This window comes from Kitasatospora sp. MAA4 (genome assembly GCF_029893355.1).
Lineage (GTDB): Bacteria > Actinomycetota > Actinomycetes > Streptomycetales > Streptomycetaceae > Kitasatospora.
The window spans coordinates 1-227441 of sequence record NZ_JARZAI010000001.1; the positions used below are offsets into that span (position 1 = coordinate 1).

The window sequence follows — 227441 nt, forward strand, 5'->3', positions numbered from 1 at the left end:
CGAAGCAGTCACCATCGCGCCGCACCACAAGACCGCCCCGATCAACCCACCCGTCACGCTCAGGCGATCCTGGGACTACTAAGTCACTGGTATTGTGCCTAGCTCTGGTTTGGCCCGACGTTGCGTCAGCCGACCGGGTCACCAGGGGTAGGAGAACGCCCCCAGCCTCGGGCCGCGGTGGATTACTCGCATGTCAGACTTCGTGATCACAGCAGTGTGCAGGAGTAGTGATCGGAGAACACCAGGTGAGTGCCCGTTTCGAGGAGCTCGACTGGCGGCAGACGCCGCTCGGGGAGCTTGTGCTGCGTCGGAGGTGGTATCCCGGGGTGGGGCGGGATGTGTACGAGATCAAGTTGAACGAAGAGTTCCTGATGTCGAGCCTGTTCACCGTCGCCGAGGAGGAGTTGGCGCACCTGGCGCTGGCGGAGCTGACGGGGACGGGTCTCGATGTGGTGGTCGGCGGGCTGGGGCTCGGATGTACTGCGCTCTCCGTCCTGGAGAGCGAGAAGGTCGCCTCGCTGGTGGTGGTGGACGCGCTCGGTGAGGTGATCGAGTGGCACGAACGCGGGCTGCTGCCCGGCGGGGTGGCCGCGGACCCGCGGTGTCGGCTGGTGCAGGGCAACTTCTTCGCGATGGTCGGCTCGCCGCAGGGGCTCGACCCGGAGACTCCCGGCCGGCGGTTCCACGCGATCATCGTGGACATCGACCACTCGCCGCGCCACTTCCTGCACCCGGAGAACGCCGCGTTCTACCAGCCCGAGGGATTGCAGCGGCTGCACGAACACCTGCACCCGGGTGGGGTGTTCGCGCTCTGGTCGAACGACCCGCCGGACGAGGAGTTCATGGCGGTCTTCGCGCAGAGCTTCACCGAGGTGCGGGCGGAGGTCGTCAGCTTCGACAACCCCCTGCAGGAGCGCACGTCGACGAACACCGTCTACCTCGGCCGTACTCCGGCGGCCGGATAGGTCACCGGCGCTGCCGCCGGTCTGCGGGACAGGGCGCTCGGCCACCAGATACGGCCGCGCAGGTCGATGGTGAGGGCGGTGACCAGGACCGAGCGGACCACCAGGGTGTCCAGCAGCACGCCCAGCGCCACCGTGAAGCCGATCTCCGCGAAGCCGACCACCGGCAGCGTGCCGAGCACGGCGAAGGTGCTGGCCAGGATCAGGCCGGCCGAGGTGATCACGCCGCCGGTGGCCGCCAGGCCGGCCACCGCGCCCGCACGGGTGCCGCGGTGGCCGGACTCCTCGCGGACGCGGGTCATCAGGAAGATGTTGTAGTCGATGCCGAGGGCCACCAGGAAGACGAAGACGAAGAGTGGGAACGCCTGGTCCTGGCCCTGGAAGTGGAAGAAGTACTTGAAGGCGAACGCGCTGATGCCCAGCGCCGCCGCGTAGGAGAGCACCACGGTGGCGATCAGCACCAGCGGCGCGACCACGGCCCGCAGCAGGGCCGCCAGGATGACCATCACCACGGCCAGCACCAGCGGGATGACCACCTTGTTGTCGTGTGCGGCGGCCCGCCCGGCGTCCAGGATCACGGCCGTGGTGCCACCGACCTTGGCGTTGGAGTTCGGGACGGCGTGCACGGCGGTGCGCACCCGGTCGACGGTGTTCTTGGCGGCCGAGCTGTCCGGCGGCGCCGACGGGGTGGCCTGGAGGTAGGCGAGGCCGTTCTTGACCACCGGCACGGTGGTGCTCGCGATCCCGGCGGTGTTCTGGGTGGCGGTGCGGACGGCACCGGCCGTGTCGGCCGTGCTGATCAGCACCAGCGGCGCGCCGGTGCCGCCGGGGAAGTGCGCGTCCAGCACCTGCTGGCCGACCACCGAGTCCGGCTTGTTGGTGAAGGTCCCGGCGGTGCTCAGGCCGTTGGCGTTCAGCGTGACCAGGCCGACGGCGCAGGCGGCCAGCGCCAGGCCGGTGCCGACCCAGACCTTGCGCGGACGGCGGCTGATCCAGGCGCCGACGTGCGCCCAGCGCCCGGTGCGGGTCGGCTCGGGGCTCCCGTACACGGGCTTGACCGGCCAGAACACCCAGCGGCCGAGGATCACCAGCAGGGCGGGCAGCAGGGTCAGCATCGCCAGCAGTGCCACCAGTACGCCGATCGCGCAGACCGGGCCGAGCCCGCGGGTGGAGTTCATCTCGGCGACCAGCAGGCAGAGCATCGAGGCGACCACCGTCGCCGAGCTGGCCAGGATCGCCGGTCCGGCCCGGTGCAGGGCGAACGCCATCGCCTCGTGCCGGTCCTCGTGGCGGCGCAGCTCCTCGCGGTAGCGGGCGGTGAGCAGCAGGGCGTAGTCCGTCCCGGCGCCCAGCACCAGGACGATCAGGATGCCCGCGCTCTGCGCGTTGACGGTCAGGCCGGCGTGTTTGGCGAGCAGGTAGATCAGCGCCTCCGCGGTGGTCAGCGCGATGCCGGCCGAGATCAGCGGCAGCATCCAGAGCACCGGGCTGCGGTAGGTGAGCAGCAGGAGCAGGATCACCACGCCGACGGTGCCGAACAGCAGGGTGCCGTCGATGCCGGAGAACGCCTTGGACTGGTCGGCGCCGACCCCGGCCGGGCCGGTGATGTGCACGGCCATCCCCTGGCTGGCGGCCGTCGCGGTGGCGCGCATGCTGTCGACGGCGGGCTTGAGGTTGTTCCAGCCGTTGGTACCGATGTTGACCGGGACCACGGTCTGCATCGCCTTGCCGTCCGCCGAGGTCTGCGGGCCGACGATCGGGCCGAGCACGTGCGGCGCGGTGGCGAAGGCGGCGGCGTCCTGGACGGCCTTGGCGTGGTCGGCGGGGCTGATCCCGCCGGGCGCCTCGTAGACCACCACGGCCTGGGCGGTCTGGACCGGTTGGAAGGCCTGCTGCTCGTTGAGCACCTGGGTGGACTCGGCGTTGCGGGGCAGCCAGCTGGAGGCCTGGTTGTTCTCGGCCCCCATCAGCTTGCTCGCCAGCGGTCCGAGCGCCACCACCAGCACCAGCCAGATGACCAGGACGACCCATTTGCCGCGACGACCGCACGGCAGGGCGGCGAGGTTTCGGGTCGGGCTCATCGAGGTGCCCCCTAGCGGGTGGTCCGGCACGGTTCCCGTTCCACGATTCCACCTGAAGGGGCTCAGCGCAGTGCGGCCCGTGCCCGGAGCTCCTTGAGGCGGCGGACGTCGGCGGCGTGGCCGAAGCCCTCGGCGGCGCTGCGGTCGGGGGTCTCCAGGATCAACGGGACGCCCTCGGTGGCCGGGTGGGCGAAGAGTTCGCCGAAGGGGTCCGCGCCGATGTGGCCGTCGCCGATGTTGGCGTGCCGGTCCTTGCGGGCGCCTACCACGTCCTTGGAGTCGTTGGCGTGGATCAGCCGCAGCCGTCCGGGGCCCATCGAGGACTCCAGGACGTCCAGCGCCGCGCCGACCCCGCCGGGGGCGGCCAGGTCGTGCCCGGCGGCGAAGGCGTGGCAGGTGTCCAGGCAGACGCCGACCCGCGGGTGGTGGTCCAGTGCCTCGGCGTAGGCGGCGAGGTCCTCCAGGCGGGAGCAGAGCGAGCGGCCCTGCCCGGCGGTGGGCTCCAGCAGCAGCCAGGGGGCGTCCTCACCGAGGGCGTCCAGTTCGTCCAGCAGGGGCAGGACGTCCGTGCGGACCTGGGCCATCGCCTCGGCGTAGCGCGAGCCGCCGTCCGGCGCGGTGCCGACGGCGGAGCCGGTGTGCACGACGACGCCCAGCGCGCCGATCGCGTGGCCGCGCAGCAGCGAGTGGCGCAGCGAGGCGGTGGAGCGTTCGCGGGTCGCGGCGCTGTCCGAGCCGAAGTTGATCAGGTACGGGGCGTGCACGTACGCGGGGATCGACCGCTCGGCGCAGGCGGCGCGGAACGCCTCGTCCTGGGCGGGGTTCCCGACCGGGGTGGCCCAGCCGCGCGGGTTGGCCACGAAGACCTGTACGGCCTCGCCGCCGATCTCCTGCGCGTAGGCGAGCCCGGTGCCGACCAGCCCGCGTCCGGCGACCGGGACGTGTGCGCCGATCGGGTTGCGGCGGGCGGCGGGGCTGGGCGGGGGAGCGGCGTTCATGCAGGTGAGGATGTCACGCCCGCCCGAACGCGGCCGAGGCCGCCCCGGTCTCCCGGGACGGCCTCGGCTTCTCAGCGAGTCAAACAGGAACTACTAGTTCACCGTGTAGCTGTACGGGATCGCGGCGAGCACGGAACCGGTGGTCCCGAGCGCGCTGTTCGCGGTGGCCGTACCGGCCGGGCCGGAGACCAGGTACAGCACGCCGTGCACGGTGCTGCCCTTCGCGCCGGTCGGCGTGATGGTGACCTGGAGGGTGCCGGTGGCACCCGGCGCGACGACCACGGGGGTCGGCTGCGCGGCACTGGCGTTCACGGCGAGGGCGAACGGGTCACCGGTGCTCGAGGTGAGCGCCGAGTCGAACGCCTGGGTGTGGGCGGTCGCGGTGACCGTCGAGGTGCCCGCCGGGGCGCCCGCGTTGGTGAACGGGCCGATCTGCTGGACGTAGGTGCTCCAGAAGCCCGACACGATCGGCTGCGAGGCGCTGCCCGCGTCCGTGACGACCGAGATGGTGTTGCCGCCCTGGGCCTTCGTGAGGTCACCGAAGAGGTCCGGCGAGCCGGCCGTTCCGGAGAGCTCCAGCTGGGCCTTGGTGGAGGAGGCGGCCACGCCGGTCAGCTTCGTGGTGCCCGGGGGCACGATGAAGCTGGGGACGGCGGAGGTCGGGGTCAGCGGCAGGGCCACCGTGCCCGAGGTGCCGACCGGGACCAGCGGGAGGTCGACCAGGTTGGTCAGTCGGCCGTCCGCCTGGAGCTGCTGGGTGGCACCGGTGTTGTTGGTGTAGTGCACCGTCAGCGCGGTCGGCTGACCGGCCTTCAGCTTGGTGCCGGTGCTGTTCGGCAGGCCGGGCGCGGTGGCCTGGTCCTGGTCGAAGCCGATCTTGCCGGTGTACGTCTGGCTGAGCTCGGAGCCGGAGACCGGGTTGAGCACGACCACGACGAAGCGCCAGCGGCCGGCCGCGGGGTTGACCGCGGTGGTCGAGACGCCGAGACCGGTGCTGGTGACGGTGCCCTGGGCGTTGATCTGACCGTTGGACTCGATGTCCGCCGGGGTGCCGTTCGGGGTGATCAGGGCGCCCTGGAGGAGCAGGTTCGGGTCCTTGCTCAGGGTCAGGCCGACCTGGATGTCCTTCTTGCCCTTCGGGACGTCGAACGCGTAGGTGAAGCTCTGCGCGGGCGACGAGGCGCGGCCGTTGCCACCGGTGATCGAACCGGTGAAGGTGCCGCCGTTGTTCGAGGTGTCGACCAGGCTGCGCAGGATGACCGGCACGCTGGTGGTGGCACCGTTGGAGCTGGCGACCACGATCGACTGAGCGGCGTCACCGCTGCTCGCCGGGGTGGTGAGCTGGACGTGCAGGGTCTTGCTCTGGCCGGGGGCCAGGTCGGTGACCTGCGGGCTGACCTGGCCGGCCTGAACCGCACGCTGGGTGGCGGTGTCGAGCTGGACCGGGCCGGTGAAGCCGGCGGTGCCGGCCGGGGTGTAGAGGATCCCGGTCCAGGTACCGGCGGCCGGGCTCGGAACGTCGACCAGGCCGAAGTTCGGCGAGACGGCGCCGCCCTGCGGACGGGTGTTGGTCTCGTAGCGCCCGGACGGGTCGATCAGCGTCAGGCGGACCACCGGGGTGACCGAGGAAGCGCCGTTCTGCTGGGCGGCACCCTGCCACGCTATTGACGCAGCGAGCCGGTCGGCGCCGGCCGGGACGTTGAACGTCACCTTGTGCGACACCCAAGTGGCGCCGTTGGTGGCGTACTTGAACGTCGGGTCGGTGGTGGAGTTCAGCGCCACGGTCTGCACCGCGTCGGACTGCGGGGCGAAGGTGCGGGTCGAGCCGCTGACGGTCGCCGGCTTGCTGCCGGTGTTGACCACGGTGACGTTCGCGGTGTGGGTCGAGCCGGCGGTGCCGGTGATGTCGACCTGGCCGGAGGTGACGGCGACAGTCTGGCTCTTGTCAGCGCCGGTGCCCGCCTGGTAACCCTCGGCGGCCTCGGCCGCCGCACGCACGTTCAGCAGACCGGCGCCCTGCTCCTGGGCCGGCAGGCCCAGGTCCTGGGCGGTGCCGGTGAGCAGCGCCTTGACCACCGCGGGGGTGGGCGAGGTGCCGTGGTGACCGTTGCGGTAGGCCTCGATGACGACGGCGGCAGCGCCGGCGGTCATCGGGGCGGCCTGGCTGGTCCCGCCGAAGGGCTGGATCGAGGCCGGGCCACCGTTGTAGTTGGTGCACTCGGTGTACTTGCTGGTGTCGGGCGAGCAGAGCGCCCAGTCCGACTCACCGGGGGCGACGATGTCGACGGTCTTGCCGGCCTGGGTGATGCCGCCGGAGGAGAGCGCCGAGATGCGGTTGTTGGCCCAGGTGCCGTTCGAGAACTGCGCAGCGCCGTAACCGGTCTGCTGGTAGTTCTCGTTGTCGGTCGAGGCGCCGGCGGAGATCACCAGCGGGTCGGCCGACGGGGTGCCGATGGTGCCGTTCACGCCCGCGTCGCCGCTGGAGACCGTCACCGTGACGCCGGCCTTGACCGCCATGTCGTTGAAGAGCGAGATGGTGTCGTGCGCGCCGCTGTCCGGGACGATGTTGCTGCCGAACGACTCGTTCAGCACGTCGACGTGCGCCACCGAGACGGCGTAGTCGATCGACTGAAGGATCGCCGAGTTCGGGAACAGGTCGCCGCCGGCCTTGAGGGCCACCAGCGAGGCGCCGGGCGCGATGCCCTTGACCGTGATGTTGCAGCCCGCGGGGAGCGGGTGGCTGGCGTTGACGAACTTCGAGACGTCGTAGACCTGGCGGCCCTGGGCGATCATCGCGGAGGCGTCACCGAAAGCCTCGGCCGCGCCGCTGGGCGCGTCCCAGCCGTCACCGGAGAAGTCCTGGTGATCGATGATCGCGCTCTTGCCGTTGGCCCGGGTGAAGTCCGGGTTGTTCACGTCCAGGCCGTCGGCGATGTAGGCGACCTTGACGCCGGTGCCGTCGGCCAGCTCGCTCGCGCCGGGGGCGCCGGGGGCGCTGGCGGTGTGCGTGGAGTACAGCGCCTCGGGCTCCAGCAGCGGCTTCGACGGGTCGGTCGGGCAGACCGTGTTCGTCGCGTTCTCGTTGCTGGGCGCGGCGGGCGCGGCCTTGGCGGCCGGTGCAGCGGCCGGGGCCTTGACGCCGGTGGCGGCGGTGGCGGGGGTGGCCGCGGTGGTCGGCGGGGTGACCGTGACGGTCTCGTCCGCGACGACCGAGGCGACGGCCGGGTCGGCCGCCAGCGAGGCGCGCAACGCCGGGCTGACCGTGGCGGAGAACGCGTTCCCGACCACGAAGCTCTTGACGTTGGTGCCGCCGTTGGCCTTGACCCGCGCCAGCAGCGGGGCCTGGGCGGAGGCGGTGCGCTGCTTGCGCGCGCCGAGGTGTCCGGCGTCGGCCGGGACACTGGTGATCTGGTCCTTCAGAATCACAATCACCGGGGCCGGTGCGCCGCTCTCCGAGAGCGACTGCGCGCTCGGTGCGGAGGGCAGCGGGGCGCCGTTCGCGCTGGTCCCGATAGCCAGGACAACAGAGGCGGCGGTGAGAGTGACGGCTGCTAGCTGAGCTTTACGCCAGCCGATCATGAACATCCCTTCGTCTGATAAGACGTCAGGGGGCCTGTTCCGGAGCGCGCATCCGGGGTCGGACGCGTGTCTGCTCCTGGAACGCCCGTCCCGACAAGCTCACGCATTCCAGCGCACTTACCGCACCAAGACAAGGGGGTAAAGAGGACGATGTGTCGAGAGCGGGCCGTGGGGCTCGTCCGATAAACGGTCAAATGCAGTTCAGTTGGGGTGTACTGCCCTCGCGGGCAGTGTTGCAAATTGATCAAGCCGACACGCGAGGTTCACACGACAGAGGGGTGACGTGCCCGGATCCGGATATACCCACGGGCATGGACCTCCACCACACGAGCACCATTCCGGACGCCGTCCGCCGCTCGGCGGCCCGCACGCCGGAGCGCGTCGCGCTGCACTTCGAGGATCGCCACTGGACCTACCGCGAGTTGGACGACGCCGTCACCCGCGCGGCCCGCCACCTGCTCGACCGCGGCCTGCGCAAGGGCGACCGAGTGGCCGCCTTCGGCCGCAACTCGGACATTTACCTCATCCTCTTCCTCGCCTGCGGCCGGGCCGGCCTGATCCACGTACCCGTCAACTACAACGCCACAACAGCCGAATTGCACTATTTCGTCACCCAGTCCGGCAGCGCCGCGCTGCTCTTCGACGCGGACTTCGCCGACCGGGTGGCCGACCTGCCGCCCACCCCCGCGGTGAGCTGCCGGGTCACCCTGGAGGAGCTGCTCGACGCGGCCGCCACCGGCCCGGTCCCGGTGGTCGACGTCCCCGTGGACGACCGCGACCTGGTCCAACTGCTCTACACCTCGGGCACCACCGCGGACCCCAAGGGCGCGATGATGACCCACCGCGCGCTGCTCCACCAGTACCTCTCCTGCGTGGTGGCGCTGGACCTGCGGGAGTCCGACCGGCCGCTGCACGCGCTGCCGCTCTACCACTCCGGGCAGCTGCACGTCTTCCTGATGCCCTGCCTGCTCCTTGGCACCGTCAACCGCCTGGTCCGCGCGCCCGAACCCGCCGACGTGCTGCGCCGGATCGAGCGGGAGGGCCTGACCAGTTTCTTCGCGCCGCCGACGGTCTGGACGGCGCTGGAGGCCCACCCCGACTTCCGCACCGCCGACCTGAGCACGCTGCGCAAGGCCTACTACGGCGCCTCGATCATGCCCGCGCCGGTGCTGGAGCGGCTGCGCGCGGCGCTGCCGGCAACCGGCTTCTACAACGCCTTCGGCCAGTCCGAGGTCGGCCCGCTGACCACCGTGCTGCGCCCCGAGGAGCACGAGTCGCGCCCGCACTCGGCGGGCCGTCCGGTGCTCTTCGTGGAGGTCAGGGTGGTGGCCGAGGACGGCGGCGAGGCGGGGCCCGACGAGGTGGGCGAGATCCTCTACCGCTCGCCGCAGCTGTGCACCGGCTACTGGGACAAGCCGCGGGAGAGCGCGGAGGCCTTCGACGGGGAGTGGTTCCACTCCGGCGACCTGGTGCGCCGGGACGCCGAGGGCTACGTCTACGTCGTCGACCGGCTGAAGGACGTGATCAACACCGGCGGCGTGCTGGTGGCCTCGCGCGAGGTGGAGGACGTCCTCTACGGGCATCCGGCGGTCGCCGAGGCGGCGGTGATCGGCCTGCCGGACCCGCACTGGGTGGAGGCGGTGACCGCCGTGGTGGTCTGCCACCGACCGGTCTGCGCCGAGGAGTTGATCGCCTACGCACGCGAGCGGCTGCCCGCCTTCAAGACCCCCAAGGCGGTGCACTTCACGGACGCGCTGCCCAAGAACGCCTCGGGCAAGCTGCTCAAGCGCGAGCTGCGCGAGCGGTTGACCGGCTCGGCGGCGCGCTGGGCCGACTGAGGGCTCCTCACGCCTGAGCGGTGCCCGGCGGCAGTTCCAGCTCGAACCAGACGACCTTGCCGTGCCGGGTGCCGCGGCTGCCCCAGCGGTGCGCCAGGGTGTTCACCAGGTGCATCCCGCGGCCCCCCTCGTCGTCCTCCAGGGCGCGGCGCATCTTCGGCGCGTGGCTGTCGACGTCGGCCACCTCCACGGTCAGCGCCCGGTTGCGGAACAGCCGCAGCTGGGTGGGCGCGCCGGCGTGCACCATGGCGTTGGTGATCAGCTCGCTGGTCAGCAGCTCGGTCTGGTCGATCAGAGCGGCCAGGCCCCAGCCGCGCAGGGTGGCACGGGTGAACCGCCGGGCGTGGCCCACCAGCGCGCGGTCCTTGGTGAGCGAGAGGGTGGCGAGCCGGTCCGAGCCGATCGCCCGGGCCTGCGCCATGATCACCGCGATGTCGTCCTCCCGGGGCCCGGTGATCAGGGTGGACAGCACGGCGTCGCAGCTCTCCTCCAGCGAGCCCCGCTGCTCGGCCACCGTGCGGCGCAGCACCTCCATCCCGGCGTCCAGGTCGCGGTCCCGGCGCTCGACCAGGCCGTCCGTGCAGAGCACCAGCAGGCCGTCCTCGGGGAGGGTGAACTCCACCGTCTCGAACGGGACCCCGCCGACCCCCAGCGGCGCCCCGGTCGGCAGGTCGAGCACCCGCACGGTGCCGTTCGGCCCGCTCACCACCGGCGGCAGGTGGCCGGCGCAGCAGGCCGTGCAGACCCGGTCGACGGGGTCGAAGACCACGCAGACGCTGGTGGCGAACTGTCCCTCGCCGACCGTCGCGGCGGCCTCGTCCAGCCGCCGCATGACCCGCGCCGGATCCATGTCCAGGGTGATCAGTGTCCTTGCCACGGTGCGGAGTTGGCCCATCGTCGCGGCCGCCCGCAGGCCGTGCCCGGTGACGTCGCCGACCACCAGGGCGACCCGCCCGCAGGACAGCGGCACGACGTCGAACCAGTCGCCGCCCACCTCGCTCAGCTCGCTGCTGGGCAGGTAGCGGTAGGCGATGTCCAGGCCGAGCGTGGGGTGCACCTCCTGCGGCAGCAGGCTGCGTTGCAGGGTCAGCGCGGTGTCCCGCTCGCGGCGGTACAGCCGGGCGTTGTCCATGCAGACGGCGGCCCGCGCGGCCAGCTCCTCGGCCAGCGCCACGTCCGCCGGACCGAACGGCTCCGGGTTGTTGCGCAGCCGCATGAACTCCGCCCCGCCCAGCACCGCGCCGCGGGCCAGCAGCGGCACCATCAGATAGGAGTGCAGCCCCGAGTCCAGGGCCGGCTGGACCCGGTCGGGGGAGGCGACGATCCGCGCCAGGTTCTCCTCGTTGACGTGCGCGACCAGGATCGACCGGCCGCTGCGCAGGCTCTCGGCGTACAGCCGGGCCGACTGCGACACCCCGCCCACCGGGTCCGCGGCGCCGGTCAGCAGGCCGCCGGGGGCGTACTCGCCGACCGCGACCGCGCGCATCGTGATCGATCCGGAGGACGGCACCGGCGCGGTCTCCTCGCCCTCCAGCACCGACTCCATCAGGTCGACCGTGACGAAGTCGGCCAAACGGGGGATCACCACCTCCACCAGCTCCTCGGCGGTGCGCCGCAGGTCCAGCGTGGCGCCGATCCGGGTGCTCGCCTCGGCCAGCAGCGCGAGCCGCTGGTGGGCGGCGTGCGCCTCGTCCAGCGCCTGCTGGCGGGCCTTGGCCGCGTCCCGCTCCAGGGTGTAGAGGCGGGCGTTGTCGATCGAGACGGCGGCCCGGGTGGCCAGCTCCGCGCCGAGCGTGATGTCCTCCTCGGCGAGCGACTCGCGGTCGCCGCGCCGCGAGTAGACCACCATGCCGAGCACCGCGCCGCGGGCCACCAGCGGCGTGACGTGCACCGAGCGCGAGATGTTGCGCAGGTAGGCCCGCATCCGCGGCTCGGCCGCCTTCGCGGTGAGCGGCGGCAGGTCCCAGGAGGGCACCACGACGGTCTGGCCGCTGGCCATCGCCTGCGCGTACGGCGAGTCCGGCGGTATCTCGTACAGCGCGTCGGCGGGCAGGTCCCCCAGCGGGTAGGCGGAGTCGGTGGTGGCCACCGCCAGGCGCCGCACCCGGTCGCCCGGGGCGGCCGGCTCGCCGCTGACCAGCCGCTCCAGCACGAAGACCCCGCTGACGTCGGCCACCCGCGGCACCATCGCGTCGGCCAGCTCGCGGGCGGTGCGCCGCAGGTCCAGCGTGGTGCCGATGGAGGCGGTCACGTCGACCAGCAGCGCCAGGCGCTCGGTCGCCCTCGCGGCCCGCTCCTCGGCCTTGAAGCGCTCGGTCACGTCGACGATCGTCGAGCTGAGGCCGAGCACCTGGCCGGGCGGGTCCTCCAGCCGGAAGTAGGAGGCCGACCAGGCGTGGTCGTGCGTCGGGTCACGCGGTGTGCGCCCGTGCGAGCGGGCGTCGATCACCGGCTCGCCGGTGGTCAGCACGTGCCGCATCACCGCCTCGACCTCCGCCGCGTTGATCCCCGGCAGCACCTCGGTTATCCGGTGGCCCACATGCGCCGCGACCGGCAGCCCGTTCACCTCGGCCAGCGCATCGTTGAGCCGGACGAAGCGCAGCTCGGGGTCGTAGACCGCCATCCCGATCGGGGACTGCGTGAAGAAGCCGTCCAGCAGCGCCAGGTCCCCCTGGAGGCGGCGCACCGTGGTGACGTCCGTGACCACCGCGAGCACCAGGGGGCGCCCGCCGAGGCCGCTCACCAGGTGGGTGCGGAAGGCCAGCAGGACGTGGTGCCCGTCGCGGTGGCGCACCGGGTAGACGCCGGACCAGGGGTGGCCGTGCAGGATCTGCTCGAACAGGGCCAGGACCTGCGGGCGGCGGCTCTTGCTGACCAGCAGCTGCGCGGCCGACTGCCCCAGCGCCTCCTCGGCGGTGTAGCCGAGCAGCTCCTCGGCGTCGGCGCTCCAGTGCACGATCCGCCCGTTCGCCTCGACCAGGGCCGTCGCGACGGGCAGCATCAGCCGGCTGTCCAGCTGCTCCGGCTCCACGTCCTCCGGTATGTCCGGGTTCGGTGTGTCCGGGCGTACGGGATCGGCGTCCGCCGCCGTGCGGCGAGCGCCCGCGCCATCCCTTGGCTGGTCTGCCTGCATCCCAGGACCCCGCTCGGAGGTGACCGCCCCGCCCAGCCATTTTCGCACGGGACGCCGGTCTCGCAGGGCGCGCGGCGGCGGGCTCACGCCCCCCGCCGCACGCCGCTGTGCCGGTCAGCCCCGGGTTGCCTCGGCGTACCGTTCGTGCTGCTCGGACGCCCCCGGACGGTACCCGCCCGGGCGGCGGGAGCGGCGCGGGTGGCGGGTGATGCTGTACCCCGCGACGCCGGCCAGCGAGGCCAGCGCGCCACCGGCCAGGGTCCAGCCCCAGCGGGTGTTCCACTGGGAGAACCAGTCGGAGTACCAGTGCGAGGCGGCGGCCGTCGGCGCGGCGGCCCCCAGCTGCCCGGCCGCGGTCGGACTCGGGACGGCGGTCGGCGCCGCCGTCGCGTCCGGCGCCAGGGTGGCGCCGGCGTTCACCGGCGGCACCAGGGCGGCCTTCAGCGCGCCGCCCTCCGGCTGCGCCGCGTCCGCGCCGCCGGTGCTGGCGATGTGCAGCTGCGCCTGGGCCGGCAGACCGAAGTCCTGGGTCGGGGCGTCGGTCGCCGACAGCTTGACGTAGTACGTGCCCGGCAGCGGGTCGCCGGACCACGGTTCGGCCCAGGAGCGGATCTGACGCAGCGTGCAGGTGGTCGTCAGGGTGGCCGCGGTGGGCGCGGCGGTGGCGCTCTGGGTGCCCGCGGTGCAGGACTGGCGGCGGCGCAGGCCGTCGAAGACCTCCGTCGTCCAGGTCTGCGGCCCGTGCCGGTCGGCGGCGGCCGGCAGGGTGACCGTGACGGTGACGGTCGGGGTCTGTCCCTCGGCGGCGGCGAAGGACCAGTACAGGTAGTCGCCGATGCCGGCGTCCACCGAGGCGTCCTGACCGGGCGCCAGCGAGGTCGCGGTCAGGAACGAGTTGCCGGCGGTGCTCGCCGGAGCGGCTGGACCGCTCGAACTCGGGGACGGGGAAGGGGAGTCGGCGGAGGCCGCGGCTGCCGGCGCGAGGGCCAGCAGGCCACCGGCGAGCAGGGCGGTCCAGACAGCGGTTGTCGTACGCATCATCAGTTCTCCCGCCAGACAGCGATCCGCCAGCGTGCGACCCAGCCGAAGAGCAGCCCGCAGACCAGCCCGGCGCCGGTCAGCACCAGCAGCAGCGTCCAGCCGCGGCCCAGGCCCAGCACGGGTCCCTCGGGCGCGGGCGAGGCGGCGGTGAGGCCGACGGTCAGCTCCAGCGGCAGGCCGGGGTCGGTGGCCACGCCGGGCTGCGGCGCGAGCGAGTTGCTGACGACCAGGCAGACGTCGCCGCCGGCCGTGGTAGTGGACGTGGGGGAGGGGGACGGCGAGCCCGTGGCGGCCCAGCGCAGACCGGTGGAGACCACGTCGGTCCGGCCGCTGCCGGCGTCCGTGCCGCGCACCAGTTCCTGTCCGCCCGCGTCGGTGGCCTGGAGCAGCACCCCGTAGTCACGGGCCACCGCCCGGTCCAGCGAGACGCTCACCGAGGCGCGCAGCTCCTGGCCCGGCTGGACCGGCACCCGGTAGTAGCGGTGCTCGGAGAACTTCTCCCGGTCGCTGTAGACGCCAGGGGCCAGCACCGGCGCGCTCGCGCAGGTGGCGGCGCCGGTCGCGGCGGCCGGGGTCTGCCGGTAGGTGTTGTCGGCCTGGCCGACGATCTCCTTCAGCTTCTTGCTGAGCTGCTCCTGGGTGCGCACGTCGGTGTACGTGCCGCCGGTCGCGTTGGCGATGCAGAGCAGCTGGTTCTTGACGCCGTCGTCGTGGGCCAGGCCCAGCGTGTCGATCACCAGGTGGATGCCCTGGGCGGCCAGCTGACGGGCCACGTCGCACGGGTCGGGCGGCGCGCAGTCGTCCTCGCCGTCGGTGATCAGGACGATCCGGCGGGTGGCCTGGCCGGGACCCAGGTCCTGGGCGGCACCGCGCAGCGCCAGGCCGATCGGGGTCCAGCCGGTGGGCCGCAGGGTGGCGACGGCGGTCTTCGCCTCGACCTTGTTGGTCTTGCCGACCGGGTAGAGCGACTGGGTGTCCAGGCAGCCCTGCGCCTTGTCGTTGCCGGGGTAGGTGGCGCCGAGCACCCGGATGCCGAACTCGGTCTCGTCCGGGAGGGCGTCGACCACCTCGTCCAGCGACTGCTGGGCGACCGAGATCCGGCTGCGGCCCTGGATGTCCTGCGTCCGCATGGACCCGCTGTCGTCCAGGATCAGGTCGACCTTGGGGGCCTCGGTGGTGGCGGTGGTGGCGGGCGGCGGGCCGCCGGTGGGTTCGTCGGCGAGGGCCGGGCACCCGCTGAACAGCGAGAACCCGGTTATCGCCAGGGCGGCCAGCAGGCTGGGGAGCCTGGCCGCTTTGCGTCGGTTGATGATCACGGCCCGCATCTTATGGATCATCAGTTCGGCTTGGCCAACCGGAGCGGGGGCCACCGCTGATGGCGCGCCAGTGGGAGTTCTGTCATGGCCCGGCAAAGCCTTTCCCATAAGTACGACAAGCTGATGACTCATGAGGTGTCGTGCAGTCTCATGTGTCCCAGCCGTCGTCGACGGGATCAACCATCACCCCCAGGGGACACCCATGCGACGTACCACCCGCCGCCGCACCATGTCGGCGCTCGCCGTCACGGCGCTCGCCGCCAGCACCGCCCTCACCGGGGCGGGCACGGCCGGAGCAGCTCTGACGATCACCGCCGCCGGATCGGCGCACCCGGTGCCCGCCGCTGTCGGCCACCGGCTCACCGGGCACCAGTACCCGGCCCCGCTCACCATCGCCCAGTGCCAGGCGCAGCTCCAGTCCTCCTGCTACGGCGCCACCCAGCTGGAGCAGGCCTACAACGAGCACCCGCTGTTCAACAAGGGCATCACCGGGGCCGGCCGCACCATCGTGATCGTCGACTCGTTCGGCTCACCCACGATCCAGCACGACCTCGACGTCTACAGCGCGCAGTACGGCATACCGAGCGCCAACGTGAAGGTCGTCAAGTCCGGTACCGTGCCGCCCTTCGACCCCACCAACAGCGACATGACCGGCTGGGCCGAGGAGACGACGATCGACGTCGACATGGCCCACGCGATGGCGCCCGGCGCCAACATCGTGCTGCTGGAGACCGGCGTCTCGGAGACCGAGGGCACCACCGGCTTCCCGGAGATGATGAACGGTGAGGACGCGCTCATCAAGCAGGGCGTCGGCGACGTCATCTCGCAGAGCTTCGGCGCCACCGAGAACACCTTCCCCGGCTTCGACCAGGGCGACTTCTCCAGCCTGCTGAACCTGCGCTACGCCTTCAAGGACGCGGCCGCCCACGGCGTCACCGTGCTCGCCGCCTCCGGCGACAACGGCTCGACCGACGCCGAGTCGGACGGCTCGACGCTCTACCCCTACCAGGTGACCTCCTGGCCGCCCTCCGACCCGCTGGTCACCGGCGTCGGCGCCACCACCGTCAAGCTGGACGACAACGGCAACCGGCTCACCCCCGACACCGTCTGGGACGACCCCAGCACCAACAGCGGCGCCTCCGGCGGCGGCAAGTCCAAGGTCTTCAACCGCCCGCTCTTCCAGACCGGTGTCGCCAATGTGGTCGGCAACACCCGCGGCGTCCCGGACATCAGCATGCTCGGCGACCCGCTGACCGGTGTCTGGACGTACAACAGCTTCGGCCCCGACGACAACGGCTGGGAGCTGTGGGGCGGCACCAGCGTCGCGACCCCGATCTTCTCCGGCGTCGTCGCCCTCGCCGCCCAGGAGGCCGGCCACCGCCTCGGCAACCTCAACTACGGCCTCTACGCGCTCGGCGCCCTCCAGCAGGCCGGCGCCCCCGGCACCGGCCTGACCGACGTGGTCGGCGGCTCCAACACCTACAACGGCGTCCCCGGAGAGCCCGTCACCCCCGGCTACGACCTCGCCACCGGCTGGGGCACCGTCGACGCCTCCAAGTTCGTCCCGGCGATCGCGGCCCTCGGCTGACCCGACTGCCACACGTAAGAGACGCCGGCCGCCTTCGGGCGGTCGGCGTCTTTTGTTGTCCGGCATTCCGCCCGAGGCATTCCGACATGCGGGACATGAGAGAAATATCGGCCATGTCCCCTGAATTCATCCATTCGCGACAGGGACATTCCGTCAATAATCCGGACCAGTAGCCGCGACGAGTTTGCCTGCGACCGGGCCCGGGTAAGTCGCCTGGCGAACTACTGAGGAGGTGAACTAACTATGTCCGCAGCTACCGCAGAGATCATCGAGCAGGACGTCGAGCTCGTTGACCTGAGCAACCTCGTCGACGAGCTCTATGCCGAGGACCAGGTCGAGCGTCCTGGCATCATTTGCGAGATCGCCGCCTGATATTCAGGACGGCTGATATCCCGCTGACAACCCCCGGGTCCGCACGGTACCTTTCCGTCCGGCGGACCCGGGGGCTGGTCGGAGCTCTGCTTTCACTCTCGAAAGGGCCTGGTCGGCATGACCACCGATAAAGCAGTGGTACTCCCCAACGCGGACGGCTCGCGGGCCACGCTCTACGATCCGGACCGAATGTCGTTCGCCACACTTCCGTCCCATCTCGCGGAGCGGGCCCGGCGGTTCGCGGCGGCCAGTCACGGCGCCGGCGATCTGACCGCCGACGAGCGCCGGGAATGGGACGAGCTGACCCGGATCATTTCCGCTCCCTCCTTTCCGGTCCCGGCGGACAACAACAGCACCACGATCAACCAGCTGGTGATCGGCAACACCTACCACTGCAACATGGGCTGTACGTACTGCTACAACGAGCTCGACACCAAGGACAAGAAGGGCTCCGAGGTCCCGCAGGGGATGGCCTGGGAGACCGCCCGCACCAGCATCCAGCAGGTCCTCGACCAGGCGGACCCGGGCAAGCCGGTGCGGATCTTCTTCATCGGCGGCGAGCCGCTGCTGGAACGCGAGATCCTGGAACGCAGCGTGGCGTACGCGGAGGAGTACGCCGCACCGCTGGGTGTCAAGGTGCGTTTCAATGTCTACACGAATGGCACCCTGCTCACCACCAAGGTGCTCGACTGGTGCGAGGCGCACAAAATATCGCTGATCATCAGCCTGGACGGGCCGCCGGAGCTGAACAGCGACCGGGTTCTGCTCTCCGGGCGGCCGACCAGCAGGATCGTGCTGCGCAACATCCGGCGCATCATGGATTCCCAGACCTCACCGATGCGCCGGGTGCGCGCGGTCGGCCAGCCGGGCACTCCGCTGGTCGCTCTGCACAAATACCTGGTCGCACTGGGGTTCAACGAGGTCCACGTGCAGCCGATGTACAACAACGAGGGCATCACCGCCACCAGCGAGTCCGAGATGATAGAACTCCTGGACTGGTGGACGACCAATCTGGAGAACGGTGTCGTTCTCGACATCATGCCGTTCAGTGCCTTCTTCCAGAAGATCCTCCACCAGGGAAAGGCCGTCAGCTCCTGGTATCCGTGCCAGGCCGCCAGGAATGCCGTCACGGTCGGGCCCGACGGCCGGGTCTACTCCTGCCACCATGCGATAGAGGAGCCGGCGTTCGAGCTGGGCCACATCACCAAGGGCCTGCCGATCGTCGAAATCCGCAGCAAGCATTTCAAGCGCGTCGACGAACGCGAACCGTGCCGCGACTGCTGGGCGAAGCACATCTGCGGCGGCGAGTGCTACCACCGCTCCCTGTCCGCGGGCGCGGGCGAGTTCGGCACACTCCCGGCCGCCTGCCACGAGCGGAAGGCGCTGATCGGCTTCGCCCTGGACGCCTTCGCCCGGATCGCCAGGACGAACCCGCAGGCGCTGCGTCGGCTGGCTCTCGGAGACCTGACCTGCCCCGACCCGCAGGACGCGGCCTACGAGGCGGCCGACCTGCGCGACTTCGTGTGAGGTACCGCATGACCACGACGGCCCGCCAAGCAGCCCTCGACAGCCTGGTACCGGCTGCCGAGGCGATCCTGGCCGACGCCGACCCCCGCTGCGACCACGGCCGCTACGCCGCGACCGGTCGCCACCGGTCGCTGGAGGACAGCATCCAGGACGCCTGGAACCTGCGTGCGGTCTCCGGCGTCTCCCGCGTCGCCGACATCACCGGCCTCGACCGCCTCGGCATCCCCGTCTTCAACACCTATCGGACCACCGCGGCCCCCGGCAATCTGACCGTGACCTGCGGCAAGGGCCGGACCCGCAAGGCGGCCCTGGCCTCCGCCCTGATGGAGGCGCACGAGCGCTACTGCGGCGAGCAGCAGGGCCGGCAGGGCCCGGTGCTGACCGTGGCCCGGGCCCGGGAGCGGTTCGCGGAGGTCCTGGATCCGCGCGAGCTCGTCCTGGACACCAGGACCGGGTGGGAGCCGGACGCACCGCTGGAGTGGATCCCCACCAGGGACCTGGTGAGTGGCGCCGTGGTCCAGGTCCCGGCCGACGCGGTGTTCTCCCCCTACCAGGCACACGGTGCCCGCCTCTTCGCCAACCACTCGGACGGGCTCGCCTCCGGCAACTGTCTCGCCGAGGCCACCCTGCACGCGCTCTACGAACTGGTCGAGCGCGACGGCCGCTCGTTCGGCGAGGTTCTCCGACTGGGCCATCAGGTCGACCTGGACTCGCTGCCGCCGGACCTGCGCCGACTCGCCCGGACCTTCGAGGAGGCCGGCATCTCCCTCTCGCTGTTCGCCTTCCGGTCCTCGCTGGAGATCACCAGCTTCTTCGCCCTGGGCGACGACCGCCTGGCCGAGAACCCGATGCTGGTGAACGCCGGAGCCGGCTGCCACCTGAATCCGCTGGTCGGCGTCTCCCGAGCGCTGACCGAGTTGGCGCAGTCCCGACTGAGCGTCATCTCCGGTGCCCGCGAGGACTTCAGCACCCGGTACCGCGATCGCCGCGAGGAGACCTACCAGGCAGCGCACGAGCGGGCGGCCCGCTGGTCGCACGGATGGCAGCGGATCAGCTTCGACGAGATCCCGGACCACTCGGCCGGTGACCTGGGGACCGATCTGGAAACGGTCTGCCGGAGTCTGCGCGGAGCCGGCCTGCCGCGCATCCTGGTGGCCGACCTGACCCTGGCGGACCCGGCCGGGCCAAGGAGCCGCGGGAGTGTCGACGACGCCCTGCCGCGCGTCGTCAAAGTCATCGTTCCCGGGCTGGAGTTCGCCGCCAACGAGCCGTCCCGGGTCGGCAGCCGTTTCTACAGGTTCTACAAGCAAGCCCGAGGAGCGCGCTAGGCATGCACGGAGTACTGCAGCTGGAGGATCCCGACCTGCGCGGCGTCCTCGCCGGGCTCGACCGAACCGACCTGGTCGTGTTCGCCGGGCCGAGCCTGGTCGGCTCTCCGCTGGCCGAACTCGGCGGACACCTGATCCTCCCGCCGGTGCGGGACGGCGACCTGACCGCGCTGACGGAGCTGCCCGAACCCCCCGCCACCGTGCTCATGATCGACGGGTACTTCGGCGCCGGCCAGGCAGTGAACCTGACGGAGATCCAGGCCACCCTGCGCCAGGGGATCCGCCTCTACGGTTGCAGCAGCATGGGCGCACTGCGGGCGGTGGAGGCCCGTCCCTGGGGGATGATCGGCCTCGGCGCGATCTTCCTCGACTACCTGACCGGCGCGCGAACCTCGGACGAGAACGTCGTCCTCATGCACGACGACGAGTACCGCGCGCTGACCGTCCCCATGGTCAACGTCGACGCGCTGTGCGCGCTGCTGGCGTCGTGCGGTGTCGACCCGGACCGCTGCCGCGCCTACCGCCGCCGCGTGGGCGGGCTCTACTTCGGCGACCGGAGCTTCTCCGCGCTCCGCGCCCTGGCGAAGGAGTTCCTGAACGCCGGCGAGGAGGAGTCGGAACTCGCCCTGGCCCTGCACTACCTGGCTCCCGAGCGGCACGCCGCCTGGGACGCGAAACGCCGCGACGCGGAAACCTCCTTCTGCGACATCGTCCTCGGCCGGGCACCGCTGACCGTGCCGAGCGGGCTCGTCCCCGTGCCCGAGAACGTCGGTGCGCTCCTGGCGGAGGAGTAGCCGGCATGGTTCGCACGTACGGGCCCCGGTTCGAGAAGCTCTACGCGGCAGCGGTGGGCACTCGGCTCGGTGACTCCGCCCGGACCTCGGCGGTCGCCGTGCTGGGGGCGCAGCTGACCGGCAGCCCTGCGGTGCTGTCCCTGGTGTCGGCGATGTCGTTCGCGCCCTGGCTGCTCTTCGGGCTGCCGGCCGGAGCGCTGGTCGACCGGTGGGACAAGCGCCGGGCCTTTCTGCTGTCGGACAGCGTCCGCTGCGTGCTCGCGGCCGTCCTCGTGGTGGCCGCGCTGGCCGGCCGGATCTCGATCCCCGTGCTGATCGTCTTCGTCTTCGCGCTCACCAGCCTCCAGACGATCTCCGACAGCTGCTTCTCCAGCCTGCTGCCGTCCACCGTCCCCGAGCAGGACCTGGGAACCGCCAATGCCCGGCTCAGCGCCTCCCAGTCGACGGTCGGGATCGTCGCGGCACCGCTGGGCAGCTTCCTCGCGTCCGTCGGGAGCGCGCTGCCGTTCCTGCTGAACGTGGTGACGTTCGGCGCGGCCGCAGGCTGGGTCACCTCGCTGCCGGCCGACATCGACATCGACCGCGGCGGCGTCCCGGGGGCGGAGCCGGCGGCGCGGCGCGGGATCCTGCGCGGAGTCGTGCGCGACGTCCGCGACGGGCTGGGAAGTGTGCGCGGCCACGGCCTGCTGACCCTCCTGCTGGTCTGCGTCACCGTCAACAACTTCTGCAACGGACTCAACAGCGGCGTGCTGCCCCTGCTGGCGATCCGCACGGTCGGTGTCCACCCCAGCGGCTTCGGGCTCCTGACGGGAGCCAACGCCGCGAGCATGGTGCTGGGGAATCTGGCCGCCGGGCGGCTGGCCGCTCGTGGGACCGCGCACCGCCAGGTGGCCGGCCTGGCGATGGCCCTCAAGGTCCCCGGCTTCCTGCTGGTCTTCGGGGCGCACTCGCTGACGGCTCTGGTCCTGGGCATGGCCTGCCTGGGGCTCGCCGCGGGCCTGTGGAACGTCCCGGCGTCCACGCTCCTGATGGCCTCCGCGCCACGGGCCACGATCGGCCGGACCATGGCGCTGTTCCGGACCCTCTCGGTGGCGGGCATGCCGCTGGGCGCCGTCGCGAGCGGACTGCTGGCCTCCGCCGCCGGCATCCGAACCAGCGCCCTGGCGGCCGCGCTGCTGACCGCGGCCGTCCTCGTCGGCTTCCTCCGACGGGCCCGGCGCCTCTCCCCTCTCCCCGCCGTCTCACCTGGAAGGACCTGACCCGTGCCCTTCGACTCGGCCGCGACGCTGGAGCGCGTCTCGGAGTGCTGGAACGATCGCCACTGGATCGGCCGCGCGTCACTCTCCCGCGAGGTCAGTGCCGAAGGGGTCCTGACCCTGCTCACCGATCCCCACCTCCACTGGCCGTACCTGACCCTGGTCCGCTCCAGCACGCAGCCGGCGCTCACGGAGTTCACCGCCGGCGTCCCCGGGTTCCGTCAACGCGCGATCGACCCCGGCCGGCTCGCGGACCTGGTCGGGCAGGGATACACCATGAAGTTCCAGCGGCTGGAGGACTTCGACAACGCGGTCCGCGCCGAAGTCGCCGCATTGCAGGCCCATTTCGGCCTGGCCACCACGGCCTACGCGTTCGTCACGCCGACCGAGTCACGGGGGTTGAGCTTCCATCGGGACGCCTCCCACGTGCTGGCCGTCCAGTTGGAGGGGCACAAGGAGTGGGAGATCGTCCGCCCGGTGGCAGGCGCCAACCCGAACGCGGGCCTGGAGCCTGATCCGCAGGGTGAGCGGTTCACCTTCGTGCTGACCCCGGGCGACATGCTGTACCTGCCGCACGGCTGGCCGCACCGGGCCCGAACCACCTCGGACCGATCGACGCACCTCACCTTCACCCTGTCGCGCCCGCAGCCGTACGCCCTCGCTTCGCAGCTGATCGGTAGCGCTGCTGCGGGTGCGGGTGCGGGTGCGGAGTCGATCGCCGCCGCCGCCACGAGCCGACTGGGGCTCTGACCGTGACACAGCCCGACTTCATGACGGCAGTGGCAGAACTCCTCAGCGTCCCAAGGCTGGAGGGAAGCTTCCGGGTTCTGCGAGGCCAACAGGACGCGACCGACGAGTTCTCCGAGATGCGCTTCAAGGACCCGCGGCTCGGCGGCTACCTGGACCGGACGCGGGTCGAGGAACACCTGCTCGGCGACCCACTGACGCTCTGGATCCGCGGTGCATGGGCGCAGCACCGGCAGGGCCTCGACATCCCGCCGGACCGCAACCGCTGGATCGTCGCCCTCCCGCCGGGGGCGCAGCTGACCGTGAGCAGCCCGCGCCGCTCGTTCGCCGTCGCGAAGGCGGTGGTCGGCAGGATGGCGAACGCCCGCCCGCTGGCCTCCAACGGCACTCTCGCGACGGGCCTGACCGTCGAGTTGACCGCCGCGTCGACCGGACTGGTCATCCAGCTCGACTGGCTCTGCGAGACCACCGAGGTCAACCTGGCACGGGCCGCCGGCGCGGATCTCACGCCCAGCCTCGACGACTGGCACAGCGCGCCCCTGCCGGAACTGGTCGAGCGGATCAGGCAGGTGGTGCCGCAGACCGGCGAGCGCTCATGAGCACGCCCTCCCCTGCGGCGAAGGTGATCCCCTGGAAGCTGCGGCCCGTGCGCACCACCGTGAAGCCGAGCGCGAGGTGCAGATCGATCGAGGCGCGGTTCGCGGAGGAGACGAAGCACCGGACGTCCGTGTCCCGCTCCCACACCCAGGCCATCCGCCACCGGGTCAGCAGGCGGCCGAGCCCCCGCCGCCGCCAGGGGTGGTCCACCGTGACGCCCGTCAGGTAGTAGCCCCCCGGCGCCCCGTCCACCGGATGCTGCGGCAGGAACGCGACATTCGCGTACCCCGCGACCACCCCGCCGACGCGGGCGACCACGACGGCACGGCGCTCGTCGTCGAGCGCTCTCGCCAGGCGGTCGACCAGTTCCCGCTCGCTACCCCCGCGCACCCGCACCTGCAGCGCGGCGAGCACACCGAGATCCTCGCGGGCCGCCTCGCTCAGGACCGCGTCCAGCAAGGTGCGACCCGCGGGGAGATCCGGCTGGTATTCCGCGAACGACGCGCTGAGATCCGACACCGCCCCAGCCTACCGACGACCCGTCAGCACTCACATCGCCTCCCCGCCTGCCGTGAGACGGCGATGCCACCAGAGGTCAGCACGCCACGGCTGGCGATCAGGCAGCGTGCGGTCGTCAGTGGTGGGTGGGGCCCAGGGTCCCGTAGATGAGCGACAGGGTTCCCATCGAGGCCAGGGTGGAGAACATCACCGAGTCGCGGGCCAGGGTGGTGCTCAGGTTGTACTGGCGGGCGTAGATGAAGGCGTTCTGGGCGGTGGGGAGGGCGGAGCAGAGGACCACGGCGAGGAGTTGGTGTGGGGGGAGGTGGAGGAGGAGGGTGGCGGCGGCCAGGGCGATCAGGGGTTGGGCGAGGGTTTTGAGGAGGACGGCGACGCCGACTTCGGGGGTCAGGCGTTGGCCGGTTCCGCGGCCGTGCAGGGATATGCCGAGGGTGACCAGGGCGGTGGGGACGGCTGCGGCGCCGAGGAGGTCGCAGGAGTGGGTGAGGGCGGCGGGGAGGTGGAGGTGGGTGGCGGAGAAGAGGGCGCCGAGGGCTGAGGCGATGATGATGGGGTTGCGGATCGGCATGGTGAGCATGCGTCTGAGGCCGGTGGTGCCGCTGTCGAGCAGGGTGAGGATGACCGGGGTCACGAAGAGCACCTGGAACAGCACCACTTGGGCGACGAACGAGGCGTCGCCGAGCACCTGGAGGGCGACCGGGATGCCGAGGTTGGCGGAGTTGACGTAGCCGGCCGTCATGCCGCTGATCGCCTGGTCGGCGAGCGGGCGGTGGAAGAGGAAGCGGCCGGCCAGCAGACCGAGGGCGCAGACCAGGGCGGTGCCGGCGGCGAAGGCGATCATCGCGGTGCTGGCGAAGCTGCTCAGCGGGGTGCGGGCGAGCATGGTGAACAGGGTGGCGGGCATGGCCACGTGGAAGACGAAGCGGCCGAGCACCGCCTCCGCCTGCTCGCCGAGCAGCCCGCTGCGGGCGGTCAGGTAGCCGGCTGCGGTGAGGATCCAGATCGGGACGAAGGCGGCGAGCAGGGAGGACATGGGGATCATGATTCCACTCGCCGATCTTGGCGCGGCCGCCTGGGTGGAGAGGGTGGAGAGAAGCTGTCCACCCCAGGGTCCAGGTATTGAACTGCCGTGCTGCCTACGGTTGATGGTGAGTCGACGAGAGGCGGTGGTCGCGATGGGAACCCTTGCGCTCCTGATCAACCTGAGTGTGCTGCTCTGGATCGCAGCCGAGGCGGTGATGCAGTGGCGGCAGTACCGCAGCGGCGGACGGGCGGTGCGCACCGAGTGGCGTTCGCTGGGCGTGGTCGCGGCGGGCGCGGTGGCGGGGTACGTGCTGGCGGTGGCGGCGCTGCACGCGGTGCCGGGGGCGGACTTCGGCGGGCGGACGGTCACGCTGGCCGGGGCGCTGGTGGTGCTGTGGGCCGGGGTGGGGTTCCGGCTCTGGGCGATCCGCAGTCTGGGGCGGTACTTCCGCGGGGTGGTGCATGTGCAGGCGGATCACCGGGTGGTGCGGTCCGGGCCGTACCGGGTGCTGCGGCATCCCGCGTACACGGGGGCGCTGGTCGCGGTCCTCGGGCTCGCGCTGACCTTCGGGAACCTGGCCTCGCTGGTGCTGCTGACCGGCTGCAACCTCCTCGGTGTGCTCTACCGGATCCGGGTGGAGGAGGCGGTACTGAACGCCGAACTCGGGGACGCGTACACCGAGTACGCGGCGCAGACCGCGCGGCTCGTCCCCGGGGTGTGGTGACGACGGGGGGACGAGCCGCGCGGGGATCAGTCGGCCAGGTGCTCCCGGTCGTCCGCCGCGAGCATCCGGCGGACCTGGTCGAGCAGGGCGCTGGCGTCCGGGTCGGGCTTGTCGGCGGAGTCGACGGACCCGCGCAGGGCGTCGGCGATCTCCTTGAACTGGACGTCCCAGTCGTTCTGGTAGACCTGCTCGTGCTCCTCGGCGCCGCTGGGCTGGCGCAGGCCGACGGTGAGGTCGACCACCTTGCCGATCAGCGCGGTCATCCCGAACGAGAACAGCCCGAGCACCAGCACGGCGACCAGCTGCTTGCCGAGCAGGTCCCAGCCGCCGCCGTAGAACAGGCCCTTCTTGCCGGTCATCGCGCCGGTGGCGGCCAGGCCGACCATCACCATGCCGAACAGGCCGCCCCAGCCGTGGATGCCGACCACGTCGAGCGTGTCGTCCACGCCGAAGCGGTACTTCCAGCTGATCGCGAACGCGCAGGTCAGACCGGCCAGGAAGCCGATGATCGCGGCCCACATCATGTTCACGCCGCCGGCCAGCGGGGTCATCGCCACCATGCCGGTGACCGCGCCCATGCACATGTCGAGCAGCCCGACCTTGCGGGTGCGCAGGTAGACCGTCACCGCCCAGCCGGCCATCGCGGCGCCGGCCGCCAGCTGGGTGTTCATCACGCCCATCGCCGCCGCGCCGGGCGTGCCGAGCGAGGAGCCGGTGTTGAAGCCGAACCAGCCGAACCAGAGCAGCGAGAGGCCGATGACCACCAGCGGCAGGTTGTGCGGACGGATCTTGGTCCGCTCGAAGTCCTGGCGCCGGCCGGCGACCAGGGCCAGCGCCAGGCCGGCCGCACCCGAGCTCAGCTCGACGACCGTACCGCCGGAGAAGTCGACCGCGCCGACCTGCTTGGCGACCCAGCCGTCGGGCGCGAACACCCAGTGGGCCATCGGGATGTAGACCAGCAGGGTCCAGGCGCAGACGAAGACGATCCAGCCGCGCATGGTCGCCCGGCCGGCGACCGAGCCGCTGATCAGCGCGACGGTCACGATGGCGAACGACATGTGGAACACCGAGAAGATCACGGTGGGCACGCCGCCGGTGGTGGCGTCCATCCCGACCCCGGACATGAACAGGTGGTTCAGCCCGCCGATCACCCCGAGACCGCCGGCGTCCGTACCGAACGCCAGCGTGTAGCCGACCGAGAACCAGATGATGGTCACCAGGACCAGGCAGACGAAGCACATCTTGAGCATCGCGATGACCTGGCTGGTCTTCACCATGCCGCCGTAGAAGAAGGCCAGCCCGGGTGCCATCAGCAGCACCATCGCGGCGGCCATCATCAACCAGGCGCTGTTGCCGGTGTCGAGTGCGGTCACTTCTCCTGCTCCCGCCGTGACAGCACCTCGCGCAGGTCGGCGAGCAGCTGGTGGTCCGCGGCGGCCGGGTCGACCTCCTGCGCACCCGCGCCCACCGGGACCGGCACGCGGGCCTGCGTCAGCCGCGAGCGGATCTCCGAGATGGTCTCGTCGTCGTAGGCCAACTCCTCCTCGTGGCCCGGGACGTGCTCGTACTCCTCGTCGGCGCGGAAGCCGACGGTCTTCTCGATCACCTTGGCGATCAGCCAGGTGGCCGCGAACGAGAAGGTCGCGCAGGCGATCACCGCGACGGCCTGGCGCCACAGCAGCGAGACGCCGCCGCCGTAGAACAGGCCCTTCTTGCCGCTCATCTGGACGGTGGCGAACAGGCCGATGGCCAGCGTCCCGACGATGCCGCCGAAGCCGTGCACGCCGACCACGTCGAGGGTGTCGTCGTAGCCCATCTTGTACTTGAAGTTGATCGCGAAGGCGCAGACCACACCGGCGATGAAGCCGACGGCCAGTGCACCGAGCGGCGAGATCTCACCGCAGGCGGGGGTGATCGCCACCATGCCCGCCACCGCCGCGCCGGCGACGCCGAGCATCTCGACGTGGCCGAGCTTCCACTTCTCGATCAGCGGCCAGCCCACCATGGCGCCGGCGGCGGCCAGTTGGGTGTTGAAGAAGGCCATCGGGGCGGTGCCGCCGGTCTGCAGCGCGGAACCGGCGTTGAAGCCGAACCAGCCGAACCAGAGCAGCGCCAGGCCGACCACGACCAGCGGCAGGTTGTGCGGGCGGATGGTCTCCCGCTCGAAGTCCTTGCGCTTGCGCACCACGATCGCCACGGCCAGGCCCGCCGCGCCGGAGTTGATCTCGACGGGCAGGCCGCCGGCGAAGTCGAGCGCGCCCAGGTGCGAGGTGACCCAGCCGTCCGGGGCGAACACCCAGTGCGCCAGCGGCACGTAGACCAGCAGCGTCCAGGCGACCGCGAACCAGATCCAGCCGCGCATGGTCGCCCGGCCGGCGATCGAGCCGCTGATCAGGGCCACCGTGATGATGGCGAAGGCCATCTGGAAGCAGGAGAAGATCACGGTCGGGATGCCCGTGGAGCCCCAGAGGCTGGTCATCCCGACGTCGTGCATGAACCAGTGCTTGGGCGTGCCGATCAGGCCGAGGCCGCCGACGTCCTTGCCGAAGGCCAGGCTGTAGCCGATGGCCAGCCAGAGCAGGGTGACCACGGCCAGGCAGACGAAGCTCATCTTGAGCATCACCAGGACGTGTTTGGTCTTGACCATGCCGCCGTAGAAGAAGGCGAGGCCCGGTGTCATCAGCAGCACCATCGCGGTGCTGGCCATGAGCCAGGCGGTGTTGCCCGTATCGAGCGTGGTAGGCATCCGAGGGTCTCCCGGGTCGGGGTACGTACCGTGCCGGGGCGGCACGGTGACGGGTCGTCAGGTCTTGCGCATCACCGGTGCGGGTACGCCGATCAGGAGTCGGCGCACTGCGTCCCAGGCGCAGCGGACCGCCGCGGCGACGGCGGGGGAGTCGCCGCCCAGGACGCGCAGCCAGGCGCCGCTGTCGGACGGCAGCACGCTCACGCCGTACAGCAGCCCGCTGCCCGCCAGTGCGCTGTGCAGCGCGTCGGCGACCTCGGCGGCGGGAGCCAGCGGCGTGACGGCGTAGAAGGTGGACACCAGGTCGTGGGCGGCCAGCACCGCGGGGCCGGTGACCCCGCTGGTGCCCGGCTCCAGCCGCACGGTGTCCAGGGCGAACAGGCGGCTGCCCGACCCGGACGGGTCCGGGCGGCGCCACTCCAGGTCGGCGGCGAAGACCTGGTAGGCGTTGCGCTCGCCGTGCGCGAGCCGCCCGGCCAGCACCGTCTCGCCGGCCAGCACGGTGGCCGACGGCGCGACGGTGATCACGGTGCGCTGGTAGAAGCGCGAGTCGCGGTACGGGATGGTCGGCTCGGGCAGGTACTCGACGTAGCTGTCCTCGGCGGCGTGCAGGTGGACCAGCTGGGTCGCGTAGTCGGCGTCCATCCGGTGGATCTTGGTGGCCGCCTGGGTGGTCAGGTGGACCGCGCTTCCCGGGCCGCAGTGCAGGTCCATCCGCAGCCGGTCGGCCTGCACGATGCCGCCGCCGGTCGACATCAGGTAGGTGATCGCCAGGTCGGGCCGCTCGGGGTCGAAGTAGAGCGGGCGCATGATCTGCAGCGGCGACTTCTGGTAGCGGGTGACGAGTTCGGTGCGCGGACCGATCCGCTCGAAGCCCAGCTCCAGCAGGCCGACCTTGCCGGGCCGGCCCACGCCGAGGGCCTCCGGCCGGCCGGCGAGCCGGCGGACGGAGGCGGGGACGCGCTCGGGCTCGTAGTGCGCGGGCGTCAGGCGGTGCGGCGCGACGGCGGCCGCCGTGCTCATGCGGGGACCTTCCGGTAGGACTCCAGCAGGTCCGCCACCTGCTCCAGGCCCTCGCCGGTCAGGCTGTTGGTGAGCACCACGGGCTTTCCCTCGCGCACCCGGTCGGCGTCGGAGGTCATCACGTTCAGGTCGCAGCGGACGTAGCGGGCGATGTCGATCTTGTTGATCACCAGTACGTCGGAGTCGGTGATGCCCGGACCGCGCTTGCGCGGCATCTTCTCGCCCTCGGCGGTGTCCAGCACGAAGAAGAACATGTCGACCAGGACCGGGCTGAAGGTCAGCGTGAGGTTGTCGCCGCCCGACTCGTAGAGCAGGGTGTCGATGTCCGGGAAGCGCTCCAGGAGTTCGGCGCCGGCGGCCAGGTTCATCGTCGGGTCGTCGCGCACCGCGGTGTGCGGGCAGGCGCCGGTCTCCACGCCCACCACCCGCTCGGGGTCCAGCAGTCCGGCGAGGTTGCGCCGCACGTGCTGGGCGTCCTCCTGGGTGTAGATGTCGTTGGTGATCACCGCGGGGCGGCGCCCGCGCGCGATCAGCACCGGCACCAGCGCCTCGACCAGCGCGGTCTTTCCCGAGCCCACCGGTCCGGCGATGCCCACTCGCAGCACGTGGTCAGTCATGTCTTCGCTCTCTTTCCTCTGTCGCCCCCTGAGTTACTCGGATGACGGTCCGTCAGGTGGCGAACATCCGGGCCTCCGCCCGTTCGTGGCGCCCCGACATGGCGTCCGCGACCGGGACGCAACCGCCGAGGTCCGCCAACTCCCGTTCCAGCGCGGCGGCGGTGACCTCCTGGATCACCGGCGCGATCGCGCGCAGCGCGGTCTGCGCGCGGCGGTGGTCGGTCAGCCGCAACCGCAGGCCCGCTCCGACGAAGCTGACGGCGAAGGCGAACAGGTCGCTCGCCACCGCCTGTTCGGTCCCCACCCCGCCGGACGCGTACGCGACGCCGGCCGCCACCGGCTGGCAGCCGGGCGAGCGCTTGGCCGCCACCAGCTCGGCATAGCGCTCCAACGCCTCACCGCCCAGGGCAAGTCGGGCGGTGTCCAGCATCTGCCGACCGGTCCTGGTGGAGGCGAGGCGCAGCCCGCGGTTGAGCTTGCTCGCGTGCAGCCGCTCGTCCACCGCGACCACGCCCGCCCAGTCCCCGGCCTCGGCCGCCCGATGGGCCAGCGCCAGCGCGGTGGCGTCGGCCGGCCCGACCGAGTGCCGCAGCAGGTCGGCCAGCAGCTCCGGCATGCCCTCCGGATCGACCGCCTTGGCCTGCGCATAGCCTTCGAGGCCGTGCGAGAGGGTGTAGAGCCCGCTGGGGAAGGCCGAGTCGGTCAGTTGGAGGCTGACCAGCAGGGCATCGAGAGTAGGTGCCCCGGTCATGTGAGATCTCCAAGGAAGTCCTGGTCGGCGGGTCGGTCGGACGCGGCGCCCGCCGCACGCAGGGTGCGGCACGGCTTGTGGCGCGTGATAGCTGAAGGCAGTAGAGGGATTCCAGTGGCGTTAATGCAAACCAGTTTTGACGCTCCGTCAGTCTCTGCTTTAGCTTTTGACTCGTGAAGACCGAGTGCGTAAAGCGGGCGTATCGGTACCGCTTTCATCCCACCGACGAGCAGGCCGCGGAGCTGTCGTTCCTCGCCGAGGTGTCCTCCGTGCCGTTGCAGCAGGTGCTTCGGCACTTGGAAGTCGGCTTCACCAACTTCTTCGAGGGTCGGGCGAAGTACCCCCGATTCAAGTCGAGGAAGAAGTCGCGCAGGTCGGCGGAGTACACCCGGTCCGCGTTCCGCTACCGCGACGGCCACCTCGTGCTCGCGAAGATGGCCGAGCCGCTCGCCATCGTCTGGTCGCGAGCCCTGCCGGAGGGCGTGCAGCCGTCTACGGTGACTGTCTCGCAGGACGCGGCTGGACGATGGTTCGTCTCGATGCGGTGTGAGGATCCGACCGTCACGCCGTTGCCGCGTCTTGACACGGTCGTGGGCATCGATGTTGGGATCACCGCCCTCGTGACGCTGTCGAGCGGGGAGAAATGCACTAATCCGAGGCACGAGCGCAAGGACCGTGCCCGCCTGGCCAAGGCTCAGCGGGCTCTGTCCCGTAAGGCTTCCGGGGATGGGGCCAACCGGGCCAAGGCCAGGCGAAAGGTGGCTCGTGTACACGCTCGTATCGCCGACCGTCGTAGGGACTTCCTGCACAAGCTGACCACTCGACTCGTGCGTGATAACCAAACGCTCGTGATCGAGGATCTGGCTGTGCGCAGCATGGTCAAGAATCGCGTTCTCGCCCGCGCCATTTCGGATGCGGGCTGGCGCGAGATGCGCATCATGCTTGAGTACAAATCCGCGTGGTACGGACGGGACCTCGTTGTGATAGACCGCTGGTTTCCGTCCTCCAAGCTGTGCTCCGCGTGCGGAGTCATCCGGGAGAGACTGCCGCTGAACGTCCGGACGTGGACGTGCGACTGCGGAGCGGTTCACGACCGAGACGTGAACGCGGCACGCAACATCCTTGCCGCCGGGCTGGCGGTAACAGTCTGTGGAGACGGTGTAAGACCCCAACGGAGTACTCCTGAGAGGCAACGGTCGATGAAGCAGAAAGCCCGACCCGTGAGGGAAGGACTTCTCGTCCCGTAGGGCGAGAAGGAAGTCAAGCGATATAGAACAGTTGGTTGAGCGGGAGGGTCACGGCCGGTTCGATGGTGGCCGGTTCGCCGTCCAGGGTGACCCGGTAGGTCTCGGGGTCGACCTGGATCAGCGGGGTGGCGTCGTTGCGGACCATGTGCTGCTTGCCGACGGTCCGGCAGTTGCGCACGGGTAGCACCCGGCTCTGCAGGCCGAGTTGGGCCGGCACGCCGAGGTCCACCGCGGCCTGGGACATGAAGGAGACCCGGGTGGCCTGCTTGGCGCGGCCCATCGCGCCGTACATCGGGCGGTAGTAGATCGGCTGGGTGGTGGGCAGCGAGGCGTTCGGGTCGCCCATCAGGGCCCAGTTGATCAGGCCGCCCTTGATCACCAACTTGGGCTTGGCGCCGAAGGAGTTGATCGGCCACAGCACGATGTCCGCCAGCTTGCCGGGCTCCAGCGAACCGATGTGCTCGGCGGTGCCGGAGGCGATCGCCGGGTTGATGGTCAGCTTGGCCAGGTAGCGCAGCACCCGGAAGTTGTCGTTGCGCTCGCTGTCGCCGGCCAGCTTGCCGCGCTGGTCCTTGCAGTGGTGCGCGGTCTGGAAGGCGCGGGCGAAGGACTCGCCGATCCGGCCCATCGCCTGCGAGTCCGAGGAGAAGATGCTGATCACGCCCTCGTCGTGCAGCACCGTCTCGGCGGCCACCGTCTCCGCGCGCACCCGCGAGTCGGCGAACGCCACGTCCTCGGGGATGTCGTGGCTGAGGTGGTGGCAGACCATCACCATGTCGAGCAGCTCGTCGATCGAGTTGACGGTGTAGGGCAGGGTCGGATTGGTCGACGAGGGAAGCACGTTGGGCTCGCCGGCGATCCGCATGATGTCCGGCGCGTGGCCGCCGCCGGCGCCCTCGGTGTGGAAGGTGTGGATGGTGCGGCCGTCGATCGCGGAGAGGGTGTCCTCGTAGAAGCCGCCCTCGTTGAGGGTGTCGGTGTGGATCGCGACCTGGACGTCGTACTCGTCGGCGACCCGCAGCGCGGTGTCGATCGCGGCCGGGGTGGTGCCCCAGTCCTCGTGCACCTTCAGGCCGCAGACGCCGGCCTCGACCTGCTCGCGCAGCGCCTGCGGCAGCGAGGCGTTGCCCTTGCCCAGCAGGCCGACGTTGACCGGCAGGTCCTCGACCGCCTGGTACATCCGGTGGATGTTCCAGGGGCCCGGGGTGCAGGTGGTGCCGTTGGTGCCGTCGGAGGGGCCGGTGCCGCCGCCGATCAGCGTGGTGATGCCGTTCGTCAGGCCCTCCTGGACCTGCTGCGGGGCGATGAAGTGGATGTGGGTGTCGATGCCGCCGGCCGTCGCGATCAGGTGCTCGCCGGAGATCACCTCGGTGCCCGGGCCGATCACCAGCCGCGGGTCGACCCCGCTCTGCAGGCGGGGGTTGCCGGCCTTGCCGACGGCGGTGATGAAGCCGTCGCGCACCCCGATGTCGCCCTTGACGATGCCGAGGATCGGGTCCATCACCACCACGTTGGTGATCACCAGGTCGAGCGCGCCCTGCAGCGAGGTCGCCGCCGGGTCCTGGGCCATCCCGTCCCGGATGCCCTTGCCGCCGCCGTAGACGGCCTCGTCGCCGTAGTGGCCCTGGTTGAAGTCCTTCTCCACCTCGACCACCAGGTTGGTGTCGGCGAGGTGGAAGCGGTCACCGACGGTGGGGCCGAAGAGGTCGGTGTACTGCCTGCGCGGGATGATCGCCATCAGTGCTCGCCTTCCGTGGTTTCGAGGCGGGCGCCCTTGAAGCCGAGTTCGACGGCGCGTCGCAGGGCCCGGGTGCGGGTGTCGGCCGAGCCGAGGCCGCCGTCCACCAGCGCGGCGAAGCCGACCAGCCGCCGGTGTCCGGCGTACGCGGCCAGCTCCACCTCGCGGGTGTCGCCGGGCTCGAAGCGCACGGCGGTGCCCGCGGGGAGGTCCAGGTGCATGCCGTAGGCGCTGTTGCGGTCGAAGTCCAGGGCGCGGTTGACCTCGAAGAAGTGGTAGTGCGAGCCGACCTGGACGGCCCGGTCGCCGGTGTTGCTCACCGCCAGGCGCACCTTGGCCCGGCCGGCGTTGATCTCGATCGGATCGTCTCCGTACAGGTATGCGGAACTGCCCGACATGGTGCCTCTTTCTGCTGCTACTACGAGTTAGTGCTGGTGGGGGTGCTGGTGGTCGTCCGGGCCGTGGCTGTGCGCATAGCCGTGGCCGTGCTCGGCGTCGAGTCCGGCGGCGATGCCGTCGTCGCCGTGGGCGAGCCGGTGCAGGGCGTCGGCCGTGCGGGCGCGCAGCACGGCGGTGAGCGCCGGTGCGCCGAGCAGCGGGCCGCCGTCCTCGGCGTCCTGGACCGGACGCGGCGATGCCGGGCCGAAGCCCGCCGACAGCAGGACGACGCGCCGCGCCCCCAGCCGCAGGCAGCGCATGACGCCCTCGGGCAGGCCCGGGTCGCCGCCCTCGAAGGCCACTTCCACCCGCCGGTGCGAGCCGTGCCGGCTCACCAGCCGGGCGATCCGGAACAGCTCGGCGTCCTCGAACGGGCCGGCCGCCGGGGCCGCGACCAGCATCGCGCAGTCCTCCCGGCGGGGGCCCGCGGTGCGTCCGGCGGCGGCCCGCAGCCAGCCGATGAGGTGGCCGGGGGTGCCGAACGGGTCGGCGAGCACGATCCGGCCGCGCGCGCGGTCGCCCGGGCCGGTGAGCCAGCGCAGCGCCCGGGCGGTGTCGGCGACCAGGCCGGGGTCGCGGCCGAGCGTCATCGGCAGCACGCAGACCGGGCGGTCGAAGTGTGCGAGGGCGTCCGTGACGGCCGTCGTGAGCTCGCGCCCGACGGGGACGGCGCGGAACGGGCCGCCGTCGTCGCCGGCGTCACGGCAGAGCTGCTGGAGGTGGGCCGCCCGGCCGCTCTCGTGGCCGCCGACCAGGACCAGGGTGGCGGCTGCGCCGGTACGCGCCTGCTGGTCGACCGAGGCCTCGGCGGTCGTCGTCATGGCTCAGGCACCCACGGGGTCGTGGCACGAGACGAGCTTGGTGCCGTCCAGGAAGGCCGCCTCGATCTGGAGCAGCGGCAGCATCTCGCGCACGCCGGGCATGACCTCCTCGGCGGAGACGATCTTCTTGCCGAGCTCCATGCACTCGGCCAGCGTCCGGCCGTCCCGGGCCCCTTCGAGGATGGCTTCGCTGATCAGCGCGACGGCCTCGCTGTAGTTCAGCTTGAGGCCGCGCGCGCGGCGTCGGCGGGCCAGGTCGGCCACCACGTAGACATAGAGCTTGTCGATCTCCCGTGGAGCGAGGTTCATGGGTGCCGTCCTTTCGAGGGTGGGGCCCGGCCGGGACCGCTCGGACCGCAGCCGCCGGTCGGGGCGGCTGGCGTGGGTTCCGGGGCAGGTCGGGGCAGCCGTCGGGGAGACGGGTGAGGTCGGGGACGGTGGTCTGCGGGCCCGGGACGTGCGTGCGGGGGTGGGTCGCGCGTACGTCTAAATTTCACGATGCGGAAATCAACTTCCGCACGGAACGAAACGTAGAGCCGCCCTGGGGGCGCGTCAACGGTTTGTTGAGAGCCTTGGCCGTTTCTTTAACCGGACCGGTTTCCGGTTTTCTCGACAACTCCCGGGCAGGTCACGGGAGTTGGAGCATTGTGTGGGCGCCGTGAAGCGCCCGGTCGACTGGCGGCGCAGCGGGGCTGCTGCGCCGCTTCGACACAGGAAGCAGGGGTGGACTTTGGGACCGACTGGTCGGTATTAACGCCTCATGATGCGCTGAGCGAGTCGAGGAGCGCCGAGACGTGGGTGTCGACCAGCCGGTAGCGGACGATCCGGCCGTCCTTCTCCGCGGCCACCGTGCCCGAGGCCCGCAGCAGGCGCAGCGCCTGCGAGACGGCGGTGTCCCGGATGCCGGTGGCGAGCGCGAGGTCGGAGACCGCGATCGGCCCGGCGCGGTGCAGGGACAGCAGCAGGGCGAGCCGGCCGGGCTCGCCGAGCAGCGCGAAACGCGATGCCCAGGCGTGCACGCGTTCGGGGTCGCCGATCGCGTCGATGGCGTCACAGACGGTGTGCTCGTCGATGGCGCGCCAGTGCTCGCGCTCTTGGGGGACCAGGTGCATGGGCCCATCCTCACCCCTGGAGGCAGGTGATATCCAACACCTGCATATCTGTGCAGGCTTGTGGATCATGTCCGGTTGCCCCTACCGTGGTGACCGCCGTGGTGTTCGGGAAGACCGGTGACGGATCCTCAAGGGGTCCCAGACCGGAGCGGCCCTCGCCACTGTGATCGGGAAGTCACCGCACCACCCCTGCCCTGCTCGCCAGGGCAGGCGGCCACTGGACAGCCGTCCGGGAAGGCCGGGCGCGGAGGCGTTCGTACCCGTAAGCCAGGAGACCGGCCACGGCACCCGTGTGAAACCCGCTCAGCCCTCCCGGGCCGGGCGGCGCCCCCCATCGAGGTGCTGGAGAGGCTTTCCTGAGATGACCCTGCCCAAAAACGCCGCCCCCGCGGCGACCCCCGCCGCCGCGATCCCCGCGACCCCGCTGATGCGCTGGGAGCGCAAGGACTGGATACGCACCGGCGGCCTGCTGGCCGTCATCGCGGCCATGCACGTGGCGGCCTTCGGCATCCTGATCGTGATGGTCGACCCGCACCACTACGCCATCGGCACCCAGGTCTTCGGCCTCGGCCTGGGCGTGACCGCCTACACCCTGGGCATGCGGCACGCCTTCGACGCCGACCACATCGCCGCCATCGACAACACCACCCGCAAACTGATGGCCGACGGCAAGCGGCCCGTCTCGGTCGGCTTCTGGTTCGCGCTGGGCCACTCCACCATCGTGGTCGTGCTGGCCGGCGGCATCGCGGCCGGCGCGCACTTCGTCACCACGCTGACCGACGACAAGTCCAGCACCCACCAGGTGCTCGGCGTGGTCAGCACCAGCATCTCGGGCACCTTCCTCTACCTCATCGCCGCGCTCAACCTGGTCTCGCTCTTCGGCATCTACCGGGTGTTCAAGGCGATGCGCGGCGGCCAGTTCGACGAGCACGAGCTGGAGAAGCACCTCGACAGCCGCGGCTTCATGAACCGCGTCCTGGGCCGGCTCACCAAGTCGATCACCCGCCCGGGCCAGATGTACCCGATCGGCCTGCTCTTCGGCATCGGCTTCGACACCGCCACCGAGGTCACCCTGATGGTGATGGCCGGCTCCGGCGCCGCCGCCGGACTGCCCTGGTACGCGATCCTGTGCCTGCCGCTGCTCTTCGCCTCGGGCATGAGCCTCTTCGACACCCTCGACGGCACGTTCATGAACTTCGCCTACCACTGGGCCTTCTCCAACCCGGTCCGCAAGGTCTACTACAACCTCACCATCACCGGGCTGTCGATCGCCGTCGCCTTCCTGATCGGCACCATCGAGCTGGTCGGTGTGCTGCACGACCAGCTGAACCTGGACGACCCGGTGAGCAACTGGATCTCCGGGATCAACCTCAACAACGTCGGGTTCGTGATCGTCGGGCTGTTCGTGGTGGTCTGGGCGGGCGCGCTGGCGTACTGGCGCTTCGCCAAGGTGGAGAACACCTGGACCCGGCAGGCCGAGGAGCTCTGAGAGCTCGTCGGCCTGCCGGGTCGAGCGGTCAGAGCAGGGCCGCGTAGAGGGTGAAGGCCTGCGTGGTGGTCCCGGCGGCGCTCTTCGCCGTCAGGGTGAGGTGGAAGGTGCCCAGCGCCAGCTCGCTGCCGGAGATGGTGGCGGTGCCGTTGCTGCCCGGGGTGAACTTCAGGCCGGACGGCAGGGTGCCGGTGGCGCTCAGCACCGGCGCCGGATAGCCGGTGGCCTTGACGGTGAAGCTGAACGGGAGCAGCAGCGCCGCGGTGGCGCTGGCCGGGCTGGTGATCGCCGGTGCCTGGTTGACCGTCAGGGCCAGCGGCTGGGTGGCGGTGCCGACCGCGTTCTTCGCGGTCAGCGTGATCGGGTAGCTGCCGCCGCTGCCGGCGGCCGGGGTCCCGGCCAGGCTCGCGGTGCCGTCGCCATTGTCCTTGAAGGTCACGCCCGCCGGCAGGGCGCCGGTCTCGGTGAGGCTGACCGGCGCGGTTCCGGTGGTGGTCACCGCGAAGCTGCCGGCCGTGCCGGTCGCGAAGGTCACCGTGCTGGCGCTGCCGATCGAGGGGCCGGTGCTCTGGGTGACCGTCAGGGTCACCGTGCCACTCGCGCTGCCGGAGGCGTTGGCGGCGGTCAGCGTGATCGGGTAGCTTCCGGCGCTGCCGGAGGCCGCCGTCCCGGAGACGGTGGCCGTGCCGTTGCCGTTGTCCTTGAAGCTGAGGCCGCTGGGCAGTGTCCCGCTCTCACCGATGGCGGGGGAGGGGTAGCCGCTGGTGGTCACCGTGAAGGTGCCCGCCGTGCCGGTGCTGAAGGCCGCCGTGGTCGCGCTGGTGACGGCCGGGTGCTCGGCGGTGGTCAGCGTGTAGCTCTGGTTGGCGGTGCCGGCCGCGTTGGTCGCGGAGATCGTCAGCGGGTAGCTGCCGCCGCTGCCCGCGGCGGGCGTGCCGGCCAGGGTCGCGGTGCCGTCGCCGTTGTCGGTGAAGGTGACGCCGGCGGGCAGGGCGCCGGACGCCTTGAGCGCGGGGGCCGGGCTACCGGTGGTCGTCACGGTGGCGCTGAACGCGGTGCCCGCGGTGGTGGCCGCGGTGGCCGCGCTGGTGATCGACGGCGCCACGTTGACGGTGACGGTCGACGAGGAGCCCGCGCCCACCGTGGTCCACGCCGACAGGGTGCCGCCGTAGGCCTGGCCGAAGGCGGCGCCGTTGACGGTGCTGCCGCTCGGGACGGTGAGCGGGACGGCGACGGGGCTGCCGGCGCTGTTGGTGACCACCACCGCGCCGTTCTGCACCGAGGCGGTGACCGTGCCGGCGCTGCGCGCACCCGCCCAGGCGGCCGACTGGCTCAGCACCTGCGACTGGCTGGCGTCGGTCATCTGGGTCAGCGGCGCGGTGTACCAACTGCTGTACTGGGCCTGCATGTTGTCCAGCAGGCTGAGCAGCGTGTAGCCGTAGTCCGAGGTCACGCCGTTGGTGGTGCTGGTGGCCGGGCCGATCAGGTTGGTCTGGTGGGCGTAGTTCATCCGCGGGTCGTTGTTCAGCACGTGTCCGAGCATGATCCGCGACTCGGAGGCCAGCACGGTGGCCTCGGTGGCCGGCGTGGTGGTGCAGGTGGTGGACGGCGAGCCGGCGCACTTGCCGGTCTCGGCCGGGTACTGGCTGTCACCGAGGTTGGAACCGGCAGCCACGTAGGCGGTGTTGTACTCGTTCAGCTCGTCTGGCCAGTTGGCCGCGTTGTAGTAGATGTTGCTGGGGTAGCGCGGCGCCGAGCTGGCGGTGTTGGTGGCGCCGCCGGGGGCGGTGTACGGGATGGTGTACGACTGCGGCTGGCGTGAGGCGTCGGCGCCGAAGACGTTGATGCCCATGTCCGAGAAGGCCTGCGGCGTGTTGGGGTTCTCCAGACCGGAGTGCTCACCGGTCACCACGTCGTGCGAACTCCAGTTGGTGAGACCGTTGTTGGCCGCGAACGCGTCGTCCAGGCCGATCTCCTGCTCGATGCTGGAGTCCGGCGTCGTGCTGGTGGCGGGCAGCCAGCCGGCCGCCGAGGCGCAGCCGATGCCCGGGTCGGTCGCGGTGGGGTAGGTGGCCGTGCTGCCCGGGCCGCCGCCGGGGGTGGACGCCCCGGTGTCGGTGAAGGTGTACGAGGTGGCGGCGCCGGTGGCGTCCTCGCTCACCTGGCCGACCAGGCCGAACGCGGTCGAACCGGCGGGCGCGCGGTAGACGTTGTAGCCCCAGAAGCCGGTGCCGCCGGAGTACTGCGACTCCAGCTTGGACAGCGTCGGTCCGCCGCCGTTGGGCGCGTCCGGCCAGGAGAGCGCGACCGAACCGCCCGCGCCCACGGTGGCCTGCTGGACGACCGAGGGCTCGGACTCGCCGTACGCGGTGGCCGCGGTGACCTCGTAGCTGTAGCCGCCGGCCGCCAGCGAACCGGCCGAGCCGGGCGTCACGGCGGTCATCGGCAGCGGCTGCGCGACGTTGCAGCCGAGGAACATGTGCGACCAGGTGTGGGTGATCCAGTTGAAGGAACTCTGGTTCTTCAGCAGCTCGTTCACGAACGCCGAGTCGTCCGGGTAGCCGCTGTCCACGGTCTGGCCAGGGTCGGTGTAGGTGGTGCCGTTCACCGTGGTGCTGCCGACGCAGTTGGCGCCGGAGGTGGTGGTGGTGCTCGGCGCGGTGCAGGCGCCGATCGCGTTGAAGGCCAACTCCAGCTTGATGCCGGTCTTCTGCTCCCAGGCGGCCACGTAGTCCACGTCCGCCGCGCTCATCTGCACGTCCGGCGGGCCGTCCGCGGCGTTGCCGCCCACGCCGGCCGGGCAGAGCACGTCATTGGGGTTGGTGGCGCCCGGCGTGCACTGGTACTTGTTGCTCCACTCGTTGTCGGCGATGAAGAGGTCGTCGACGTCCTGGCCGAAGTAGTTGCGGTAGAGCCCGAGATGGGTGCTCTGGGTGACCCAGTTGATCAGGCCCGGCGAGAGCAGCAGCCAGGGCAGCATGGTGGGGCTGTAGTCGAAGGTCAGCGACAGCTCGGCGACGCCGGCCTGCGGGTCGGTGGCCGGGTGCTGGTAGACCGCGGCCAGCACGTTGCCGGAGGCGTCCTTGAGCCAGGGGGTGACCGGGGCGCCGGCCACCACTGTCGACGGGTAGCCGTAGGAGCCCGTCTCGAACGGGATCGGCCCCTTGAGCTCCGGCAGTTGGGCCAGCGCGTCCGGGGTCAGCTGCGCCGTCCCGGTCACCGCGCCGGCTCCGGCGGCGGTCAGGCCGAGCGCCGGCGAGGGGTACATGTAGCCGTCCAGCTGGCGGATGCCGAAGCTCGACTCGTAGGCGTCCAGGCCGGTCAGCTGGCCGGCCGCGAAGTAGGTCGGGGAGTCCGCGACCACCACGCCGTTGAAGTACCCGTGCGTGCCGCTGGAGAGCGCGGGCAGTGACACGGTCTCGCTGCCCAGCGCGCCGGTCGCGTTCACCAGGGTGTAGGCGACGCCTTCGCTGTCGAGCGCGGCCTGCCAGGCCGTCGTGGTCGGGTCCCCCGAACCGCCCCCGATCAGCAGGACCTTGAGATCGAGCTGCGGTGGCGTCGCCGCGGCGACCGGCACCACCGCCTGTGCCGTCGCCAGCAGGGTGGCTGCAGCCACCCCGGCGGCGAACCATTTCATCCTTTGCCTCAACACATGACCCTCCCAGGCAAGTTCTTGACAGCCCTACGGACTGCGGGGTCAGCATGCATCATCGTGGAGGGCGGGGAGGGTGAATATGCAGACACATGGGCAGATCTTCATACAGCCGCCTACTGTGGAACCTGCCGACTGACCGGAGATTCGCCCACTACCCGCCGACTACCCGCGCGGTCGGCTCTGCCGGTGCTCCAGCCACCCCGCGGTCCGCGACAGCAGCCCGTTGACCAGGACGTAGCAGGCCGCGGCGACCAGGTAGGTGGGCAGCACGTTGTGGTAGTACTCGCCGAGCACCTGGGCCTTGTGCAGCAGCTCCAGATAGCTGACCACGTACCCGAGCGTGGAGTCCTTGAGCAGCCGGACCAGTTGGCTCACCAGCGCCGGCACCAGCTTGCGGACGGCCTGCGGGACCACCACCCAGCGCATCGCCTGCCCGTACGTCATGCCCAGGCTGTACGCCGCCTCCGCCTGGCCGCGGTCCTGGGCCAGCACCCCGGCCCGGAAGATCTCCGCGACCACGGCGGCGTTGCTCAGCGACACCGGCAGAACCAGCTGCCAGAAGACCGGGAAGGTCACACCGGCTCTGGGCAGCCCGAAGAGGAAGACGTACAGCAGCAGCAACAGCGGTACGGCCCGGAAGAGTTCGCTGTACAGCCGGGCCGGCCAGCGCGCCCACCGGCCGCGGCTCAGCCGGGCCAGCGCGACAACCGCCCCCAGCGGAAAGGCGATCGCCGCCGCGACGCCCGTGACCAGCAGCGTCTGCTCGATCCCGGTCAGCAGGAAGCGCAGGATCGGCCACTGCGCGAAGACCGACCACTGGGAGGCCGACAGCTCGCTGTGCAGTGCGAACTGACGGACCATCAGTGCGAGTGCCCCGGCGAGCAGCACGAGCGAGCAGACCGTCGCGATCCAGGTGCGGCGGCGGGCGCGCGGGCCCGGGACGTCGAACAGCAGCCGGCTCTCCTCGCTCACCGCCGGATCGCCACCCTCCGCTCGATCCGCCCCGCCAGCAGGCCGATCGAGAGCGTCATCAGCAGGTAGACGACCGTGGTGGCGGCGAAGCCGGTCAGCGGGTCGTCGTACTTGAGGGTGGCGAACTCGGCCTGCCCGGTCAGCTCGGCGACCCCGACGGCGGCCGCCAGCGAGGTGCTCAGCGCCAGCCCGATGAAGACGTTCGCCAGTGGCTGCACCATCGACCGCAGCGCCTGCGGCAGGATGACGTACCGGATGGACTGCCCGGCGGTCAGGCCCAGCGCCCGGGCCGCCTCGGCCTGCCCGAGCGGCACGGTCCGGATGCCGGCCCGCAGCACCTCGCAGACGAACGCCGCCCAGTACAGCGCCATGGTCAGGGTCACCGTGAGGAAGAGCGAGAACAGCAGGCCGACGTCCGGCAGGCCGAAGACGAACAGCACCAGCAGCACCAGCAGCGGGACGTTGCGGAACACCGTCACGTACGCCGTGCCCAGCGCGCGCAGCGGCGGCACCGGGCTGATCCGGCAGACCGCCAGCAGCACCCCCAGCAGCACCGCGCCCATGAAGGCGAGCGCGGTCATCGCCAGGGTCAGCAGCAGGCCGTGGCCGAGCCCGCCCAGCGTGGCGGTCAGTTCCCGGGGCACCGGCCTCAACTGCCCTGCGCGGAGCCGATCACCGGCGGCGCCGGCGGCTGACCCGTCAGCGCGGTGCCGATCGTCGCCTGCCAGAGCTTGGCCCACTCGCCGTCGGACTCGATGAGTTTGAGCCAGCCGTTGACGAAGGTCTTCATCTCGGGCGAACCCAGCGGCACGCCGATCCCGTACGGCTCGGTGGTGAAGGGTGTGCCGACCACCTTCACATTCTTGTCCCGGTACTGGTCGCCGAGCAGCAGCGCCTGGTCGAGCACGTAGGCGTCGGCGCGCTTCTGCTCGACCGCCTGCTCGCACTCGGCGTTGGTCTGGAAGAGGATCACCTTGGCCGTCGGCGCGTACTGCTTGATGTCGTTGGCCGCGGTCGAACTCGACTCGGTGCAGACCGTCTTGCCGCCCAGGTCGGCGACCGCCTTGATGCTCGTGTTCGAGGCGGCGACCAGGATCGCGTCCCCGGAGGCGTAGTAGGGCCCCGCGAAGGCGACCTTCTGAGCCCGGGCCGGGGTGATCGTGTAGGTGGCGAACACCGTGTCCACGGTGCCGTTCTGCAGCAGCGCCTCGCGGGTGTCCGCGGTGACGGTCACCAGGTTCTCGGTCGGCTTGCCGGTGATGTACTGGGCGAGCATCTGCGCGAGTCCGGCGTCGAACCCGGTCAACTTGCCGGAGACCGGATCCTTGAGCGAGAAGAGCGCCGCGGCGTCCGTACCGCCGACGTTCAGCGAACCGCGGCTGCGGATCTTCGCCATCAGGCTCCCGGCCGGGATCGCCGAGGCGTCCGCCACCGGTGCCTCGTCGACCACCGACGCGAAGTCTGGCTGCCACGGACTGGCCATCACCGGAGCCCCGTTCGCCCCCTCGCAGCCGGCGAGCCCCGCGACCAGCGCCAATGCCGCAGCGGCGCCGGCCAGCGCCCGGATCGGTGTAGTCCTTCTCGCTCCCATGATGGTGACCCCTCCGTCGCGACGTGTCACACAGCATGACGACCCGACAACTCCCGTGTCTAGAAGGGCTCTCGATACGAGGTCCCGCTTTCTTCGGACGGCGGTTGGCCGTCAGGCCCGGGTCAGATGGCAGCTTTCTTCGAGAAGCTCGCGGCCTGGGCCCCGTCATGCCCTGGGTACGCTCTCAGCCAGACGTCGACTCACAGGAGCACCATGGCCGGCTACATCACCGTCTTGACCACCACCGACTCCGCCGAACGCGCCGAGGAGCTCGCACGCGCCGGAGTGAACGCCAGGGTCGCGGCCTGCGCCCAGATCGACGGCCCGATCAAGTCCGTGTACTGGTGGGACGATGCCCTCCAGGCGGACCAGGAATGGCGGGTGCTCTACAAGCTGACGACCGAGCGTTTCTCCGAGTTGGAGGAGATCATCAAGGCCGTCCACACCTACGACACCCCCGAGATCATTGCCGCGGACATCACCCACGGCAGTCCCGAATACCTCCAGTGGATCGCCAACGAGACCGCCACCTGATCGACAACTGGCTGATCTCGCCGTGCAGTTGCCTGGCCAGAGGAACGTCGAGCGGCAGCCGGGCGGCCAGCGCGAGCGCGAACGGCGCGCCGCACGTGCGTCAACTGGCGGCTCATCGTGCCAGTCGGTGAGGCCCGAGAAAGTACGACAGGGCAGCGAGCGACGGACCGTCGGGGATCTCGCCGCCAGTCAGGAGGCGGACAACCTCCGCCTCCGGCAGCCACGCGACCCTGGACGACTCGCTCTGGTCAGACGGCTCCCCCACGTACTCGCAGCCTGTGACGTGGAAGGAGCGGAATCGCATGGTGGAGATGCCGGCCAGGGCGTCGTACTCGACCAGCGGGGCGACGCTCCCCGGGCGCCAGCCCGTCTCCTCCTCCACCTCTCGACCGATCGCCGCGGCAGGGTCCTCGCCGGGCTCTGCCCAGCCAGCGGGAACCTCCCATCCCCAGCGGCCGGTGATGAACCGGTGTCGGTAGAGCAGGAGGAACTGCCCGGCGTCATTGGTGACCACGGAGGTCACGGAGGCCTTCGGCATCGTGATGACGTGATGGTCGACTCGGCCGATGCCGGGGATGTCGACGTCGTCGAGCCAGACGTCGACGTAGGGGCTGGTGTAGACGCGGCGCCGCCCGTGGCTCTGCCATTCCACCGGTCAGAACCTCCTCACACGTTGACGAACAGCTCCTCCGACTCTCCCATGCGCACCGCCAGTTCCCGCATAGGGCCTGACCCGCTCGCCTCCCGTGCCGGAATTGGTGCCCTGGTGGACCGTCACATTGCCGTCCAGTGTGCCCGGCTCAGCGAGCAGCAGCGACCGCGTCGGTGTACTGCTCGGTCGTCAGGTCACTCTCGCCGATCCCCAGCGTCGCCAGGATGGCCCGCACGGCGTCGAGCGCCTCCGCCAGCCCCTCAGGCTCAGCCTGGGTCTCCAGCTCGATGAAGGTCCCCTGGATCTGCGGCACCCGGACGAGCGTGGCCAGGAAGTCGCGCCCGTCCAACTGGAACGAGTAGTTGCGGCACCGCTTCTCGAACGCGATGGTCGGCGCGTACCCGAGGCCTCGGAGAATCGCGTGCGCGGCGTCGGCGTCCTCGACCCGGGTTTCGTGCTCCGGTTTGGATCCGGAGACCTCATCGACCCGGGCGCCCTTGTACGTCAGGACGGTACGGGTATCGGTCGCGCCGTGAACCGTGCGGATCCGCAGCTCCCGATCCCCGCTGGTCAACGCTCCAGCCGGGAGGTCGTAGTAGGTGTCCTGGTAGACCTCGGGACGCCCGGGGCCGTAGGCCTCCTCCAGTCGGGCCATCACGTCTTCGGGGTTCTGTACCCGGGCCTTGAGCTCGGCCTCGATCGCCACTGCATCTCCTTAGCGGATCACCGGCATCTGCCCTGAGCGCCAGTCGGTGAGCCGCTTCCGGATGCTCGCCACCATCGGTAGGTCGTCCGTCTCGGTCGGCGAGAACCAGGCCACCTCGTGCGATTCGTCCGAGACCCGCAGCGTCCCACCGGTCGGCCGGCCGAGGAGGCAGATCGAGAACTCCTGGCGCACCTCGCCGTCGTCGTAGGCGAAGACGTGGCCCGGGTCGGTGTAGGTCCCGACGATGCCGACGATCTCGACGTGGATGCCGGTCTCCTCCAGGGTCTCCCGGACACCGCAGTCGGAGAGGGACTCGCCAAGCTCCATCCTGCCGCCGGGCAGCGCCCACCTGCCGTTGTCCGTGCGCCGCTGGAGCAGCACCTGGCCGCGCTCGTTGACGGCCACCACCGATGCCGCCGGGACGAGACTGTTCGCCTTGGGTGCCTGCGGGTCGTTCTCGTAGTCACGCCTCGACACGTTCGATCTCCCCTACGTTGCGGCCCCGGATCCACAGCTCCTCGACATGATCGACGAAGCGGTCGAACATGCCGTCCGACTGACTGCGCCGCAGGTGCATCATCGGGGAGTCGTGGCCGACCCGGCGGGCCAGGATCGGCGTGACGATCATGTCATCGCCGAATCTACCTGCTGAACGACGGCGGGATCCTGCTGGATCAGGCCTGCGAGCGGTAGAAGATCTTCCCCGGGTGGGGCGCGACGCCCAACGCCTCATACAGTTCCAGGGCGGGCGGATTCTCCCGATCGGCCGTCCATTCCACCCGGGAGCATCCTGTCGCCCGGGCCTCCGCGTGAACTGCGTCCATCAGCTGGCGGGCGACTCCGCGGCGCCGGTGGCCGTCGCGGACGTACAGCTCCTTCAGGTACAGGCCGCTGTCGGCCCCCGCCGCAGGCCACAGGAAGCTCACCGACGCCATGCCGACCACATCGTCGCCGTCCCGTGCCAGCAGTACGGTTGCGGCCGGCCGCGCGCCGAACAGCGCTGCCCTGATCTGCTCGACGGGGGGCGGGGTGTTCGTGCCGCCGTAGTACTCCTCGATCTCGCCGAGGATCGCGGCGATCGTCTCGGCATCGGCGTCGATCGCGGGCGCGATGTCCAGTCCCATCGGGGTCCCTCTCATCCGGTCGAGGGCAGCGCCAGCAGGTCGTGCAGCACCCGCACCTCGGGTAGGCGTCGCTCGGTCTCCGGCACCGTATCGACAAGATCGCGGGCGCGGTAGAGGACCAGCGCGCTGCGGTGTTCGAGGGGAAGTGCCGCCACCGTCTCGGCGGTCAGGTGCGCCCCTTCGGCCAGCCTGCCGTCCCAGGCGAGGCACTCGGCCCGGTCGAGGGCGACGAGAGCCCTGTCCAGGCGGTTCTCCACGGGGTACAGCTCCAGAGCGCGTTGCTGCTGCTCCCAGGCACGGCCTGTGTCGTGCAGGTGGGTCCACGCACTCCCGGAGTGGAAGGCAAGCTGCGCAGCGTCGTAACCCATCGCGGACGCCTGCTGATCGGCAGAGGAGAGTCGGCCCAGGGCCGTCTCGGCGCGCTCCAGGGCGTCGGCGGCGGCGTCGCGGCGGCCGGCTCGGGCATGGACGCGGGCCTCCAGAGGCGCGGCGAGCGCGTCGGCGACGCACGGCAGGCCACCGGCGAGCCGCTGAGCACGGTCCGCCAGCTCCAGAGCACCCGCGAAGTCGCCGCCGTAGTAGAGCTGGTAGGACTCCTGGGCGTAGATCCAGGCGAGGGTGGGCCGGTCCTCGGCCTGGGTGGCGGCCGCGCGGCCGGTACGCCACCAGTCGCGGGCGCCCGGATCGTCCAACTTCAGCAAGGTGAGAGCGAGCAGGCCGGCCAGCGAGGCGCACGCGGACAGCAGGCGGCGCCGTATCGGTGCGGACTGTCGGTGGCCGAGGAGGGACCGGAGGTCGGCGAAGTCTGCGAGCAGGTCGGGGAGCAGCTCGTTCTCCGGCCGGTAGCGGGTGGCGCGGCCGTGGCGGGCGATGGTGAACTCCCACTCGTCCAGGCTGGCTTCGGTCATCGGTCCTGCTGCGAGCTGTTGGGCGAATCCGGTTTGGAGGGCTGCGGCGCGGTCGGCGGCGGGTGTCCCGGGAGGGTTGGCTGCCAGGTCGATCAGGAGACCGCCGGCTCCCAGGGCGCGGTCGAGGGTCGCTGCGATCGTGGCGGTCGGCTGGCGGCGTCCGGTTTCCAGGTCGCTGACGGCGGTCTTGGCGCAGTTCGCGAGGCGGGCGAGGTCACGGATGGAGAGGGTGCCGCGTAGGCGCCGGAGTGCCTGGGGGAAGGTCTCGCCCACCGTCTGCTCCTGTCCGAGGTGTCCGCAGAGGTGCGGACACCTGCGGACGGCTTGAGCCTCGCTACTGTGCGTGGTCAATCCGAAACTACTCCTTGGGCGGCCGAATGGCAGCCGATCAAGCAAGGGGTGAAGTAAATATGACGACTGATCAGCCGCTAGTGGGAGTTGACCTGCCGTCAAAATCACAGCTCGGCGGCACCGAGTGCATCGACTGTGGCACCGCCGCCGGTCCCCTGCACCCCGGCGAGACCATCACCACCCGGGTGGGCCCCGGCGTTGTCCAGGATGCCACCGTCGTCCGCTGCACCCCGTGCGTGAAGGCCCGGAAGTGCAAGCCCCTCGCCGGTGCGGCGGCCGCCCGATGACGACTGCACCCGCTCCTCTCAGCGCCGCGTGCGGCGACGACCGGCACGACCTGTGCATGGGCAACGCGCAGGACCAGGCCGGCCGCTTCGTGTTCTGCGGCTGCACCACCTCGGGTTGCGTGTGCCACGCCCTGGCCCAGCAGTGGGCTGCGGACGACGGCGTGGCTCGGGAGGCAGCCCGATGGAACCGGTGAGCGATCCTCGGCGTACGGATCTGTATGTGGGGGCTCGTACGTGGATGGTGCAGTTCGATGTCCATCCGGCGCCTGACGACTACTTGGGCCACGAGTACGTTGAGCTCTGTCTCCGGGGGTGGCCCACTGCGGTCGGTGCGCCTCTGCACTTGGGTGTGCAGTGGGCGCTGCTGGCCTGGCTGCTGGACGATGAGTTCGACCGGGAGGCGCGCGGTGCGTCGCCGGAGGTGGTTGATCGGCTCGTGGTGGCGCTGCTGGATGCCGTGGCGGGGGATGCGCAGCCGGGGGCTGGCGATCACCCTCTGGTGCGGGCGCTCGCGGATCTGGTCGAGCGGACGCGGGAGATGATGCCCGGCTTCTGGTGGGGACGGTACCGGCGGCAGTTCGCCGCCTGGGTCCAGGCGGCCAACGAGAAGCTGACCGACTACGTGCGGCCGGGGCGGACGCCGACGCTGCGCGAGTACGAGCTGCTGCGGCCGGCCGATGGCGGGATGCTGCTGGCCGCGATGTGGTGTGAGCTCGCCGAGCAGTGCGTTACGCCCGAGTGGAACACGCCGCTGGTGCAGGAGCTACTGCGCTCGTTCTCCGCGTGCGGGTGCCTGGCGAACGATCTCGCGGCCGGGCCTGAGGACGCGTTCACTGCGGTTGCTGCGCTGGTCCGCAGTGCCGGACTGCCGGTCCGGGACGCTGAGGAGCGGGTGCGCGAGCTGCTGCGCGCACAGGAGTTGGGCTTCTGGTGGGCCCACGCCGTGCTCGTCGCCGACGAGGCGAACCCGCAACACGAGGCAGCAGGGCTGATCCTCGACACGAGCCGATTTGCCGGCACCCTCGACCGCTTCCGGGCCGCCCTGTCCGAGTGGACGGCGACGAGCTCCCGGTACGCGCCGGCAGCTCCGGCCATCGTGCAGCGGGTCGACCGGGCACGTGCTGGAGGGCTCGTGATCGCGCGAGAGCCGGCCGACACGGGCCCACCATCCGACTCGGGGCCTCGGTCGCCGACCACATGACCGGCCGTCCGGTTCGATCTCCATGGACCGGACGGCCACATCTAGTTCCGTTCCATACCGGTCAGCAGGGGCCGGAGCCGGGACCGCCCAGGTGGAAGGAGGTCGGGGTGGTGTGGCCCGCGCTGTAGAGGGCCGGGCTGGTGGCGGTGACCGTCAGGGCCGGGCGGTCCTTGGAGCCGTGCAGCTGGTAGTCGCCGATCCAGCCGGAGCGCGCGGAGCTGCCCGGGCGGCCGTTGCCCATGTCCTCACAGGTGGCGCCGGTCGCGTGGGCGACCTCGCCGAAGGCGGTGACGACCTGGGCGCGGGTGTAGCTGCCCGACCAGAGCGAGCCGGGGAAGTAGCCGACGGCGTGGTCGTCGTAGAAGACCCACCAGTCGCCGCCCAGGTTCTCGATGGTGAACTCCGCCGTGCTGCCGGTGCGGACGGCCATCCCGGGTTTGACGGTGCGGGAGACCTGGACGAACCCGCAGGCGTTGTAGCAGCTCTCGGCGCCGTTCACCCAGTGGTAGACGAAGAGGTGCGGGCGGGTGTCGCCGTTGAGGCCGAGGTCGACGGTCCAGCCGATCTCCACCGTGGAGTTGTGGTCGGCCGACTGCAGCGCCAGCTCCTGCAGCGAGTGCGAGTTGGTGTCGCCGGGCTTGATCTCCGGATCAGCCTGGAGCATCCGCACGCTGGCGCCCGCGGTGTCGGTGAGCTGCCGGCCGGAGACGTAGTCGTAGCAGGAGCCGTACCAGCAGATCGGGCCGGCCGCGGCCGCGGTGTCGGCGGCGACGGCCGCGGAACGGGCGGGCGGCGGGCTCGGTGCGCGGGTGGCGGCCTGGGCGGCCGGGCTGCCGGAGAGCAGGGTGAGGGCGGCCAGCAGGGCGCTCGCGCCACTGAGGACGGTTCGACGGGTGCGCATGAACGGCTCCGTGTCACTGGGAATGTAAGTCTGCTTATGTTGCCGGTTAAGCTAGCGGTGGCGACTTCGGCACGCAATACCCTGGGCCCATCGAAGAGAGACGAGGAACAGCACCATGGCGAAGCGGACGACACAGGGCGAAGCGGACCCGTCACAGGACCGTGCCCTGATCGGCCGACGCGTACTGCGGCTGCGCACCGAGCGCGGGCTCACCCAGCGCGCGCTGGCCGAACCGGCGTACACCGCGGCGTACATCTCCACCCTGGAGGCGGGCAAGGTGCGCCCCTCCGAGACCGCGCTGCGCTACCTCGCCGACCGACTGGACGTCAGCTTCGAGGAACTCGCCTCCGGGCAGCCCGCCCACCTGGCCACCGACCTGCGGATGCGGCTCACCGACGCGCGGCAGGTGCTCGCCGCGGGCGCCGTACAGGACGCCGCCGAACGCTTCGCCGCGCTGGCCGGCGAGGCGGGTGAACTGGCCCTGGCCGCCGAGCAGTCCGCCGCGCTGGTGGGGCTCGGCGACTGCGCGCTGGAGAGCGGCGACCTGGACCCGGCCATCGCGCACTTCCAGGCGGCCGAGGACCTGCTGGCCGAGGCCGGCGCCCCGCTGCCGCAGCGGGTTCCGGCGCTGCGCGGACGGGCCGTCGCCCACCTGCTCGCCGGCGACCTGCGCTACTCCTGCTACCTGCTGGAGAACGCCATCGACCAGCTCAACGCGGCCGGGTTGCACGACCCGAACGCGCTGCTGCTGCTCTACTCCGCCGTGATCGCCCCCTACATGGACATGGGCGCCCAGGCCCGCGCCGCCCAGGCCGCCGACCTCGCCCTCGCGCTGGCCCCGCAGGTGGACGACCCGGCGCTGGTGGCCCGGATGCACCGCGGCGTCGCCCGCACCCTGCTGGCCGCCGGCCGGGCCGCCGAGGCGGACGCCTCGCTGGCCCGCGCCCAGGAGCTCTACCAGCAGCTCCAGATCCGCTCGGAGCTCGCCCACTGCCACTGGATGCGCGGCTACCTCCGGGCCCAGGACGGCGACCTGGCGCAGGCCGAGGACGAGCTGCGCACCGCGCGCGGCATCCTCGCCGACCGCCGGGCCACCCTGTACACCGTGCAGATCGACGTCGAACTCGCGGACGTGCTGCGCCGGCGCGGCAAGACCGACGAGGCGCAGCAGCTGCTGGCCCAGTTGATCGGCGGCCTCGACGCCGGGCTCAGCGCCGAGCGCGGAGCCGTCCACGCGGGCGGCGCCCACCGGCTGCTCGGACTGATCGCGGAGGAGCGCGCCGACCCGCAGGGCGCCGAGAAGCACTACCGCACCGCACTCAACCTGCTCGAACACGCCGGTGCGGCGGGCGACGTGGCCGACCTCTGCCGCCTGCTCGGCGACCTGCTGCGCCGCACCGGCCGGACCGAGGCCGCCCTCGACGTCTACCGCACGGGCCTCGGCCACCGCGCCGCCCCCGGCACGACGACCCTGGGCCCGGCCCCGGCGTCGCCTCCCGCCTAGCCTTCTTCCGCGCGGGTCGCGGAGACCAGGTAGTAGTCCAACAGCCCCTGGCGCCAGGCGATCAGGAAGTTGCGCGGCCACAGGCCCCGGACCGGCGTGCCCTCCAGGTAGCGGTCCAGGCCCGGCCAGACCGCGGCGCCGATCGACTCGACGCGCACCGAGGTGAAGCCGGCCTTCCCGAGGTCGGCCTCGAAGTCGTCGATCGGGTGCGCCACGTCCAGCCCGTCGGCGAAGCTCTCCAGCAGCTCGGCGAGCGGGGCGGCCGCCTGGGGGCCGGTGCTGAAGAAGGTGGTCATCACCAGCTGCCCGCCCGGGCGCAGCACGCGCGCCGACTCGCGGGCGAAGCCGGTCAGTTCGCGGAAGTGCTGGGCGGCCTCCACCGAGTAGAGCGCGTCGAGCGAGGCGTCGGGGAAGGGCTGCGCGTCGGCTGCGCCCAGCTCGTAGCACAGCCGGCCGCCGTGCGTGGCGAGCAGCTCGGCGTTGGCCGCGCGGGCGCGGGCCAGCTGCTCGGGGTGGATGTCCACACCGCAGACCGACGCGAAGTCGAACTCCCGTAGGGCCAGCGCCGATCCGAGCCCGCGCCCGCAGCCGATCTCGGCCACCCGGCTCCCGGCGGGCCGGCCGAACTCGCCGAGCACCCGCCGGTACAGATCCTGCTGGCTGCGCGTCCGGTCGGCGTCGTCCAGCTCGTCGGTGAGCGGGATCGCCTCCCAGTAGCCGAAGTTGATGTACCCGCCGGCGAACGACGGGGAGGAGCTCAGGTCCTCCGGTCCGTACATGGCGCGCACCCGCGGGGGGATCCGATCCTGACTCACGACGCGACCTGCTTCCTCGTCATCGGTTCGTGTGCTCCGTACCCGCCAGGTTCTCACGACCGGCCGCCCGGCGGGCCCAGATCGCCCGGCGCGGTCCGGCGCGGCCTGGCCCGGCTCAGACGGGCAACTCGTAGACGCTGACATGGAAGCTGCTGGAGTCGCGGAACCCGACGCCGGACCAGTCGCCGAAGCGGTCGCGCAGCCGCAGGCCGGCGGCCGCGGCCATCAGGTCGAGCTCGCCGGGAGCGGCGTACCGGAAGACCACCTGCGCGTGCCGGCAGCGGCCGTCGTCCAGGACCAGGTAGTCCGAGGTGTACTGCTGGGAGGCCGCCTGGATCCGGCGGGTGCGCAGCACCAGGTCGCCGTTGGGTGCCTCGACGGTCTGCGCTCCGGCGGCGGCGTTCGCCACCAGCGCCTCGGGCAGGTGGGCGTCCAGCACGAACAGGCCGCCGGGCAGCAACCGCCGGGCCGCCTGTGCGAAGCAGCGCAGCTGGTCCCGCTGGGTGAGTAGTTCGAAGAAGGTCCCGTTCGCGACGTAGACCATCGCGAAGCCGCCTCCGCAGTCGGTCTCCACGAAGTCCCCCGTGCTGAGGGTCAGTTCCCGGCCGCCGGGCTTGGCGAGCAGCCGCTCGACCATCGCGGGGGAGGCGTCGATGCCGTGCACCTTCAGCCCGCGTTCGGCGAGCGGTAGCGCCAGGCGGCCGGTGCCGACGCCCAGTTCGAGCACCGGTCCGCCCGGCGCGCTGCGCGCGAGGCGGTCCAGCAGCTCGACGGTGGCGTGCGTGGTCGCGGCGGGCGGCGTGAACCAGTCGTCGTAGCGGTCCGCGAGTTCGGTGGCGTAGCCGGTGCCTGGGTTCGGCGGGGTCATCGGGCTCCTCGGCAGCAGTGGCGTGGTGGTTTGGTGGGTCAACCGAGAGGGTGCGGTGGGACGTTGGGCTCGGCACGGCTCGCGGTGGGCAGCGGCCTGGCGCCGGGGGCCAGCCGCCGGACGAAGGCCACGCCGGCCGGATTTCTGGTGTTCCGGGGCAGGCAGTCGTCGTGCCCCGACGGAGCGCCGGCCGATGCCCGGTCCACAACTATCGCAGCCGGGCCGGGCCGACTACGGTGCCCGCTGTGCCGGTTGGCGGAACCGGACACCGCCAGGCGGCCGTGATGTGCCCGCTCGGTGGCCCCCTCGTACGTGCTGCCGGCCCCGCGCCGATACGTAGCGCGCCTGCTGGGACCGTTGGGGCCGAGGAGGTTGCCGCCGCCCGTCCTCAGGTCGCCCGCAGACCAGTCCGGGAACGGCCGAATCCGGCCGCGGCCCGGCCTGCACGATAGCCTGGCGGCGATGGCTGCGGCCCGCAGCGCCGGCCCAGCGACAGGCCCTAAGCTCCACACATGAGTACAGCCGAGAGCGGATGGGACGCCTACCGGGCGGCGATGTTCGGCGATCCGTACCTCGTCTGGCACGAGGGCGTGGACCTCACCGCACTGGCCGCCACGACCGGCGCAGCCCGCGAGGAGGCTGTTCGAATGCTGCTGGTGGGACTGCGGGCGGGCGATCCGGTGGCCGCGCAGGGTCTGCGAGAGCTGCGCCCGGTCGAGGCGGTGCCCGCGCTGCGCGAGGCGGCGGAGCCGGGGCGGGAGCCAGGCCTTCGCGTACGGGCGGCGCAGGCGCTGCTGTCGCTGACCGGCGACCAGGACTGGGCGCGACCGGTCGCGGACGTCCTGGACAGCACGGCGGAGTTCTGGGGCGTGCGGATCGACGCCGCCGCCGCGCTGCGCGACTTCGCGCCCACGCCCGCACTGGTCGCCGCCCTGGTCCGGGCGGCGCAGGACCCCGAGTACCTGGTCCGCTACCACGCGTCCTCGACCCTGCTCGCCTACGCGGGCCGCAAGCGGGACGTCTCGGCCTACCGCCGGTGGTTCCCCCGCCTCGCCGCCCCGCCCGCCGGCACCGCCCCGACCGACGAGCACCGCGCCGCCTGGCAGACGGTGGCCGGGGAACTCGCCGCAGCAGTGCCCGTGGCCCCGGCCGGCTGACCGCCAGCCGTCCAAGCGCGACCACGGCCGGACATCAACCGCGCCCCAACTCGTTAGACTCCCTCGTGGCTCGACGTTCTTCGGGGAGCCGTCCCTGACGGAGTGACCAGGAGCGACGTACCGGCATGACGGACGAGTTGATCATCGAGTCGTCCCGCCATGCCCCGGCGTCCCCGGTCGAGACGGCGGGTCCGATCGAGACGGCGGCCCCGGTACGCAAGCGGCGGCTCGACTCCCTCCCGCTGCTCGTCGTCGGCATGATCGCCGTGCTGGTCGCGTCCCGGGTGGTCGGTGGGCGGCACGGGCCGCCCTGGGTGCAGGCGTGGGCGACCGTGTTCATCGCCATCTGCGTGCAGGCGCTGCCGTTCCTGCTGCTCGGCACCGTGCTCTCCGCCGCCGTGGCGGCCTTCGTGCCGACCGCGTTCCTGGAGCGGGCGCTGCCGAGGAACCCGGTGCTCGCCGTGCCCATCGCCGGGGTGGCGGGCGTGGTGCTGCCCGGGTGTGAGTGTGCGTCGGTGCCGGTGGCCGGGCGGTTGATCGCGCGTGGGGTGGCCCCGGCGGCGGCGCTCGCGTTCCTGCTGTCCTCGCCGGCGATCAATCCGGTGGTGCTGGTCGCCACCGGGGTCGCGTTCCGTGGGCATCCGGAGATGGTGTGGGCCCGGCTGATCGCCTCGCTGGCCAGTGCGGTGGTGATGGGGTTGCTGTGGGACCGGTTCGGCAAACCCGAGTGGCTGCGGCCCAAGGTGCTGCAGGAGCAGGCCGTACGGGGGAAGCGATGGGTGGCCTTCCGGCACTCGCTGGAGCACGACTTCCTGCACGCCGGCGGGTTCCTCGTGATCGGCGGGCTCACGGCCGCCACGCTCAACGTGGCGCTGCCGCGCGGGCTCCTGAGCTCGGTGACCGGTCTGCCCGTGCTCTCCGTCCTGGTTCCCGCGCTGCTGGCCGTGCTGCTCGCCGTCTGCTCCGAGGCGGACGCCTTCGTCGCCGCCGGGCTGGCCGGCCTCTCGCCCACTGCCCGGCTGGCGTTCATGGTGGTCGGCCCGATGGTGGACATCAAGCTGATCGCCCTTCAGGCCGGCACCTTCGGCCGGGCCTTCGCCTGGCGGTTCTCCGCCGCCACCTTCGCCGTTGCCGTGCTGATGGCCTCGCTGGTCGGGTGGTGGCTGCTGTGAGGCGCGAGGTGCGGGCGATCCTGCACGTGCTGCTCGGCGCGGCGGTGCTGCACCTGACCCTGTTCAGTGACCTCTACCTGCGCTTCGTGCGCAAGGCGCTGCGGCCGTACCTGGTCCTCACCGGGGTACTGCTGGTGCTGATCGGCCTGCTCGCAGCGGCGTCCGTTGTCCGCGAGTTGTGGCGCGGAGACCGGCACCACGAGGGGCAGGACCACGACCACGGACACGGACACGGATACGGACACGAGCACGGACACGAGCACGGCAGCCTGCGCGTCGGCTGGCTGCTGACCCTGCCCGTCCTCGCCGTCTTCCTGATCGCCCCGGACGCGCTCGGCGCCTACTCCGCCCAGCGGATGGACAGCACCGCCGTCCGCCCGGCCAACGCGGGCGGGTTCGCCGCGCTGCCCGCCACCGACCCGCTGCCGATGCGGCTGGCCGACTTCGACGCCCGCGCGCTGTGGGACAGCAGCGGCAGCCTGAAGGGCCGTCGGGTCGCGCTGACCGGCTTCGTCAGCCCGAAGAACGGCGGCGGCTGGTACCTGGCCCGACTGACCATCAGCTGCTGCGCAGCCGACGCCCAGGCCAGCAAAGTCGAGATCCACGGTCTGGACGCCCCGCCGCAGGGCTCCTGGGTGAAGGTGGTCGGCGTCTGGCAGTCCGACGGCCAACCCGGTCAGGGCGGCGGCGCCGCCGCTCCCGTGCTGACCGTCCAGAAGCTGACCCGCACCACCGAGCCGGGTGACCCGTATGAGTAAGCACGGGCGCGGCACCGCCGCCCTGGTGGTGGCGGGCGTGCTCATCGCGCTCGCCTTCATGCCGGTCGGCGCCACCGCCAAGCCCCCGGCCGGACCCGCCACCGCCTCCGCCTCGCCCAGCGACGGCTGGGACGGCACGGTCAGCCTGGTGGACGACGGCTCCGGCGCGGACACCGGCCCGCAGCCCGGCCGGCCGCCGGTCGACAAGCTGAAGGCGGGTCAGCGGCCGCCGCAGTTCGTCGTCTTCTCCTGGGACGGTGCGACGGAGGACGCCACCCACCTGTTCTCCCAGGTCCGCACGGCTGCGAAGGCGGACGGCGCCCGCACCACCTTCTTCCTGCGCGGCGTCGATCTGCTGCCGGAGGCGAAGCGCTCGCTCTACCAGGCGCCGGGCCACCCGGTCGGCGACGTCGGCGGGCCGTCCCCCACCGACGACCGGATCAAGGCGACGCTGGCCCAGCTCGGGCAGGCCTGGACGGACGGGGACGAGATCGCCGACGGCTTCAACGGCCGGTTCTGCGCTGCGGGCGGAGCGCGTGGCGCGGGCGGCACGGGCGGCACGGCGTCCTGGAGCACGCAGGACTGGGCCGGCGAGCTCGACCTCTCCTCCTCCTTCGTCCGGTTCTGGAAGACCAACACCGGCTTCGCCGACCTGCCCCCGCTGCCCTTCGACTACTCGGCAGAGCTGGTCGGCGGCCGGACCCCGTGCCCGGAGGGCCGCGAGAACCTGCTCCCGGCCGAGCAGGCGGCGGGCTGGCGCTACGACGCGAGCGCGAACGGCCAGGGCGGCGCCTGGCCGCTCAAGAACGCCGACGGGCTCTGGGAGTTCACCACCCAGGCCGGAGACCGGCCCGCGTTCGACCGTGCCTACCAGGGCAACCGCGCACCGTTCCTGGTGGACTCCCCGCTCGCTGACCCCACCGCCGTGCAGTCCGCCGAGCACCTGATGCGCGACGTCTGCCACCGCGACGGCGTGCGCTGCGTCTCCTACCGCGAACTCGCCGACTGGCTCGACGCGCAGGACCCGGCGGTGCTGGCCCGACTGGGCGTCACGGGTTGAGCTCCGCCCACGCCCGCCCGGTTGCAGTGCGCCCGTCAGCGGGCCAGCAGGACCAGGATCGCGGCGAACGCCGCCAGGCAGGTCACCGTGATCAGCCACCCGCTCGCGCCGAGGGAGCCTCGACGGCGGCCACCGCGCCCGAAGGAGCCGCGGCTGCCGCCGCTTCCGCCGCCGTCACCGATGCCGAACCAGCTGCCGCCCCCGTGGTGGTGCCCGCTGTGGTGGTGGCCTCCGAGGCCGCCGCCGTGGCCACCCCCGTGACCCCCGCCCCCGCCTCCGTGACCGCCGTCCATCTTCTTCTCCCAGGGAATCCCGGCGTTCACGCCGGGAGGGAATGGGTCCTTGGCAGGGAGGGGCGAAGCCCCGTAGCTCACTGCGTTGTATCAGTGTCAGTGGCGTGTACTAGCTTGATCACATCGACCTGGAGGAGGTGGGCCCGTTGGACACGCAGATCCGTGCGTACAAGTTCCTGCTGCGGCCCACCACCCGCCAGGTCCAGGCCCTCGGCGAGATGCTCCGCGATCACTGCTCCCTCTACAACGGGGCCTTGCAGGAGCGCCGCGACGCCTACCGGCATGTCTCCAGGACGAGCATCAAGTACGGGATGCAGTCCGCGCAGCTCAAAGATATCCGAGCGTTCGACCCCGAGCGTCAGGGCCGCTGGTCGTTCTCCAGCCAGCAGGCCACCTTGCGCCGCCTGGACAAGGCGTTCCAGGCGTTCTTTAGCCGGGTCAAGGCCGGCCGGACCCCCGGCTACCCCCGGTTCCGGGGCCAGAACTGGTTCGACACCGTGGAGTTCCCGAAGGACGGCGACGGTGTCCGGTGGGATTCGCTGCCCGGCCACGCTACCCGCGTGCGCTTCCAAGGTGTCGGTCACGTCAAGGTCAACCAGCACCGGCCGGTGGTCGGCAGGGTCAAGACCGTGTCCGTGAAGCGCGAGGGCAGGCGCTGGTTCGTCGTGCTGACCGCCGAGCAGGCGAAGGCCGAGCCTCTCGCGCCGACCGGCTCCGTCGTCGGCATCGACCTGGGCATCGCCAACTTCCTCGCCGACTCCAACGGGGAGTTCGTCGCCAACCCCAGGTTCGGCCGGGAGAATACCGAGGCCCTCGCTGAAGCACAGCGGCAGCTCTCCGCCTTCCCCCGTGTCCGCCGGGACAAGCGCACCAAGAAGCACCGACGGGCGGTGGAGAAGGTCGCTGCCCTGCACGGCACAGTGCGCCGCCAACGCCTCGACCACGCACACAGGACGGCCCTCACGCTGGTCCGTCAGCACGATCTGATCGCGCACGAGAAACTGGCGATCAGCAACATGGTGCGTGCCCCGAAGCCGAAGCCGGACCCCGAGCAGCCTGGTGTGTTTCTGCCCAACGGTGCGGCGGCCAAGAGCGGGTTGAACAGGTCGATATCGGACGCGGGTTGGGGGCTGTTCCTCCAGATTCTCGCCAGCAAGGCTGAAAGCGCCGGCCGGACGATTATCGCAGTGGACCCCCGCAACACCTCCCGGACCTGCCCCGAATGTGGGCATGTCTGCGGGGAGAACCGCACCACTCAGGCGAAATTCCACTGCGTACGGTGTGGTCACTTGGCGCACGCGGACACGGTGGGCGCCATCAACGTTCTACGGGCCGGGCTGGTCCGCTGCGACGCCAACTCGGCGTAACAGGAAGCCCCGTCATTTATGCGGGGAGGAGTCACGGTGCCCCCTCCGGTGTGGTCGTCCTGTTCTGTCAGCGTGGCACGGGCGGTGCGCGGCCAACCTCAGGAGAAGCTCTGAACCCTCCGCGAGGAAGCGAGGAAGCAGGAAAAAGGAGTTGGGCACGGCGACCCCCGCCTGCTAACTTGCTGTCGACCGTGAAACTGTCACCAGGAGGTGAGACCCGTGAACGCTGTGTCCCAAGGGTGCTCCCCCCTGTCCTTCATGGTCGGGCGACTGACGTAGGTGTCGCCGGGAGCGCCTGAACACGAGGCTCTCCTGAGAGGCAGACACCTATGAACACCGAGAATTCCACTGCGGGTACGAGCGACCACCCGGTCGTGATCACACGGATCGCGGAACGGGAGTGGCAGGCTCTGGCCGACGACCAGGTGGTCGGCTGCGGCGACGTTTCGCCCAGGCCCGACGGGCGGGTCTTCCTGAGCATCGACGCGTGGCACGACGCGGTCTTCGACCGCCTCGCCGCCGCGATGCTGGCCGAGTTGCCGAGGCCGCTGTACACGGTGGTCGACGAGGCCGATCGCGACCTGACGTCCAACTGGGAGCGGGTCGGCTTCACCGTCCGACGCCGCGAGTGGGAGTACGTCGTGCCCACCGACCCGCAGGTCACCGGGCTCGACGCCCTTCAGCCGCCCTCGGGCGTGACGATCGTGCTCGTCGGCGAGGCGGAGGAAGGTCCGCTGCGCGCATTGGACCGCGCCATCCGCGAGGAGGTCGAGGCCACCGTCGGCTGGCAGGCGATGCCGGCCGAGGTGCTGCCCCGCCCGCTCGGGACCACCGTGCTGTACCCGTCGAAGTACGCGGTGGCGGCGCAGTCCGATCAGTACGTGGGCATGGTCCGGGTGGCGCCGCTGACCCGCAGGCCGCGGATCGGGCTGATCGCCGTCCTGGCCGACCGGCACCGCCGCGGCATCGCCCGGGCACTGCTGGCCCAGGTGCTGGGTTCGCTGCACAGCTCCGGGATCGAGACGGCATCGGCCGAGGTCAACGAGTCCAACGAGGCGGCGACGGCACTCTTCGAGGGCGTCGGCGCCCAGCGCGCCGGCAGCAACCTGGAGTTGGTGTGCCGCTGACGCCCCACCCCATCGCCAACGAGAAGAGTACGACATGACGAAGACAGCAGGAGGCATCGAAGTCGAGGGCACCGTCCTCGAATGCCTGCGCAACGCCACCTTCACGGTGGAGCTCCAGAACGGGCACAAGGTGCTCGCGCACATCAGCGGGAAGATCCGGAAGAACTACATCAAGATCCTTCCGTTCGACCGCGTACTCGTGGAGATCAGCCCGTACGACCTCGCCCGCGGCCGAATCCTGTTCCGATACCGGAACTAGCGGCGGGCGGGACGTTCGGGCGGGCAGTCATGTCGCCAGCCTGACGTGAACGGCATCGGCGTCCGGCAACCGGCCGGGCGCCGATGCCGGCCTAGCGAGGCGCCCGGCCGGACTGCGAATCAGCTCCCCGATTCGTCGGTCGGCTCTCCCGCTGGGGTGGCACCCGGGCTGCCGTGGTGGCCGTCCCGTCCCACACTCGGCAGGTGGCCGCGGCACCGGTTCGCCCGCTCAGCGCACCGGCCTCGGCCAGTGCCTTCTCGGATGGCGGACGCGGTGTCATCCTTCGGCAGGGCGGGGCGTCGGCGCGTGCCGTCGTCGGGCAACGCTCCAGGACAACGGCGACACCGCTGCGCTCGACGACCGTCAGCCCGGCCCCCGGCTGGGCGAGCGGATACCGGGCGACGACGGCTCCGGCGACGGTGGCGATGGAGAGGTAGGGCTGGTCGAGGCGCCGCCGGACCTCCAGCACGGCGCCGGCCAGGTGGTGAGGCACGACGTAGAGGTTGCCGCGAAAGGGCACTACGCCCTGGGCCGTGACCGTGCGGCGGTCGCAGACCCAGATCGGGAACGGCGTGGCGGGCAGCTCGCGAAGCGGTTCGGTGCGCGAAATCTGGTCACCCGCAAGCGCGTTGTCGTCCGCCCGAGCCTCGGGGTCCAGACCTGCCGCGAGCCGGTCCAGGCTCTCCTGTGCTCCGTCCAGCCTGGTGTCGTCCGCCATAGTGCTCCACCAGGACCGGGCGGCCCGGACGGCCCGCTCGCATGCCGGGGGTCGTCGGCCGTCGCCCGGGAGGAGCTCGGCTCTCGCACCGTAGTACCTCGCCACTTGCCGGAACGCCGACGTCATGCGGTCGCTGGCCGGGTTGTACACGGCCGGCGTCCGGCCGAGCCGCCAGCACTCGGCGGTGCCGCCCAGCCGCCTCATCACGCGCTCCATGGCCTCGACGAGGTGCGGCAGGTCCTCGTTCTCCGCCAGAACTCCGCGCCAACGGCCGGAGCGGGTGAGCGATCCCAGCAACAGGTGCGCATGGCTGCCGCAGCCCCATCCCGCCGGCGGCTCCGGAAGCTTCAGCCAGTCGAATCGGACCGCCTCCTCGCTCCGTCGAGCGGTGATCGGGCTGCTCCCGGCGGGACCGGCGCCCTCACACTCCTCGCAGGGCGGCCGGGCGTGGTGTTTGCGCAGAGCACGCGTGAAGGTCGAGTAGCCGCTCGGGTAGCCCAGGTCCACGATCTCGCCGAAGAGAACGGTGGCGAGAAGGTGCGGGTCATCCGCCAGACGTTGTCGGCAGTACGGAAGGAAGCGGAGAAAGCCGTCCGGCGGGATAATTCGGATGCCGGGGGACCGCTCTCCGAAGAGATAAGCTCGCACCGTTTTCCGATCACGCCCGAGATGCTTGGCAATCCCGGAGACGGACCATCCGTCGCGATGGAGCCCGAGTGCCTCCATGTATTCCTCCCAGCTGATCAAGAAAACCCCCTGACGGTCGATTTCAGCACCCCATGACCTCGCAAATATGCCAGAGGCAAGCCGGAAATATAGCACGGGGGATCGATGATCAAGGAGCGGAAACGTTTCTGCCGATTTACAATGACTGGGTATTTTCAGTGAGCGTCGATGGAGATTACTATGGAATGACACGCTCCACCGGGTAGGTGGACACCGTGAGCGCTGAACTGAAAAAGTACCACCCCCCCGCGCCACCCCAGGTAATTTCGGTGAGCGTCGTCGAGATCGAATATGAAACGACGCCCGGATGAACCACGAACCGGCTTGCGGTTCCCTCGTTGATGAACCGTGACATCAACATCCCAGCTCCATACCGTCGCGCCCTCCGATCAAGATCCGGTCGTCAAGATCGGGAAGTGGCTCTTCGTTCCCGACAGACGGAACGACGCGGGCGACATGTGCACCGGCTACCTCTCGTGCACCGGCGAACGCGTGCTGCTGCCTCACACCTCCTGCCTGCTGGCCAACTTGCTTCAGAAGACCCGCGAGCTGGAGAGCGACTTCGCGATGCGGCTCAGCCCCCATCCGTTCCCGGTCGAAACGTGACGCCGCTCTTCGGATACGTCGAGCCTGGCGACGATCCCCGGCTAGCCTCCCGCGACCGCGTTCAGGCCGGAACCTACGGACCAGGTGTGCACTACGACGATGGCCTCGCCTGCGCCATCGGAGTCGTGTACGGCGACTCGCCCGCTTTCAACCCCGTCGCCGAGTCGGCGGTCGGGTGGGAGGCCGAGGCGGTGTTCGTTCCGCATCCTCGCCTGCCGGTGGACCAACCCGTGCCGATCATGGCCGGTACGCCCCGACGGCGGAGACAGCCACCCAGGTCGGCGTGGCCGGAGGTGATCGGTTCTCTGTTCGGCGCATTGACCGCGGTTACGGTCACCGCGGTCTGCGTGCTGGGTTGGGCGTTCTCCTACGACCCGTTGCGGGCGTTGGCGTACTCGCGAGTGCCGCACGCACTCTCACAGCTGTGGCCGGTCATCGTCTACGGGCCGTGGCTCGCGGGATGCCTGTCGGTCCTGCGTGCCGCCCTGCACGGACGTCAGCCCGTCCACTCCTGGGCCGTGGTCGTGCTGTTCTCCACTCTCGCGTCCGGACTGTGCGTCGCCGATGTCTCACAAACTCTTCCCGACCTCGTCGTGACCGGACTGCCTCCGCTCACAGCCGTCATCTCACTCCATCAACTCGTCCGCCAGCTCACCGCCGCCCGAGGCACGGGCCGACGGCCTGGCCGCCAGGCCGCGCACAGGTCTCCGCACTGAACGGCGCTGCCGCAGAGCGCGCCACATTCTGCTGGCCGTCCCGATTTCAGGACCATTCCACACGGGCTTCGGACGTGTTCCCGAGGCCGCGGGCGCCCGCTTCCCAGTTGCGGGGAATTCGGGGGTGCCGGGTGCGGCACCAGTCGCCGTCAGCCGCCGTTCGGCACCCGGCGCAGGGCTGCCGGGAGGTCGGCGAGGGTGGGGTAGCCGTTGACGGCCATCAGCAGGTCGGCTTCGGCGAGCAGGGAGCGCAGGACGTGGACGACGCCGTCCGTGCCGCCGAGGGCCAGGCCGTAGGCGTACGGGCGGCCGACGCCGACCGCGGTGGCGCCGAGGGCGAGGGCCTTCACCACGTCGGTGCCGGTGCGGACGCCGGAGTCGAAGAGCACCGGGAGCCCGTTGGCGGCCTCGACGACCTCCGGGAGGGCGTCCAGCGCGGCCAGGCCGCCGTTGGCCTGCCGGCCCCCGTGGTTGGAGCAGTAGACGCCGTCGATGCCGGCGTCCTTGGCCCGGCGGACGTCCTCGGGGTGGCAGATGCCCTTCAGCAGGATCGGCAGCCGGGTCAGCGAGCGCAGCCAGGGCAGGTCCTCCCAGCGCAGCGGGTTGCCGAAGACCGTCATGAACTGTAGGACCACGCCCTGCGGGTCCTCCTCCGGCGGCTTGCCGAGCCGGGCTCGGAAGACAGGGTCGGAGGTGTAGTTGGCCAGGCAGTTGCCGCGCAGCTGGGGGAAGTTGGCGCTGGACAGGTCGCGCGGTCGCCAGCCGGTGGTCCAGGTGTCCAGGGTGACCACGATCGCCTTGAAGCCCGCCGCCTCGGCGCGGTGCACCAGACTCTCCGCCAGCGCCCGGTCGTTGGGGGTGTACAGCTGGAAGAAGCCCGGGGTGTCACCGAGTTGGGCCGCGACGTCCTCCATCGGGTCGACCGTCAGCGTGGAGGCGATCATCGGGACGCCGGTGCGCGCGGCGGCCCGGGCGGTGGCGAGGTCGCCGTGGCCGTCCTGCGCGCACAGGCCGATCACGCCGACCGGTGCCATGAACAGCGGTGAGGGCAGCCGCAGGCCGAACAGGTCGACCGTCAGGTCCCGTCGGGTGGCGCCGACCATCATCCGCGGTACCAGGCCCCAGCGTTCGAAAGCCCGGACGTTGGCCCGCTGGGTGTGCTCGTCCCCGGCGCCGCCGGCCACGTACGACCAGACGGACGGGGGCAGCGCCGCCTCGGCGCCCGCCGCCAGGCCGTCGAAGGTCAGCGGGTAGGGCGGCATGACGCCCTGCAGGCCGCCGGCGTAGATCTCGTTCTGGTAGTCACCGAACTGCGCGGTCATCCTGGGCGCCTTCCTCGTGGACTCCAGGGCCCTTGGCCGACGGGCCGGTTGGGCGGCCCGTGGCGGCCTCGGACCCGGCCGGTGCACCAGTATGCCCAGCCCTGCGGTCAGGCGGGCGGCGCATCCGTGGGCGGCGCATCCGTGGGCGGCGCGACGTCTGTCGGGCCTGGCTGGGTCGGGAAGGGCTGCGGTGCCGGTGCCGGTGCGGGTGCCGGTGCCGGGAAGGTGACACCGGCCTCCGCCGCGAGGACGGTGTCCAGGCTCTCCCGCCGGATCCGCCGATCCACGTACAACAGCCCGCGCGCCAGCGGGCTCAGCGGCATGCTGAGCAGACCCGCGAACGTGACGCCGATCGCCAGACTGGCGACGAAAAGCACCAGCCCGGCCGTGCTGGGGCCGCCGCTGTCCGTGCCGTCGGGGGACGGGCCGCCGCTCGACATGCCGAGCAGCAGGAACCCGAACAGGGTGAACGGGACGGAGACCATCCGCGTCGCCATCGACCCGACCAGGCTGATCAGGAACGGGATCCCCAGGCTGCGCCACCAGGCGCCCTCGTTCAGCTGCCAGGCCCGGCGGATCGCGGCGATCGGCCTCCGGTCCTCCAGGACGAGCACCGGGACCACCAGGGTCAGCCGGACTCGGCTGTAGACCAAGGCCGCCGCGGCGGGGAGCAGGCAGATCAGCGCGACCCCGAACCCGGCGCCGCTGTCGCCGGTGCCGACACCCAGCAGGATCCCCGGCAGCAGCGCGACGGCGATGACCGCCGCACTACCCAGGTCGAGCAGCAGGCTCACGCCCAGCACCCGCCACAGGAACGGCCGGGCCTCGCTCCACACCCGGCCGGTGCCGACCCGGCGGCCCAGCACCGCGTGGCGCAGCACCGCCGTACTCATGGTGGTCGTCACCGTGCCGACCGCCACCGCGCAGACCAGCACCAGCGCCGCCAGCAGGCCGAGCGCGGTGGCCAGGCCGACGCTCTGAGCTTGGGTCGGGACGTAGTCGCTCTGGTTGCGGAGCTCGTCGATCAGGCCGCTCTGCGACTGGTAGGCGAAGAACGCGCCGACGCTCACCAGGAACGCGGACCCCACCGCGACCAGCGCCGCCGGGCCGAAGACCGGCGCGGCCCAGCGCCACAGCGTGCGGAACACCCCGGTGAAGATCTCGCCGACGCCGAGCGGCTTCAGCGGGATGACCCCGGGCATCGGCGCGGGCGGCGCCACGTTCCACCCGGTCCACGGCGCCTGCCCTCCGGGGTAGCCGGGGTAGCCGGGGTAGCCGGGGTAGCCGGGGTGCCCGGGGTGCCCGGGGTATCCGGGATACCCCGGCCCGCCCGGCCCCCCGGAGTCCGCTCGTTCCCCCTGCTCACCGGGCATCTGCCAGTCCCCGTCGGTCCCCATGCCGCACACCTCTCCCACCCTGCTCCGCACCGGAGCCCCCAGAGCGTACGGGACCGCCGAATGCGACTGCCAGAGGGATTACGTGCTGATCAGCGCCGCCGGCTCCAGAAGGCGGCCTCCCGATAGCGGGTGGCTGCGGCGTGGAACTGCTGACGATCGCTCAGATGTCGTCCGAACGCCGCGTGGACGAGTCGTTCGTACACGCCGGCCGGCTCCCGGTCGCCGTCCAGCAGCCCTTGGGCGGCCGCGGCGGCCGGGGCTGCGAGGTCGAGTGCGTGCCGAATCCCGGAGGAGGAGAGCGGGTCGACGCAGAGCGCGGCGTCGCCCACGGCGACCAGCCCGGACCGCCAGGGCGGGCCCGCGCAGCCCACCATCGCGGCGCGGCGCGCGACGGGCCGGGGCAGCGGGTCGGCGGCCAGTCGCGCGGTGGTGCGCGGCGGCGGGACGGAGACCGCGCGGTCGGCGGTGTCCTGCACCTGGAGGACCGTCAGCCGCTCGCCCGCGGCACTCGGCGCGGTGTACCACCAGCCGTCGGGCGCGGCCTCGACCAGCGACCAGGGCTGCGGCCCCGGGTCGGCGGGCCGCGCCTGCCAGACGGTGCAGCGCAGCCGGTCGGCGGCGTGCCACCGGAGCCGGCCGCGGGAGACGGCGCGGGCGGCACCGGTGGCGTCGACCACCACCGGGACGGGCCGGTCGACGCCGTCCGCACCGACCACGTCCCACCGCCCGTCCGGCCGCGCCGCCGCTCCGACGCGCGCACGGACCAGTCGGGCGCCGGCGTCCTGGGCCGCACCGCGCAGCAGCTCATCCAACGCGGCGCGGTCCACCGCCCAGGGCGGCCCGTACGGGCTGAGCAGGCTGGAGCGGTGGTCGACCTCGGGGCCCGCCCAGGAGCTGCGGGCCTCGTGCACGGCGGTGGAGGCGGCGGTCAACCGGTCGGCGACGCCGAGGACGCGCAGTCGGGCCAGAGCGGAGGAGGACAGCTGCTGCCCGACGGACCGCCAGGGCACCCGGCCGTCGTCCACCAGGACCACGGCCGCGCCGGCGGTGGCCAGGTGCCAGGCGGTCGCCGCCCCGGCCGGGCCGCCGCCGATCACCACGATGTCGGGCCGGCTCACCGGGGCCCGCCGAGCGGGCCGGTGGCGACGGCGGCGGCGGCGGGAGCGACCTGGCTCACCGGGCTCACCGGGCTTACCGGGTTGGCAGGGCTGGCGGGAGTGGTCACGGTCATGGGCATCCCTCGATCGTTCTGGCGATACTCCGTTCGGTGGTGCCAATATGACGGACCGTAGTGGATCTGTATACGGAGTTGATTCGAGTTGACCCGATCGGCCTACAGAAATCGGCCTTTAGAAATCGGCCTACAGAAAGGGGGCGGGCGCACCGTGTGCGCCCGCCCCCTCGCCCTGCTGCCGTTACGCTCCGCTACCCGGCGGCGCCCGCGCGGGGACGGCCGGTGAGCTTGGCGGCGCGGTCCCAGGCCCAGCGGAGCAGGCCGGCGGTCAGCAGCAGGCTCAGGCCGGCGGCCTGCGCGGCGGCGGTCGGCGCGTCGCTGCGCAGCGCCGTCGACAGCGGCACGGTCAGTGCCGCCACGGCCACCAGCGGGCCGGCTGCGTACCAGGCGGCGAAGAGGAACGGACCGGCCCCGCCGCCGGTGCCCTGGCCGGGGGAGATCATCAGATCCTGCCGCATCACGCCCCGGCACGCGTTCACCAGGCCCGCGCCGATCAGGGCCGGCACCACGGCGGGCGCCAGCCAGGCGGCCACGCCGCCGCCGGCCAGCACCACCGCCGTCGCCCCGCCCAGCGCCAGCAGCACGCCGACCAGGGTCGGCACGATCGCGTGCCGCAGCATCAGCGCGGGGAACGGGTACGGCGACCAGGAGGCCCGGCGGACGTCGTCCGTCTCGATCCGGGCGGGCTCAAGGAGTTGGGCGACGGCCAGGTAGCCGAAGACCAGGGCGACGGCCGCGGCCAGCCAGGACAGTCCGCCGCGGGCGCCGTGCGCGAGGACGGCGCAGAACTGCGCCGGCACCGAGAGCACCACCGCGCGGCCCAGCCGGGCGGGGGAGCGCAGCAGCGCCGTCGCGTCCCGCCACGGCACGATCAGCCAGCCGCGCCGCGGCACCGGCAGGCTGATCCGCCGGCGCTGCCGGGTGCCGTCCGAGGCGCTGGTCACGGCCAGCTTCGCGCTGCGCAGCTCGACCGTGCGCAGCGCCGCCAGCACGCCGGCGGCGGTCCGGGCGCGCTCGCGCAGCCGGGTCAGCGAGACCGTCGCGGCGGCCCGGTCGGCCAGCCACAGGCAGGCGCCGGTGGGCACGACCAGCAGCGCGGCGGCCACCCAGCCGCCCGGGACGGCGGCCCGGGTCGGCTCCAGCGCGGCGATCCCGGCCCAGCCCCACGGGCCCGACCACAGCTCGACCCGCTCCAGCCAGTGCACCGGGTGCCCCGCGGCGGCCAGCCCGCTCTGCGCGCCGAGCGCCAGTACCAGCAGCGCCGCGTACGGGGTGAGTCGGCGCACCCAGTGCGCGGCGCGGTCGCTGCGCTCCACCAGCAGCCCGGCGCAGGTGGCCAGCAGCGGCAGGCAGACCCCGCCCAGCAGGCACCAGCCGAGCGCGGCGGGCAGCCCCACCCTGTCGGTCAGTCCGAGCGCGACCATGCCGCCCAGCGCCGTCACCAGGCCGGGGAAGACCGCCAGTGCGCAGGAGAGCCAGAACCACGGCCGCAGCACCGGACGCGGGCGCACCGGGTGGGCGAGCAGCCAGTCGGCCGCCGCCCGGGGCGGCACCACCGGGCCGCGCCACAGGCCGTCCCGGACGGCCAGCAGCAGGACGGCGAGCCCGACGGCGGCGATGCCGCTGGGCATCGCGGCGAGCAGCTGGCCGCCGTGGCCGGTGTAGTCGGCGCCCATCGAGGCCTGGAGGAAGAGGCCGAGGCTCGGGATGCCGCCCCAGATGACGAGCAGCAGCAGCGTGCAGTAGACGGCGAAGCCGACCTGCTTGGCGCGGTTGCGGCGGTGCGGGGCGCGCATCGTGCGCAGGAGGGCGAGGGCCTCGTCGGTCCAGTCGTCGTCGGCGGTCCACTCGGCGGGTGCCTCGTCGGCGTCCGTCTCGGTGACCTCGTCCACCAGGGCGTCGGTCACCGTGCGCTCGCCGCGCCGTTGCGGGCCGCGAACTCGGCGGCCAGCACCTTGCGGGGTGAGCCGTGGTTCAGGATCCGGCCGTCCTCCAGGACCACCACGCGGTCGGCCACGTCCAGCGCGAGGTCGGTGTGGTGGGTGACCAGCATGACCGCCACGCCGTCCGCGAGTTCGGCCTTCAGCAGGTCGGCGAGCCGGCGCCGCGCCTCGGGGTCCAGGCGCTGCTCGGGCTCGTCCAGCAGCAGCAGGTCGCGCGGCCGCACCAGGGCGCAGGCCAGCAGCAGGGCCTGCATCTGCCCGGAGGAGAGTGCCGAGGGCAGCGCGTCGGCCCGCTCGGCCAGCATCCGGTCCTCCAGCACCTGCTCCACCCAGGCGTGCGCGCCGTCGACGCCGTGCGCGACCGCGACCAGCAGCAGGTGCTCGCGCACCGTGAGGTCGGGGTAGCAGGCGACCGTGTCGCCGACCACCGCGACCCGCGCGCGGATCCGCGGGTCGTTCTCGTCCATCGGGATCCCGTCGAACAGGACCGTGCCCTTGGTCGGCAGGTCGCGTCCGGCCGCGACCCGCAGCAGGGTCGACTTGCCCGACCCGTTGTGGCCGAGCAGCGCGACGCACTCGCCGGCGGCCAGCGTCATGCTCACGGGGTGCAGGACCTCGCGGTCGCCGTAGGAGCGGCTCACCCCGGTCAGCTGCAGCAGGGCCTTCCGCGTCTGGGCGCGCGGGGCGGCGGGGATCTTGGCCATCAGGACGGTGCCTCTCGACGGGACGTCCTGCCAGGGTAACGGCCGGTCCTGGGACACAGGTTCCGAGGACCGGCCGTGACGTGGTCGACCGGTTACAGGTCGTCGCGGCCCGCGAGCGACTTCACGAACTGGTACGCGTCGACGGTGCCCCAGCCGGAGGCCCTGTCGTAGCCCTCGGTGGCGCTGAAGCCGGTCACCGTCGAGGTGCTGTTGTTACCCGAGGTGACGTCGACGATGCCGTGGTCGTTGTCGTCGCTCTGGCTCTCGGCGAGCTGGTAGAGGGCCGGGTTGATGTTGCCCAGGCGCTTGCCGGCGGCCTGGTCGGCGAGGGCGACGATGCCGGCGAACATCGGGGTGGCCTGGCTGGTGCCGCCGATGACCTCCCAGCCGGTGTGGGCCGGGTCGTAGCTGCTGTACACCCAGGCGCCGCCGGCCGGGGAGGCGCTGAGGCTGATGTCCGGGACGGCGCGGTGGCTGCCGGCCACGTCCGAGACGCCGTCCTGGAAGGCCGGCCGGTTGAACACCCGGGAGGAGCCGCCGCCCGCGGAGCTGCCGTCGCCGTCGTTCCAGACCACGTCGGGGCTCAGCCGGTTGCCCTGGTCGTCCAGGTGCAGGCGGGTGCCGCCGACGCCGGTGACCAGCGGGTCGGAGGCGGGCCAGCCGACCTCGCGCTTGGTGTAGGAGGTCTTGCCGTCGAGCATCTTGTCGGTGGCGCCCGCGTCGCCGCTGGCCGCGAGCACCGTGACGTCGTGGTCGGCGGCCGCCTTCAGGCCGTAGCGCAGTCCGTTCAGCAGGTGGTAGTCGCCGGCCTTCTTGGCCTGCTCGGCGAAGGTGTCCTCGGTCGCGCCCAGGCTCAGGCTGACGATGTCGCCGGTGCCCTTGGCGGCGACGTCCTTGACGGCGTCCATGATCTCGGGGAAGCCCTGGGTGCCCTCGGTCTCGGACACGCCCGTCTCGATCAGCACGATCTTCGCGCCCGGGGCCATCGCGTGGGCGTACTCGACGTCCAGCGTGGTCTCACCCGCCCAGTCGGTCATGTCCTTGTTCTTGGGGTCGAACGCGGGCACGCTGCCCCACTGCTGTACCTGCACCTGGGTGTCGGCCAGGCCGTACTGCTTGTCGAAGACCTCCAGGTCGTGCTGGACGGTCGGCGAGCCGAAGGAGTCGACGATCACGATCGTCCGGCCGGAGCCGTCGATGCCCTGGTCGTAGAGCGGGGCGGTGTCGTAGGCCGCCTGGTACTGGGTCGGTCCGTAGCAGTCCGAGTGGTACTTCGCCTGGCACTCGGTGGTCGACAGCGGGCTGGCCTCGTTCACGTGCAGCACGTGGCCGGCGCTGGCCGGGATCGGCTTGACCTGCGTGGTCGAGGCGGCGGCAGCGGACGTCGCCGTCACGGCGGGTGCGCCGGCGGCGGCCACGGCGGCGACGGTGGCCGCGAGGGCTATAAGGCGCGGACGGCGGAAGGAAGCGGATCCGGACATGGTGGAACCCCCGGGGGAGAGGTGTGGGAGCTGCGCTGCGCTGCGCTGGCTCGGAGTGTGACCGCATCCTGCCGCCTGCCGCCCGCCGCCCGGCACCCCCTGGGGGAGGGGTGGCGGCCCCCCGTTCGGGGGGTCTGCGGGCTGTGTGGAACGCATGCGAACCGTGACCGAAGCGGCCTTCTCCCGCCAATCACCGGTGGGGTAGCGTCACGCCCATCCGTCCGACGAGCTGGGAAACGTCCCATGACGGCAGTGCATACGGAAGCCCACCTGCGGGTGCTGGTCGTCGACGACGAGGCCCTGATCAGATCGGGCCTCGCTATGATCCTCTCCGCCTCGCCCGAGATCACGGCGGTGGCGGCCTGCGAGGGCGGCGCGGCCCTCGGCGCGGTCGCCGAACTGCGCCCGGACGTCGTGCTGTTGGACATCCGGATGCCCGACGTCGACGGCCTCACGCTGCTCGGCCGGATCCGCCGGCTCCCCGACCCGCCGCAGGTGGCCATGCTCACCGCCTTCGACACCGACGAGTACGTGGGCGAGGCGCTGCGGCTCGGCGCGGCGGGCTTCCTGCTGAAGGACACCGACCCCGAGGTGCTGGTCCGCTCGGTCCGGGCGCTGGCCACCGGCGCCGGCTGCCTGTCGGACTCGGTCGTCCGGCGGGTCCGGCAGTACCGCCGCTCCGGCACCGAGCGGGGCGTCGTCGGCCTCTCGGCGCGCGAGCGCCAGGTGCTCGGCTACCTCGGCCACGGCCTCTCGAACGCCGAGATCGCCACCCGCCTGCACATCGGCGTCGCCACGGTGAAGGACTACGTCAAGGCGGTGCTCGCCAAGACCGGCGCCGCCAACCGCGTCCAGGCGGCGGTCTTCGCGGACCGCGTCGGCCTGGTGGACGAGCACGCCCCTGACGGGCGCTGTTGATGCCTCAACCGTGACCTCCTTCACAGTCCCCGCCCCATTCCTCCCGCAGTGGTGGCCACATCCCAAGAACGGACGCGCGTCACATCCGTCGGCGGGGCCGGACCGAGCACCGCCCCCGGAGCCGGGAAAACCCGGCAAGTGGTGCGCAGTACGGGCGGCACGGTGTTCACAGCCTGCTATCAGGCGACTCCGCTTCTGGCAAGAAGCCCATGTGCACAGAGGTTTCACCGAATGGCGCTTGGCGGGGAGCAGGTCACTGGGGAGAATCTGTCGGGTCCATGCCGGGCAACCACGGTTCACTGGGGGGTGACGAACTGGACTGGAGAGCCGCATTGTGAAGTTCCGCGCCGACCGATCCACCGGAGGCGTCGCCACCCAGGCGGCACCGCAGGAGAACCGGCCGCCGGCCCCAGCCCCGGCCGTCGAGCTGCCCGAACCGGGCCAGCTGCTGACGGCCCGCGAGATCGCCCTGATCCGGGCGAGCGTGGCCGCGGTCGAGCCGTTCGCGGCCGACCTGCCCAGGTTCTTCTACGCGACCCTGTTCGACCACTACCCGCAGGTCCGCGAGCTGTTCCCGACCCAGATGGACGTCCAGCAGGACCGGTTGCTGCGCGCACTGCTGCTGATCGTCGAACTCGTCGACGATCCCGCGAACCTGGTGACCTTCTGCAGCGATCTGGGCCGCGACCACCGCAAGTTCGGCACCCTGAGCGGCCACTACGCGGCGGTCGGCGCCTGCCTGCTCGCCACCCTGGAGCACTTCGCAGGTCCGGCCTGGACCCCCGAAGTCGCCGCCGCCTGGACCAAGGCGTACAACGCCGCCGCGCAGGCCATGGACGAGGCCGCGCTCGAAGACGCGCAGCACCGTCCCGCCGTCTGGCAGGCCCGTGTCGTCGATCACCAGCGCCGCTCCGTCGACCTCGCCGAGATCACCGTGCAGACCGACCACCCGTACCCGTTCACCGGTGGGCAGTTCGTCAGCATGGAGACGCCCTGGTGGCCCAAGACCTGGCGCTACTACTCCCCGGCACACGCCCCGCGCCCGGACGGCACCATCACCTTCCACGTCCGGGCCGTCACCGGTGGCCGGATCAGCAACTCCCTGGTGCGCCGCGCCGTCGTCGGGGACGTCCTGAAGCTCGGCGCCCCGCTCGGGGACATGACGATGGACGGGCGGTCGCGGCGGGGCGTGGTGTGCGTGGCCGGCGGCACCGGGCTCGCGCCGATTCGGGCGCTGATCGAACAGGCCGTCCTGGACGGAGTGCAGAGACCCGTCGACCTCTTCGTCGGTGCCCGCACGCTCGAAGAGCTGTACGCGCTGGACGACCTGTACCAGCTGGCGCAGCGCCACCCCTGGCTCGCCGTCCGGGCCGCCGTCGCCGACGAGCAGTCGGCCGGGACCCCCGATGGGAACCAGCTGCTCAAGGCGATCGCCCGCACCGGCCCCTGGCCGCAGCACGACGCCTACCTCGCCGGTCCCGGGCCGATGATCATCGCCGCCGCCCGGATCCTGCGCCGCGGCGGGATCCCGCTGGAGCGGCTCTACCACGACCCGTTCGTTTCGCTCGACTCGCTCGATGATGTGAACCCCTCGTGACCCAGCCGGTTTCCACCTTCGGCTCGGCCGGCGAACACCGGCTCCAGGAGCAGCTCGGCAACACCGAGCGCGCCGCGGACTTCTACCATCGCCAGGTGCGGCCGCACCTGACCGCCCAGATGCAGGAGTTCATCGGCCGCCAGACGATGGTCTTCCTGGCCAGCTCGGACGCCCACGGCGCCTGCGACACCAGCTTCCGGGCCGGGCCGCCGGGATTCGTCATCGTCCTGGACGACCACACGCTGGCCTACCCCGAGTACCGCGGCAACGGCGTCATGGCGACCGCCGGGAACATCACCGAGAACCCCCATCTCGGCCTGCTCTTCCTGGACTTCACCGGCGACCGGATCGGCCTGCACGTCAACGGCACCGCCCACCTGCGCCCCGACGACGCGCTGCGCACCGCCTACCCGCAGCTGCCGATCGAGACCGCCCCGGGGCGGCGTACCGAGCTGTGGGTGCACATCTCGGTGGACGAGGCCTACATCCACTGCTCCAAGCACATCCCCCACCTGGAACCGGCCACTCGCGGCACCCGGCCACTCGCCCACCGGCCGAAGGACGCGGACTACTTCACCGGCCCCGTCGCGGACCCCGCCCCCGTCGCTCCGCCGACCGCCCCGCCCGCCGTCCAGCCATCCCCGTCCTGGGCGCGCCAACCGGAAGTGGCGACCCGCCAGGGCTGGCGGCAACTCCTGCGCCGCCCCAGCTGACCCCTGCTGCCATCAGCCGCCGCACTCCACCCAGACGATCTTCCCCAGATCCCGCCGCGGACGGCAACCCCACCGCAGCGCCAGGGACTTGACGAGCAACAGCCCGCGCCCCGACTCATCCTCCCCGCCGACCGCGCGCAACACCGGCGCCCGGTCGGCGCGGGCGTCGTGCACCTCGATCCGCAGCAGGTCGGCGTCAACTCTCAGTGACAGCCAGACAAGCCGATCCCGCGGCGTCCCGTGGATGACGGCATTGGTCACCAACTCGCTGACCAGCAACAACCCGACGTCGGCGAAGCGGCGACCGCCTTCCACCGTGCCGAGCAGCTCGACCAGCAGCCGACGGGCCGCCCGGGGCGAGGTGGGGCTGCGCGGCAGCCAGCAGCTGTCCTCTGCGGCGAGTGTTTCGGGCATGGTGAAGCCACCTTCCGGACAAGGGAGTTGAAATCGTGACCCGGATCGGCCGACGGCCTTGGCGGCGGTCGGAGCGGGCATGGGAATGCCCGGTGGTGAGCCGTCGTGATCACGTTGAGTCTTTCACTGGACTACGCTCAGTAGCGTCCTCGCAAGCCGACGAAAGTGCAAGTCCTACACTTCAAGTCGCTTGCAGAGATCGTGACCCGAGTACCATGCGGACCATCGAAGCGTGATTGACGGGGTGAAAGACGAGGGGGAAGCGTGGGCGTGGAGCAGCGGCCGACCGTGCGCAGGCGGGTGCTCGGAACCAACCTCCGGCGGCTTCGGGAGGACCACGGGCTGCTCCTCGAAGACGCTGCCACGCAACTGAGTTGCCATCCCGCGAAGATCAGCAGAATCGAGTCGGGCAAGAGCGGCATCCGTCCGCTGGACCTCAAGGCGCTGCTCGACCTGTACGGCGTGGCGGCGACGGCAGATCGCGACGGCTGGCTCGCGCTCGCCCGCGAAGGTCGCCACCAGCGCTGGTGGCGCACGCTGGAGGACCAACTGCCCCAGGACTTCCTGGACCTGATCGGCCTTGAGGACGAGGTCTCGGAATGCCGCGGCTTCCAGCCGGGCGTCATCCCCGGACTCTTCCAAACCGAGGAGTACGCGACCGCCGTGATCCGGGGCGGCTCGGTGGGACCGTTGGACGACGACCAGCGGACCAAGGTGCGGGTGCGGCTGGAGCGTCAGAAGGTGCTCACCCGCGAGCACCCGGCGCCGCTGAACGTCTGGATGGTCCTGGGCGAGGCCGCGTTGCGCCAGCAGGTCGGCGGACCCGCGGTCCTTCGGAACCAGCTCCTCCGCCTGATTGACGTCGCCCAACTTCCGCACGTCACCGTGCAGGTACTACCCTTCACGGCAGGCGCCATCATGGGCGGGCCGCTTCCCTTCCTGACCTATCGCTTCCCTCCGCCGTCAGGATTGGACGTGGTCCTTCTGGAGAGCCTCACGAGCCACGCCTGTCTGGAAGATCCGCAAGACACCGCCTCGTACGACAGCTTCTTCAACCACCTTCGTGCGACTGCCTTGAGCGCTCTGGAGTCCGAGGCCTTCATTGCCGCCGTCGCGAACGAACTGCCCCACCCTTAGAAATGATTCGGTGTATGTCATCTCAACAGTCCGAGTGGTTCAAGAGCAGTTACAGCAACCAGAACGGCGAGTGCGTTGAGACGCGCCGGGCCGCCACCGGGATGGACCTCCGCGACTCCAAGGACCCCCACGGCCCCACCCTCGCCTTCCCCGCCCCCGCGTGGCGCACGTTCGTGGCCAGCGTCCGGGCCGGGGACTTCGCTGCTGACAGTTGACGAGTCGGGAATTTCGGACGCATTGCCCTGCTATCGTCCGCAGTGTTCCGCTTTCCCCAGGCGCGGGTTGGGTCACCCCGGCGCAGTCAGAACGGGAGCTCATCTGTGAGCAGTGATGCCGTCAACCACCTCCCGGAGCAGGCTTTCCGACTGATCGTCACGGGCGGCGGTACCGGCGGCCACACGTACCCCGCGCTCACGGCGGTACGTACGCTCCAGGCCAGGCTTGCGGGCGCCGGCCAAGGGCTGGACGTCCTGTGGGTCGGGACGGCCGACGGCCTGGAGGCCCGTGTCGCCGCCGCCGAGGGGATCAGGTTCGCCGAGGTCGCCACCGGCAAGATCCGGCGGTCCAGCAATCCGCTCAAGATGGTCTCCGCAGCCAACATCCGCGACATGGGCAGGGTGCCGCTCGGTGCTGTCCAGGCGCGCAGGATCGTCGCCGACTTCGTCCCCGACGTCGTGCTGGCGACGGGCGGGTACGTGGCGGTGCCGGTGTGCCTGGCGGCCCGGCTGTGCCACCGTCCGCTGGTGGTGCACGAGCAGACGGTCCGACTGGGCCTGGCCAACCGGCAGGTCGCCCGCTACGCGACCCGCTTCGCGGTCTCCTCCGAGTCCACCCTCGCCCTTCTGCCGGAGTCGGCTCGCGCGGCTGCGGTGGTCACGGGGAACCCGGTGCGACCCGAGGTGTTGACCGGGCAGCCGGAGAAGGCAGTTCAGGCGCTGGGGTTGGACGGCTTCGACCGCGCGCTGCCGACCGTCTACGTGACGGGCGGGGCCCAGGGGTCGGCCCAGATCAACACGTTGGTGCGGGACATCCTGCCGTGGCTGCTGGAGCGCGCGAACGTGGTCCACCAGTGCGGGCCGGCGAACGTGGCTGTCCTGGCGCAGTCCGCCGCGACACTGCCCGCCCACCTGGCGGCCCGCTATCTGCTCACCGGCTACGTCGGACCGGAGCTGCCCGACGTCCTCGCCCTGGCCGACCTGGTGATCTCCCGCAGCGGCGCCGGCACCCTCGCCGAGCTGACCGCGCTCGGCAAGGCCGCCGTCTTCGTCCCGCTGGCCTCCTCCGCCGGCAACGAGCAGGCCCACAACGCCCGCCACCTCGCCGACGCCGGAGCCGCAGTCGCTCTACTCGGCGCCGCAACCCCGGACACCCTGCGGCAGGCGGTGGAGCCGCTGCTCACGGACCCCGTCCGGCGCAGCGACATGGCCCAGCAGTCCCGCCTCCACGGCCGACCGGACGCGGCCGACCGACTCGTGGACGTCCTTCTGGACGCCGCCACGCGGTAGTTCCCCTGCTTCGCGTTGGGAACTGCGATGAGCATTCATTCGCCCGTTCGAGTGGTTTGACGTGTCACTGTCCGTCTTGCCCAACTGTCGTGGCCGAGACTGGCCGCGCGCGCCACCGTGGTGCATTGCTACACAAGGAGTCCTCCATGGCCGGTTGGAGCTATACGGACGCAGGTTTGCCGTCGGACCCGCTGCAGATCGAGTCCCTTCTGGTCTCCCCGGATCCGCCGAAACCGGGAAGCACTGTCACACTCCGGATCAACGCGGTCGCGGTGGAAGCGATCGAGGACGGCGCCTACTTCGACCTCGTCATCAAGCTCGGCCTGGTCAAGCTTCTCCAGCGCCGGTACGACCTTTTCGAGGAACTGCGCGGTGGCGGCGTCGACGCCCTGAAGCTGAGTTGCGACACCAGTGACGGCAAGGGCCCCATCCCGAAGGGGCGTACGGTCCTGACCGCTGTCATCGACCTCCCCAGGGAGATCCCGAGGGCGAAGTTCATGCTCAACGTCCGCGCCTTCACCGTCAACGACGACGACCTGGCTGCCCTCGACATCAAGGTCGACTTCCAGTCCTAGTGAACCGCCGAAGTGCCCCCACCGCGCGAGGCAGTGGGGGCACACCCGTGACCGCGACCGGCGAGTCGGGCTTGTGTTGTCAGCGGCCGCCCGCTGCGGGGGTGAAGGGACCGTCCAGGGCTGCCCATTGCAGGAGCAGGATGGTCTTCCCGTCGGTGATGCGTCCGTCACGAGTCATGGCGAGGGCCTGGGCGAAGGGCAGTTCGAGGACCTCGATGTCTTCGCCGTCCTCCTCGAGTCCGCCGCCGGTCCCGGTCCGGTCGGCCGGGGTGTAGGGGGCGGCGAAGAAGTGGAGGCGTTCGGTGACGGAGCCGGGGCTCATGTAGGCGTCGAGGACGTGGGTGAGCGGGCCGAGGGTGACGCCGAGTTCCTCGGCGCACTCGCGTCTGACGGCGGCGGGCGGGTCGTCCGCGTCGAGCAGCCCTGCGGCGGCTTCGATGAGCATGCCGTCGGGGTGGTCGTTGGCGTAGGCCGGGTAGCGGAACTGACGGGTGAGCAGGACGCAGCCGCGTTCGGTGTCGTAGGGCAGGACGACGGCGCCGTCGCCGCGGTCGTAGGTCTCGCGCTGCTGGGTCTCCCAGCGTCCGTCGCGGCGGCGGTAGTCGAAGGTGGTGCGCCGCAGGACGTGCCAGCCCTGGGAGGTGAGCTCGACGTCGCGGACCTTGATGTCGGGGTTGCGGTTCAGGCCGCGTCCGGCCTGGTCGAGGCCGGTGCGGCCGCGGTGGTCGGGGGTGTCGATGCCGGGGCGGCCTGTCACGTGGTCTCCTGCGGGGTGCGGCGGGGGATCTCGGCCACGTCGTGGTAGACGGGCAGGCCGCGGCGGCGGGCGGTGGCGACGTCCTGGTCGGCTCCGGTGGAGTCACCGGGCAGGCGCAGCACGGCGTCGCAGCGTGCGAGCAGACGGTCGGCGGTCGGGTAGAGCACCTGGTCGGCGAGGGGGTCGGTGGGGCTCGCGCCGGCGGAGCGCAGGACGGGCAGGGCGATCCACTCCCCGATCACGGGAAGGTGGCCGGTGGCGAAGACCGGCCAGGCGGCCGCTTCGAGGCGGGCGAGGTTGGCTGCCATGGCCTGCGGATCGCCGTCGGTGCCGGAGCGGTAGGGGCCGGCGATCAGGATGAGCATGGGGTTGTCGGTCACGGGCGCTACCATACATGCAGAAACATGCAAGAACAGGAGAGAATGCGGATGCTAGCTGCTGAACGGCGCGAACACCTGCTCGGTCTGCTCGCGCGCCAGGGCAAGATCGTCGCCAAGGACGTCGCCGCCGAACTGGGGATCTCCGAGGACAGCGTGCGGCGCGACCTGCGCGATCTCGCCGCCGAGGGACTGTGCCAGCGGGTCTACGGCGGCGCGCTTCCCGTCTCGCCGGCGGTGGTGGACTACGCCGCCCGGCAGAGCGTGGCCCCGGAGGGCAAGCGGAGGGTCGCCTCGGTGGCAGCCGCTCTGGTGCGGCCGGGTGGCACGCTGATTCTCGACGGCGGCACCACCGCCCTCGCCGTCGCCCACGCGCTCCCGCAGGACCTGGCCTGCACCGTGATCACCCACAGCCCGACCATCGTCGCGGCCCTGCTTGAACATCCGCAGGCGGAGCTCTTCCTGCTCGGCGGCCGCATCTTCAAGCACTCAGCGGTCGCCTGCGGCGCCGCCGCGGTCGAAGCGGCGCAGAACATCTCCGCCGACCTGTGCCTGCTCGGCGTCACCGGCGTGCATCCCGAAGCGGGACTGACCACCGCAGACGCCGATGAGGCCGCCATGAAGCGCGCCCTGGCCGCACGGGCCGCGGACACTTACATCCTCGCCTCCTCCGAGAAGATCGGCACCGCTTCGCGGTTCCGCGTCCTGCCCTGGGAGAAGGTCAGCGGACTGATCACCGACGCCGACCCCCACAACGCGGTCGTCGAGCAACTCAAAGCGCTCGGGGTGGAGATCCTGGCAGCCGGCTGACAGCTACGACCCGACACGGGAACATCGACGGCCCGCTCCTCGACCGATTCGAGGAGCGGGCCGTCGGGTTCGGTGGTGAAGGTCAGTGCAGCCAGGCGTGGTAGTCGGGGTTGTCCACGCAGCCGGACTCGATCAGTGAGGCGGTGGCGCGGTCGACCGGGCAGGCCCGGCGGATGAAGTGCCGGTCGACGCCGCCGGGGAACGCTACCTCGACCTGGTCGGCGTACATGTGCTGGTCACCGATGGTCGCGTTGACGTCGATGCCACCGGGGGCGTCGATGAAGTAGTCCCAGGGCACCTTCTTCCACTTCTTGTACAGCTCGGGGTCGAAGGTGGTGCTGACGAACGGCGAGGGCTGGTTCTGGAGGACGTAACTGGTGATGTCGTACTGGCCGTTGACGTCCTTGGGGCCGAAGCCCTGGGCGAAGATGACGGACGGGTCGCGGCCGTCCGAACGGAAGAGCGGGCGACAGTCCTTGCGCCAGTGCGGCGTTGGGGTGATACGGGGTACGTCCACCTGGCGGTCCACTGCTGCGTACAGCGGGTCCGGGCCCGCCGGGATGCGCTCGAAGGCGGTGGCGGGGACGGTGACGGCCGGCCGGTCGGCGCAGTTGTCGGCGCGCAGTTCGGCGTCGTCGGCGAAGTCGATCCGGCGGCCGTCCAGGACGATGGCGACGGCCTGGGTGCCGAGTTCGTGGACGATGAGGCCATCGCACTGGGGGCCGCTCCAGAGTGCCGCCCCGCTGGGGTCGAGGCATTGGAACGGGGCGGCGTCGGCCGGGGCCGCCGGAGCGGCGACGGCCGGGCTCGCGGGGGCGAGCACGACGGCAGAGGCGATGGCAACTGCACTGGCGGCAGCGCGAATTCGGATGTTGATCACGACCACTACCCTGACGGCACGCTGCCCCGAAGGTAGCGCAACTCACCCGATCGAGGGCGTGTCCGCGGGTCGGCCAGCACCGTGAGTTCCGTATGACGATCACCTACGCGGCCCTTAAGCGGGGCGAACTATGCTGCGACGCAAGCCGGAAGGGGCGCTGGGTGAGGCTGAGCGGGGTGGGTAAACGGTACGGGCGGGGAGCGCCGTGGATCCTGCGCGGGGTGGAGCTCTCCGTGCGGCCGGGGGAGCTGGTCCGGATCGAGGGGGCGAACGGCAGCGGTAAGTCGACGCTGCTCAAGCTGATCGGCGGCGTCGAACCGCCGAGTACGGGGACGGTCGCGGTGCCCGGCCGCCGGGCGTACGTCCCCGAGCGGTTCCCGCCCGCGCTGCCGTTCGACGCGCGGACGTACCTGTGCCACCTCGGCCGCATCCACGGGCTGTCCAGCGCCGAGTCCGCCCGCCGGGCCGCGTACTGGCTGGACCGCTTCGGTATCGCGGACCGGTCCGGGACCCCGCTGAGCCGGCTGTCCAAGGGCACCTGCCAGAAGGTCGCCGTGGCGCAGGCACTGCTGGCCGAGACCGACGTGCTGCTGCTGGACGAAGCGTGGACGGGCCTCGACCAGGCGGCCCGCACCCTGCTCGACGAGGAGGCCGCCGAGCGGGCGGCCCAGGGGGCCAGGGTGCTCTTCGTCGACCACGACCCCCACCGGCTGGCGGGCGTGGCCACCGGCGCGTACGCGGTCCAGGGCGGCGGGCTGCGCGCTGTTGAACCGTCACCGGAGGCCGGGACAGACCACCTCGTACGGATCGAGGTGGAAGGTCCGCTGCCGGACCGGCTGCCCGGCGACCCGTCCCGCACGCCGTCGCAGGACGGCGGGACGGTCCTGGACGTACCGGCCCGGCACTCCGACGCGCTGCTGCGCCGCCTGCTCACCGGCCGGCCCGCCGCCCACATCCGTTCGGTCGAGCCGCACGAGAGGACGCCGTGACCGCCCTGATCCGCTATCAGCTGGAGCTGCTGTTCCGCTCGCAGCGCTGGCTGCCGCCCTTCCTGGCGTACGTGCTGCTGATGGTGATCGGCATCTCGGCGGGGGAGTCCCTGCTCGGCGCGTACGGCTTCGGCACGGCGGTTCTGCTGCCGGTCACCGCCTGGTACGTCCGCTGCACCGCTACCGGCGAGCCCGCCGCGTCGCGGGCCTGCCTCGGTGCGGCGGCGGGGCAGCCGCGTACGCATCTCGCCGCGCTGCTGGCGGCGTTGGCCACCGGGCTGTCGCTCGGACTGGCCGGGCTGCTCGGAGTCTGGGCGGTCAGCGGGCGGACCACCATACCGCCGGAGGCGGAGGCCCCGCTTCCGCAGGTGTTGCTGGCGGGGCTGTTGGGCACGGTGGTGTGCGTGCTGCTGGGGGTGGCGGTCGGGGCGCTCTGCACCCGTCCGGTGCTGCTGCGCGCGCAGTACGGCATCCCGGCGAGCCTCGGGGCGGCCGTACTGGCGCTGGTGGCGCCCGGGTCGCCGGCGAACGCCGTCGTCCGGGCGCTGATCACCGCCTCGCGCACGGCGCGGGTGACCTTCCCGGTGGCGGCCCTCGCCGAATCCACGGCGCTGGCCGCCCTCGTGACGGCCGGTGCGGCGGTGCTCGCCGGGCGCCGTACGGAAGGGGACGACTGAGCCGTCAGGAGGAGCGGAACACTGCGCCGTTCGCGGCCGCGAACTCGGCGAACGTCCGGGCGGGGCGGCCCAGCAGTACCGGCACCGCGTCGGACACCTTGGAGGCGTGTCCGGCCGCGTACAGCCCGTACAGCTCGATCAGCCCGTCGACCCGCCACTCGTCGAGGCCGGCCGCGAGCAGTGCCGCGCGGGCCTGGTCCGCCGTCGCCGCCAGGTAGTTGACGGCCCGGCCGGCCACGTCGCCCAGCTGGTCGGCGATCTCGGTGTGGGTCAGGGCCTGCGGTCCGGTGACGGTGTAGACCCTGCCGGTGTGCCCGTCCGTGGTCAGCACGTGCGCGGCGACCTCGGCGATGTCGGCGGCGTCGACGTACGAGACCGCCGCCGCGCCGGCCGGCAGGGCTATCGAACCGGCCTTGACCGAGCCGGCCATGCCCAGGAAGCCCTGGAAGAAGCCGCCCGGCGCGAGCACCGTCCACTCCAGGCCCGACGCCTGCAGATGATCGAACGCCGTGACATGCGCGGCCACGAACCGCACACCCTCGGGCCGCAGGTCGACCCCGGCGGCAGCGTGCAGCACGACCTTGGGACGCCCGCCGGACCGCACGGCGGCGTCGATCACCTGGCACTCGTGCTCGGCCATCCTCGGATCCACGCCCACCAGCAGGTAGACCGCCTCGACACCGGCGACCGCCGCGTCCAACGACGCCGCATCCTCGAAGTCCGCGACGACGGGGTGCACGCCCTCGTCCCAGGAGGCGGGCGCGGACGTCGACTTGCGGACCATCGCCCGCACCTCGCGGCCCTGCGACCGCAGTGCCGACACCACAAGGGAACCGACGGTGCCAGTGGCACCGGTAACCAGAATCATGACTCGTACTCTCTCGGTTGCGCCGACGTGACCGTGCCCGGCGGGATCATGGCACGGAGAATCAACTGGCGCAAAGGGATTATGACTTGGGGATTCCCGTGCTAGGTTCACGGGTTTTGTCGGTGCCGGGCTCTATGTTTTGTCCAACAGCCGGCCGAGGACAGGAGCGACTCCCGTGCGCATCGTCATCAGTGAGTTCATCAGCTTGGACGGCGTCGTGCAGGCGCCGGGCGGACCGGACGAGGACACCGACGGGGGCTTCGCCCACGGGGGTTGGTCGCACCCGTTCTTCGATCCGGAGGTGGTGGGCGGTGCGTTCTCCGATGCGCTCGCCACGGCGGACGCGCTGCTGTTCGGGCGGCGCACCTGGCAGACGATGGCGGCGGCGTGGCCCGGGCGGGCGGGGGACCCGTTCGCTGATCGGATGAACGGGATCGCGAAGTACGTGGTGTCCGGGACGCTCGGCGAGGGCGCGCTGGCCTGGGGTGGGACCACGCTGATCCCCGGGGACAAGGCCGTCGCCCGGATCCGGGAGCTGCACGGGAGCGAGGGCGGCGACCTGCTGGTGATGGGGAGTCCCACGCTGGTGCGGACGCTGCTGAGCGAGGGGCTGGTCGACGAGCTGCGGCTGATGCTGATGCCGGTGCTGCTCGGCGGTGGTAAGACGATCTTCCCGGAGGACGGCGTGCAGCGCCCGCTCGAACTGGTGTCGACGGCCCTCGGCAGCACCGGCGTGCAGGTGTGTACCTACCGGCCGGTAGGAAGCTAGAACCCGATGGCGTTGCGCGGGGCCTGCGGCTGGGTGAGCATCGCGGTGGCCCGGGCGAGGGCGCCGCTGGTGTGCTCCTGGACGCGGCCGGCGGCGGCCAGCGGGCCGAGCGCGGTGCCGCCCAGGTAGGCGGCGGCGAGGGTCGACGCGTCGAGGGAGAGGTCGGGCGCGGCGCCGGCCCTCGCGCGTCGGCAGTGCGCGCCCTGCGGCCCGCCGTCGAGCTGCCAGCGGCCCTCGTTCCACGGGCAGAAGGGATCGGCGACCTCGATGACCAGGGTTCCGTAGGTCTGGTAGTTGCGGTTCGACAGCGCTGCCGGCAGGTCGACCAGGCGTAGCCACAGGTCGTCGCTCTGCCGGGTGATCCGCAGGGCGCGGGGGTCGGCGAGCTGCCAGCGGAACGCCTCGTCGATGGGGCGCTTGGCCGCGACCACGCGCCGGGTGAGGTCCAGGGAGGTCAGGAAGGACCACAGGTCGGTGTAGGCGCCGGCGGACACCGCCTCCAGCCACTCGACCTCGACGGTCCCGGCGGTGGCCTGGTCCGGTGACCAGGGCGTGCGGTAGGTGGCGGCGCCGTCGACGGCGCCGGTGTCGTCGTAGTGCAGCAGGAACTGCCGGCCTCGGGGCTCCCCGCCGTCCCAGCGCCCGGGGTAGGCGCTGACCTCGCCGATTCTGGTCCGGCGGACCGTGTCGTGCAGGGCCGGCCAGGCGGCCGAGGCCGTCTGCACGTCCACCAGTTCGAGATGCCCCTGCCGGTCCACCGGGTGCAGGCCGCGGGTGTCGAGTTCCCAACGGGCCGTGTAGGTGGCGGGGCCGAAGCCGTAGCGGCCGTAGATGCCGCCCTCGGCCGCGCTCAGGCCGGCCAGCGCCTCGCCGCGACGGCGGCAGTCGTCCAGCATCGCGCGCATCATGGCGCGCAGCAGGCCGCGGCGGCGGTGGGTGGGCAGGACGCCCACGGCGGTCACGCCGCCCATCGCGACCGGTCCGGCGCCGGGGACGGTGACCTCCAGCGACAGCACCTGCGAGGTGCCGACCAGCCGGCCGTCGACGAAGGCGGCCCGAGTGCGGTCCAGGTCGCTCATCCCGGCCGCGGCGGCGAGCAGTTCGTCGTGCCCGGCGGCCCGCCCGAACCGTGACGTGAGGCCGACACCGGCGTGCCAGGCGGCGGGCTCGGGCTCCCAGTTGGGCGTGCCCGCGTAGGACGGCACGATGCGCAGGAAGTCGACGGCCTCGGCGGGGGCGATGGGACGGATCTCGGCGGTCACGGTCCCGAGTTGTACACCGCGCGGGGAGAGCCCAGCACCTGATTTACGATGTCGCGATGATCTCCACTCCAGCTGTCCCCCCTGTTGTTCCCGTCGGTCGGATGGCCGGGCTCGCGCAGCCGGTGTTCGACCTTCCCGGTGGATGGGAGCTGCGGCCGTGGGAAGTCGGCGACGCCGACGTTCTGGTGGCGGCCGCTCAGGATCCGGACATCCGCCACTGGAACTTCCTGCACATGGAGTCCCGGGAGGTCGCGCTCGGGAGGATCGAGCGGATGCGCAGTCGCTGGCAGAGCGAGCAGGGCGCCATCTGGGCCCTCGCGCGGGCGGGCGGCGGCGAGGCGGTGGGGCTCGTCGGGTGGCGGAAGGTCGACCTGCACGAGGGCAGTGCCGAGTTCGTCTACTGGATCCTGCCCGCCGCTCGCGGCGGCGGTGTCGTGGTCGACGCGGTGCGGCGGCTCACCCGCTGGGGACTGGAGGAACTCGGACTGCACCGCCTCCAGTTGGGCCACTCGGTGCTCAATTCGGCGTCCTGCCGGGTGGCCGCCAAGGCCGGGTACGCGCTCGAAGGCACCCAGCGCAGCGCGCTGCTGCACGCGGACGGCTGGCACGACCTGCACCTGCACGCGTTCGTCGACGGCGACCCGAGGTAGCGGCTCAGGCGCGGATGACGCGGACGCCGCGTTCGGTGATGGCCTTCTCCTGCTCCGGGCCCAGGGTGTCGTCGGTGACCAGGTCGTCGATGTCGGCGAGCGGGCAGATCTCGGCGAAGGTGACGCGGCCGATCTTGGTGGTGTCGGCGACGACGACCGACCGGGCGCTGCTGCGCAGGAAGGCGCGGTCGGTGTGGGCCTCCATCTCGTCGTGGGTGGTGCAGCCCTCGCCGGCGGTGAGGCCGTCCACGCCGATGAAGGCGATGTCCAGGTGGTACTGGCTGAGCATGCGCTCGGCGGCCGGGCCGACCAGTTCGTAGCTGGCGGTGCGGGCGTTGCCGCCGATGACGACGAGGCGGATGTCGGATCTGACGATCAGGTCGGCGGCGATGTTGACCGCGTTGGTGACGATGGTGAGCCCGCTGCGCTCGCTGAGCACGCGGGCGATCTCGGTGACGGTGGTGCCGCCGGTCATGCCCACCACCGCGCCGTCGGGCACCAGCTGGGCGGCGGCCTGGGCGATCCGGCGCTTCTCCTCCTGCTGGCGGCTGGCCCGGTGGCGCAGCGGGAGTTCCAGATTGACGGGACCGGTGACGGCGCCGCCGCGGGTGCGGTGCAGCAGGCCCTGCTCGTGCAGGGTCTGCAGGTCGCGGCGGATCGTCGCCCCCGACACGTCGAGGAGGGCGGTGAGCGCGTGCACGTCGGCGCTGCCCTCCTTGGCGATGTGGTCAAGGATGCGCGCGATTCGATCAGCTTTGAGCATGGGGTGAGTGTAGTCCCGGATCGAGGGGAGGCCCCGGGCCTGTGGCCCGGGGCCGTGCGGGGTCAGGCGGGGGTCAGGCGGCGGGCGGGGTGCTGAACGGGGCGGCCCAGGTCTGGTTGGTCTGGACGTTGGGGGAGGCGCCGCAGCTGTAGAGGTCGACGGGGGTGCCGCTGGTGGTGGTCGTGCCGCTGTAGACGTCCAGGCACTGGGTGGTGCCGGCGAGCGTCAGGTTGCCGTCCCGGTTGTAGGTCCAGGTCTGGTTGCCGGGCGAGCTGCCGCAGGGGGCGACGCCGGCCCAGCGGCCGGACTGGCCGTTGAGGGCGCCGGTGCTGGTGCCGCTCTGGGCGGTGAGGCAGAGGCTGCCGGCGCCGGTCTGCATCAGCTGGACGGAGCCGTCGGCGTTGCGCTGCCACTGCTGGTTGGAGTTGCCGGTGCAGGGATACACGTCGACGGGGTTGTTCACGGCGGTGCCGGAGGCGTGGTTGTCCAGGCAGAGCGAGGCCTTGCCCCAGTCGTCGCGGGAGGCGGTGATCTGGCCGCGCGGGGTGGTGGTGCCGCAGCCGGACTGCGGGGTGATCTTCAGCATCGCGTTGTCGTGCGAGGCGATGTTCAGCGCGACCGTGCCCGTCGAGGTGCTGGTGCTGTGCGCCCACAGATCGCGCACGTCGTAGCCGCAGCCGGCGCCCGAGAAGCCGAGGCTCGCCAGCGAGAGCGTGTACGGGACGGTCGCGGGGCCCTTGTTGAGGACGACCACTGCGCGGCTGCCGTCGGCCAGCGGCTTGACGACCACGTCGACGCCGCTGTCGGCGGCGGGGGAGCCGTCGGCGTTGGCGGCGCCGCCGGAGACCCGGTAGCCGCCGGCGCCCAGCGGGTCCTGGTCGACCGCGATGACCTCGGAGTTGCCGAGGATCGCGACGGAGGCGTTGAGGTGCGCGGCCTCGGCCGGGTGCGCGGCGATGTAGGAGGGCTCGAACTTGCGGGCGTCGGTGCTGATCACCAGCGGGGCGGCCAGCGAGGAGAAGAGCGCCAGCTGGCTGCGCTCCTCGGCGGTGGTCATGCCGTTGTCGCCGATCAGCAGCATGTCGGCGTCGTTCCAGGTGCCGGGGCCCTGGTAGCGGCTGAGCTCCAGGGTGTTGTCGAAGCTCTGGTAGGCGCCGAAGTTGTAGCCGCCGCTGGGCAGCGCCTGGTTCCAGGGGTCCTTGCCGTCGCCGTAGTTCCAGATGTCCGGGCCCACCCGCCAGAGCTGGCCGAGGCCGCGGACCGAGTCCATCGAGGCGAACTTGGCGCCGCCGTTGCCGAGTCCGGCCGGTGCGGAGATGTTGAACATGACGTTGGGGGTGGGGGTGCCGGCGTTGTCGGCGTTGGTGACGGCGGTGTTCAGGTCGCCGGACATCCGCGCGTCCAGGGTGGGAATCGGCTCCTGGGGGCCGCAGTTGTCGTACTTCAGCTCGTCGACGCCCCAGGAGACCAGGGAGTTGGCGTCGGCCTGCTCGTGGTACTCGCTGCCGTTGGCTTCGTTGGGGGCGGTCGGCGCGGCGGTGCTGCAGGTGTGCGTGCCGGAGGTCTCGTAGATGCCGAACTTGGCGCCGAGGCTGTGCAGGTAGTTGCCGTAGGCGGTGAGCTCGTAGTCGAAGCCGGGCTGCTGGGTGGCGTCGCGGACGTCGGTGGCGCCGCCCCAGTTGAGGGCGCCGTGCAGGTAGCCGGAGCTGTTGCGGTACATCCAGCAGTCGTCCACGGTGATCGACTTGTAGCCGGCGGCGATCAGTCCGGCGTCGGACAGGCCCTTGGCGTTGTCCTCCATGTACTGCTGGAACGAGTAGCTGAGCTGCGGCGATCCGTCCAAGGGCGCCTGCGGCGTGCAGGTGGCGCGGGACCAGTTGTTGAAGCCCATCGGCGGGACCGGGGCGATCGGGGTGTTCGGGACGGCGACCGAGGAGAAGTTCGCGGCCGGCGCGCTGACGCCGTCGTTGGCGGTGGCCGGGACGGTGCCGAGCAGGCACGCGGCCGGGACGAGAGCGGCGGTCAGGGCCGCGACGAGTGGGGTTCGGAGCGATCTACGTGCCACGGGGGTGGGCTCCTTCGAGCGGGGAGGGTGTGCTCGTCGGCGGCTGTCGGCGCGTGGGGCTGCCGAACGGGCCTGCGCACGCCGTGCGCTGAGGCAGGCTGGGCTTGACGAGTGGGTGACATAATCTGCGCATAAATGGCAGCCCGTCAACAGGAACGCGCAAGTGGGCATCGAAGCGCGCGGAACGTGGCGGATCGGCTGCCGCGATCGCAACAGTCCAGTAACGACGTCTGGACCTGGGCGTCTGCCTCGTGAATACTCCGTGGCGCAGCGGAGTCCAGTTCGGAACTGCTCGAAAGATGCCAGGTCTGAGCAGAATCAAACAGAGAGCGCCACTGAGGCGCGGGTGCGAAGGCGGTAACGGCAGTGAACAAGCGTGTGCTCGGTATGGCAGCGGTCTGTGCGGTCGGTGCCCTCACCCTCAGTGCCTGCGGCAGCAGCGGCGGCGGATCCGGTTCCTCGGCCTCGGGGCCGGTGACGCTCAAGCTGGTGGCGGCCGACTACGGGGACAAGGCGTCCAACAGCTCCACGCTCTACTGGAACGACCTGGCGAAGGCGTTCGAGGCGGCGAACCCGACCATCAAGGTCGATGTCCAGGTGATCAACTGGAACGACATCGACAAGCAGGTCAAGACGATGATCCAGAGCGGCAACATGCCCGACGTCCTGCAGACCGGCGGCTACGCCGACAAGGTCGCGGACAACCTGCTCTACCCCGCCTCCGACGTGCTCTCCACCACCACCGCCGGCACCTTCATCGACAGCTTCGCCAGGGCAGGCCAGGTCGGCGGCGTTCAGTACGGCATCCCGTTCGTCTCCTCGGCCCGCGCCTTCTTCTACAACAAGGCGATCTTCACGCAGGCCGGCATCACCGCGCCGCCGCAGACCTGGGCGGACGTCGCCGCCGACGCCGCGCTGATCAAGGCCAAGGTTCCCGGTGTCACCCCGTACGCGCTGCCGCTGGGGCCGGAGGAGGCGCAGGGCGAGAGCATGATCTGGGAGCTGGGCAACGGGGGTGGCCCGACCGACAGTTCGGGCAAGTACGCGCTGAACAGCCAGGCGAACGTCGACACCTTCAGCTGGCTGAAGTCCAACCTGGTCGACCCGGGCCTGACCTACGCCAACCCGGCCAGCACCGACCGCAAGACCGCCTTCGCGGACTTCGCGGCGGGCAAGGCCGCGATGCTCAACGGCCACCCGTCGCTGATCCAGATGTCCACGGACGGCAAGGTCGACTACGGTGTGGCGCCGATCCCCGGCAAGGCGGGCGCGCTCAAGTCCACGCTGGGTGTGGCGGACTGGATGATGGCGTTCAAGAAGAACGGCCACAAGGACCAGATCAAGGCGTTCCTGGACTTCGCGTACTCCGAGCAGAACACGCAGAAGTTCGACGAGGAGTACAACCTGATGCCGGTCACCCAGGACACCCTCCAGGCGATGACCAGCAGCGGCAAGCACCAGGACCTCCAGCCGTTCTTCGCGCTGCTGCCGCAGGCCGCGTTCTACCCGCTGGGCGACACCACCTGGGACACCGTCTCCGCGCAGATCAAGCAGAGCATCGGCACCGCCGTCAGCGGCGACCCGGCCAAGGTGCTCGGCGACCTTCAGAAGAAGGCCCAGGACGCCGTCGCCAACAAGTAAGCCCCCGGACGCGGGCGGAGGGGCACACCCCCACCGCCCGCGCCTCCCGCACGGAAGGCACCACCCGTGTCCCACACCCCCACCGCCCCCTCGCGGGGCGCACCGGCGCGACGGCGCGCCGGGCTGGTCAGCCTGGGCCCGCTGCCGTGGATCGCGCCGGCGATCCTGCTGATCGCGCTGGTCGTCCTGTGGCCGGTCTACGAGATGGTCCACACCTCGTTCCTGCGGATCAGCAGCAGCGGGTTCGTCCGCGGCTCGGCCGGCCTGGACAAGTACCGCAAGCTCTTCGCCGAGACCGACCTCGGCCATGTGCTGACCGCCACCGTCCTCTGGACGCTGGTCGTCGTCACGCTCACCATGGTCCTGTCGCTGGCGCTGGCGCAGCTGTTCAACCAGGAGTTCCCCGGCCGCCGCCTGACCCGCTGGGCGCTGATCGCGCCGTGGGCCGCCTCCGTGCTGATGACCGCCATCGGCTTCAAGTGGATGCTCAACCAGACCGCCGGCGTGCTGAACACCGCGATGACCGACCTCGGCCTGATCAACAGCCCCAAGGACTGGCTCGGTGACCCGAACACCGCCTGGCCCTGGATGATGTTCGTCGCGGTCTTCGTCTCGCTGCCGTTCACCACCTACACCCTGCTGGCCGGCCTGCAGACCGTTCCCGCCGAGGTCTACGAGGCCGCCCGCGTCGACGGCGCGAGCACCTGGCAGACGTACCGCAAGATCACCCTGCCGTTGCTGCGCCCGGCCTTCCTGGTCGGCGTCGTGATCAACCTGATCAACGTCTTCAACTCCTTCCCGATCATCTGGGGCATGACCCAGGGCGGTCCCGCCAGCGCCACGGCCACCACCACCGTCTTCATGTACCAGCTCAAGGACACCGACATCGGCGAGTCCGCCGCCATGTCGGTGGTCAACTTCGCGCTGGTCGTGGTGATGGTCCTGGTCTTCCTCAAGGTCAGCCGCTGGAACGAGGAGGAGAGCTGATGAGCCGCCGGAAGAAGACCCTCAAGCCCCGCACCCTGGTCATCGCCTCTGTGGCCTGGCTGCTCGCCGCGCTCTTCCTGCTCCCGTACGCCGAGATGGTCATCACCGCCCTGCGCCCGGCCGACGAACTGCGCGACCCCGGCTACCTGCCGCACCACTTCGCCTGGTCCAACTTCATCAACGTGTGGAGCGACTCCACCCTCGGCGACAACCTCAGGGTCACCCTGCTGGTCGCTGGCGGCTCGACCCTGCTCGCCCTCGCCGTCGCACTGCCCGCCGCCTACTACACCGCCCGCATCAGGTACCGCGGCCGCAAGTACTTCCTGCTGCTCGTCCTGGTCACCCAGATGTTCCAGCCCACCTCGCTGCTGGTCGGCCTCTACCGCGAGTTCTTCCAGCTGAACATGCTCAACTCCATCTGGACACTGGTCATCTGCAACGCCGCCTTCAACCTGGCCTTCGCCATCTGGATCCTCACCGCCTACATCGCCTCCATACCCGTGGAGTTGGAGGAGGCCGCGATGATCGACGGCCTCGGCCGGATCGGCGCGCTGCGCCGCGTCGTCCTGCCGCTGGCGATGCCCGGCGTCGTCACCGCCGTCATCTTCACCTTCATCTCGGCGTGGAACGAGTTCGTGATGGGCCTGACGCTGTCCACCGTTCCGGCCAGCCAGCCGCTGACGGTCGGGATCAACAGCTTCATCGGCGACTACACCGTCCAGTGGAACTACCTCTTCGCCGGCTCGGTCATCGCCATCGTCCCGGTGGTCGTGCTCTTCGCCTTCATCGAGCGCCAGGTCGTCTCCGGCCTGACCGCCGGATCCGTCAAGTAAGGAGTCGCGACGTGTTCTCCGAGGGCCGGGAGGCCGGCGAGTGCGTGATCGCCCTGGACGTCGGCGGCACCGCCATGAAGGGCGCGCTGCTCGACCGCGAGCTCAGGCCGCTGCTGACGATGCGCCGCCCGACCCCTCGGGCCGCCGGCCCGGACGCGGTGCTGGACGAGATCGCCGCCACCCTGACCGAGCTCGCCCGGCAGGCGTCGTTGCGGCAGTTGACGGTACGTCAGGCCGGAGTGGTGGTCCCCGGCATCGTCGACGAGGATCTCGCCCGGGCCGTCTACTCGGCGAACATCGGCTGGCGTGATCTGGCGCTGGCCGAGTTGCTGGAGCAACGCACGGCGCTGCCAGTGGTGTTGGGTCACGACGTGCGGGCCGGCGGGTACGCGGAGGCGGTGCTCGGGGCCGCTCGCGGCGCCCGGGACGTGCTGTTCGTCGCGATCGGCACGGGCATCGCCGCCGCCGTGATCAGCGACGGACGTCCGCTGCGGGCCGGCGGCTACGCCGGTGAACTGGGCCACCTGGTGGTCGAGTCGGACGGCGCACCGTGCGGCTGCGGCGCCCGCGGCTGCCTGGAGACGGTCGCCTCCGCCTCGGCCGTCGCCGCCGCCTACACCGTCCGCACCGGACGCGCCGTCGAAGGCGCCGACCAGGTCGCAGCTCTGGTGGAGTACGGCGACCCCGACGCCCGCGCCGTCTGGCAGCGCGCCGCCGGAGCACTGGCCGGCGCGCTCGCCGTCGCGAGCACGCTGCTCGCCCCCGAACTGATCGTCCTCGGCGGCGGGCTCGCCGAGGCCGACGACCTGCTGCTCGAACCCGTCCGCGCCGCCCTGGCCGAGCAGTTGACGTTCCAGCGCCGCCCGCGCCTGGTGCGCGCGGTGCTCGGCGACGAGGCCGGCTGCCTGGGCGCCGGCCTGCACGCCTGGCAGGCCGTGGGCGAGTCCGCGACCACCTTCACGACGGGGGCCCTGGCACCGTGATTCTGACCGTCACCCTCAACGCGGCCCTGGACGTCACCTACTTCGTGGACGCCCTGGTCCCGCGCAGCTCACACCGCGTCGACACGGTGCACGAACGCGCCGGCGGCAAGGGCGTCAATGTGGCCCGGGTGCTCGCTGCGCTCGGGCAGCCGACCGCGGTGACCGGCCTGGCCGGCGGCCCGACGGGCGCGCTGCTGCGCGCCGAACTGCACGCCGCCGGCCTGCGCGACGAACTCGTCCCGGTGGCCGGCGACTCCCGGCGCACCCTGACCGTGGTCTCCCGCCAGGACGGCGACGCCACCGTCTTCAACCAGGCCGGGCCACTGGTCCAGCCCGCCGAATGGGCGGCCTTCACCGACCGCTACGCCCAACTGGTGTGCGACGCCGACGTCGTGGTGCTCGCCGGCAGCCTCCCGCCCGGCCCGCCCGAGGACGCCTACGCGCGGCTCGTCACGCTCGCCGCGGCGGCGGGCGCGGTCACCGTGCTGGACACCAGCGGCCCGGCGCTGCTTGCCGCGCTGGCGGCCGGACCCGACGTGGTCAAGCCCAATACCGCCGAACTCACCGCCGTCACCGGCGAGTTCGAGATCGGCCCGGCCGCCGCCCGGCTGCGCGCGCTGGGCGCCCGTACCGTGGTTGCCTCGGACGGCCCGGCGGGGCTGCACGCGATCACCCCGCACGGCAGCTGGCACGCCACGCCACCCGAGCGGCTGGCCGGCAACCCGACCGGCGCGGGCGACGCCTGCGTGGCCGCACTCGCCGCCGGACTCGCGGCCGGCACGCCGTGGCCCGAGATCCTGCGCGAAGCCGTCGCGCTGTCCGCCGCCGCCGTCCCCTGCCCGGTCGCCGGCGACTTCGACGCCGACACCTACCACCGCCTGCGCAGCACCGTTCCCGTGGAGGAAGTCCATGCCGCTCACCCCGACCGCTGAGATCACCCGCGCCGCCGTTTCGAGCGCCGTCGGCGTCGGCGCGTTCAACGTCGTCCAGATCGAGCACGCCCAGGCCATCGCCGCAGGCGCGGTGGCGGCCGGGCGCCCGGTGATCCTGCAGATCAGCGAGAACACCGCCCGCTACCACGGCGGTCTCGAACCGATCGCGCTGGCCACCCTGGCGATAGCCCGGTCCGCGAGCGTCCCGGTGGCCGTCCACCTGGACCACGCCGAGTCGGCCGACCTGGTCCGCGAGGCCGTCAAACTCGGCTTCACGTCCGTCATGTTCGACGCCGCCACGCTCCCGTACGAGGAGAACGTCGCCGCCACCCGCGAGATCACCGAGCACTGCCACCGGCACGGCGTCTTCGTGGAGGCCGAGCTCGGCGAGGTCGGCGGCAAGGACGGCGCCCACGCCCCCGGCGTGCGCACCGACCCCGAGGAGGCGGCCGCCTTTGTCGCCGCCACCGGCGTGGACGCGCTCGCGGTGGCGGTCGGCAGCTCGCACGCGATGCTCACCCGCGACGCCGTCCTCGACTACGCGCTGATCGCCCGGCTGCGCGAGGCAGTCAGCGTCCCGCTGGTGCTGCACGGCTCCTCCGGCGTGGACGACCAGGGCCTGACGCGAGCCGTCGCGGCGGGCATGACCAAGGTCAACGTCTCCACCCACCTCAACAAGGCGTTCACCCGCGCCGTCCGCGACCACCTGGACGCCCACCCCGCGACGGCCGACCCGCGCAAGTACCTCGGCCCGGCGCGCGACGCGGTGGCGGCGGAGGTGGCCCGCCTGCTGGCGGTGCTGAGCTCCTGAAACGCGGCTACCGCACCATCGCGGCCAGCACGCTGCGCCAGTCCTCGCCCGGCCGCTCGCGCAGCGGATCGGCCAGCGCGTCGGCCCGGTAGCGCCAGGGGCGCAGCAGTTCGCCGTCCACCTGGGCGCGCAGCTCCACCGGGGAGGTGGAGCCGAGCAGGTGGGCCAGTTCGGCGGCGAACTCCGGCCAACCGACGTGCCCGCCGACCGCGTTGACGACGCCGCTCACGCGGGCGTCCGTGCAGTCGATCACCGCGCGGGCCAGCGCGGCGGAGTGCACCCAGGCGGCGCCGTACCAGGGGTGCGGGTGCGCCGCCGGGTCGGGCAGTACGAGCGGGCGGCCCACCAGGGCGGCCTGGTAGAGCGCGCTGGTGGACCCCCAGCGCAGCTGGTCGCGCAGCCGCTGCTGCGGACCCCAGACGATCGGCGAGCGGACGGCACTCGCGCTGCCGCGGCCCTGCGTGCCGGCGGCGTCCAGCAGGATCCGCTCGCAGTCCAGCTTGCCCTGCCCGTAGGCGCTGACGCCGGGCCCGGACGGCGCGCCGTCCGCGACCTCGACGGCGGACGGGCGGCCGTAGGCGTCCACGCTGCTGACGAAGACGAAGCTGCCGCGCCGCCAGGCGTCCACCATGGCGCGCATGGCGGCGACGTCGACCTCCGGCGTGGTGAACGTGCAGGCGGCGTGGATGACCGCGTCGACCCCCTCGACCGCCGCGCGCAGGCTGTCCAGGTCGGTGAGGTCGCCCTCGGCCACGTCGACGCCGTCCAGCGCCACCAGGTGCGCCGACTCGGGTCGGGCCAGCGCCCGCACCGGGCGGCCCTGGGCGAGCAGTTCGGCCAGGACGGCCGCACCGACGCCGCCGGTTGCGCCGGTGAGCAGGACGGTGCCGGCCCGGACGCCGCGGCCTGCTGCCGGTCGCCGCGCGGCCGCCGCGCGCTGCTCGCCCTGCCGGGTGTCCAGCAGCGCGGCCACCGCGCGCGGGGTGCGCTGCTGGAGGACGTCGAGTCCGGTGAGCGGCAGACCGGTGGCGGCGCGCAGCCGTTCGGCCAGCTGGACGGCGAGCAGCGAGTGGCCGCCGAGTGCGAAGAAGTCGTCCTCGGGGTCGGGCCGGGTGCTGAGCAGTGCGCCGAAGGCGTCCCGCACGGCTGCCAGCCTGCTCGGCTCGGGTGCGGTGTTCCCCGGCAGTCGGGCGAGCTGCACCGCGCCCTCGGCGTCGCGCGGCAGGCGGTCCACCAGCGTGACGGCCAGCGGCAGTTGGCCGATGGGCAGCTGCGCGCGCAGCCGCCTGCGCAGCTCCGTGCCGCTGGGCGCCGCCGGTCCGCTCGGCACCGCGTAGGCCAGCGGCGGCAGGCCATCGCGGGTCACCACCACCGCCTCGGCGATCCGCGGGTCGGCCAGCAGCGCCGCCACGGCCGGGTGGACCTCGTCCCCCGCCGGGCGCAGCGCGGTGCCCGGCAGCCGGCCGAGCCGCTGCCCGCCGTCCGCCGCCACCGCCGCGAGCAACTCGGCGAAGGCGGTCAGCAGTTGCTCGGCGGTCCGGTCGTGCAGCACATCGGTGTCGTACTGCACCAGGCAGCGCGGCTGCGGGCCGTCCTCGACGAAGAGGCCGAGGTCGAACTTGGCCAGTCCCAGGTCGACTTGGACCGCCTCGGCGGCCAGGCCCGGCAGCTCCAGCGCGCCGGGCCGCTGGACGAGGTCGCAGGTGACCGAGAGCAGCGGCGTGCCGTCCTCGCCGCGGGCGGCCGCGCCCAGCCGCTCCACGACCAGGTCGAACGGCACCTCGTGCTGTCCCTGCGCGGTGAGCAGGGCTTCGCGCACCCGGCCGAGCAACTCGGTGAAGGCGGGGTCGCCGGAGAGGTCGGCCCGGATCGGCAGCGTGTTGACGCACAGCCCCACCAGGCGGCGCAGCTCCGGGCGCGAGCGATGGCCGCTCACGCAGCCCAGCGTGAGGTCCGCCTGGCCGGTGGCGCGGTGCAGGGCGGCGAAGGCGGCGGCCAGCACCACGGTGAACGGCGTGGCGCCCTGCTCCTGGCCCAACTGCCGCAGCCTGTCCAGGGTTTCGCGCGAGAGCGGCGCGCTGCGGGTGCCGGCCGCCCGGGTGCGGGGGCCAGTTGGCGTGCGGCGGGGCAGCGGCACCGGGCGGGCGCCGGCCAGCCGGGCGGCCCAGGTGTCGACGGCGCCCGCGAGTTCGCCGGCACGGGACTGCTCCCAGCGCGCGAAGTCGGCGTACTGCAAGGGTGGTTCGGGCAAGTCGGCCGGGTGCCCGGCGAGCGCGGCGGCGTACAGGGCGGCCAGCTCCTCCAGCGCCACCGGGAGCGAACCGCCGTCGACGGCGATGTGGTGCAGCGTGAGCAGCAGGGTGTGGTCCTGCGGGCCGTGCCGTAGCGCCACCGCGCGCAGCATCGGCCCGGTGGCCAGGTCGAAGGGCCGGGACGCCTCGGCCGCCAGCAGGGCGGCCGTCTCCTCGGGCCCGGCGGCCAGTACCGGGACGGCGACCGGCGTGCTGTCGAGCACCTCCTGGTACGGCTCGTCGCCGCGCTGCCCGTAGCGGGTGCGCAGGATCCGGTGGCGCTCGGTCAGCGCGCCGAGAGCGGTGGCCAGCGCGGCGAGGTCCAGCGGGCCGCGCAGCCGGGTGGCCACCGGCACGTTGTAGAGCGCGCCGCCCTGGCCGAGCCGGTCCATCAGCCACATCCGCCGCTGGGCGTGCGAGAGCGGCGCGGGGCCGCGCTCGGCGCTGCGGGCGATGGCGGCGGGCCGGGCCGTGTCGGCCCGCCGCCGGGCCAGCCGCAGCAGGTCCGCCTGCGCGGAAGCGTCGGTGGGGATCATGCGCCCGCCTCGCCGTGCAGGGCGAGCAGCGCGCGCTCGACCAGGGCGGCCTGGCCGGCCACCGTCGGGTGGCTGAAGAAGTCCGCCAGGGACAGCTCCACGCCCAGGTCCTCGCGCAGGTCGTCGACCACCCACATGGCCATCAGCGAGTGCCCGCCCTCGGCCAGGAAGTCCGCGTCCGCCCGCTCGACCGCCCGGCCCAGCGCCCGCGACCAGGCCTCGGCGACGGCCTGCTGAAGCGGGGTGAGCGCGGCGGCCGGGGCACTGCGACGCTCGCCCGGGGCGCGCGGGTCCAGCGCGACCAGCGCGCGGCGGTCCACCTTGCCGACGTCCGTGAGCGGCAGCGCCGCCAGCACCGTCCAGGCGGTGGGCACCAGATGGGCGGGCAGCCGGTCGGCCAGATGGGCGCGCAGGGCGGCGGTCGCGGGCCGGTGGCCCTCGGTGGGGACGACGAAGGCGCTGAGCTCGGCGTCCTCCTGCCCGGCCCGCCGCACCACCACGCTCGCCTCGGCGATCTCCGGGTGCAGGCGCAGGGTGTGCTCGATCTCCTCGGGCTCGATCCGGAAGCCGCGCACCTTGACCTGGTTGTCCGCGCGGCCGTGGAAGTCCAGCGTGCCGTCCGCCCGGGCGCTCACCAGGTCGCCGCTGCGGTACATCCGCCCGTGCCCGGGGATCTCGCGGAAGCGCTCGGCCGTCAGCTCGGGCTGCCCGAGATAGCCGAGCGCCAGGCGGGTGCCGCCGATCCACAACTCGCCGCGCTCACCGGGCGCCACGGGCGCGAGCCGCTCGTCCAGCACGGCCGTGCTCGCGCCGCCGAACGGGCGTCCGATCGGCGGCGGGCCGTCGCAGTCGGCCTCGCGCAGCCGGTGCAGGGTGGTGAAGGTGGTGGCCTCGGTCGGCCCGTAGGCGTTCAGCAGGTCGAGCCAGGGGAAGGCCCGCAGGACAGTCCCGGCGTGTTCGGCGGAGAGCGCCTCGCCGCCGACGATCAACGTCCGCAGCACACCGAAGACGCGCGACTGCCGGGCGGCCAGCTGGTGGAAGAGCGCGGTGGTCAGGAAGGTGGCGGTGACGCCGAACCGCTCGACGTCCCGGGCCAGTTCGTCCGGCGTCGGCCGGTCGGCGGGGGAGATCATCACGGCCGCGCCGCGCACCAGCGGCGCCCAGATCTCGAAGGTGGAGGCGTCGAAGGTGGCGGGCGAGTGGTAGAGCACCCGGTCGCCCGGGCCGAGCGCCACCGCGTCCGGGGCGGTCACCAGCGCGGTGATCGCGCGGTGCGGGACCTCGACGCCCTTGGGTCGGCCGGTGGAGCCGGAGGTGTAGAGCACCAGCGCGATGGCCTCGGGACCGTCGATGCACGGGTGCGGCGCACCGGCGGCGGCCTCCCCGGACAGCGCGGCGTCGTCCAGGACCAGCGTCCGGTCCTGCGGGAGGCCGGCGCCGGCCAGCAGCGCCTTGTCGCCGAGTGTCAGCAGCACCTCGGCGTCCTCGATCATTCCGGCGGTGCGCGGGCGCGGATAGGCCGGATCGAGCGGGACGCCGTGGCCGCCCGCCCACCAGACGGCGAGCTGGGCGACCACCAGGCGGCTGGAGCGGGCGGCGAGCAGGCCGACGGCACTGCCGGGGCCGACCCCGCGGGCCGCCAGCTCGGCGGCCAGAGTGGCCGCGGCGCGACAGAGTTGACGGTACGTCAGGACCGTGCTGCCGTCCGAGACGGCGAGCGTGTGCGGGTGCTGTTCGGCGTGCCGGGCGATCAGACCGGGCACGCCGGCCGGGACGGTGGTGGGAGCAGGCATCGGGTTTGCGTTCCTCGGCTCGCGGGCGGTCATGCGGTCACGCGCCGGGCCTCGACCAACTCGGCGAGGCTGCGCAGGTCGGGCTGGCGCAGCAGCTGGGGGGCGCGCAGCCGTACGCCGCACTCCACCTCCAGGGCCACCAGCAGGCGGGAGGCGGCGAGCGAGTTGCCGCCCGCGTCGACGAAGTTGTCCAGCGGGCCGAGCGCGGGGTCGCCGAGCAGTTCGCGGCAGAGCCGCAGCACCAGCTGCTCGGATTCCGAACCCCCCGGCGCCGACGCCGCGGGCTGTTCGTCCGCCGCCAGCAGGGCGGCCCGGTCGACCTTGCCGTTGGCGGTCAGCGGGAAGACGTCCACCAGCCGGATCCGGGCCGGCACGGCCTGCTCGGGCAGCCAGCCGCGCAGCTGCGCCAGCAGCTCGGCCCCGGACGCGAGCGCGCCTGCGGTCACCGGCTGGACGAAGGCGACCAGCTGCGCCGCGCCGCCCGCGTCGTACCGGGCGGCCACCGCGGCGCGCCGCACCCGCGGGTCGCGCTCGAAGGCTGCCTCGACCTCGGCCGGCTCGATCCGCACGCCTCTGACCTTCACCTGGTCGTCCAGCCGGCCCTGGAACTCCAGCACCCCGTCCGGGCGCATCAGCACCCGGTCCCCGGTGCGGTAGACCCGGCCGAGCTCCTCGCTGCCCTGCGGCGGCGCGACGAAGCGGCGGGCCGTCAGCTCCGCGTCCAGGTAGCCGAGGGCCAGGCAGCCGCCGCCGATCCGCAGCTCGCCGGACACGCCGCGCGGCACCGGGTGCCCGTCCTCGTCGGTGACCAGCACGGTGGCGCCGGGCCGGGGCAGGCCGATCGGCGGCGCGTCCTGCCCGGCCGGTGCGGCGCCCGCGGGCATGGTGTGCACGGTCGTCACCACGGTGGCCTCGGCCGGGCCGTAGGCGTTGTGGACGTGCGCGGTGACGTCCGGCCCGGGTCGGCGGCGCAGCCGGTCGCCGCCGACCGTCAGATGCCGCAGCGCCAGGCCGGCGGGCCAGGGCAGATTCAGCACCGGCTCGGCCAGCGGGGTGGGCAGGTTGCCGACGGTGATCGCGGCCCGCTGCCACCAGCCGGTGAGCGCGCCCGGATCCCAGCGCACCTCCTCGGGGGCGATGCTCAGCGCGGCGCCGCAGGTGAGCGCCGCCCACAGCTCCAGCAGGTGCGGGTCGAAGGCGACGCCGATCAGCAGGCTGTGCCGGTCGCCCGGGCCCAGGCCGGTCAACTCCTGGTACCAGTGCAGCAGAGCGCCGAGCGAGTCCTCGCCGACGGCCACCGCCTTGGGGGTGCCGGTCGAACCGGAGGTCATCACCGCGTAGTACGTCCCGGCGGGTGCACCGAGCGCGTTCTGCGGCGCGGCGGGCGTGCAGGCGGCGACCAGCCCCTCCACGGGGAGCGGGGTGGCCGCGAGCTCGGGCGGCAGCAGCGCCCGATCGCCGATCAGGCAGCCGAGCCGCAGGCTCCGCGCCACCGTGCGCAGCCGCTGCTCGCCCGGGCGCGGCCCGAGCGGCAGGTAGACGGCGCCGCGCCGGGCCACCGCCAGGGCGACGGCGACCAGCGCCGGCGAGTGGTCCAGGCAGACGCCCACCAGGTCGCCGGGGCGCACCCGGTCACCCAGCGCGTCGGCCACCGCGCAGGCCAGCGCGTCGAGTTCGGCGTAGCTCCAGCTGCGGTCGCCGTCCAGCAGGGCGGGTGCGTGCGGGGTGCGGCGCACCTGGTCGAGGTAGCGGTCCAGCACGGCGGCGTGCTGCTGGGGGCCGCCGTGCACGATGCTCAGGTCAGGGTTTGTGTTCATGGTTTCGCCTTCGAGTCGTGGTGGTGGTCAACCCAGGTCAGCCCAGGCCCATGGCCCGGGCGACGATCACCTTCTGGACCTCGGAGGTCCCCTCGATGATCGTCATCATCCGGACGTAGCGGTACAGGAACTCCAGCGGATGCCCGCGCACCCAGCCGGTCGCCCCGTGCACCTGAAGCGCGCGGTCCACCACCCGCACCGCGGTCTGCGAGGAGGTCAGCTTGGCGAGCGCCGCGTTCTCCGGCGCCTCGGTGCCGGCGTCGACCAGGCGGGCGCAGGCCAGCGTGAGCAGCTTGGCGGCCTCCACCTCGGCCCGGCTGCTCACCAGCAGCTCCTGGACGTGCTGGTAGCCGCCGATCCGCATCCCGAACGCCTCGCGCTCCTTGGCGTACTCCACGCCCAGGCGCAGCGCGTACTCCGCGATGCCGTCGCACATCGCGGCGACGATCAGGCGCCCACGCGAGAGGCTGTCCACGGCCAGCGCCATCGCCGCGCCGACGCCTTCCTCGCCGCCGATCACCGCATCCGCCGATACCCGGACCCGGTCCAGTAGCAGCTCGAACAGCGGCTCGCCGGACATGCCCTCGTAGCGCTGGCCGATCCGCAGGCCCGGCTGGTCCATCGGCAGCACGAAGGCGGTCGCCCCGCCGGTGGTGCCCGCGCCCTGGTCGGTCGCGGTGACCACCAGCGCGAAGTCCGCCCGGTCGGCGTTGCTGACGAAGGTCTTGTGGCCGCTGATCACCCAGTCGTCGCCGTCCCGGCGCGCGGTGGTGGTCAGCCGGAACGCGTCCGAGCCGGCCTGCGGCTCGGTCAGCGCCAGGCAGCGCAGCGCCTCGCCGCGCACCAGCGGCAGCAGGTAGCGCTCGACCTGCTCGGGCGTCCCGTGCCGCAGCAGCGGGCTGGGGCCGTCGGAGCCGGCCAGCGCGTACGGCGCCAGCACGCAGCCGCTGCGCCCGGCCGCGTGGTGCAGCAGCACGACGGCGCTGAACGGCATGCCGGAGCCGCCGAGTTCCTCCGGGTAGTCGCCGGCGTAGAAGCCGAGCGCGGCCGAGCGCTTGCGCACGTAGGCGCGCAGGTCGGCGGGCGGCAGGTCTCCGGTCTCCGGCAGTTCGGCGGCCAGCGGCACCACCTCGCGGCGGATGAAGCTCTCGAAGGCCTCGACCAGTTCGCGGTGGCCGTCCTCCAGGACGGCGGAGGGGGCGGAGGTCACGATTTGTCTCCCATCAGGGCCCTGGCCTGGTCGGCCAGCACGGGATTGGCGAACAGGGCGCGCAGCGGCGGGCGGTGGCCGAGCCTGGGCTCCAGCCAGGCGGCCAACTGGGCGGCCAGCAGCGAGTGTCCGCCGACCTCGAAGAAGTGCGAGTCGGCGGTGAAGCGGCCGTGGCCCAGCACCTCGCGCCAGGCCTCGGCGACCAGGGCGAGCGCCGGGTCCTCGAACGACTGCTCCGCCAACTCCTCTACCGGCTCCGGAAGTTCGGCCAGCGCGCGGAGCAGGGCGGCCCGGTCGGGCTTGCCGCCGGGCAGCGTCGGCATGGTCTCCAGGGCCACCCAGGCGCCGGGGACCAGCGGGCTGGGCAACCGCTGTGCCAGCGCGGCGTGCAGGGCGGTGCCGTCGGGCTGCTCGGCACCCTCCAGGAAGCCGACCAGCCGGGGGGTGTCGGCATGTTCCCGGTCCAGCACCACCGCGCAGGAGCGGCCGCCGAGTTCGGCCGAGGCCGCAGCCTCGATCTCCTCCAACTCGATCCGGTAGCCGCGCAGTTTGACCTGGTTGTCCTGGCGGCCCAGGAACCGCAGCCGGCCCTGAAGGTCGCGGTAGCCGCGGTCGCCGGTGCGGTACACCCGCTCGCCGCCCAGTGCGGCCGGCCGCACGAAGCGTGCGGCGGTGGCCTCCTCCAGACCGAGGTAGCCCTCGGCGAGCGCCGGACCGCCGATCGCCAACTCGCCCACCCCGCCCGGCAGCAGCGGCCGGCCGCCGTCGTCCAGCAGGTGGATCCGGATGCCGGGCAGCTCGGTGCCGAGCGGGATCTCGGCACCGTCCGCCAGGTCGGCGGCGGTGATCTCGTGCACGGTGGACGTGACGGTGGCCTCGGTGACGCCGTAGGCGTTCAGCAGCTTCGCGTCGGTGTCCCGGGCCAGGCCCTGCAACGCCTGCGCGGGCAGCCGCTCGCCGCCCAGCACCAGCAGCCGCGGCGACCAGCGCCCGTCCCGCAGCGCCTGGCGCAACTCCTCGCGCACAGCAAGGTAGTAGCTGGTGGGCAGGTTGGCGACGGTCACGCCGCGCACCGCCAGCACCGCGACCAGCTCGGGCCCGGTCGGCACCTCGCGCTGCGGCAGGACGAGCGCGGCCCCGGCGGCCAGAGCCGGCAGCACCTCCTCCAGTGCCACGTCGAAGGACGGCCGGGCGAACAGCAACACCCGGTCCTGGTCGGTCAGTTCGTAGCGGTCCACGATGGCGCCCAGGTACCCGGCCAGCGCCGCCCGGCCGACCAGCACCGGCTTGGGCACACCGGTCGAGCCGGAGGTGTGGATCACGTACGCGGCGCCGTCCAGCACCGCCGCGGGCTCGGCCTTCGGGAAGGCGGGCCCGTCCAGCAGCGCGGGCGTGCGGCCCTCGACGGGCAGCGCCAGCGCGCTCTGCCGGGTGGCCAGCACCAGCGCGGGCTCCAAGCGGTCGAGCAGCAGGCCGAGCCGGGCCGCCGGATCCTCCGGCGACAGCGGTGCGTACACCGCGCCCGTCCGCAGGCAGGCCAGCAGCGCCACCACGCTCTCCACCCCGCGCGGCAGCACGGCGGCCACCGGCTGGCCGGCGCCGACGCCGGCCGCGCGCAGCCGTTCGGCCAGCGCGCCGACCCGGCGGTCCAGCTCGCCGTAGGTCAGCCGCTCGGCGCCGGCCAGCACGGCAAGGCGGGACGGCTGGTGCGCGCCGACCGGGTCGAGCAGCGCGAGGTCGGGAGCCCGGTGGTCTGCTGCGGCCGGCGCGGCGGGCGCGCCGAGGGCGGCGAGCGGGAGCTGCTGGTCGTCCAGGTAGCCGCGCAGCAGGTCCACCAGTCGCTCGGCCAGCAGCGCGGCGACCTCCTCGCCGAACAGGTCCGCGTCGTAGTCCCAGACCAGCGTCATCCCGGCGGCGCCGTGCCGCGGCCCGACCACCCGGCGGTCGTCGGGGATCAGTACGAGGTCCAGGTCGAAGCGGGTGGTGCCGGTGTTGAAGCCCTCGAAGAGCGAGATCTCCAGCCCCGGCACCTCGACCTCGGGCAGCGCTGCGTCGTGCGCGCTGAACATCACGTTGAACAGCGGGTTGTCGGCGCCGCTGGTGTGCAGGCCCAGTGCCCGGGTCAACTCCTGGACCGGGACCTGCTGGTGCGGCAGCGCGCGCAGCAGCGTGTCGGTGACCTCGTCCACCGCGTCCAGCCCGGGCACGGCCGGATCGAGCCGCAGGCGCAGCGGGAGGGTGTTGACGAACATCCCGACCGTGCCCTCGAAGCCCACCGGACGGTTGCCCACCGCCGTGCCCACCACCAGCTCGTGGTGGCCGCTGTGCCGGCGCAGCAGCTCGGCGAAGAGAGCGAGCAGCGTGCTGAACGGCGTGTGGCCGTCGGCGCGGCTGCGGGCGCGCAGCCGCTCGGCGAGGTCGGCGCCGATCGCCTGGCGCAGCTGCCCGCCGCGGTGGCGGCGCACCGCGCCCGGGCGGTTCAGCCCGGGCAGCGCCACCTCGCGCGGCGCGTCGTCCAACTGGGCCCGCCAGTACGCCAGACTCTCCTCGCGCGCCTGCTCGGGGGTCGTGCTCGCGTGCTCCTGGTAGGAGCGGGCGGGCTCCAGTACGACCGGCTCGCCGAGCACGTGCGCGCGGTAGGCGGTGAAGACGTCGCGCAGCAGGATGGCGAAGGAGTGGCCGTCGTGGATCAGATGGTGCTCGACGTGGATCAGCCGGTGCTGGTCGGCGCCCATGCTGACCAGGTGCCAGCGCAGCAGCGGTGCCTGCGCGGTGTCCAGCGGCTCCTCGGCCTCGGCGCGCAGCAGCTGCTGGAAGGCGGCCTCGGGGTCGTCGGCGTCGGACAGATCGCTGTTGCGCAGCCGCAGTTCGGCCTGCTCGCGGACCCGCTGGCCGGGCAGGCCGCCGGGTTGGGCGACCAACTCCAGCCGCAGGCCCGGGTGGTGGGCGAGTGCGGCGGCCAGCGCGGCCCGCAGGGCGGCCTCGTCGAGGGCGCCCCAGAGGTCGAGCGTCGCGGTGAAGTTGTAGGCGCGGCTGCCGGGCAGCATCTGCTCGTGCAGCCAGACGATCTCCTGCGAGGAGGAGAGAGCGAACATGGGTGGGTCCCTTCGCTGGCGGGTGTGACTCAGAAGGTGTGGAGGTGGTGGCGCAGGGTGTTCAGCAGGGCATCGAAGGCGGCCCGGGCCGCGTCGTCCGTGCACTGCTCGCGGTCCCAGGCAAGGCGGACCAGCAGGTCGTCGCCGTGCGAGGCGGAGACGGCGAACGGCGCGCCGATCGGACGTCCGGTCAGGTGGACCTCGCGGCCAGGCGTCCCGCCGAGCACCAGCGGCGGGCGCCGGTGCAGGTCCTCGAAGGTCAACAGGCCGTCCAGCGCCCCGGACCAGCTGGCCCCGGCCGAGCGCGCGGCGTGCACCAGCTCGTCGAACGGCGTGTCGGCGTGGTCCAGGTCGTCCCACCAGTAGACGCTGAGGTCGGCGAGGTCCGCCGGGCTTCCGTCGCTTCCCGGGTGCACCAGGGTGTTGAGGAAGCAGCCCAGGACCGGCTCCGCGCCCGGCGGCCGCCCGCCCCACGGATAGCCGAGTGCCGGCGTGCGCTGCGACCCGAACAGGACGGCCGCGGCCGCCGACACGCCGTCCAGCAGCGCGGGGAAGACGGCGCCGCGGGCCGCACCGGTGGCGGCGGGCAGCCGGTGGGTCACCATGCCGGTGGGCGGCGGGAGTTGGCTGCCGGTCGGGGTGGGACGGCCGGGGTCGGCGAGCGCGCCGAGCCGGGTGGCCCAGTGCGCGAAGGCCGCGGGGGAGGAGGCGGCGGCCTCGGCGGCGAGCTGGAGTTCGACCGCCTCGCGGTAGGCCGCGTCCTGCGGGTCCTGCGGGTCGGCGCTGTCCTCCTGGTAGAGCCGGCTGAGGTCCGCGGTGACGATGCCGAGCGACTGCTCGTCGCAGGCGCTGTGGTCCAGCGCGAGCGCGAGCAGTTCTCCACCGTCCGGCTCGCGGGCCAGCAGCAGGCGCAGTGGCGGTCCGTCCGGCGACCAGGCGAGCAGCGCGCGCCGCAGCGCCTCCTCTGCCGTCCCGCCCGGCGCCACCGCCACCTCCCGGACCTCGGCAGACGGCTCGCCGAGCCGCAGCACCGGGGTGCCGCGCAGCGTGGCCGGCCTGCCGCGCAGGGCGGGGTGGAGCGCCGCCAGCCGCGTCGCGGCACGGCGCAGGCGGGCCAGGTCGACGGTGCCGCGCGGGAAGGCGAAGAAGAGCGGCACGACGGTCGGGCGCCCCTGCGGGTCCAGCCGGCGGGAGAGCAGGAAGCGGCGCTGGGCGCCCGTGAGGGGGAGCAGCTCGGCCGACTGCGCGGCGACGGATCGGTAGCGGGCGAGGTAGGCGGCGGTGATGATGGCGGGCACGGCTCATCTCCACTTCGTCGGTTGGACGGGCTCAACGGGCGTCGACGGCTTCTTTGACCTCTTCGGCGATCGGGAGGTCGCGCATCCCTCGCAGCGGCGAGAGCAGCAGCGGCAGCGGCACGGCGAGCATGCCCGCGGCGCAGACCCACAGCGCGGCCCGCGGCCCGGCCGCCGCCGCGACGGTGCCCCCGGTCAGCGCGCCCAGCGGCATCGTGCCCCAGACCAGGAAGCGCATGGTGGCGTTCATCCGGCCCAGCAGCGCGGGCGGGCAGATCACCTGGCGGAAGCTCACCTGGGCGACGTTGTAGACCACTGCCCCGAAGAACACCACCGCCGAACCGGCCGCGAACAGCACCGCACCCGCACTGCCGCGCGCCAGCGGCCAGAGCAGCCCGAACGGCGCCGTCGCCGCGACCGAGAGCCAGATGATCCTGGCCTGCCCGAACCGCCGGGCCAGTGGCCCCGCGCACAGCGCACCGCTCAGCCCGCCGACGGCCGAGGCCGACAGCAGCAGCCCGATGGCGGCGGGGGAGAGGCCGAGCACCCGGACCCAGAAGACCGTCTGCACGGACAGCAGCAGGGCGGCGAAGAAGTTGGACGAGGAGGTCGCCGCGGCGATCACCCGCAGCAGCGGTTGACGTGCGACGAAGGCGACGCCCTCGCCGATGTCGGCGCGCAGCGAGCGGCCCGGCACCGGTTCGGGGCGCGGCTCGCGGGTGCGGATGCCGAGCAGCAGGAGCGCCGAGGCCAGATAGCCGAACGCGTCGGCCACCATCGCCAACGGCGCCCCCAGCAGCTGCACCAGCACGCCGCCGAGCCCCGGCCCGGCCACCTGGGCGGACGAGCGGACGACCTCCAGCGCCCCGTTCCCCGGCACCAGCTGCTCGCGCGGCAGCAGCTGCGGCACGAACGACTGGTGCGCGACCTCGAAGAACACCGTGGCCAGCCCGGTGACCAGGGCCACCAGGTAGAGCTGAGCCATCGTCAACACCCCGGCGACGGCGGCCACCGGGACCGATCCCACCGCCAGGCAGCGCACGAGGTCGGCGCGGATCAGCACCGGCAGCCGGCGCATCCGGTCCACCCATGCCCCCGCGGGCAGTCCCACCAGCAGGAAGGCGGCGGTCTCGGCAGCGGTGAGCAGGCCGACCTGGAAGGGCGCGGCGTCCAGCTTGACCACCGCGACCAGCGGCAGGGCGACCAGGGTCACCTGGCTGCCGAGCTGGCTCGCGGCGGCCCCCGACAAGAGGAAGCGGAAGTCACGATGGCGTAGGAGCGCGCCTCCGACGAGGCGCTGGATGGCGTTCACTTGTGTGACTGTCGGTCAAAGGTCGTACACCGGGCAACCGATGGGAACGAATCCGGACTTCTCCCCGTCCGACGTCCCGATTCGGCCGTCCGAGCCGGTTCGTGAGCATGATCATGTCGGGTCGCCGCCCGGACCACCCCGAAACGCAAGTGCCGCCTGGCCTGCCGACCGGTCGGTCGGCACCGGACGGCCCGTCCGGTTTTCGGGGGAGCCGCACCGCCGATCGGACGCCAGTCTTCAAATATGGCTGAAATGGGTGGGAGATGTTGAGTATTCATCTCTATTTTGCACGTGTGTGATACCCGCCCTTCCCCTTCGGGTCACCCGCGAGTCGGTCGAAGTGCCCATCCGGGCAGGTGAGTCGGACGGCCGTATTCCGCCGCCGTTCCACAATCACCGTGACGTTCAAGAAACTTGACGATCATTCAGGAACAGCTGCGCACGGCGAGATCGTCCACGCCCCGATCCCTCCGAGTTCCCGCCCGCCTTGCCCCTTGGTACCGAAAGGGCCATTCGGCCCTGCCCGTTGGAGCAACCAGGGCTGTTCGGCGGCAGCCTTCGTCCCCCCGTTGTGTGAATGGCTCTGCCCATCGGCCCTGCTCCGTTGGACGACGGAGTCAGTGCGGCGAGAGTCCTGTGGACCCAAGGAGGACTCCTGTGCGCCGCGTGGTCCCGCCCGACACCTGCCGCCCCCGGCGCCGAGCCGTCGTGGCCGCGCTGGGGGCGGTGATGACCGCGGCGGTGACCGGATCCCCCGCTGGTACCGCCGTTGGAGGCGGCACCGGAAAGCGTCAACTGCGGGGCGTCTGGATCACCTCCCTGGACAACATCGACTGGCCCCAGCGCGACCGGCTGGGCCCGGAGCAGTCGCGGGCGGACTTCACCGCGCTGCTCGACGAGGTGCGCGCGATCGGGTTCAACGCCGTGTTCGTGCAGGTCCGTCCGACCGCCGACGCCCTGTGGCCTTCGCCGTTCGAACCGTGGTCGGAGTGGCTGACGGGTACCCAGGGCCGGGATCCGGGCTGGGACCCGCTGGCGTTCATGGTCCGCACGGCCCACGAACGCGGCCTGGCCTTCCACGCGTGGTTCAACCCCTTCCGGGTGGCGATCCAGCCGGATCCCGCCGAGCTGGTTCCCAGCCACCCCGCCCGCCGCAACCCGCAGTGGACCGTCGTCTACCGCGGCGAGATCTACTACAACCCGGGCGTCCCCGCCGTCCGCGACTTCGTCCAGCAGGCCATCATGGACGCGGTCCTGCGCTACGACATCGACGGTGTCCACATCGACGACTACTTCTACCCCTACCCGGACCAGACCGAGTTCCCCGACGATGCCGCGTTCGCCGCCTACGGCCGCGGGTTCGCCGACCGCGCCGCCTGGCGTCGCGACAACGTCAACCGGACGGTCCGCGGGCTGCGCGACCTGGTCCGTGCCGCCCGCCCCGAAGCGGCCTACGGGATCAGCCCCTTCGGCGTCTGGCGCAATCACAACACCGACCCCGGCGGCTCCGCCACCATCGCGCTGCAGTCCTACGACGCCCAGTACAGCGACTCCCGCGCCTGGGTCCGCAACGGCTGGGTCGACTACATCGCGCCGCAGCTCTACTGGGTCATCGGCTTCACCATCGCCGACTACGCCGTCCTCGCGCCCTGGTGGGCCGAGCAGACCGCCGGCACCGACACCCAGCTCTGGATCGGCCAGTCGGCCTCCCGCCCAGGCGCCCCCGACCGCCCCGGCGCCTGGCAGGACCCGTCCGAGCTCTCCCGCCACCTCGCGCTCAACGCCACCCTGCCGTCCATCAGCGGAGACATCTTCTTCAGCGCCCGCTCCGTCCAGGTCGACCGCATCGGCGCCATCAGGAAACTGGCCGCCGAGCACTGGCAGCGCCCGGCGCTGATCCCGCTGCTGCCCCGCCTCGCCCACACCACCGCGCCCCGCCCGCCTGTCCTCTCGGTCCGCGTCGACCGGCGCAGCCTCACCATCACGCCCTCGCCCCTCGCGGGCCACCCCCCGCCCTTCCAGTACGCCCTGTACCGCTACGACGCCGACCCCGGCCCGATGCCGCCCCCCGACGCCGCCCGCCTCGCCGCCCTACTGCCGGCCCTCACCGCCGACCGCGTCCACCCCCCGGACACCGTCCCAAGATCCTGGTACGCCGCCACCGCCGTGGACCGCGCCGGCCGCGAGAGCCCCACCAGTGCACCGGTACGGCTGCCTACCCCCTGAGGTCCGTCGACTGTCAGTGGTGCGGTTCAGGATGGGGGCCTCGGATCTTCGGTAGGGAGGTGGGATCGCGATGGCGGTCAAGAACCAGCAGGTGGCAGGGTATTCGTTCCTGAAGGCGTTGTTCGAGGACGACTACTTCCCCGATCAGGTCGTCACCAGGGGGAAGGAGATCCTGCTGAGGCTGTGCGCGCGGATCGAGGCCGAACAGCCGTCGGACCTGGCGGCGCTCTACGCGCTGACCGAAGTGGCCACGGAGGAGTTCAACGTGCTGGAAGCGGAGTTCGAGGCAGCCGGAAGCGAGATCGAGACCTTCGCGCGTGAGGAGATCTGCGAGGACTTCGGGTTCGTGGCGTCGGCGTACGGGTTCGACGACGCCGACATCTCGGAGTTGGTGGCCGCGCGGGAGTGGTGAATGCGCCGACTGGGCCACCGGGCGGCCTCTGGTCTCTCCACCTCCGAGGAAAGGTGTTCCGACGTCTCGCGGAGCAACGAGCGCCCCAGGACAGTGCGGCCGAGGCGGTGCGTCACCGCGTCGGCCGGCGTTGCCAGCACGTACCGGGAGCTTGCCGCCGTCCACTCGCCCAACGCACCCCGGAACCGCTCCAGGGCATCGGCGAACGCACCGTCGCGCTCCTGAATCGCGGTGCGCGCCCACCAGAAGCTCAACTCCTGTGCCCGCAGCAGCTCGCGCACACGCCCCTCAGCCTCCCGAACCGAAAGTCCGGTGGTGCGGGCCAGCGCGGCGACGGCGGTGAACGTGTCCTCGGGTGTGGCGGCGAGATCGTTCGCGAGGTAACCGCATGCGGAGAACGAGCGCAGCAACTCCTGGACCAGCGGCGTGTTCCACTCGGGCGTAACGCATTGCTCGGCGAGCTCGCACCACATCGCGGCGAGCAGCATCCCGCCATCGGCTGGCCGCAGCAGTTGGTACTCGTGAAGCGTCGGGGTCCGGCCCGGTCGCACGTATTCGGTCAGCTTCTCGTTGGCAGCCTGGATCCAGGCCGCCAACTGCCGCCGGTACCGCCCCCACCAGAATCCCGGCATCACCTCCCGCGTCCGCCGCACCAGATCCGCAAGCGCCTGGACCAGAGGGTGATCGCCAGCCGCCGACTGTGGATCCCCGGCCACGGCGTCCAGCAGCGCGAGAACGAGCCGATCAATAATCTCAGGTGGAGCGTCACGCGGCTCCCGGTCAAGCTCATCGTCCAGAAGCCAGACCAGCAACGCCCACTGCGTGCCCAAGTGGAGAGGCGCGCCGATCGCAGTGGGCCACGCCCGCAGACAGAGCTCGACATACCCCTGGCCGATAAACTCGTCAGGCGCCGGATGGACACCGAACTGCACCATCCACGTACGCGCCCCCACATACAGATCTGTACGCCGAGGATCGGACTGCGCGACCTGCGGCGCCGGCTCCAGCCCGAGGTCCGCGTGCGACCGCTGCTGCCCTGTCACGACGCGCCATCCCTCATGTGCCGCTCGACCCGTTGCACGATGACGGTCATGACGGCGATGAGTTCCAGGGCCTCCGACAGATCGGCGTTCGCGAGGCCGTCCTGGGCCATTGCCCGAAGCTGCCTCGTGATCCGGGCGAGGTCGGTGCTCGCGGCCGGTTCGTCGTAGGGCCGCTCCAGGCTCCAGCCGAACACCGGAGCCGGAGGCCGAGGTCGGGCCACGGCGGCTGCGCGGGGCGCCGGTTGCGGCTCTGTCACACCACCCCAGTATGGAGTCGGCAGTGTCCGGTAGAACTGCCAGTGCTCCTCACCGAATTGGATGGACTCCCGCTGCTCTGTCATCGGCTGGCCTCCGCACAGTCAGCGCAGGAGACGACAGCCCAGGCCAAGCCGTCCACCACGCGGTGCCCGGCTGGCTGGAGTGGCGGTGCCGCAGAACCGCATGTGATGCACGCGAGTTCATGCAGCTGGTTGTACGTCAGGGATGCGTCCGCGTGCGGCAGCCCGACTCCGGGCTGCGGCTGTGCGAGCGCCGCAATATCTGCCATGACCAGCACGTTAGAGGGCGCTGATTCTCCGAGTCTGCCGTGATTCTCGTTGATTCTTCGGGGGCATCCAGCTGTGCTCGCAGATGCTCACGAGATGTCGAGAGACATCCGCACCCGAGCGATCGATCGGTGAGCCTCATGACCGTAGACGGCACTCCGGCGAAGGAAGTCCCACGCCCGGCTGTAGAGGGCGATGTCGGACTCGCTGTCGAGCCACATCTCCGCGTTGATCGTCTCCACGATCACCAGACGGTCGTCATAGATCCAGAAGCCGTGTGCGGGAGTGCGAGCCAACTGAGCGCCGAGCGGAATGATGCCCAGCTCGATGGTGTCGAGTCCGATCGCACCAACCAGTCGATCCAGCTGAGCGGCCATCACTACGGGAGGGCACACTGCGACGTGTAGTGCTGCTTCCCAGACGATGAACTGGAATCGGCGCCCGGGCTCGTAGAGCGCCTCCTGGCGACGCATGCGTGTGCGCACAGCCTCGTCTGTGTCCCTGGGGGATTCGCTGAACGTGGCGTTCAGCGCCAAGAGGTGGCGAGCGTAGTCGGCGGTCTGCAACAAGCCTGGCACCCGAGCGGACTCAAAGGCGCGAATACGTTTCGTGCGGCGCGTCTCGGCCACAGCCTCCTCCTGGCGAGCGCGGTGGCCACCACTCAGCTGTCGCCGCCACGAACGGTAGGACGTCTCGAGACCCCCCAACTGGGCATGCAGCTCAGCTGAAACGTCCGGTCGGCCGACTGCCTCGACCCACACATCAAGGTCGGCCGGCTGCGCGGTCTGCCGACCGGTCTCCAGCTTGGAGATTTTCGACTGCTGCCAACCAGTGCGATCAGCCATCGCACGACCGGTCAGGCCGGCCTCGTCGCGCAGCTCACGAAGCCGCGCGCCGAGGGCCACCCGCGCGTCTTGGAAGTCGGTACTCACACGGCAGACGCTACCCGCGCCGCGAACTCAACGGTGGGCACCGCGTGATGCCAAGCAGCATCACGCGCCTGGCAGGCTGCCAGAACCTGGGCCGACTCGGTGATCAGTTCGACACCCAGCGTCCGATCGTCCTCATCGAAATGGAACTGTGCGAGCAGACGTGAGTCGAACAGCCAGAAATCGAAGGCCGGGAGACCGAGTCGTTCGGCGTCGGCCCGGCGCAAGTTCCTGATGTCTTCCCCCGCTTGGACGTTGCCGATCCCACTGGCCAGGAGGAACTGCTGACCATCGGTGAGCGGCTCATCGACCAGCCGAACCCGTTCGAAGCGCTTGCCAGCTGCAACCTGCATCTGAACGTTGGCCCGCCAGGGGTTCGCCGGGTCGTCGACAATGTCACCGCCTTGCCGCCACCGCTGCCATTTCGGACTGTCACGGTCCGAGGCGTAGCCTCGGCGCGTCTCCAATCGCCAAGCGGTGTGTTCGAATTCAGTGAACAGGTGGGCGATCTCGCGGAAGGGGATGACGGACACGCTCTACTCCTTGGGCGCGAAGCGGGTGAGCAACTCTCGCGGGACAACGACGAAGGTCTCCGAGGACTTCACGTCACGCAGCTGCGCGAGGGCCTCTGGGTCAGTGAGGCGGTCGCCCTGGACGACGATATCGCCGGTCTCGGTCTCGTACAGGGTCGGGCAGTCGCCTTGGTCGGAGGTGGTGCCGAGGAACGTGAGCTTCATGGTGCGCTCCCTCTCTGCTGGTGGAGGCATCCAGGATGCCGCGCTGGAGCCCGGCGCGGGGCTGAAACGAAGAAGCTGGGGGACGGGCGCCGCCAGCCACGCCCCTCCCCGCAGCGCTTGGCCCGTTCGGACAGATACCTCGCCATGTGCGTTTGCTGGCAGTGCTGGTGATCGTAGGGCCGGGGCCGGGCGGCAGGAGTTGTACGGCGAAAGACTCGGATCTCATGTACCTCGCGCATCCATTGCCAGCTCAGCCGCAGACTCAGCCACTGGGCCAGGAAAGACTGGTTTGGGGGGTAGGCCAGACTGTTCCTCGAATGTCTGCTGGTTCGCGTCCACTGCCACAGTGTGACGGCCCAAGGCTGGGCGGCGGGTCGGTAGGCTGCGGTCATGTTCGAATACCACGGCTGGATCAACGTTCTGGAGAGCGCCAGCGCCAACGATGACGACTATGACGACGACCGTCTGCGGCGGATCGTGGAGGGCATCGAGCGGCGGATCCAGGAGATCGACAGCCCGTATCTGCTTGATCTGCGATGGATGAACGGTCAGGTGTTCGTCCACTTCGGCGGCTTTCCCAACCACCGTGACGCCGAGATCGTGGAGTTCTTCGAGGAGGTCGGTGACCGGGCTCCGGGTTCGTATGGCCTGCTGCATGTGCGCGACGACGAGGACCCCGCTCGGTCGAACGAGGTCCTCGTCATCAGGATGGTCCGCGGGCGGGTGACCGAGCGCTCGGAGTCGTTGCTGTCCCCCTGCATCCCTGTGCTGGAGGATCCGTTCGAGGGATAAGGGCCCGAGGCGCTCAGACTGCCGCAGTGGGGTCAGGCGGCGGTGGTCACCGCGTCGGCCAGCGTCTTCGCGGGCTCGCGGGTGGTGTCGCGGGGGAGGGTGCGGATGATGGCGGAGATTGCCGACTCCTGGCCCTGGGGGCCGCGTTGGAAGAGGCCGCCGGCCTTGGCGTCCCAGGCGGCGTAGTCGGGGTCGGCCAGCCGCAGGAGGTGGGCCTTGTGCATGTTCCAGAACGGCGTGCGCGGGTCGAGGTGGTGGTCGAGGTGGTAGCTCTCGCCGTGCATCGCGGTGAGGAAGCGCTCCAGGCCGCGGCTCTTGCGGTTGCGCGTCATGTAGAGGTTGAGGTCGTTGTCCCTCACCAGCGGGGTGTGCTCGGCCAGTTCGATGTACCAGCTGACGATCTGGAACGAGGTGAGGTACGGGACCAGCCAGAACAGGCAGAACGCGGTGAGCAGTTGGTCCCAGGCGAGGGCGCCGAGGACCAGGGCCCAGAAGGCGAGGAAGGCAACCTTGTCCCGGCGGACCCGCACCAGCTGCTCCGCTCGCTGGACCGGTCCGCCGTCGTCGTCCTGCTTGCCGCCGAGGCGGTTGACGACGAGGTAGCGGACGAAGGAGAGCGTCCGCGACCCGAAGGCCGGGCGGACGACCAGCTTCATCCACCGCTCCCGCGCGGTGAGTTCCTGCTCGTACACGCCCTGGGCGATGAAGAACCGCAGGTCGGGGTCGAGCTCGGGGTTGCCCAGGCGCGGGTGGTGGATCGCGACGTGGGAGCGCTTGTACGAGTAGTGCTGCTGGAAGATCGGGTAGGCGGAGAGCACGGTCCCCAGTACCAGGTTCAGCCCGCGGTTCGCGGCCAGCACGCCGTGCGCGCTCTCGTGCAGGATGGTGGCCAGCGCCCGCATCCGCGACCCGATCAGCACCAGGGCCAGCGGGTACAGCCACGGCGAGATCAGGTAGCAGCTCGCGACGGCGGCCGAGATCCAGAAGGCGTCCTCCGCGAACGCCAGCAGGCCGTGCCAGTTGTCGAGTTGGTTGAGTTCCCTGATCTGGTTCTCGATCTCCGGTTTTGACCGGTAGGGACGGTAGCGCTTGCCTTCGTTCGCCCAGATGTCAGACATGTTTTCCCCCATGTGTGGTGGGTGGCGGCGCACGCGTCGCCACCCGGATTCGGGCACAGCTCAGCGACCGGGCCGGTGGTGGGATCACCCCGTGGTCCTGCTCGGCCCGGTTGGTCAACTGTGCTGCTGTCAGGAAGAAGTGGGAGCCTCGGAAGTAGGAGCCCCGGAAGTAGAAGCCTCGTCGGCCGACGGCTCCTGCGGGCGGGCGCCGCGCCGGATCGCGGCGAGGCTGGCGGACATCACGCAGGCGATCCCCAGCATCTGAGTGACCGTCAGAGTCTGGTGCAGCAGCACGAATCCGATCAGCGTCGCGACGGCCGGCTCGAAGCTCAGCAGGGTGCCGAAGGCCGCCGTGGTGAGCTTGCGCAGCGCCACCATCTCCAGGACGTACGGCAGGACGGGCAGCAGCACCGCCGCGGCCGCGGCGCCCAGCAGGATCTTGGGCGTGAGCGCCGAGAGTGCGTGCGGCAGGCCGAGCGGGGCGGCGCAGAGCGCGGCCACGGTGACGGAGATCGCCAGCCCGTCGACGCCGCTGAACCGGTCGCCCACCCGCTGGGTGAAGACCACGTAGCCGCCGAGCGCCGCGCCGGCCGCCGTGCCGAAGGCGAGGCCGACCAGGTTGAGCGAACTGTTCCAGGGCTGGGTGAGGATGAGCACCCCGCTGAGCGCCAGCACCGGCCAGATCACGTCGGCCCGCCGCCGCAGCCCGGCGACCGCCACCGCCAGCGGGCCGAGGAACTCCAGCGAGCTCGCGACACCGAGCGGGATCCGGTCGATGGCCTGGAAGTAGCAGAGCGTCATCGTCGCGCTCACCACGCCCAGCGCGGCCGCGAACAGCAGGTCGCTGCGGCTGCGTCCGCGCAGCCGGGGGCGGGCCCAGGCCAGCAGCATCAGCGCGGCGAACGCCAGGCGCAGCGAGGCGGTCGCCGCCGGTCCGACGGCCGGGAACATCCAGGTGGAGACCGCCGCACCGGACTGGACGCTCACCATCGCGGCGACGGCGAGTCCGGCGGCGCCGTAGGTACCGAAGTTGAGCGATCGGGGGCGGGCGGTGGTGAGGGTCGTCATGGTCTGCGTCCGCTCTTCTTCAGCAGGGATCCAGCAGGGAGTTCAGCAGGGAGCACGCCTATCGCCCTCGGGGCGGTACGCGTGCAGGGGATGCCCGGGGTCCGGCCCGGCGCTCGGCGCTGCGGACCGGATGGGAACTCGTCCCGGCGGAGGTCAGTCCACCGGCCCGAGGGCCGTGCCGCCGCTGCCGGTGTGACGGCAGCACACGGCGGCGCGGCTGTTGCCGTGGCGGCCGATCGGCTGGACGTCGTTCACAACAGCTCCTGGGGCGGCACATTCCGGACGTGACGGCGGGCAGGCGCGACCGTCCGGTGATCGCCCTGCCACTCAGAGTCTGGTCTAGATCATCGTCCTCGTACATACTTACCCGGTGGCAACGAACTGCCGCGTCTAGTTGTGGACACGTGACCGGGGGGTCGAGGGTGGGGACGAACTTCGAGAACAGCCTCCCGATCTACCGGCTCGCCCGCGCGCACCCGGACTGGACGCCGAAGCAGGCCGCGACCGTCGTGGGCGCGCCGGAGGAGGCGGTCCGCGAGGCCGTCGACCTGCTGCTCGGCGCCGGCCTGCTCAACGAGTCGCCCGCCACCAGCAGCGGGTTCGTCCCGTCGGCGCCGGCCGCCGCGCTCAGCAGGCTGCTCGCCGGCGAGTTGGACGACCTGGATCAGCGGCGGGAGCGGCTCACCTTCCTCCAGGCGGTCGTTCCCTCGATCATCGGCGAGCTGCAGAGCGGGCAGGACCAGCCCGGCGGCTCGGTGCACACCGAGCTGATCGTCGGGGCGGCGAGCATCTCGGCTGCTCTGCAGGACGCCGCCGCGGAGGCGCGGACGGATGTGCTGAGCATGTACCCCGGGCCGAACACGCCCGCCCGGCAGCTGGAGGAGCGGCGCTCGCGGGTCGCGGACGTGATCGGGCGCGGCGTCACCGTGCGCACCATCCACCTCACCGCCGCCACCCGCGGCGCGGCCCTGGCCCAGCAGCTCGCGCAGCTGGGGGAGCTCGGCGCCGAGGTGCGCACCGCGCACACCGTGCCGCTGCAACTCGTCGTGGTGGACGACGTGTTGGCCTGCACGCCGGTGGACACCGCGGACGGCGGGAGCGCCGCGCTGGTGACCCGCGGCCCGGCGCTCACCCGGGTGTTCCGCCGGCTCTTCGAGCACTGCTGGGCCTCCGCCTCCCCGCTCGTCCAGGAGCGCATCGATCCCCGGGAGGGCCTGCGGCCGACCGACCAGCAGCGCTCGGTGCTCCAGATGATGGCCGCCGGACTCAAGGACGAGGCCATCGCCCGCGAGCACGGCGTCTCGGTACGGACGCTGCGCAGGTCGCAGTGCGCGCTGATGGACAAGCTGGGCGCCGACACCCGCTTCCAGATGGGACTGAAGGCCCAGGCACTCGGCTGGCTGGACTAAGCCGGGTCACGCAAGCACCGTTGCGGCGTGCAGGTCGAGATCGCCCTGCGAGGTCATCCGGACGTTCCCGAGCCGCTCCGAGTAGCCGGCCACCGCCCGGTCCTGCCAGAGCGGGATGTGCGGCAGATCCCGCACCAGCAGCCGTTCGGCGGCCTGGTAGCGCGCCGAGGCCGCGGACTCGTCGGGCGCCGCGTCGGCCTCGGCCAGCAGCGCGTCGAACTCCGGCCGGGCGTAGCCGGAGTCGTTGAACGGACTGTCGGAGTGGAAGAGCGGGCGCAGGAAGTTCTCCAGCGCCGGGTAGTCGGCGGCCCAGTCGACCCGGTAGATCCCGGTGACCTTGCGCTGCTCGACCGCCTCGCAGTAGTCCCTGACCCGGTCGTACAGGACGACGGAGCAGTCGATGCCGAGCACCCGCGCGACGCCCGCGCTCAGCTCGCCCAGCCACCGCCGCGCGCTCACCGGCGAGTGGAACTCCAGCGGTCCGGTGAAGCCGGACCGGGCCAGGTGCGCCCGGGCCGCCACCGGGTCGAAGGTGCAGAACCAGCCTGCCTGGCCCGGTAGATGGCCGATCACGCCCGGGACCGACCAGCCGTCGGCGGGCCGCTGTCCGCCGCCGAGCGCGTGGGCGACGAGGTGGGCGCGGTCGATCGCCAGGGAGACGGCCTTGCGCAGGTCGGGGTTGTCGTAGCCGGGCAGATAGCAGGGGAAGCCCAGCCCCTGGAGCTTCAGGTCGAGCCGCCCGACCATCCGGCCCGCGAGTTCGCGCTCGCACCGGCCGTCGGCGACCGCGTCGATCGGTAGGGCGTCCAGGAAGTCCAACTCGCCGTCCAGCAGTGCCTGGTAGGCCGACTCGCGGGTGGGGTGGGTGACCAGCGCCAGGTTCCTGACGCCGGGGCCGGGGGTCCCGCGATACTCCTCGAACGCGGTGAGCCGGTGACCGGTGGCGGGTTCGACGGAGACCAGCCGGTAGGGGCCGTTGCCGACCGGCAGCCGCAGGTAGCGTTCGCGGTCGGTGAAGAAGACGTCCGGGAGCGGGCAGAAGGCCGGTGCGCCGAGCAGCGTCGGGAAGATCGCGAACGGCTCGGCCAGCGTCACCTCGAACGCGTGGTCGTCCAGCACCCGCAGCCCGGCCAGCCGGTCGGTGCTCGGCGCCCGGTCCGGATCCTCGGGGTGCACCTCGCCGTACCCGAGGATCTTCTCCAACGAGGCCGCGTGCGCCTGCCCGTTGGGACGGTACGCGGTGTGGTTCCAGGCGTCCGTGAAGTTGTGCGCCAGCACCGGTGTGCCGTCGTGGAAGGTCCAGCCGCGCCGCAGGGCGATCGTGAAGACGGTCGAGTCGGCGGTGCTGATCGAGCAGGCCAGCGCGTGGTACGGCGTCGCGTCCTCGCTCGCGTAGCCCACCAGGCCGGTGAAGAGCAGGCCGATGACGCGGGTGCCGCAGTGCTCGGCGGTGTCGCCCGGAACCAGTGGGCGCACCGGCGGGTGCTCGTAGTTGTAGAGCCGGATCTCCCGGTCGCCGGGCATGCGCACTGCTCCTCTGGCTAGTAGTGGAAGACCGAGCCGGTGTGGATCCTGTCGATGCAGCGCAGGCCGATGACGGCGCTGGAGTCCGCCGGGATGACCCGGGCGTGGGCGCCGGCGTAGCCGTCCGGGTGGTAGAAGACGCCCCAGAGCGTCTGCCAGGGCTGCTCCGTCCCGGTGGCCGGGTCGACCATCAACTCGGTCTGCGGGACCACGCGTTCCTGGACGACGCAGCCCGCCGCGGCGCCCTCGGTGAGCGCGGTCCACCACTCGTCGTCGCCGGTCTCCCAGCCCGCGACCACCCCGTAGCCGCCGAAGAGGTTGTCCGGCTTCAGGATCAGGTGCTCGCGGCGGTCCCTCAACTGCTCGACGAGGGCGGTGTCCTGGAGTGCGGCGGGGCCCTGGAGGGAGCGGGTCCAGGGCAGCGCCCGTTCGATGACGCGGCGCTCCTCGGCCGAGAAGCCGTGCGCGTAGCGCGGGTCGGAGAGCAGCGCCATGCACGCCTTCTCGCCGAACAGGTTGCTCTGCAGCGTGTGCCACAGCAGCGTCTGCCCCGCCTCGTGGGCACGGAACACCGGCTCCGCCAACTCCAGGTTGCGCGTGTTCTCCAGCAGCTGGTCGGTGTCGAAGGCGCGCCACACCACGTCGATCGGCAGGCCGTTCAGGACCAACCGGCCGTCCTTCTCCTGGAGTTCGGTGAGTTCCGCGAGGTGCAGGTCCAGGCCCAGCCCGCGCATCACCCGGTGGAGGTTGTGCCAGATGCTGCCGAAGGTGTCCATCCCGCCCGGCGCCTCGACCAGCGCCACCACGGGCTCGCGCACGCCGTTGTAGGCCGCCGCCGCCTCCTTGATGGTGCGCACCGTCGCGCGGCCGGTGTGCACGTAGTCCAGGCCGTGCTCGCGGGCGAACGAGGCGAAGCCGTCGACCTCCAGCAGCGCCCGCGGCACCTCGCCGGCCCAGTCCCAGCCGCCCAGGTCGCTGCCGATGCCGAACTCCAGCAGCTTGAAGCCGGTGCCGTCGTGGTAGGCGTCGGCCCGGCCGGAGAGGCGCGGAGTCTCCGGCGCGTGCCGGCGCATCAGCTCGGCCCGCGCGCCGTGCACGCCGACGGCCGCCATGAAGCGGTCGAGGTCGCCGTCGAAGAGCCGCTCGGGAAGGGTGGTGAGCATTCCGAGCAGCTGCATCAGATCATCCGCGAACCCGTGGATCCGGTCCTGCGGCACGAAAACGGGGCGCGGCGGATAGGGACGCTTCCAGGTGGGAATTCGGGCATCGGCCTCCACCGTGCGCATGACGTCGACCAGCGCGTTTCCCGGTACCCGGCAGGCGGTGTTGTAGGCCCTTGTCACGGAGTTCGTCATCACTCGTTCCTCTCACGAAAGGCGCACTGGTCTCCGCGGCGGAACAAATGAATTCGGCATTCCCGCGCACGGCCGGCATTTCCCGTCGACCGACCGTAACAAGCCGCTCGGACCGTCGTAAGAGCCAATCCCCGATGCTTGGCACCGTCGGGTCAGACGGAGACGGCCGCCGCGCTCCCGTCGGGCTCCAGGGTGGCGGGCAGCTCGCGCATGGTGCGGATCGGCGAGAACAGCACCGGCAGGACCGCGAGGAGCTCGCCGCTGACGCCGATCCACATCGCCGGCCGGACCCCGATGGTCTGGCCGAGCACGCCGCCGATCAGCGCGCCGATCGGCATCGAGCCCCACACCACGAACCGGATGGTCGCGTTCATCCGGCCGAGCAGCGGCTTGGGTGTCACCCGCTGCCGGAAGCTGACCTGGGTGATGTTGAAGATGATCAGCGTGACCCAGCCGAGGCCGTGCAGCGTGATGGCGAGCGCGAGCCGCCAGTCCGCCTGGTAGAGCGGGAGGGCGCCGAACCAGCACACCGTGCTGACGATCATGCAGATCCAGATCGCCGGTCCCTCGCCGAGCCGGGCCACCACCCGCTCGGTCACCAGGGCGCCGACGATGCCGCCCAGCGCCGCCGCGCAGAACACCAGCCCGCACAGGAAGGCGGACAGGTGCAGCCGGTCGGCCAGCAGCACCATCAGCAGCGAAATGCCGATCGTGCCACAGAGATTGGAGATCGCGGCGGTGCAGGCGATGGCGCGCAGGATCCGGTTCCCGAACACGAACCGCAGGCCCTCGGCGATCTCGGCCCGCAGGTTGCGGTCGGGGCGCGGCACCGGCCTGGTCTCGACCTTGCGGATGCGGCCCAGGAAGACGGCCGAGAGGACGAAGCTGACCGCGTCGATCGCGATGGCGGCCGGCGCGCTGAGGACGTTGATCACCACACCGCCCAGGCCCGGGCCGCCGACCTGGGCCACGTTGCGGGTCGCCTCCAGCTTGGCGTTGCCGTCGACCAGCTGCTCGCCGTCGACCAGGGCCGGCAGCAGGCTCTGGTACGCGACGTCGAAGAAGAGGGTGAGCACCGAGGTGCCGAAGGTGACCACGTAGAGCTGGAGCAGGCTGAGCGCGTGGAAGGCGTAGGCGAGCGGTATCGAGCCGAGCAGGACCGCCCGGCCGAGGTCGCCCGTGATCATCACGCGGCGGTGTCGCATGCGGTCCACCCAGGCGCCGGCCGGCAGGCCGAGGAGGAGGAACGCCAGGTACTGGAACATGGTGAGCAGTGCCACCTGGAACGGAGTCGCGTGCAGGCTCCTGATCGCCAGGTAGGGCAGTGCGAGCACGGTCACGGCCGAGCCGACCTGGCTGATGGAATCGCCCGTCCAGAGTTGCCTGAAGTCGCGGTGGAATAGCAGGCTGGATTTACGCACGAGGGGAGCATGCGTGATCACCTGCGGGTTGTCAATGTCACGACACAATCGGTGGCGAGGGTTCCGGATCGCGCCGGTTCCGTGAGATTCCGCCACTTGTTCGTGTCAAGTGGTTGACTCCGTACGCGGGCTGCGGTTCAATCAGCCTCGACCGTTTTCGATAATAGTCGTCAACGTCGTCATGGAATTCTTCACTGCGGGGGCAGAGAATCCAATGAATAAATATTCGGGCCCTTCGATACGCCCGGCAGGCCTGCCGCCGGGCGGACTGCCACACGCCCTGACATGAGCTATGCATTCACTGCACTCCAGGTCGAACGGATGCTCGGCGACTGGCGGGTGGAGGGGCCCGCCTACTCGCGGCTCGCCGAGGCGTTCGAGGTGATGATCACCGACGGCCGACTGCCCGCGGGGGCCCGGCTGCCGGCCGAGCGGACGTTCGCGACCCAGTGCGGAGTCAGCCGCAACACCGTCACCGCGGCCTACCGGGTGCTGCGCGAGCAGGGGTTCCTGACCAGCGGCCGGGGTGCCGGCTCGTTCGTGCTGCTCCCCGAGGCGGAGCAGAAGCAGCGGATCCCCACCTCCTGGGCGGCCGACCGGGCGAGGCAGGACATCGATCTGGCGGTCGCCTCGCTGCCCGCGCCGGAGTCCATCCTCGGCGCGGCGACCAGGCGCGCGGCGCTCGACCTCCACCAGTACTCCCACCTGCCCGGATACGACCTGGTCGGCGCCCCTGAACTCCGCCAGGCGATCGCCGACCGCTACACCGCCCGCGGTATCCCGACCGGACCCGAGCAGATCATGGTCTCCGCCGGCGCCGACCACGCGCTGGGACTGGTCATCCGCCTGCTGTCCCGCCCGGGCGACTCGGTGCTGATCGACAGCCCGACCTACCCCAACGCGCTGGACATCGTCCGCGCGCTCCAACGCCGGCCGCTCACCGTGGGGTTGGGCGCGGACGGTTGGAACACCGACGTCCTGGAGACGGTCCTGCGGCGGGAGAAGCCCGCGCTGGCGTTCCTGATGCCGGACTTCCACAACCCCACCGGGCTGGTGATGCCGGACAGCGCCCGCGCGGCGATCGCGGACGCCGCCCGGACCTCCGGCAGCTTCCTCGTGGTGGACGAGGCGACCTGCGAACTCGGCCTGGACGGTGGTACCTTGCCCCAACCGATCGCCTCGTACGGCGCGCCGGGACGCGTCGTCTCGATCGGCAGCATGAGCAAGACCTGCTGGGCCGGACTGCGGTTGGGATGGGTCCGCGCGGCCACGCCCGTCATCTCGCGGCTGGTCGACCTGCGGTGCGTCGTCGACACCGGAAACCCCATCATGACCCAGCTCATCGGGCTGCGGGTGCTCGAATCCTACGACGAACTCCTGGACGAGAGACGGGAGATGCTGCTCAGACGCCGCCAGGTCCTGACGGACTCGCTCGCCCGCCACCTCCCGGACTGGCGCTACACCGTGCCCGGCGGCGGCTTCTCGCTCTGGGTGGACCTCGGTGCCCGGCTCAGCTCGCCGCTGGCGCTCGCGGCGGCCCGCCGGGGCGTGAAGATCCTCTCCGGCGGCAGGTTCGGCGCCGACGGCACCCTGGAGAACCACATCCGGATCCCGTTCGCCGCCGACGAGGAGTCCCTCGCGGCGGCCTGTGAGCGCCTCGCCACCGCCTGGCGCGAGGTCACCACCCACCGCCGCAGCCACACCTGACCAGCTGACATCATCTGGCACAGCATCAACAGTGTCAGGTGAGTCGAGAGGATGTCAGAGTGAGCACAGCGGGGGATTCGGGCAACAGCACGGCCAACGGTACGCGGCGGCGGGCACTGCTCACCGGTGCCATCGCGGGGCTGGCCGGAGCCGCGACGGTCGCGGGAGCAGCACCGGCCTCGGCGGCGGGCACGAGCGGGCCGGACTGGCTCAACGTGAAGGACTACGGAGCGGTCGGGGACGGCTCCACCGACGACACCGCGGCGGTCCAGAGCGCGATCAGCGCGGCCTCGGCGGCCGGCGGCGGCACCGTCTACTTCCCGGTGGGGAACTACCTGGTCACCCCGAGCGGCGGCAGCCCGGCACTCGCCGTCACCGGCCGCGGCGTCCGACTGGTCGGTGCGAGCAGCAAGGCCGCCACGCTGGTCAAGGGCGGCAACGGCATCCTGCTGCGGATGTCCGGGCCCGGCTCCGACCCGACGGGGGCGACCCACCTGTCGTACTGCTCGGTCGAGAACCTCGGCCTCAACGGGAACGGCAAGAGTGGCCTGCTCCTCGAGCTCTACTACAACAACAACTCCTACTTCCGCGACGTCTTCATGTCGAGCAACAACGACCTGTGCATCGACGCGGTGGAGTTCTGGGACTCCCGGTTCTACAACCTGGTGATCGAGTCCTGCACCGGCACCCCCGGCAGCACCACCCAGCCCAACATCTGGCTGCGCAACTCCGCGGCCACCAGCGGCTGGGGCTACAGCCCCGACTCGGTCAACCAACTGCACTTCATCGGCTGCCGGTTGGAGAACTTCGGCACCGGCGCGCTGTGGATCACCCAGGGCCCCGCGGGCAGTGACAACCCCAACGGGATCTACCTGACGGACTGCAAATTCGAGACCTCCAACATGCAGGGCGGCCCGCACCTGAAGGTCGACGCGTCCTGCACGCACGTCTACGCGACCAACATCTACGCCTACGCGGGCGCCTTCGCCCCCGGCTACTCCACGGCGCAGAACATCATCAGCTGGGCGGCGATGAACGGCGCGCTGGAGAACGTCCTGATCGCCAACGGCTCGACGGCGACGATCAACTCCGGCGTCGACCTGTACTCCGGCCCCGGCTCCACCGCCGTCGTGCGCAACGTCGTGGGGCACTACACCACCAAGCCGACCGGCACCCACCTCTACTACGAGAGCTCGTCCACCGGCGACTTCCAGGTGGAGAACTGCTACGGCAGCAGCGGCGGGCAGTCCAGCGGCACGGTCCCGACGAAGAACCAGCCGAGCGCGCCGCTGCGCCTGGTGGCGGGCCCGGTCAGCGACGCGTCCTTCACGCACACCCCGGTGGACGGGACGCTCGCGGTGGACACCGTCGACAAGCGCCTGTACGTGCGGGTGGGCGGCGCCTGGCTCTGGTCGGCGCTCAACTCGTAACGCTCAACTGGTAGGAGTCGCCACGCCGTCCGGTCGGCGCGCGCCCAGCCGGGAACGGACCTGGGCGCGCAGCCGCGGGCGGTTGCGGTACATCCGGTGCAGGCGCTGGAGGGCGACGAACTCGTCCATCCGGTTCGCCAGCGTCAGGCGGTACTTGACCCGCAGCGGGGCGCTCAGCGCGCCGATCCGGCCGGCGCCGATGGCCTCCACCAGCCGGCTGACGTGCTGCTGGTAGGCCGCGCGGTAGCCCTGGTCGCCGTCCGGGACGGACCAGAAGAACATCGGGATCTCCTCGACCAGGCAGTTCCGGTCATAGGAGCGCAGGTAGTCGGCGTACTTCGACTCCGGCCGGGCACCCAGCCACTCGCGGACCAGCTCCATCGAGCGGACCCGGTCGATCACGCCCCGCGGGTCGGTCTTCTGCTGCGTGATCGACATTTCGCCGTCCTCGCGCATGCGCCAGTGGTAGATCGGCTCGGAGAGCACGTCCACGCTCGCGGCGAGGTAGTGCAGCGGCACGCTGACCGGGGCGTCCTCGTACAGGATGCCCTCGGGGTAGAGGATGCCGGCGGCGTCGAAGAAGCTGCGGCGGTACACCTTGTTCCACGCGGTGCGGTCGGTGACCAGCGACGGGACCTCGGTGACGTGGGTGCGCAGCCGGGTCTCCTGGAACGGCTTGCGGTGGGCGTGCGACGGAAAGTAACCGGTGGACTTGAAGCGCAGCGCGTTACCGGCGACGAAGTCCGACCCGGTCTCGTCCAGGGTGCTGATCATCAGCTCGTACGCGCCGGGCGGCAGCGAGTCGTCGCTGTCCACGAAGGCCAGGTACTCGACCTCCGCGCCGATGTGGCGCCAGCCGGTGTTGCGGGCCGCCCCGAGGCCCTTGTTCTCCTGCTGCACCAGCCGGAACCGGCTGTCCTCGGCCGCGTAGCGCCGGGCGATGGCGGCGCTGCCGTCGGTCGATCCGTCGTCGACCATGACGCACTCGAAGTCGCGGTAGGTCTGGGCGGCGATCGAGTCCAGGCACTCCTCCAGATAACGCTCGACGTTGTAGATCGGGACGACGACGGAGAGTCGGAGGGCCATCGGGGGCGCGGGCCTTTCGAGCAGGAGCGTGCGACCGAGCCGGGCAGTGGTCAGCGGTCACCAGGGGTCATGAACCCCAGGATCATAAGTTTCGCACGTGGTGAGCGCCAGCCCGGCCGGGTCACTGCCCGGTGGTGACCCGGTTGACGCTGCCGGCCTGGATCACCAGGCCGGTGTAGCTGCCGCCGTTGATGGTGTTGATCACCGCCCCGGGACCGGGCGCCTCAGCGCGCGGAGCCAGCTCCTCCAGCAGCGAGCGCAGCATGGCCGCCGCCGCCGGGTCCGCGGCCAGCGCCCGGCGCAGGCGGTTGCCCCACTCGGCCTCGGCGGCCGCGGCGGCACCCGGCCGGTCCTCGGCCGCCAGCAGCTCCTCGCGGGCCAGCTCCAGCTCCTCGCCGACGCTCTCACTGCGCCGCCCGAACAACGCGGCCACCCGCCCGCGCACCTCGGTCCACAGGTCGCTCGCCATCAGCCCGACCATCGTGGTCGCCCCCGACGTGGCCAGTGCCACGATCTCCGCCTCCATGACGGCCCCTCCCGCTCCGTGTTGCCTGTCCGTACCTGCCTGGTGCCTGTCCGTGAGTCCATTCAAACACCCGACGAGCCCGCCGTGGTCGATGTCCCAGGACTGCCCAGTGGTGTACAACGGCATCGTGTCCGAGAGACCCCAGACGCAGGAGAGAGCGGCGGCCGCCACCGCCCCGCGCCGCGGGTGGCAGTTGGTGCTGGGCCCCGCGCTGATCGCGGTGGCCTGGCCGGCCTACTGGTCGGTCACCGGCCGCTACTCGGAGGACCTCTTCCTGCCGCTCTGGCTGGGCTACATCGTCACGGTCGACGGCCTGGTACGGCTGCGCACCGGCGCCTCCCTGCTGACCGGGCGGGTCCGGCTGTTCCTCCTGCTCCTGCCGGCCTCCTGCGCCTTCTGGTTCTTCTACGAGCTGTACAACCACGTGCTGGGAAACTGGCGCTACCAGGCGCACCAGCGCCACGGACGGCTGGTCTGGGACCTCGTCCAAGCGGTGCTGATCACCACGGTGATCCCGGCGCTCTGGGAGACCCGCGAGCTCTTCCGGTCCTTCCCCCGGCTGGCGGGACTGCGCGGAGTCCGGCTGCCGGCGTCCCGGCGCGCCCTGCGGATCCTCTCGGCCCTCGGCCTGCTCGCCCTCGTCCTGCCGCTGCTCCTGCCCCGGCAGACGTATCCACTGGTGTGGTGCGGCCTCTTCCTGCTGCTGGACCCGCTCAACCGCCTGCGCGGCCTGCCGAGCGTGCTCGGGGAGGTGGCGGACGGCCGGTGGGGCGAGGTCGCGGTGCTGACGCTCACAGGGTTCACCACCGGGTTCTTCTGGGAGTTCTGGAACGGCGGCTCGGCCGGGTACCGCTGGGTCTACGACGTCCCGTACTTCAACACGTGGCCGCACCTGTTCGAGATGCCGCTGCCCGGCTACCTCGGCTACCCACCGTTCGCGTTCTCCGCCTACGCGTTCACGGTCCTGCTGATCGCCGCCTTCCGCCTCGATCGAACAGCTCCCCGTACGGCATCGCCCCTCTGACGGACCATCCGCCTCGCCCTCGCCCGCCTCGGCCGCGCGGCGTCAAGCATGCGTCAGGATGGGCGGGAACGGCGTAGGCCGCGCGTCAAGGGCGGGGGCGGGTGGGGCGGATCGGGGATCCACTGGTGTTGAGAGGCTCGGACCAGCGAGAAGGAAGCGCCATGACCACCAGCATCGACACCGTACGCCTGCGGGTGACCGACCCCGCGCGCTTTGTGCCCCGCCCGCCGCAGGTGATCGCCGTCCCGCTGGTCCCCGTCGACCGGGGTGATGTCGACGAGGATCCCGAGGACGACGGCCGCCGGGTCCGGGGTGCCAGCTGCCGGATCGCGATGGGCTACCTGGACTGACCCGGCAGGCTCTCAGGCCACCGCGCCCCAGCGGATCGCGGCTGCTCCGGCGTAGTCGCCGGCGTGGGCGAAGCCGCCGAGGACCACCAGGTCGCCCTCCTTGACCCGGCCCGAGCGCAGGGCGCGGTCCAGGGTGATCGGGATCGCCGCGCCGAACAGGTTGCCGCAGCTGTCGAAGGTGTCGGCGTGCTGCTCGGCCGAAAGCCCCAGCGCCTGGCGCCAGTTGTGCAGGAACGTCCGGTTGGGCTGGTTGGTCACCAGCAGGTCGATGGCGCTGGTGGGCAGTTCGAGCCGTCGGCAGAGGTCCGCGACGACCTCCGGCACCAGGCGGTTGCCGCGCTCCAGGACGGTGGCGACGCCGGCCTCGGTGAAGCCGATCCGCAGCTGGGACTCGCCGGGCTCCCAGTAGCGGCGGCCGTCGTCCAGTACGGCGGTCATGTCGCCGCCGTAGTCGACGAGATGGCGGGTCAGCACGTCCAGCACCGGGGAGGCCGCCGAGGTGGTGAGGTAGCCGACCCCGCAGCCGTCGCCGGGAATCGCGGCCTGGGCGAGCCGGCGCACCTCGGACTGGGTGAACAGCTGGCCGGCGGCGCTCTGCGCGTTGCAGATCAGCGCGGTCCTGGCGTCGGTGGTGGTGAGGATCTGCCGGGCCAGTTCGAGCATGTGGACGAAGGAGGCGCAGCCGGCGTTGGCCACGTCGACCAGCCAGCGCGGCTTGAGGCCCAGCCGCCGGGCCACCTCCGTGCCGGCTCCCACGAACGGCGTGTCCGGCAGCTGGCTGTGCACCAGCAGGACGTCCACGGCGCGGATCTCGTCCCGGCCGTGCCGCTCGATCAGCGGCGCGACCGCGCGCTCGACCAGGTCCGTGTTGGTCTCGCCCGGCGCGACGTGGTGGCGCATCGGGGGGACCTTGAACATGGGGTTGTCGCGCAGCTTGTCCTCCGCGCCGGGGTACTCGGTGTAGTACGCGGCGGGGACCGGCTCGCCGGGCAGGTAGCCGGCGACGTCGACCAGGCTGACCGTCGTCATGGCGGCCGTCACGGCGTCACCGCCGTGGCGGCGCGGTGCTCCAGGATCGCCTTGAGGTTCGCCATCTCCACGGTGTGGCCGGCGTAGAACATGTCCCAGTAATCGCCCACCCAGGGCCGGTCGGCGCGCGGCGCCAGCCCGGGGTGCGGGTTGGCGTCGTAGTTGGGGTGGCGGCAGTTGGTCCAGGTGATCACCGAACCGGGGCGCCCCAGCACCCGCTCGGCCGGGATGACGCGCATCAGGTAGACCATCCAGAGCTCGTCGCCCTGGTCCCAGGCGCAGTGGAAGTCCACCGTCATGGCCTCGGCGTTGCTCTCCACCCGGCAGAAGATCCGGGTGCCCTCCTCCAGCCGGTCGTCACCGACCCAGAGTCCGGGGGTGCCGGTGGGGACGAAGTCGCGCAGGCTGAACGTCCACTCCTCCAGGTGCTGGCCCTGCCTGAGGTAGGCGTAGGCCTGCTCCGGCGGGCAGTCCACGTACTCCTGGATCGTGCAGTAGCGCCCGTAGACCTCCTGGTGCGGATAGGCGGGGCGGGTCAGCTCGGCGCAGCGGGCCATCAGCTGCTCCATGCCGGTGTTCTCGACCGTGGTCAGGCCGGGGATCTCCGTCGTCATGCTCTCAACCGACACGGACTGGTCCGCGCTCATGGGCGGTCTCCTTTGTTGGGCGCAGGAAGGGAAGGAAGGGGGGTATCTCGGCGGGGTCGAAGTCGAGCGCGACGAACGCCGGCCCGTCGCCCGCGTTGCCGCGCAGCAGCGCCGCGCGCAGCTGTGCGCCGTCCTCGGCCCGGGTCACGGCCAGGTCGGGGAACATGGCGGCCACGCCCGCGGCGATGTTCGCCGGGCGGAACAGGTTGCTGGGGTGCGGGGCTCCGAGGAAGACCTGCTCGCGGGTGGCGCACATGGCGTGGGCGTTGTTGTTGAAGATCACGAAGGTGACCGGCGCGGCCTGCTCGACCGCCGTGTGGACCTCCATGCCGTGCATGAAGAACGCGCCGTCGCCGGCGATCACGTACGTGCGCTGCCCGCTGGCGAGCGCCGCGCCGATCCCGGCACCGAAGGTGTAGCCCATGCCGCCCATGCCGACGGCCACCACGAAGCGGCCGCGGCGCGGGGCCGGCAGCAGGTGGATCGCGCTGGCCCCGGCGTTGCCGGCGTCCACGAAGACGTGCGCGTCCGGCGGCAGCGCGGCCTCGATCGCGGCCACCGCGGCCGGGTAGGAGGTGCCTCCCGTGCTGCTGCGAGGGGTCGACAGCGGGGTCGGGCCGGCGTGGGCGGGCACCGGGCGCGCAGCGGGGTCGAGCCGGCCGGCCAACACCCGTATGGTGTCGCACAGTTCACCGCGCAGCCAGATCCCGGGGAGATACGGCGGCTCGGGGTCCAGGCAGACCACCGGCGTCCCGCTCAGCGCCTGCTCCAGGCCGGCCCGGGCCATCGCCGGCAGCCGGGTGCCCACCAGGACGCAGGCATCCGCCCGTTCCAGGCAGCGCAGCACGTTCGCGTGGCCCATCACCCCGGCCACCCCCGCGAACCGGGCGTCGTGGTTGTCGAACACGTCCTTGGCGTCCGGGGTGACCGCCACCCAGGCGCCGAGCCGGCGCGCCAGCTCGGCCAGCTCCGCCCGCGCATCGGCCGAGGCCACGCCCTCGCCGGCGATGACGAGCACCCGGCGCGCGCTGCGCAGCAGGTCCACCGCCTGTTCCCGGACGTGGAGTTCGGCAGGCGACGCAGTTGGTACGGCCGGTTCCGGGAGCGGCTCGCGGGCCTCGATCAGCGCCTGCTGGACGTCCTTGGGCAGCAGCAGGACCGCCGGGCCCGGGGTGTCGCCGCGGGTCGCCGCGAACGCGCGGGCCAGCAGCTCGGGGACGGCGTCCGGGTCCTCGACCCGGGCACAGAACCGGGACACCGGCGTGAACAGCTCCCGCGCGTCGATCGAGCCGCCCCGGCCGCTGGTGTCCTGGAAGGCCCCGCGCCCCTCCTGCGTGGTGGGCGGCTGTCCGACGAACGCCAGCAGCGGTACCCGCGAGGTGTACGCCTCGGCCAGCCCCGGCAGCAGGTTCACCGCGCCGCCGCCCGAGGTGACCGCGACCACGCCGAGCCGCCCGGTGGCCCGGGCCTGCCCGTCCGCCATGGTGGCGGCGGAGAACTCGTGCTTGGCCACCACGGTGCGGATCACGCCGCCGGTGGCGTGCAGGGCGTCGTACAGGTCCTCGATGTTCGCGCCGCCGACGCCGAACACGTGCCGGACGCCGGCCGCGGCCAACTCCCGTGCCAGGTAGTCGACAAGCCGGACTGTGGCAGTCATGCGGAGCTCCTGTCCGGCTGCTCGGGCAGCACGATGTGACCCGAGGGCGCGAGGGTCTGGAAGCGGTTGCGGTACTCGTTCGGGGTCAGTTCCAGGGCCCGGCCGAAGGAGCGGAAGAAGGTCTCGGAGGCCGGGAAGCCGCACCGGCGGGCGATCTGACCGACCGGCAGGTCGGTGGTCTCCAGCAGTTTGCGGGCCCGGGCGATGCGCATCTGCTCGATGTACTGGCCGGGCGGCGTGCCCACCTCGCGCCGGAACACCCGGGCGAAGTTGCGCAGGCTCATGCTGGCGCGCTCGGCGATCTCGGGCAGCGGCAGTGGCTGCTCGAGGTGTTGCAGGATCCACTCCTGTGCGGCGCGGATCGGTGCGCGGTCGGCGAGTTGGGCGTCCAGGATCGCGCTGAACTGCGACTGCCCGCCGTTGCGCTTGAAGAAGAGCACCAGGAACCGGGCGGCCTCCAGCGCGTACGCCGCACCGTGGTCGGCCTCCACCAGGGACAGTGCCATGTCGATTCCGGTGGACACCCCGGCCGAGGTGACGAACCGGCCGTCCCACACGAAGATCGGCTCGCGATCCACCGTCACGTCCGGGTAGCGCTCGGCCATCTCCGCGCAGTACGCCCAGTGCGTGGTGGCGCGGCGCCCCCTGAGCAGGCCCGCCTCGGCGAGCAGGAACGCACCCCCGCACACCGAGGCGACCCGTCGCGACCGGCCGGCGGCCCGGCCGATCCAGCCGACCAACTCCCGGTCCGCCAGCGCCTCCTTGAGGCCCCACCCGCCGGGGACGAGCAGGGTGTCGATCGGGCCGTCCCCCGCCGCCAGCGGCTCGGCCGCGACCACCATGCCCGAGCAGGTCCGCACGAGCGGCGCGTCGGGCGAGACGAACTCGACCTGGTAGCGGACACCCGTCGGCGCGAGCTGCCGGTTCACGGTGTCGAACACCTCGATCGGGCCCGCTATGTCCAGTGCCTGGGCACCGGAGTAGATCACCACCACCACACGTCGCTGATGCACGGTCACAGCCTGTATCCGGCGCATGGTGGCCGCAATGACGGCCTACTGACGAATTCGGCCACCTGCGGGGATCGGGAGGGGGCCGATAGCTACTGACCAGTAGTTATCACGCAGAGTCAGAGAGCGGTGTGAGAAGCGTCATACGAGCTGCGACGGCGCCGTGCCGTTCCCGGGCGCAAGACCCCGGGAACGGCACGGCGCGGGTGCGGACGGGCTCTCAGCTGACGGGGCCGCCCGGCGTGATCACGCAGCCGCCGTCGTTGTTGCTCCACAGCGGCTGCATGGCGAACGTCCCGGTGGAGAGGGCCACCTTCTGGAAGTTGCTCTCACACAGGTCGCCGATCTCCTCGCCGTTGCTGTCCACCCAGCCGCTGGACGGCTGCGGATCGGTGACCGACTCGGCGAACTCGTGTCCCTCGACGATGCTGAACGCGTCCAACTTGCCGCCCAGCGCGTCGTTCGGGCAGCGGCTGCCGCTCGGCGCGTCCAACTGGTAGGGCATGTTGGTGTACGAGACGCTGCCCGTGTAGTCGTGCCAGGCGCAGAAGCCGGAGGACGGCCAGCCGTCGGGCGAGGTGCCGTGCGGGCTCATGACCACGATCTGGGCATCCGGGTTCCCGGCGACGCCGAAGTGCGCGGCGGCCTTGTCGGCCTCGTTGGCGATGCTCCCCTGGGAGGCCCTCGCCGGTGCCGTCCTGGCGTTGTCGTTCCAACTGCCGCCGAGGACCGGGCCGGTGAAGGTCGGACCGGTGCCGCTGGAGTCGGTGTACTGCGTCGTGCTGCTGGACCAGGTGTCCGAGCTGGTGCCGATGCCGTTGAACATGTTGGTCATGTACTGCTGAATGCCGTTGTGGTCGCTGTTCCACTGGGATCCCCAGTAGACGACGTAGACCTTCGGCGAGTGCTGGACCGGGCCGCCGCCGTACTGCATCCCGCTTGAGGTGGCCTGCGCCCGCTGGCCGTAGGCCGTTGCGTGCGGTGCGTGCGCGATCTGCGGGACGTGCGGGCTCTGTGCGAAGGCCGCAGGCGCGGCGAGGAGTTGCGAGGCGGCCAGCAGTGCGGCCGCCACAAAGGAGCGCTTCATATGAGTCACCTTCGGGAGAGAGCGGATGCTGGGCGTCAGTAGCGCGGTACGGCCGGACGGGTGGCCGTGGACGGCGCCGTGCGGGCGGCCCACGGGTTGGAGGAGCCTGCCGGGACGATGGAGAACGCGCCGTTCTGCAGCGCGGTCTCGGTGTACTGGCCGCTGTCGATCGCCTGCGGGCCGAAGGCGTCGAAGGCCTGGCCGTTGACGGTGACTCCCGTGAAGTCGAGCTGGTTGAAGGACGGGTAGCTCTGGGACGGCGACTCGATGACCGCCTCGGCGCTGACGTTCTGCGCGTCGAGCTGCTGCTGGGTGTTCTCCGTCCAGCCCTGGGTGTTGTCGGTGAGGGCCAGGGCGTAGCTGCCCGAACCGTCGGTGGTCACCGAGGCGGTGAAGGAATCCCCGGCGGAGACGGGGTCGTTGAAGTACTGCGGCGGCGCCGGGTACATCTCGTACCAGCCGCTGAGCACGGGCGAGCCGGAGGAGCAGTCGGCCTGGACGCCGGTCTGCTCGACGGTCTGCGAGCCGTAGCCGTCGATGCCGACCCAGGGCGCGAAGAGGTCGTTGCTGGTGTTGCACTGGATCTGCGGCATCGTCCAGGACCCGGAGATGCTCTGGAACCCGCTGCCCTGGGCGACATAGCCGCCCCAGACCCCGCCGTCGAAGCGGGTGTGCGGGGACCTGGCGTCGCGGTGCTGGACGCTCGCCGGGCCGAAGGACGCCGGGGCGGCGTGCGGGCCGGCGGCGTACGTGCCGGGGGCGGCAAGCGCGGCGGCGCCGGCGAGCGCCAGGGCCGCCGCGGCTCCGGCCGTGCGTGAGAAGTGTCGGGGCATGGTCGATCTCCCTGCTGGCGTGGGGGTGACACGGAGCGGGGGATCAGCCTGGGGGTGCTCCACACTCCGTGCTTGGCAGCCAGCGTCTGCCTCCCCGAAGGGAGTTGAGAAGAGCGAGGGTCATGCCGGAACACGACATGGCGGGAACATGCCATGCTCCCGCCCGAGGTCAGCCGATGCCGCAGGAGATCTGCCGGGACTCCTGGTCCAGGTCGAGTTGGGGGCAGTCGGCGGAGAGGTGGGTGTTGTCGCTGAAGAGCAGGTCGACGTAGAAGTTGGGCTCGATGTGGTTGTTCCCGTGCGGGTCGATCCGCAGGGTGGCGGTCGCGCCGCGGACGTTCTCGTAGGCGGGGTGGTTGAGCACCGGGATCTGGAACGGCCCCTGGTCGCTGTACTGGTCCCACTTCCCGTAGGTCGAGGAGACCCGGGCCGCGGTGGTGCCGAAGACGTCGCGGACCGTGACGGTGACGGTGGTGTCGCGGTCCTTCTGGTCGACGTCCATGTGAATCGAGAAGCTGGCGGAGACGAGGGTCGCGCCGGGCGCGCGGACCGCACTCGGCGCGGCCGAGGCGGGCGCGCTGACGGCGGAGAGGCTGAGAACTGCGAGGCCGAGGACCGAAAGAGCACGGGAGGCGATGGAGTTCATGCCGTCCATGCTTCCGCGCGGACTCGCCCAGCGGTATCACTCACACGAGTGATGGTTCGTATGCCCGCGCAGAACTCCGGCCGGAGCGGCGGTGGTTTGAACGTGGCATGATGAACGGCCAAGGGGTGGAGTGCAGATGATCGCGGTGATCGGCCTCGACGGGAGCGTCGGCAGGACCAGTACCGTCGTGCTCAGGGCGCTCCCGGCCGACGCGGGAACCGAGTTGGTGCAGCGCAGTGTGCGCGAGGTGCTGGACCTCGCCGACCGCGTGGTCATCGCCGCCGCCCCCGGCCCGAGCGGTGTCCGCAGCGTCGCCGCCGTCCGGGACTGGCTCCGCGCGAACGGCTACGCGGACCTGGAACGCCTCAGCATTGTGGAGTTCGACGAGGTCGAGGCCGAGGCGCAGCCCGTCTGCCCGATCTGCGGGGCTCCGCAGCGGGGGCGGTACTGCGAGGAGTGCGGGTACGACTACCAGCCGGTCCCGCAGCCGCCACAGCCGATCCTGCAACAGCCGCAGCTGATCGGCTCGACGACGTACGGACACCCGCAGCCGCTGGGCGGCGTGGTGCCGCCGCAGGCCGCTGCCGCGGAGCCCGTCGGGTCTGCGGAGCCCATCGGGTTCGCGGAGCCCGTCGAGTCCGCGGAGCCGCACCAGCTCGTCGTGGAGCTCGCCGAACGCGCGGCCCCGGGCCGGGAGGTGCCGCTACAGGTCCAGGTCGCGCGCGGGTCCGGGCTGGGCGCGGCGCTGCGCGCCTTCACGCCGCCCGCCTCCGGCGCGCGCCTGACGATTGCCGTCTCCGCTCCGGGACTTGTCGCGCTGGGCGACCTTCAGCAGGAGCTGACGGTGCTGCCCGGGCGCGACTCGGACGTGCTCTGCTTCGGTCTGCGGACCGGCGCCCCCGGGCTGCACCTGGTGACCGTCCGGGCCTTTCGGGCCGGTACCTTCCTCGGCGAACTCCGCTGCCAGATCTCGGTCGAGGAGGGCGGCCCGACCGCGAGCGGCCCGCTGCGCTCGGCCCCGCTGGAGACCCTGGCCGTCGACCCGGGAGAGGTCACCCTCCAGGTCCTGAAGGACGAGGTCGCCGGCACGTACAGCTTCCAGCTCATCAGCGACACCTGGTACGCCCCGGAGACCCTGCGCTTCCGCGCCGGCGACCCGCACCGGGCGTCCGAGCAGATCTACCACGAGCTCAGGGCGACCGCGCGAGCGGCCGCGGCCGGCGACTCGTTCGGGGAGATCGGCCAGAAGCGCCGGCGGCTTCGCAACCTCGGTGTGCAGCTGTGGACTTCCTCGGTGCCCGAGGCGGTGCAGCGGCAGTTCTGGGAGCAGGCCGGGCAGATCACCTCGTTCACCGTGCTCGGAGAACATGACGCGATCCCTTGGGAGTTGCTCTACCCGCTGAACGAGGGCTCGGACGACCGGGGGTTCCTGGCCGAATGGCTGCCGGTGGTGCGCCGGGTGCACGGCCAGGACCGGGTGCGCCACCTCGCGTTGCCCGGTGCGGCGTTCGTCGTTCCGCCCGGCTCCCCGCCGGAGGCCGCGCGCGAGGTGCGGGCGCTGAGCAGCCGGCTCGGCGTCGATGTGACCGAGCACGGCCTGTTCACCGACCGCAGCGCGCTGACCGAGCTGATCGAGCAGGGCCACGCCGGGGTGCTGCACTTCGCCTGCCACAACGCCTTCACCAGCGCCGGATCGTCCGTGGCCATGGCGGACGGTGTCTTCGACCCGCTCGACCTCGCGTACGCGGCCCAGCGCCGGACGCTGCGCGCGAGCCGTCCGCTGGTGTTCTTCAACGCGTGCCGAAGCGCGGGGGAGATCGACTGGTTCAGCTCAAGCCTGGGCTGGGCCAACCAGTTCCTTCAGGCCGGTGCCGGTGCGTTCGTCGGCACGCTGTGGCCGGTGCGCGACTCCACCGCGCTGGCCTTCGCCGACCGGTTCTACCAGCAGTTGTTCACCGCGCGAAAGCCGCTCGGCCTGGCGTCGCTGAGCGCGCGTCAGGAGATCCGCGACCTGGACGGCGACCCCACCTGGCTGGCCTATGCCGTGTACGGCAGTCCCGGAGCGCTGGCCGACACCGCACCCCACCACTGAGTCAGGAGAAGTCATTGACTGCGGACCCGGTCTTCGTCATCCACGGCGTCGGCAACCGCGACCCCGAGGGTTTCGCCGCCACCGTCGCCGTCCTGGAGGCCGCGACAGGGCTGGAGATGGTTCCGGTGTACTGGGGTGACCTGGGCGCCGACGACCGCTTCGTCGATCTCGCCATACCGCCGCAGGTACCGAGCGGCCCGGCCCCGGACGGCAGCGGGCTGCGCGACGGATCCGCGTCGGCAGCGCCCAACGCAGCGCCCGACGCCCGCGCGCTGTTCGCCGGCGCGTCCTCCGTCCGCCACGACGGCCTCGCCCTGGTGCGCGAGGCGTTGCGCCGGGAGCTGGACGCGGCGGACGAGGAGCGCGACACGCTGCGCGGCGGCGGTACGAAGGGGCCGGAGCTGGACGAGGTGCTCGACGCACTGGAGGACGCCTGGCCGCAGACCCGGTGGCTCAGCATCACCGACGACCCCGGCCTGCTGCGGGAGGCCGGCGACGCGCTGGCCCGCAGCGTGCTGGAGGCGGTCCCGGGCGAGGACGCCGACCAGGACCGCTACGGCCTGCGGGAGTCCCCCGGGCGCTCGCGCGGCCTGGCCCCCGTCGTCCGCCGGCGCCTGGTGGAGCTGGACCGGGTCGCGGGCGCCGCGATCCAGGCGGTGGCGGGCCGGTTCAACCAGGCCGTGCGCACCCGTTTCGGCGCGGGCATCTCGCGCTTCCTCGGGGACGTGCTGGTCTACCAGCGCCACCGCGCGGCGATCCACGCCCGGGTCCGCGACGCCGTCGACGCGATCGACCCGGCGCTCGGACGCACCGCCGACCGTCCGGTCCGCGTGGTCGCGCACAGCCTCGGCGGCGTGATCGCCGTCGACCTGGCCACCGCCGCGACCCCGCTGTGGACCCGCTCGCTGCTGACCTTCGGCTCCCAGTCGGCCTACTTCCACCTGTGCGATCCGCGCGGCGGCCAACTGCTTCCCCACCGGGGCACCGACCCGGTGGCCCTGCCGCCCTCGCTCGGCCGGTGGACGAACCTCTGGGAGCCGATGGACGTCCTCGCCTTCGTCGCCGCCGGAGTCTTCCGCCTGCACGACGGCACCACCCCGCTCGACGTCCCGATCAACCACACCGCCAGCGCCGGACTGTGGACGCACTCCGCCTACTGGGACCTCCCCGAGGTGGCCGCGGCGATCGGCGCGGCCATGCGCGCCTGACAGGCTCGCTCAGCCGGCGAACGGGCCGTCGGCGGCGAAGGCCAGGCGGGCGAAGTTCTCGGCGATCCGGCGGTGTCCTGCTGGGTCGGGGTGGATCTCGTCGGGGAGCGGCAGTTCGTCGTAGTCGGAGGTGCCGTAGAGCGAGCGGCCGTCGAGGTGGTGGAGGTTCGGGTCGTCGGCCGCGCGCTCGGCGACGATCCGGGCGAGCTCCGCGCGGATGACGGTGAGGGTCAGGCGCCCGGCCGCGCGTTCGGCGGGGTCGCCGGTGGCGCGGAACCGCAGGGTCCCGCTGCTCAGGTCGGGTGCGAGCGGGCCGGGGGTGTCCTCGTGGACCGGGCAGAGGACGGGGGAGACGACCAGCAGCGGCGTGCTCGGGTGCCCCTCGCGGATGGTGTCGAGGAAGCCGTGGACCGCCGGGGCGAAGGCGCGCAGCCGCATCGCGTCGGTGTTGACGATGTTGATCCCGATCTTGAGGCTGATCAGGTCCGCGGGGGCGTCGCGCATGGCGCGGGCGGTGAACGGGTCGAGCACCGCGCTGCCGCCGAAGCCCAGGTTGACCAGGTCGACGCCGCCTCGGGCGGCCGCCAGGGCGGGCCAGATGGCGGTCGGCGAACCGGCGTTGGAGCCGTGGCTGATCGAGCTGCCGTGGTGCATCCACAGCCTGCGACCGGTCGGCCGTGCGGGCGTCAGGGGCGCGTCGGTGCGCAGGGCGACCAGCTCGGTCGTCTCGTTGTGGGGCAGCCAGATCTCGACGTCCTTGTCGTGCGGGGGGAGACCGGTGAACCGCGCGGTGCCGGGCGGGCCCTCCTCCAGCTCGACGCGGCCGGTGGCCACGTCGACCGTGCGGAGCCTGCCACCGCTCACCGTCGCCCGGCCGGCCGGGCGACCGTCGACGAGGAGCTCGTAGACGCCGTCCACCGACGGGTACGGCAGCCCCTGGTAGGCCCGCTTGGTGGGCAGCGCGTCCAGCTCGACGGTGGTGGCCCGGGTGCGGAAGGCCAGCCGCACGCCGGAGGGCTGGGACTCGACCACGGCGAACTGCTCGTCGGGGAGCTGACGGCGCGCCCACCCGGGCAGCCGGTGCGGCAGCAGGCCGTGGGCGGTGTGTTCCACGTCGAGGTGGCCGCGCAGCAGGTCGGCGGTGACGGGGGTGGTGATCCAGGTGTTCTCGGTGCTCGTCGTGCTCGTCGTGCTCATCGTGCTCATCGTCCAGTCCGGTCAGCTGTTGTGGTGTCGGTGGTCCAGGTCCGCAGCAGGGCGTCGAGCGAGTCGATGGTCCAGTCCCAGGACTCCTGCGAGTCGACGGCGGTGTGGCTGAAGCTTCCGGCCGCCTCCAGGCTGATGTAGCCGTGGAACACGCTGCCCAGCATGCGGACGGCGTGCGTCTGGTCCGGCTCGCGCAGGTGGTAGCCGCGCAGGATCGCCCGGCTCAGCTGCGCGTGCCGCCCCCCGGCGCTGGCCGCCGCCACCTCGGGGGCGAGGGCGAACCGGGTGGCGGCGTAGCGGCCGGGGTGTTCGCGGGCGTAGTCGCGGTAGGCGTCGGCGAACGCGGCCAGGGCGTCCCGGCCGGCCCGCCCGGCCACCGCGGCGGAGACCCGGTCGGCGAGTTCCTCCAGGGCGAGCAGGGTGATCCGGGTCTTGAGGTCGTGGGAGTTCCTGACGTGCGAGTACAGGCTGGCGACCTTGACGTCGAAGCTCCTGGCGAGCGCCGAGAGGGTCACCTGGTCGAAGCCGGCCTCGTCGGCCAGCTCCGCCCCCGCCCGGGTCAGGCGTTCCGCGGTCAGTCCTACGCGAGCCATGACCGTCCTCCCATCGTGCTACTGGAATAATGTATTTGCCTAAACCCTATAGGCAAATTAGCCTACCGCATCATGAAGCCACTGACCGAGCACGAGATCCGTACCGCCTTCGTGAACTGCACCAAGGGCGAGGCGAAGCGCCTCTCCGTGCCGCGCGACCTGTCCGAACAACCCTGGGACGACCTCGACTTCCTCGGCTGGCGAGATCCCCAGGCCCCGGACCGCGCCTACCTCGTGGCCGAACTGGACGGCCGCCCGCAGGGCCTCGCCCTGCGCCGCTCGGCCTCCGCCGTCTGGCAGGCGCGCCGCAGCATCTGCTCGCTGTGTGTGACCACCCACACCGGAGGCGTCTCCCTCCTGGTCGCCCCGAAAGCCGGCCCGGCCGGACGGCAGGGCAACTCGGTGGGCGCCTACATCTGCGACGACCTGGCCTGCTCGCTCTACGTGCGCGGCAAGCGGGAGACCGGCGCCGGCACCGGATTCCACGAGTCCCTCACCCTGGAGGAGAAGATCCAGCGCACCACCGCGAACCTGGCCGCCTTCATCGCCAAGGTCACGGCCTGACGCCGGCGGCCGCCGTCCGGTACTGCCCCGGGGTGGTGCCGAATTCGCGGCTGAAGGCGTGCGAGAGGGCGTACGGGGTCCCGTAGCCGGCGCGGCGGGCGATGGCGGCCAGCCCCCTCGGGCGGTGGGCTGCCTAAAGTGAACTGACCACTCGTCACGATCAACCAGCAGAGGAGACCCCATGGCCGACGACGCCGCGATCCGCGCCCTGTTCGCCACCCGTCAGGGCGGCGTTCTGGCGACCCTCAAGCGCGACGGGCGACCGCAGCTCTCCAACGTCAACTACGCCTACGACGAAGCCCGATCACTGATCCGGGTGTCCATCACGGATGATCGCGCCAAGGCCAAGAACCTGCGGCGCGATCCCCGCGCGAGCTTCCACGTGACCAGCGGCGACTTCTGGACCTGGGCCGTCGCCGAGGGCACCGCCGAACTCACGCCCGTCGCGGCGGCCCCGGACGACGCCACCGTCGAGGAGCTCATCGACCTCTACCGCACCATCAGAGGCGAGCACCCCGACTGGGACGACTACCGCGCCGCGATGGTGCGCGACCGCCGGATCGTCCTCAAGCTCCACATCGAGCGCTACTACGGCCAGACCCCCTGAACCGAACCGACTACCGGCCGGGGGTGGCGTCGCCCGAGGCGTCGGCGATGGTGTCCGAGTACCTGCCCAGGAACGGTGACTTGACGTACGGGTTGCCCGGGCTGCCGCCCTGCTCGGTGATCGCCGTGCTGACGGTGTAGGCATTCGGCAGCTTGGTGCTGGCGATGACCGACACCTCGTTGTACAACCGGCTGGCCCCGGCCGTGGCGTGGCTGGGGTCGAGGTCGAGCACGGCGTAGGCGACCTTGCCGGCCTGGAGCGGGTAGCCCTGCCCGTCGCCGAGGTTGGTCGACACGGCCGGCTGCACGGTCTCCACCGGGCCCGGGCCGCTGCCGGCGCCGATGGTGGCGCTGTTGTCGATGGCCACCAGCGGGTAGAAGCTGAGGCCGCAGGCGGCGGAGCCGGTGTTGGTGACCTGGATCAGCCGCTTGGTGCCGCCCAGCTGCGCGTCGAACCCGGCGGTGACCTTGACCTGCTCCCCGGCGCAGGGGTGCGCGTAGGCGTACGCGTCGCTGGAGGTGTCGCCGCCGCCCTTGGCCGCGCCGGCCGAGGGGCGGGCCGTGCTGCGGGCGGGGCTCGGGGTGCCGGCGGCGATCGGCTTCGCGCCGGCGCCGCCACCCGCGCCGCTGCCTGCCGACGCCCCGGGCGACGCGGGTGAGGCGGCGACCGAGCCGGCGGGCGAGCCGGCGGCGGACGGTGACGCCGAGGTCTGGCCGGCCGCCGTCGTCCCGTCGGGGCCGCACGCACTGAGCGTCAGGGTGAGGGCGGCGGTGGCAAGGACGGCACTGGCGGTAAGGCGGCGAGCTGACATGGTGTGGTCCCCCTGAATCGGCGTTGGCGGTCGGCGCTGTCCTCGTCCGACGTTCCTGTACACGGGTTGACCGGCGGATCACGTTCATCCTCGCGACCCCCTGTTGCCCCGCTGTGACATGCCTGGACACATGCGGCGACATCCAGGACCCGCCCGGCACATTCGACGCCCTCGCCGGGGGTGAACGCAGGGCCGATCGGGTGGTGCCGATCCGATTTCACCCGGACCACACACCCCGTCAGGCGTGGCGCAGGGCTGCCATCGCCGACGATCGGCTCAGCAGGTCACCGGAACAGACGAAAGGCATCAGATCATGAGAAAACCCTCCCCATCCCGGCGCTCGGCAGCGGCCGGCCGCACGCTCGCGGCGGCGACGCTCGTCGTCGCCGGGCTGCTGCCGCTGGCGGTCGCTCCGGCCCACGCCTCGGCGCCGCCCGTCGGCGTCCGGGCCGCGGCCGACGGGGACGACCACGACTTCCCGTCCGGCGGACTGAGCCCGGAGCTGCGGGCCAAGCTCGACCAGGCGGTGCAGCAGGTCCTGCAGGAGGCCGGCATCCCCGGTGCGCAGGTGGGCATCTGGCTTCCCGGCAAGGGCAGCTACATCCGCGCGTTCGGCGTCGCCGACAAGGCCACCGGCGCGCCCATGACCGACAACCTGAACATGCGCATCGGCAGTGAGACCAAGACGTTCACCGCCACGGCCGTGCTGGAGCTCGTGGACGACGGCCTGGTCGGCCTTGACGACCCGATCTCCAAGTACATCGACGGAGTCCCGAACGGCGACTGCATCAAGCTGCGCGACCTGCTCGACATGCGCAGCGGCCTCTTCTCGTACAGCGCGGACGACGACTTCGTCCACGCGCTCCTCAGCGACCCCAACCACGTCTTCACACCGCAGGAACTGCTCGCCTACGGCTACAAGCACGACAACGTGTTCGAACCGGGTACCCAGTTCCAGTACTCCAACAGCAACTACATCCTGCTCGGCCTGGTGATCGAGAAGATGACCGGCAGAAGCGTGCGGGACGTCATCCACCAGCGGGTCACCGAGCCCAGCCACCTCGAGCGCACCATCTTCCCCGTCGGGCCCGAGCTCCCCCGGCCGTACGCCCACGGCTACACCAACCAGACGCTCAGCGGCCAGATCGAGGACAGCACGCACTGGAACCCGAGTTGGGCCTGGTCGGCCGGCGCGATGATCTCCGACCTGCACGACCTCAAGCACTGGGCCAAGGACCTCGCCACCGGCACCCTCCTCTCGCCGGCCACCCAGGCCGAGCGCCTCAACGTCCTGCCCACCGGCATCCCCGGTGCGGGGTACGGGCTCGGGATCTTCAACATCCAGGGCTGGATCGGCCACAACGGTTCCCTGCCCGGCTACGAGAGCCTCACCATCTACCTGCCGGAGGAGCACGCGACGGTCGTGGCGCTGCTCAACACCGACGTCTTCTACCAGGGCAACGAGCCGAGCACCGTCCTCGGCAAGGCGATCACGAGCATCATCACCCCGAACCACATCTACGACATCCCCGTGGAGAAGTAGCACCCGGCGCCGCTCCGACGGCCGCGGCTGACGGCCGCACCTCGAGGCCGTCAGCCGTGGTCGTAGACGGTCACGGCGATGCCCTGCTCGGTGAGGCGCGATCGGACCAGGGGTTCCACGCGTTCCCAGCGCCCGCCGGCCAGGCCGCAGCCGATGCGGGGCATGTGGACGGACGCGTCCAGCTCGGCGGCCCGTTCGGCGAGGGTGGTCAGGGCGGTGTCGATAGCCTCGTAGCGCACGGGGACGCCCTTGCTGCCCGTGCGGATCCCGCGCTGGCCCACCATGTTGGCCACCCACAGCAGCCGTTCGACCTGGACCACCTGTACGGCGCCGAGGCCGAAGTCGTTGCCCGCCCGCTCGCGGTGCCAGCGCCGGTAGGCCGGCTCCGGCTCCGGCCAGCGCCGCGAGAGCGCCAGGACGAACCCCTTGCCCCAGCCGCCCAGGTCGTTGCAGACATGCGCGATCACCTTGGGCCCCTTGCCCAGCGGCGTCGTCGCATCCCCTCGCACGTAGTCGATCCCCGTCGTCATGCTGCGCACGGTAGCGGGTGGGTCCGACGGCCGGCCTGCGAATATCCGCTCGTCCCCGGCTCGCCCGTTACGGACGCCGTGCATGATGGGCAGATGGACGCCATGCCCGGACCAACGGCCGTTGAGGCGGGCCTCGAACCGCTCCGAGGCCCGCTGACGGGGTACTGCTACCGCCTGCTGGGCGCCGTCGGCGAGGCGGAGGACGCCGTACAGGAGACCATGCTGCGCGCCTACCGGCACCTCGACCGGTACGACCCGAGCCGCGCCGGCCTGTCCACCTGGGTGCACACCATCGCCACCAACGTCTGCCTCGACCTGCTGCGCGGTGCCCGCCGCCGCGCGCTGCCGTGGGACTTCGGGCCCGCCGCCGCCGACGGGGTCCTGGGCACGCCGCTGGGGCCCGCCCACTGGGTGGAGCCGATGGCGGACTCGCGCCTGCCGCACGTCGCCGACCCGGCCGAGCTCGCAGTGCGCCGCGAGTCGGTCCGGCTGGCCTTCGTCGCGGCCCTGCAGTGGCTCCCGCCCCGGCAGCGCGCGGTGCTGGTGCTGCGCGACGTCCTGGGTTTCTCCGCGGCGGAGGCCGCTCAGATCCTCGCCTCCTCGGTCGCGGCCGCCAACAGCGCGTTGCAGCGGGCCCGCGCCACCCTCCAGGAGCACCGACCCGCCCCGACGGACGTGCCGGACCCGGAGGACGCCACCCAGCGCGAGCTGCTGCGCGACTACGTGGACGCCTTCGAGGCGCACGACGTCGACCGGCTGATCGGACTGCTCGCCGACGACGTGCGCCTGGGCATGCCGCCGATCGCCTGGTGGCTGTCCGGCCCCGCCAGCATCGGCGCGGCCATGACCGCCGGCGCCGACGCCTGCGCCGCGGACCGGCTCCTGCCGGGCGCGCCGGCCAACGGCTGCCCCACCCTCGGCCAGTACCGGCCGGACCCGGACGGCGTGCTGCGGCCCTTCGCGCTGCTCCTGCTGGAGCTGCGCGGCAACCGGGTGGCCGAGATCGTCACCTTCCTCGGCTGCGGCGAGCGTTTCGCCGAGTTCGGACTCCCGCCGGTTCCGGAGCGATGAGTTCGCGGTTCCCGCCTCGTAAGAGGAGTGACAGGCAGAAACAGCGAACAGGAAGACCCTTCCCATGGACAGCGAACAGCTTCAGGCGCAGACCCACGCCGAGCGCGAGCGGCTCGCCGCGCTGCTGGCCGACCTCACCGAGCAGCAGTGGGACACCCCGTCCCTGTGCGCAGGCTGGCGGGTCCGCGAGGTCGTCGCCCACATCACGATGCCCTTCCGCACCAGCGCGCCGCGCTTCGCGGCGGGACTGGCCGCCGCCCGCTTCTCCTTCAGCCGGTACGCGGACACCGCCGCCCGTCGCGACGCCGCCCGGATGACCAGCGGCGAACTGCTCGCCGCGCTGCGCGACAACGTCCGCCACCCCTGGCAGCCGCCGGGCGGCGGCCCGGCCGGCGCACTGAGCCACGACGTGATCCACGGCCTGGACATCACCGAACCGCTCGGTTTGCCCCCGGCCCCGCCCGAGTGCATCGCCACCGTCCTCGCGCACTCGCGCCCCCGCGCCCTCGCCTACTTCGGCGTCGACCTCACCGGCCTCCAGCTGCGGGCGACCGACGCGCGGTGGCAGCTGGGGACGGGCCGCGTCGTGGAGCTGCCCGTCAAGGACATCCTGCTGACCGTGACCGGCCGCCGACCGCTGTGAAACCGCCCGAGGCGAGGTCAGTTCGCTGTCGGCGGCATGGCCGCCAGCGCGTCCTTCGCGATGGTCTTGGCCCGCGCCTCGCAGTCGGGGTAGTCGTCGCGCATCAGGTAGACCGTGATCTCCAGGTTGCCGGCGCGGACGTGGAGCTGGCAGGCCGAGGTGTCGGAGGTGTAGTTCATCCAGAACGCCTCGTCGCCGAAGCCGAGGCCGCTCTCGCGGTGCTCGCCCTTGCCCACGGCGGCGAAGTCCTGCTGCGCGGTGCGGGTGGCGTTCTTGCCGGGGGTCGAGCGGTCCAGATTCCACTCGACGGTCCCACTCTCGGCGGAGTTCCAGCCGTCCGCCATGGGCCGGTCCTTGCCGTACCAGAAGCACGCGGTCTTGGCGGTGTCCCCCTGCTCGATGTCGACGTCCTTGTCCGCCCTCCACTGGTCCTGCAACGGCAGGGTGGGCGCGGCCTGCGCGCAGGCCGGCATCGTCACGTACGCGTCGGGCGGCCCGCCGCCGTCCTTGTGCAGCAGCAGGTATCCGCCCACGCCGAGGCCCGCCGCGAGCACCGCTCCCGCCGCCGCCCAGGTCAGGGCGCGTCGGCGGCGGGGCGGCGTGGCGGGGGTGTCGAGCACGGTGGCCAGGGCGGTCGGCACGGCGGGGGAGCCGGCGGCCCGCAGCAGGAGTGTCCGCTCGCCCCTGCCGCTGAGCAGGTCCTCCGCGAGGGCCCGCCGCTCGTCGACCATGCCGTGTACGGCGGGCGGCCACGGCCGAGCCGTCGGGGCCACCGGGCCGAGGAGGTACAGCAGTTGGGACGGTGTGGGCCGGTCGGCCGGGTTCTTGGCCAGGCAGCGGGCGACGATCGCGTGCAGAGCCTGTGGCACACCGCTCAGGTCGGGTGCGGTGTGGACGACGTTGTAGAGCGTCTGGAGGGCGGACGGGCCGGCGAACGGGCTGCGCCCGGTTGCCGCCAGGACGAGCACCGAACCGAGCGAGAACACGTCGCTCGCCCCGGTCAGCTCCCGGCCCTCCGCCTGCTCGGGCGACATGAACGGGGGCGAACCCACCACCCAGCCGGTGCCGGTGAGTTCGGTGGCGTCCCCGCCCTCCGCCGCCCGGGCGATCCCGAAGTCGATGACCCGGGCGCCGTCCTCGGCGAGCAGGACGTTCTCGGGCTTGAGGTCGCGGTGGACCAGACCGGCCCGATGGATCTCACTCAGCGCTGTGGTCAGCCCGACCGCCAGGCGGTGCAGGGCCGCCTCCGGCAGCGCACCCGCCCGCTCCACGGCCGCTCCCAACGACGGACCGGCCACGAACACCGAGGCGAGCCAGGGCTGTTCGGCGTCCGCGTCGGCGTCCAGGACGGCCGCCGTGTACGCGCCGGACACCTTGCGCGAGGCCGCCACCTCCCGCCGGAAGCGGGAGCGGAAGCCGTCGTCGGCCGCGTGCCGGGCGTGCACGAGCTTCACCGCCGCCGGCCGCCCGTCCGGTGCGACACCGAGCAGGACCCGACCCATGCCGCCCCGGCCGAGCTCGGCGAGCAGCACGTACGGTCCGGCCTTCTCCGGCAGCGGCTGCGAGGCGTTCACGGAGGTGTTCACAGGGCCGCCACCGCCGCGAAGCTCTGGCGGGCGACGTCCCTGGTCGCGTCCTCGCAGCCGTTCTTCGGGTAGTGGACGCCCTTGACCTGGACGAACACGTACAGGTTGACGTTCCGGGAGTACAGCACGCAGCCGCCTTCACTGGAGTCGTACAGCCACAGGCCCTCCTGCGCGAAGCCGAGGCCGGAGTCGCGCGAGGTCTCACCGCGGATGTAGAAGCCCTCGTAGCGCTCCTTCGCCAGGGCGGCGCCGGTGGGACCGCCCGGACGGGAGAGGTAGAGGTCCCAGGACACGTCGATCTCGTCGCCGGAGCGGGTGGTCCAGACGCAGTAGTTCGACGGGTGCGTGTGCCCGTCGCCGTCGTCCTGCTGGTTCACGCCCGGGATGTTGCCCTCGGGGGGCCCGAAGCCGGACGGGGGTTTGATGCTGCCCGCCTGCGTGCAGGTCGGGACGGTCTTGGTGTACTTGTCGGCGACCTGGGAGAGCGGGGTGGTGCCGGGGGTCGGTACGGGCTCGGGAACGAACGAGTAGTACACGTTCGCCGGTCCGATCGCCAGGACCGCCGCCGCCGCCGTCACCAGTGCCAAGCCCGCCACGAGGGCGGTGATCCGCCACCGCCGTCGCCTGGGCGGCGGTGGCGGCGCCGGTGTCTCGACCGTGGTCGGCGCTGCCGCGAACCCGGCCGCCGAGGCCCGGCGCTGCGCGATCTGCGCGTACACCGTCTCCGGCCAGGGACGCGCGGACGGTGCCGGCGGGCCTATCAGCGCCAGGAGTTGACCGGAGGTCGGCCGCGCGCCCGGCTCCTTGGCCAGGCAGGGCTCGACGATCCGGCGCAGCCCGGGCGGCACGAGGCCCAGGTCGGGCAGGCTGTGCGCGACGGCGTGCATCAGCGCGAGCGGCGAGTCGCCGGCGAACGGGCTGCGGCCCGTCGCGGCGGTGACGAGCGTGACTCCGAGGGAGAACACGTCACTCGCCGGGCCCGGCTCCTCGCCCCGAACCTGCTCGGGCGACATGAACGCGGGCGAGCCGATCACCGCGCCCGTCCGGGTCAGCTGCGTGTCGTGGTCGGCCGCGCGGGCGATCCCGAAGTCGACGACGCGTACGCCGTCCTCGGTCAGGAGCACGTTCGAGGGCTTCAGGTCGCGGTGCACGACCCCCGCCCGGTGGATCTCCTCCAGGGCCCGCGCGAGCCCGGCGGCGAGCAGCAGCACGGCGTGCTCGGGCAGCGCCCCGCCCGCGTCCAACGCCTCGCTCAGCGAGGGTCCCGGCAGGTAGAGCGAGGCGAGCCACGGCGTCGCGGCCTCCGGGTCGGCGTCCACGACCGGCGCGGTGTACGCCCCGGACACCCGCCGCGAGGCGTCCACCTCCCGCCGGAACCGCGAACGGAACCCGGGGTCCTCCGCCAGATCGGCATGGACCCGCTTGACCGCCACGAGCCGTCCGTCCGGCGCCACCCCGAGCAGCACCTGGCCCATGCCGCCCTGCCCGAGCACCGCGACCGTCCGGAACGGCCCCACGTGCGTCGGGCCGTCAGTTCCCAGCATCCGCATGCCGAATCCCGCCCTCCCCCTGGACAGCTGGGATTCTACTGACAGAGCCTCCAGCCCGTCCTCGTCAGGTCGGGAAGTCGACGACGTCGCTGCCCAGCGGCAGTTCGTCGCGGCGCGGGCCTGCCGTGGCCGGGTCGATCGGGACGGGGTTGCCGGCCTCGATCAGCGTGACCAGTGCCTGGTCGAAGGGCGGGGTCCGACCCTCGACGGTGAACCGGTCGATGGCGGCGGTGATCGTGGTGGAGCTCAACCAGGACGACAGCGAGGCCGACGCAGCCACCCCGCTCTTCGCGGCGATCGCCCACATCCTCTACCCGGACCGGGCGCCCGCTCCCTCCGGCACCTAGGACCTGTAAGGGCCTAGATGCCGGGAGCTTCGGTCAGTGGCCGGGCTTGGCCAGCAGCAGTTCGGTGTTGTGGTCCAGCGGGGTGCCGAGCTTGGCGCCCGGGGTGGCGTACGGGTCGTTGAAGGAGAGCTCGCGGTAGAGCGAGGCCAGGCCCGCGTCCGAGGTGTCGTCGAAGGCCGTGCCGTAGGGGGCGGCGGACTCGATCAGGGTGGTGAAGAGCGAGAGCGTGCCGTCGCCGTTGTCGGCGACCTCGATGATCCGCGCGTGCTGCGGGAAGTCGATGTGCGAGGCGGTGTTGATCTCCCAGAACGCCCGCTCGGGCACCGCGTGGCCGTGCGCGGTGATCTGGTTCTGGTGGGTGTGGCCGTTCACCCAGGCTACGACGTTCGGGTAGCGCTGGAGCAGCGAGACCACGGCGTTGCCGTCGTGCCGCAGCTCGAAGAAGTGGCGCGGGTCGAGCAGCAGGTTGCCCATGGTGGTGCTGGTGTGGTGGCTGAACAGCACCACCAGGCGGCTGCTGGATCCGCCGCGCACCAGGTTTCCGTTGGTGTCGTACCAGTGGTCGGTGTTGGCCCGCAGCTGCTGCTCCAGCCAGTTCAGCTGCGCGGTGCCGATCGAGCCGTCGGCGAAACCGGCCGCGTTGGTGGTGTCCAGGCTGATCCCGAGCACACCGGGCGCGATCTCGAAGGTGTAGTAGAGGTTGCCGCTGTTGGCCGCGTCCGAGGTGAAGCCGTGGCCGTAGGGGCCGGCGCCGGTGTAGGCCGGGTTGAGGTGCGCCTGGGCGAACTGCTTGGTGGTGAACGGCTGGCGGCGGGCGTCCGGGGTGATCTCGCGGACCGCGTCGGCGTCCTCCAGCAGCCTGCCGAGCAGCAGCACGGCGGCGGCCGGGTCGCTCTTCAGCAGGCCGGCCAGCTTCGCCGCGTCCGCGTCGTCGCAGCCCTCGATCTTGCGGTCGCCGGTGTACAGCGAGTTCAGCAGGCCGAGGTCGGGCAGCGTGCCCTCGATGCTGTCGTCGTGGTTTCCGACCGTGGTGTACCAGGGCGTCTTCAGCCCGGGGGCCCGGAACGAGCTGCCGCCGGCGCTCAGGAAGCCGGGGACCTGGGGGAAGCCGACCGCCTTGTAGTTGTCCTGGAAGGCGCTCTCCGGGTTCCAGTAGGCGGCGCTGCCGGAGTTCTGCACGCCCTCGGGCCGGTTGGGGTCACCGCTGTTGGGCGTGACCTGACCACCGCTCATCACCGTCAGGTACCAGTCGAGTTCGAGCTGCTCGTGGTTGTCGGTGTTGTCGCCGGTGGCCATCACCAGGCTGAACGGCAGGCCGGTGTACGGGCCGGCCGCCACCTCGTTCACCCGCTCGATCATCGACGACGCGCCGCGCACGGTGAGCGTCTCCTGCGGGCGGTGCGCGGCGTCGAGCCAGCGCGCCAGGTACTCGAAGCGCATCGGCGACTCGGTGTCGCACAGGTGCAGGTCGGTGAACTGGACGAAGCTCGCCAGCCCGGTGCGGCGGCCGTCTCTGCCGGCCTGCGCGGCGGCCAGGTCGCCGCGGACCACCAGCGGCCAGCCCGGCCCGGACAGCAGCCGCCGGTAGCCGCTGCTGCCGACCGGAGTCGCGACCTGCTCCAACGTCGTGCCGCCGACCGCCACCGCGCGCGCCGCAGTGGCCGCCACCGCGCCGTCCCGAGCGGCGGCCGACGCGAACGTCCCACCACCCAGCGAGAGCGCGGCACCTGCGGCCGTGGCCGAAGCGCCGCCGATGAAGCGGCGACGACTGAACGCGGACATGGGTGTCCCCCTTTTGACACACCGCCAGAGCCCCTGACGGCGCCGGCGGAGAACGGAGTACGACAGGTGGCCACCCCCGAGAGGCGGCAGGCCGAGAGCGCACGTTACCCGTTGGTAGTCGCGACCGGCAGTCCTGCGGAGGGAACTCCCGGCGAACACTTCGGACGCCCGCTGGGGGTGGCATCGAGGCAACTGGGTAGCATTCGCTTCCACCGGGGGCGGCGTGAGTCCGTGGGAGTGATCGATCTGGAGACGCGTTGACCGAGTTCTGGGGCAGGGCCGCGCTGGGGAAGATCTTCATCTCGCACTCGTCGGTCGACAAGCCCTTCGTTCGCCGCGGGCTCGATGCTCCCCTCAGGGAGGCGGGATACGACACCTGGCTCGACGAGAAGGAGCTCCTTCTGGGGGACCCGCTTCCCCGTAAAGTGTCCGAGGGACTGCGGAGTGCAAAAGTAGTCCTTGTCGTCATCTCGGCAGCCTCGGTGAAGTCCAGTTGGCTCACGTACGAACTGAATATCGCCACGGACCTGATGATCAACGAGGGGCTTCGTCTGATTCCGGTGGTGATCGACGATGCGCCGATTCCTGCTGAGCTCAAAGGTCTTCTGTATGCAGATATGCGTGCGGACGCAGGCAGTGGATGGACCCGTCTCCTGACGACCCTTGAGTCCGAGGCGTCGCGGTATCCGAGGCCGCCGGATCCGGCGTCCGTGGCGTCCGGCGACAGCTATCAGCGAGGTCGTGCCTACAAGAAGCTGCTGAATGGTGAAGCCGACGGTGGTTACTTCTCGGCTTCCATGGACCTTTCGGTCACGCGGTCGGTCGACTGGTACGGCATCACCGTGCGCGAGGTCGACATTCGTGTCGACGTGGTGCATTCCTACAGCCGAGAGGTGGTGCTCGATACTAACGACTTCAAGGCGTGGCTGGGTCAGCTGGAAGAAATCTCGAGCAGTTTTGGAATTCTCCTTCTAGAGGGTCGCATTTCACACGAACTGGCGTCGACATTCGAGCAGCCCGTCGAGGGCGTCTGGACCCGGGTCGTCGCCGCACGCCCTTTCTCCGAGAGCGGCGCACAGATAGTTGTCGAGGTCGGCGCCGAGAAGCCGGTGGATCAGACCGAGGCTCGCCTTCGTGAAGCGGTGCGCCTGATGGTCGGATACATCGAGGACCGGAAACCCTCGATGTATGACGCGTTCACCGCAGCCAACAAGGCCAAGAGCGACTGAGTCACCGAGACGTTGTCAGGTCAGCTGCCAGATCCGGACTGTTCCGTCCGCTCCCGCACTGGCGAGATGTCGGCCGTCCGGGCTGAAAGCGAGCGAGTTGACGGTGTCGGTGTGGCCGGTCAGGGTGGTGCTCTGGGTGTCGTCGTGCTGCAGCACGATGGTCCGGTCCTTGCTCCCGCTGGCGAAGGCCGAGCTGTTGGGACTGGCCGCGACGCAGGTCACTGCGGCGGAGTGCGCCTGGGACATCACCGGGCCGTCGTCCGAGAGCCGCCGGTCGGCCACCCAGCCGTCTGCGCTGCCGATCAGCAGTCGGCTCCCGTCCTCGGCGAAGGCCAGGGCCGTGGGTGAGACAGTGACGGCGAGAGTGCTGTCAGGGGTGGCGGAGGACTCGGCGGTGTCCCAGAAGTAGATCTTCTGGGCGTCGCCGCCGGCCGCGATCCTGCCGTCGCGGTCGCAGGCCAGCATCAGCACCGGCTCCTGAGCGCCCGTCAGCACCCGGGGGGTGTCCGGGGCGCTCAGGTCCCAGAGCCGCACGGTCTGGTCGGTGCTGCCGCTGGCCAGGATGCCGCCACCGGGCTTGAAGGCCAGGGACGTCACCACGTTGGTGTGGGCGCTGTGGCGGCCGGTTTCCTGCTTCGAATGGATGTCCCACACCACCACCGTGCTGTCCCGTGCACCGGCCAGCAGCCCGCTGTCCGCCCCGAACGCCACGGCGCGTACCTCGCCCTGCTGCTGGGCGAGCACGGTCGAGGCGCCCTGCGCGGCCAGGTTCCACAGGCGCACCGTGCGGTCGGCGCCCGCGCTGGCCACCGTGCTGCCGTCGGAGCCGAACGCGACGGAGACCACTGGACCCTGATGTCCGGTGAGAGTCAGCCACAGCCGCGGGCCGGAGTGTCGCCGGCCGTGGTAGACCGCGTACCCGGCGGCGGCGCCGGTGGTGAGCACGGCGAGGCCGCCGATGAGCAGCGCTCGCCGGGACGGACCGAAGCGTGCGGGCGGGGCCGACGCGACCGTCGGTTCCGTGTCGCGACCGGGTACCTGAGGGGTGATCGAGGGTGCGGGAGCCAGGCGCAGGGTCGCATGGTCCGGTGGCGTCGCGTCGAGCGGGTCCGGCGACGCTCCCGACCGCAGAGTCGGTGTCGGTACCCGGTCCCGGGCGGGTCCCGGAGGCGGCACTGTGAGTGCCCTACCGGCGGCGAGCCCGCCCAGCCACTCGGCGACGGTCCGCGAGTCGGGGCGCAGCTCGGCCTGTTTGGTCAGCAGAGCCGCCAGCAGCGGTGCCAGCGGCCCCGCCCGCTCGGCCGGCGGGGCAGGCTCGTCGAGGATCGCGGCGCACACCTCCGTCAGACTCGGTCGGTCGAACGGTGACTGGCCCTGGACCGCCGCGTAGAGCGTCGCGCCCAGCGACCACAGGTCGCCGGCCGACCCGACCGGGTGGCCGGCCAGCTGCTCGGGCGGCATGTACTGCGGGGTGCCGAGGATCGTGCCCGTGCTGGTCAGCCGGGTCGCTGCGTCAAGCACCCGGGCGATGCCGAAGTCCGCGAGAACCACCCGACGGTCCGTCAGTAGGATGTTGCCCGGCTTGAGGTCGCGGTGCACGATACCCGCCGCGTGGGCGTGGGCCAGCGCGTCGACCACCTCGGCGCCGATCGTGGCCACTCGCCGCCAGTCCAGTGGGCCGTCCGCCGCGAGTACCGCGGACAGTGACCGGCCGCTGATGAACTCCATGACCAGCCAGGGCACGTCGCGCTGCTCGACGACGTCGTGTACCCGAACCACGCCCCGGTGCTGCAGCCGGGCCGCGGCCCGAGCCTCGCGCATGGCCCGCCCGATCAGCTCCTGCCGCTCCTGCTCGGGTGTTCCGTCGGGGCACAGCAGCTCCTTGATCGCCACCGTCCGGTCCAGAGCCTCGTCGTGGCCGCGCCACACGCGCCCCATCCCGCCCTGGCCGACCAGTTCGATCAGCCGATATCGGCCGCCGACCAGCATGCCCGCGTCCTGCGCACTGCCGAACACCTCAGCGCCACCCACCCCTTCGCGACCTGCCGCGGCTCACTGGATCCGCCAGACGCAGAGCTTGTTGTCCTCGTCGAAGCCAGTGAGCAGCGTGCCGTCCTGGCTGAACGCGAATACCTGGCGGACGCCCTGCTCGGCCGGGCTGGCGAAGGTTTCGGTCTTCAGCCGGGTCGCGAGGTCCCAGAGATGACCTCCTGACGCCGCGCCGCCGGACGGCAGGGCCAGGGTCCTGCCGTCCGGGCTGAGTGCCCAGGAGCTCACCCCGTCGAAGGAGGAGGTGAGCTTGCAGGTGGCCACGTCCCAGAGCCCGACCCCGGTGTCGGTATCGGTCAACAGGGTCTTGCTGTCCGGCGAGAACTGAAGGTGCCTCACAATTTCGGGCCCCGTGCTGAGGGTGCCCGCAGCCGTGCCGCCCAGCTGGAACAGCCGCACCGTACCCTTCATGTCCCCGCACGCGATGAGCCTGCCGTCCGGGCTGAAGGCGAGCCCCTGGAGGAAGTTGTCCTGACTCGCGGGGAGCACGTCGATCGCGCTCACCTCTCTCCCGATCAACGAGTTCCAGAAGTGGATCCGGCCGGGCTTGCCGGTGACGTTGATACTCGCCGCGACGGTCTCGCCGTCGAGGCTGACTGCCACTCCCAAGATCTGGCCGGTATCCGCCGCGAGGTAGCCGTCGGTCCCGCTCGCGTGCATCGTTTGGCTGTACTGCTGGGTCTGCGGGTCCCACAGGCCCACCACGCCGTTGCCGCCGACCGCCAGGAACCGTCCCTTGGGGTCGAACGCGAACTGCAGGGGAATGGAGCCCTTGTTCTGGAAGTCCTTCCTCAGCGCCTGCGTCGCGACGTCCCACAGGAAGAGGTTCTGCTGCTGGTCCACCGCGGCGACCATGGTCGCGTCCGCGCTGAACGCCGCGTCGGTCAGGACCTCGTTGTTGCCACTCAGCCGACATACCAGCGGCAGGCCCGATGCGGTGGGGGAGGCGCCTGCCCCCGCCGTGCCGGACTTGCTTGCGCCACCGCCACCGCCACCGCTCAGTGCGATCGCCGTCCCCCCGACAGCCGCCAGCGCGGCGGCGACGCCGCCGATGAGCAGTCCCCGCCGGGTCGACCCGCTCGCGCCGGGCACCTCGGCGGGCGGCATCACCGCACCCCGGTGCAGCAGCCGGAGGGTGCCATCGCCTGATCCCTCGGCTATGCCCGCACCGGCCACGGCGCTCAGCTGTTCGGCGGTCGCCGCAGCGGTCGGCCGCCCCTCGGCGGCCTTGGTCAGCAGCGCCGCCAGCACCGGACCGAGCCGCCCGGCGTGCTCGGCGGTCGGCGCCGGTTGCGTCAGGATCGCGACGCACACCGCCGTCAGGGTCGGGCCCTCGAACGGCGGACGGCCCTCCACCGCCTCGTACAGCGTGGCGCCCAGCGACCACAGGTCGGTCGCCGCGCCGACCTCACGCCCCTCCAACTGCTCGGGAGCCATGAACTGCGGGGTGCCGATCACGGCACCCGTGGCGGTGAGCTTGGTCGTCGCGTCGAGTACCCGGGCGATGCCGAAGTCCGTGAGCACCACTCGGTCGCCCGTCAGTAGCACGTTGTCCGGCTTGAGGTCGCGGTGCACGATGCCCGCCGCGTGTGCGTGGGCCAGTGCGTCGGAGACTTGGGCCCCGATCGCGGCGACCCGCTCCCAGCCGAGCCGGCCCTCGCGCGCGACGACCGTGGCCAGCGAGGGGCCCGCGATCAGCTCCATCACGATCCACGGAGCCCCGCCATGGTCGACCACGTCATGGACCGTGACGATTCCCGGGTGCTGCAAACGCCCGGCGGCGCGAGCCTCCTGCACGGTCCGGGCGGCCAGTTCCGCGCGCTCCCGTGCGGGCAGTCCGTGCGGAATCAGCACCTCCTTGACCGCCACCTCGCGGTCCAGGGACTCGTCGTGGCCGCGCCACACCCGACCCATCCCGCCCTGGCCGATCTGCTCGATCAGCCGGTATCTGCCACCCACAAGCACGCTCGAATCCCCCGTCACGACCAACAAGATAGCGGCCCCTCGCCGCAAGGGGCAGCGACCTGGGGGAGACCAGGTCCCGGGTTCGCGCTGCCGTCGGAGTTCATCCCTGCGGCCAGGGTGCAGCCGATCGCCTTACTGTCCGGATAATGGCGCAGCGCAGAGAGGCTGTCGGACATCACGGTCACGCTGGTGGAGGCGAACAGCACCACCAGGAGTGCGAAACGCAGAGCGGCACCCGCGATGAGCACCCGCTCATCCACCCTCGTCGACTGCATGCCTCTGCCTACCGCATCATGTCGCTGCCGCGGAATAGAACTGACGGAACGTCACTCGCTGCCGGAGCTGTCAAGGCCGCTTCGCCGGCGACTCCCCGGCCGGTGGGACCATCACCTGATCGGGTGGTTTCGGGCGGGCTGGGTGGTGGCAACCATCCGCCATCTTCTTCTCCCAGGGAATCCCGGCGTTCACGCCGGGAGGGAATGGGTCCTTGGCAGGGAGGGGCGAAGCCCCGTAGCTCAGTGTCAGTGGCGTGTACTAGCTTGATGACATCGACCTGGAGGAGGTGGGCCCGTTGGACACGCAGATCCGTGCGTACAAGTTCCTGCTGCGGCCCACCACCCGCCAGGTCCAGGCCCTCGGCGAGATGCTCCGCGATCACTGCTCCCTCTACAACGGGGCCTTGCAGGAGCGCCGCGACGCCTACCGGCATGTCTCCAGGACGAGCATCAAGTACGGGATGCAGTCCGCGCAGCTCAAGGAGATCCGAGCGTTCGACCCCGAGCGTCAGGGCCGCTGGTCGTTCTCCAGCCAGCAGGCCACCTTGCGCCGCCTGGACAAGGCGTTCCAGGCGTTCTTTAGCCGGGTCAAGGCCGGCCGGACCCCCGGCTACCCCCGGTTCCGGGGCCAGAACTGGTTCGACACCGTGGAGTTCCCGAAGGACGGCGACGGTGTCCGGTGGGATTCGCTGCCCGGCCGCGCTACCCGCGTGCGCTTCCAAGGTGTCGGGCACGTCAAGGTCAACCAGCACCGGCCGGTGGTCGGCAGGGTCAAGACCGTGTCCGTGAAGCGCGAGGGCAGGCGCTGGTTCGTCGTGCTGACCGCCGAGCAGGCGAAGGCCGAGCCTCTCGCGCCGACCGGCTCCGTCGTCGGCATTGACCTGGGCATCGCCAACTTCCTCGCCGACTCCAACGGGGAGTTCGTCGCCAACCCCAGGTTCGGCCGGGAGAATGCCGAGGCCCTCGCTGAAGCACAGCGGCAGCTCTCCGCCTTCCCCCGTGTCCGCCGGGACAAGCGCACCAAGAAGCACCGACGGGCGGTGGAGAAGGTCGCTGCCCTGCACGGCACAGTGCGCCGCCAACGCCTCGACCACGCACACAGGACGGCCCTCACGCTGGTCCGTCAGCACGATCTGATCGCGCACGAGAAACTGGCGATCAGCAACATGGTGCGTGCTCCGAAGCCGAAGCCTGACCCCGAGCAGCCTGGTGTGTTTCTGCCCAACGGTGCGGTGGCCAAGAGCGGGTTGAACAGGTCGATATCGGATGCGGGTTGGGGGGTGTTCCTCCAGATTCTTGCCGGCAAGGCTGAAAGTGCCGGCCGGACGATTATCGTAGTGGACCCCCGCAACACCTCCCGGACCTGCCCCGAATGTGGGCATGTCTGCGGGGAGAACCGCACCACTCAGGCGAAATTCCACTGCGTACGGTGTGGTCACTTGGCGCACGCGGACACGGTGGGCGCCATCAACGTTCTACGGGCCGGGCTGGTCCGCTGCGACGCCAACTCGGCGTAACAGGAAGCCCCGTCATTTATGGCGGGGAGGAGTCACGACTATCCGTGACCAGGTCTGCCTGGTAACTGGCGCAGCCAGCGGGATCGGCCGGGCGGTGGCCGTCCGCTTCCGCGCCGAGGGCGCGCACGTCGTTGCGACCGACCTCGACGGACCGGGGCTCGACCGGCTCGCCGAGCAGCTGCCGGGGACCACGACGGTGGTCGGCGACGTCTCGCAGGCGGCGGACGTACGGCGGATGGTCGACGCCGCCGTCGAGCGGTACGGGCGGCTGGACATCGCGGTGGCCAATGCGGGCGTGCTCCCGCTGGGGGAGATCACCGAGGCGGACGGCGAGGACTTCGACCGGGTCATGGCGGTGGACGGGCGGGGCATGTTCCTCACCTGCAAGTACGCGATCGAGGCGATGGCGGCGAACAGCGGCGATGGCGGTGGCAGGGGCTCGATCGTCTGCATCTCGTCCATCTCCGGCGAGGCTGGGCAGCGCGGGCAGGCGGTGTACGGGCCCGCGAAGTTCGTCGCCTCCGGGCTGACCAAGCACCTCGCCGTCGAGTGGGCCGACCGGGGCATCCGGGTCAACGCCGTCGCCCCCGGCACGATCCGCACCGAGAGGGTCGCGCGGCTGCCCCAGGAGCCCGGCGGCGCAGCGTACTTGGCGGCGATCGAGAAGCTGCACCCGATGGCCCGGCTCGGCGAACCGGCGGAGGTCGCGGCGGCCGTGCTCTTCCTGGCCTCACCCGAGGCGTCGTTCATCACCGGCGCGGTCCTGCCGGTCGACGGCGGGTACCTCGCCCAGTAGCCCGTAGGCCGTCGGCCGCGGCCCGGGGGTGATCAGGTCCCGGGTCGCGCTGCCGGCGGGGATTACGGGTGGGGTGCGGGGGGCGACAGGAGGGCCCACCACTGCTCGATCGTGGGCCGTTCGGCGAGCTCGGCGAAGCTCGTTTCGAGGCCGGCGCGGTGCCAGCGTTCGGCCAGGGTCATCAACCGGATGGAGTCCAGGCCGAGTTCGATGAGGTCCTCGTCCTCGGCGATGTCCGCCGGGTCCTCGCCGAGGATCGCGGCGACCTCGGTGCGCAGCTGCTGGAGGGTCAGGTTCATGCGGCGAGCTCCTCGGTGAGTCGGTCGGTGGTGGTGACCACGGCGCACTTCTGCGCGGCCCAGCGCAGCGCCGTGGCGTGGTCCTCGGCGGAGAAGTCCGCGACGGCGTCGGCGACCAGGAAGGGGGCAATGTCCCGCATCCAGGCGTCGCAGGCGCTCATCAGTACGCCGATGTGCGCGTACACGCCGACGATGATCAGCTGGTCGCGGCCCTGTGCGGCCATCCGCTCGGCGAGGTCGGTGCGGACGAAGGCGCTGTACTTCCACTTCGTCAGGACCGTGTCGTGGTCGGTCGGCGCGAGTTCGGGGACGACCGAGCGGGCCCGTTCGTCGTCGGGCAACCCGGCTCCCCAGAAGTCGAGTTGAAGCCCCCGCTCGGCGGGGTTCTGGCCGCCGGGCTGGGCGGAGTAGACGACCGGGATGCCGAGCCGCTCGCAACTGTCCTTCACCCAGCGGATGTTGGCCAGGAGTTCGGTGAGCGGCGAGGCGCCGGCGGTGAAGGCGTCCAGGAAGTAGTTCTGCAGGTCGTGCACGAGCAGCACGGCTCGGCTCGGGTCGACTTGCCAGTCCACCTTGTTGGCGGGGAGGTTGTCAGCGGTCGGCATCGGATAGGGGGCGATGGCAGGGAGGGCCACGGTGAGGAGGCGCCTTTCAGGAGAGGGGGAAGGAGAGGGGGAGTTGGAGGCGGGCGCGGAGGTCCTTCTTGCTGACCTTGCCGATGGCGGTCTGCGGGAACTCCTGGACGAACTCGACCCGGTCGGGGACCTTGTAGCCGGCGAGCCCGCGCCGGCGCACGAACTGCTTGACGTCCGCACCGCGCAGCGGCCCGGCCCCCTCCCGCAGCACGACGTACGCGCAGGACCGCTCACCCAGGTAGTCGTCCGGCATCGAGACCACCGCGACGTCGTGGACGGCGGGATGGGCGAGGATGTGGTTCTCGATCTCCTCGGCGGCGATCTTCTCGCCGCCCCGGTTGATCTGGTCCTTCGCCCGGCCCTCCACCACCAGGTGCCCGGTCGCGGTCTGCCGGACGATGTCGCCGGTGCGGTAGAAGCCGTCCGCGGTGAACGCCGTCCTGTTGTGCTCGGGTGCCCGCCAGTAGCCGCGGATGGTGTACGGGCCGCGGGTGAGCAGGTGTCCGGTCGCACCGCGGGGCAGATCCCCGTCCTCGCCGTCGACCACGCGGATCTCGTCGTCGGGGGAGATCGGGCGGCCCTGGGTGGTGAGGACGGTGTCCTCGGGGTCGTCGAACCGGGTGTAGTTCACCAGGCCCTCCGCCATGCCGAAGACCTGTTGCAGCGTGCAGCCCAGAGCCGGACCCACCCGCCGCGCCACCTCCTCGCTGAGCTTGGCCCCGCCGACCAGCAGTGCGTCCAGGCTGCCGAGGTCGTCCGGGCGTTCGGCGGCGGCCTCGATCCACACCAGTGCCAGCGGCGGGACCAGCGCGGTGAGCGTGACACCCTCGCGCTCGATCAGCGGGAAGGCGACGTCGGGGCTGGGGCGCGGGGCCAGCACGACCCGGCCGCCGGCGTGCAGCGCGCCGAGCGAACCGGGCGAGCTGAGCGTGAAGTTGTGGGCGGCGGGCAGCGCGCAGAGGTAGACGCTGTGCTCGTCCACCCGGCAGATCTCGTTGGACGCCCGCAGCGAGTAGAGGTAGTCGTCGTGGGTGCGGGGGATGAGCTTGGGGACGCCGGTGCTGCCGCCGGAGAGCTGGAGGAAGGCCAGGTCCCCGGGGAGCGGGCCGTCCTCGACGGCGACGGGCTCGCGCGGGACGTCGCGCAGCGCCGTGTGCTCGCCGGGTTCGCCGACCACCAGGACGTGCCGCAGGGTCGGCACCTCCGCCTTGATCCGGGCGGCCAGTTCGCGGTGGTCGAAGCCCGCCTCGACGTCCGGGACGATGTAGGCGACGGCCTCGGTGAAGGCGCAGAAGTGCCGGATCTCCGTGTCACGGTGGGCCGGTAGGGCGAAGACCGGCAGCGCGCCGATCCGGAAGAGCGCGAAGACCACCTCGAAGAACTCGGCCACGTTGGGGAGTTGGAGGACGACCCGGTCGCCCTTGCCGATGCCCAGCGCGAGCAGCCCGGCGGCGAGGCGGTCGGCGCGCTCGTCCAACTCCCGGTACGTCCAGCGCCTGCCCTCCCCGGCCGGGTCGACGATCGCCGTCCGGTCGGGGTGGGCGGCGGCGCGAGCGCGCAGCATCTGGCCGAAGGTCTCGCCGCGCCACCAGCCCGCGGCCCGGTAGCGCTCGGCGAACTCCGCCGGCCAGCTGGGCGCGTCCTGGTCCGCCGAGAAGGCCGGGCTCATCGGTCGACTCCCGCCGCGTGCAGCAGGGTGCGGAACTTGGCCGAGGTCTCGGCGAGTTCGGCCGCCGGTGAGGAGTCGCCGACGATCCCGGCCCCGGCGAAGAGCCGCATGGTGTGCTCGGCGACCTCGGCGCAGCGGATCGTGACGACCCATTCGCCGTCGCCGTGCGCGTCGCTCCAGCCGACCATGCCGGTGTACAGGCCGCGGTCGAACGGCTCCAGGTCGCCGATGACCTGGCGCGCCCGGCTGGTGGGCTCGCCGCAGACCGCCGGTGTGGGGTGCAGGGCGCAGGCCAGTTCCAGCGCGGTGGTGTCCGGGTCGGCGAGCTCGCCGACGAGCGTGGTGGACAGGTGCCACATGGCGGCGGTGCGGATCAGCACGGGCCGCGCGGGGACGTCCAGCGTCGTGCAGTAGGGCGCCAGCGCCTTGTGGATGGCGTCGACGACGACGGCGTGCTCGTGCTGGTCCTTGGCGGAGGCGAGCAGCGCGCGGGCGCGCTGCTCGTCCTCGGCCGGGTCCTCGGCCCGGGGGAGGGAGCCGGCCAGCGGGTTGGCGACCACCCGCGAGCCGCGGCGGGAGAGCAGCAGTTCGGGGCTGGCCCCGATCAGGGTCCGCCGCTCGGGCAGGCCGACCGCGAAGGTGTAGCCGCCCGGGTCGCGCCGGGCGAGGCGGCGCAGCATCGGCGCCACCGCTATCGGTTCGGGCGACCGGAGGTCGAGGGCGCGGGCGAGGACCACCTTGCTGAGCTCGTAGGTCCGGATCAAGGCGACGGCTTCGGCGACGCTCTGCTCGTACACCTCGGGTGCGGGCACCGGCCGGACCTGCCAGTCGTGGCCGGCGGACGGCGCGGGGGCGTCCGCCGGCGTCTCCTCGCTCAGTGGGCCGGCCCAGCGCACCCGGTCGGGGAGGACCAGGTGGGCGGGCCCGTCGTGGTCGAAGGGGATCGCGCCGACCACCATGGGGACCGGATCGTGGTCGGACCGGTCGGCTGCGGCCAGGGCGGCGGCCACCCGCCGGTACACCGGCTCGGGCCCGTCGGGCACCGTCGCGCGGACGCCCGAGGTGAGCAGCGTGCGGTGCGGCGAGGCGAAGAAGAACTCCTGCGAGGGTCGGTAGTCGTGGAGGAGGTCGCCGCCGCGGGCGACGGCCGCCGGAGCGGTCTCGGGGAGCTCGTGGACTGCGGTCACGGGGTGCTCCGTTCTCGGCGCGGAGGTGCGCCGGTGATAGCGGGAGGAGAGGGCGGTACGGGGTCAGGCGCGCAGCGTGGCGCCACCGTCCACGTAGAGGTCGTGCATGGTGATGTGCCGGGCCCGGTCGGAGGCGAGGAAGAGCACGGCGTCGGCGATGTCGGCCGGGTCGGCGAGCCGCCCGAGCGGGATGCCGACCCGGAAGGCGGCCGGGTTGCCGTCGATGATCTGCTGCGGCCCCTGGGTGTCGGTCCACAGCTCCCGCTGCATGGCCGTGTCGGTGGAGCCAGGCGAGACGACGTTGCAGCGGATGCCGAACTCGGCGAGTTCCAGTCCGAGGCACTTGGTGAACATGGTGGCCGCGGCCTTGGACGCCGCGTAGGCGGCCATCCGGGTGCGGGGCACGCCCGCGGCGTTGGAGCCGACGGTGACGATGCAGCCGCGCCGGCGTTCGGACATCCGGCGGGCGGCGGCGCGGGAGGTGTGGAAGACGCCGTTGGCGTTGACGGCGAAGGTGGCCGCCCAGTCCTCGTCCGTGAGGTCGACGACCGGCGCGGACCGGAGCACTCCGGCCACGTTCACCAGGGTGTCCACCGGGCCCAGTTCGCGTTCGACGCGGTCGACCAGGGCCTCGACCGCCTCGGCGTCGGTGACGTCCACCGCGTGGGTGCTCAGTCCGGTGTGGCCGAACTCCACTGCCAGGGCGTCCAGTTCCTCGGCTCGGACGTCCACCGCGGCCACCCTGGCGCCCTGTTCGGCCAGCGCGCGGGCCACGGCCGCGCCGATGCCCCGGGACGCGCCGGTGACCAGGGCGATACCGCTGTGCTCGGCCATGGTCATCGCCCCGCGTTGACGAGGACGGCCATGTTGCCGGTGGGGTGCTGGTTGTCGTGCAGCAACTGGTGTGCCGCGCCGACCTGTTCGAAGTCGAAGGTCAGCGAGAGGCACGGGTCCAGCAGACCCTGGTCGACCAACTGGGTGACCGCGCGGGCCTCCTGGGCGTTGGAGCAGTGCGAGCCCTGGAGGCGCTTCTGGCGCATCCACAGGAAGCGCAGGTCCACGTCGCCGTTGTAGCCGGTGGTCCCGCCGCAGAGCACCACCATGCCGGCGTTGTCGCACAGGTACATCGAGGTGGGTACGGTGTCCTGGCCCGAGTGCTCCAGGACGATCCGCGGCGCGCGGCGCTCGCCGAGGACGTCCCAGAAGGCCCGGCCGAACGCGCGGGCCCCCGACAGCCAGGCGGCCATCGCCTCGTCGTCCGAGGTGTCCGGCAGCCGGCCCCAGTGGTCGAAGTCCCGGCGGTTCAGGTAGCCCTTGGCGCCGAGGTCCATGCAGTGCTTGCCGCGCTCGTCGCTGGAGACCACGGCCACCGGGATGCCTCCGGCCCAGCGCACCAGCTGGATGGCCATGGCGCCGAGCCCGCCGGCCCCGCCCCACACCAGCACCGGGTCGCCCGGGCGCACGGTGTGCGGCGCCCAGCCGAAGAGCTGGCGGTAGGCGGTGGCGGCGGTCGCCAGGTAGCAGGCGGCCTCGGCCCAGGACAGCCGCTGCGGCTTGGGGTGGCACTGGTACTCGTCGACGACGGTGAACTGCGCGAAGGAGCCGTAGTTCTCCTCGTAGCCCCAGATGCGCTGGGAGTGCGAGGTCGACGGGTCGGCGCCCAGCCGGATGTCCTCGGCGGTCTCGTCCCACTGGTTGGCGAGCACCACCACCTCGTCGCCCGGCTTCAGCACACGCACGCCCTCGCCGACCGCCCACACGATGCCCGAGGCGTCCGAACCGCCGATGTGGAAGTCCTGCGGCTCGCCGCGCTTCTGCCGGCTGGCGATCACGTCGAGCGGTTCGCCCAGCGCGGCCCAGACGTTGTTGTAGTTGACGCCGGCGGCCATCACCTTGACGAGCACCTGGCCGCGGCCGATGGCGGGCACGTCGACGACCTCGGTGCGGAAGGCGTCGACCGGAGCGCCGTAGCGCTCGGGGCGGATCAGCGAGGCGTACATCCGCTTCGGGGCCTGGCCCAGCGGCGGGGCGTCGCCGAGTTCGTAGAGGTCCTTGGTCATTGCGGGCTCCTTAAGGTCGGGGTGGAGATGTGGTCAGCGGGTGGGTGCGGCCAGGGCGGTTGCCAGGACCGAGCCGATCCGGGCGATCGGCTCGGGCCGGGTCATGTCGTAGTGGCCGCAGGGCACGGCGTGGTCCTCGACGGTGCCCTCGACGTAGCGGCGCCAGCCGTCGGCCTTCGCCGGCGCGAGTGCCGGGTCGGCCTGGTGGGCGGGGTGAGCGGCGGCCGGGTCGCCGGTGGCGCTGAAGAACAGCACGTCGCCGCGGAACACCTCGCGCGGGAACCCGGGGACCAGGCGCAGGTTGTTGCGCATCACGCGGGCGATCGCGCTCACCTCCTGCGCCGTCACGGTCGCCGGTCCGTCGGCCGCGCCGCCGGCCCGGCTGAGCAGCTGGAGCGCCCGGGCGACGTCCAGCGGCTCGCCGTCGTCCGGCAGGGTGAGGCCGGCGTCCCCGAGCAGCAGCGCCGCTACCTGGCGTTCGGTCTCCTCCTGGGTGGGGACGCGCTGTTCGGCCGACGGGTCGATCAGCGGCGCGTCCAGCAGCGCCAGCAGTTCGATCTGCTCGCCCTGGCGTTGCAGGGCGGTGGCCATCGCATGGGCCACGATGCCGCCGAACGACCAGCCCAGGATCCGGTAGGGGCCCTGGGGCTGCACGCTGCGCAGGAGCGCGAGGTAGTCCTCGACCATCTCCCCTGCGTCGGCGGCCAGTTGGCCGACGCCGTCCAGGCCCCGGGACTGGAAGCCGTAGACCGGCTGGCCTGCGCCGAGCCGCGGGAGCAGCCCGGCGTAGCGCCAGGCCATCCCGCCGCCGGGGTGCACGCAGAACAGCGGGCGCTGGTCGCCGTCGGGGCGCAGCGCGAGCAGCGGCGCGAAGGCGTTGGCGGCCTGTGTGCCGTCCTGCTCCAGAAGGCCGGCGATGGTGGGGGAGGCCAGCAGGGCGGCGACCGGGACGTCCAGGACCGAGGCGCTGCGCAACCGGCCGGTGAGCAGCACGGCACGCATCGAATCGCCGCCGAGGTCGAAGAAGTTGTCGTGGATCCCGATCCGGTCGATCCCCAGCGCCTCCTCCCAGTGCTCGGCCATGGTGCGTTCACGGTCGGTGCGCGGGGCGACGTAGGCGGTCGCCAGCAGGCCGCGGGGGGTGCGACCGCCGCCGGTCGGCTCCGCGGCGTCGTCGGGTTCGGCGGCGAGCAGCGGTGCCGCGGCCGGTGCCGGGATCCAGTGCCGGCGGCGGTCGAACGCGTATCCGGGCAGCTGGACCCGGCGGCGCTCTGGCCGGGCACCGTCCAGCGGGGCGAGATCGACGGGCAGCCCGTGCGCCCAGAGCCGGCCGAGCGCTTCGGTGAGCACCTGGCCGTCCGGGCGCTCGGCCTTGGCGTGGCGCATGGTCGCCACCGCGGTCGGCGTGTGGCCGACCAGCCCGCTGAGCGCGAGCTTGCTCAGGCCGTCCCCCGGGCCCACCTCCACGAGCAGCGGTTCGCCGCGCTCCCACAGGCTCGCCACGCCGTCGGCGAACCGCACGGTGTGCCGGGTGTGGTCGAGCCAGTGCGCGGGGCTGACCGCCTGCTCGTCGGTGATCCAGCTGCCGGTGACGTTGGTGACGTACGGGATCCGGGGCGGGCGCAGTGTGACGCCGCGCAGCGCCTCGGCGAACTCGGGGAGGATCGGGTCGAGCATCCGGGAGTGCGCCGCGGCGGGCATCCGCAGCCGGCGGTGCGGGACCTGCGCGGCGGCCAGGCGCCGCTCCAGCTCGGCCACGGCGCCCGCCGGGCCGGCGGCGGTGCAGGCGTTCGGGCCGTTGACGGCGGCCAGCGAGAGGTCCTCGGTGAGGAATTCGCGCAGGTCCGCCTCGCCCAGCGCCACGCTGACGGTGGCTCCGCCGGCGGAGGCGATCAGCCGGATCCGCTCGGCGATCAGCGGCAGCATCTCCTCCAGCGACATCACCCCGGCCAGCGTGGCCGCGGTGTACTCGCCGAGCGAGTGGCCGATCAGGGCGTCGGGCCGGACCCCGCGCTCGATCAGCACGGTGGCCAGGGCGTACTCGGTGACGACCAGGGCCAGGAAGGCGTCCACGCTGCCCGGTTCGACGTGCTCGTACAGCGCGGTGCGCAGGTCGCGGCCGAGCACCGGGCGCAGGATCGCGGCGCAGCGGTCGACGGTGGCGCGGTAGAGCGGCTGGTCGCGGTACAACTGCGCACCCATACCGATGTACTGGGTGCCGCCGCCGGGCAGCAGGAAGGCGACGGCGGGTGCCCGTCCGGTGCGCACCGCGGGGCTCGCGGGCAGCGGGTGGCGCAGCAGTTCGGCGGCGTCGGCGCTGCTCGCCGCGACCACGACGGCGCGGTGCGCCATCGCGGGGCGGTGGGTGCGCAGGGTGTGGGCGACGTCGGCCAGCTCGAAACCCGGGTTGTCGAGGTGGCGCGAGAGGCGCTCCCCCTGCCCGCGCAGGGCACCCGGGGTACGGGCGGAGAGCGCCAGCGCGTGCCACCGCGGGACGTCCTCGCGAGCGGGCGGGTCCTGACGAGGGTCCGCGGGCGCCTGCTGGAGGACGACGTGCGCGTTGGTGCCGCCGATCCCGAAGGCGCTGACGGCCGCCCGGCGCGGTCCTCCCGCGGACTCCCACTCCTCCAGCGCGGCCGGCACCCGGAAGGGGCTCGCCGCGAAGTCGATCAGCGGGTTGGGTGCGCGCTGGTGCAGCGTCGGCGGGATCTGGCCGTGCTCCAGCGCCAGCACGGTCTTGATGAAGCCGGCCATCCCGGCGGCGGCGCCCAGGTGGCCGATGTTGGTCTTGACCGACCCGAGCGCGCAGTACTGGCGGCGGTCGGTGCTCTCCCGGAACGCCGCGGTCAGCGCGGCGACCTCGATCGGGTCGCCGATCCGGGTGGCGGTGCCGTGCGCCTCCACGTACGTGATGGAGTCCGCGTCGACGCCGGCCGCGGCCTGGGCCTGGAGGATCGCGTCCAGCTGGCCGTCGCGGCTGGGCGCGCTGAAGCCCACCTTGCGGCGGCCGTCGTTGTTGATGGCCGAGCCCTTGATCACGGCTCGGATCCGGTCGCCGTCGGCCAGCGCGTCGGCCAGCCGCTTGAGGACCACGACGCCCACGCCGTCGCCGGAGGAGGTGCCGCCCGCGTCGGCGTCGAAGGCCCGGCAGCGGCCGTCCGGGGAGAACGGACCGTCCGGGATGTGGCGGTAGCCGAGCATCGCCGAGGGGTTCAGCGAGGCCGCGCCGGCCAGCGCGAGGTCGCAGGCGTAGTTCAGCAGGTCCTGGCAGGCGGTGTGGATCGCGACGAGGGCGGTCGAGCACGCGGTCTGCAGGGACAGGCTCGGGCCGGTCAGCCCCAGTTCGTAGGAGATCCGGGTGGCCAGCGTGCCCAGCGAGTTGGCGGTGGCGGCGTGGACCAGCTCGACCGAGGCCGACCTGCCGGCGAACCGGGGGTAGACGTGCGCCGGGTAGTAGCGGCTGTCCCCGGCGCCCGCGTAGACGCCGACACTCTGCTCGGCCAGGTCGGCCGCGTAGCCGGACTCCTCCAGGGCGTGGTAGGCGCACTCCAGCAGCAGGCGCTGCTGCGGGTCGATGACCTCGGCCTCGGCCGGACTGTAGCCGAAGAACGCGGAGTCGAAGCGGTCGATCCCCTCGATGACGGAGGCCATCCTGACCAGCTGGGGATCCGTCAGGTCGGCCGGGTCTCCGCCGGCCGCCAGGAACTCCTCGTCGGTGATCGGGCGGATCGACTCCCGGCCGGCGGCGAGGTTCGCCCAGAACTCCTCCACGGTGTCGGCGCCGGGAAAGCGTGCCGCCATGCCGATGACGGCGATGTCGTTGTCGGTGCTGTCGTTGTCAGCCATCGTTCTCGGTCCTCCTGTTCGGTCGGTTGGTCCGGGTGCGGGCCGCCTGGCGGCGCTCGGCCTGCTGCCGGGCGCGGTCCAGGGCCGCGCCGGGCGCGGGTCGGGTGGGGGTCGGGGTGTCGGCGCCGGCGTCGGCCGGCGTGGTTCCGCTCTCGTCGAGGTGGCGGGCCAGTGCCTCGACGGTCGGGTGGCTGAACAGGTCCACGACGCTCAGGTCGCAGCCCAGTTCCTGGTTGACCGTGGTCTGCACACCGACCAGCAGCAGCGAGTTGCCGCCGAGGTCGAAGAAGTTCTCCTCGACGCCGATCCGGTCCCGGCCGAGGGCCCGGCCCCAGATCGCGGACAGCGTCTGCTCCAGCGCCCGGCGGTTGGTCGCCTCCGCGCTGCTGCGGGCCGCTGCCGCGTCGTCGAGTCCGGTTTGCGGCGACGGCGAGCCGGCCGCGCGCAGCACCCACCGGTCGTCCGCGCCCAGGCCCCGGGCGGCGTCGTCGGCCGCCCGGTGGAGAGCGCCGAGGTCGGCGCCGTCCCGCAGCACCACCTGGCCCGCCAGCCGGTGCACCGGCTGTGCCGGTGCCAGCAGGTGGCCGCGCACCCAGGGGGCGCCGCGATGGACGCCGATCAGCAGGTGCGGTTCGGCCACCCGGCGCGCCAGCTCGAACGAGCGCAGTGCCGCGGCCGTCTCCAGGACCTGGTAGCCGCGTGCCTCGGTCAGGGCCTTGAGCGTGAAGCCCCGGCTCATGCCGACCTCGTCCCACATGCTCCAGGCCAGGCTGCGGGCGTCCAGTCCGCAGTGCCGGCGCTGGTGCGCGGCCAGGGCGTCGAGGAACGCGTTGGCGGCGCTGTAGCCGCCGCTCAGCGAGCCGCCGAAGAACCCGTTGACCGAGGAGAAGGAGAGGAAGGACACCGCCGAGTGCTCCACCGCCAAGCGGTGCAGGACCCAGCCGCCGGTGACCTTCGCGGCCAACTCGGCACGCCACTGCGCCAGTTCGTACCCGGCGGCAGGTCGCTGGTCGAACGTGCCGGCCAGGTGCAGCACACCGGCCAGCGGCGCGGACCAGTGCGACGCGGCCTTGTCCACGGCCGCCCGCACCTGGGCGGGGTCGGTGATGTCGGCGGCTTCGTAGCGCACCTCGCCCTGCTCGCACAGGCTTCGGTAGGCCTCGATCCGGCGGGCGAGCTCGCCGCCCCGGGCGAGGTGCTCGGCCCAGGTGTGCTGCTCGGGCAACTCGGTGCGTCCGAGCAGCAGCAGCCGGGTGCCCGGCGTCCTGAGCAGGTGTTGGGCCAGGGCCGTGGCCACGCCGCCGAGGCCGCCGCTGATCAGCTGGAACCCGTCGGGCGCGGCGGGATCGGTGCGCGGCAGCGGGACGGGCAGCTGCGCGAGCCGGCGCACCCAGCGCTGCCCACCGCGGTAGGCCACCTCGGGGTCGGTCACCGGCGCCGCGGCCTCGGCCAGCAGCAGCCGGGCGAATCGCTCCGGGTCCGTCTCCGACACGTCCAGCAGGCAGGTGCTCAGCCACGGCAGTTCCTCGGGCAGGCTCTTGAGCAGCCCGCCCGCGGCGGCGTGGGCGTAGCCCGGGCCGTCCTCGGGCCGTACGGTCCGGCTGTCGCCGGTCACCAGGTGCAGGCTGACCCGGTGGTCGGGCGAGTGCGCCGCCGTCAGGGCCTGGGCCAGGCAGAGCAGGCTGTCGGCGCTGTCCCGCTGGGCGGCCAGCAGGGCCTCGACGGAGTCGGGTTCGCGCTGCGCGGCGCCGAGGGCACCCAGGTGCAGGACGGCGTCCACCGGGCGGCCGTCGTCGGCCAGGCCGGCGAGCAGCAGGTGGTGGTCCTCGACGGCGTCGACGCGCAGCCGGTAGCGGGCCGCGTCGAGGCGCTCGAAGGCGTCCGCCGCGGTGACGATCGTGCACCGGCTGCCCAGGTGCCGCAGCTGCGCGGCGAGTGCCTCGGCCACCTCGGCGGCCGCCGCGTGGCGTCCGGCCAGTACCAGGGTGTGGCGCGCGGTCCAGGTCGAGGGGCGGACCGGCTGGGCACGCTGCCACACCGGGCGCAGGAACCAGTCGGGGACGGAGGCCGCGCTGTCGAGCAGCAGCTCGCAGGCGCGGGCGGCCTCGTCGAACTCCCCGGCCTCGAAACGCTTGCGCAGCTGGGTCCGCTGGATCTTGCCGATCTCGGTCTTGGGGATCGTCGCCGCCTCGACCGCCACCAGGTGGGCGGGGCTGACGCCGATCTCCCGGGTGACCTTGCCCCGGATCGCCCGCAGTGCCTGCGCGAGGTCCTGGCCGGGTTCGAGGTGGAAGAAGAGCGCGAGTTCGTCGGTACTGGCGGTGGGGTCGCTGCGCACAGCACAGGCCGCAGTGAAACTCCGTACCACGAAGGGGAGTTCCTCGACGCACGACTCGATCTCGTGGCTGTGGTGGTTGACGCCGTTGACGATGATGACGTCCTTGGCGCGGCCGGTGATGTACAGCTCGCCGGCCCGCAGGAACGCCAGATCCCCGGTCTCGAACCAGCCGTCGACGGTGAAGGACTCCGCGTTCACCCGCGGGTTGTCGTGGTACCCGGAGGTCACCGAGCTGCCGCGCACCTGGAGTCGGCCGACGGTTCCCTCAGCCACCACCAGGTCCCGGTCGTCCAGGATCCGCATGGCGAACCCCGGGTAGGGGCGCCCGCAGCTGACGAACGTCTCGTCCGCGCCGCTGGGTTCGGCGGACAACTCGGTGTCCGTCACGACCGAGGAGGTCTCGGACATGCCCCAGCCCGGGTGCATGACGTTCTGCGGCAGCCCGAACGGCTTGAGCACCTTGAGGAACTTCCGCGAGGTGGCCGCCACGACCACTTCGCCCGCGTTGGTCACCAGGCGCATCGGCGTCAGGTCCCAGTGGCGGTCGGCCATCCGCTCGGCCTGCTCGGCGACCAGGCCGAAGGCGAAGTTCGGCGCCCAGGTGACGCTGACCCGGTGCCGGTCGGCCAGGTCCATCCAGCGCAGCGGGTCCTGCAGGATCCAGGAGGTGGGCGCGTGGACCTGCCGGCAGCCGAGGAAGACGTCCCGCAGGTGGAACATCACCACGCCGGTGACGTGGTCGAGCGGGATCCAGTTGAGTGAAACGTCTTGCTCGGTCAAGGAGTTCATCGCGGCGGTGGCCGCCGAGCGGGTGAGCACGTTGCGGTGGCTGAGCCGGACCGCCTTCGGCAGGCCGGTGCTGCCGGAGGTCAGCAGCATCAGCAGCGCGTCGTCGGGCTGCGCCGGGTGCCAGTCGGGGTCGGCCGGGCTCTCGCGCAGCGCGTCGATGGTGGCGAGCCGCAGCTGGGACCAGTTCCGTCGCCCGGCCAGCTCGCGCAGACCCGCCTCACCGGCGGCGGACGTGACGATCCACGGCCGGTGCAGCATCTCCCGGACGCCCTCCAGTTTGGTCACCGGAGCGGAGGCCACCTGGTAGGAGACGGGGACGGTCAGCGGCACGGTCACGAAGCCGCCCAGCACGCAGCCCCAGAGCGCGGCCAGGAAGTCCTCGGTGTCCTCGCACTGCAGGATCACCTGGTCGCCGGGCCGCAGGCCCAACTTGCGCAGTCCGCCCAGCACATGGGAGGCCTCCGCCAGCAGCGAGGCATAGGAGCGCCGGGTCTCGGTGCCGTCGGGGCGCACGTGGACGACCTCGGCGTGCTCGCCGCCCTCGGCGGCCCGGCTCAGCGCCTGGCTCCAGGTGTGCAGGTCCGGTTCGGGCAGCGCCGGCCCCTCACTGAGCGCGGGGACGGGCGCCGCCGCGGGCCCGGCGGCCTCGGCCTGCGCCGCGGCCGGGCGCCGTGCGGACACCGGACCGACGGAGAGCCGGCCCAGTTCCTCGGGTATCTCCTCCAGCGCCACGCTCGCGCGCAGCACGCCGGGCAGGGCGGTCAGGGCGCGCTCCCACTGCTCAGCCGACTCGCCGTCCAGCAGCGGGAGTTGCTCCAGGGCGATGGTGTCCAGGGTGCCGTCCGGGTGCCTGGGCAGATCCGAGAGACCGGCCACCCGCGGGGCGCGGGCGGGATCGGTCGCGCGGCGCCGCAGGGTCTTCGCCGCCTGCTCCAGCACGCCGGTCCGGGTGGGTACGGCCAGGACGCGCGGTCGGCCGGCTCCGTTCGCTGCGGGCGCCAGCGCCACGCACTCGCGGATGCCGCCCAGGGCGAGGAGTTCGCGTTCCAGCAGTTCCGGGTCGAACCCGCCGTCCTGCTCCCGCTCGGCCCCGGCCGCTCCCTCGGCCGAGCGGTCGGGGGCGGGCAGCGCGCTGATCCGCAGCGCGGGGTCGTCGGCCACGGCGGCCAGCAGCCCGTGCAGGGTGTCGGCCAGCTGCCGCACGGTGTCCGGGTCGAACAGGTCCGTGCTGTACTCGATCTGGCAGGCCAGGCCGGCCGGGTCCCCGTCGGCGGTGCGCCGCTCGAGTACGTTGAGGAAGAGGTCGAACTTGGCCGTTCCGGTCGAACTGGGCTCCAGCGGAACCTGGTTGGCGCCCAGCGAGAGGACCGCCTCGGAGTTGTTCTGGAGGGCCAGCATCACCTGGAACAGCGGGTGCCGGGCCTGGTGCCGGGCCGGGTTGAGCTCCTCCACGAGCAGGTCGAAGGGCAGCTCCTGGTGGTCGAAGGCGGCCAGGTCGAAGGCCCGCACCCGGGCCAGCAGGTCGCGGAAGTCCGGGTCGCCCGAGGTGTCGGTGCGCAGCACCAGGGTGTTGGCGACCAGTCCGACCAGGTCGTCGAGGGCCTCGTCGGAGCGTCCGGCCACCGGCGTGCCGATGGCGATGTCGGTGCCCGCGCCGGTGCGGGTGAGCAGCGCGGCGAGGGCGCTGTGCAGCACCATGAACAGGCTGCTGCCGTTCTCCTCGGCCAGCCGCAGCAGCCCGCCGTGCAGGTCGGGGTCGAGGTCGAGCGCGAGGCCGGCGCCGCGGCGGGTGGGCAGCTGCGGCCGGGAGCGGTCGACGGGAAGCGGGGTCTCCTCGGGGAGACCGGTGAGCGCCGCCCGCCAGAACGCCAGCTGGCGAACCGTCGTACTCGCGGTGGTCGACCGGTCCTCCAGCAGCGAGCGCTGCCACAGGGTGTAGTCGGCGTACTGGACGGGGAGCGGCTGCCACTGCGGCGCCCGGCCCTCCAGGCGGGCCGCGTACGCGGTGGAGAGGTCCTGCGCCAGCGGCCGCAGCGACCAGCCGTCGGCCGCGCTGTGGTGGACGACGATGACGAGCACCCGCTCCGCCGGCCCGGTGCCGTAGAGGCCCGCCCAGAGCGGCGGGTCCTGCGTCAGGTCGAACGGGTGCCGCAGCGCGTCGGCGACGTGCGCCTGGACCTCCTGCTGCGGGCAGTCCACCACCCGCAGCACGGGACGGACGGTGCCCGGCGCGCGGACCTCCTGGCGCGGCGAGCCGCCGGCCTGCGGCAGCAGGGTGCGCAGGCTCTCGTGCCGGTCGGTGACGTCCGCCAGCGCCGCCCGCAGGGCGTCGTGGTCGACCTCGTGTTCCAGCCGCACCACCAGCGGGATGTTGTAGGTGGCGGCCGAGGTGTCCAGCTGGTTCAGGAACCACATGCTCTGCTGGGCGAAGGAGAGCGGCAGCAGCTCGGGGCGCGGCAGCGGGCGCACCGGCGGCCGGGCGGGCAGCGCGCGGTGCAGCCGGGCGGCCAGCCCGACGGCGGTCGGCTCCTGGAACAGGTCGCCGATCGAGACCTCGAGACCCAGGGCGGTGCGGGCCCGCACGGCCACCCGGGCGGCGCTCAGCGAGTGCCCGCCGAGGGCGAAGAAGCTGTCGGTGGGGCCGACCCTGGGCAGTCCGAGCACCTGCGCGAACACCTCGCACAGGATCCGCTCCTGCACGGTGGCCGGCTGCTCGTCGTCGGCGGCGCCGGGCAGCTGTGGCGCGGGGAGGGCGGCGCGGTCCACCTTGCCGTTGGCGGTCACCGGCAGGGCGTCCAGCACGGTGAAGACGGCGGGGACCATGTACTCGGGCAGCGAGCGGGCCAGGTGGGCGCGCCAGCCGTCGGGGTCGGCCTCGGCGCCGGCGCGGGGCACCACGTAGGCGACCAGCCGCTCGGTGTGCTCGGTGCGCAGCAGCACCACCGCCGCGTCGATGCCGTCATGGGTGGTCAGGGTGGACTCGATCTCGCCCAGTTCGATCCGCAGCCCGCGCAGCTTCACCTGGTGGTCGGTCCGGCCCAGGTACTCCAACTCGCCCTGCGGCAGCTGCCGGACCAGGTCTCCGGTGCGGTACATCCGGCTCCCGGCCGGTCCGAAGGGGTCGGCGACGAAGCTCTGCGCGGTCAGCGCGGGCCGTCCCAGGTATGCCGTGGCGAGCTGGACGCCGGCCAGGTAGAGCTCGCCGACCGCGCCGGGCACGACCGGCTGGAGGAACGCGTCCAGCACGTGGGTACGGGTGTTCCAGACCGGACGGCCGATCGGCACCGTCACCCCGGCGGTCGGCTCGGAGCCGTGCACCCAGGCGGTGACGTCGACGGCGGCCTCGGTGGGGCCGTACAGGTTGTGCACCGGCGCACCCAGCACCTGCGCGGCCCTGGTGGCCAGGTCCGCGGGCAGCGCCTCACCGCTGCAGATGATCCGCCGCAGCCGGGTCGGCCGGGCGCAGGCGGGCTCCGCAAGGTAGGCGCTCAGCATGGCGGGCACGAAGTGGGCGGTGGTGACGCCCTCCTGGTGGATCAGCTCGGCCAGGTACGCCGGGTCCTTGTGCCCGCCGGGCCGGGCGGCCACCAGGGTCGCCCCGGTGATCAGCGGCCAGAAGAACTCCCAGACCGAGACGTCGAAGCCGCTGCTCGTCTTCTGCAGCACCCGGTCGTCCGCGCCGAGGCCGTAGGTGTCCTGCATCCAGAGCAGCCGGTTGCAGATCGCGCGGTGCGAGAGCGCCGCGCCCTTCGGGCGGCCGGTGGAGCCGGAGGTGTGGATGACGTAGGCGGTGTCCTCGGGTGCGGGACGGTTGCCGCACAGGTCGCCCTCGTCCAGCGCCTCGGTGCGGGCGTCGTCCAGCAGCAGCACGGGCGCGCCGTCGGGCAGCGCCGCGCCGGCCGCGGTGTCGGTGACCACGGCGACCGGATCGGTGTCCTCAAGGATCGCCGCCAGCCGTCCGGCCGGGTGGTCCAGGTCCAGCGGCGCGTAGGCCGCGCCGGACTTCAGGACGGCCAGCAGCGCGACCACCAGCTCGATCGAGCGGGGCAGCGCCACCGCGACGATCCGGCCGGGGCCCGCGCCCCGCGCCGCCAGCAGCCTGGCCAACTGGTTGGCCCGGCGGTTGAGTTCGGCGAAGTCCAGCTGCTCGCCCTCGAAGCGCACGGCGGTCGCCTCGGGGGTCCGGGCCACCTGGGCCTCGACCAGCTCGGGGAGGGTGGCGGCGGGCAGTGCGCGCGCGGTGTCGTTCCACTCGGCCAGCTTGAGCAGTTCCTCGGGGGCGAGCAGGCCGGCCTCGGCCAGCGCCGCCTCCGGTCGCGCGGTCAGCGCGTCCAGCAGCCGCAGGAACCGGGCCAGGTGGTCCGCCGTCTCGTCCGCCGAGTAGGTGGCGGGGTTGGTGTCGATCTCCACCACCGGGCCGCCGACCGACGGATCGTCCACCACGTTGACCGTCAGATCCTCGACGGGCCCGGCGCTCAGCTGGTGCACGACCCCGCGCAGCCCGCCGAAGTCCAGCTTCCCGCTGAAGGGCTTGATGTTGACCATCGGGCCGAAGAGCCGGCGGTTGTCGCCCACCAGGCCCAGGTCGCGCCGGATGTCCTCGTAGCGGTACCGCCGGTGGGCCCGCGTGCCGCGCAGGGCGCCGGAGACCTCGGCGACCAGCTCGGCGAAGCTCAGCTGCGGCCGAAGTCGCAGGCGCAGCGGGGTGACGTTGACCATCATCGAGGGGACCCGGGCGGCGGCCGAGCCGCGGTTCATCACCGGTACGCCCAGCACCACGTCGGCGGATCCGCTGCGGCGGTAGGTGTAGGCGGCCACCGCGGCGATCATCACCTCGGCCGTCACCGCGCCCGTGAGCTCGGCGGTGCGCGCCACCTGCTCGGCGACGCCCGCCGGGAGGCCGGCCCGCTCGCGGCGGAACCCGGCCGAGACCGGCGCCGACAGCTCCGCCAGGACGGCGGGCCGCGGCAGGTCGGCGAACTGGTCGAGCCAGTAGGCGCGATCGCGCTCGCACTGCTCGCTGCCCCGGTAGGCCTCCTCGTTGCGCAGCAGCTCGTCGAACGAACCGAAGCTGTTCGCCGGGGGCCGGCGGTCGTTCACCAGCGCGCCGTACACCTCGGCCACCCGGCGGGCCAGCAGGGAGAAGCCGTAGCCGTCCAGCACGATGTGGTGGGCGCGCTGGTACCACAGGACCCGCTCGGCGGACAGCGTGATCAGCGCGTGCCCGAAGAGCGGAGAGCACGTCAGGTCGAACGGCTGCCGGAGGTCCTCGCGCATCCAGCGGTCGGCGGCCGACCACGGATCGCTCTCGCCGGACACGTCGACCGTCCGGAGCTGCCAGGCCGTCTCGCCCAGCGTCTGGCGCGGTTCGCCGCTGTCATCGCCGAACCGCGCGTGCAGGGCTTCGGCCTGCGTGACGGCGGTGCGCAGCGCCTCCTCGAACCGGACCCGGTCCACCGGGCCCTGGATCTCCACGAACTCGGCTGTGTTGTAGGCCGGGCTCGCGGGGTCGAGCTGCTGGCCGTACCAGACACCGCGTTGCGCTCCGGTCAGGCTCAGCGGGGTGGCCGCCGAGCCGCTGTCATGGTCTGTGTCGTGTTGCACGATGCGTGGTCCTTGGTCCTTGGTTGACGAGGGGTCGGCTGCGAATACGATTGGCATGTGCATGTGTCGTATTCCTCCCCGGCTGGTATTACGCACTGGTAACTTCCGATGCCGAGGAGCCAATCACCGGTTGATCTACGTACGATCTATTCCGATTTCGGGGGTGCGTTGATCGGCTGTTGACTCGTCTGGATGTGTACCAACTCTGCTGTATTTCAAGCTGGTTGAATCAACGAAGAATTCATTGAAGCCCCAAGGTCCGCTGTTTCCAGACAAGTTGGGAAATGCGACCGAAAACCCAGCGGATCGCGCGCCGCGGGCGACATCTCGGCCCGCGGTGGGAGAGCATGGCCGCTATGGACAACGAAACCCTGGTACGCACCCGCCGTGCGCTGCACGCCGTCGCCGAGCTGGTCCTGGCCGGGCCGCAGTTCCGAACCAGCGGCACGATCAGGCTGCGCGCGTCCCTCGGCGGCTTCGCCACCCGGGCGGAGCCGCACGCGCAGGTCGTCGGCGCGGACCTGGTGGCGCCCGGACAGCGCCTCTTCCTGGAACGGACCACCTGCGCCGATCTCGCGGCCGCGATCGGCGTCACGGCCGGTGCGCCCGCCGGGCTCTACCACGACGGGTCGGGCGTCGGCCCCGAGGACGTGATCGAAGCCGACCCGCAGGCCGCCCAGCTGATCGCCCAGGCTTTCGCGGTCGGCGACGCCGCGCTGCGCCGGATGTTCCACGACGCGGACCCGGTCATCTGGCCCGAGCACTTCGACCTCGGCGTGACCGTGGACGCGATCAACTACGGTGTCTCTCCCGGGGACGGTTTCCAGGCCGAGCCGTACGCGTACGTCGGCCCGCACACCCCGCAGCAGGGCGAGTTCTGGAACGCGCCGTTCGGTGCGGCGGCCACGATCCGCGAACTCGGCGGCGTGGACGGCGTCCTGGCCTTCTTCGAGCGGGGCCGCCGGCTGGCCTCCTGAGCGCGCCCCGACGAACAGAAGGACGAGCCCGAACGTGCCCACCGCACCCGTCATCCTGAGCGATGTCCCCGGATCCTTCCCCTGGAGCGTCTTCCACGAGCGGCACCCGAAGCTCGTCCAGCAGGTGCTCGACGCCCTGCCGTACGGGCCGTCCGAGCGGGCAGCGGTCGAGCAGCTGCTCGCCGAGAGCACCGGTGGCGTGCTGGAGCCGCTGAACGAGAGCGCCCACGACCACCAGCAGTGGCGGGAGTGGGGCGAGGGCCTGTTCGGGCGGCCGTGGGGCCAGGCGCCGTTCCTGTGGGCCGAGAGCTACTTCTACCGCAGGCTGCTCGAAGCCACCGGCTACTTCCGCCCGGGCACGTGGCAGGGCATCGACCCGTTCGCGCCCTTCAAGAACGCCGAACTGGCCGGCCCGGCCGTCGACGCCGAGCTGGCGGCGCTGCGCGACCTGCCCTCCCTCGCCACCGAGAAGCGAGCCGACGTGCTGCTCTCGTCAGCGCTCTGGGGCAACCGGGCGGACCTCAGCTTCCAGATCACCGCCTCGGCCGGGGACAGCCGGCCCCCCGCCCTGATCGCGGACGACAGCCCGCTCCTGTGGTCCGCCCTGACCGCCGCGAGCAGTGCCAGGGTCTGCGTCATCGCGGACAACGCCGGGCGGGAGCTGCTGCCCGACCTCGTCCTGGTCGACCACCTCCTCGCGAGCGGGATGGCCACCGAGGCCGTCCTGTACGTCAAGCCCGCCCCCTACTACGTGTCGGACGCGACCACCGCCGACGTCCTCGCCACCGTCGAGCGCCTGCGCAGCGCACCCGAGCCGCAGGCGGCACGGATCGGCCGCCGGCTCTGGCAGGCGATGGGCAACGGCGCCCTCGCGGTCCGCACGCACCGGTTCTTCTGCGCGCCGCTGCCGTTCCACGACATGCCCCTGGACCTGCGGGCCGAGCTCTCCGGGGCCGCGATGACGATCATCAAGGGCGATCTCAACTACCGCCGCCTCGTCGGGGACCGGCTCTGGGACCCGACCGCCCCCTTCGCCGAGCGGGCCGGCCACTTTCCCTCCCCGCTGGCGGCCCTGCGCACGCTGAAGTCGGACGTCGTCGTCGGCCTCGACGGACCGGTGGCCGCTGACCTGGACGCCACGGGGGAGCCATGGCGCACCAGCGGCACGTACGGCCTCATCCAGGCCCACGTTCCGGCGTAGCACCCTCCGCGCCCGACCCCCGGCTCAGCGCACCGGGCGGAACTGCGGGCCGTAGGTGCCGGTGCCGTCGGGCAGGGGAACGTCCATCAGGTCGAGAGCCGGCTTCTCCAGTTCGAGCATCGCCGACACCGCGGCGTCCAGTGCGCAGGGGTCCCCGGTGGCCCAGGTGGTCTGGAGGCCCTGGAGCACCTGCGTGAACATCGCGTCGAACTGCTGGAGCAGCCGCTGGACCTCGGCGGACGGGGAGGGCCAGCCGCCTGCGGGGACCACACCCATCGGGCGGACGTCCGGGAACGGGACGGCCTCGCCGCTGAACTCCCAGCCCCCGTCGACCTGCCGCAGCCGCCGTTCGTGGTAGATCTCGCCGAAGGCGTAGTAGTGAGCCGGCGCGTCAGCGGCGAACGGCGCGTCGGGTGAGGCCGACGTCCCCTCGCCCTGCTCCCTGACGGTCTCGATCGACCTCTCGACGTCGTCCAGGCTCGTCACCACGGACAGCGAGTTCGGGCCGATCCGCCGTTCCAGCTGGCCTCGGACCGAGAGGTCGGGACGGACATCGTGGAACGCGGACAGAATCGCACCGTAGAACGCGCCGATGCTCGGCGGACCGCCGTCCCTGGTGAGCGGGACCTCGGGAGCCTCGATGCCCATCAGAACCTCGTGCACGTACTCCTTGGTGAGCCCGGAGAGGTACACGGTCAGGTCGCTTCGCACCCCGCCGGGCAGCGGGCCGGGATAGGACGGGACGGCGCCGGTGATCCGCGGCTGCCCGCCCACTGCCACGAGCAGGTTGCAGGCCAGGCCCATGTGGTACATCTCGTCGCAGATGATGGCCTTGATGAGCTTCGCCGCCGCGCCCGCCCGGTCTTTGACGGACCACCAGGCACACAGGTAGGGCGGGATCGTCGCCAGTTCCAGTTCCACCGCGATCTGGAGGGCGCACCTGATCCAGTCCTCGCCACGACGACCGCGCGGCAGCGCCATCAGCCGGGCGACAGACGCACGGCCGCCGTCCGTCGCGGGGATCAGCCCCTGCGCCACCGCTGGCGTACGGCTGTCCAGGACGAGCGGCCCGGCCGTCGCCAGGGTGGCCGACTTGATGAACCCCCGGCGGCCCAGCAGGGGAACACGCCTACCGCCCGTGCCCTCGGCGGGATCGATCACACCGTGCTCCGTTCCCCGCTGGCTTGCGCCTGGATGTCTCCCAGAGCTGGCGAAGCTACCAGCGGATCGGTCCCCGACCCGGCGTCGCCGCCGAGGGGCCGGCCGTGCGCCACCCGGGCGGATCAGTCCCCGTGACTCAGCTGTCGCCGGCCTTCGTGGGCAGCGGAAGGTGCCCGTGGTGCTCGGCCCGTCGACCCCACCCACCTCTGGAGGTACCATGACGCCCCGTCGCGCCCTGACCAGCACCGGGGGAGCCGCATGACCTCCTACGTCCTCTTCGTCACCGTGTTCCTGGCCTGCGCCGTCGAGGCCGTCGAAGCGGTGACCATCGTGCTGGCCGCAGGCGCCAGCCGGCACTGGGGCTCGGCCCTCCAGGGCACCGGGTCCGCACTGCTGGTGCTCGCCGTCACCGTCGCCGCCCTCGGGCCGACTGTCGGTCAGCTCCCGCTCGGCGCCCTGCGCCTGGTGGTCGGCGCCCTGCTGCTCGTCTTCGGCCTGCAGTGGCTCCGCAAGGCCGTGCTGCGCGGATCCGGCTACAAGGCCCTGCACGACGAGGCCGAGGCGTACGCCAAGCAGGTCGCCGCCGCTCGGGCAGCCGGTGACGGAGGCCGCGGCATCGTCCGCGACTGGTACGCCTTCACCCTGTCCTTCAAGGGCGTCTTCCTCGAAGGGCTCGAAGTCGCCTTCATCGTCGTCACGTTCGGAGACAACCAACGCAACATCCCGATCGCCGTGCTCGGCGCGGCGGCCGCCGTCGTCCTGGTCACCGGCGCCGGCATCGCGGTCCGCGCGCCGCTGGCCCGAGTCCCCGAGAACACCATGAAGTTCGCCGTCGGGACCATGCTCACCGCCTTCGGCATCTTCTGGTCGACCGAAGGCGCGGGAGCCCACTGGCCCGGTTCCGACGCAGCCCTGCTGATCCTCGTACCGGCCGTGGCGCTGCTCGCGGCCGCTTACACCGCACTGCTGCGCCGCACGGGCGGTCCGGCCGCGAGCTCACCCGTGGGAGGAACCCCGTGATGGCCTGGATTCGCTCCTTCGCCATGTTCTGGTACGACTTCGTCGTCGGCGACGACTGGCGGGTCGCCATCGGCGTGGCCGCCGGCCTCGGCGCCACGGCCGGCCTGGCCCACGCCGGGGTGAACGCCTGGTGGCTGCTCCCGACCGTTGTCGCCGTGCTGCTCGGAGTGTCGGTGCGCCGGGTCGTGAAGGCCGCCCGCCGGAGCTGACCACAGCGTGACCCGCAGCGGAACGGGCTCGTCCCGCTCGTCAAGTCCTCGGCAAAATGGTCGAGTTCGGCATACCAGCGGACGACTTCTCCCGGTATGGTCTGCACGGGCGGTGTTGGCTGCGGTGTCGGAAGGGGTCTGTCCTGCCGGACAACGAAGATGGCGCGGCGGGGACCGGAGCAGCGGTCGTCGGGCCGAGGGTGTTCATCTCCTACGCGCACGAGGACGACGGCGGTACTCACGCCGAGCGGGTCCGCGACCTGTGGCTGCTGCTGCGCCGCAACGGCGTCGATGCAAGGCTGGATCGCCCGGCCGCGGAGCAGCCTCAGAACTGGGCCACCTGGATGCTGCGCGAGTACCAGGCGGCGGACTACGTCCTGGTGGTGGCCTCCCCGGCCTACAAACGGCGGGCTGAAGGCACCGAGGACCCTGGCGTCGGCGAGGGCGTCGCCTGGGAGGCCGGACTCATCCGAGCCGAGATCTATCGCGACCGCGGGACATGGCACCGCCGCATTCTGCGTGTGGTGCTGCCCGGCGGCTCCCGCGAGGACTTCCCCGCCTTCTTCGGCGGCCATGCCGTCACCGACTACACCATTGACCCGCTCACGGCGGTCGGCGCCGAGAGGCTGCTGCGCTACCTCCATCGCCAACCGTTCGAGACCGAGCCCCCGCCCGGTCCCATCCCCTTCCTCCCGCCGCGCGGCACGGACGACGTGGAGACCGAGGTCGATGAACTGGCACGCCTGCGCAGGCTGAGCGAAGCGGCGACGGAGGACGCCGCGCTGATCGTTCCGCCCGGTTCGCTGTACCCGATCGGAATCAGTCTTGAACGCCTGTACGTCCGGCGCAATATCGAGACCGTCCTGATCGAAAGACTCAAGATCCCCTCGGCCCACGTCGTGGTCGGCGAGCCCGGTTACGGCAAGACCAGCCTCCTGTGGAGTCTGCACCGGACACTCGCCGAGCTCGGCTGGGAACCGTTCTTCATCAAGGCGACCGCCCTTCTGAGTGCCCTCGACACCTTGGGCGTCGAACGGGCCGATGCCATCGACCTGGAAACCCTTGACCGGGCGCTGAACGTCTGCCTGGAGCGGGGCATCACTGCGGTGTTGCTGGTCGACACTCTGGATCTGCTCATGCACAGCGCCGATACCCGGAGAATCGTCTCGGACCTCCTACAGCTCGCACAGCGTGGTGACATCCGCATGGTCGTGACCTGCCGACCCGGTGAGGCCGCCCTGTTGCAGCCGGGGGAGGAGGAGGGAGCGGGTCTGCGGCTGATTCGGCTCGGACTCTACGACGATGCCGAGCGGCAGAGCGCTGTGGCTGGCTACACCGAGACCTTCTACGGCTTGGGCCCGAGCCGGATGCTGGCCGCCTCGGACCTGCGGGACGTGCAGGCCCATGTTTTCAGCGCGGTCTATCAGGACCTCCCGCTACGAGAGGTCTGCGACAATCCGCTGACCCTCAGACTGCTCTTCGAGCTGTACGCGCCGAACCGGCCGGACAGGCAGGTGGACGTAGCCTCGCTCTACGACCGATTCTGGGAGCTCAGGATCCGCCGTGACGCGCGGGGAGGCGAGAACGGTGCCACCGGTCCGGTGCGCCGCGTCGAGGACGGCGATGATTCCGCCGCGGATCTCAGAGGAACGGCCCGGACTCTCGCGCAGTTCATGCTCGGCTCGGGCAATCCGGAGGTGTCGCTGTCGCAGGCGAGCAGCGAGATCGCCCGACTCGAACCGATGGAACTCGCGGAGGTGTCCCGTCGGATCGAACTCCTGGTCCGACGGGGTGTCCTGGCGGTTTCGCCGGCCAGCGGCACGGTGAGGTTCTTCCACCAGACGTTCTTCGAATACGCCGCCGCTCAGTTTCTTGTCGTGGCCGGACTGGCCGATGAACTGATCCTGAGGGTGTGTGCCGACCCTGGGGACCTCCTCCTCGCGGCCGTGGCAGCCCAGGCTCTGCCACGGCTCGCGTCGCGAGCCGAGTCCGAGCGGCTGCTGACCCGGCTGCTGGAGGACGACGGACAGAGTGCGGTCACCCTCGGCCTCGGCATCTATGCTCACCAACCCGGGGCTGCCGCCGAGGCGCAGCAAGCCCTTCGCACCGCGGCGCCCGACTCCGTGCGGAGGTTCCTGCTGCTGCTCCCCGGCATCCGGCACGAGGATCCCGCACGGTGGACGGGTGATCTGGACGTCGTGTGGAAGCGGACCGGCGAAGCCGACCGGGACCTGCGGATCCCCTTGCTGGAGGCACTGCGGCGGCTCGCCGGACGTAGCCCCGAGGACGCGGTCGAGTTCCTGGACGGACACGGCTGCCTGTCGTGGATCCGTGGGCAGAAGAGCCAGCTCCTCCGCAGCCACGAGGGTCTCCACCTGCGCCTGCTCGGCCCGGTCTACGCTGCTGATCCCTCCTGGGTCAGGGGCGAACTCATCGCGCTCTGGGACCTGTTCGTCGAGGCCAAGAACGCCCAGGGGGCAGCTGAGATTCTCGATCTCCTGCGTGAGCGGCTCGATCTGGTACCGGCCGAACGCGGCACGGCCGAACGCAACCGGGTGCTGGAGGACTTCGCGCCCCGCCTCCGTGCCCTGGCGGACGCCGTGAGCATGCGCTCGGCCGCCCCCGCCATCCGCGCCTACGGCCTGCTCTGGTCCGCCGGCCGGTCGGCCATGGAACCCGACAGCACGCTCGCCCTGGCGAAGAGTCTGATCGACGAGGCTTCCCGGGCGGCGGCGCCCACGCCGGGGGCCGGTCGCGAAGGCAGTGGACCCGACGCACTGACCCGCGCGCATCTCCACGGGGTGGGAAGCCTGGCCCGGGCCCTGCCGGGCGATCAGGCCCGCAGCCTGGTGGCCGCGATGACGGCGATCAGAACTCCCGGTCTGCAGACCGCGGTCCTGGACGGGATCATCCTCCCGCTGCTCGGCCAGGACCACCACGGGAACGTGCCCCTCCACAACGACAACGCCATGGTCCGGTGCCTTGAGACCGCCTGCCGGACGGAGTTGTCCCGACTGCCCGGGCCGGAGAAGCGGGAGGACGGTTCCCGGGCGCCCGCTGCGGTGTTCGTCGAGGCGGTCGTCCGTTCGCAGCGCTCAGGTCCCGGCCTGCTGGAACTGCTGCCCGAGAGCGAACCGGATCTGTGGCTCCGACTGGACGGCCTCGCGCGACTGACCGCCGCTGCGGCGGCCGCTGGTCATCCCATCGCCTCCCGAGCGCTGAGGCTCTGGTGCAGCGATCCGGCTCCACGGCGGCAGCGGCCGTCGAAGTCCCTCCAGACGGCTCTTCTGACGCCGCTGTTGGAACGGGTGTCCACGCAGCCGCAGTTGCTGGCCTATCTGGTCGACGACGCGATAGTCAGCCAGGACCCGCAGACCCTCGTAGCCGCGTTGGATCTTGCCGGAGCGGCTGCGCTCTCCTGCGTGGTGGAGGACTACCGGGCAGATCTGCAAGGGCTGTTGACCAAACTGACCCGGGCGAACTCCGGGCAGGACCGGCGCAGGGGCTACCGGTTGTGGCGGGCGCTGGTGGAGAACACCGGCTGGCAGCCACCCAGCCCGGGCACCCTGGTGGTACAGCTGCGCGGTAAACCCGGTACGCCCCAGCACATTTCCGTCCTCGAACTCTGCCTCGCCGCGGTCGTCTCCGGTGGGTGGACGGCAGCGGACGCAGCTCAACTGCTGCCGGCCCTACGTGATCTCGTCGACGCCGATCGCGCGGATGCCCGGCACCTGATGATGGCCATCCTCTGCCGGACGGGCGCGCTCGACACCCCGGAACAGAGAGTGGCGACGATCAAGGAAAGCCTGGAGCTCGCCCTTCCCGCCGACTACGGCCTTGACGAGGCCGACGGCCGCGGACGCTTCACGACGAACATGCGGCAGCTGGGCTGGCTGGTCGAGCGCCTACTCAAGGTCGACACGGACGCAGCGCTGTCGCTGCTGCTTGACGTCTCGGCAGTTCTGGACAGTGTGAACCCCGGGATCATCACCCGCGTACAGCGAGAGATCGCCAACCGCTGGCGAAGGCCACTCGGTTTGGCCTTCGATGCGCTGGGATCGCAGGCACGCAAACGACTGGTGCTCGGTCTGCTGCAGGGCGATGTAGCGCTGGCCAGACTCGCGATCGAGGTCTTCGCCCAGCGAAACGACCCACCGCCGTGGTTCCGTCAACTCCTGATGGATTCCAGCCTGCATCCCAAGCTCCTGGACACCATCCGAGGAAACCTGTTCTTCCACGCACGCAGCCACGGCAGTGGCCCCTGGAGAGAGCTGATCTGACGACCCCTCCCGGTGCCGGGCAACCGGGATTCACCGCCTTCGTGCCGGCACGTGCGCAGGGGAGGCGGCCTTGCGGGCGTGCAGCACGTGGGCGTCCAACGGCAGCGGCGAGTGGTCGACGAGCTGGAGCCCCGCGCTGTCCAGCAGTCGGGCGTAGTGCTCGGCGCGGCGTTCACGGCCGCCGACGTTGCACATCATGTGAAGGTCCCAGGCGGTGGCGAGTGAGGGCGAGCCGTCGGCCGGCAGGAGGCGTTCGACGATGAGCAGGTCGGCGTGGGCGGGCATCGCGCGGGCGCAGTCGCGCAGGATCTCCCGGCAGCGGTCGTCGTCCCAGTCGTGCAGCACGCGGGAGAGGATGTAGACGTCCGCGCCCGGGGGCACGTCGGCGAAGTCGCCTGCGCGGTAGGTGCAGCGGTCGCCGACGGTGGGGGCGAGCGATCGGCGGGCGGACTCGATGACGTTCGGACGTTCGAGCAGGATGCCGTGCAGGCTCGGGTGTGCGGTCAGCACGCGGCCGAGCAGCTCCCCGTTTCCGCCTGCGATGTCGACGATCGTCCGGGGTTCGGCTGCTCGGCCTGCCGCGGTGAGGACCGGGTGCGCGGGGAGCGGTTCGAACATGCGGGAGCTTGCGGCCATGGACTGGTCGAATCGCTCGGCGAGTTCGGGGTGGCGGGCGAAGTAGTCGAAGTGGTTCTCGCCGAAGAGCTGTTCGAAGCCCGTCTGCCCGTTCTGCACGGCATGGAGGAGGAGCGCGAAGGAGTGGTAGAACGGGCCGCCGTACATGAGGGCCAGCGGCCGCATGGATCCGGAGGTGTTCGAGCGCAGCAGCGTGCCGAGTTCGGTGAGCCGGAATCCGTCCGGGCCCTGCGACACCACGCCCAGCATCGCGAGATAGCGCAGCAGCGTGGCGAGGCTGTCCGCCTGGGCGCCGACCGCCTGCGCCAGGGACTCGACGGCCGTGGCGGTCCGGATGTCCAGTGCCTCGGGCAGCCGCAGCTGTGCACACGTCGCCAGAGCCTGGGTTGTCCAGGCGCCGGTGAACAGGCGCAGGAGCGTTTCAGCAGGTTCGTCCGATCGGTCCGAACCGAGGTGGGAGGCGAGTACGTCCCGGTGGTCACCGCTCGCGTAGAGCTCCACGCGCCGGTACCCGGCCTTGGAGTCGGCGGGGGCGGTGAAGTAGAACACCGTGCCGTCCTCGTGCGGGTTGTACCCGCCGCCGTCGGCGACCGCGCCGTGTCGCTCGAAGATCGAGGACAGGCCACGCAGCACCAGGGGATCCGGCCGCTCGACTTCGAAGGCCAGGTGCGCCTCGTTGTCGTCGATGCGTTCGTGCGCGGCGATCGCGGCCAGCTCCGAGCCCGGTGGGACGGTCAGCGTGAACACCTCGACGACCCGGGGTTCCCCTTCCAGGCCGAGCACCGTGGGCCGCAGAATCCTTACGTCAAGTTCCGCGGCGTCGCGCTGGTATCGCAGGGCCAGCCGCTTGCGGACGACGACACTCGGCTGCTCCGCCACATCGCAGGTCAGCCCGCAGGCGGTCAGCTCCGCGCGCAGCGTCGGCGGATCAGCGGGGAAGACGAGCAGCGCGGCGTGCGCGAAGCGGCAGCGGTCGGTTAAGGCTCGCAGCTCCGGGCCGTCGAGCCCGGGCAGCAGGAGCGGGAGCAGAGTGGCGGTGTGCTGGCTCGTCACGAAGTCGACCGTCGCGCGCAGGCGGGCCGTGTCGTCAGAGGTCATCGTCGTCGTCATTGCGAGGAGTTCGTCATTCCGGTCGGTGGTGGTTCTTCGGGGAAGGGGGAACAGGTCTCAGACGCCGACGTAGTTCTCGGCGAACCAGTCCTGTTGAGTGCGTGAGAGGCGCAGCGACTCGAGGCGGGAGCGGCGCAGGGAGTCCTGGAACAGTGACTCGTCGTCCGAGCCGGGAGTGCTGTGCAGCAGCCGGATCATCCAGGCCGAGAACTCCTGCGCCCGCCAGATGTGCGCCAGGCACCGCGCCGAGTAGCGACTGAGCGGTTCGGGGTTGCCGTGGGCGAGGTCGTCGATCAGGGCGCGCGCGAGGATCTCCGCCTCCAGCACCGCGAGGTTCGCGCCCTTGGCGGCGGAAGGGCTGATCAGACTCGCTGCGTCGCCCACCAGGAAGAGCGAGCCGTGACGCAGCGGGTCCAGGACGTCGGACTCCAGCTCGACGACGCCGGCTTGGATGATCCGCCCGGTGCGCAGGGGACCGTAGTCCGCCGCACGCATCCGCAGGGCGAGTTCGTCCCAGATCCGCTCCTCGGACCATGTGCCGGCCGACGTACCGCGCTCGCACTGAAGGTAGTAGCGCGTGACCTCGGCGGAGCGCGCCATGTGCCCGGCGAAGCCCCGTTGGTGCACCGCGTAGCCCACGGCGTCGAGGCTCGGTGGTGCCTCGGCCAGCAGGCCCAGCCAGGACACCTGGTGGTCGCGCCGGTAGCGGCGGACCGTACCGGGCGGGAGCGAGCGCCGCGCCGCACCGTGCCGGCCGTCGCAGCCGGCGAGGTATCCGGCCCGCCACCGGCTCTGCCGGCCGTCCGCTTCGCGCACGGTCACCGACGGGCGCCGGCTGTCGGCGTCGAGCACGGCCAGTGCCTCGGTCTCGAAGTGGATCCGCCCGCCGGCGTCCAGGAACTGCGTCAATAAGCTGGTGACCAGCTCCTGCTGCGGGTAGACGGTGTGCCGCTCGCCGCTGCCGAGGAGGCTGTAGTCCAGGTTGAACCGGCCGTCCTCGGTGCGGAACTCGCACACGCTGTGCTCCTGGCCGTACCGGTGCAGATCCCCGGCCAGCCCGTGCCTCTCCAGGATCCGCACCGTGTTCGCAGCGAGAAAGCCGGCCCGCGCCCGGGCCCGGAGGTGTTCACGGCCGGCACGTTCCACGATGACGCAGTCGATCCCGCTGCTGTGGAGGAGGTTGCCGAGCACCAGGCCGGCCGGCCCTGCGCCGAGGATGACCACGTCGGCTGAGTTCTGTGCCGCTCGGGCGTTCTGACTTTCTGTCACGGAGGTGGATCATAATCACTGAAATCTGCACGGATTGCCGAAAATCACCCATATGGTCGCAAGGAGCCAGGACTTGTCAACGAGACGACGACAGGCCCGGACCGTTCCAACGGTCCGGGCCTGTCGCAGGCTGCTGCGCTACGAGAGCTCCGCCCTCAGTGCGGCGATGAGCCGCTGGTACTCCTTGTTGGCCTCGCTCATCTCCTGCTGGTCGGTTCTACTGAGGAAGAAGTCACTGAGGCCGCCGCGCCCGTGACTCGCCTCCTGGAGCATCTCTGCCCCATCTCGCAGTGCCTCGGCGTCAGTTGACTGCTCGTGGTCCAGCGCTGCCCGAACTCCCAGCAGGCGTCGGTAGAGGTGGACCCCGCGGGGCCCCTCGGTGAGGACCAGCTGGATGAGGTCGGCAACGGTCTCACGTGCCCTGAGGCGGCGCGCCCGCATGGTGTCCTCACTCACTGCAGCACCGTCGATCCGACGATCTTGCCGGAGTCCCAGGGCGCTTCGATGAAGATCTGCTGGGCACCGCCCACGTAAACGCCTCCCTGACTGCCCACCGGGCCTTCGTAGATCTTGGTGCCGGCGGGGAACCTGATCGAGTACACGGTATTGATCGGCGACTCTCCGGTGATGTAGCCGTTCACGTCGAACCACTGCGGCTTCACGGCGGTGTCGATGCGCACGTTGGCCACCGAGGTCGGAGGCTCGGCTGTGAACCACCGGCCGAACGGCTCACCGGCATCGCCGGCCCGGTAGAGGACCGTGTCCTGTGTGAGTACGCGAATATTGTACTGTCCGCCCGCGAAGGCGCCGGCCCAGTCCGGATTCTTCGCCGCCAGCGGCCCTGGGTTTTCCGCCATGTTGTAGGTGTACTTGTCCGCTTCCGAGGACGCGGACCTGGCGGTTGCCGCGCCCGCCGCCGGCCTGCCGTCGGCTTCCGGGGCCTCCAGGTGCGTGACGAGGAGCGTGACCAGCTGGTTGACGTCGTCGGTGAGCCACTGCGTCAGCACCGGGTGTTTCGTGAACCACTTGTCGACGCTGCTGTGGTGGGCCTGGAGAACGGTGCCGCGATACTCGCCGGACTCGTATCCGCGGGTCGACGGAATGTACTGGGTGATGGTGCCCGACGGGATTCCGGCGTAGCCACCGACGTGCCTGACGTCCTTCCAGGCCCAGCCGCCGGCCGGGTCACTGACGTACTGGCTGCCCGCCTGGTAGACCGAGGAACCCTGGTCGGTGCGCCCGAGGGACCACTGGTAGTCCTCGCTGGTGCCGCCGTCGGTGGGGCCGAGGGGGATCAGTCCGCTGGGATCGCTGAGGTTGACCGGGTCGTTGGTGCTGTAGGCGTAGGGGTTCCACTGCTGCGGGTCGGCGGGGTCGATGAGCGGGTCGGGGTTGAGGAACCGGCCGTGGACCGGGTCGTACTCACGGGCGCCGATGTTGGTCAGGCCGGTGGCGGTGTCCGCGGTGCCGCCGATGAAGCCCTTGTCGCCGGCCCAGGCGCCTTGGCCGGGCTGGGTGCCGCGGGCGTTGCCGAACGGGTCGGTCGGGCGCCGGGTGACGCTCTGTGAGGCGTCCGTGGTGATCTGGACGCTGCTGGTGCCGTGCGGGTCGGCGGCCTGGTAGACGAGCTGGCCGCCGCCGGTGGCGGTGGTGACCCGGGTGATCGTGATGCCGCCGGGCGAACCGTAGTAGCGCACGTCGGTCAGCGAGTTGTCGGCGGTGTTCAGGGTGAGTTCGTCGGCGCCCAGGTTGACCGTGGTCCGGCCCGGGTCGCGGCGGATGAGCTGGTTCCCGTCGCCGTCGTAGAGGTAGGAGGTCGCCGATCCCGGCTTGGCGGTCGAGGCCAGCCTGTCCTCACCGTCCCAGGTCAACTTGGTGGTGGTGCCGGTGGCGTCGGTGACGGCGGTGGTGTTGCCCATCGCGTCGTAGGTGTAGGTGCTGCCGGCGGTGCCGCTCGCGGACTGCGTCGAGGTCGTGAGCAGTCCGTGCGGGCCGCCGGTGGTGCCCTGGCCGGGGTTGGCGCCGGTGCCGAAGGTCTGGGTGGTGGTGGCGTCGTTGGCGGTGTTGCCGGTGACGTCGTGCTGCACCAGACCGGTGCGGTTGCCGGTGGCGTCGTAGCTGTAGCTCTGCCAGTACGGCGCCGGGCCGCCCACGGTGGGCTTGCCCGCGGTGGTGCCGGGGCCGTTGGCGTTGTTGCAGCCGCCGATGCCCGGGACGGACGGCGCCGCCTTGGTGGTGGTGCCGGCGGTGTCGGTCCAGGCGTTGGTGAGCCGGCCCAGGTAGTCGTACGTATAGCACTGGGTGTCGGTCGCCGAGGCGTTCTGCAGGTCGGTGACCGAGGTGACGCGGCCGGCGGGGTTGTAGGTGAAGCCGGTCTGGTCCAGCGACGTGGTGCCGGTCTGGCGGTCCAGGAAGGAGTTGACGACGTGTCCGGTCGCCCAGTCGTACTGCTGGGTGGAGACGACCTGGGTGCCGTAGTCGCCCACGGTGGTGCGGGTCGCCCGGCCCAGCGCGTCGTACTGGACGTCGGTGACCAGGGTGTTGTTGCCGCCGGAGGCGATCAGCGTACCGGTGTTGCTGTAGAGGTAGTCGACCTCCTCGGCGGGCAGGCCGCCCATCGCGGGCAGGTTGGTGTGGTCCAGCGAACCCAGCACCGGGGTGTAGGTGTTGCTGGTGGTGTAGGTGCCGGCCAGCGCGCCCTCGGTGGAGGGGATCGTGACGCTGCTGCCGAGCGGCCGGTACATGGCGTCGTAGCCGGTGACCGCCTGGGTGTAGGCCGCGCCGGTGGCGCCGCCCACGTAGCGGGTCGAGCCGGTCGGCTGCCCCTTGGCCAGGGTGTCGTAGGTCCAGCCCACGAGCTGGTTCGCCGGGGCGACGCTGCCCGTGTACACCCCGGTCTTGCGACCCAGGATGTCGTAGCTGTAGGCGAGCGTGTTGTTGCGGGAGTCGGTGGTGGTGGCCACCCGGGAGTTGACGTCGTAGCTGGAGGTGGTGGTGCCGGTGTCCGGGTCGGTGACCGAGGTCTGCCGGCCGCGCAGGTCATAGGCGTACGACCAGGTGTTGCCTGCGGCGTCGGTACGGCTCAGCTGCCGGCCCGCAGCGGTGTACGCGTAGCTCGCGACGTCGGCGTCCGAGGACTTGCCGGTGACCGAGCCGCCGCGGTACTGCCACAGCTGGGTGGTGCGGCCGCGCGCGTCGGTGAGCGTGCTGGTGGGCGTGCCGCCCTGCGCGGGCGTGGTGTCCGTGCGGTCGGCGCCCGGGTAGGCGGTGGTGGTGACCCACTGCTGCTGGGCGTAGGACACGAACGCGCTGGAGACGGTCCGGCCGAGGCCGTCGTACGTCACCCAGGTCTGCGCGGGCACCTGCGAGTCCGGCACCGAGAAGATCGCGCTGCCGGGCAGGTTGGCGCTGTCGTAGTACGGGGACGAGGTCTTGATCGGCCAGCCGTGCGAGTCGTACGTGCTGTCGGTGATCAGACGCCCGCCGCTGCCGCTGGGCGTGGTGCTCTGGGTCTGCCGGGTGCGGCCGAGACCGTCGTACAGCTCGGTCCTGGTCGAGTAGCTGCCGTCCTCACGGATGCCCTGCGAGGTGACCACCGACGGGGCGGTGGTGCCGTTCACGGCGTAGGAGAACTTCTGGTCGGGCGACAGAGTGGTCGCCCGGTCCGGGTTCCACACCGCCGTGACGCGGCCGAGGCCGTCGTACTGGCGGGTGGTGGCCCGCCCGTTGGCGTCCGTGGAGACCAGCGGGAGACCGCGGCCGGGGTCGAAGGTCGCGGTGGTGGCCCAGGAGGCGCCCATCGGACCGGTGAGCTTGACCTGGGTCGGGATGGCGCCGGTCGCCGGCTGCGGGTCGGTCCTGGACACCACGCCGTCCGCCCCGGCGGTCGTGACCGTCCGGCCGTAGGAGTCGAAGGTGGTGGTCGTCAGGGTGGTGTACTGCGCGTTGCCGCTGCCGTCGTACGAGGAGATGGTCTGCGTGCCGGTCGCGTCCGCGACCGCCCCGGCCTGGCCGAAGGGCTGGCCGTCGAAGAGCGTCCGGGTGTCGGAGACGGTGTTGGACGCGCTGGGAGTGGTCCCGCACGCCCCGGCGACGCTGCGCTTGCCGGAGGCCAGCGTCAGCATCATCGGGTTGCTGCCGACCGCGTAGCTGGTCGTGGTGCAGATCTCCGGCGTGGCGGCGGTGCCGTCACCCTTGTCGTCCACCGACACCGGGCGGTTGGCGTGCGCGGCGTCGGACGTCGAGACCGTCGTGACCGTACGCCAGGAGCTGTCGGACAGGTGCTGCCAGGAGGTGGCGGTGGAGCTGGTGCTGCCGTAGCGGGCGACCAGGTCGGGCATGCCGCCGGACTGCTTGTGGGTCGCCGTCACCACCTCGCCGGTGGGCACGGTGGCCGAGGCGGTGAGGACCGAGCCGCCGGCCTGGTCGAAGCCCTGGCTGCCCAGCACGCTGCCGGTGAGCCAGTTGTCGTCCGCGCGGGTCACCGCGGTCGCGCCCGGGTAGGGGGTGAAGGAGACGGTGACGCTCTTCGTGGTGCCGTCCGCCTTGTAGTCCCCGTTCATGCCGCGCAGGTAGGTGGCGACCTTCTGGGTCTTGGGCGCCTCACCCGCGTTGCCGGTGCCGATGGTGGTGGTGACCGTCTGGTAGCCGCGGAACTCGTCCCAGCTGCGGGTCTTCGGGTCGGTGGTGTCGCTGTCGTCGCGGTGCCAGGCGGCGCCGCCGCCGTAGGCGTAACTCGTGCTCTTGGTCGGCGTCGTACCGATCACACCGTCCTGCTCGGTCACGGTGCTGACCAGGGTCTTGTTGAACCAGTCACTGACCGGATCGGGCGAGCTGGAGCCCGGGAGGTACCACTTGACCGGCATGCAGGCCATGGTGTTGGCGTCCTCGGAGGACGGCATGTGGTTGGCGGTCCGCGAGCACTCGGCCGCGGCGTAGACCACGTTGATCTGTTCGCCGGTCTCCGTGGTGATCTGCTGGATGCGCGGCCGGTAGAACGACGGCTCGGCCGGCACCAGGCCGTCCACCCGGTTCGCCAACTCGCGTGCGGTGAAGGTCACCGCGGGCAGCGAGACGGCCGGCTGGCCGTCGGTGCCGGTGCGCTGGATCGAGGAGAGCCACAGGGCGGGCTTGGTGCCGTCGCCCGGGTCGGGGAAGGTGTGCTTGAGCGCCCACGAGTCGACGGTGGTGTACGAGGTGCCGACCAGGACCTGGGTGCTGATCTGGGAGAGCATCAGCGGCGACCAGAAGGTCGGGTTGTAGACGGTGCAGGCGCCCGACGAGGCACAGGCCTGGTCGAGGGGCGAGTCCGGCCAGTTGGTCTGGTTGGCCTTGACGCGCTGCGCGGTGGTGCAGGTGACCGTGCCGGAGGGGGTGCACCGCTCGGCGGTGGTGAACAGGACCTGCGCGGCCGGCTTCAGCCCGCCGCCCGCGGCGAGCTGCTCGGGCAGGCGCTGACCGTAGGAGATCGTGCTGATCTCGGTGGAGCGCACGTATCCGCTCAGCGTGCCGTTGCCGTTGTTCTGGCCGCCGCCGCGGCTGTAGTAGTTGAGGTCCTGCTGGTAGCTGTAGGTGGTCAGGTTCTGGTGCGGGTCCACGACGTAGTCGAGGTTCCAGCGCCAGCCCTCCTGGCAGTAGGAGGCCGTACCGGTGGACGAGTTGTAGCAGTCGTCGCCGCTCTTGGGCGAGTAGACGGGCTCGTAGGCGACCGAGTTGGTGGCCGGGTCGCTGTGGTTGCCGCCGGGCAGGTGGTTCTGGCCGAAGTAGTACTGCACTCCGTCCGAGGTGGTCACCCGCCAGAACTCGCCGTTGTGAGCCTCGTTCGCGGCGCCGGTCAGTTGCTCGACCTTCGAGCCGTCATCGCCCTTCAGGTGCCACGCACCGGTCGCATCGTCGTGCACCAGGGAACCGGAGTGGCCGCCGAGGCTGAGGATGGCGTTCTGGCCGGCCCAGCAGCGGTCTGCGGAACCGGTGACGCCGTCCTTGTCGCAGCCCTGGTACGACCGCTCGATGAACCCGGGCTGGTAGTCCCAGCCCTCGCCGACCCAGGAGGCCTGCGCGTTCTGGGCCGAGGTCTTGCCGTCGACGACCGAGGAGTCGTAGGAGAGCGAGACCGTCGGGGCCGTACCGTCCAGCGCCGGGGGCGTCTGGATCGGGTAGGAGTAGGTGAAGTCGCCGATGTTCGAACCGGCGCTCCAGGCCGTCGAGGGGGACAGCTGCGTGGCGGAGTACCCGCCCATCGCGCCGTCGGAGGACGGCGCGGCCGCCAGCACCATCGGCGCGGCAGCTACGGCGGCGGCCTGCACGAGGCCGGCCTGCACGACGTGCGCGCCGGTGCGGGCCGGCAGCGAGGCGGTGGTGGTCGTCGGCGCCGGCGCGGCCGGCAGTGTGACCTCGGCGGTCAGCACGCCGCTCTGCGGGTCCACGGCGGAGGCCACCGGGGTCTGCCGGCGACACTGCGCCAGGTCCGGCGTGGTCAGCGCACAGGCCGGCAGCGCGACCAGGTGCGCCCGGTCCGCCCAGCCGGCGGCCTGCAGGGCCTTGAGGTCCAGGGCCACCTTCAGGTGGTCACCCACAGTGCCCGCCGGGTCGGTCAGGGCGACGACCGGTCCGCTGACGCCGGCGGCCCTGCCCTGGTTCGCGTCGGTGACGTCGACCCGCACCGACTGCGCGGAGTGGTCGGCGGCCGCGGCGACCTTGACGGGCAGCTGCCCGGCCTGCACGGCGTCACCGGTCAGTCGAACCGTCTGCGAGCCGGCGACCAGCGGGGCGTCCGACGGCTTCCAGTTCCCGGGGACCGGGAAGGCCGGCGCCTTCGGGCGACCGGGAGTCAGATTCTGTCCCTTGACCGATTTCTGACCCGCATTCAGCGGTGTTTTGGGCGGGCTCCAGACCCTCCCGTGCGGCAGGTGCGCTGCCAGTCCGTCGGCGGGCGGCGCCGCCGTCAGCGATATCAGTACGGCTGCGATTCCGGTGAGTCCCACCCACCGCTTTCTGCCGCCCGACCTTGATCCGAATTGCGCTTCGTCGCGCTGTGCCCTCACGGACATCTCCCCGATATCTGATGCAATGTCATTCACAAGCACACAAGAGGTGCCCATGATCGAAGGTGACCATAGGGTTTACCGTGCAATCAGCGCCAGCGGGGCCGCAATACGAAGTCGATTCGTTATCTAACTATTCATCAGAACAAGATGCGGGATCAATCGGTCATATTCGGACACGAAGTACCGCGGCTTGACCAATCGACACCTGATCGTTCATCGTTCCGGACGAAATGCATGCCCGAGGGGGCGGCCCAGAACGGGACGGACAAAACCCAGCACCATGTCGAGAAATACACTGAATGGGCGCGGTGCCCGATTTGGCCGCGCGAGAGTCGGTCGGGCGGTCTCACTGATGTCCCTGGCGGTCAGCGGTGCGCTGAGCCTGGGCGTGCTGGCCGCACCCGTCGCGCAGGCGGTCACCGTCGACCCGGCCGGCCTCGGCCCTGCGGCCGCCCCCGCCGCCCAGTCGCCCGGTCCCGGTGCGAAGCCGGCCGTGACCGCTGCTCAGCAGGGCCTGCTGGACGCCCGGACAAAGGCCAGGGCCACCGGAACGGCCGTCGTGGTCGACGCGCTGACCACCGAGACCTCGCAGACGCAGGTCAACCCGGACGGCACGCTGAGCACCACCGCCCACGCGCAGGCGGTCCGCACCCAGCGCGGCAAGAACTGGGTGGACCTCGACCCGACCCTGCGACGCAACCACGACGGGACGCTCAGCCCGGCCGTGGCCCCGCTCGGCCTGACCCTCTCCGGCGGTGGCACCGGCCCGCTCGCGACGCTCACCACCGCCGACGGCAAGAAGCTCGCGGTCTCCGCCCCGTTCGCACTGCCCGCCCCGAGCCTCAACGGCGCGACGGCGACCTACGCCAACGTGCTCAGCGACGTCGACCTCCAGGTCACCGCGCTGCCGACCGGTGGCTGGCGCGACGTCATCGTGGTGCGCACCGCCGCCGCGGCAGCCGGCCCGCAGCTGAAGAACCTGCACTTCCCGGTCAGCTCCACGGGCCTGAGTGTCGACACCGACGCGGCCGGCAACGTCGGCTTCAAGGACGCCGACGGCAAGGTCCGGCTGCAGGCGCCCACGCCACTCCAGTGGGACTCCGCGCTGCCCGCCCCCGCCGCCCCCGGGTCAGGGTCGCTGCGCAGCCGCTCGCTGATGGCAGCCCCCGCCGCCCCCGCCGCGAGCGGTGCCTCCACCGCCGAGGCGCCGGGCGACCAGGCCCGCGAGGCGCCGATCGGCATCAGGGCGACCAGCACCGGCATCGACCTCACGCCGGACCCGGCCACCTTCGGCAAGGGCACCGGCCCCTGGTACCTCGACCCGACGATCAGCGCCGACAGCGGCTACCAGGCCTCGGCCCAGGTGCAGGAGTACCACCCCGACACCAAGTACTACAACGCGGTCAGCGACCTGGGCGCAGGCTACTGCGGGTACAGCGACTGCACCGGACACGGCCGCGAGCGCGCGTACTTCCAACTCGGCATCAACGCGGCCATCTACACCCAGCCCGGTGGCGCGCCGGCCCCGCCGACCGTCTACAACTCGACGTTCTACGCCAACGTCAGCAGCGCCTCCTCCCCGAGCACCAGCACGCCGCTCGGTCTCTACTGGACCGGCGCCATCGACGGCAACACCACCTGGAACAACCAGCCCTGCAACGGTGGCAGCACCATGGGCGGCTGTACGAAGGTCGGCTCGACCTGGATCACCGGCACCGGACCGATCAGCTTCGACGTCACCTCGCAGCTCCAGCAGGCCGCCAGTGGCCACTGGAGCAACTGGACGGTCGGCATCGCGCCCGACGACGAGTCCAACATGTACTACCGCAAGCACATCACCAACAACCCGCACATCACCACCACCTACGACCTGCAGCCGAGCGCCTGGTATCCGCGGAGCAGCCCGCAGCCCGGTTTCGCGTCGAGCAACAGCCACTTCGACTGCACCAGCGGCGGCGCCCACCCGTGGGACAACGCGGGTTGGATCGGCGCCAACCAGAACATCACGCTGACCGCGAGCAACTGGTCCCCGGCCGGACTCCCGCTGCACCAGGCCTTCCGGATGTGGGACGACAACAACAGCCAGGGCGGCTGGACCGGTGACAGCGGCTGGCAGGGCGCCTACAACGTCGCCAGCGTCAACGTCGGTTCGCTGACGGACGGCCACCAGTACGGCTGGACCTCCAACGCCTACGACGCGGACCCGACCAACCAGGGCCTCGGCTCCCCCGAGACCGGCTGGTGCTACTTCCGCGTCGACAAGACCCCTCCGACGGCCAGTGTCAGCTCCACCGACTTCCCGCCCTCCGGCACCGCGAACCCGACCCCGGCCAAGTACAGCTCCGACCAGGGCACCTTCACCCTCAGCGCCGTCGACCCGGCTCCGGCCGGCGGCAGCGCCTCCGGCCCGGCGTGCTTCAAGGTCAGCACCTCCTCCTCGCCGACCGCCGGTTGGCACTGCGGCGACCCGGGCACCCTGGCAGCCGACGCCAACGGCAAGGCCGGCTACAGCTACGTCCCCGGCAGCTGGGGCACCAACACGCTCTACGTGCAGGCCCAGGACAACGCCGGCAACTACAGCCAGCCGGTCTTCTACAACTACTACGCGCCGTGGAAGCCGGGCAGCACCCCGGTCTTCGGCGACGTGAACGGTGACAACAAGCCGGACGTCCTGCTGCCCGACTCGCAGGGGAACCTGCGGTTGATCCAGCCGGGCATCGACCCCGCCGGCACCTCGACGATCTCCTCGCCGCCCACCGCCGCGGTCGGCGGCACCGGTTGGAACGGCATCCAGATCACCCACCGGGGCTCGCTGCTCGGCGGCAAGTGGATGGACGACCTGATCGCCCACCCCGCGGGCGACCCGCAGATGTACCTGTACCAGAACGACCTGCACGGCAACTTCAGCGTCCGGTCCCCGTTCTACAAGTCCGGCAGCGCCACCCCCGGCACCGTGACCTGCCAGGACAACACCGGCGTGACCATCACCTGCCCCGCCGACTTCGGCGGCAGCGACTGGAGCACCACCACCCAGATCCTCGCCCTCGGCAGCCCCGACGGCGAAGGTCTGACGCCCTCCACCGACCCGCAGGGCCACCCGGTCAGCGTGATGAGCCGCACCTCGCTGCTCGCCGTGATCAGCGGCAAGCTCTGGCTCTTCCCGGCCGGCACCACCAGCGCGCGTCTGCTCAAGCCGACCGACCGTCAGGTCTCCGGCGCCGACTGGAGCCAGTACGACCTGATCGGCCCCGGCCCGGCCAACGGCAACAACCAGCCGACCCTGTGGAGCCGCAGCAGGATCGACGGCACCATCCACGCCTACCCCCTCACCAAGAACACCGACGGGACCACCAACTACTCCGCCCTGAGCGACCCGGCCTCCGGCTACATCGCAGGCACCGGCGGCGTCGACCCGACCACCTACCCGACCGTCGGATCGGTCGGCGACCTCACCGGTGACAAGGTGCCGGACCTCTACGCCGTGACCAAGGACCACCACCTGCTGGTCTGGCCCGGCACGGCCGACACGACCGGCAAGGTGACCGGCTTCACGCCCCCCAACGACCTGGGCCCGGTGGACGCGGCGCTGAGCCCGAACTTCGCCCCCGGCACCGTGCTGCACCCCGGCGACACCGCCTACGCCGCCCACACCCGGCTGAGCATGCAGCTCGACGGAAACCTGGTGCTGTACTCCCGCAACACCGGCCAGGCACTCTGGTCCACCAACACCTTCGGCACCGGCAACTGGGCCTCCTTCCAGGCAGACGGCAACCTGGTCGTCTACAGCCTCACCAACAACAACCCCACCGACCAGAGCCACCCGCTCTGGTCCAGCAACACCAACGGCACGGGCGCCCGGGCGGCCGTCCAGGACGACTGCAACTTCGTGATCTACAACGCCTCCAACAGCCCGGTCTGGAGCAGCAACACCTACAACCCGAACCCCTGACCGCCTGACCACCACGCGTCGGCAATGAGCCGGAGAGCGTGCGGAAGGAGCTGGCCCGCCCAGCCCGTCCCACGCCCTCCGGCTCCGCCGTCCGCCGACCTCGCTGCCGCCGTCCTGGATCCCCTCAGGCCGTGGCCCGCGCCGCCGCCACCTGTCGGGCCGCCTGAACGTACCCGCGCACCAGCGGCCGTTCGTCGTTCGCCCGGTGGACCACCGCAAGGCGGCTCGGCGAAAGCCCGCGCACCGGTCGGGTGACCACTCCACCCAGGCTGAGCAGCGGGGCGTTGCCCGCCGCCACCAGCACCACCCCGAGCCCGCCGACCAGCCCCTCGTAGGTCTCCTCGGTGCCGGCCACCACGGCGCCGATCCGGGGCGGCACCCCGCCGCGCTCGTCCACGGCCAGCCAGAAGTCGCGCAGCGGCCCGGTGCTCTCCGGCAGGGCGAGGAACGGTTCGTCGAGCAGCTCCGCAAAATCCACCACCTGCCGCGCGGCGAGCGGATGCGTCTCCGGCACGGCCACCAGCCGCGGCTCCTCGGCGACCACCGTGCAGACGTACCGTTCCGGTTCGGCCAGCGGCAGCCAGGCGAAGGCCACATCGCTGCTGCCGTCCGTCAGGCCGACAGTCGCATCGTGCCAGCCCACCTGCCGGACCCGCAGCTCAGCCTCCGGGAAGCGCTCGGTGAACCGGGAGCGGACGGCCGGCAGCAGCCCGTCGCGCCCCGGGCTGGTGCTCCACCCCACCACCAGCCGCACCCGCCGCGCCGCCTCCGCCCGGGCCAGCGCGTCCGAGGCCTCGGTCCACACCTCCAACACCCGCCGGGCGTACGGCAGCAGTACCTCCCCGGCCGGGCTCAGCTCCACCCCGCGCTTGTCCCGGACGAACAGCTCGGCCCCCAACTGCTGCTCCAGCGCCCGGATCTGCTTGCTCAGCGCCGGCTGCGAGACATACAGCCGCTCCGCGGCCCGGGTGAAGTGCAGCTCCTCGGCGACCGCGACGAAGTACCGCAGCTCCCGCCCGTGCACGTCGATGATCATGCCAATTGGTTATCAGCACAGGTATTGGACGCGCAACACCCGCCGGCCGGAGGCTGGTCATCGCGAACACGAGCCGAACTCCGTTGGTGGAAGACGAACAAGGAGCTTGACGATGAGCAAGGTATGGCTGGTCACCGGCGCCAACAGCGGCCTCGGCCGGGCGATCACCGAGGACGCGATCGCAGCGGGCGACGTGGTGATCGCCGGGGCCCGCCGTCCGCACACCCTGCACGACCTGGCGGCCGCGTACCCGGACCAGGTCGAGCCGGTGGCCCTGGACGTGACGGATCACCAGGCGATCGAGCGGGTGGTCGCCGATGTGGTCGCCCGGCACGGACGGATCGATGTCCTGGTCAACAACGCCGGACGCGGGCATGTCGGGGCTGTGGAGGAGACCACCGACGCCGAGCTGCGCTCGGTCTTCGACGTCAACGTCTTCGGCCCGGCCGCGTTGACGCGTGCGGTCCTGCCGCACATGCGGGCCCGCCGCTCGGGAGCGATCGTGCAGATCAGCAGCCAGGGCGGACAACTGGCCTTCAGCGGGTTCTCGGCGTACTGCAGCACCAAGTTCGCGCTGGAGGGGCTGTCCGAGGCGCTGGCCCAGGAGGTCGAACCGCTCGGCATCAAGGTTCTGATCGTCGAACCCGGCCAGTTCCGCACCTCGCTGTTCGGCAACGGCACCGTCAGCGACACCCAGTTCCCCGACTACGCCGACACCGTGGGCCCCAAGCGCGCCGTGGTCGACGCCGGTGACGGCGCCGCACCCGGCGACCCCGCAAAGGCGGCCGCCGCCATCCGCACCGCCCTCGACGCCCCCGACACCCCCCTCCGCCTCCCCCTCGGCCCCGACGCGGTGGACGCCATCCTCGCCCATCTGGAAGCCCTCCGCACCAACGTCACCACCTGGGAAACGACCGCCCGCGCCACCGACTTCACCCCAGCGCTCGACTGATCGGCGGAAAACATTTCGAGCCGGACTGGGAGATCGGCAGGCGATGGAACGCCGCGGTGGGTGGGTTCATGAAGCCCGACGGTGTCGGCGTTCTCCGGGGGACCATGGCTCACGAATACGTCGAGGCCAAGCTGCTGGAAGCCGGCATGCCCTACCTGTCGAGCCATCCGGACGCCTGGAACGGGAGCTCGCCCAAGCCTCACCCCGAACACTTCGGGGCGCATAACCTCGCACCCCGCAGCTTCTACGAGGGTGACGTATCGGCTGAAGGATCGCTCAGCCTGTGGGAGTACTGTGGCATCGATGTTCCCCCCATTCCGATCGCCGACGACTTGTCCAACCTTGATGTGCTGGTCGAGGGTGTGAAATCCAACCTGCGTGAGAGGGGCTACGAGCTCAAATGAGTGAAGAGCGCGCGCGATTGATGGTTGATCGCCTCGAGGCGATCCACTGGAAGGCGTCCGACGAGGCGATGGCCCGAGTCGGATCCAGGGTGGCTCTGATGCGTGAGTACTTCCGCCGGGCCGCCCTCTGGCTCGACGTCTACGGGGAGCCGGAATGGTGGCCGTTCTTCGACCTCGCCGCCGTCGTCGATCCCTCGGTGCGCGCCGATCCGGCACTGGCCGCGGAGATCGAGGACTTCATTGAGGAAAACGTGGGCTCCGCCTATGCCCTCGACATCTTCCTCGCCGCGGTCCACTGGGCCGCCCTCCTCGACGCTCCCGGCATCCAACTGCCCCCGCTGGAGGACCCCTTCGAACCCCTGATTCGGTTCTACGAGCGAGGCGGCACCGCCTTCGCACTGGAGAACGGCTTCATCGACTTCGGCACAGCCATGCTCCGCCGCACCCCCTGGCGCGAGAACGTCTCGCCAACCCCCATCGTGCAGCTCGACGACCACGTCCTCGACGCGCTTGACGCGGCCCACCAGGCCGAGTGGAGGAAGCCGGCCGCACCGTCCTCCTGACCAGCGGACAGGAGCTCAAGCCCACGAAGAGCGAGCGCGGTTGGTGGTTGATCGCACCCTCGGGTGACTTCAATGTCAGTGTGTCAGTCCCGTGCCGGTGGCGGTAGGGAGGCGACTCCGATTCACTCCTTCGAGCGATGGCACATCGCATGATGGTGAGTCAGGAGCAGTCGAAGCGATGGTCGGTGGGGCGGCCGGGGCAGGTGTGGCACTCGAAGATGTAGACCCCGCCGGCGTCGCCGAGCATGAGTCCCGCCGCATCCAGGGCCGCCTTGCCGGCCTCGCCGCAGGTCTCCTGCCCGTCCACGAGCGTCCGGTCCTCCACGGGGAGCCAGGTTCGCCATGCCTCGCCGGAGTACTCCCAGCTGGCGACGGTGAGCAGGTGTTCCATGGGGTCGTCGCATGTTGGGCAGCCGGGCCAGTCGGGCTCCTGCGTCCAGCCGGGGTAGCCGCCTAGTTTGGTGCCCTCAGCGGTGGAAAGGTCGCCCCAGTAGGTCACGCCAGTCTCCGCCTCCAGCTGGTCGAAGCGGTCTCGTAGCGCGTGGAGCAGGTCGAGAGGCAGGTCGTTGCGGGGGTACTCCGTGAACGGCTCCGGATGGACCACACACGGCTGGGGGACGTACCGGGGCTCGGCGTCGGTCGGTGCGGGTGGCGGGTCGATGACCGTCTCGACGCTCGCCGCAGCGCGCCAGAAGACCTGCGGCGTGGGTTCGCACTCGTCGTGCTCGAAGGGGCACCACAGCACTTGCAGCAGGTCCGTCCCGTCGGGGAACGAGACCTTGGGTGCGTCGTGGCGGTAGATCTGGATGACGGGCACCAGCGCACTGCCGCCCGGTGACCTGGGCCCGTTCGCTGGGCCGTAATGACGATCGGTGCAGTGCGGCCATGGTTCGTTGGATGGCCATCGCAGCGGGCCGCCCACCGAACTCTCGTCCACCTCGGGAGCCCCCGCACGCGGATGCAGCCGGGTGGTCGTGCGGCGCAGCGGGACCAACTCGGGGAAGAGCTGCTCGATGTCCACGGGACGTGGCGGGGTGTGGCGGGGCATCAGGGTCCTTCAAGGTGCCGGGAAGATGGCGGGTCAGGGGGTCAGTTCAGGTCGAGGACGGGACGGGTGGAGAAGTCCTCGTACATGGATTCGCCGTCATCGCCGTGCAGGAACTCGGCCATAGCCGGGTTGCGGTTTGCTGTGGCCAGGGCCAGCCATGTCACGAGGGTGCCGTAGCCGCCGCATTCTGCCTCTCCACCGTCGCCGCCGCGGACGGCGGATGGGTCGCTGGTCAGCTCCGCCTGGTAGCTCTCTAGTTGCTCGGGCGTTGGCTGCCACCGGTCCAGATCGAAGCCCACCGTGACGTCTCCGCCGGGGACGAGCGCGAACTGCCGGCCGCCCTGGTCGATCACCGCGCATTGGAACGCGGCGCCGAGGCGCTCGACGGTGCGGACCTCGACCACCCGTCCACCCACCTTCCGGGCGGCCTCGTGCGTGACGGTTGGCGGCGTGGTGGTCGAGGGCGCGCCAGCGGTCGAAGGTGAGGTCAGCGAGTGGCATGGCCAGCAGTCTGGCAGCCGGCACCGACACCCGGGTGCTGCTGGGTGGCCTTCGATCCCTTCCCGTGTGCGTTACTTGACCAGGCGGAAGTCGGGGTGTGCGGCCCAGGCCCGAAGGAGTTGCGCGGTGCCGAACGTCGTGGCGCCGAAGGCCTCGGGGAGGGTGGCAATCAGACCTGGCAGGGTGGCCATGACCGGCAGGTTGCTCTGGTGGAACTCGACGTGGGCGACACCCCCGACGATATCCATGGCGCCATGTCACCGGAGCCGAGCCGCTGCTACGCCGGGCCCGGGCGAACCCGGGGCTGTCCGTCCGGGGCGCTAGGCTCCCGAACCATGTCCAGCACCGCGCAGGAGGTGCCGGGGCGGGTCTGCCCGTGGTGCATCGCCGACGGGTCGGCGGCCCGCCGATTCGATGCGGAGTTCACGGACGCCAGCGAACTCGCCGGCCTGCCCGACGATGTCGTCGAGGAGGTGTGCAGCCGCACCCCCGCCTTCAGCGCCTGGCAGCAGGGCCGCTGGCTGGCCCACTGCGCGGATGCCGCCGCGTTCCTGGGCCCGGCGGGCATCGAGGAGTTGCGCGCACACCCCGAGGCCCTGGAGATGATCCGCAGCGAGTACGCGGACCCACGCCGGAAGGAGCACCTCCTCCAGTCGTTCCTGGAGGCGCTCCACGCGCAGGGAAACCCGACGGCCTACCTGTTCCGCTGCCGCGCCTGCGGCGCGCACCTCGCCTACGCGGACGGCACCTGAACGCGCTGCCGAGAACAGCCCCGGAGGTACCGTGGCCAGGGGGAGCCGATGGCAATAGAACTCGGTTTCGGGATGGCCTCGGCAGTTGAGATGATCAGCCCATGGGAGCACTGACGACCGCGCCGGGACAGGCTCCCGCGACCGCCGTATTCAGGGGAGCGTTCGAGACGCATGTGACCGTGCGCTGCGACGAAGCCGCGCTCGCACGTCTGGATCGTTGGGCGGCGGCAGCGAACATGAAGATCACTCACATCATGCTCGCCCGCGGGAGGACGCCCTCGCAGCCCATGCTCACCTCCACCGCCAATGGAGTCTTCGCCGAGCAGTTGGGCTCGGCCCGTGCGATGACCGGTGTACTCGAGGCGGCGGGATTCGAGCCGGTCCGGGTGAAGATCGAGGCATCGCCGTGGGCCGATGGCGTGCCGCAGGACGACGCCGAGGCCGTGCGGTTGGGCCCGGGGCGCTACTTCGAACACCACCTCAAGGTCCTGCTCGACTCGGACACCGACCTCGTCGCGCTCGCGGACCTGGTCACCGACCACAGGGCGCACTTGTCCTGGAACGCACGGCGAGCCGTCGGAGACGGAGAGCGCCACGAGCGTTTCATCACGCAGCGCTGCCATGCGGCGGGACTCGAGAGTGCGGGCCGGCAGCTGGACTCGCTGCTCGGCACAGTGCGCGCGGCCGGCCACGACGTCGTCTCGGTGGAGCGGGAGTTCGTGGTGTACGACAGCGACATCACCATCGACGACGGCTGGATAGCAGAGGAGACCACGCCATGACCGGCTCCTGGGAGCGGTTCGGACCGCGCAGCCGCGAGGTTCCCCAGACACCCCTGGAGGACCGGTTCCGCCCCGGCCTCGGCGTGCCGGCGACGCTGCGGCCGGTGTCCGACGAACGGGCGGTACAGCGCGCGATCTTCGACCCGGCACTCAAGCAGTTCCCCAACGCCTACCACGCGGCCGATCCGCGGTTCGCCGACGAGCCCACCGGACAGGCCTGGTACGCGGCGCGCCGGGCAGCGATGGACCTGGTGCTCGGCGCTATCGCGAACTCGCCCTGGGCGGAGGCCCTGGTCCTGCGTGGCAGCGTTCTGCTGGCGGCCTGGTTCGGCGACGCGGCCCGCGAGCCGGGCGACCTGGACTTCGTCGTGGTCCCCGCGGACTGGGGCGTCGACGAACCGCGCACCGAGGCGATGCTCCGGGGAATCGCCGACGTGGCGCAGGCATTGAGTCAGGACGGCGGCGCCGCCGTTCGGTTCGAGGCGGCTGGCGCGGTCAGCGAGGACATTTGGACCTACGAGCGAGTCCCCGGCCGCCGACTCGTCCTGCCCTGGACCTCACCCGGTCTGCCCGGCGGAATCGTCCAACTGGACTTCGTCTTCAACGAGCACCTGCCCCTCGCCCCGGTACCGGCTCAGATCCCCTCCCGGTCAGGCGGCCCGGACGCACAGTTGAACGCGGCGACGGCCGAACTGTCGCTGGCTTGGAAGCTCATGTGGCTGCTCTGCGACAGATACCCGCAGGGCAAGGACCTCTACGACGCGGTCCTGCTCGCCGAACACTGCACGCTGCGCCACGAGGCGTTCCAGGCGGTGTTCCTGGAGGTGGATCCGCGCGATGCGATGCACCCGTTCGATCTCGGGCACGTCTCCGCCCTGCGGGAGAGCGTGGAGTGGGACCACTTCGTCGCCGAGTACCCGGACGTCGCCGAGACCGCCGACCACTACGTCGACCGACTCGTGGCAGCCCTGGCACCGACCTTCGAGACTGCCAGCCCACCCGCGAACAGCGCCTACGAGCGGTACGCGCGGTGGCTGGCGCCCTGGGTGCACCGCTACCGCGAACTGCTGGAGCGCGAGGGCATGCACGCCCTACAGGCGGGACTGGCCGAGGCAGGAACCCCACCCGTCGCGGCCGTCGTTATCACGCTCGAACTCCTCGGACGCGACGAGTTCAGCGTCGATGACGCACAGGCCCTGGTAATCGGCGACCCCGCGTGGGCGAGTCTGATCGAGATCTACCGGCGTTATCCGGATGCCTTCGAGGAGGAGTTCGGCCAACTACGCGCTGCGGGCGGTCAGTGAGCCCTGGTCAACCGCTGAGGGGAAGAACGGGGGAGAGGCATGGACTCCATCAGGGCGGCCCGGATCGCGGCCGTGATCGACATGGCGCGCCCAGCCTGGGAGGCCAACAGGGATCCCCGCGTCCTGCAGGAGTTTCTGGCGGGCCAGGGCTGCAACGGCATCGATGCCGTGCTCGTGACGAAGGGACTGCTGGGATGCAGCCTCGCTGACGCCCAGGCCGCGTTCTTCACCGCCCCGTGCCGGGCGGCAGAGTTGGCGTTCCACGAGGAGGCGATGGACGCACTGCTCGGCACCACCGGCGAGGTGGCGCCGCCGTTCAACGGCTGACCGGCTCCGGCATCGCGCTGCCGTCCATTCGGCTACCACCGCCGGCCAACGCAGTAGCGCTGTCGAACCCTGCCTCCAGGACACAGCAATGGCCTTGCCGAACATCAGGGCAGGCTGGCAGCATCACGTCCCATGATGAACAGAATCGAGTCCTCCTCCCGCTGGTGAGCGCGATCATCGAGCCCGCTGGGCTCGGCCGCCGGATCACGTTCCACCAGCACGCGCTGCGCCTGCACCGCCTGACGCCCGACGGCCCGCTCCCAAGGGACGGCTACCCGTTTCCCGACGAGGACGACTGCCGCCGCGCCTCTCACGAGCGCCGTACTCGCCATCACGCCGGCGACTACGCACGCCGCGGGCACGATGTCGCGGCTTTGCTCGAACAGCGTCTGACGAGACCGCCGAGTCCCGCAGGGCTGCGCGTTCTTTCGGATGACGGTCAGCAGGGTGATCACTGAAGATCCCTTCCGGTGCCGGTGTGGTTGCGGTCATGCCATCGGGTCAGGTGGCGGGCGTCCGAAGTGCGCCCCGGCTTCCCGGCTGCGCCTCCGGAGTGAGCGAGGGCGCGGTGGTACGTCGGGGAGCCCTGTTCCTAGGAGTGCGGTACCCCCTCCGGCGTGGCCTTCCACGGATGCGGTGCGGGGGCGAGGCTCCTGGTGGCGGTATACCAGCCGGTTCCGGCCGTGGAAGAGGACGAGGAGGTGGCACGGTCATGGCGTTGTTGGGTTCGTACGTCACGCTCGGCCGTTCGGGGCTGCGGGTGAGTCCGCTGGCATTGGGCGCGATGACGTTCGACGACGGGAGTTGGGGCTCGGCGCAGGAGGAATCCTTCGCGATCATCGACCGTTATCTGGAAGTGGGCGGGAACTTCATCGACACCGCGAACCAGTACAACGGCGGGGCGTCGGAGGAGACGCTCGGCGCGTACTTCGCGGGGCGGCCCGGGGTACGCGACCGCGTGGTGCTGGGCACCAAGTTCGGCGGCACCATGGACTCTCCCAATCCGAACGCGGGCGGTGCCGGGCGCAAGGCCGTACTCGCGCAACTGGATGCGTCGCTGCGGCGGCTGCGCACCGACTACGTGGACCTGTACTGGATGCACATGTGGGACCGGCACACTCCCCTGGAGGAGACGCTGTCGACCCTGAACGACCTGGTCCACGCGGGGAAGGTCCGTGCCATCGGGCTGTCGAACACGCCCGCCTGGTGGGTGGCCCAGGCCGCGACGACCGCCCGGCTGCGGGGCTGGGACGTGCTGGAACGCATCGCCCAGGACCTGGGTACGAAGGTCGCGGCCGTCGCCCTGGCGTGGGTACGCCAACAGGAACCCGTCACCTCGGTGCTGGTCGGAGCTCGGACCCTCGACCAGTTGGACAACAACCTGGCATCGGCGGCCGTGACCCTGGACCCTTCCCAACTCGCCGAGTTGAGCGCACTGACCACGCCAGAACTCAACTATCCACACGCGTTCACCGAAGGAGTCGGGATCGGCTTCCTGCAAGGTGACGCCACGGTCAACGGTGTCACGTCAGTGGCGTTCCGCCGGTCCTGACGCGAGCGCCGCCATCGAGGAGCCGAGGAGGGCGAGGGCGTCGGCGTCCGCGCTGCCCGGCTCGGCCGTGCCGATCAAGAGGTGCTGACCGGGCGTGCTCTGGACGTCGAAGGACTGGTAGGTGAGGGTGAACCGGCCCACCGCGGGGTGGTCGAAGGTCTTGGGCCTGAGGCCGAGGGAGCTGACGCCGTGACTGCGCCACATCTGCTCGAACTCGTCGCTGCTGCTGCGCAGTTCCTTGATCGTGGCGGTCATCCGGGAATCGTCCGGATGGTGTCCGACAGCCAGGCGCAGGGCTTCGACCGAGCATTTCGCGACGCTGTGCCAGTCCGCGTAGAGCCCTCGGGCCGCGGGGTCCAGGAAGAGGGAACGCAGTACTTGGCGGCGGTCGGCGAGTGGCGAGAGGAGGGCATCGGCCAGGGCATTGGCCGCGAGCACTTCGAGGCGGCGGTTGATCACGTACGCGACCGCGGCGGGGAAGGACTCCATGAGCTGGAGCAGAGCCGGGTCCACTTCGTCCGACTCGTCGGCGGCCTCGATCATCGGCAGGAGGCCGGCGAGGCGGTAGGCGTGCCAGTGGGCGTCGGCGTTCAGGCGCAGTGCCCGCGAGAGGGCGTCGATGACCTGGCCGGAGGGGTTGCGTTCGCGCCCCTGCTCGAGCCGCGTGTAGTAGTCGGCGCTGACTCCGGCCAGCACGGCGACTTCCTCGCGCCGGAGCCCGGCGACCCTGCGGTGCCCGTAGGTCGGAAGGCCCACTTCTGCGGGCTTCAGACGGGAGCGCCGCGCTTGCAGGAATTCGCCGAGTTCGTACCCGCTCATGCCTCGATCGTACGCGGCGCGTTCCTGGGAGTGGCGCACCCAGGAAGTCTCGCCCTGCCTGCCCGAGGCGATCGCCTTCAGGATCGGAGGGTGGGTGGACGACCACCCGGTCGGCCATCGCCGGCTTGATCGAAGGGGTTCTCATGACCGTCCCGTCCATTCCGGTAGGCAAGGTCGTACTGGTCACCGGTGCGAGTAGTGGGATCGGTGAGGCGACGGCCCGGCGGCTGGCGGTGTCGGGGCACCGGGTGATGCTCGGCGCCCGCCGCACGGACCGTATCGCTGCCCTCGCCGAGGAGATCCGCGGCAACGGCGGGGAGGCCCACCACCAGGAACTGGACGTGACCAGCCTGGACAGCGTGCAGGCCTTCGTCCAGGCCGCGCAGGACCGGTACGGCCGCATCGACGTCCTGGTGAACAACGCGGGCGTGATGCCGCTATCTCCGCTGGACGCGCTGGAGGTCGACGAGTGGAACCGCATGATCGACGTGAACGTACGCGGCGTCCTGCACGGCATCGCCGCCGTGCTCCCCCTCATGCGCGCGCAGGGCTCCGGCCACATCGTGAACATCGCCTCCGTCTCGGGGCACCGCGTCGACCCGACCGCCGCCGTCTACAGCGCGACCAAGTTCGCGGTCCGGGCCCTGTCCGAGGGTCTGCGCCAGGAGAGCCGCGACCTGCGGGTGACCGTGATCAGCCCCGGACTGACCAGGAGCGAGCTGGCTGAAGGCATCACCGACACGGCGGTGCGCGAGGCCACCAGGGACATGCTGAAGATCGCGATGCCCGCTGACGCCATCGGCGCGGCGATCGAGTACGCGATCGGCCAGCCCGCCGAGGTCGACGTCAGCGAGATCGTCGTGCGACCCACCGCCCAGGGCTGAGCCGACGAGCCACGAAGATACGTCGTACGGAGCCACGTCATGGTGACGAAGCAGCAGGTGGAAGCGTGGGTCGAGGGGTACGTGCAGGCCTGGACCTCCAACAGCCGCAAGGACATCGCAGCCCTCTTCACCCCGGAGGCCGAGTATCACGAGTGGCCGTACGAGACGGACTGGATCGGCCGCGAGGCGATCGTCGAGGGGTGGCGCGGCCGGGCCGGGTGGCAGGAAGGGGGCTGGGAATTCGAGTGGTCCCTCCTCGCGATCAACGGGGACACCGTGGCCATCGAGGGCACCGGGCGCTACACGGAGCTGGGGACCTTCGCCAACCTGTGGACCGTCACCTTCGGCAGCCACGGAAAGTGCGCGGTGTTCCGCATGTGGAACAACGAGGTCTGACAACCACCACGCCAAACGGAAACGTACGTTTGCGTTACGCCTCCTCCAGTGCTAGCTTCATAGCGAAACGAAAACGCTCGTTTCTCTTTGATGTGGCGGGTCTCCTGCGGATTTCGCGGGGAATCCCGCACGACGAGGAGGCGTCATGCCTGCGTCGCCCATCACCACTCCCATTCCCCTCCCGCCGCACACGGACGTTTTGATCGTCGGCGCGGGTCCCGTAGGGCTGACCCTGGCCGCGAGCCTGCGGCAGCTGGGCGTGGACCACGTCCTCATCGACCGCGACACCGGCGTGCAGACCGGCAGCAGAGCGGCAGCGCTCCAGCCCCGCTCCCTCGAATACCTGGACCGGATCGGCGTCGCCGAACACCTCATCGCGGCCGGCGAACGGGGGCGCGGGTTCCGCGTCCACGACCGGGAGCGCACTCTGCTGCACGCCTCCTACGGCGATCTGGACACGCCCTACCCCTACGTCCTGCTCTCCTCCCAGCAGACGACGGAGGAGCACCTGCTCCGACGACTGGGGAAGCTGGGCGGCGGCGTACACCGCGGTCACAGGTTCCTCGGCTTCACGCCCGATTTCCCCGGGGTCTCCGCCGTGATCGCCGATCCGGACGGCTTGTTGCGATCGGTCTCCGCCCGCTACCTGGTGGGCTGCGATGGTCTGCACAGCGCCGTGCGCACAGCTGCCGCGATCGGCTTTCCCGGAGAGGCACCGGAGCAGTTGTTCGCCTTGGCCGACGTCCGCCTGGACGCCGGTGCGAGCGGCCTCGGGGAGGACGACACCACCTTCTTCCTCTCCTCCGCCGGGATGCTGCTCCTCTCTCCGCTCGCCGACGGGCAGCACCGCATCGTGACTCCCGCCGCGCCGGGGTCGGCCGCACCCCGCGCCGTAGACATCGAGCGGCTGATCTCCGAACGCGGCCCGACGGAAGCACAGATCCGGGTGACTGCGGTGATGAACGCCTCCACGTACCGCGTTCAGGAGCGGGTCGCCGAGCGGTTGAGGGCCGGTCCGGTCTTCCTCGCCGGGGACGCCGCGCACACCCACAGCCCGGCCGGCGGCCAGGGCATGAACACCGGCATCCAGGACGCCGGGAACCTCGCCTGGAAGCTGCACGCCGTCCTCACCGGCGCGGCCCCCGCCGAACTGCTGGACAGCTATCACGGCGAGCGGCACCCGGTCGCAGCCGAACTGGTCACCTTCACCAGCCAGTTCGCCAAGATCGCCACCCTTCGGGACCCGGCCGCCGGGCAGCGCCGCAACGACCTCCTCGCCGCAGCCTCGGCCACGCCGGGGATCGCCGACTGGATCGCCGCCAAACTCGCCCAGCTCGACGTCAGTTACGCGCGGGAACCCGACCGCGACTCCCCGCGCGTGGGAGACCGGATCTCGCCCCTGACCGTCCCGCAAGCGGACCTGCGCTGGACGCTGGCCCTGCCTGCCCGGAGCGAACCGAAGGACGAGCGGCAGGGGGACACCGTCCTGTCCGTGTGCCACGTACCGGGACTACGAACTCCCCTGCTGGTGCGCCCCGACGGCTACCTCGCCGCGCACGGAGTACCGGCCGAACCGGCCCAGGTTCTCAGTCGGCTGGCCCAGCACCTGCCCCTGCCCGTTCCGTCCACCCGATGATCCGGCTGTTCAAATGAGACAAGGACATGTCGACTTCTGCTTCCGCCCCCACCCTCATCCGCAACGTCGCCGTCTTCGACGGCACCAAGCTCCACGCACCCCAGGACGTCCTCATCGACGGTCCCGTGATCGTCGCCGTCGGCCCCGCCCTCGGGACCCCGGCCGGGGCCGCCGTGGTCGACGGCACCGGCCGCACCCTGCTGCCCGGACTGATCGACGCCCACACCCACACGACCGACACCGAACAGCTGCGGCGGGCACTGCTCTTCGGGATCACCACCGAGCTCGACATGGGCGGTACGCCCTCGGTCGCCCGAGCGCTTCGGGAGGCCGCGCGCGAGCGCGACGACCTGGCCGACCTGCGCATCGCGACCACCGGAGCCACCGCACCCGGCGGCCACCCGAGCCAGCTGGTCGCCCTCGGCCTGCTGGAACCCTTCCCCACCGTCTCCGGCCCCGAGGACGCCGACGCCTTCGTCGCGGCACGGGTCGCCGCCGGGGCGGACCACCTCAAGATCTTCATCGAGGACGGCGCCGCGATCGGCACACCGATGCCCCTCATGTCCGCCGAGACGATCAGCGCGTTGGTGCGGGCCGCGCACGAGCGCGGGCTGCGCACCGCCGCCCACACCCTCACCCGCCGCTCGGCCCGGCTCGCGATCGACTGCGGCGTCGACGGCCTCGCCCACGCCCCCGCCGACGGACCCTGCGACGACGCCCTCGTGGCGGACGCCGCAGCCCGGGGCATGTTCGTGGTGCCCACCCTGACCTCGCTGACCGGGGCGACCGGCACTCCGGTGGAGTACGCCCTCATCGACGACTCGCTCCTGCGGCCCTACGCCGACCCCCGGTGGCTCAAGGAGATCGAGCGCATGCGCACCGAAGGCCCGGGCGAGGTGCGGGTCGGGCCGGTCTCGGTCGACGCCCGGTACGCCGCCGACGCCGCGCTGCGGATGTTCGAGGCCGGGGCGCCCCTGCTGGCCGGCACCGACGGCGCGGGCGGCGAGGGCCACCCCACCACGCACGGCATCAGCTACCACGGCGAGCTGGCCCTCCTCGTCGCCGCCGGACTCACCCCGGCCCAGGCCCTCACCGCCGCGACCGCCGCCCCCGCGGACGCCTTCGGCCTCGACGACCGCGGTCGCATCGCCGCCGGGCTGCGCGCCGACCTCCTGCTGGTCGAGGGCAACCCCCTCGCCGACATCACCGCGGTGCGGGACATCGCCGGCCTGTGGCGGCGCGGCGTCCCCGTCGACCGCACCACCGTCCCGTCGGAGAGGCTGGTCCGACCGTGAGCACCCTGACGACCACCGCGCAGGCCCCCGCGCACCAGGGCCTCCACCACCTCAAACTGTGCGTCAGCGACCTTGAGCGCAGCGCCCGTTGGTACGGCTCGGTGCTGGGCGCCCGCCGCGTCACCGAACTCGACCACCGCCGCCCCGACGGCACCCTGTTCTCGGTGGTCCTCGACGTGCCCCACCTGCCCTGCCGGTTGGAGCTGCGCCTGGACCCGGCGACCGCGCGCGCCCTGGCCGGGAACGAGCTCCTCACCCTGGCCGTCGAGGACCGCGCCGCCGTGGACGAATGGATCGCGCACCTGGACGGCCTGGGAGTGCGCCACTCACCGCCGGTCGTCGCGATGGTGGGCTGGGTGCTGGTCGTCCCCGATCCGGACGGGCTGCGTCTGCGGCTCTACACGACCAAGCCCCACGGGCTCGACCGCTCGCGCGTCGAGTACGACTCCCCCTGGCTGAGCACCGGACCCACCGACGGCACGGCCGGGGGCACGGGGACCCTGTGGGCCGTCGCCCGGCTGCGGGCGCGGCCCGGCGGTGTCGCCGTGCTGGCACCTCTGCTGGAGGCCCTGGCATCCGCCACCCGCGAGGAGGAGGGCTGCCTCGCCTACCGCGTGCACCTGTCCCAGGACGCCCCGGACACCTTCGTGGTCCACGAGGAGTGGGCCGACAGCGGCGCTCTGGCCGCGCACCGGAGCAGCGCACACCTGGCGGCGTTCCGCGCGGCGTCGGCCGGCCTCGTCGAAGGGCCTCCCGAGACGGAACTGCTGACCCCCTGCCATTGAGCCGGGCCCGGCACCACGTGCCGGTGGGGCGCCCCGTCCTGGGGGCGCCCCACCGGCACGTCAGCTGGTCCAGGAGGCCGAGCCCAGGGACGACAGGCCGGCGACCAGGTGCTCCGCGGACACGGGTGCCACCAGGTGCCGGCCGACGAGGAGTCCCGGCATGAGCGTCATCAGCACCGTCGCGATCCCCCGGGGATCGGCGTCCGCGGGGACCTGGCCCTCTGCGCACCAGCGCCGGGCCAGGTCCTCCAACTGCCCTTGCACGCCGAGGTAGAAGGCCCGGGTGCGCTCTTCCAGGCCCGGCCTGCGCAGGGCCTCCCCCCACGACTGGATGGCGATCCGGGTGAGGTCGTACTCCGACTGGGAGTCCCGGCCTTGGACCTCACCCACCATCGCCGCCACCACCTGCGCCGGTGACGCGGTGGGGCGCTGGGCGAGCAGCCTGTCGAACAGGCCCCGCACCAGGGTCATGGCCTCGTCCGCGGCCGCGTCGATGAGGTCGTCCTTGCTCCGGAAGTACCGGTAGACGGCGCTGGAGGACATTCCGGTGGCGGCGATCACGTCGTCCATGGACGTGGCGTGGAAGCCGTTGGCGGAGAAGCAGGTCCAGGCGCTGGTGAGGATGTGACGGCGCCGCTCTTCCCGGCGCTCGTCCGTCAGGCGAGGCATCCCCCCACCCTAAACGAGAACGATGGTTTCCGTTCGAGAGGTGCGAGCGGGCGACCCCGCGACGGACCGGCCCCTGATCGATGGGCCCCAGGGTCGTGGTGATGAACCCGCAGCCCTTCATCGACTCGAACGATTTGATCGCGGCGGCCAGGTCGCCGTTGTCCGCAGGCGCGCGGCCGGCCACGGGTTCTGCGGGTGCCTGCGCCATTCGGCGAACGGATCACCGCCACCGCAGACCTCCTCAACAAGAAGCTGGACCAAAGCACGTGGCGCGCCCGCATCGACAGCCGGGCCGCCTACCGGCTGCGCCCCAAAGCCGCAGCCGATCACCGCGGCGCCCGGCGCATGCTGTGCCCTGCCGCAGGCACCCACCCCACCGTCGCTTGCCCCATCAAACGCCGCAGCCTCGGCCGCGACCCCCGCCTCCCCGCCGTCGACGTCACTCCGTCCCCGGCCGGCCCACCCGAGGTCTGCCGCCGCGAGTCGCTCATCTTCACCCGCGACATCGGCATCCGCTTCTGGCAGGAACTCGACCACGGCCGCGCCCCCTGGGTCCACCACTACTTCCGCCTGCGCAACCGCGTCGAGCATTTCAACGGCTACGCCAAGGACCACGAAGCCATCGAACGAAGCCGCACCCGCCGCATCCGCGGCGTCGCCGCCCAGTCCCTGCTCCTCGCCTTCCAGATCGCCCACGCCAACCACCGCAAGATCGCCAGCTGGCTCAATACCCTCCAACTCGCCGACCAGCCGCCCCGACGACGCCCCTCCAACCGGAACAAGCCCAAGAACCCCTGCAACTGGACCCCGAAGGGCTACCTGCCCGAGACCCAGGGCAGCTGATCCACCCCACCCCTTGAACCTATCCTGACCAGCACAAACAGATCTGGCCCCCTACGACGCCGTAGGGGGCCAGATCACGTTCTGCAAAACAATGAGGCTGGTCAAACCGACAGTATGTCGGTTTGACCAGCCTCATTTGGTCGGTTGACCTCTGTGTCCGAGGGGGGACTTGAACCCCCACGCCCGATAAAGGGCACTAGCACCTCAAGCTAGCGCGTCTGCCATTCCGCCACCCGGACTGGGTGTTGTCTGCGTGGCTCACTGCCCCGCTGACATGCGTAACTGTAGCAAAGATCGGCTCGGAGGCCCAAAAGTGGTGGGGGCGGGGGGTTGCTGGGGGAGGATGGCGGGACCGTGGCCGTTGCGTGTCGACGAGGTCGGGGCGTGCCGGGCGGGGTTCCGAGTGGGTCAGACGACGAGGAGTGACCGTGAGCGAGTCGAAGGCGGAGCGTACGGGCGGGCCGCGGGTGGACGGGGAGTCGGAGGTCGTCGACATCTGTCGGGACCTGATCCGGATCGACACCAGCAACTACGGCGACCACTCGGGTCCGGGCGAGCGGGCTGCCGCGGAGTACGTGGCGGAGCAGCTGGCGGAGTTCGGTCTGGAGCCGAGGATCATCGAGTCGGCCAAGGGGCGCGCCTCGACGGTGGTGCGGATCGAGGGCGAGGACCGGTCGCGGCCGGGGCTGCTGATCCACGGGCACACCGACGTAGTGCCGGCCAACGCGGACGACTGGACGCACCACCCGTTCTCCGGGGAGGTCGCGGACGGCTGCGTCTGGGGGCGCGGCGCGGTGGACATGAAGGACATGGACGCGATGACGCTGGCCGTCGTGCGCGACCGGCTGCGCACCGGTCGCAAGCCTCCGCGTGACCTGGTGCTGGCGTTCGTCGCGGACGAGGAGGCCGGCGGGACGTACGGCGCGCGGTACCTGGTCGACAAGCACCCGGAGCTGTTCGAGGGGGTGACCGAGGGGATCGGGGAGGTCGGCGGCTTCTCCTTCACGGTCAACGACGACGTGCGGCTCTACCTGGTGGAGACGGCCCAGAAGGGCATGCACTGGATGCGGCTCACGGTGGACGGCCGAGCCGGGCACGGGTCGATGACCAACGACGACAACGCCATCACCGAGCTCTGCGAGGCGGTCGCCCGGCTCGGGCGGCACCAGTTCCCGCTGCGGATCACCAAGACCGTGCGCGCCTTCCTGGACGAGCTGTCGGATGCGATCGGGGTCCCGCTGGACCCGGAGAACATGGACGAGACGCTCCGGGTGCTCGGCGGCATCGCCAAGATGATCGGTACGACGCTGCGCAACACGGCGCAGCCGACCATGCTCGGCGCCGGTTACAAGGTGAACGTCATCCCCGGGCAGGCCACGGCGCACGTGGACGGGCGCTTCCTGCCCGGCTACGAGGAGGAGTTCCTGGCCGAGCTGGACAGCGTGCTGGGCCCGCGCGTGAAGCGGGAGAGCGTGCACTTCGACAAGGCGTTGGAGACCAGCTTCGACGGGGCCCTGGTGGAGGCCATGCAGACGGCGCTGCGGGCCGAGGACCCGATCGCGCGGGCGGTGCCGTACTGCCTGTCCGGCGGGACGGACGCGAAGTCGTTCCAGGACCTGGGGATCCGCTGCTTCGGCTTCGCGCCGCTGCAGCTGCCTCCGGAGCTGGATTTCGCGGGGATGTTCCACGGCGTGGACGAGCGGGTGCCGGTCGAGGGGCTGAAGTTCGGCGTGCGGGTGCTCGACCGGTTCATCGACGCCTGCTGAGCGGATAAAGGGCGGGGTTCGGGCGGGTTCGGGCAGGCGAGCGAATGATCACCGCTAAGGGTGAATGGCGCACTGCATCCGTACCCCATTCGGCAGAGCCTCGTTCACTCCTATGACAGTCCGGAGAATGGGCTGTCACATGATCAGGAGGAAATCATGAAGGTCAAGAAGATCGCCGTTGTTGCCGCCGCCGCCGGTGGCCTGATGCTCGCCGGTGCCGGCGTGGCCGCCGCTCACGGCGGTGCCGGTGCCGACGGTGCCGCGATCGGCTCTCCCGGTGTGCTGTCCGGCAACAACGTCCAGGTGCCGGTGCACATCCCCGTCAACCTGTGCGGCAACACCGTTTCCGTCATCGGCCTGCTCAACCCGGCCTTCGGCAACAACTGCCAGAACTTCTGAGCGCTGACCCCGCTGGGGGTCGGTGAATCGGTGGGGATGTAGTGCGAAAGGGGTCGCTCCGGTCGGGGCGGCCCCTTTCAGTTCGCGAAACCTACTCGATCGGGTGAGGCGCGGCTGGTTGGGCCAACCTTTCGAGGGGTGACTCGTTATCCAGTGGGCGGGAAAAGCTCTCGTCGGAAATTCAGACCATCACATGTCAGGGGTACCTATGCGACAAGTTGCCAGGAGAGGGATCCTCACCGCTGTGGCCACCGGCAGCGTGCTGGCGTCCACCGCGGGGTACGCCTACGCGAGTGCCGATGCGCAGGGGCTGGCGGCCAACTCCGCAGGGGTCGGTTCGGGTAATTCGGTCCAGGTCCCGGTGGACGCGCCTGTCAACGTGTGCGGCAACACCGTGGACGTCGTCGGGCTGCTCAACCCGGCGTTCGGCAACCAGTGCGCCAACACCTCGCCCTCGCACAGCCACGGCGGATCGGGCACGCCCGGCGCCTCGGGCTGGCAGGGCGGCGGCTCCGGAGGGTCGGGCGGGTCCAGCGGCTCGGGCGCGTCCGGAGGGTCGGGCGGCGGCACGCCGAGCACGAGCGGGACGCCTGCGGTGCCGAGCATGCCCGGCGTCCCGAGCGTCCCCAGCGCGGGATCGGGAACGACGGGATCGGGAACGACGGGATCGGGAGACCAGACGCCGGGCGGCGGCTGGTCGACGGTCGGCAGCGGCGCCTCCGGCGTCGCCCAGGGTTCGCCGGGCGTGGCCGCGGGCAACAACGCGCAGACGCCGGTGGACGTGCCGGTCAACGCGTGCGGCAACACGGTGGACGTCATCGGGCTCGGCAACCCCGCGATGGGGGACGACTGCGCGAACCAGGCCGCGCCCACCCCGCCGCCGGCCCCGGTGCACAACCCGCCGCCGCCGGGCGGCCCGGTCGTGACGCCTGCGGTGCCGGCCGCGCCCGTGGTCGAGGCCACCCACAACCCGGCCCCGCCGGCCGTCGCCCCGGCGACTCAGGCGGTGGCCGCGCCCGGTCAGCTGGCCTTCACGGGTGTCAACGGGCTCGACGTGATCGCCCCCGCGGGCCTCGCGCTGCTGATCGCCGGCGGCGTGCTGTACCGCCGGTCGCGCATGGCCGCCTGAGAGATCAGGTAGGTCGAGAGCGCCGGCTCAGGGCCTCCGCCGTCGTGACGGGGGAGGCCCACCGGCTCTCCGCCCACCGGTCACCAGCTGCTCCGACTCTGCCGGATGATCCGGCGGCGCAGCAGCACCGTCCGGCTGCCGTCCGGCAGGAGCCGCAGCCTGTCCAACTCCCAGTGCCCGTACTCGGCGTGCTCGGTGAGCAGCTGGCGGGCCGCGTTCCGCGTCGTGCCGCGCGGCATCCGCAGTGACTGGTACTCGTACTCGGTCTGCCGGACCAGCTTCGGTTGGATCAAGGTTCGCCTCCTCAGCGACGTCTGCGGGTAAGCCTACGACCTGCCCCTGACAGCGGCGTAGGCCCGCGACGGGTCGGCTTTCCGCGGCCGTCTGATGCCCGGTCAACTCCCGTCGAGTGCCTGCGTCTGGTGACGTTCTACCCGGCTCGCGAGCCCGGGATGCCGCCCGTGAAGGTGACCGCACTGCCGGAACAGAAGCCCGCAGATGGGACACCGGGGGGCAAGTTGCCCGGAAATCGCGTACTCAGACCGGAACCCCTGTGCACCCGGGCCCCCGGTACGGATACCGTCTGCCCCATGTCTGATGCCGCGCAGCTCACCCGCACCGAGGTACGCGACGCCGCCGAGGCGGTCAAGGCCGCCATCGACCGCCATCTCGAAGCGGTGTCCAGCTCCACCACAGCGGACGACCCCGCTGTCTTCGCCGCGTACGAGGAGCTGGCCGCCGCGGCCATCACCTACGACCAGCTGCTCTACGAGGTCTATGACGAGGTCACTCCCTTCGAGGTCCCCGGCGACGGTGGGCCCGACAGCTACCAGGGTCCGGAGCAGCCGGCCGCGATCAGCGTGCTGATCCGCCGGGACTACCGGATCGCCGATCCGCGCCGGCTGCGTGCCCAGGCGGAGCGCCTGGACGACTCGCTGGCGGCCGCCGCCGGCGCGGGCGCGGCCGGAGCCGCCGAGGGCGTGAGCGCGGCGGTGGGGGTGGTGTTCGGGGAGTACGAACCGGACGAGATCGCCGCCCGCGCCGAGGAGTTCGGCCTGGAGGAGGGCGACGCGACGGTCTGGGTGGCCGCCGCCGAGCCGACCGAACCGGGGGAGTGGCTCTCGGAGCCGTTCGACAGCCCGGACCCGCAGCTGCTGATCTGCCGCTTCGACGTCAGCGAGGTCTACGACGACGAGGAGTCGGACGAGAGCAGCTCACTGGAGTAGAACTGATGCGGTGGGGCGCCCGGCGCCCCACCGCACAGCTCAGAACGCCTGCTCGGCGTGCTCGGCCAGGATCGCCCGCAGCCGGGTGGTCCGCGGCTGGGCCGGCCGCTCGGCCACGGCCTGTGCCAGGGCCGGCCCGGCGGCGTGCACCACGGACAGGTGCCGCTCGGCGCGTCCGAACGCGGTGTAGACCCACTGCCGGGTCAGCCCGGCCGCCGCGTCCTCCGGCAGCACCACCACCGCGCCCGGCCAGCGCCGCCCGACGGCCTGGTGCACCGTGAGCGCCCAGCCGTGCCGCAGCTGCGCCGCGTCCGCGGGCGCGACCGTCGACTCCTCGCCGCCGGCGAACGCCAGGCGCAGCCCGGACTCGTCACCGCCCAGCACCGTGCCGGGGCGGTTCACGCCGGGCACGGGGGAGTGCACCACCCGGTCGCCGGGGTCGAAGCCGCCGAACCGCCCGGGCCCGGGGTTGAGCCGGGCCTTGGCGGCCGTGTTGAGCGCACGGGTGCCGGCCGCGCCGCCGTGCCCGGGGGTCAGCAGCACCACCTGGTCGGCGGGGATCCCCAGGGCGCGCGGGATCGAGTCGGTGAGCAGCTGGACGGCCCGGTGGACGGCCTCGGCGGCGTCGCGCGCGGTGAGGATGACCACCTCCTTGTCCGGCGCCTCGACGCTCTGCAGCTCGCCGATGCCGATGCCGGAGACCAGCTCGCCGATCGGACCGAGGTCGGGGGTGCGGGAGGCGACCACCGGGCACGGCTTGGCGGCGAGCAGGTCGGCGAAGAGCCGCCCGGGCCCGGCCGACCAGAGCTGGCCGGGGTCGCCGCTGAGCACCAGCCGGGTGCCGTCGGCGAGCGCCTCGACCAGCGTGGCGGCGAGCTCCAGGTCGAGCAGCGGGGCGTCCTGGACGATCAGCAGGTCGAGCGCGAGCGAGCCGTCCTCGGCGCGCCCGGGGCCGTCCGCGCCGCCGAGCAGCTCGGCGAGGGTGACGGAGGCAGGAACCGGTTCAGCCGGCAGCATGGCGGCGAGCGCGTCCCGGCCGTGCTCGGTCCAGGAGGCGGCCCAGGCCCGCAGGCCGAGGCCGTGGGCGGCCGCGAGCAGCGCGGCGAGCTCGCCGCGGGAGGCCGCGTCGCCGGTGTGCAGGACGAGCGGGTGCTCGGCGACGGCGCGGATCAGCGCGGTGGCCGAGGAGGACGGCGCGGCCAGCGCAGCGGCCTCCCAGGAGGCTTCCGCATCCTCAGCCGGCTCCAGGGTGGACATGATCCGCACCAGACCGTCCGCCGCACTGTCCTCCGCGAGCGCGAGGCGCTCCAGCGCGAGCAGCATCCGCACCGGCGGCTCGTCGTCCTCACTCTGGTCCCCACCCGCGCCGGGACCGGTCAGCTCCTCCTGGAACGGCATCACCCGCCCGTCCAGCACGGCCTCCTGCAGCGCCAGCGCCGGATCCGGCAGACCGAGCTTCTCCAGGCCGGACTGCAACTCGCCGGCCTCCAGGGCGGAGTGGCCGCGCAGCGCCGCCTGCTCCAGCAGCCAGGCGGCCAGCGCCTGTCCGCGGCGGGTGTCGCCGGGGCCGGCGGCGGGGCCGAGCAGGGCGCGCGCGAAGCCGTCGGCCTGCTCGGGACGGACGCCCGGCAGCACGAGCAGCCCCCACGGGTCCTCGCGCAGGGCACCGGCCGCGCCCTCGCCGTACGCGGCCACGGCCGCACCGGCCAGGCCGGGGACGGCCGCCGCCGGGGCCCCGCCCTCGGTGAGCACCTCGCCGACGGCGCGCAGCGCCGCAGCGCGCGCCTCGTCCGGCGCGACGGCAACCGTCGCACCCTCGGCCGAGTCCTCCGACGACGACCCGCCGCTGCGTCCGATGCTGCGGATCGCCTCCGCCAGCGCGGCGACCTCGGCAGGCCGCCCGCTGCCCGCACCCTCGCCGACAGCAGCGGGGCCAGGGGTGTCGAGGGGGGCGTCCCCGGTGCTGTCGTGTGTCTGGCTCACAGTTCGTTCCAGTCCTGGTCAGGGTAGCGACGCACCGGCGCCGAGATGTCGTCCAGCGCACCGCGGATCTCATCGGGAAGCGTAAGCGCCTCCACCGACAGCGACGCACGCAGCTGCGCGGCACTGCGCGCGCCGACGATCGTGCTGGTGACGCCCGGCCGGTCGCGCACCCAGGCCAGCGCGACCGCCAGTGGACTGCTCGCCAGACCGTCCGCGGCCGTGGCGACCGCGTCCACGATCCGGCGCGAGCGCTCGCCCAGGTACGGCTGGACGAAGCCGGACAGGTACGGCGAGGCGCCCCGCGAGTCGGGCGGCACCCCGTGCCGGTACTTGCCGGTCAGCACGCCGCGGCCCAGCGGGGAGGAGGCCAGCAGCCCGAGCCCGGCGTCCCGTGCGGCCGGCAGCACCTCGCGCTCGATGCCGCGCTGGAGCAGCGAGTACTCCATCTGGGTCGCCGCCAGCGGCACCCGCCCGGTGCCGCAGCGCTGCCAGGTGGCGGCCTTGGCGAGCTGCCAGCCGCTGTAGTTGGAGACCCCGGCGTAGCGGGCCCGGCCGGAGGCGACCGCGAGGTCCAGCGCGTGCAGGGTCTCCTCGGCGGGCGTGCCAGGGTCGAAGGCGTGCACCTGCCACAGGTCGACGTAGTCCGTCCCGAGCCGGCGCAGCGAGGCGTCCAGGGCGGTCAGCAGCTGGCCGCGCGAGGTGTCGAACCTGCGGTCGCTGTCCGGGACGCTGCCGGCCTTGGTGGCGATCACCAGCTCGGAGCGCGGGATCAGCGAGTCCGTCAGACGCGAGATGAGGTACTCGGCGCCGCCGTCCGCGTAGACGTCCGCGGTGTCCACCAGGGTGCCGCCGGCCTCGGCGAACTCCTTGAGCTGCTCGGCGGCTTCCTGCTCGTCGGTGTCCCGGCCCCAGGTCATGGTGCCCAGACCGAGCCGGGAGACCCGCAGGCCGGTGTGGCCGAGGTGACGCTTCTCCACGGGAAACCCCCTCGATCTCGATCGTTGTGCGGACGGACCACTGAGCGGACGTCAGCGCCGGCGCGCCCGCCCCACCGGCCCCGGGCGTGGGCGAAGTCCACGAGGGAAGAGCGTAGTGGGCGCCCGCGGGGGCGCCCGGCCGACCCGCAGAGCGCGGCGCGGGCACCGCGGCCGGCAGGTGACGCACAGCACAACTACCGGCCAGTAGCATGGCCTTCGCGTCGCGGCTACGCTCGGCGCGGATCCCTCTCCTGGAAGGCTCGGCACCCACATGAGACTCGGCATCAACCTCGGCTACTGGGGACTCGGCATGGATGCCGACAACATCGCGGTCGCCCAGGAGGCCGACCGGCTCGGCTACGCGGTCTGCTGGGCCGCCGAGGCGTACGGCTCCGACGCCGCCACCGTGCTGAGCTTCGTCGCGGCCAAGACCGAGCGGATCGACGTCGGTTCGGCGATCTTCCAGATCCCGGCCCGCACCCCGGCGATGACCGCGATGACCGCCGCCACCCTGGACACCCTCTCCGGCGGCCGCTTCCGGCTGGGCCTGGGTGTCTCGGGTCCGCAGGTCTCGGAGGGCTGGTACGGCGTCAAGTTCGACAAGCCGCTGGCCCGCACGCGCGAGTACGTGGAGATCATCCGCAAGGCGATGTCGCGCGAGCGGCTGGTCCACGAGGGCGACAACTGGACCCTCCCGCTGCCCGGCGGCCCGGGCAAGCCGATCAAGCTGACCGTGCACCCGGTGCGCGAGCACATCCCGCTGTACATCGCCGCGATCGGGCCCAGGAACCTGGAGTTGACCGGCGAGATCGCCGACGGCTGGCTCGGCATCTTCTTCGCCCCCGAGCACGCGGCCGTCTCGCTCGACCAGTTGACCGCCGGGCGCGCCAAGGCGGGCCTGACGCTGGAGGGTTTCGACCTCTGCCCGACCGTCAGCATCGCGGTCGGCGACGACGTCAAGGCCGCCGCGGACTCCCAGCGCTCGTACGCCGCCCTCTACATCGGCGGGATGGGCAGCAAGGAGAAGAACTTCTACAACCAGCTCACCCGGCGGATGGGCTACGAGCAGGCCGCCGACGAGATCCAGCAGCGCTACCTCGCCAGGGACTACGCGGGCGCCGCGGCCGCCGTGCCGCACGACCTGATCGACGCCACCTCGCTGCTCGGCAGCAAGGAGCGGATCGCCGACCGGATGCAGGCCTTCGCGGACGCGGGCGTGACCACCCTGACGCTGGCCCCCGCCGGCTTCACCCTGGAGGAGCGGATCACCGCGCTGCGTACGGCGGTCGAGGCGATGGAGCTGGCGGGCCTCGCCTAGCCAGGGGCGTTGTGCCCCGGGGCCGGGTTCACCCGTAAGGCGGCGCGAGCCGCCCCCGGCCCTTTCTGCTCGGCGTTCGCCGTCTCTCCCGCGTGCAGGCCGCCACCAGCTCACCCGCGCGTCAGCGTGATCCCATTCTCGACGCCGCGGGCCGTGCTGGTGGGCACATCATCGGATGGGCGGACGACTGGGAGGTCTCCGGCGCGTCCGACCCCTTCACCCGGCCGAAGCTGGGTCCGTGGCTCAAGGGCCTGCACGGCCCGTATGACGGGCTTGCAGCGTCTGCGGTGGACCGCATCGGTCGTGACGTCTACGAGGGGCTGCGGCTGGCCCGCGCGCGGCCAGACGGGTCGGGGCCTTTTGCGTCTTGAGGCGTGCGCGGCGCTGATCGGGCCGGGTTCGTGCAATTTCGTGCATGCGGGATTGTGCTTCTGACTCGCAGGGCTGACGGTGGTGCA

192 protein-coding genes, 1 tRNA gene, 4 pseudogenes and 1 riboswitch are annotated in these 227441 nt (G+C 71.7%); of the genes and pseudogenes, 89 read left to right on the top strand and 108 right to left on the bottom strand.

The window, feature by feature from the left end; all coding sequences use genetic code 11:
- Positions 1-245: 245 nt before the first annotated feature.
- Entirely contained in the window at positions 246-965 is a 720-nt protein-coding gene (locus P3T37_RS00005; RefSeq protein ID WP_280721235.1) for a spermidine synthase, read from the top strand.
- On the opposite strand, the gene P3T37_RS00010 is transcribed toward P3T37_RS00005, so the two are convergent.
- From P3T37_RS00010 to P3T37_RS00020, 3 genes are all read right to left on the bottom strand, one after another.
- Positions 935-3043, bottom strand: coding sequence for an MMPL family transporter (locus tag P3T37_RS00010; protein WP_280721236.1), 2109 nt, complete (start codon positions 3041-3043; stop codon positions 935-937). The genes P3T37_RS00005 and P3T37_RS00010 overlap by 31 nt on opposite strands.
- 62 nt (positions 3044-3105) lie before the next feature.
- Positions 3106-4041 (bottom strand): deoxyribonuclease IV, encoded by a 936-nt coding sequence (locus P3T37_RS00015; protein WP_280721237.1) that lies wholly within the window; start codon positions 4039-4041, stop codon positions 3106-3108.
- Between the two features lie 93 nt (positions 4042-4134).
- Complete coding sequence (locus P3T37_RS00020; RefSeq protein WP_280721238.1) at positions 4135-7620, bottom strand: S8 family serine peptidase; 3486 nt, start codon at positions 7618-7620, stop codon at positions 4135-4137.
- A gap of 311 nt (positions 7621-7931) precedes the next feature.
- Here P3T37_RS00020 and P3T37_RS00025 point away from each other — a divergent pair, with 311 nt between their 5' ends.
- Positions 7932-9458: a fatty acyl-CoA synthetase gene (locus P3T37_RS00025; protein ID WP_280721239.1), complete on the top strand. Its 1527-nt coding sequence runs from the start codon at positions 7932-7934 to the stop codon at positions 9456-9458.
- Positions 9459-9465: 7 nt separating this feature from the next.
- Here the strand turns inward: P3T37_RS00025 and P3T37_RS00030 are convergent, their stop codons facing one another.
- The 3 genes from P3T37_RS00030 to P3T37_RS00040 all read right to left on the bottom strand — a co-directional run bounded on the left by P3T37_RS00030 (position 9466) and on the right by P3T37_RS00040 (position 14948).
- Positions 9466-12489: a SpoIIE family protein phosphatase gene (locus P3T37_RS00030; RefSeq protein ID WP_280721240.1), complete on the bottom strand. Its 3024-nt coding sequence runs from the start codon at positions 12487-12489 to the stop codon at positions 9466-9468.
- 216 nt (positions 12490-12705) lie between these two features.
- The gene (locus P3T37_RS00035) at positions 12706-13632 is read right to left on the bottom strand and encodes a peptidase (RefSeq protein ID WP_348533200.1); all 927 of its coding nucleotides are present in this window, start codon (positions 13630-13632) and stop codon (positions 12706-12708) included.
- The gene (locus tag P3T37_RS00040; protein WP_280721241.1) at positions 13632-14948 is read right to left on the bottom strand and encodes a VWA domain-containing protein; all 1317 of its coding nucleotides are present in this window, start codon (positions 14946-14948) and stop codon (positions 13632-13634) included. Before P3T37_RS00040 ends, P3T37_RS00035 begins: the two co-directional genes overlap by 1 nt.
- Positions 14949-15150: 202 nt before the next feature.
- Between P3T37_RS00040 and P3T37_RS00045 the strand changes: the two genes are divergently transcribed.
- From P3T37_RS00045 to P3T37_RS00080, 8 genes are all read left to right on the top strand, one after another.
- Entirely contained in the window at positions 15151-16536 is a 1386-nt protein-coding gene (locus tag P3T37_RS00045) for a S53 family peptidase (protein ID WP_280721242.1), read from the top strand.
- 243 nt (positions 16537-16779) lie between these two features.
- Positions 16780-16908 carry a hypothetical protein gene (locus tag P3T37_RS00050; RefSeq protein ID WP_280721243.1) on the top strand — a complete coding sequence of 43 codons (129 nt, stop codon included), beginning with the start codon at positions 16780-16782 and terminating at the stop codon, positions 16906-16908.
- Between the two features lie 117 nt (positions 16909-17025).
- The gene (locus P3T37_RS00055) at positions 17026-18435 is read left to right on the top strand and encodes a radical SAM protein (protein WP_280721244.1); all 1410 of its coding nucleotides are present in this window, start codon (positions 17026-17028) and stop codon (positions 18433-18435) included.
- 8 nt (positions 18436-18443) lie between these two features.
- Positions 18444-19763, top strand: coding sequence for a YcaO-like family protein (locus tag P3T37_RS00060; protein WP_280721245.1), 1320 nt, complete (start codon positions 18444-18446; stop codon positions 19761-19763).
- Positions 19764-19765: 2 nt separating this feature from the next.
- Positions 19766-20557, top strand: a complete 792-nt coding sequence (locus tag P3T37_RS00065) for a TfuA-like protein (protein WP_280721246.1) — start codon at positions 19766-19768, stop codon at positions 20555-20557.
- A gap of 5 nt (positions 20558-20562) precedes the next feature.
- Positions 20563-21816, top strand: a complete 1254-nt coding sequence (locus tag P3T37_RS00070; RefSeq protein ID WP_280721247.1) for an MFS transporter — start codon at positions 20563-20565, stop codon at positions 21814-21816.
- 3 nt (positions 21817-21819) lie between these two features.
- Positions 21820-22563, top strand: a complete 744-nt coding sequence (locus P3T37_RS00075) for a cupin domain-containing protein (RefSeq protein WP_280721248.1) — start codon at positions 21820-21822, stop codon at positions 22561-22563.
- A 20-nt stretch (positions 22564-22583) separates the two neighbouring features.
- A complete protein-coding gene (locus tag P3T37_RS00080) occupies positions 22584-23159 on the top strand; it encodes a hypothetical protein (protein WP_280721249.1) in 576 nt (191 codons plus the stop codon).
- Here the strand turns inward: P3T37_RS00080 and P3T37_RS00085 are convergent.
- A complete protein-coding gene (locus P3T37_RS00085; protein ID WP_280721250.1) occupies positions 23122-23676 on the bottom strand; it encodes a GNAT family N-acetyltransferase in 555 nt (184 codons plus the stop codon). The two genes, P3T37_RS00080 and P3T37_RS00085, sit on opposite strands and share 38 nt — an antisense overlap.
- A 115-nt stretch (positions 23677-23791) precedes the next feature.
- Positions 23792-24709: an AEC family transporter gene (locus tag P3T37_RS00090; RefSeq protein WP_280721251.1), complete on the bottom strand. Its 918-nt coding sequence runs from the start codon at positions 24707-24709 to the stop codon at positions 23792-23794.
- Positions 24710-24851: 142 nt separating this feature from the next.
- Here P3T37_RS00090 and P3T37_RS00095 point away from each other — a divergent pair, with 142 nt between their 5' ends.
- Positions 24852-25424 (top strand): isoprenylcysteine carboxylmethyltransferase family protein, encoded by a 573-nt coding sequence (locus tag P3T37_RS00095; protein WP_280721252.1) that lies wholly within the window; start codon positions 24852-24854, stop codon positions 25422-25424.
- A gap of 26 nt (positions 25425-25450) precedes the next feature.
- Here the strand turns inward: P3T37_RS00095 and P3T37_RS00100 are convergent, their stop codons facing one another.
- Genes P3T37_RS00100 through P3T37_RS00120 form a run of 5 tightly spaced genes read right to left on the bottom strand, consistent with a single transcriptional unit; the run spans position 25451 to position 30561 of the window.
- Positions 25451-26797: an ammonium transporter gene (locus P3T37_RS00100; protein WP_280721253.1), complete on the bottom strand. Its 1347-nt coding sequence runs from the start codon at positions 26795-26797 to the stop codon at positions 25451-25453.
- On the bottom strand, positions 26794-28170 hold the full coding sequence (locus P3T37_RS00105) for an ammonium transporter (protein ID WP_280721254.1): 1377 nt from the start codon (positions 28168-28170) through the stop codon (positions 26794-26796). Before P3T37_RS00105 ends, P3T37_RS00100 begins: the two co-directional genes overlap by 4 nt.
- A 57-nt stretch (positions 28171-28227) precedes the next feature.
- Positions 28228-29193: an urease accessory protein UreD gene (locus P3T37_RS00110; protein ID WP_280721255.1), complete on the bottom strand. Its 966-nt coding sequence runs from the start codon at positions 29191-29193 to the stop codon at positions 28228-28230.
- Entirely contained in the window at positions 29190-29810 is a 621-nt protein-coding gene (gene ureG, locus P3T37_RS00115) for an urease accessory protein UreG (protein WP_280721256.1), read from the bottom strand. The genes P3T37_RS00110 and ureG overlap by 4 nt, the downstream gene beginning before the upstream one ends.
- Before the next feature lie 52 nt (positions 29811-29862).
- Positions 29863-30561, bottom strand: a complete 699-nt coding sequence (locus P3T37_RS00120; protein WP_280721257.1) for an urease accessory UreF family protein — start codon at positions 30559-30561, stop codon at positions 29863-29865.
- A 173-nt stretch (positions 30562-30734) separates the two neighbouring features.
- Between P3T37_RS00120 and P3T37_RS00125 the strand changes: the two genes are divergently transcribed.
- Complete coding sequence (locus P3T37_RS00125) at positions 30735-31808, top strand: RNA-guided endonuclease TnpB family protein (RefSeq protein WP_280721258.1); 1074 nt, start codon at positions 30735-30737, stop codon at positions 31806-31808.
- A gap of 13 nt (positions 31809-31821) precedes the next feature.
- Here the strand turns inward: P3T37_RS00125 and ureC are convergent, their stop codons facing one another.
- The 5 genes from ureC to P3T37_RS00150 form a co-directional block, all read right to left on the bottom strand.
- Positions 31822-33546, bottom strand: coding sequence for an urease subunit alpha (gene ureC / locus P3T37_RS00130; protein ID WP_280721259.1), 1725 nt, complete (start codon positions 33544-33546; stop codon positions 31822-31824).
- Complete coding sequence (locus P3T37_RS00135) at positions 33546-33944, bottom strand: urease subunit beta (protein ID WP_280721260.1); 399 nt, start codon at positions 33942-33944, stop codon at positions 33546-33548. The genes ureC and P3T37_RS00135 overlap by 1 nt, the downstream gene beginning before the upstream one ends.
- A 27-nt stretch (positions 33945-33971) precedes the next feature.
- On the bottom strand, positions 33972-34805 hold the full coding sequence (locus tag P3T37_RS00140) for a cobalamin biosynthesis protein CbiX (RefSeq protein WP_280721261.1): 834 nt from the start codon (positions 34803-34805) through the stop codon (positions 33972-33974).
- Positions 34806-34808: 3 nt separating this feature from the next.
- The gene (locus tag P3T37_RS00145; protein ID WP_280721262.1) at positions 34809-35114 is read right to left on the bottom strand and encodes an urease subunit gamma; all 306 of its coding nucleotides are present in this window, start codon (positions 35112-35114) and stop codon (positions 34809-34811) included.
- A gap of 449 nt (positions 35115-35563) precedes the next feature.
- Positions 35564-35917: a metalloregulator ArsR/SmtB family transcription factor gene (locus P3T37_RS00150; protein ID WP_280721263.1), complete on the bottom strand. Its 354-nt coding sequence runs from the start codon at positions 35915-35917 to the stop codon at positions 35564-35566.
- A gap of 70 nt (positions 35918-35987) precedes the next feature.
- A riboswitch (cobalamin riboswitch) is annotated at positions 35988-36216 on the top strand.
- A 62-nt stretch (positions 36217-36278) separates the two neighbouring features.
- On the opposite strand from P3T37_RS00150, the gene P3T37_RS00155 reads away from it, so the two are divergent.
- Complete coding sequence (locus tag P3T37_RS00155; RefSeq protein WP_280721264.1) at positions 36279-37406, top strand: HoxN/HupN/NixA family nickel/cobalt transporter; 1128 nt, start codon at positions 36279-36281, stop codon at positions 37404-37406.
- 28 nt (positions 37407-37434) lie between these two features.
- On the opposite strand, the gene P3T37_RS00160 is transcribed toward P3T37_RS00155, so the two are convergent.
- The 4 genes from P3T37_RS00160 to P3T37_RS00175 all read right to left on the bottom strand — a co-directional run bounded on the left by P3T37_RS00160 (position 37435) and on the right by P3T37_RS00175 (position 43624).
- The gene (locus P3T37_RS00160) at positions 37435-41022 is read right to left on the bottom strand and encodes an Ig domain-containing protein (protein ID WP_280721265.1); all 3588 of its coding nucleotides are present in this window, start codon (positions 41020-41022) and stop codon (positions 37435-37437) included.
- A 201-nt stretch (positions 41023-41223) separates the two neighbouring features.
- Positions 41224-42033 (bottom strand): amino acid ABC transporter permease, encoded by an 810-nt coding sequence (locus tag P3T37_RS00165; RefSeq protein WP_280721266.1) that lies wholly within the window; start codon positions 42031-42033, stop codon positions 41224-41226.
- Positions 42030-42677 carry an amino acid ABC transporter permease gene (locus P3T37_RS00170; RefSeq protein ID WP_280721267.1) on the bottom strand — a complete coding sequence of 216 codons (648 nt, stop codon included), beginning with the start codon at positions 42675-42677 and terminating at the stop codon, positions 42030-42032. Before P3T37_RS00170 ends, P3T37_RS00165 begins: the two co-directional genes overlap by 4 nt.
- Before the next feature lie 5 nt (positions 42678-42682).
- Positions 42683-43624, bottom strand: a complete 942-nt coding sequence (locus tag P3T37_RS00175) for a glutamate ABC transporter substrate-binding protein (protein WP_280721268.1) — start codon at positions 43622-43624, stop codon at positions 42683-42685.
- Positions 43625-43837: 213 nt separating this feature from the next.
- Between P3T37_RS00175 and cutA the strand changes: the two genes are divergently transcribed.
- On the top strand, positions 43838-44158 hold the full coding sequence (gene cutA / locus P3T37_RS00180; protein WP_280721269.1) for a divalent-cation tolerance protein CutA: 321 nt from the start codon (positions 43838-43840) through the stop codon (positions 44156-44158).
- A 112-nt stretch (positions 44159-44270) separates the two neighbouring features.
- Here cutA and P3T37_RS00185 read toward each other — a convergent pair whose 3' ends face one another.
- The 6 genes and pseudogenes from P3T37_RS00185 to P3T37_RS00210 form a co-directional block, all read right to left on the bottom strand.
- Complete coding sequence (locus P3T37_RS00185) at positions 44271-44810, bottom strand: NUDIX hydrolase (RefSeq protein ID WP_280721270.1); 540 nt, start codon at positions 44808-44810, stop codon at positions 44271-44273.
- A 148-nt stretch (positions 44811-44958) separates the two neighbouring features.
- Positions 44959-45516 (bottom strand): class IV adenylate cyclase, encoded by a 558-nt coding sequence (gene cyaB / locus P3T37_RS00190; RefSeq protein ID WP_280721271.1) that lies wholly within the window; start codon positions 45514-45516, stop codon positions 44959-44961.
- A 9-nt stretch (positions 45517-45525) separates the two neighbouring features.
- A complete protein-coding gene (locus P3T37_RS00195; RefSeq protein WP_280721272.1) occupies positions 45526-45993 on the bottom strand; it encodes an NUDIX domain-containing protein in 468 nt (155 codons plus the stop codon).
- Positions 45980-46159, bottom strand: a pseudogene (locus tag P3T37_RS00200) (XRE family transcriptional regulator); the annotation flags it as partial. The gene P3T37_RS00195 and the pseudogene P3T37_RS00200, both read right to left, overlap by 14 nt.
- Positions 46160-46190: 31 nt before the next feature.
- Entirely contained in the window at positions 46191-46655 is a 465-nt protein-coding gene (locus tag P3T37_RS00205; protein ID WP_280721273.1) for a GNAT family N-acetyltransferase, read from the bottom strand.
- Positions 46652-47821, bottom strand: a complete 1170-nt coding sequence (locus P3T37_RS00210; protein WP_280721274.1) for a helix-turn-helix transcriptional regulator — start codon at positions 47819-47821, stop codon at positions 46652-46654. The genes P3T37_RS00205 and P3T37_RS00210 overlap by 4 nt, the downstream gene beginning before the upstream one ends.
- Before the next feature lie 137 nt (positions 47822-47958).
- Between P3T37_RS00210 and P3T37_RS00215 the strand changes: the two genes are divergently transcribed.
- From P3T37_RS00215 to P3T37_RS00225, 3 genes are read left to right on the top strand one after another with little or no spacing between them, the layout of a single operon-like run.
- Positions 47959-48186, top strand: a complete 228-nt coding sequence (locus tag P3T37_RS00215) for a hypothetical protein (RefSeq protein WP_280721275.1) — start codon at positions 47959-47961, stop codon at positions 48184-48186.
- Positions 48183-48380: a hypothetical protein gene (locus tag P3T37_RS00220; protein WP_280721276.1), complete on the top strand. Its 198-nt coding sequence runs from the start codon at positions 48183-48185 to the stop codon at positions 48378-48380. Before P3T37_RS00215 ends, P3T37_RS00220 begins: the two co-directional genes overlap by 4 nt.
- A 44-nt stretch (positions 48381-48424) precedes the next feature.
- Complete coding sequence (locus P3T37_RS00225) at positions 48425-49387, top strand: terpene synthase family protein (RefSeq protein ID WP_280721277.1); 963 nt, start codon at positions 48425-48427, stop codon at positions 49385-49387.
- Positions 49388-49448: 61 nt separating this feature from the next.
- Here the strand turns inward: P3T37_RS00225 and P3T37_RS00230 are convergent, their stop codons facing one another.
- A complete protein-coding gene (locus P3T37_RS00230) occupies positions 49449-50288 on the bottom strand; it encodes a neprosin family prolyl endopeptidase (protein ID WP_280721278.1) in 840 nt (279 codons plus the stop codon).
- A 115-nt stretch (positions 50289-50403) separates the two neighbouring features.
- Between P3T37_RS00230 and P3T37_RS00235 the strand changes: the two genes are divergently transcribed.
- Positions 50404-51792, top strand: a complete 1389-nt coding sequence (locus tag P3T37_RS00235) for a helix-turn-helix domain-containing protein (RefSeq protein WP_280721279.1) — start codon at positions 50404-50406, stop codon at positions 51790-51792.
- On the opposite strand, the gene P3T37_RS00240 is transcribed toward P3T37_RS00235, so the two are convergent.
- A complete protein-coding gene (locus tag P3T37_RS00240; RefSeq protein WP_280721280.1) occupies positions 51789-52607 on the bottom strand; it encodes a class I SAM-dependent methyltransferase in 819 nt (272 codons plus the stop codon). The two genes, P3T37_RS00235 and P3T37_RS00240, sit on opposite strands and share 4 nt — an antisense overlap.
- A 115-nt stretch (positions 52608-52722) precedes the next feature.
- Positions 52723-53475 carry a class I SAM-dependent methyltransferase gene (locus tag P3T37_RS00245; protein ID WP_280721281.1) on the bottom strand — a complete coding sequence of 251 codons (753 nt, stop codon included), beginning with the start codon at positions 53473-53475 and terminating at the stop codon, positions 52723-52725.
- A gap of 512 nt (positions 53476-53987) precedes the next feature.
- On the opposite strand from P3T37_RS00245, the gene P3T37_RS00250 reads away from it, so the two are divergent.
- The 4 genes from P3T37_RS00250 (at position 53988) to P3T37_RS00265 (ending at position 57622) form a co-directional block, all read left to right on the top strand.
- Positions 53988-54632 carry a hypothetical protein gene (locus P3T37_RS00250; protein WP_280721282.1) on the top strand — a complete coding sequence of 215 codons (645 nt, stop codon included), beginning with the start codon at positions 53988-53990 and terminating at the stop codon, positions 54630-54632.
- 257 nt (positions 54633-54889) lie between these two features.
- Positions 54890-55804 (top strand): permease, encoded by a 915-nt coding sequence (locus tag P3T37_RS00255; RefSeq protein ID WP_280721675.1) that lies wholly within the window; start codon positions 54890-54892, stop codon positions 55802-55804.
- Positions 55792-56562, top strand: a complete 771-nt coding sequence (locus P3T37_RS00260) for a TIGR03943 family protein (protein WP_280721283.1) — start codon at positions 55792-55794, stop codon at positions 56560-56562. The genes P3T37_RS00255 and P3T37_RS00260 overlap by 13 nt, the downstream gene beginning before the upstream one ends.
- Entirely contained in the window at positions 56555-57622 is a 1068-nt protein-coding gene (locus tag P3T37_RS00265) for a hypothetical protein (RefSeq protein WP_280721284.1), read from the top strand. Before P3T37_RS00260 ends, P3T37_RS00265 begins: the two co-directional genes overlap by 8 nt.
- Before the next feature lie 35 nt (positions 57623-57657).
- Here the strand turns inward: P3T37_RS00265 and P3T37_RS00270 are convergent, their stop codons facing one another.
- Positions 57658-57945: a hypothetical protein gene (locus tag P3T37_RS00270; protein WP_280721285.1), complete on the bottom strand. Its 288-nt coding sequence runs from the start codon at positions 57943-57945 to the stop codon at positions 57658-57660.
- 116 nt (positions 57946-58061) lie between these two features.
- On the opposite strand from P3T37_RS00270, the gene P3T37_RS00275 reads away from it, so the two are divergent.
- From P3T37_RS00275 to infA, 3 genes are all read left to right on the top strand, one after another.
- Positions 58062-59282 carry a transposase gene (locus P3T37_RS00275; protein ID WP_280721286.1) on the top strand — a complete coding sequence of 407 codons (1221 nt, stop codon included), beginning with the start codon at positions 58062-58064 and terminating at the stop codon, positions 59280-59282.
- Between the two features lie 329 nt (positions 59283-59611).
- Complete coding sequence (locus P3T37_RS00280; protein ID WP_280721287.1) at positions 59612-60409, top strand: GNAT family N-acetyltransferase; 798 nt, start codon at positions 59612-59614, stop codon at positions 60407-60409.
- A gap of 34 nt (positions 60410-60443) precedes the next feature.
- The gene (gene infA / locus P3T37_RS00285) at positions 60444-60668 is read left to right on the top strand and encodes a translation initiation factor IF-1 (RefSeq protein ID WP_280721288.1); all 225 of its coding nucleotides are present in this window, start codon (positions 60444-60446) and stop codon (positions 60666-60668) included.
- A 91-nt stretch (positions 60669-60759) separates the two neighbouring features.
- Here the strand turns inward: infA and P3T37_RS00290 are convergent, their stop codons facing one another.
- Complete coding sequence (locus tag P3T37_RS00290; protein ID WP_280721289.1) at positions 60760-62034, bottom strand: IS21 family transposase; 1275 nt, start codon at positions 62032-62034, stop codon at positions 60760-60762.
- Positions 62035-62460: 426 nt separating this feature from the next.
- Between P3T37_RS00290 and P3T37_RS00295 the strand changes: the two genes are divergently transcribed.
- On the top strand, positions 62461-62718 hold the full coding sequence (locus tag P3T37_RS00295; protein WP_280721290.1) for a hypothetical protein: 258 nt from the start codon (positions 62461-62463) through the stop codon (positions 62716-62718).
- Complete coding sequence (locus tag P3T37_RS00300) at positions 62715-63434, top strand: DUF2637 domain-containing protein (RefSeq protein WP_280721291.1); 720 nt, start codon at positions 62715-62717, stop codon at positions 63432-63434. Before P3T37_RS00295 ends, P3T37_RS00300 begins: the two co-directional genes overlap by 4 nt.
- Before the next feature lie 149 nt (positions 63435-63583).
- On the opposite strand, the gene P3T37_RS00305 is transcribed toward P3T37_RS00300, so the two are convergent.
- From P3T37_RS00305 to P3T37_RS00330, 6 genes are all read right to left on the bottom strand, one after another.
- A complete protein-coding gene (locus P3T37_RS00305; protein ID WP_280721292.1) occupies positions 63584-64756 on the bottom strand; it encodes an alpha-hydroxy-acid oxidizing protein in 1173 nt (390 codons plus the stop codon).
- A gap of 107 nt (positions 64757-64863) precedes the next feature.
- Positions 64864-66153 (bottom strand): hypothetical protein, encoded by a 1290-nt coding sequence (locus tag P3T37_RS00310; RefSeq protein ID WP_280721293.1) that lies wholly within the window; start codon positions 66151-66153, stop codon positions 64864-64866.
- Between the two features lie 89 nt (positions 66154-66242).
- A complete protein-coding gene (locus tag P3T37_RS00315; RefSeq protein ID WP_280721294.1) occupies positions 66243-67271 on the bottom strand; it encodes an FAD-dependent oxidoreductase in 1029 nt (342 codons plus the stop codon).
- Between the two features lie 307 nt (positions 67272-67578).
- Positions 67579-69294 carry a hypothetical protein gene (locus P3T37_RS00320; protein ID WP_280721295.1) on the bottom strand — a complete coding sequence of 572 codons (1716 nt, stop codon included), beginning with the start codon at positions 69292-69294 and terminating at the stop codon, positions 67579-67581.
- Positions 69291-70034 carry an ABC transporter ATP-binding protein gene (locus P3T37_RS00325; RefSeq protein ID WP_280721296.1) on the bottom strand — a complete coding sequence of 248 codons (744 nt, stop codon included), beginning with the start codon at positions 70032-70034 and terminating at the stop codon, positions 69291-69293. The genes P3T37_RS00320 and P3T37_RS00325 overlap by 4 nt, the downstream gene beginning before the upstream one ends.
- Before the next feature lie 92 nt (positions 70035-70126).
- A complete protein-coding gene (locus P3T37_RS00330; protein ID WP_280721297.1) occupies positions 70127-71515 on the bottom strand; it encodes a S53 family peptidase in 1389 nt (462 codons plus the stop codon).
- Between the two features lie 243 nt (positions 71516-71758).
- Here P3T37_RS00330 and P3T37_RS00335 point away from each other — a divergent pair, with 243 nt between their 5' ends.
- The 3 genes from P3T37_RS00335 to P3T37_RS00345 all read left to right on the top strand — a co-directional run bounded on the left by P3T37_RS00335 (position 71759) and on the right by P3T37_RS00345 (position 74743).
- Positions 71759-72433, top strand: coding sequence for a response regulator transcription factor (locus tag P3T37_RS00335; protein ID WP_280721298.1), 675 nt, complete (start codon positions 71759-71761; stop codon positions 72431-72433).
- A gap of 334 nt (positions 72434-72767) precedes the next feature.
- Positions 72768-74030, top strand: coding sequence for a globin domain-containing protein (locus tag P3T37_RS00340; protein WP_280721299.1), 1263 nt, complete (start codon positions 72768-72770; stop codon positions 74028-74030).
- A complete protein-coding gene (locus tag P3T37_RS00345; protein WP_280721300.1) occupies positions 74027-74743 on the top strand; it encodes a pyridoxamine 5'-phosphate oxidase family protein in 717 nt (238 codons plus the stop codon). Before P3T37_RS00340 ends, P3T37_RS00345 begins: the two co-directional genes overlap by 4 nt.
- Before the next feature lie 12 nt (positions 74744-74755).
- On the opposite strand, the gene P3T37_RS00350 is transcribed toward P3T37_RS00345, so the two are convergent.
- Positions 74756-75157: an ATP-binding protein gene (locus P3T37_RS00350; RefSeq protein WP_280721301.1), complete on the bottom strand. Its 402-nt coding sequence runs from the start codon at positions 75155-75157 to the stop codon at positions 74756-74758.
- 264 nt (positions 75158-75421) lie between these two features.
- Between P3T37_RS00350 and P3T37_RS00355 the strand changes: the two genes are divergently transcribed.
- The 4 genes from P3T37_RS00355 (at position 75422) to P3T37_RS00370 (ending at position 78374) form a co-directional block, all read left to right on the top strand.
- Positions 75422-76294: a helix-turn-helix transcriptional regulator gene (locus P3T37_RS00355; RefSeq protein WP_280721302.1), complete on the top strand. Its 873-nt coding sequence runs from the start codon at positions 75422-75424 to the stop codon at positions 76292-76294.
- A 14-nt stretch (positions 76295-76308) separates the two neighbouring features.
- Complete coding sequence (locus tag P3T37_RS00360) at positions 76309-76509, top strand: DUF397 domain-containing protein (RefSeq protein WP_280721303.1); 201 nt, start codon at positions 76309-76311, stop codon at positions 76507-76509.
- Between the two features lie 105 nt (positions 76510-76614).
- Positions 76615-77799 carry a UDP-N-acetylglucosamine--N-acetylmuramyl-(pentapeptide) pyrophosphoryl-undecaprenol N-acetylglucosamine transferase gene (locus tag P3T37_RS00365; protein WP_280721304.1) on the top strand — a complete coding sequence of 395 codons (1185 nt, stop codon included), beginning with the start codon at positions 76615-76617 and terminating at the stop codon, positions 77797-77799.
- Between the two features lie 146 nt (positions 77800-77945).
- A complete protein-coding gene (locus P3T37_RS00370) occupies positions 77946-78374 on the top strand; it encodes an ML domain-containing protein (RefSeq protein WP_280721676.1) in 429 nt (142 codons plus the stop codon).
- A gap of 79 nt (positions 78375-78453) precedes the next feature.
- Here P3T37_RS00370 and P3T37_RS00375 read toward each other — a convergent pair whose 3' ends face one another.
- Together P3T37_RS00375 and P3T37_RS00380 are read right to left on the bottom strand one after the other, a co-directional pair.
- On the bottom strand, positions 78454-79131 hold the full coding sequence (locus tag P3T37_RS00375; protein WP_280721305.1) for an NUDIX domain-containing protein: 678 nt from the start codon (positions 79129-79131) through the stop codon (positions 78454-78456).
- Complete coding sequence (locus P3T37_RS00380) at positions 79128-79511, bottom strand: DUF4406 domain-containing protein (RefSeq protein WP_280721306.1); 384 nt, start codon at positions 79509-79511, stop codon at positions 79128-79130. Before P3T37_RS00380 ends, P3T37_RS00375 begins: the two co-directional genes overlap by 4 nt.
- Positions 79512-79559: 48 nt before the next feature.
- Here P3T37_RS00380 and P3T37_RS00385 point away from each other — a divergent pair, with 48 nt between their 5' ends.
- A complete protein-coding gene (locus tag P3T37_RS00385; protein ID WP_280721307.1) occupies positions 79560-80318 on the top strand; it encodes a DeoR/GlpR family DNA-binding transcription regulator in 759 nt (252 codons plus the stop codon).
- A gap of 82 nt (positions 80319-80400) precedes the next feature.
- Here P3T37_RS00385 and P3T37_RS36990 read toward each other — a convergent pair whose 3' ends face one another.
- Positions 80401-81198 (bottom strand): hypothetical protein, encoded by a 798-nt coding sequence (locus P3T37_RS36990; RefSeq protein WP_348533201.1) that lies wholly within the window; start codon positions 81196-81198, stop codon positions 80401-80403.
- A gap of 161 nt (positions 81199-81359) precedes the next feature.
- On the opposite strand from P3T37_RS36990, the gene P3T37_RS00395 reads away from it, so the two are divergent.
- Both P3T37_RS00395 and P3T37_RS00400 read left to right on the top strand, forming a co-directional pair.
- On the top strand, positions 81360-82187 hold the full coding sequence (locus P3T37_RS00395; protein ID WP_280721308.1) for an ABC transporter ATP-binding protein: 828 nt from the start codon (positions 81360-81362) through the stop codon (positions 82185-82187).
- The gene (locus tag P3T37_RS00400) at positions 82184-82864 is read left to right on the top strand and encodes an ABC transporter (RefSeq protein ID WP_280721309.1); all 681 of its coding nucleotides are present in this window, start codon (positions 82184-82186) and stop codon (positions 82862-82864) included. Before P3T37_RS00395 ends, P3T37_RS00400 begins: the two co-directional genes overlap by 4 nt.
- A 4-nt stretch (positions 82865-82868) precedes the next feature.
- On the opposite strand, the gene P3T37_RS00405 is transcribed toward P3T37_RS00400, so the two are convergent.
- Positions 82869-83732 (bottom strand): NAD(P)H-binding protein, encoded by an 864-nt coding sequence (locus tag P3T37_RS00405; RefSeq protein ID WP_280721310.1) that lies wholly within the window; start codon positions 83730-83732, stop codon positions 82869-82871.
- 175 nt (positions 83733-83907) lie between these two features.
- On the opposite strand from P3T37_RS00405, the gene P3T37_RS00410 reads away from it, so the two are divergent.
- On the top strand, positions 83908-84501 hold the full coding sequence (locus P3T37_RS00410; RefSeq protein ID WP_280721311.1) for a dihydrofolate reductase family protein: 594 nt from the start codon (positions 83908-83910) through the stop codon (positions 84499-84501).
- On the opposite strand, the gene P3T37_RS00415 is transcribed toward P3T37_RS00410, so the two are convergent.
- A complete protein-coding gene (locus tag P3T37_RS00415) occupies positions 84498-85763 on the bottom strand; it encodes a GNAT family N-acetyltransferase (RefSeq protein WP_280721312.1) in 1266 nt (421 codons plus the stop codon). The genes P3T37_RS00410 and P3T37_RS00415 overlap by 4 nt on opposite strands.
- A 56-nt stretch (positions 85764-85819) precedes the next feature.
- On the opposite strand from P3T37_RS00415, the gene P3T37_RS00420 reads away from it, so the two are divergent.
- A complete protein-coding gene (locus P3T37_RS00420; RefSeq protein ID WP_280721313.1) occupies positions 85820-86413 on the top strand; it encodes a GNAT family N-acetyltransferase in 594 nt (197 codons plus the stop codon).
- Positions 86414-86417: 4 nt separating this feature from the next.
- On the opposite strand, the gene P3T37_RS00425 is transcribed toward P3T37_RS00420, so the two are convergent.
- Together P3T37_RS00425 and P3T37_RS00430 are read right to left on the bottom strand one after the other, a co-directional pair.
- On the bottom strand, positions 86418-87176 hold the full coding sequence (locus P3T37_RS00425; protein WP_280721314.1) for a DeoR/GlpR family DNA-binding transcription regulator: 759 nt from the start codon (positions 87174-87176) through the stop codon (positions 86418-86420).
- Between the two features lie 73 nt (positions 87177-87249).
- On the bottom strand, positions 87250-89241 hold the full coding sequence (locus P3T37_RS00430) for a ricin-type beta-trefoil lectin domain protein (RefSeq protein WP_280721315.1): 1992 nt from the start codon (positions 89239-89241) through the stop codon (positions 87250-87252).
- A 387-nt stretch (positions 89242-89628) separates the two neighbouring features.
- Here P3T37_RS00430 and P3T37_RS00435 point away from each other — a divergent pair, with 387 nt between their 5' ends.
- From P3T37_RS00435 to P3T37_RS00460, 6 genes are all read left to right on the top strand, one after another.
- A complete protein-coding gene (locus P3T37_RS00435; RefSeq protein WP_280721677.1) occupies positions 89629-90882 on the top strand; it encodes an extracellular solute-binding protein in 1254 nt (417 codons plus the stop codon).
- 66 nt (positions 90883-90948) lie between these two features.
- Complete coding sequence (locus P3T37_RS00440; protein ID WP_280721316.1) at positions 90949-91869, top strand: sugar ABC transporter permease; 921 nt, start codon at positions 90949-90951, stop codon at positions 91867-91869.
- The gene (locus P3T37_RS00445) at positions 91869-92702 is read left to right on the top strand and encodes a carbohydrate ABC transporter permease (RefSeq protein WP_280721317.1); all 834 of its coding nucleotides are present in this window, start codon (positions 91869-91871) and stop codon (positions 92700-92702) included. Before P3T37_RS00440 ends, P3T37_RS00445 begins: the two co-directional genes overlap by 1 nt.
- Before the next feature lie 11 nt (positions 92703-92713).
- The gene (locus P3T37_RS00450; RefSeq protein WP_280721318.1) at positions 92714-93685 is read left to right on the top strand and encodes an ROK family protein; all 972 of its coding nucleotides are present in this window, start codon (positions 92714-92716) and stop codon (positions 93683-93685) included.
- Positions 93682-94617: a hexose kinase gene (locus P3T37_RS00455; protein ID WP_280721319.1), complete on the top strand. Its 936-nt coding sequence runs from the start codon at positions 93682-93684 to the stop codon at positions 94615-94617. The genes P3T37_RS00450 and P3T37_RS00455 overlap by 4 nt, the downstream gene beginning before the upstream one ends.
- A complete protein-coding gene (locus P3T37_RS00460) occupies positions 94595-95428 on the top strand; it encodes a class II fructose-bisphosphate aldolase (RefSeq protein ID WP_280721320.1) in 834 nt (277 codons plus the stop codon). The genes P3T37_RS00455 and P3T37_RS00460 overlap by 23 nt, the downstream gene beginning before the upstream one ends.
- Before the next feature lie 7 nt (positions 95429-95435).
- Here the strand turns inward: P3T37_RS00460 and P3T37_RS00465 are convergent, their stop codons facing one another.
- Genes P3T37_RS00465 through P3T37_RS00495 form a run of 7 tightly spaced genes read right to left on the bottom strand, consistent with a single transcriptional unit; the run spans position 95436 to position 108777 of the window.
- Positions 95436-98255 carry a condensation domain-containing protein gene (locus P3T37_RS00465; RefSeq protein ID WP_280721321.1) on the bottom strand — a complete coding sequence of 940 codons (2820 nt, stop codon included), beginning with the start codon at positions 98253-98255 and terminating at the stop codon, positions 95436-95438.
- Complete coding sequence (locus P3T37_RS00470; protein ID WP_280721322.1) at positions 98252-100048, bottom strand: non-ribosomal peptide synthetase; 1797 nt, start codon at positions 100046-100048, stop codon at positions 98252-98254. Before P3T37_RS00470 ends, P3T37_RS00465 begins: the two co-directional genes overlap by 4 nt.
- 29 nt (positions 100049-100077) lie before the next feature.
- Entirely contained in the window at positions 100078-101865 is a 1788-nt protein-coding gene (locus tag P3T37_RS00475; protein WP_280721323.1) for a non-ribosomal peptide synthetase, read from the bottom strand.
- A 37-nt stretch (positions 101866-101902) separates the two neighbouring features.
- Positions 101903-103075: an acyl-CoA dehydrogenase family protein gene (locus P3T37_RS00480; RefSeq protein ID WP_280721324.1), complete on the bottom strand. Its 1173-nt coding sequence runs from the start codon at positions 103073-103075 to the stop codon at positions 101903-101905.
- Positions 103072-106170, bottom strand: a complete 3099-nt coding sequence (locus P3T37_RS00485) for an amino acid adenylation domain-containing protein (RefSeq protein WP_280721325.1) — start codon at positions 106168-106170, stop codon at positions 103072-103074. The genes P3T37_RS00480 and P3T37_RS00485 overlap by 4 nt, the downstream gene beginning before the upstream one ends.
- 29 nt (positions 106171-106199) lie before the next feature.
- A complete protein-coding gene (locus tag P3T37_RS00490; protein ID WP_280721326.1) occupies positions 106200-107468 on the bottom strand; it encodes a condensation domain-containing protein in 1269 nt (422 codons plus the stop codon).
- A gap of 31 nt (positions 107469-107499) precedes the next feature.
- Positions 107500-108777, bottom strand: a complete 1278-nt coding sequence (locus P3T37_RS00495) for an MFS transporter (protein ID WP_280721327.1) — start codon at positions 108775-108777, stop codon at positions 107500-107502.
- Between the two features lie 657 nt (positions 108778-109434).
- Between P3T37_RS00495 and P3T37_RS00500 the strand changes: the two genes are divergently transcribed.
- Positions 109435-111003, top strand: a complete 1569-nt coding sequence (locus tag P3T37_RS00500) for a family 10 glycosylhydrolase (RefSeq protein WP_280721328.1) — start codon at positions 109435-109437, stop codon at positions 111001-111003.
- 70 nt (positions 111004-111073) lie between these two features.
- Positions 111074-111415, top strand: coding sequence for a DUF5713 family protein (locus P3T37_RS00505; protein WP_280721329.1), 342 nt, complete (start codon positions 111074-111076; stop codon positions 111413-111415).
- 272 nt (positions 111416-111687) lie between these two features.
- Here the strand turns inward: P3T37_RS00505 and P3T37_RS00510 are convergent.
- The 5 genes and pseudogenes from P3T37_RS00510 to P3T37_RS00530 all read right to left on the bottom strand — a co-directional run.
- Positions 111688-112350 (bottom strand): annotated as a pseudogene (locus P3T37_RS00510) (terpene synthase family protein); the annotation flags it as partial.
- Between the two features lie 104 nt (positions 112351-112454).
- Positions 112455-112799 (bottom strand): hypothetical protein, encoded by a 345-nt coding sequence (locus P3T37_RS00515; protein ID WP_280721330.1) that lies wholly within the window; start codon positions 112797-112799, stop codon positions 112455-112457.
- A gap of 293 nt (positions 112800-113092) precedes the next feature.
- The gene (locus P3T37_RS00520) at positions 113093-113935 is read right to left on the bottom strand and encodes a Scr1 family TA system antitoxin-like transcriptional regulator (protein WP_280721331.1); all 843 of its coding nucleotides are present in this window, start codon (positions 113933-113935) and stop codon (positions 113093-113095) included.
- A complete protein-coding gene (locus P3T37_RS00525) occupies positions 113932-114465 on the bottom strand; it encodes a DUF6879 family protein (RefSeq protein WP_280721332.1) in 534 nt (177 codons plus the stop codon). Before P3T37_RS00525 ends, P3T37_RS00520 begins: the two co-directional genes overlap by 4 nt.
- Positions 114466-114468: 3 nt before the next feature.
- Positions 114469-114669, bottom strand: coding sequence for a hypothetical protein (locus tag P3T37_RS00530; protein ID WP_280721333.1), 201 nt, complete (start codon positions 114667-114669; stop codon positions 114469-114471).
- A gap of 390 nt (positions 114670-115059) precedes the next feature.
- Between P3T37_RS00530 and P3T37_RS00535 the strand changes: the two genes are divergently transcribed.
- Positions 115060-115461, top strand: coding sequence for an Imm7 family immunity protein (locus tag P3T37_RS00535; protein WP_280721334.1), 402 nt, complete (start codon positions 115060-115062; stop codon positions 115459-115461).
- Between the two features lie 32 nt (positions 115462-115493).
- On the opposite strand, the gene P3T37_RS00540 is transcribed toward P3T37_RS00535, so the two are convergent.
- Both P3T37_RS00540 and P3T37_RS00545 read right to left on the bottom strand, forming a co-directional pair.
- Positions 115494-116579, bottom strand: coding sequence for a fatty acid desaturase family protein (locus P3T37_RS00540; RefSeq protein WP_280721335.1), 1086 nt, complete (start codon positions 116577-116579; stop codon positions 115494-115496).
- 129 nt (positions 116580-116708) lie between these two features.
- Entirely contained in the window at positions 116709-117647 is a 939-nt protein-coding gene (locus tag P3T37_RS00545; RefSeq protein ID WP_280721336.1) for an EamA family transporter, read from the bottom strand.
- A gap of 422 nt (positions 117648-118069) precedes the next feature.
- Here P3T37_RS00545 and P3T37_RS00550 point away from each other — a divergent pair, with 422 nt between their 5' ends.
- On the top strand, positions 118070-119056 hold the full coding sequence (locus P3T37_RS00550; protein WP_280721337.1) for a helix-turn-helix domain-containing protein: 987 nt from the start codon (positions 118070-118072) through the stop codon (positions 119054-119056).
- Positions 119057-119062: 6 nt separating this feature from the next.
- On the opposite strand, the gene P3T37_RS00555 is transcribed toward P3T37_RS00550, so the two are convergent.
- From P3T37_RS00555 to P3T37_RS00565, 3 genes are all read right to left on the bottom strand, one after another.
- A complete protein-coding gene (locus P3T37_RS00555) occupies positions 119063-120580 on the bottom strand; it encodes an ABC transporter substrate-binding protein (RefSeq protein ID WP_280721338.1) in 1518 nt (505 codons plus the stop codon).
- 17 nt (positions 120581-120597) lie between these two features.
- A complete protein-coding gene (locus tag P3T37_RS00560; protein WP_280721339.1) occupies positions 120598-121935 on the bottom strand; it encodes a hypothetical protein in 1338 nt (445 codons plus the stop codon).
- A gap of 152 nt (positions 121936-122087) precedes the next feature.
- Positions 122088-123356 (bottom strand): MFS transporter, encoded by a 1269-nt coding sequence (locus tag P3T37_RS00565; protein WP_280721340.1) that lies wholly within the window; start codon positions 123354-123356, stop codon positions 122088-122090.
- A gap of 285 nt (positions 123357-123641) precedes the next feature.
- Between P3T37_RS00565 and P3T37_RS00570 the strand changes: the two genes are divergently transcribed.
- Both P3T37_RS00570 and P3T37_RS00575 read left to right on the top strand, forming a co-directional pair.
- Positions 123642-125063 (top strand): PLP-dependent aminotransferase family protein, encoded by a 1422-nt coding sequence (locus P3T37_RS00570; protein ID WP_280721341.1) that lies wholly within the window; start codon positions 123642-123644, stop codon positions 125061-125063.
- Positions 125064-125122: 59 nt separating this feature from the next.
- A complete protein-coding gene (locus P3T37_RS00575) occupies positions 125123-126493 on the top strand; it encodes a glycosyl hydrolase family 28-related protein (RefSeq protein WP_280721342.1) in 1371 nt (456 codons plus the stop codon).
- A 3-nt stretch (positions 126494-126496) separates the two neighbouring features.
- Here the strand turns inward: P3T37_RS00575 and P3T37_RS00580 are convergent, their stop codons facing one another.
- The gene (locus P3T37_RS00580; RefSeq protein ID WP_280721343.1) at positions 126497-127579 is read right to left on the bottom strand and encodes a glycosyltransferase family 2 protein; all 1083 of its coding nucleotides are present in this window, start codon (positions 127577-127579) and stop codon (positions 126497-126499) included.
- 121 nt (positions 127580-127700) lie between these two features.
- A complete protein-coding gene (locus P3T37_RS00585) occupies positions 127701-128105 on the bottom strand; it encodes a hypothetical protein (protein ID WP_280721344.1) in 405 nt (134 codons plus the stop codon).
- Positions 128106-128232: 127 nt separating this feature from the next.
- On the opposite strand from P3T37_RS00585, the gene P3T37_RS00590 reads away from it, so the two are divergent.
- Positions 128233-129129, top strand: a complete 897-nt coding sequence (locus P3T37_RS00590) for a hypothetical protein (RefSeq protein ID WP_280721345.1) — start codon at positions 128233-128235, stop codon at positions 129127-129129.
- A gap of 161 nt (positions 129130-129290) precedes the next feature.
- A complete protein-coding gene (locus tag P3T37_RS00595) occupies positions 129291-129479 on the top strand; it encodes a hypothetical protein (protein ID WP_280721346.1) in 189 nt (62 codons plus the stop codon).
- Positions 129480-129491: 12 nt separating this feature from the next.
- On the opposite strand, the gene P3T37_RS00600 is transcribed toward P3T37_RS00595, so the two are convergent.
- The 7 genes from P3T37_RS00600 to P3T37_RS00630 form a co-directional block, all read right to left on the bottom strand.
- Positions 129492-130520, bottom strand: a complete 1029-nt coding sequence (locus P3T37_RS00600; RefSeq protein WP_280721347.1) for a ketoacyl-ACP synthase III family protein — start codon at positions 130518-130520, stop codon at positions 129492-129494.
- On the bottom strand, positions 130517-131155 hold the full coding sequence (locus P3T37_RS00605; RefSeq protein WP_280721348.1) for an SRPBCC family protein: 639 nt from the start codon (positions 131153-131155) through the stop codon (positions 130517-130519). Before P3T37_RS00605 ends, P3T37_RS00600 begins: the two co-directional genes overlap by 4 nt.
- Positions 131127-132812, bottom strand: a complete 1686-nt coding sequence (locus P3T37_RS00610; protein ID WP_280721349.1) for a thiamine pyrophosphate-binding protein — start codon at positions 132810-132812, stop codon at positions 131127-131129. Before P3T37_RS00610 ends, P3T37_RS00605 begins: the two co-directional genes overlap by 29 nt.
- Positions 132809-133825 (bottom strand): GlxA family transcriptional regulator, encoded by a 1017-nt coding sequence (locus P3T37_RS00615; protein ID WP_280721350.1) that lies wholly within the window; start codon positions 133823-133825, stop codon positions 132809-132811. The genes P3T37_RS00610 and P3T37_RS00615 overlap by 4 nt, the downstream gene beginning before the upstream one ends.
- A gap of 217 nt (positions 133826-134042) precedes the next feature.
- Positions 134043-134909, bottom strand: coding sequence for a hypothetical protein (locus P3T37_RS00620; RefSeq protein WP_280721351.1), 867 nt, complete (start codon positions 134907-134909; stop codon positions 134043-134045).
- Between the two features lie 35 nt (positions 134910-134944).
- The gene (locus P3T37_RS00625) at positions 134945-135742 is read right to left on the bottom strand and encodes a G1 family glutamic endopeptidase (RefSeq protein ID WP_280721352.1); all 798 of its coding nucleotides are present in this window, start codon (positions 135740-135742) and stop codon (positions 134945-134947) included.
- A 169-nt stretch (positions 135743-135911) separates the two neighbouring features.
- Positions 135912-136388: a hypothetical protein gene (locus P3T37_RS00630; protein WP_280721353.1), complete on the bottom strand. Its 477-nt coding sequence runs from the start codon at positions 136386-136388 to the stop codon at positions 135912-135914.
- Positions 136389-136524: 136 nt separating this feature from the next.
- Between P3T37_RS00630 and P3T37_RS00635 the strand changes: the two genes are divergently transcribed.
- Both P3T37_RS00635 and P3T37_RS00640 read left to right on the top strand, forming a co-directional pair.
- A complete protein-coding gene (locus P3T37_RS00635) occupies positions 136525-138480 on the top strand; it encodes a CHAT domain-containing protein (RefSeq protein WP_280721354.1) in 1956 nt (651 codons plus the stop codon).
- Positions 138481-138494: 14 nt separating this feature from the next.
- The gene (locus tag P3T37_RS00640; RefSeq protein WP_280721355.1) at positions 138495-139688 is read left to right on the top strand and encodes a hypothetical protein; all 1194 of its coding nucleotides are present in this window, start codon (positions 138495-138497) and stop codon (positions 139686-139688) included.
- Positions 139689-139697: 9 nt separating this feature from the next.
- Here the strand turns inward: P3T37_RS00640 and P3T37_RS00645 are convergent, their stop codons facing one another.
- Together P3T37_RS00645 and P3T37_RS00650 are read right to left on the bottom strand one after the other, a co-directional pair.
- The gene (locus P3T37_RS00645; RefSeq protein WP_280721356.1) at positions 139698-140885 is read right to left on the bottom strand and encodes a GDSL-type esterase/lipase family protein; all 1188 of its coding nucleotides are present in this window, start codon (positions 140883-140885) and stop codon (positions 139698-139700) included.
- A 5-nt stretch (positions 140886-140890) separates the two neighbouring features.
- Positions 140891-141487, bottom strand: a complete 597-nt coding sequence (locus tag P3T37_RS00650) for a TetR/AcrR family transcriptional regulator (RefSeq protein WP_280721357.1) — start codon at positions 141485-141487, stop codon at positions 140891-140893.
- A 72-nt stretch (positions 141488-141559) separates the two neighbouring features.
- Between P3T37_RS00650 and P3T37_RS00655 the strand changes: the two genes are divergently transcribed.
- Positions 141560-142051 carry an FBP domain-containing protein gene (locus P3T37_RS00655; protein ID WP_280721358.1) on the top strand — a complete coding sequence of 164 codons (492 nt, stop codon included), beginning with the start codon at positions 141560-141562 and terminating at the stop codon, positions 142049-142051.
- On the opposite strand, the pseudogene P3T37_RS00660 reads toward P3T37_RS00655, so the two are convergent.
- A pseudogene (locus P3T37_RS00660) lies at positions 142041-142163 on the bottom strand (AraC family transcriptional regulator); the annotation flags it as partial. The gene P3T37_RS00655 and the pseudogene P3T37_RS00660 sit on opposite strands and share 11 nt — an antisense overlap.
- Positions 142164-142232: 69 nt before the next feature.
- On the opposite strand from P3T37_RS00660, the gene P3T37_RS00665 reads away from it, so the two are divergent.
- Positions 142233-142658: a PPOX class F420-dependent oxidoreductase gene (locus tag P3T37_RS00665; protein ID WP_280721359.1), complete on the top strand. Its 426-nt coding sequence runs from the start codon at positions 142233-142235 to the stop codon at positions 142656-142658.
- A 10-nt stretch (positions 142659-142668) separates the two neighbouring features.
- Here P3T37_RS00665 and P3T37_RS00670 read toward each other — a convergent pair whose 3' ends face one another.
- A complete protein-coding gene (locus P3T37_RS00670) occupies positions 142669-143469 on the bottom strand; it encodes a DUF4232 domain-containing protein (protein ID WP_280721360.1) in 801 nt (266 codons plus the stop codon).
- Positions 143470-143782: 313 nt separating this feature from the next.
- On the opposite strand from P3T37_RS00670, the gene P3T37_RS00675 reads away from it, so the two are divergent.
- Complete coding sequence (locus P3T37_RS00675; RefSeq protein ID WP_280721361.1) at positions 143783-145012, top strand: serine hydrolase domain-containing protein; 1230 nt, start codon at positions 143783-143785, stop codon at positions 145010-145012.
- A 50-nt stretch (positions 145013-145062) separates the two neighbouring features.
- On the opposite strand, the gene P3T37_RS00680 is transcribed toward P3T37_RS00675, so the two are convergent.
- Entirely contained in the window at positions 145063-145542 is a 480-nt protein-coding gene (locus P3T37_RS00680) for a macro domain-containing protein (protein WP_280721362.1), read from the bottom strand.
- On the opposite strand from P3T37_RS00680, the gene P3T37_RS00685 reads away from it, so the two are divergent.
- Positions 145468-146613: an RNA polymerase subunit sigma-70 gene (locus P3T37_RS00685; RefSeq protein WP_280721363.1), complete on the top strand. Its 1146-nt coding sequence runs from the start codon at positions 145468-145470 to the stop codon at positions 146611-146613. The genes P3T37_RS00680 and P3T37_RS00685 overlap by 75 nt on opposite strands.
- 64 nt (positions 146614-146677) lie before the next feature.
- Positions 146678-147256: a maleylpyruvate isomerase family mycothiol-dependent enzyme gene (locus tag P3T37_RS00690; RefSeq protein ID WP_280721364.1), complete on the top strand. Its 579-nt coding sequence runs from the start codon at positions 146678-146680 to the stop codon at positions 147254-147256.
- A 17-nt stretch (positions 147257-147273) separates the two neighbouring features.
- On the opposite strand, the gene P3T37_RS00695 is transcribed toward P3T37_RS00690, so the two are convergent.
- From P3T37_RS00695 to P3T37_RS00710, 4 genes are all read right to left on the bottom strand, one after another.
- Positions 147274-148842, bottom strand: a complete 1569-nt coding sequence (locus P3T37_RS00695; protein ID WP_280721365.1) for a serine/threonine-protein kinase — start codon at positions 148840-148842, stop codon at positions 147274-147276.
- Positions 148839-150386, bottom strand: a complete 1548-nt coding sequence (locus P3T37_RS00700; RefSeq protein ID WP_280721366.1) for a serine/threonine-protein kinase — start codon at positions 150384-150386, stop codon at positions 148839-148841. Before P3T37_RS00700 ends, P3T37_RS00695 begins: the two co-directional genes overlap by 4 nt.
- Before the next feature lie 70 nt (positions 150387-150456).
- Complete coding sequence (locus tag P3T37_RS00705) at positions 150457-150642, bottom strand: hypothetical protein (protein WP_280721367.1); 186 nt, start codon at positions 150640-150642, stop codon at positions 150457-150459.
- A 130-nt stretch (positions 150643-150772) separates the two neighbouring features.
- Positions 150773-152521, bottom strand: coding sequence for a TIGR03767 family metallophosphoesterase (locus P3T37_RS00710; protein ID WP_280721368.1), 1749 nt, complete (start codon positions 152519-152521; stop codon positions 150773-150775).
- A 257-nt stretch (positions 152522-152778) separates the two neighbouring features.
- On the opposite strand from P3T37_RS00710, the gene P3T37_RS00715 reads away from it, so the two are divergent.
- Positions 152779-153750: a toll/interleukin-1 receptor domain-containing protein gene (locus tag P3T37_RS00715; protein WP_280721369.1), complete on the top strand. Its 972-nt coding sequence runs from the start codon at positions 152779-152781 to the stop codon at positions 153748-153750.
- 15 nt (positions 153751-153765) lie between these two features.
- On the opposite strand, the gene P3T37_RS00720 is transcribed toward P3T37_RS00715, so the two are convergent.
- Together P3T37_RS00720 and P3T37_RS00725 are read right to left on the bottom strand one after the other, a co-directional pair.
- On the bottom strand, positions 153766-155781 hold the full coding sequence (locus P3T37_RS00720) for a serine/threonine-protein kinase (RefSeq protein WP_280721370.1): 2016 nt from the start codon (positions 155779-155781) through the stop codon (positions 153766-153768).
- A 21-nt stretch (positions 155782-155802) separates the two neighbouring features.
- On the bottom strand, positions 155803-157782 hold the full coding sequence (locus P3T37_RS00725) for a serine/threonine-protein kinase (protein ID WP_280721371.1): 1980 nt from the start codon (positions 157780-157782) through the stop codon (positions 155803-155805).
- A 553-nt stretch (positions 157783-158335) separates the two neighbouring features.
- On the opposite strand from P3T37_RS00725, the gene P3T37_RS00730 reads away from it, so the two are divergent.
- Together P3T37_RS00730 and P3T37_RS00735 are read left to right on the top strand one after the other, a co-directional pair.
- Positions 158336-159556 carry a transposase gene (locus P3T37_RS00730; RefSeq protein WP_280721372.1) on the top strand — a complete coding sequence of 407 codons (1221 nt, stop codon included), beginning with the start codon at positions 158336-158338 and terminating at the stop codon, positions 159554-159556.
- Positions 159557-159596: 40 nt separating this feature from the next.
- Entirely contained in the window at positions 159597-160352 is a 756-nt protein-coding gene (locus tag P3T37_RS00735; protein ID WP_280721678.1) for an SDR family NAD(P)-dependent oxidoreductase, read from the top strand.
- Positions 160353-160414: 62 nt separating this feature from the next.
- Here P3T37_RS00735 and P3T37_RS00740 read toward each other — a convergent pair whose 3' ends face one another.
- The 8 genes from P3T37_RS00740 to P3T37_RS00775 form a co-directional block, all read right to left on the bottom strand.
- A complete protein-coding gene (locus tag P3T37_RS00740; RefSeq protein ID WP_280721373.1) occupies positions 160415-160651 on the bottom strand; it encodes a phosphopantetheine-binding protein in 237 nt (78 codons plus the stop codon).
- Positions 160648-161286: an isochorismatase family protein gene (locus P3T37_RS00745; protein ID WP_280721374.1), complete on the bottom strand. Its 639-nt coding sequence runs from the start codon at positions 161284-161286 to the stop codon at positions 160648-160650. Before P3T37_RS00745 ends, P3T37_RS00740 begins: the two co-directional genes overlap by 4 nt.
- Positions 161287-161302: 16 nt before the next feature.
- Positions 161303-162955 (bottom strand): (2,3-dihydroxybenzoyl)adenylate synthase, encoded by a 1653-nt coding sequence (locus P3T37_RS00750; RefSeq protein ID WP_280721375.1) that lies wholly within the window; start codon positions 162953-162955, stop codon positions 161303-161305.
- Positions 162952-164142: an isochorismate synthase DhbC gene (gene dhbC / locus P3T37_RS00755; RefSeq protein WP_280721376.1), complete on the bottom strand. Its 1191-nt coding sequence runs from the start codon at positions 164140-164142 to the stop codon at positions 162952-162954. The genes P3T37_RS00750 and dhbC overlap by 4 nt, the downstream gene beginning before the upstream one ends.
- 63 nt (positions 164143-164205) lie before the next feature.
- A complete protein-coding gene (locus P3T37_RS00760) occupies positions 164206-164982 on the bottom strand; it encodes a 2,3-dihydro-2,3-dihydroxybenzoate dehydrogenase (RefSeq protein ID WP_280721377.1) in 777 nt (258 codons plus the stop codon).
- Complete coding sequence (ccrA, locus tag P3T37_RS00765) at positions 164979-166202, bottom strand: crotonyl-CoA carboxylase/reductase (RefSeq protein WP_280721378.1); 1224 nt, start codon at positions 166200-166202, stop codon at positions 164979-164981. The genes P3T37_RS00760 and ccrA overlap by 4 nt, the downstream gene beginning before the upstream one ends.
- A 33-nt stretch (positions 166203-166235) precedes the next feature.
- Positions 166236-170048: a beta-ketoacyl synthase N-terminal-like domain-containing protein gene (locus P3T37_RS00770; RefSeq protein ID WP_280721379.1), complete on the bottom strand. Its 3813-nt coding sequence runs from the start codon at positions 170046-170048 to the stop codon at positions 166236-166238.
- Complete coding sequence (locus P3T37_RS00775; protein WP_280721380.1) at positions 170041-178779, bottom strand: non-ribosomal peptide synthetase; 8739 nt, start codon at positions 178777-178779, stop codon at positions 170041-170043. Before P3T37_RS00775 ends, P3T37_RS00770 begins: the two co-directional genes overlap by 8 nt.
- A gap of 356 nt (positions 178780-179135) precedes the next feature.
- Between P3T37_RS00775 and P3T37_RS00780 the strand changes: the two genes are divergently transcribed.
- Both P3T37_RS00780 and P3T37_RS00785 read left to right on the top strand, forming a co-directional pair.
- Entirely contained in the window at positions 179136-179756 is a 621-nt protein-coding gene (locus tag P3T37_RS00780) for a hypothetical protein (RefSeq protein WP_280721381.1), read from the top strand.
- A 34-nt stretch (positions 179757-179790) separates the two neighbouring features.
- Entirely contained in the window at positions 179791-180957 is a 1167-nt protein-coding gene (locus tag P3T37_RS00785; RefSeq protein ID WP_280721382.1) for a damage-control phosphatase ARMT1 family protein, read from the top strand.
- A gap of 24 nt (positions 180958-180981) precedes the next feature.
- On the opposite strand, the gene P3T37_RS00790 is transcribed toward P3T37_RS00785, so the two are convergent.
- Positions 180982-182118, bottom strand: a complete 1137-nt coding sequence (locus P3T37_RS00790) for a ferritin-like protein (RefSeq protein WP_280721383.1) — start codon at positions 182116-182118, stop codon at positions 180982-180984.
- Between the two features lie 258 nt (positions 182119-182376).
- Here P3T37_RS00790 and P3T37_RS00795 point away from each other — a divergent pair, with 258 nt between their 5' ends.
- From P3T37_RS00795 to P3T37_RS00805, 3 genes are all read left to right on the top strand, one after another.
- On the top strand, positions 182377-183138 hold the full coding sequence (locus tag P3T37_RS00795; protein WP_280721384.1) for a hypothetical protein: 762 nt from the start codon (positions 182377-182379) through the stop codon (positions 183136-183138).
- Complete coding sequence (locus P3T37_RS00800; RefSeq protein WP_280721385.1) at positions 183138-183347, top strand: hypothetical protein; 210 nt, start codon at positions 183138-183140, stop codon at positions 183345-183347. The genes P3T37_RS00795 and P3T37_RS00800 overlap by 1 nt, the downstream gene beginning before the upstream one ends.
- A gap of 200 nt (positions 183348-183547) precedes the next feature.
- A complete protein-coding gene (locus P3T37_RS00805) occupies positions 183548-187627 on the top strand; it encodes a toll/interleukin-1 receptor domain-containing protein (protein WP_280721386.1) in 4080 nt (1359 codons plus the stop codon).
- 30 nt (positions 187628-187657) lie between these two features.
- Here P3T37_RS00805 and P3T37_RS00810 read toward each other — a convergent pair whose 3' ends face one another.
- The 4 genes from P3T37_RS00810 to P3T37_RS00825 form a co-directional block, all read right to left on the bottom strand.
- Positions 187658-189361 carry a methyltransferase gene (locus P3T37_RS00810; RefSeq protein ID WP_280721387.1) on the bottom strand — a complete coding sequence of 568 codons (1704 nt, stop codon included), beginning with the start codon at positions 189359-189361 and terminating at the stop codon, positions 187658-187660.
- A 69-nt stretch (positions 189362-189430) separates the two neighbouring features.
- Positions 189431-190642, bottom strand: a complete 1212-nt coding sequence (locus tag P3T37_RS00815; RefSeq protein WP_280721388.1) for a 4-hydroxybenzoate 3-monooxygenase — start codon at positions 190640-190642, stop codon at positions 189431-189433.
- A gap of 138 nt (positions 190643-190780) precedes the next feature.
- Positions 190781-191098, bottom strand: coding sequence for a hypothetical protein (locus tag P3T37_RS00820; protein WP_280721389.1), 318 nt, complete (start codon positions 191096-191098; stop codon positions 190781-190783).
- Positions 191095-197625 (bottom strand): RHS repeat-associated core domain-containing protein, encoded by a 6531-nt coding sequence (locus tag P3T37_RS00825; RefSeq protein ID WP_280721390.1) that lies wholly within the window; start codon positions 197623-197625, stop codon positions 191095-191097. Before P3T37_RS00825 ends, P3T37_RS00820 begins: the two co-directional genes overlap by 4 nt.
- Positions 197626-198040: 415 nt before the next feature.
- On the opposite strand from P3T37_RS00825, the gene P3T37_RS00830 reads away from it, so the two are divergent.
- Positions 198041-201637, top strand: coding sequence for a hypothetical protein (locus P3T37_RS00830; protein ID WP_280721391.1), 3597 nt, complete (start codon positions 198041-198043; stop codon positions 201635-201637).
- A 124-nt stretch (positions 201638-201761) separates the two neighbouring features.
- Here P3T37_RS00830 and P3T37_RS00835 read toward each other — a convergent pair whose 3' ends face one another.
- Positions 201762-202673 (bottom strand): LysR family transcriptional regulator, encoded by a 912-nt coding sequence (locus tag P3T37_RS00835; protein ID WP_280721392.1) that lies wholly within the window; start codon positions 202671-202673, stop codon positions 201762-201764.
- A 112-nt stretch (positions 202674-202785) separates the two neighbouring features.
- On the opposite strand from P3T37_RS00835, the gene P3T37_RS00840 reads away from it, so the two are divergent.
- The 3 genes from P3T37_RS00840 to P3T37_RS00850 all read left to right on the top strand — a co-directional run bounded on the left by P3T37_RS00840 (position 202786) and on the right by P3T37_RS00850 (position 204592).
- On the top strand, positions 202786-203625 hold the full coding sequence (locus tag P3T37_RS00840) for an oxidoreductase (protein ID WP_280721393.1): 840 nt from the start codon (positions 202786-202788) through the stop codon (positions 203623-203625).
- Positions 203626-203693: 68 nt separating this feature from the next.
- Entirely contained in the window at positions 203694-204029 is a 336-nt protein-coding gene (locus tag P3T37_RS00845) for a hypothetical protein (protein ID WP_280721394.1), read from the top strand.
- Positions 204026-204592, top strand: a complete 567-nt coding sequence (locus P3T37_RS00850) for a hypothetical protein (RefSeq protein WP_280721395.1) — start codon at positions 204026-204028, stop codon at positions 204590-204592. Before P3T37_RS00845 ends, P3T37_RS00850 begins: the two co-directional genes overlap by 4 nt.
- A 160-nt stretch (positions 204593-204752) precedes the next feature.
- On the opposite strand, the gene P3T37_RS00855 is transcribed toward P3T37_RS00850, so the two are convergent.
- From P3T37_RS00855 to P3T37_RS00865, 3 genes and pseudogenes are all read right to left on the bottom strand, one after another.
- The gene (locus P3T37_RS00855) at positions 204753-205640 is read right to left on the bottom strand and encodes a DUF1963 domain-containing protein (RefSeq protein ID WP_280721396.1); all 888 of its coding nucleotides are present in this window, start codon (positions 205638-205640) and stop codon (positions 204753-204755) included.
- A gap of 41 nt (positions 205641-205681) precedes the next feature.
- A pseudogene (locus P3T37_RS00860) lies at positions 205682-206141 on the bottom strand (hypothetical protein).
- Between the two features lie 71 nt (positions 206142-206212).
- On the bottom strand, positions 206213-206389 hold the full coding sequence (locus P3T37_RS00865; RefSeq protein ID WP_280721397.1) for a DUF6368 family protein: 177 nt from the start codon (positions 206387-206389) through the stop codon (positions 206213-206215).
- An 87-nt stretch (positions 206390-206476) separates the two neighbouring features.
- Here P3T37_RS00865 and P3T37_RS00870 point away from each other — a divergent pair, with 87 nt between their 5' ends.
- The 4 genes from P3T37_RS00870 to P3T37_RS00885 all read left to right on the top strand — a co-directional run bounded on the left by P3T37_RS00870 (position 206477) and on the right by P3T37_RS00885 (position 209306).
- Positions 206477-206893 (top strand): CbrC family protein, encoded by a 417-nt coding sequence (locus P3T37_RS00870; protein ID WP_280721398.1) that lies wholly within the window; start codon positions 206477-206479, stop codon positions 206891-206893.
- A 101-nt stretch (positions 206894-206994) separates the two neighbouring features.
- Complete coding sequence (locus P3T37_RS00875) at positions 206995-207675, top strand: hypothetical protein (RefSeq protein ID WP_280721399.1); 681 nt, start codon at positions 206995-206997, stop codon at positions 207673-207675.
- Positions 207672-208979 (top strand): nucleotidyl transferase AbiEii/AbiGii toxin family protein, encoded by a 1308-nt coding sequence (locus P3T37_RS00880; RefSeq protein ID WP_280721400.1) that lies wholly within the window; start codon positions 207672-207674, stop codon positions 208977-208979. Before P3T37_RS00875 ends, P3T37_RS00880 begins: the two co-directional genes overlap by 4 nt.
- A gap of 39 nt (positions 208980-209018) precedes the next feature.
- Entirely contained in the window at positions 209019-209306 is a 288-nt protein-coding gene (locus tag P3T37_RS00885; RefSeq protein WP_280721401.1) for a hypothetical protein, read from the top strand.
- Positions 209307-209410: 104 nt separating this feature from the next.
- Here P3T37_RS00885 and P3T37_RS00890 read toward each other — a convergent pair whose 3' ends face one another.
- Complete coding sequence (locus P3T37_RS00890; protein ID WP_280721402.1) at positions 209411-209761, bottom strand: hypothetical protein; 351 nt, start codon at positions 209759-209761, stop codon at positions 209411-209413.
- 257 nt (positions 209762-210018) lie between these two features.
- Between P3T37_RS00890 and P3T37_RS00895 the strand changes: the two genes are divergently transcribed.
- The gene (locus tag P3T37_RS00895) at positions 210019-210858 is read left to right on the top strand and encodes an aldo/keto reductase (RefSeq protein WP_280721403.1); all 840 of its coding nucleotides are present in this window, start codon (positions 210019-210021) and stop codon (positions 210856-210858) included.
- On the opposite strand, the gene P3T37_RS00900 is transcribed toward P3T37_RS00895, so the two are convergent.
- Positions 210835-211677, bottom strand: a complete 843-nt coding sequence (locus P3T37_RS00900) for a helix-turn-helix transcriptional regulator (protein ID WP_280721404.1) — start codon at positions 211675-211677, stop codon at positions 210835-210837. The two genes, P3T37_RS00895 and P3T37_RS00900, sit on opposite strands and share 24 nt — an antisense overlap.
- 143 nt (positions 211678-211820) lie before the next feature.
- Between P3T37_RS00900 and P3T37_RS00905 the strand changes: the two genes are divergently transcribed.
- The 5 genes from P3T37_RS00905 (at position 211821) to P3T37_RS00925 (ending at position 216673) form a co-directional block, all read left to right on the top strand.
- Positions 211821-212561 (top strand): SDR family oxidoreductase, encoded by a 741-nt coding sequence (locus P3T37_RS00905; RefSeq protein ID WP_280721405.1) that lies wholly within the window; start codon positions 211821-211823, stop codon positions 212559-212561.
- A gap of 39 nt (positions 212562-212600) precedes the next feature.
- The gene (locus tag P3T37_RS00910) at positions 212601-212957 is read left to right on the top strand and encodes a nuclear transport factor 2 family protein (protein ID WP_280721406.1); all 357 of its coding nucleotides are present in this window, start codon (positions 212601-212603) and stop codon (positions 212955-212957) included.
- 145 nt (positions 212958-213102) lie between these two features.
- The gene (locus P3T37_RS00915) at positions 213103-214593 is read left to right on the top strand and encodes an FAD-dependent monooxygenase (RefSeq protein WP_280721407.1); all 1491 of its coding nucleotides are present in this window, start codon (positions 213103-213105) and stop codon (positions 214591-214593) included.
- A 26-nt stretch (positions 214594-214619) separates the two neighbouring features.
- A complete protein-coding gene (locus P3T37_RS00920) occupies positions 214620-215888 on the top strand; it encodes an amidohydrolase family protein (protein WP_280721408.1) in 1269 nt (422 codons plus the stop codon).
- A complete protein-coding gene (locus P3T37_RS00925) occupies positions 215885-216673 on the top strand; it encodes an antibiotic biosynthesis monooxygenase (RefSeq protein WP_280721409.1) in 789 nt (262 codons plus the stop codon). Before P3T37_RS00920 ends, P3T37_RS00925 begins: the two co-directional genes overlap by 4 nt.
- 60 nt (positions 216674-216733) lie before the next feature.
- Here P3T37_RS00925 and P3T37_RS00930 read toward each other — a convergent pair whose 3' ends face one another.
- Positions 216734-217342 carry a TetR/AcrR family transcriptional regulator gene (locus P3T37_RS00930; protein ID WP_280721410.1) on the bottom strand — a complete coding sequence of 203 codons (609 nt, stop codon included), beginning with the start codon at positions 217340-217342 and terminating at the stop codon, positions 216734-216736.
- Between the two features lie 195 nt (positions 217343-217537).
- On the opposite strand from P3T37_RS00930, the gene P3T37_RS00935 reads away from it, so the two are divergent.
- The gene (locus tag P3T37_RS00935) at positions 217538-218185 is read left to right on the top strand and encodes a hypothetical protein (protein ID WP_280721411.1); all 648 of its coding nucleotides are present in this window, start codon (positions 217538-217540) and stop codon (positions 218183-218185) included.
- 154 nt (positions 218186-218339) lie between these two features.
- Here the strand turns inward: P3T37_RS00935 and P3T37_RS00940 are convergent.
- Positions 218340-218424: transfer RNA gene (locus P3T37_RS00940), tRNA-Leu, on the bottom strand.
- Between the two features lie 189 nt (positions 218425-218613).
- Here P3T37_RS00940 and P3T37_RS00945 point away from each other — a divergent pair.
- The 3 genes from P3T37_RS00945 to P3T37_RS00955 all read left to right on the top strand — a co-directional run bounded on the left by P3T37_RS00945 (position 218614) and on the right by P3T37_RS00955 (position 221479).
- On the top strand, positions 218614-219951 hold the full coding sequence (locus P3T37_RS00945) for a M20/M25/M40 family metallo-hydrolase (protein WP_280721412.1): 1338 nt from the start codon (positions 218614-218616) through the stop codon (positions 219949-219951).
- 156 nt (positions 219952-220107) lie between these two features.
- Positions 220108-220350: a chaplin gene (locus tag P3T37_RS00950; RefSeq protein WP_280721413.1), complete on the top strand. Its 243-nt coding sequence runs from the start codon at positions 220108-220110 to the stop codon at positions 220348-220350.
- A gap of 244 nt (positions 220351-220594) precedes the next feature.
- The gene (locus P3T37_RS00955) at positions 220595-221479 is read left to right on the top strand and encodes a chaplin (protein ID WP_348533202.1); all 885 of its coding nucleotides are present in this window, start codon (positions 220595-220597) and stop codon (positions 221477-221479) included.
- Positions 221480-221559: 80 nt separating this feature from the next.
- Here the strand turns inward: P3T37_RS00955 and P3T37_RS00960 are convergent, their stop codons facing one another.
- The gene (locus P3T37_RS00960) at positions 221560-221769 is read right to left on the bottom strand and encodes a DUF5703 family protein (RefSeq protein WP_280721679.1); all 210 of its coding nucleotides are present in this window, start codon (positions 221767-221769) and stop codon (positions 221560-221562) included.
- Positions 221770-222069: 300 nt separating this feature from the next.
- Between P3T37_RS00960 and P3T37_RS00965 the strand changes: the two genes are divergently transcribed.
- Positions 222070-222705 carry a hypothetical protein gene (locus P3T37_RS00965; RefSeq protein WP_280721415.1) on the top strand — a complete coding sequence of 212 codons (636 nt, stop codon included), beginning with the start codon at positions 222070-222072 and terminating at the stop codon, positions 222703-222705.
- Positions 222706-222744: 39 nt separating this feature from the next.
- Here P3T37_RS00965 and P3T37_RS00970 read toward each other — a convergent pair whose 3' ends face one another.
- Together P3T37_RS00970 and P3T37_RS00975 are read right to left on the bottom strand one after the other, a co-directional pair.
- Positions 222745-224688, bottom strand: a complete 1944-nt coding sequence (locus P3T37_RS00970) for an ATP-binding domain-containing protein (protein WP_280721416.1) — start codon at positions 224686-224688, stop codon at positions 222745-222747.
- On the bottom strand, positions 224685-225665 hold the full coding sequence (locus P3T37_RS00975) for an aldo/keto reductase (RefSeq protein WP_280721417.1): 981 nt from the start codon (positions 225663-225665) through the stop codon (positions 224685-224687). The genes P3T37_RS00970 and P3T37_RS00975 overlap by 4 nt, the downstream gene beginning before the upstream one ends.
- Positions 225666-225936: 271 nt before the next feature.
- Between P3T37_RS00975 and P3T37_RS00980 the strand changes: the two genes are divergently transcribed.
- Together P3T37_RS00980 and P3T37_RS00985 are read left to right on the top strand one after the other, a co-directional pair.
- Positions 225937-226983, top strand: a complete 1047-nt coding sequence (locus tag P3T37_RS00980) for an LLM class F420-dependent oxidoreductase (RefSeq protein ID WP_280721418.1) — start codon at positions 225937-225939, stop codon at positions 226981-226983.
- Positions 226984-227075: 92 nt separating this feature from the next.
- Complete coding sequence (locus tag P3T37_RS00985) at positions 227076-227354, top strand: recombinase family protein (protein ID WP_280721419.1); 279 nt, start codon at positions 227076-227078, stop codon at positions 227352-227354.
- The last annotated feature ends 87 nt before the right edge of the window (positions 227355-227441 follow it).

What these genes read in the sequence shown, in the direction of transcription:
- P3T37_RS00055 (WP_280721244.1), top strand. Translation starts at nt 17,026, where the DNA reads ATGACCACCGATAAAGCAGTGGTACTCCCCAACGCGGACGGCTCGCGG.
- P3T37_RS00950 (WP_280721413.1), top strand. Translation starts at nt 220,108, where the DNA reads ATGAAGGTCAAGAAGATCGCCGTTGTTGCCGCCGCCGCCGGTGGCCTG.
- P3T37_RS00280 (WP_280721287.1), top strand. Translation starts at nt 59,612, where the DNA reads ATGAACACCGAGAATTCCACTGCGGGTACGAGCGACCACCCGGTCGTG.
- P3T37_RS00770 (WP_280721379.1), bottom strand. Translation starts at nt 170,048, where the DNA reads ATGGCTGACAACGACAGCACCGACAACGACATCGCCGTCATCGGCATG.
- P3T37_RS00145 (WP_280721262.1), bottom strand. Translation starts at nt 35,114, where the DNA reads ATGAACCTCGCTCCACGGGAGATCGACAAGCTCTATGTCTACGTGGTG.
- P3T37_RS00870 (WP_280721398.1), top strand. Translation starts at nt 206,477, where the DNA reads ATGTCCAGCACCGCGCAGGAGGTGCCGGGGCGGGTCTGCCCGTGGTGC.
- P3T37_RS00015 (WP_280721237.1), bottom strand. Translation starts at nt 4,041, where the DNA reads ATGAACGCCGCTCCCCCGCCCAGCCCCGCCGCCCGCCGCAACCCGATC.
- P3T37_RS00690 (WP_280721364.1), top strand. Translation starts at nt 146,678, where the DNA reads ATGGACAGCGAACAGCTTCAGGCGCAGACCCACGCCGAGCGCGAGCGG.
- P3T37_RS00220 (WP_280721276.1), top strand. Translation starts at nt 48,183, where the DNA reads ATGACGACTGCACCCGCTCCTCTCAGCGCCGCGTGCGGCGACGACCGG.
- P3T37_RS00545 (WP_280721336.1), bottom strand. Translation starts at nt 117,647, where the DNA reads ATGACGACCCTCACCACCGCCCGCCCCCGATCGCTCAACTTCGGTACC.
- P3T37_RS00470 (WP_280721322.1), bottom strand. Translation starts at nt 100,048, where the DNA reads ATGCCTGCTCCCACCACCGTCCCGGCCGGCGTGCCCGGTCTGATCGCC.
- P3T37_RS00650 (WP_280721357.1), bottom strand. Translation starts at nt 141,487, where the DNA reads ATGGCTCGCGTAGGACTGACCGCGGAACGCCTGACCCGGGCGGGGGCG.
- infA (WP_280721288.1), top strand. Translation starts at nt 60,444, where the DNA reads ATGACGAAGACAGCAGGAGGCATCGAAGTCGAGGGCACCGTCCTCGAA.
- P3T37_RS00880 (WP_280721400.1), top strand. Translation starts at nt 207,672, where the DNA reads ATGACCGGCTCCTGGGAGCGGTTCGGACCGCGCAGCCGCGAGGTTCCC.
- P3T37_RS00875 (WP_280721399.1), top strand. Translation starts at nt 206,995, where the DNA reads ATGGGAGCACTGACGACCGCGCCGGGACAGGCTCCCGCGACCGCCGTA.
- P3T37_RS00750 (WP_280721375.1), bottom strand. Translation starts at nt 162,955, where the DNA reads ATGAGCCCGGCCTTCTCGGCGGACCAGGACGCGCCCAGCTGGCCGGCG.
- P3T37_RS00025 (WP_280721239.1), top strand. Translation starts at nt 7,932, where the DNA reads ATGGACCTCCACCACACGAGCACCATTCCGGACGCCGTCCGCCGCTCG.
- P3T37_RS00050 (WP_280721243.1), top strand. Translation starts at nt 16,780, where the DNA reads ATGTCCGCAGCTACCGCAGAGATCATCGAGCAGGACGTCGAGCTCGTT.
- P3T37_RS00335 (WP_280721298.1), top strand. Translation starts at nt 71,759, where the DNA reads ATGACGGCAGTGCATACGGAAGCCCACCTGCGGGTGCTGGTCGTCGAC.
- P3T37_RS00515 (WP_280721330.1), bottom strand. Translation starts at nt 112,799, where the DNA reads ATGACAGAGCAGCGGGAGTCCATCCAATTCGGTGAGGAGCACTGGCAG.
- P3T37_RS00105 (WP_280721254.1), bottom strand. Translation starts at nt 28,170, where the DNA reads ATGCCTACCACGCTCGATACGGGCAACACCGCCTGGCTCATGGCCAGC.
- P3T37_RS00230 (WP_280721278.1), bottom strand. Translation starts at nt 50,288, where the DNA reads ATGCGCACCCGTCGAACCGTCCTCAGTGGCGCGAGCGCCCTGCTGGCC.
- P3T37_RS00155 (WP_280721264.1), top strand. Translation starts at nt 36,279, where the DNA reads ATGACCCTGCCCAAAAACGCCGCCCCCGCGGCGACCCCCGCCGCCGCG.
- P3T37_RS00980 (WP_280721418.1), top strand. Translation starts at nt 225,937, where the DNA reads ATGAGACTCGGCATCAACCTCGGCTACTGGGGACTCGGCATGGATGCC.
- P3T37_RS00250 (WP_280721282.1), top strand. Translation starts at nt 53,988, where the DNA reads ATGAGTACAGCCGAGAGCGGATGGGACGCCTACCGGGCGGCGATGTTC.
- P3T37_RS00930 (WP_280721410.1), bottom strand. Translation starts at nt 217,342, where the DNA reads ATGCCTCGCCTGACGGACGAGCGCCGGGAAGAGCGGCGCCGTCACATC.
- P3T37_RS00065 (WP_280721246.1), top strand. Translation starts at nt 19,766, where the DNA reads ATGCACGGAGTACTGCAGCTGGAGGATCCCGACCTGCGCGGCGTCCTC.
- P3T37_RS00865 (WP_280721397.1), bottom strand. Translation starts at nt 206,389, where the DNA reads ATGGATATCGTCGGGGGTGTCGCCCACGTCGAGTTCCACCAGAGCAAC.
- P3T37_RS00420 (WP_280721313.1), top strand. Translation starts at nt 85,820, where the DNA reads ATGATCTCCACTCCAGCTGTCCCCCCTGTTGTTCCCGTCGGTCGGATG.
- P3T37_RS00020 (WP_280721238.1), bottom strand. Translation starts at nt 7,620, where the DNA reads ATGATCGGCTGGCGTAAAGCTCAGCTAGCAGCCGTCACTCTCACCGCC.
- P3T37_RS00915 (WP_280721407.1), top strand. Translation starts at nt 213,103, where the DNA reads ATGCCTGCGTCGCCCATCACCACTCCCATTCCCCTCCCGCCGCACACG.
- P3T37_RS00235 (WP_280721279.1), top strand. Translation starts at nt 50,404, where the DNA reads ATGGCGAAGCGGACGACACAGGGCGAAGCGGACCCGTCACAGGACCGT.
- P3T37_RS00635 (WP_280721354.1), top strand. Translation starts at nt 136,525, where the DNA reads ATGATCGCGGTGATCGGCCTCGACGGGAGCGTCGGCAGGACCAGTACC.
- P3T37_RS00445 (WP_280721317.1), top strand. Translation starts at nt 91,869, where the DNA reads ATGAGCCGCCGGAAGAAGACCCTCAAGCCCCGCACCCTGGTCATCGCC.
- P3T37_RS00110 (WP_280721255.1), bottom strand. Translation starts at nt 29,193, where the DNA reads ATGAGCACGGCGGCCGCCGTCGCGCCGCACCGCCTGACGCCCGCGCAC.
- P3T37_RS00835 (WP_280721392.1), bottom strand. Translation starts at nt 202,673, where the DNA reads ATGATCATCGACGTGCACGGGCGGGAGCTGCGGTACTTCGTCGCGGTC.
- P3T37_RS00245 (WP_280721281.1), bottom strand. Translation starts at nt 53,475, where the DNA reads ATGACCCCGCCGAACCCAGGCACCGGCTACGCCACCGAACTCGCGGAC.
- P3T37_RS00150 (WP_280721263.1), bottom strand. Translation starts at nt 35,917, where the DNA reads ATGCACCTGGTCCCCCAAGAGCGCGAGCACTGGCGCGCCATCGACGAG.
- P3T37_RS00845 (WP_280721394.1), top strand. Translation starts at nt 203,694, where the DNA reads ATGAAGCCCGACGGTGTCGGCGTTCTCCGGGGGACCATGGCTCACGAA.
- P3T37_RS00475 (WP_280721323.1), bottom strand. Translation starts at nt 101,865, where the DNA reads ATGAACACAAACCCTGACCTGAGCATCGTGCACGGCGGCCCCCAGCAG.
- P3T37_RS00205 (WP_280721273.1), bottom strand. Translation starts at nt 46,655, where the DNA reads ATGAGAGGGACCCCGATGGGACTGGACATCGCGCCCGCGATCGACGCC.
- P3T37_RS00585 (WP_280721344.1), bottom strand. Translation starts at nt 128,105, where the DNA reads ATGGAGGCGGAGATCGTGGCACTGGCCACGTCGGGGGCGACCACGATG.
- P3T37_RS00120 (WP_280721257.1), bottom strand. Translation starts at nt 30,561, where the DNA reads ATGACCGGGGCACCTACTCTCGATGCCCTGCTGGTCAGCCTCCAACTG.
- P3T37_RS00560 (WP_280721339.1), bottom strand. Translation starts at nt 121,935, where the DNA reads ATGACGAACTCCGTGACAAGGGCCTACAACACCGCCTGCCGGGTACCG.
- P3T37_RS00710 (WP_280721368.1), bottom strand. Translation starts at nt 152,521, where the DNA reads ATGTCCGCGTTCAGTCGTCGCCGCTTCATCGGCGGCGCTTCGGCCACG.
- P3T37_RS00670 (WP_280721360.1), bottom strand. Translation starts at nt 143,469, where the DNA reads ATGTCAGCTCGCCGCCTTACCGCCAGTGCCGTCCTTGCCACCGCCGCC.
- P3T37_RS00655 (WP_280721358.1), top strand. Translation starts at nt 141,560, where the DNA reads ATGAAGCCACTGACCGAGCACGAGATCCGTACCGCCTTCGTGAACTGC.
- P3T37_RS00620 (WP_280721351.1), bottom strand. Translation starts at nt 134,909, where the DNA reads ATGAAGCGCTCCTTTGTGGCGGCCGCACTGCTGGCCGCCTCGCAACTC.
- P3T37_RS00080 (WP_280721249.1), top strand. Translation starts at nt 22,584, where the DNA reads ATGACGGCAGTGGCAGAACTCCTCAGCGTCCCAAGGCTGGAGGGAAGC.
- P3T37_RS00090 (WP_280721251.1), bottom strand. Translation starts at nt 24,709, where the DNA reads ATGTCCTCCCTGCTCGCCGCCTTCGTCCCGATCTGGATCCTCACCGCA.
- P3T37_RS00350 (WP_280721301.1), bottom strand. Translation starts at nt 75,157, where the DNA reads ATGCCCGAAACACTCGCCGCAGAGGACAGCTGCTGGCTGCCGCGCAGC.
- P3T37_RS00215 (WP_280721275.1), top strand. Translation starts at nt 47,959, where the DNA reads ATGACGACTGATCAGCCGCTAGTGGGAGTTGACCTGCCGTCAAAATCA.
- P3T37_RS00485 (WP_280721325.1), bottom strand. Translation starts at nt 106,170, where the DNA reads ATGTTCGCTCTCTCCTCCTCGCAGGAGATCGTCTGGCTGCACGAGCAG.
- P3T37_RS00740 (WP_280721373.1), bottom strand. Translation starts at nt 160,651, where the DNA reads ATGAACCTGACCCTCCAGCAGCTGCGCACCGAGGTCGCCGCGATCCTC.
- P3T37_RS00630 (WP_280721353.1), bottom strand. Translation starts at nt 136,388, where the DNA reads ATGAACTCCATCGCCTCCCGTGCTCTTTCGGTCCTCGGCCTCGCAGTT.
- P3T37_RS00405 (WP_280721310.1), bottom strand. Translation starts at nt 83,732, where the DNA reads ATGATTCTGGTTACCGGTGCCACTGGCACCGTCGGTTCCCTTGTGGTG.
- P3T37_RS00595 (WP_280721346.1), top strand. Translation starts at nt 129,291, where the DNA reads ATGACCACCAGCATCGACACCGTACGCCTGCGGGTGACCGACCCCGCG.
- P3T37_RS00855 (WP_280721396.1), bottom strand. Translation starts at nt 205,640, where the DNA reads ATGCCCCGCCACACCCCGCCACGTCCCGTGGACATCGAGCAGCTCTTC.
- P3T37_RS00850 (WP_280721395.1), top strand. Translation starts at nt 204,026, where the DNA reads ATGAGTGAAGAGCGCGCGCGATTGATGGTTGATCGCCTCGAGGCGATC.
- P3T37_RS00920 (WP_280721408.1), top strand. Translation starts at nt 214,620, where the DNA reads ATGTCGACTTCTGCTTCCGCCCCCACCCTCATCCGCAACGTCGCCGTC.
- P3T37_RS00465 (WP_280721321.1), bottom strand. Translation starts at nt 98,255, where the DNA reads ATGATCCCCACCGACGCTTCCGCGCAGGCGGACCTGCTGCGGCTGGCC.
- P3T37_RS00175 (WP_280721268.1), bottom strand. Translation starts at nt 43,624, where the DNA reads ATGGGAGCGAGAAGGACTACACCGATCCGGGCGCTGGCCGGCGCCGCT.
- P3T37_RS00460 (WP_280721320.1), top strand. Translation starts at nt 94,595, where the DNA reads ATGCCGCTCACCCCGACCGCTGAGATCACCCGCGCCGCCGTTTCGAGC.
- P3T37_RS00570 (WP_280721341.1), top strand. Translation starts at nt 123,642, where the DNA reads ATGAGCTATGCATTCACTGCACTCCAGGTCGAACGGATGCTCGGCGAC.
- ureG (WP_280721256.1), bottom strand. Translation starts at nt 29,810, where the DNA reads ATGACTGACCACGTGCTGCGAGTGGGCATCGCCGGACCGGTGGGCTCG.
- P3T37_RS00895 (WP_280721403.1), top strand. Translation starts at nt 210,019, where the DNA reads ATGGCGTTGTTGGGTTCGTACGTCACGCTCGGCCGTTCGGGGCTGCGG.
- P3T37_RS00900 (WP_280721404.1), bottom strand. Translation starts at nt 211,677, where the DNA reads ATGAGCGGGTACGAACTCGGCGAATTCCTGCAAGCGCGGCGCTCCCGT.
- P3T37_RS00885 (WP_280721401.1), top strand. Translation starts at nt 209,019, where the DNA reads ATGGACTCCATCAGGGCGGCCCGGATCGCGGCCGTGATCGACATGGCG.
- P3T37_RS00675 (WP_280721361.1), top strand. Translation starts at nt 143,783, where the DNA reads ATGAGAAAACCCTCCCCATCCCGGCGCTCGGCAGCGGCCGGCCGCACG.
- P3T37_RS00140 (WP_280721261.1), bottom strand. Translation starts at nt 34,805, where the DNA reads ATGACGACGACCGCCGAGGCCTCGGTCGACCAGCAGGCGCGTACCGGC.
- P3T37_RS00610 (WP_280721349.1), bottom strand. Translation starts at nt 132,812, where the DNA reads ATGACTGCCACAGTCCGGCTTGTCGACTACCTGGCACGGGAGTTGGCC.
- P3T37_RS00505 (WP_280721329.1), top strand. Translation starts at nt 111,074, where the DNA reads ATGGCGGTCAAGAACCAGCAGGTGGCAGGGTATTCGTTCCTGAAGGCG.
- P3T37_RS00905 (WP_280721405.1), top strand. Translation starts at nt 211,821, where the DNA reads ATGACCGTCCCGTCCATTCCGGTAGGCAAGGTCGTACTGGTCACCGGT.
- P3T37_RS00680 (WP_280721362.1), bottom strand. Translation starts at nt 145,542, where the DNA reads ATGACGACGGGGATCGACTACGTGCGAGGGGATGCGACGACGCCGCTG.
- P3T37_RS00795 (WP_280721384.1), top strand. Translation starts at nt 182,377, where the DNA reads ATGACCTCCTACGTCCTCTTCGTCACCGTGTTCCTGGCCTGCGCCGTC.
- P3T37_RS00045 (WP_280721242.1), top strand. Translation starts at nt 15,151, where the DNA reads ATGCGACGTACCACCCGCCGCCGCACCATGTCGGCGCTCGCCGTCACG.
- P3T37_RS00800 (WP_280721385.1), top strand. Translation starts at nt 183,138, where the DNA reads ATGGCCTGGATTCGCTCCTTCGCCATGTTCTGGTACGACTTCGTCGTC.
- P3T37_RS00255 (WP_280721675.1), top strand. Translation starts at nt 54,890, where the DNA reads ATGATCGCCGTGCTGGTCGCGTCCCGGGTGGTCGGTGGGCGGCACGGG.
- P3T37_RS00060 (WP_280721245.1), top strand. Translation starts at nt 18,444, where the DNA reads ATGACCACGACGGCCCGCCAAGCAGCCCTCGACAGCCTGGTACCGGCT.
- P3T37_RS00910 (WP_280721406.1), top strand. Translation starts at nt 212,601, where the DNA reads ATGGTGACGAAGCAGCAGGTGGAAGCGTGGGTCGAGGGGTACGTGCAG.
- P3T37_RS00605 (WP_280721348.1), bottom strand. Translation starts at nt 131,155, where the DNA reads ATGAGCGCGGACCAGTCCGTGTCGGTTGAGAGCATGACGACGGAGATC.
- P3T37_RS00225 (WP_280721277.1), top strand. Translation starts at nt 48,425, where the DNA reads ATGGTGCAGTTCGATGTCCATCCGGCGCCTGACGACTACTTGGGCCAC.
- P3T37_RS00645 (WP_280721356.1), bottom strand. Translation starts at nt 140,885, where the DNA reads ATGAGCACGACGAGCACGACGAGCACCGAGAACACCTGGATCACCACC.
- P3T37_RS00530 (WP_280721333.1), bottom strand. Translation starts at nt 114,669, where the DNA reads ATGAAGCTCACGTTCCTCGGCACCACCTCCGACCAAGGCGACTGCCCG.
- P3T37_RS00135 (WP_280721260.1), bottom strand. Translation starts at nt 33,944, where the DNA reads ATGTCGGGCAGTTCCGCATACCTGTACGGAGACGATCCGATCGAGATC.
- P3T37_RS00760 (WP_280721377.1), bottom strand. Translation starts at nt 164,982, where the DNA reads ATGACCATGGCCGAGCACAGCGGTATCGCCCTGGTCACCGGCGCGTCC.
- P3T37_RS00685 (WP_280721363.1), top strand. Translation starts at nt 145,468, where the DNA reads ATGCGCGATCACCTTGGGCCCCTTGCCCAGCGGCGTCGTCGCATCCCC.
- P3T37_RS00840 (WP_280721393.1), top strand. Translation starts at nt 202,786, where the DNA reads ATGAGCAAGGTATGGCTGGTCACCGGCGCCAACAGCGGCCTCGGCCGG.
- P3T37_RS00330 (WP_280721297.1), bottom strand. Translation starts at nt 71,515, where the DNA reads ATGTCCGGATCCGCTTCCTTCCGCCGTCCGCGCCTTATAGCCCTCGCG.
- P3T37_RS00070 (WP_280721247.1), top strand. Translation starts at nt 20,563, where the DNA reads ATGGTTCGCACGTACGGGCCCCGGTTCGAGAAGCTCTACGCGGCAGCG.
- P3T37_RS00310 (WP_280721293.1), bottom strand. Translation starts at nt 66,153, where the DNA reads ATGGGGACCGACGGGGACTGGCAGATGCCCGGTGAGCAGGGGGAACGA.
- P3T37_RS00965 (WP_280721415.1), top strand. Translation starts at nt 222,070, where the DNA reads ATGTCTGATGCCGCGCAGCTCACCCGCACCGAGGTACGCGACGCCGCC.
- P3T37_RS00780 (WP_280721381.1), top strand. Translation starts at nt 179,136, where the DNA reads ATGGACAACGAAACCCTGGTACGCACCCGCCGTGCGCTGCACGCCGTC.
- P3T37_RS00540 (WP_280721335.1), bottom strand. Translation starts at nt 116,579, where the DNA reads ATGTCTGACATCTGGGCGAACGAAGGCAAGCGCTACCGTCCCTACCGG.
- P3T37_RS00095 (WP_280721252.1), top strand. Translation starts at nt 24,852, where the DNA reads ATGGGAACCCTTGCGCTCCTGATCAACCTGAGTGTGCTGCTCTGGATC.
- P3T37_RS00435 (WP_280721677.1), top strand. Translation starts at nt 89,629, where the DNA reads ATGGCAGCGGTCTGTGCGGTCGGTGCCCTCACCCTCAGTGCCTGCGGC.
- P3T37_RS00810 (WP_280721387.1), bottom strand. Translation starts at nt 189,361, where the DNA reads ATGACCTCTGACGACACGGCCCGCCTGCGCGCGACGGTCGACTTCGTG.
- P3T37_RS00555 (WP_280721338.1), bottom strand. Translation starts at nt 120,580, where the DNA reads ATGCCCGGCGACCGGGAGATCCGGCTCTACAACTACGAGCACCCGCCG.
- P3T37_RS00665 (WP_280721359.1), top strand. Translation starts at nt 142,233, where the DNA reads ATGGCCGACGACGCCGCGATCCGCGCCCTGTTCGCCACCCGTCAGGGC.
- P3T37_RS00035 (WP_348533200.1), bottom strand. Translation starts at nt 13,632, where the DNA reads ATGATGCGTACGACAACCGCTGTCTGGACCGCCCTGCTCGCCGGTGGC.
- ccrA (WP_280721378.1), bottom strand. Translation starts at nt 166,202, where the DNA reads ATGACCAAGGACCTCTACGAACTCGGCGACGCCCCGCCGCTGGGCCAG.
- P3T37_RS00425 (WP_280721314.1), bottom strand. Translation starts at nt 87,176, where the DNA reads ATGCTCAAAGCTGATCGAATCGCGCGCATCCTTGACCACATCGCCAAG.
- P3T37_RS00370 (WP_280721676.1), top strand. Translation starts at nt 77,946, where the DNA reads ATGGCCGGTTGGAGCTATACGGACGCAGGTTTGCCGTCGGACCCGCTG.
- P3T37_RS00010 (WP_280721236.1), bottom strand. Translation starts at nt 3,043, where the DNA reads ATGAGCCCGACCCGAAACCTCGCCGCCCTGCCGTGCGGTCGTCGCGGC.
- P3T37_RS00625 (WP_280721352.1), bottom strand. Translation starts at nt 135,742, where the DNA reads ATGCCCCGACACTTCTCACGCACGGCCGGAGCCGCGGCGGCCCTGGCG.
- P3T37_RS00305 (WP_280721292.1), bottom strand. Translation starts at nt 64,756, where the DNA reads ATGACCGCGCAGTTCGGTGACTACCAGAACGAGATCTACGCCGGCGGC.
- P3T37_RS00700 (WP_280721366.1), bottom strand. Translation starts at nt 150,386, where the DNA reads ATGCTGGGAACTGACGGCCCGACGCACGTGGGGCCGTTCCGGACGGTC.
- P3T37_RS00360 (WP_280721303.1), top strand. Translation starts at nt 76,309, where the DNA reads ATGTCATCTCAACAGTCCGAGTGGTTCAAGAGCAGTTACAGCAACCAG.
- P3T37_RS00265 (WP_280721284.1), top strand. Translation starts at nt 56,555, where the DNA reads ATGAGTAAGCACGGGCGCGGCACCGCCGCCCTGGTGGTGGCGGGCGTG.
- P3T37_RS00535 (WP_280721334.1), top strand. Translation starts at nt 115,060, where the DNA reads ATGTTCGAATACCACGGCTGGATCAACGTTCTGGAGAGCGCCAGCGCC.
- P3T37_RS00325 (WP_280721296.1), bottom strand. Translation starts at nt 70,034, where the DNA reads ATGGCCAAGATCCCCGCCGCCCCGCGCGCCCAGACGCGGAAGGCCCTG.
- P3T37_RS00385 (WP_280721307.1), top strand. Translation starts at nt 79,560, where the DNA reads ATGCTAGCTGCTGAACGGCGCGAACACCTGCTCGGTCTGCTCGCGCGC.
- ureC (WP_280721259.1), bottom strand. Translation starts at nt 33,546, where the DNA reads ATGGCGATCATCCCGCGCAGGCAGTACACCGACCTCTTCGGCCCCACC.
- P3T37_RS00830 (WP_280721391.1), top strand. Translation starts at nt 198,041, where the DNA reads ATGTCCCTGGCGGTCAGCGGTGCGCTGAGCCTGGGCGTGCTGGCCGCA.
- P3T37_RS00580 (WP_280721343.1), bottom strand. Translation starts at nt 127,579, where the DNA reads ATGGCCCTCCGACTCTCCGTCGTCGTCCCGATCTACAACGTCGAGCGT.
- cutA (WP_280721269.1), top strand. Translation starts at nt 43,838, where the DNA reads ATGGCCGGCTACATCACCGTCTTGACCACCACCGACTCCGCCGAACGC.